At 54.9% G+C, this 230,686-nt stretch carries 197 protein-coding genes, 14 tRNA genes, 2 rRNA genes and 3 pseudogenes (1 of these 216 only partly in view); 18 read left to right on the top strand and 198 right to left on the bottom strand.

Annotated features, from left to right (window positions below; genetic code table 11):
* The 22 genes and pseudogenes from BQ5462_RS11350 to BQ5462_RS05695 form a co-directional block, all read right to left on the bottom strand.
* Window positions 1-211: the 5' end (the start) of a mechanosensitive ion channel family protein gene (locus BQ5462_RS11350; protein WP_071142444.1), read on the bottom strand. The gene continues 830 nt to the left of window position 1, outside the view; 211 of the gene's 1,041 nt are visible here — the first part of the coding sequence; it begins with the start codon at window positions 209-211; the stop codon falls past the left edge of the window.
* 109 nt (window positions 212-320) lie between these two features.
* Window positions 321-1,979: an ABC transporter ATP-binding protein gene (locus BQ5462_RS05785; RefSeq protein WP_071142443.1), complete on the bottom strand. Its 1,659-nt coding sequence runs from the start codon at window positions 1,977-1,979 to the stop codon at window positions 321-323.
* On the bottom strand, window positions 1,969-2,091 hold the full coding sequence (locus BQ5462_RS11505; RefSeq protein WP_205407934.1) for an ABC transporter ATP-binding protein: 123 nt from the start codon (window positions 2,089-2,091) through the stop codon (window positions 1,969-1,971). Before BQ5462_RS11505 ends, BQ5462_RS05785 begins: the two co-directional genes overlap by 11 nt.
* Complete coding sequence (locus BQ5462_RS05780) at window positions 2,048-3,733, bottom strand: ABC transporter transmembrane domain-containing protein (RefSeq protein ID WP_205407933.1); 1,686 nt, start codon at window positions 3,731-3,733, stop codon at window positions 2,048-2,050. Before BQ5462_RS05780 ends, BQ5462_RS11505 begins: the two co-directional genes overlap by 44 nt.
* A 190-nt stretch (window positions 3,734-3,923) precedes the next feature.
* Window positions 3,924-4,850, bottom strand: coding sequence for a ketopantoate reductase family protein (locus BQ5462_RS05775; RefSeq protein ID WP_071142442.1), 927 nt, complete (start codon window positions 4,848-4,850; stop codon window positions 3,924-3,926).
* 580 nt (window positions 4,851-5,430) lie between these two features.
* Complete coding sequence (locus BQ5462_RS05770) at window positions 5,431-6,012, bottom strand: flavodoxin family protein (protein WP_071142441.1); 582 nt, start codon at window positions 6,010-6,012, stop codon at window positions 5,431-5,433.
* 105 nt (window positions 6,013-6,117) lie between these two features.
* Window positions 6,118-7,269 (bottom strand): M20 family metallopeptidase, encoded by a 1,152-nt coding sequence (locus tag BQ5462_RS05765; protein WP_071142440.1) that lies wholly within the window; start codon window positions 7,267-7,269, stop codon window positions 6,118-6,120.
* A 167-nt stretch (window positions 7,270-7,436) separates the two neighbouring features.
* Window positions 7,437-8,606, bottom strand: coding sequence for a hypothetical protein (locus BQ5462_RS05760; RefSeq protein ID WP_071142439.1), 1,170 nt, complete (start codon window positions 8,604-8,606; stop codon window positions 7,437-7,439).
* A gap of 221 nt (window positions 8,607-8,827) precedes the next feature.
* Entirely contained in the window at window positions 8,828-13,849 is a 5,022-nt protein-coding gene (locus BQ5462_RS05750; protein WP_071142437.1) for an S-layer homology domain-containing protein, read from the bottom strand.
* 177 nt (window positions 13,850-14,026) lie between these two features.
* A pseudogene (locus BQ5462_RS11670) lies at window positions 14,027-14,083 on the bottom strand (hypothetical protein); the annotation flags it as partial.
* Window positions 14,084-14,148: 65 nt separating this feature from the next.
* On the bottom strand, window positions 14,149-16,116 hold the full coding sequence (locus BQ5462_RS05745) for an ESPR-type extended signal peptide-containing protein (protein WP_071142436.1): 1,968 nt from the start codon (window positions 16,114-16,116) through the stop codon (window positions 14,149-14,151).
* A 352-nt stretch (window positions 16,117-16,468) separates the two neighbouring features.
* Window positions 16,469-16,729: a helix-turn-helix domain-containing protein gene (locus BQ5462_RS05740; RefSeq protein WP_083378087.1), complete on the bottom strand. Its 261-nt coding sequence runs from the start codon at window positions 16,727-16,729 to the stop codon at window positions 16,469-16,471.
* A gap of 105 nt (window positions 16,730-16,834) precedes the next feature.
* Window positions 16,835-17,620: a MerR family transcriptional regulator gene (locus tag BQ5462_RS05735; protein ID WP_071142435.1), complete on the bottom strand. Its 786-nt coding sequence runs from the start codon at window positions 17,618-17,620 to the stop codon at window positions 16,835-16,837.
* Between the two features lie 158 nt (window positions 17,621-17,778).
* Window positions 17,779-18,216, bottom strand: coding sequence for an Rrf2 family transcriptional regulator (locus BQ5462_RS05730; protein WP_071142434.1), 438 nt, complete (start codon window positions 18,214-18,216; stop codon window positions 17,779-17,781).
* Window positions 18,217-18,296: 80 nt separating this feature from the next.
* Window positions 18,297-18,833: a methylated-DNA--[protein]-cysteine S-methyltransferase gene (locus BQ5462_RS05725; RefSeq protein WP_071142433.1), complete on the bottom strand. Its 537-nt coding sequence runs from the start codon at window positions 18,831-18,833 to the stop codon at window positions 18,297-18,299.
* A gap of 142 nt (window positions 18,834-18,975) precedes the next feature.
* Window positions 18,976-19,854 (bottom strand): radical SAM protein, encoded by an 879-nt coding sequence (locus BQ5462_RS05720; protein WP_071142432.1) that lies wholly within the window; start codon window positions 19,852-19,854, stop codon window positions 18,976-18,978.
* 23 nt (window positions 19,855-19,877) lie between these two features.
* Window positions 19,878-20,762: a radical SAM protein gene (locus BQ5462_RS05715; RefSeq protein ID WP_083378085.1), complete on the bottom strand. Its 885-nt coding sequence runs from the start codon at window positions 20,760-20,762 to the stop codon at window positions 19,878-19,880.
* A 42-nt stretch (window positions 20,763-20,804) separates the two neighbouring features.
* Window positions 20,805-20,945 (bottom strand): hypothetical protein, encoded by a 141-nt coding sequence (locus BQ5462_RS11240; protein WP_159429675.1) that lies wholly within the window; start codon window positions 20,943-20,945, stop codon window positions 20,805-20,807.
* Window positions 20,946-21,056: 111 nt separating this feature from the next.
* The gene (locus tag BQ5462_RS05710; RefSeq protein WP_071142430.1) at window positions 21,057-21,389 is read right to left on the bottom strand and encodes an ArsR/SmtB family transcription factor; all 333 of its coding nucleotides are present in this window, start codon (window positions 21,387-21,389) and stop codon (window positions 21,057-21,059) included.
* A 193-nt stretch (window positions 21,390-21,582) separates the two neighbouring features.
* Complete coding sequence (locus tag BQ5462_RS05705) at window positions 21,583-23,217, bottom strand: spermidine synthase (protein ID WP_071142429.1); 1,635 nt, start codon at window positions 23,215-23,217, stop codon at window positions 21,583-21,585.
* 79 nt (window positions 23,218-23,296) lie between these two features.
* The gene (locus BQ5462_RS05700) at window positions 23,297-24,091 is read right to left on the bottom strand and encodes a RibD family protein (protein ID WP_071142428.1); all 795 of its coding nucleotides are present in this window, start codon (window positions 24,089-24,091) and stop codon (window positions 23,297-23,299) included.
* 232 nt (window positions 24,092-24,323) lie between these two features.
* Window positions 24,324-24,923, bottom strand: coding sequence for a hypothetical protein (locus tag BQ5462_RS05695; protein ID WP_071143316.1), 600 nt, complete (start codon window positions 24,921-24,923; stop codon window positions 24,324-24,326).
* 101 nt (window positions 24,924-25,024) lie between these two features.
* Between BQ5462_RS05695 and BQ5462_RS05690 the strand changes: the two genes are divergently transcribed.
* Complete coding sequence (locus BQ5462_RS05690) at window positions 25,025-26,170, top strand: M20 metallopeptidase family protein (protein ID WP_071142427.1); 1,146 nt, start codon at window positions 25,025-25,027, stop codon at window positions 26,168-26,170.
* Between the two features lie 371 nt (window positions 26,171-26,541).
* On the opposite strand, the gene BQ5462_RS05685 is transcribed toward BQ5462_RS05690, so the two are convergent.
* The 70 genes and pseudogenes from BQ5462_RS05685 to BQ5462_RS05345 form a co-directional block, all read right to left on the bottom strand.
* Complete coding sequence (locus BQ5462_RS05685) at window positions 26,542-27,105, bottom strand: chromate transporter (RefSeq protein ID WP_071142426.1); 564 nt, start codon at window positions 27,103-27,105, stop codon at window positions 26,542-26,544.
* Window positions 27,099-27,680, bottom strand: coding sequence for a chromate transporter (locus BQ5462_RS05680; RefSeq protein ID WP_071142425.1), 582 nt, complete (start codon window positions 27,678-27,680; stop codon window positions 27,099-27,101). The genes BQ5462_RS05685 and BQ5462_RS05680 overlap by 7 nt, the downstream gene beginning before the upstream one ends.
* A gap of 2 nt (window positions 27,681-27,682) precedes the next feature.
* Window positions 27,683-28,006: an ArsR/SmtB family transcription factor gene (locus BQ5462_RS05675; RefSeq protein ID WP_071142424.1), complete on the bottom strand. Its 324-nt coding sequence runs from the start codon at window positions 28,004-28,006 to the stop codon at window positions 27,683-27,685.
* 513 nt (window positions 28,007-28,519) lie between these two features.
* On the bottom strand, window positions 28,520-29,470 hold the full coding sequence (locus tag BQ5462_RS05670) for a DUF542 domain-containing protein (RefSeq protein ID WP_071142423.1): 951 nt from the start codon (window positions 29,468-29,470) through the stop codon (window positions 28,520-28,522).
* A gap of 331 nt (window positions 29,471-29,801) precedes the next feature.
* Window positions 29,802-31,346, bottom strand: coding sequence for a glutamine-hydrolyzing GMP synthase (guaA, locus tag BQ5462_RS05665; RefSeq protein WP_071142422.1), 1,545 nt, complete (start codon window positions 31,344-31,346; stop codon window positions 29,802-29,804).
* Window positions 31,347-31,424: 78 nt separating this feature from the next.
* On the bottom strand, window positions 31,425-32,693 hold the full coding sequence (gene uraA, locus BQ5462_RS05660; protein ID WP_071142421.1) for a uracil permease: 1,269 nt from the start codon (window positions 32,691-32,693) through the stop codon (window positions 31,425-31,427).
* Between the two features lie 160 nt (window positions 32,694-32,853).
* Window positions 32,854-32,942 (bottom strand) — tRNA-Leu (locus tag BQ5462_RS05655).
* An 8-nt stretch (window positions 32,943-32,950) separates the two neighbouring features.
* A tRNA-Cys gene (locus BQ5462_RS05650) sits at window positions 32,951-33,024 on the bottom strand.
* A 9-nt stretch (window positions 33,025-33,033) separates the two neighbouring features.
* Window positions 33,034-33,108, bottom strand: a tRNA-Gly gene (locus BQ5462_RS05645).
* An 8-nt stretch (window positions 33,109-33,116) separates the two neighbouring features.
* A tRNA-Phe gene (locus BQ5462_RS05640) sits at window positions 33,117-33,192 on the bottom strand.
* Between the two features lie 2 nt (window positions 33,193-33,194).
* A tRNA-Asp gene (locus BQ5462_RS05635) sits at window positions 33,195-33,271 on the bottom strand.
* Between the two features lie 152 nt (window positions 33,272-33,423).
* Window positions 33,424-33,497 (bottom strand) — tRNA-Cys (locus tag BQ5462_RS05630).
* An 8-nt stretch (window positions 33,498-33,505) separates the two neighbouring features.
* Window positions 33,506-33,580 (bottom strand) — tRNA-Gly (locus BQ5462_RS05625).
* A gap of 8 nt (window positions 33,581-33,588) precedes the next feature.
* A tRNA-Phe gene (locus BQ5462_RS05620) sits at window positions 33,589-33,664 on the bottom strand.
* Between the two features lie 2 nt (window positions 33,665-33,666).
* Window positions 33,667-33,743: transfer RNA gene (locus BQ5462_RS05615), tRNA-Asp, on the bottom strand.
* A 258-nt stretch (window positions 33,744-34,001) separates the two neighbouring features.
* On the bottom strand, window positions 34,002-34,685 hold the full coding sequence (locus BQ5462_RS05610) for a hypothetical protein (RefSeq protein WP_071142420.1): 684 nt from the start codon (window positions 34,683-34,685) through the stop codon (window positions 34,002-34,004).
* Window positions 34,686-34,690: 5 nt separating this feature from the next.
* Window positions 34,691-35,392, bottom strand: a complete 702-nt coding sequence (thyX, locus tag BQ5462_RS05605; protein ID WP_407923324.1) for an FAD-dependent thymidylate synthase — start codon at window positions 35,390-35,392, stop codon at window positions 34,691-34,693.
* Window positions 35,392-35,862: a Mini-ribonuclease 3 gene (locus BQ5462_RS05600; protein ID WP_071143315.1), complete on the bottom strand. Its 471-nt coding sequence runs from the start codon at window positions 35,860-35,862 to the stop codon at window positions 35,392-35,394. The genes thyX and BQ5462_RS05600 overlap by 1 nt, the downstream gene beginning before the upstream one ends.
* Window positions 35,859-37,304 (bottom strand): cysteine--tRNA ligase, encoded by a 1,446-nt coding sequence (cysS, locus tag BQ5462_RS05595; protein WP_071142418.1) that lies wholly within the window; start codon window positions 37,302-37,304, stop codon window positions 35,859-35,861. Before cysS ends, BQ5462_RS05600 begins: the two co-directional genes overlap by 4 nt.
* A gap of 21 nt (window positions 37,305-37,325) precedes the next feature.
* Window positions 37,326-38,798 (bottom strand): glutamate--tRNA ligase, encoded by a 1,473-nt coding sequence (gltX, locus tag BQ5462_RS05590; RefSeq protein WP_071142417.1) that lies wholly within the window; start codon window positions 38,796-38,798, stop codon window positions 37,326-37,328.
* Window positions 38,799-38,820: 22 nt separating this feature from the next.
* The gene (gene ispF / locus BQ5462_RS11500) at window positions 38,821-40,008 is read right to left on the bottom strand and encodes a 2-C-methyl-D-erythritol 2,4-cyclodiphosphate synthase (protein ID WP_071142416.1); all 1,188 of its coding nucleotides are present in this window, start codon (window positions 40,006-40,008) and stop codon (window positions 38,821-38,823) included.
* Window positions 40,009-40,021: 13 nt separating this feature from the next.
* Window positions 40,022-41,131 (bottom strand): PIN/TRAM domain-containing protein, encoded by a 1,110-nt coding sequence (locus tag BQ5462_RS05580; protein ID WP_071142415.1) that lies wholly within the window; start codon window positions 41,129-41,131, stop codon window positions 40,022-40,024.
* Between the two features lie 218 nt (window positions 41,132-41,349).
* Window positions 41,350-41,829, bottom strand: a complete 480-nt coding sequence (locus BQ5462_RS05575; RefSeq protein ID WP_071142414.1) for a CarD family transcriptional regulator — start codon at window positions 41,827-41,829, stop codon at window positions 41,350-41,352.
* Between the two features lie 163 nt (window positions 41,830-41,992).
* Window positions 41,993-42,877: a M48 family metalloprotease gene (locus BQ5462_RS05570; RefSeq protein ID WP_071142413.1), complete on the bottom strand. Its 885-nt coding sequence runs from the start codon at window positions 42,875-42,877 to the stop codon at window positions 41,993-41,995.
* 12 nt (window positions 42,878-42,889) lie between these two features.
* Window positions 42,890-44,077: a pyridoxal phosphate-dependent aminotransferase gene (locus BQ5462_RS05565; RefSeq protein WP_071142412.1), complete on the bottom strand. Its 1,188-nt coding sequence runs from the start codon at window positions 44,075-44,077 to the stop codon at window positions 42,890-42,892.
* Between the two features lie 81 nt (window positions 44,078-44,158).
* Window positions 44,159-44,608, bottom strand: coding sequence for a GatB/YqeY domain-containing protein (locus tag BQ5462_RS05560; RefSeq protein WP_071142411.1), 450 nt, complete (start codon window positions 44,606-44,608; stop codon window positions 44,159-44,161).
* A gap of 31 nt (window positions 44,609-44,639) precedes the next feature.
* Window positions 44,640-44,816, bottom strand: a complete 177-nt coding sequence (gene rpsU, locus BQ5462_RS05555; RefSeq protein WP_012938095.1) for a 30S ribosomal protein S21 — start codon at window positions 44,814-44,816, stop codon at window positions 44,640-44,642.
* A 99-nt stretch (window positions 44,817-44,915) separates the two neighbouring features.
* On the bottom strand, window positions 44,916-45,251 hold the full coding sequence (locus BQ5462_RS05550) for a histidine triad nucleotide-binding protein (RefSeq protein WP_071142410.1): 336 nt from the start codon (window positions 45,249-45,251) through the stop codon (window positions 44,916-44,918).
* A 27-nt stretch (window positions 45,252-45,278) separates the two neighbouring features.
* Window positions 45,279-46,592, bottom strand: coding sequence for a tRNA (N(6)-L-threonylcarbamoyladenosine(37)-C(2))-methylthiotransferase MtaB (gene mtaB / locus BQ5462_RS05545; protein WP_071142409.1), 1,314 nt, complete (start codon window positions 46,590-46,592; stop codon window positions 45,279-45,281).
* A gap of 12 nt (window positions 46,593-46,604) precedes the next feature.
* Complete coding sequence (locus BQ5462_RS05540) at window positions 46,605-47,339, bottom strand: 16S rRNA (uracil(1498)-N(3))-methyltransferase (protein ID WP_071142408.1); 735 nt, start codon at window positions 47,337-47,339, stop codon at window positions 46,605-46,607.
* 1 nt (window position 47,340) lies between these two features.
* Entirely contained in the window at window positions 47,341-48,282 is a 942-nt protein-coding gene (gene prmA, locus BQ5462_RS05535; RefSeq protein WP_071142407.1) for a 50S ribosomal protein L11 methyltransferase, read from the bottom strand.
* A gap of 94 nt (window positions 48,283-48,376) precedes the next feature.
* Window positions 48,377-56,206 (bottom strand): two-partner secretion domain-containing protein, encoded by a 7,830-nt coding sequence (locus BQ5462_RS05530; RefSeq protein WP_071142406.1) that lies wholly within the window; start codon window positions 56,204-56,206, stop codon window positions 48,377-48,379.
* Between the two features lie 27 nt (window positions 56,207-56,233).
* Window positions 56,234-57,727, bottom strand: a complete 1,494-nt coding sequence (locus tag BQ5462_RS05525; protein WP_205407932.1) for a ShlB/FhaC/HecB family hemolysin secretion/activation protein — start codon at window positions 57,725-57,727, stop codon at window positions 56,234-56,236.
* A gap of 81 nt (window positions 57,728-57,808) precedes the next feature.
* Window positions 57,809-58,000 (bottom strand): hypothetical protein, encoded by a 192-nt coding sequence (locus BQ5462_RS05520; RefSeq protein WP_071142404.1) that lies wholly within the window; start codon window positions 57,998-58,000, stop codon window positions 57,809-57,811.
* Between the two features lie 250 nt (window positions 58,001-58,250).
* Window positions 58,251-59,426: a molecular chaperone DnaJ gene (gene dnaJ, locus BQ5462_RS05515; RefSeq protein ID WP_071142403.1), complete on the bottom strand. Its 1,176-nt coding sequence runs from the start codon at window positions 59,424-59,426 to the stop codon at window positions 58,251-58,253.
* 23 nt (window positions 59,427-59,449) lie between these two features.
* Window positions 59,450-61,312 (bottom strand): molecular chaperone DnaK, encoded by a 1,863-nt coding sequence (gene dnaK, locus BQ5462_RS05510; RefSeq protein WP_071142402.1) that lies wholly within the window; start codon window positions 61,310-61,312, stop codon window positions 59,450-59,452.
* A gap of 55 nt (window positions 61,313-61,367) precedes the next feature.
* The gene (gene grpE / locus BQ5462_RS05505) at window positions 61,368-61,982 is read right to left on the bottom strand and encodes a nucleotide exchange factor GrpE (protein ID WP_071142401.1); all 615 of its coding nucleotides are present in this window, start codon (window positions 61,980-61,982) and stop codon (window positions 61,368-61,370) included.
* 10 nt (window positions 61,983-61,992) lie between these two features.
* Complete coding sequence (gene hrcA, locus BQ5462_RS05500) at window positions 61,993-63,033, bottom strand: heat-inducible transcriptional repressor HrcA (protein ID WP_071142400.1); 1,041 nt, start codon at window positions 63,031-63,033, stop codon at window positions 61,993-61,995.
* A gap of 109 nt (window positions 63,034-63,142) precedes the next feature.
* Window positions 63,143-64,276 carry a radical SAM family heme chaperone HemW gene (hemW, locus tag BQ5462_RS05495; protein ID WP_071142399.1) on the bottom strand — a complete coding sequence of 378 codons (1,134 nt, stop codon included), beginning with the start codon at window positions 64,274-64,276 and terminating at the stop codon, window positions 63,143-63,145.
* A gap of 92 nt (window positions 64,277-64,368) precedes the next feature.
* Entirely contained in the window at window positions 64,369-65,268 is a 900-nt protein-coding gene (locus BQ5462_RS05490) for a DMT family transporter (RefSeq protein WP_071142398.1), read from the bottom strand.
* A gap of 89 nt (window positions 65,269-65,357) precedes the next feature.
* Window positions 65,358-65,978 carry a L(+)-tartrate dehydratase subunit beta gene (ttdB, locus tag BQ5462_RS05485; protein ID WP_071142397.1) on the bottom strand — a complete coding sequence of 207 codons (621 nt, stop codon included), beginning with the start codon at window positions 65,976-65,978 and terminating at the stop codon, window positions 65,358-65,360.
* Window positions 65,978-66,877 carry a L(+)-tartrate dehydratase subunit alpha gene (gene ttdA / locus BQ5462_RS05480; protein ID WP_071142396.1) on the bottom strand — a complete coding sequence of 300 codons (900 nt, stop codon included), beginning with the start codon at window positions 66,875-66,877 and terminating at the stop codon, window positions 65,978-65,980. Before ttdA ends, ttdB begins: the two co-directional genes overlap by 1 nt.
* 71 nt (window positions 66,878-66,948) lie before the next feature.
* Window positions 66,949-68,217 (bottom strand): SLC13 family permease, encoded by a 1,269-nt coding sequence (locus BQ5462_RS05475; protein ID WP_071142395.1) that lies wholly within the window; start codon window positions 68,215-68,217, stop codon window positions 66,949-66,951.
* Window positions 68,218-68,458: 241 nt separating this feature from the next.
* Window positions 68,459-69,139: an FCD domain-containing protein gene (locus BQ5462_RS05470; RefSeq protein WP_071143314.1), complete on the bottom strand. Its 681-nt coding sequence runs from the start codon at window positions 69,137-69,139 to the stop codon at window positions 68,459-68,461.
* A 174-nt stretch (window positions 69,140-69,313) separates the two neighbouring features.
* Window positions 69,314-69,451 (bottom strand): annotated as a pseudogene (locus tag BQ5462_RS11665) (GntR family transcriptional regulator); the annotation flags it as partial.
* Between the two features lie 16 nt (window positions 69,452-69,467).
* Window positions 69,468-71,273 (bottom strand): translation elongation factor 4, encoded by a 1,806-nt coding sequence (gene lepA, locus BQ5462_RS05465; protein ID WP_071142394.1) that lies wholly within the window; start codon window positions 71,271-71,273, stop codon window positions 69,468-69,470.
* 162 nt (window positions 71,274-71,435) lie between these two features.
* Complete coding sequence (gene rpsT, locus BQ5462_RS05460) at window positions 71,436-71,699, bottom strand: 30S ribosomal protein S20 (protein ID WP_071142393.1); 264 nt, start codon at window positions 71,697-71,699, stop codon at window positions 71,436-71,438.
* A gap of 75 nt (window positions 71,700-71,774) precedes the next feature.
* Window positions 71,775-72,746: a bifunctional riboflavin kinase/FAD synthetase gene (locus BQ5462_RS05455; RefSeq protein ID WP_071142392.1), complete on the bottom strand. Its 972-nt coding sequence runs from the start codon at window positions 72,744-72,746 to the stop codon at window positions 71,775-71,777.
* Complete coding sequence (gene truB, locus BQ5462_RS05450; protein ID WP_071142391.1) at window positions 72,712-73,629, bottom strand: tRNA pseudouridine(55) synthase TruB; 918 nt, start codon at window positions 73,627-73,629, stop codon at window positions 72,712-72,714. Before truB ends, BQ5462_RS05455 begins: the two co-directional genes overlap by 35 nt.
* The gene (locus tag BQ5462_RS05445; protein WP_071142390.1) at window positions 73,629-74,585 is read right to left on the bottom strand and encodes a DHH family phosphoesterase; all 957 of its coding nucleotides are present in this window, start codon (window positions 74,583-74,585) and stop codon (window positions 73,629-73,631) included. The genes truB and BQ5462_RS05445 overlap by 1 nt, the downstream gene beginning before the upstream one ends.
* Entirely contained in the window at window positions 74,578-74,934 is a 357-nt protein-coding gene (rbfA, locus tag BQ5462_RS05440; RefSeq protein WP_071142389.1) for a 30S ribosome-binding factor RbfA, read from the bottom strand. The genes BQ5462_RS05445 and rbfA overlap by 8 nt, the downstream gene beginning before the upstream one ends.
* Before the next feature lie 9 nt (window positions 74,935-74,943).
* Window positions 74,944-77,532: a translation initiation factor IF-2 gene (gene infB, locus BQ5462_RS05435; RefSeq protein ID WP_071142388.1), complete on the bottom strand. Its 2,589-nt coding sequence runs from the start codon at window positions 77,530-77,532 to the stop codon at window positions 74,944-74,946.
* A 21-nt stretch (window positions 77,533-77,553) separates the two neighbouring features.
* The gene (locus tag BQ5462_RS05430) at window positions 77,554-77,853 is read right to left on the bottom strand and encodes a L7Ae/L30e/S12e/Gadd45 family ribosomal protein (RefSeq protein ID WP_071142387.1); all 300 of its coding nucleotides are present in this window, start codon (window positions 77,851-77,853) and stop codon (window positions 77,554-77,556) included.
* Window positions 77,840-78,112 (bottom strand): RNase P modulator RnpM, encoded by a 273-nt coding sequence (gene rnpM / locus BQ5462_RS05425; protein WP_071142386.1) that lies wholly within the window; start codon window positions 78,110-78,112, stop codon window positions 77,840-77,842. Before rnpM ends, BQ5462_RS05430 begins: the two co-directional genes overlap by 14 nt.
* A complete protein-coding gene (gene nusA / locus BQ5462_RS05420; protein WP_071142385.1) occupies window positions 78,109-79,194 on the bottom strand; it encodes a transcription termination factor NusA in 1,086 nt (361 codons plus the stop codon). Before nusA ends, rnpM begins: the two co-directional genes overlap by 4 nt.
* Before the next feature lie 24 nt (window positions 79,195-79,218).
* Complete coding sequence (locus BQ5462_RS05415; RefSeq protein ID WP_071142384.1) at window positions 79,219-79,680, bottom strand: ribosome maturation factor RimP; 462 nt, start codon at window positions 79,678-79,680, stop codon at window positions 79,219-79,221.
* A 141-nt stretch (window positions 79,681-79,821) separates the two neighbouring features.
* On the bottom strand, window positions 79,822-83,409 hold the full coding sequence (locus BQ5462_RS05410; protein WP_071142383.1) for a PolC-type DNA polymerase III: 3,588 nt from the start codon (window positions 83,407-83,409) through the stop codon (window positions 79,822-79,824).
* Window positions 83,410-83,421: 12 nt separating this feature from the next.
* A complete protein-coding gene (locus BQ5462_RS05405) occupies window positions 83,422-84,096 on the bottom strand; it encodes an MgtC/SapB family protein (RefSeq protein WP_071142382.1) in 675 nt (224 codons plus the stop codon).
* A 36-nt stretch (window positions 84,097-84,132) separates the two neighbouring features.
* Window positions 84,133-85,848 carry a proline--tRNA ligase gene (locus tag BQ5462_RS05400; RefSeq protein WP_071142381.1) on the bottom strand — a complete coding sequence of 572 codons (1,716 nt, stop codon included), beginning with the start codon at window positions 85,846-85,848 and terminating at the stop codon, window positions 84,133-84,135.
* A 2-nt stretch (window positions 85,849-85,850) separates the two neighbouring features.
* On the bottom strand, window positions 85,851-86,918 hold the full coding sequence (ispG, locus tag BQ5462_RS05395; protein WP_071142380.1) for a flavodoxin-dependent (E)-4-hydroxy-3-methylbut-2-enyl-diphosphate synthase: 1,068 nt from the start codon (window positions 86,916-86,918) through the stop codon (window positions 85,851-85,853).
* A 10-nt stretch (window positions 86,919-86,928) separates the two neighbouring features.
* Window positions 86,929-87,945 (bottom strand): RIP metalloprotease RseP, encoded by a 1,017-nt coding sequence (gene rseP / locus BQ5462_RS05390; RefSeq protein ID WP_083378081.1) that lies wholly within the window; start codon window positions 87,943-87,945, stop codon window positions 86,929-86,931.
* Between the two features lie 12 nt (window positions 87,946-87,957).
* Window positions 87,958-89,112, bottom strand: coding sequence for a 1-deoxy-D-xylulose-5-phosphate reductoisomerase (locus BQ5462_RS05385; RefSeq protein WP_071142378.1), 1,155 nt, complete (start codon window positions 89,110-89,112; stop codon window positions 87,958-87,960).
* A 9-nt stretch (window positions 89,113-89,121) separates the two neighbouring features.
* Window positions 89,122-89,952 (bottom strand): phosphatidate cytidylyltransferase, encoded by an 831-nt coding sequence (locus BQ5462_RS05380; protein ID WP_071142377.1) that lies wholly within the window; start codon window positions 89,950-89,952, stop codon window positions 89,122-89,124.
* Window positions 89,953-89,964: 12 nt separating this feature from the next.
* Complete coding sequence (locus BQ5462_RS05375; RefSeq protein WP_071142376.1) at window positions 89,965-90,756, bottom strand: isoprenyl transferase; 792 nt, start codon at window positions 90,754-90,756, stop codon at window positions 89,965-89,967.
* A gap of 66 nt (window positions 90,757-90,822) precedes the next feature.
* On the bottom strand, window positions 90,823-90,996 hold the full coding sequence (locus BQ5462_RS10910) for an indolepyruvate ferredoxin oxidoreductase subunit alpha (RefSeq protein ID WP_076978291.1): 174 nt from the start codon (window positions 90,994-90,996) through the stop codon (window positions 90,823-90,825).
* 231 nt (window positions 90,997-91,227) lie between these two features.
* Entirely contained in the window at window positions 91,228-91,791 is a 564-nt protein-coding gene (frr, locus tag BQ5462_RS05365; protein WP_071142374.1) for a ribosome recycling factor, read from the bottom strand.
* Between the two features lies 1 nt (window position 91,792).
* Window positions 91,793-92,518, bottom strand: coding sequence for a UMP kinase (gene pyrH, locus BQ5462_RS05360; RefSeq protein ID WP_071142373.1), 726 nt, complete (start codon window positions 92,516-92,518; stop codon window positions 91,793-91,795).
* 203 nt (window positions 92,519-92,721) lie between these two features.
* Window positions 92,722-93,603, bottom strand: a complete 882-nt coding sequence (gene tsf, locus BQ5462_RS05355; protein ID WP_071142372.1) for a translation elongation factor Ts — start codon at window positions 93,601-93,603, stop codon at window positions 92,722-92,724.
* 33 nt (window positions 93,604-93,636) lie between these two features.
* On the bottom strand, window positions 93,637-94,383 hold the full coding sequence (rpsB, locus tag BQ5462_RS05350) for a 30S ribosomal protein S2 (protein ID WP_071142371.1): 747 nt from the start codon (window positions 94,381-94,383) through the stop codon (window positions 93,637-93,639).
* Between the two features lie 192 nt (window positions 94,384-94,575).
* Complete coding sequence (locus BQ5462_RS05345) at window positions 94,576-95,769, bottom strand: alanyl-tRNA editing protein (protein ID WP_071142370.1); 1,194 nt, start codon at window positions 95,767-95,769, stop codon at window positions 94,576-94,578.
* Between the two features lie 275 nt (window positions 95,770-96,044).
* Between BQ5462_RS05345 and BQ5462_RS05340 the strand changes: the two genes are divergently transcribed.
* On the top strand, window positions 96,045-97,070 hold the full coding sequence (locus BQ5462_RS05340) for a branched-chain amino acid aminotransferase (RefSeq protein WP_071142369.1): 1,026 nt from the start codon (window positions 96,045-96,047) through the stop codon (window positions 97,068-97,070).
* A 100-nt stretch (window positions 97,071-97,170) separates the two neighbouring features.
* Here the strand turns inward: BQ5462_RS05340 and rnc are convergent, their stop codons facing one another.
* The 13 genes from rnc to BQ5462_RS05275 form a co-directional block, all read right to left on the bottom strand.
* On the bottom strand, window positions 97,171-97,869 hold the full coding sequence (rnc, locus tag BQ5462_RS05335; RefSeq protein WP_071142368.1) for a ribonuclease III: 699 nt from the start codon (window positions 97,867-97,869) through the stop codon (window positions 97,171-97,173).
* A 10-nt stretch (window positions 97,870-97,879) separates the two neighbouring features.
* Entirely contained in the window at window positions 97,880-99,127 is a 1,248-nt protein-coding gene (gene fabF / locus BQ5462_RS05330; RefSeq protein WP_071143313.1) for a beta-ketoacyl-ACP synthase II, read from the bottom strand.
* A gap of 15 nt (window positions 99,128-99,142) precedes the next feature.
* Window positions 99,143-100,093, bottom strand: coding sequence for a nitronate monooxygenase (locus tag BQ5462_RS05325; RefSeq protein ID WP_071142367.1), 951 nt, complete (start codon window positions 100,091-100,093; stop codon window positions 99,143-99,145).
* A gap of 83 nt (window positions 100,094-100,176) precedes the next feature.
* Window positions 100,177-100,419, bottom strand: a complete 243-nt coding sequence (locus BQ5462_RS05320) for an acyl carrier protein (protein ID WP_012938736.1) — start codon at window positions 100,417-100,419, stop codon at window positions 100,177-100,179.
* Between the two features lie 35 nt (window positions 100,420-100,454).
* Complete coding sequence (gene fabG, locus BQ5462_RS05315) at window positions 100,455-101,198, bottom strand: 3-oxoacyl-[acyl-carrier-protein] reductase (RefSeq protein WP_071142366.1); 744 nt, start codon at window positions 101,196-101,198, stop codon at window positions 100,455-100,457.
* Between the two features lies 1 nt (window position 101,199).
* Complete coding sequence (gene fabD / locus BQ5462_RS05310) at window positions 101,200-102,147, bottom strand: ACP S-malonyltransferase (RefSeq protein WP_071142365.1); 948 nt, start codon at window positions 102,145-102,147, stop codon at window positions 101,200-101,202.
* Complete coding sequence (locus BQ5462_RS05305) at window positions 102,144-103,154, bottom strand: beta-ketoacyl-ACP synthase III (RefSeq protein ID WP_071142364.1); 1,011 nt, start codon at window positions 103,152-103,154, stop codon at window positions 102,144-102,146. Before BQ5462_RS05305 ends, fabD begins: the two co-directional genes overlap by 4 nt.
* Window positions 103,155-104,171, bottom strand: coding sequence for a phosphate acyltransferase PlsX (plsX, locus tag BQ5462_RS05300; protein ID WP_071142363.1), 1,017 nt, complete (start codon window positions 104,169-104,171; stop codon window positions 103,155-103,157).
* On the bottom strand, window positions 104,155-104,745 hold the full coding sequence (gene fapR, locus BQ5462_RS05295) for a transcription factor FapR (protein ID WP_071142362.1): 591 nt from the start codon (window positions 104,743-104,745) through the stop codon (window positions 104,155-104,157). Before fapR ends, plsX begins: the two co-directional genes overlap by 17 nt.
* A gap of 115 nt (window positions 104,746-104,860) precedes the next feature.
* Window positions 104,861-105,517: a fructose-6-phosphate aldolase gene (gene fsa, locus BQ5462_RS05290; RefSeq protein WP_071142361.1), complete on the bottom strand. Its 657-nt coding sequence runs from the start codon at window positions 105,515-105,517 to the stop codon at window positions 104,861-104,863.
* Window positions 105,518-105,673: 156 nt separating this feature from the next.
* Window positions 105,674-105,856 (bottom strand): 50S ribosomal protein L32, encoded by a 183-nt coding sequence (rpmF, locus tag BQ5462_RS05285; protein ID WP_071142360.1) that lies wholly within the window; start codon window positions 105,854-105,856, stop codon window positions 105,674-105,676.
* Window positions 105,857-105,879: 23 nt separating this feature from the next.
* Window positions 105,880-106,257, bottom strand: coding sequence for a YceD family protein (locus tag BQ5462_RS05280; protein ID WP_235819580.1), 378 nt, complete (start codon window positions 106,255-106,257; stop codon window positions 105,880-105,882).
* Window positions 106,258-106,445: 188 nt separating this feature from the next.
* Entirely contained in the window at window positions 106,446-107,642 is a 1,197-nt protein-coding gene (locus tag BQ5462_RS05275) for an acetate/propionate family kinase (RefSeq protein WP_071142358.1), read from the bottom strand.
* Between the two features lie 117 nt (window positions 107,643-107,759).
* Here BQ5462_RS05275 and BQ5462_RS05270 point away from each other — a divergent pair, with 117 nt between their 5' ends.
* Both BQ5462_RS05270 and BQ5462_RS05265 read left to right on the top strand, forming a co-directional pair.
* Window positions 107,760-108,989: a tRNA(Met) cytidine acetate ligase gene (locus BQ5462_RS05270; protein ID WP_071142357.1), complete on the top strand. Its 1,230-nt coding sequence runs from the start codon at window positions 107,760-107,762 to the stop codon at window positions 108,987-108,989.
* 75 nt (window positions 108,990-109,064) lie between these two features.
* A complete protein-coding gene (locus tag BQ5462_RS05265) occupies window positions 109,065-109,433 on the top strand; it encodes a VOC family protein (protein WP_071142356.1) in 369 nt (122 codons plus the stop codon).
* A gap of 68 nt (window positions 109,434-109,501) precedes the next feature.
* On the opposite strand, the gene BQ5462_RS05260 is transcribed toward BQ5462_RS05265, so the two are convergent.
* Genes BQ5462_RS05260 through rsmD form a run of 3 tightly spaced genes read right to left on the bottom strand, consistent with a single transcriptional unit; the run spans window position 109,502 to window position 111,191 of the window.
* Complete coding sequence (locus tag BQ5462_RS05260; RefSeq protein ID WP_235819579.1) at window positions 109,502-110,068, bottom strand: hypothetical protein; 567 nt, start codon at window positions 110,066-110,068, stop codon at window positions 109,502-109,504.
* Window positions 110,069-110,091: 23 nt separating this feature from the next.
* Window positions 110,092-110,583 (bottom strand): pantetheine-phosphate adenylyltransferase, encoded by a 492-nt coding sequence (gene coaD / locus BQ5462_RS05255; protein ID WP_071142355.1) that lies wholly within the window; start codon window positions 110,581-110,583, stop codon window positions 110,092-110,094.
* Window positions 110,584-110,636: 53 nt separating this feature from the next.
* A complete protein-coding gene (gene rsmD, locus BQ5462_RS05250) occupies window positions 110,637-111,191 on the bottom strand; it encodes a 16S rRNA (guanine(966)-N(2))-methyltransferase RsmD (protein WP_071142354.1) in 555 nt (184 codons plus the stop codon).
* Window positions 111,192-111,254: 63 nt separating this feature from the next.
* Between rsmD and BQ5462_RS05245 the strand changes: the two genes are divergently transcribed.
* Both BQ5462_RS05245 and BQ5462_RS05240 read left to right on the top strand, forming a co-directional pair.
* Window positions 111,255-112,907 carry a DUF4127 family protein gene (locus BQ5462_RS05245; RefSeq protein ID WP_071142353.1) on the top strand — a complete coding sequence of 551 codons (1,653 nt, stop codon included), beginning with the start codon at window positions 111,255-111,257 and terminating at the stop codon, window positions 112,905-112,907.
* A 23-nt stretch (window positions 112,908-112,930) separates the two neighbouring features.
* Window positions 112,931-113,007, top strand: a tRNA-Pro gene (locus BQ5462_RS05240).
* Window positions 113,008-113,474: 467 nt separating this feature from the next.
* Here the strand turns inward: BQ5462_RS05240 and BQ5462_RS05235 are convergent.
* Window positions 113,475-113,696: a hypothetical protein gene (locus BQ5462_RS05235; RefSeq protein WP_071142352.1), complete on the bottom strand. Its 222-nt coding sequence runs from the start codon at window positions 113,694-113,696 to the stop codon at window positions 113,475-113,477.
* A gap of 312 nt (window positions 113,697-114,008) precedes the next feature.
* Here BQ5462_RS05235 and istA (BQ5462_RS05230) point away from each other — a divergent pair, with 312 nt between their 5' ends.
* Both istA (BQ5462_RS05230) and istB (BQ5462_RS05225) read left to right on the top strand, forming a co-directional pair.
* Window positions 114,009-115,205, top strand: coding sequence for an IS21 family transposase (gene istA, locus BQ5462_RS05230; RefSeq protein ID WP_205407907.1), 1,197 nt, complete (start codon window positions 114,009-114,011; stop codon window positions 115,203-115,205).
* Entirely contained in the window at window positions 115,198-116,001 is an 804-nt protein-coding gene (gene istB, locus BQ5462_RS05225; protein ID WP_071141508.1) for an IS21-like element helper ATPase IstB, read from the top strand. Before istA (BQ5462_RS05230) ends, istB (BQ5462_RS05225) begins: the two co-directional genes overlap by 8 nt.
* A 326-nt stretch (window positions 116,002-116,327) precedes the next feature.
* Here istB (BQ5462_RS05225) and BQ5462_RS05215 read toward each other — a convergent pair whose 3' ends face one another.
* The 6 genes from BQ5462_RS05215 to BQ5462_RS05190 all read right to left on the bottom strand — a co-directional run bounded on the left by BQ5462_RS05215 (window position 116,328) and on the right by BQ5462_RS05190 (window position 121,981).
* Window positions 116,328-117,128 carry an ATP-binding protein gene (locus BQ5462_RS05215; protein WP_205407931.1) on the bottom strand — a complete coding sequence of 267 codons (801 nt, stop codon included), beginning with the start codon at window positions 117,126-117,128 and terminating at the stop codon, window positions 116,328-116,330.
* The gene (istA, locus tag BQ5462_RS05210) at window positions 117,121-118,440 is read right to left on the bottom strand and encodes an IS21 family transposase (protein ID WP_071142347.1); all 1,320 of its coding nucleotides are present in this window, start codon (window positions 118,438-118,440) and stop codon (window positions 117,121-117,123) included. The genes BQ5462_RS05215 and istA (BQ5462_RS05210) overlap by 8 nt, the downstream gene beginning before the upstream one ends.
* Before the next feature lie 101 nt (window positions 118,441-118,541).
* Window positions 118,542-118,742 carry a hypothetical protein gene (locus BQ5462_RS05205; RefSeq protein ID WP_071142350.1) on the bottom strand — a complete coding sequence of 67 codons (201 nt, stop codon included), beginning with the start codon at window positions 118,740-118,742 and terminating at the stop codon, window positions 118,542-118,544.
* A 262-nt stretch (window positions 118,743-119,004) separates the two neighbouring features.
* Window positions 119,005-119,706: a hypothetical protein gene (locus BQ5462_RS05200; RefSeq protein ID WP_071142349.1), complete on the bottom strand. Its 702-nt coding sequence runs from the start codon at window positions 119,704-119,706 to the stop codon at window positions 119,005-119,007.
* An 11-nt stretch (window positions 119,707-119,717) separates the two neighbouring features.
* Complete coding sequence (locus tag BQ5462_RS05195; RefSeq protein WP_268873081.1) at window positions 119,718-121,385, bottom strand: hemagglutinin repeat-containing protein; 1,668 nt, start codon at window positions 121,383-121,385, stop codon at window positions 119,718-119,720.
* A 122-nt stretch (window positions 121,386-121,507) separates the two neighbouring features.
* A complete protein-coding gene (locus BQ5462_RS05190; protein ID WP_012939110.1) occupies window positions 121,508-121,981 on the bottom strand; it encodes a hypothetical protein in 474 nt (157 codons plus the stop codon).
* A gap of 165 nt (window positions 121,982-122,146) precedes the next feature.
* On the opposite strand from BQ5462_RS05190, the gene istA (BQ5462_RS05185) reads away from it, so the two are divergent.
* Together istA (BQ5462_RS05185) and BQ5462_RS05180 are read left to right on the top strand one after the other, a co-directional pair.
* Window positions 122,147-123,466, top strand: a complete 1,320-nt coding sequence (istA, locus tag BQ5462_RS05185; protein WP_071142347.1) for an IS21 family transposase — start codon at window positions 122,147-122,149, stop codon at window positions 123,464-123,466.
* Window positions 123,459-124,259 (top strand): ATP-binding protein, encoded by an 801-nt coding sequence (locus BQ5462_RS05180; protein WP_205407931.1) that lies wholly within the window; start codon window positions 123,459-123,461, stop codon window positions 124,257-124,259. Before istA (BQ5462_RS05185) ends, BQ5462_RS05180 begins: the two co-directional genes overlap by 8 nt.
* A 76-nt stretch (window positions 124,260-124,335) precedes the next feature.
* Here the strand turns inward: BQ5462_RS05180 and BQ5462_RS05175 are convergent, their stop codons facing one another.
* From BQ5462_RS05175 to BQ5462_RS05140, 9 genes and pseudogenes are all read right to left on the bottom strand, one after another.
* A complete protein-coding gene (locus BQ5462_RS05175; RefSeq protein WP_235819578.1) occupies window positions 124,336-125,493 on the bottom strand; it encodes a hypothetical protein in 1,158 nt (385 codons plus the stop codon).
* 168 nt (window positions 125,494-125,661) lie between these two features.
* A pseudogene (locus tag BQ5462_RS11660) lies at window positions 125,662-125,958 on the bottom strand (hemagglutinin repeat-containing protein); the annotation flags it as partial.
* Between the two features lie 163 nt (window positions 125,959-126,121).
* Window positions 126,122-126,877: an IS21-like element helper ATPase IstB gene (gene istB, locus BQ5462_RS05170; RefSeq protein WP_012939112.1), complete on the bottom strand. Its 756-nt coding sequence runs from the start codon at window positions 126,875-126,877 to the stop codon at window positions 126,122-126,124.
* Window positions 126,859-128,301 (bottom strand): IS21 family transposase, encoded by a 1,443-nt coding sequence (gene istA, locus BQ5462_RS05165; RefSeq protein WP_041666252.1) that lies wholly within the window; start codon window positions 128,299-128,301, stop codon window positions 126,859-126,861. The genes istB (BQ5462_RS05170) and istA (BQ5462_RS05165) overlap by 19 nt, the downstream gene beginning before the upstream one ends.
* An 84-nt stretch (window positions 128,302-128,385) precedes the next feature.
* On the bottom strand, window positions 128,386-128,760 hold the full coding sequence (locus BQ5462_RS05160) for a hypothetical protein (RefSeq protein WP_041666253.1): 375 nt from the start codon (window positions 128,758-128,760) through the stop codon (window positions 128,386-128,388).
* A gap of 1 nt (window position 128,761) precedes the next feature.
* On the bottom strand, window positions 128,762-132,580 hold the full coding sequence (locus tag BQ5462_RS05155) for a hemagglutinin repeat-containing protein (RefSeq protein WP_071142345.1): 3,819 nt from the start codon (window positions 132,578-132,580) through the stop codon (window positions 128,762-128,764).
* Between the two features lie 11 nt (window positions 132,581-132,591).
* Complete coding sequence (locus BQ5462_RS05150) at window positions 132,592-136,011, bottom strand: two-partner secretion domain-containing protein (protein WP_071142344.1); 3,420 nt, start codon at window positions 136,009-136,011, stop codon at window positions 132,592-132,594.
* Window positions 136,012-136,037: 26 nt separating this feature from the next.
* Window positions 136,038-137,726 carry a ShlB/FhaC/HecB family hemolysin secretion/activation protein gene (locus tag BQ5462_RS05145; RefSeq protein WP_071142343.1) on the bottom strand — a complete coding sequence of 563 codons (1,689 nt, stop codon included), beginning with the start codon at window positions 137,724-137,726 and terminating at the stop codon, window positions 136,038-136,040.
* A gap of 495 nt (window positions 137,727-138,221) precedes the next feature.
* Window positions 138,222-138,665, bottom strand: a complete 444-nt coding sequence (locus BQ5462_RS05140; RefSeq protein WP_071142342.1) for an Hsp20/alpha crystallin family protein — start codon at window positions 138,663-138,665, stop codon at window positions 138,222-138,224.
* Between the two features lie 370 nt (window positions 138,666-139,035).
* Here BQ5462_RS05140 and BQ5462_RS05135 point away from each other — a divergent pair, with 370 nt between their 5' ends.
* A complete protein-coding gene (locus BQ5462_RS05135) occupies window positions 139,036-140,568 on the top strand; it encodes a WG repeat-containing protein (RefSeq protein ID WP_071142341.1) in 1,533 nt (510 codons plus the stop codon).
* 276 nt (window positions 140,569-140,844) lie between these two features.
* Here BQ5462_RS05135 and BQ5462_RS05130 read toward each other — a convergent pair whose 3' ends face one another.
* From BQ5462_RS05130 to BQ5462_RS05120, 3 genes are all read right to left on the bottom strand, one after another.
* Entirely contained in the window at window positions 140,845-142,659 is a 1,815-nt protein-coding gene (locus tag BQ5462_RS05130; RefSeq protein ID WP_071142340.1) for a phosphoethanolamine transferase, read from the bottom strand.
* A 220-nt stretch (window positions 142,660-142,879) separates the two neighbouring features.
* Entirely contained in the window at window positions 142,880-144,256 is a 1,377-nt protein-coding gene (locus BQ5462_RS05125) for a cation:dicarboxylate symporter family transporter (RefSeq protein ID WP_071142339.1), read from the bottom strand.
* 134 nt (window positions 144,257-144,390) lie between these two features.
* On the bottom strand, window positions 144,391-144,705 hold the full coding sequence (locus tag BQ5462_RS05120; RefSeq protein WP_235819577.1) for a hypothetical protein: 315 nt from the start codon (window positions 144,703-144,705) through the stop codon (window positions 144,391-144,393).
* A 33-nt stretch (window positions 144,706-144,738) separates the two neighbouring features.
* Here BQ5462_RS05120 and BQ5462_RS05115 point away from each other — a divergent pair, with 33 nt between their 5' ends.
* The gene (locus BQ5462_RS05115) at window positions 144,739-145,167 is read left to right on the top strand and encodes a HutP family protein (protein WP_071142337.1); all 429 of its coding nucleotides are present in this window, start codon (window positions 144,739-144,741) and stop codon (window positions 145,165-145,167) included.
* A 117-nt stretch (window positions 145,168-145,284) separates the two neighbouring features.
* Here the strand turns inward: BQ5462_RS05115 and BQ5462_RS05110 are convergent, their stop codons facing one another.
* The 5 genes from BQ5462_RS05110 to cdaA all read right to left on the bottom strand — a co-directional run bounded on the left by BQ5462_RS05110 (window position 145,285) and on the right by cdaA (window position 151,482).
* Window positions 145,285-146,484 (bottom strand): NADP-dependent isocitrate dehydrogenase, encoded by a 1,200-nt coding sequence (locus BQ5462_RS05110; protein WP_071142336.1) that lies wholly within the window; start codon window positions 146,482-146,484, stop codon window positions 145,285-145,287.
* Window positions 146,485-146,796: 312 nt separating this feature from the next.
* Window positions 146,797-147,726 carry a manganese-dependent inorganic pyrophosphatase gene (locus BQ5462_RS05105; RefSeq protein ID WP_071142335.1) on the bottom strand — a complete coding sequence of 310 codons (930 nt, stop codon included), beginning with the start codon at window positions 147,724-147,726 and terminating at the stop codon, window positions 146,797-146,799.
* A 343-nt stretch (window positions 147,727-148,069) separates the two neighbouring features.
* Window positions 148,070-149,671: an NAD(P)/FAD-dependent oxidoreductase gene (locus tag BQ5462_RS05100; protein ID WP_071142334.1), complete on the bottom strand. Its 1,602-nt coding sequence runs from the start codon at window positions 149,669-149,671 to the stop codon at window positions 148,070-148,072.
* Window positions 149,646-150,626 (bottom strand): CdaR family protein, encoded by a 981-nt coding sequence (locus BQ5462_RS05095; RefSeq protein ID WP_071142333.1) that lies wholly within the window; start codon window positions 150,624-150,626, stop codon window positions 149,646-149,648. The genes BQ5462_RS05100 and BQ5462_RS05095 overlap by 26 nt, the downstream gene beginning before the upstream one ends.
* Window positions 150,613-151,482 carry a diadenylate cyclase CdaA gene (gene cdaA, locus BQ5462_RS05090; RefSeq protein ID WP_071142332.1) on the bottom strand — a complete coding sequence of 290 codons (870 nt, stop codon included), beginning with the start codon at window positions 151,480-151,482 and terminating at the stop codon, window positions 150,613-150,615. Before cdaA ends, BQ5462_RS05095 begins: the two co-directional genes overlap by 14 nt.
* A gap of 127 nt (window positions 151,483-151,609) precedes the next feature.
* Here cdaA and BQ5462_RS05085 point away from each other — a divergent pair, with 127 nt between their 5' ends.
* The gene (locus BQ5462_RS05085; protein ID WP_071142331.1) at window positions 151,610-152,866 is read left to right on the top strand and encodes a M20 metallopeptidase family protein; all 1,257 of its coding nucleotides are present in this window, start codon (window positions 151,610-151,612) and stop codon (window positions 152,864-152,866) included.
* A 60-nt stretch (window positions 152,867-152,926) separates the two neighbouring features.
* Here the strand turns inward: BQ5462_RS05085 and BQ5462_RS05080 are convergent, their stop codons facing one another.
* The 3 genes from BQ5462_RS05080 to BQ5462_RS05070 form a co-directional block, all read right to left on the bottom strand.
* The gene (locus tag BQ5462_RS05080; RefSeq protein WP_071142330.1) at window positions 152,927-154,369 is read right to left on the bottom strand and encodes a TrkH family potassium uptake protein; all 1,443 of its coding nucleotides are present in this window, start codon (window positions 154,367-154,369) and stop codon (window positions 152,927-152,929) included.
* 15 nt (window positions 154,370-154,384) lie between these two features.
* Complete coding sequence (gene trkA / locus BQ5462_RS05075; protein WP_071142329.1) at window positions 154,385-155,740, bottom strand: Trk system potassium transporter TrkA; 1,356 nt, start codon at window positions 155,738-155,740, stop codon at window positions 154,385-154,387.
* 105 nt (window positions 155,741-155,845) lie between these two features.
* The gene (locus BQ5462_RS05070; RefSeq protein ID WP_071142328.1) at window positions 155,846-156,352 is read right to left on the bottom strand and encodes a hypothetical protein; all 507 of its coding nucleotides are present in this window, start codon (window positions 156,350-156,352) and stop codon (window positions 155,846-155,848) included.
* Window positions 156,353-156,481: 129 nt separating this feature from the next.
* Between BQ5462_RS05070 and BQ5462_RS05065 the strand changes: the two genes are divergently transcribed.
* Window positions 156,482-157,561 (top strand): acyltransferase, encoded by a 1,080-nt coding sequence (locus BQ5462_RS05065; RefSeq protein WP_071142327.1) that lies wholly within the window; start codon window positions 156,482-156,484, stop codon window positions 157,559-157,561.
* A gap of 129 nt (window positions 157,562-157,690) precedes the next feature.
* Here BQ5462_RS05065 and pyk read toward each other — a convergent pair whose 3' ends face one another.
* The 8 genes from pyk to BQ5462_RS05025 form a co-directional block, all read right to left on the bottom strand.
* Entirely contained in the window at window positions 157,691-159,439 is a 1,749-nt protein-coding gene (gene pyk, locus BQ5462_RS05060) for a pyruvate kinase (RefSeq protein ID WP_071142326.1), read from the bottom strand.
* A gap of 100 nt (window positions 159,440-159,539) precedes the next feature.
* Window positions 159,540-160,562, bottom strand: coding sequence for an electron transfer flavoprotein subunit alpha/FixB family protein (locus BQ5462_RS05055; RefSeq protein ID WP_071142325.1), 1,023 nt, complete (start codon window positions 160,560-160,562; stop codon window positions 159,540-159,542).
* A gap of 12 nt (window positions 160,563-160,574) precedes the next feature.
* Window positions 160,575-161,366 carry an electron transfer flavoprotein subunit beta/FixA family protein gene (locus tag BQ5462_RS05050; protein WP_071142324.1) on the bottom strand — a complete coding sequence of 264 codons (792 nt, stop codon included), beginning with the start codon at window positions 161,364-161,366 and terminating at the stop codon, window positions 160,575-160,577.
* Window positions 161,367-161,696: 330 nt separating this feature from the next.
* A complete protein-coding gene (locus BQ5462_RS05045) occupies window positions 161,697-162,890 on the bottom strand; it encodes an ISL3 family transposase (RefSeq protein ID WP_071141821.1) in 1,194 nt (397 codons plus the stop codon).
* A gap of 236 nt (window positions 162,891-163,126) precedes the next feature.
* Window positions 163,127-166,546, bottom strand: coding sequence for a DNA polymerase III subunit alpha (locus BQ5462_RS05040; RefSeq protein WP_071142323.1), 3,420 nt, complete (start codon window positions 166,544-166,546; stop codon window positions 163,127-163,129).
* Between the two features lie 56 nt (window positions 166,547-166,602).
* Window positions 166,603-166,926, bottom strand: coding sequence for a cell division protein SepF (locus BQ5462_RS05035; RefSeq protein ID WP_071142322.1), 324 nt, complete (start codon window positions 166,924-166,926; stop codon window positions 166,603-166,605).
* A gap of 139 nt (window positions 166,927-167,065) precedes the next feature.
* Window positions 167,066-168,886, bottom strand: coding sequence for a translational GTPase TypA (typA, locus tag BQ5462_RS05030; protein ID WP_071142321.1), 1,821 nt, complete (start codon window positions 168,884-168,886; stop codon window positions 167,066-167,068).
* A gap of 125 nt (window positions 168,887-169,011) precedes the next feature.
* Window positions 169,012-170,619 (bottom strand): MBL fold metallo-hydrolase RNA specificity domain-containing protein, encoded by a 1,608-nt coding sequence (locus BQ5462_RS05025; RefSeq protein WP_071142320.1) that lies wholly within the window; start codon window positions 170,617-170,619, stop codon window positions 169,012-169,014.
* Window positions 170,620-170,800: 181 nt separating this feature from the next.
* Between BQ5462_RS05025 and BQ5462_RS05020 the strand changes: the two genes are divergently transcribed.
* Window positions 170,801-171,313 carry a hypothetical protein gene (locus BQ5462_RS05020; protein ID WP_071142319.1) on the top strand — a complete coding sequence of 171 codons (513 nt, stop codon included), beginning with the start codon at window positions 170,801-170,803 and terminating at the stop codon, window positions 171,311-171,313.
* Window positions 171,314-171,412: 99 nt separating this feature from the next.
* Here BQ5462_RS05020 and BQ5462_RS05015 read toward each other — a convergent pair whose 3' ends face one another.
* The 3 genes from BQ5462_RS05015 to BQ5462_RS05005 are packed head-to-tail and all read right to left on the bottom strand — an operon-like array spanning window position 171,413 to window position 174,431.
* Window positions 171,413-172,804 (bottom strand): NAD(P)/FAD-dependent oxidoreductase, encoded by a 1,392-nt coding sequence (locus BQ5462_RS05015; protein ID WP_071142318.1) that lies wholly within the window; start codon window positions 172,802-172,804, stop codon window positions 171,413-171,415.
* Window positions 172,801-173,760 (bottom strand): serine hydrolase, encoded by a 960-nt coding sequence (locus tag BQ5462_RS05010; protein WP_071142317.1) that lies wholly within the window; start codon window positions 173,758-173,760, stop codon window positions 172,801-172,803. The genes BQ5462_RS05015 and BQ5462_RS05010 overlap by 4 nt, the downstream gene beginning before the upstream one ends.
* Window positions 173,757-174,431: a M48 family metallopeptidase gene (locus BQ5462_RS05005; RefSeq protein WP_159429674.1), complete on the bottom strand. Its 675-nt coding sequence runs from the start codon at window positions 174,429-174,431 to the stop codon at window positions 173,757-173,759. The genes BQ5462_RS05010 and BQ5462_RS05005 overlap by 4 nt, the downstream gene beginning before the upstream one ends.
* 84 nt (window positions 174,432-174,515) lie before the next feature.
* Here BQ5462_RS05005 and BQ5462_RS05000 point away from each other — a divergent pair, with 84 nt between their 5' ends.
* Entirely contained in the window at window positions 174,516-175,814 is a 1,299-nt protein-coding gene (locus tag BQ5462_RS05000) for an HlyC/CorC family transporter (protein ID WP_083378076.1), read from the top strand.
* A gap of 64 nt (window positions 175,815-175,878) precedes the next feature.
* Complete coding sequence (locus BQ5462_RS04995) at window positions 175,879-176,409, top strand: cysteine hydrolase family protein (protein WP_071142316.1); 531 nt, start codon at window positions 175,879-175,881, stop codon at window positions 176,407-176,409.
* A gap of 88 nt (window positions 176,410-176,497) precedes the next feature.
* Here BQ5462_RS04995 and BQ5462_RS04990 read toward each other — a convergent pair whose 3' ends face one another.
* The 38 genes from BQ5462_RS04990 to recG all read right to left on the bottom strand — a co-directional run bounded on the left by BQ5462_RS04990 (window position 176,498) and on the right by recG (window position 211,969).
* Window positions 176,498-177,814 (bottom strand): L-cysteine desulfidase family protein, encoded by a 1,317-nt coding sequence (locus tag BQ5462_RS04990; RefSeq protein ID WP_071142315.1) that lies wholly within the window; start codon window positions 177,812-177,814, stop codon window positions 176,498-176,500.
* 14 nt (window positions 177,815-177,828) lie between these two features.
* Window positions 177,829-178,320 (bottom strand): GNAT family N-acetyltransferase, encoded by a 492-nt coding sequence (locus BQ5462_RS04985; RefSeq protein ID WP_071142314.1) that lies wholly within the window; start codon window positions 178,318-178,320, stop codon window positions 177,829-177,831.
* A 43-nt stretch (window positions 178,321-178,363) separates the two neighbouring features.
* Entirely contained in the window at window positions 178,364-178,855 is a 492-nt protein-coding gene (locus tag BQ5462_RS04980; protein ID WP_071142313.1) for a nitroreductase family protein, read from the bottom strand.
* Between the two features lie 207 nt (window positions 178,856-179,062).
* Window positions 179,063-179,146, bottom strand: a tRNA-Leu gene (locus BQ5462_RS04975).
* 18 nt (window positions 179,147-179,164) lie between these two features.
* A tRNA-Lys gene (locus tag BQ5462_RS04970) sits at window positions 179,165-179,240 on the bottom strand.
* A 3-nt stretch (window positions 179,241-179,243) separates the two neighbouring features.
* A tRNA-Gln gene (locus BQ5462_RS04965) sits at window positions 179,244-179,319 on the bottom strand.
* 15 nt (window positions 179,320-179,334) lie between these two features.
* Window positions 179,335-179,410, bottom strand: a tRNA-His gene (locus BQ5462_RS04960).
* Between the two features lie 409 nt (window positions 179,411-179,819).
* A complete protein-coding gene (rpsI, locus tag BQ5462_RS04955) occupies window positions 179,820-180,212 on the bottom strand; it encodes a 30S ribosomal protein S9 (protein WP_071142312.1) in 393 nt (130 codons plus the stop codon).
* Between the two features lie 20 nt (window positions 180,213-180,232).
* Entirely contained in the window at window positions 180,233-180,670 is a 438-nt protein-coding gene (gene rplM, locus BQ5462_RS04950) for a 50S ribosomal protein L13 (protein ID WP_071142311.1), read from the bottom strand.
* A gap of 142 nt (window positions 180,671-180,812) precedes the next feature.
* Window positions 180,813-181,709, bottom strand: a complete 897-nt coding sequence (locus tag BQ5462_RS04945; RefSeq protein ID WP_071142310.1) for an ROK family protein — start codon at window positions 181,707-181,709, stop codon at window positions 180,813-180,815.
* A 15-nt stretch (window positions 181,710-181,724) separates the two neighbouring features.
* A complete protein-coding gene (gltX, locus tag BQ5462_RS04940; RefSeq protein WP_071142309.1) occupies window positions 181,725-183,191 on the bottom strand; it encodes a glutamate--tRNA ligase in 1,467 nt (488 codons plus the stop codon).
* A 34-nt stretch (window positions 183,192-183,225) separates the two neighbouring features.
* The gene (locus BQ5462_RS04935; RefSeq protein ID WP_071142308.1) at window positions 183,226-184,476 is read right to left on the bottom strand and encodes a DEAD/DEAH box helicase; all 1,251 of its coding nucleotides are present in this window, start codon (window positions 184,474-184,476) and stop codon (window positions 183,226-183,228) included.
* Window positions 184,477-184,568: 92 nt separating this feature from the next.
* Window positions 184,569-186,215 carry a subtype B tannase gene (locus tag BQ5462_RS04930; protein ID WP_071142307.1) on the bottom strand — a complete coding sequence of 549 codons (1,647 nt, stop codon included), beginning with the start codon at window positions 186,213-186,215 and terminating at the stop codon, window positions 184,569-184,571.
* A gap of 138 nt (window positions 186,216-186,353) precedes the next feature.
* Window positions 186,354-187,544, bottom strand: coding sequence for a pyridoxal phosphate-dependent aminotransferase (locus BQ5462_RS04925; protein ID WP_071142306.1), 1,191 nt, complete (start codon window positions 187,542-187,544; stop codon window positions 186,354-186,356).
* A 16-nt stretch (window positions 187,545-187,560) separates the two neighbouring features.
* Window positions 187,561-189,219 (bottom strand): nucleoside kinase, encoded by a 1,659-nt coding sequence (locus BQ5462_RS04920; protein ID WP_071142305.1) that lies wholly within the window; start codon window positions 189,217-189,219, stop codon window positions 187,561-187,563.
* 90 nt (window positions 189,220-189,309) lie between these two features.
* Window positions 189,310-190,566 carry a pyridoxal phosphate-dependent aminotransferase gene (locus BQ5462_RS04915; RefSeq protein WP_071142304.1) on the bottom strand — a complete coding sequence of 419 codons (1,257 nt, stop codon included), beginning with the start codon at window positions 190,564-190,566 and terminating at the stop codon, window positions 189,310-189,312.
* A 114-nt stretch (window positions 190,567-190,680) separates the two neighbouring features.
* Window positions 190,681-191,235, bottom strand: coding sequence for a hypothetical protein (locus tag BQ5462_RS04910; protein ID WP_071142303.1), 555 nt, complete (start codon window positions 191,233-191,235; stop codon window positions 190,681-190,683).
* The gene (locus tag BQ5462_RS04905; protein ID WP_071142302.1) at window positions 191,225-193,471 is read right to left on the bottom strand and encodes a prepilin peptidase; all 2,247 of its coding nucleotides are present in this window, start codon (window positions 193,469-193,471) and stop codon (window positions 191,225-191,227) included. The genes BQ5462_RS04910 and BQ5462_RS04905 overlap by 11 nt, the downstream gene beginning before the upstream one ends.
* A gap of 12 nt (window positions 193,472-193,483) precedes the next feature.
* Complete coding sequence (locus BQ5462_RS04900; protein ID WP_071142301.1) at window positions 193,484-195,007, bottom strand: YifB family Mg chelatase-like AAA ATPase; 1,524 nt, start codon at window positions 195,005-195,007, stop codon at window positions 193,484-193,486.
* A gap of 66 nt (window positions 195,008-195,073) precedes the next feature.
* The gene (locus tag BQ5462_RS04895) at window positions 195,074-195,430 is read right to left on the bottom strand and encodes a YraN family protein (protein WP_071142300.1); all 357 of its coding nucleotides are present in this window, start codon (window positions 195,428-195,430) and stop codon (window positions 195,074-195,076) included.
* Window positions 195,431-195,444: 14 nt separating this feature from the next.
* Window positions 195,445-196,257: a ribonuclease HII gene (locus tag BQ5462_RS04890; protein WP_071142299.1), complete on the bottom strand. Its 813-nt coding sequence runs from the start codon at window positions 196,255-196,257 to the stop codon at window positions 195,445-195,447.
* Window positions 196,257-197,150, bottom strand: coding sequence for a ribosome biogenesis GTPase YlqF (gene ylqF, locus BQ5462_RS04885; protein WP_071142298.1), 894 nt, complete (start codon window positions 197,148-197,150; stop codon window positions 196,257-196,259). Before ylqF ends, BQ5462_RS04890 begins: the two co-directional genes overlap by 1 nt.
* A gap of 194 nt (window positions 197,151-197,344) precedes the next feature.
* Window positions 197,345-197,884, bottom strand: a complete 540-nt coding sequence (lepB, locus tag BQ5462_RS04880) for a signal peptidase I (protein WP_071142297.1) — start codon at window positions 197,882-197,884, stop codon at window positions 197,345-197,347.
* Between the two features lie 58 nt (window positions 197,885-197,942).
* Window positions 197,943-198,284, bottom strand: coding sequence for a 50S ribosomal protein L19 (gene rplS / locus BQ5462_RS04875; protein WP_071142296.1), 342 nt, complete (start codon window positions 198,282-198,284; stop codon window positions 197,943-197,945).
* Between the two features lie 133 nt (window positions 198,285-198,417).
* A complete protein-coding gene (gene trmD, locus BQ5462_RS04870; RefSeq protein ID WP_071142295.1) occupies window positions 198,418-199,176 on the bottom strand; it encodes a tRNA (guanosine(37)-N1)-methyltransferase TrmD in 759 nt (252 codons plus the stop codon).
* Window positions 199,177-199,179: 3 nt separating this feature from the next.
* Window positions 199,180-199,674 carry a ribosome maturation factor RimM gene (gene rimM, locus BQ5462_RS04865; RefSeq protein ID WP_071142294.1) on the bottom strand — a complete coding sequence of 165 codons (495 nt, stop codon included), beginning with the start codon at window positions 199,672-199,674 and terminating at the stop codon, window positions 199,180-199,182.
* Between the two features lie 4 nt (window positions 199,675-199,678).
* Window positions 199,679-200,086 carry a YlqD family protein gene (locus BQ5462_RS04860; RefSeq protein ID WP_071142293.1) on the bottom strand — a complete coding sequence of 136 codons (408 nt, stop codon included), beginning with the start codon at window positions 200,084-200,086 and terminating at the stop codon, window positions 199,679-199,681.
* 11 nt (window positions 200,087-200,097) lie between these two features.
* Entirely contained in the window at window positions 200,098-200,325 is a 228-nt protein-coding gene (locus BQ5462_RS04855; RefSeq protein ID WP_071142292.1) for a KH domain-containing protein, read from the bottom strand.
* Window positions 200,326-200,336: 11 nt separating this feature from the next.
* Window positions 200,337-200,609: a 30S ribosomal protein S16 gene (gene rpsP, locus BQ5462_RS04850; protein WP_012937860.1), complete on the bottom strand. Its 273-nt coding sequence runs from the start codon at window positions 200,607-200,609 to the stop codon at window positions 200,337-200,339.
* A 28-nt stretch (window positions 200,610-200,637) separates the two neighbouring features.
* Window positions 200,638-201,984 (bottom strand): signal recognition particle protein, encoded by a 1,347-nt coding sequence (gene ffh, locus BQ5462_RS04845; protein ID WP_071142291.1) that lies wholly within the window; start codon window positions 201,982-201,984, stop codon window positions 200,638-200,640.
* Between the two features lie 2 nt (window positions 201,985-201,986).
* Complete coding sequence (ylxM, locus tag BQ5462_RS04840; RefSeq protein WP_071142290.1) at window positions 201,987-202,352, bottom strand: YlxM family DNA-binding protein; 366 nt, start codon at window positions 202,350-202,352, stop codon at window positions 201,987-201,989.
* A 78-nt stretch (window positions 202,353-202,430) separates the two neighbouring features.
* Entirely contained in the window at window positions 202,431-202,832 is a 402-nt protein-coding gene (locus BQ5462_RS04835) for a hypothetical protein (protein WP_071142289.1), read from the bottom strand.
* Window positions 202,833-202,837: 5 nt separating this feature from the next.
* Window positions 202,838-203,476 (bottom strand): thiamine phosphate synthase, encoded by a 639-nt coding sequence (thiE, locus tag BQ5462_RS04830; RefSeq protein ID WP_071142288.1) that lies wholly within the window; start codon window positions 203,474-203,476, stop codon window positions 202,838-202,840.
* Window positions 203,477-203,480: 4 nt separating this feature from the next.
* A complete protein-coding gene (gene thiD / locus BQ5462_RS04825) occupies window positions 203,481-204,296 on the bottom strand; it encodes a bifunctional hydroxymethylpyrimidine kinase/phosphomethylpyrimidine kinase (protein WP_071142287.1) in 816 nt (271 codons plus the stop codon).
* A gap of 86 nt (window positions 204,297-204,382) precedes the next feature.
* Window positions 204,383-206,371 carry a transketolase gene (tkt, locus tag BQ5462_RS04820; protein ID WP_071142286.1) on the bottom strand — a complete coding sequence of 663 codons (1,989 nt, stop codon included), beginning with the start codon at window positions 206,369-206,371 and terminating at the stop codon, window positions 204,383-204,385.
* A gap of 157 nt (window positions 206,372-206,528) precedes the next feature.
* The gene (locus BQ5462_RS04815; protein WP_071142285.1) at window positions 206,529-207,389 is read right to left on the bottom strand and encodes a DMT family transporter; all 861 of its coding nucleotides are present in this window, start codon (window positions 207,387-207,389) and stop codon (window positions 206,529-206,531) included.
* A gap of 119 nt (window positions 207,390-207,508) precedes the next feature.
* Window positions 207,509-209,602, bottom strand: a complete 2,094-nt coding sequence (gene fusA / locus BQ5462_RS04810) for an elongation factor G (RefSeq protein WP_071142284.1) — start codon at window positions 209,600-209,602, stop codon at window positions 207,509-207,511.
* A 264-nt stretch (window positions 209,603-209,866) separates the two neighbouring features.
* A complete protein-coding gene (recG, locus tag BQ5462_RS04805) occupies window positions 209,867-211,969 on the bottom strand; it encodes an ATP-dependent DNA helicase RecG (RefSeq protein ID WP_268873080.1) in 2,103 nt (700 codons plus the stop codon).
* A 79-nt stretch (window positions 211,970-212,048) separates the two neighbouring features.
* Here recG and rpmB point away from each other — a divergent pair, with 79 nt between their 5' ends.
* Complete coding sequence (rpmB, locus tag BQ5462_RS04800; protein ID WP_012937850.1) at window positions 212,049-212,240, top strand: 50S ribosomal protein L28; 192 nt, start codon at window positions 212,049-212,051, stop codon at window positions 212,238-212,240.
* Window positions 212,241-212,415: 175 nt separating this feature from the next.
* Here the strand turns inward: rpmB and BQ5462_RS04795 are convergent, their stop codons facing one another.
* The 14 genes from BQ5462_RS04795 to BQ5462_RS04730 all read right to left on the bottom strand — a co-directional run bounded on the left by BQ5462_RS04795 (window position 212,416) and on the right by BQ5462_RS04730 (window position 230,412).
* Window positions 212,416-212,847, bottom strand: coding sequence for a zinc-ribbon domain-containing protein (locus BQ5462_RS04795; protein WP_071142282.1), 432 nt, complete (start codon window positions 212,845-212,847; stop codon window positions 212,416-212,418).
* A gap of 17 nt (window positions 212,848-212,864) precedes the next feature.
* On the bottom strand, window positions 212,865-213,347 hold the full coding sequence (locus tag BQ5462_RS04790; RefSeq protein WP_071142281.1) for a PTS sugar transporter subunit IIA: 483 nt from the start codon (window positions 213,345-213,347) through the stop codon (window positions 212,865-212,867).
* A gap of 123 nt (window positions 213,348-213,470) precedes the next feature.
* Complete coding sequence (locus BQ5462_RS04785; protein WP_071142280.1) at window positions 213,471-215,540, bottom strand: polyribonucleotide nucleotidyltransferase; 2,070 nt, start codon at window positions 215,538-215,540, stop codon at window positions 213,471-213,473.
* A 137-nt stretch (window positions 215,541-215,677) separates the two neighbouring features.
* Window positions 215,678-216,118, bottom strand: coding sequence for a Fe-S cluster assembly sulfur transfer protein SufU (gene sufU, locus BQ5462_RS04780; protein WP_071142279.1), 441 nt, complete (start codon window positions 216,116-216,118; stop codon window positions 215,678-215,680).
* A 19-nt stretch (window positions 216,119-216,137) separates the two neighbouring features.
* Window positions 216,138-217,367 carry an aminotransferase class V-fold PLP-dependent enzyme gene (locus BQ5462_RS04775; protein ID WP_071142278.1) on the bottom strand — a complete coding sequence of 410 codons (1,230 nt, stop codon included), beginning with the start codon at window positions 217,365-217,367 and terminating at the stop codon, window positions 216,138-216,140.
* On the bottom strand, window positions 217,367-218,452 hold the full coding sequence (locus BQ5462_RS04770) for a SufB/SufD family protein (RefSeq protein WP_071142277.1): 1,086 nt from the start codon (window positions 218,450-218,452) through the stop codon (window positions 217,367-217,369). The genes BQ5462_RS04775 and BQ5462_RS04770 overlap by 1 nt, the downstream gene beginning before the upstream one ends.
* A 16-nt stretch (window positions 218,453-218,468) precedes the next feature.
* Window positions 218,469-219,935 carry a Fe-S cluster assembly protein SufB gene (gene sufB, locus BQ5462_RS04765; RefSeq protein WP_071142276.1) on the bottom strand — a complete coding sequence of 489 codons (1,467 nt, stop codon included), beginning with the start codon at window positions 219,933-219,935 and terminating at the stop codon, window positions 218,469-218,471.
* A gap of 16 nt (window positions 219,936-219,951) precedes the next feature.
* Entirely contained in the window at window positions 219,952-220,689 is a 738-nt protein-coding gene (gene sufC / locus BQ5462_RS04760) for a Fe-S cluster assembly ATPase SufC (RefSeq protein WP_071142275.1), read from the bottom strand.
* Window positions 220,690-221,021: 332 nt separating this feature from the next.
* A complete protein-coding gene (locus BQ5462_RS04755) occupies window positions 221,022-222,422 on the bottom strand; it encodes a GntP family permease (protein WP_071142274.1) in 1,401 nt (466 codons plus the stop codon).
* Between the two features lie 248 nt (window positions 222,423-222,670).
* Window positions 222,671-224,137 carry a beta-Ala-His dipeptidase gene (gene pepD / locus BQ5462_RS04750; protein WP_071142273.1) on the bottom strand — a complete coding sequence of 489 codons (1,467 nt, stop codon included), beginning with the start codon at window positions 224,135-224,137 and terminating at the stop codon, window positions 222,671-222,673.
* Window positions 224,138-224,154: 17 nt separating this feature from the next.
* Window positions 224,155-225,324: an amidohydrolase gene (locus BQ5462_RS04745; protein WP_071142272.1), complete on the bottom strand. Its 1,170-nt coding sequence runs from the start codon at window positions 225,322-225,324 to the stop codon at window positions 224,155-224,157.
* Window positions 225,325-225,348: 24 nt separating this feature from the next.
* Entirely contained in the window at window positions 225,349-226,563 is a 1,215-nt protein-coding gene (locus tag BQ5462_RS04740) for a hypothetical protein (protein WP_071142271.1), read from the bottom strand.
* Between the two features lie 756 nt (window positions 226,564-227,319).
* Window positions 227,320-227,436, bottom strand: a 5S ribosomal RNA gene (gene rrf, locus BQ5462_RS04735).
* Between the two features lie 70 nt (window positions 227,437-227,506).
* Window positions 227,507-230,412: ribosomal RNA gene (locus BQ5462_RS04730) — 23S ribosomal RNA — on the bottom strand.
* Window positions 230,413-230,686: the final 274 nt, after the last annotated feature.

The raw sequence follows: 230,686 nt of genomic DNA, 5'->3' as shown, positions 1-230,686 counted from the left end.
GCAGCACCGGCATGAACCGGAAGGTGCTTTCCCAGTCTTCCCTCCGTACATGGGTATAGCGGGTCAGCAGATGGATCAAGCCTTTGAACACATAGTGCAAAATGACGATACCGAGGATGTTGAACAAGATGAAGGCCAGAAAGTGGACATGAGGACCTCCATGCTGGAATTCTTCCATGAGCATGGCCCAGGTCAGTGGACGGTTAGGCATAATATGACAATCTCCTTATCTGAAAAGTATACAACTGGCATATAGTATAGCACAAGGGAAATGAGAGGGAAATGAAAAAACGAGTGAATCCTTGTCCTCCCACAAAACTTCACTCTTCACTATTTCCAGTCCCAATTTCAATGATCCGCTGCCCTGCCAGCGCCCGGGAGAACCGGTGGGAAATGCTGAGCACCGTGCGGCCCTGACTGGCCCGCTCCAGGGCCTGGAGGATCCGTTCTTCCGTGTGGCTGTCCAGGCTGGCCGTGATTTCATCCAGAAGCAGCAGCTTTGGTTCCATCACCAGGGCCCGGGCGATGGACAGCAGCTGCAGTTCCCCCTGGGAAAACAGCCCCTCCTCCATGGGTGTCAAAAGCCCCTGGGGCAGCTGCTCTACGGTCTCTTTCAGCTGCACCAGTTCCAGGGCCCGCTCTACCTGCTCCCGGCTGATGGTGGAATCGAACAGGGTCACCTGGTCGGCCACCGTCCCCGGCACCGGGGAAAATTCCTGTTCCACACAGCCGTACAGGGTTCGTTTCTCCTGTTCCGGAATGGTTCCCGCCTGCCAGCCTGCCAGGGTCACCTGTCCCCGGTCCGGGGCATAGAGCCCCAGCAGCAGTTTGAAGATCGTACTCTTGCCGCTACCGCTGGGCCCCATCAAAATGGCCTGCTCCCCGGGCTGCAGGGTCAGGGAAAAGTCCCGAAGGATGGGCCGGTCCGGCGCATATCCGAAAGTCACATGATCGAAGGCCACCATCGCTTCCCCTTTTGCGTCCCCAGGCCCGGCAGCCGTCCCCAGGGGTTCCTCCGGCTCTGCCAGGAATTCTCCGATATGCTGGATCCCTGCCATGGCGCTCTGGATGCTCTGGATCTCCATACCGATGCTCTCCAGGGGGGCAAAGATCTTGCCCACATAGGCGATGGCCGCCACGGCACTGCCCACGCTGACCCCGAACAGGGCCTGCCAGGCCGGTCCCCGGGCCGCTCCGGTCATCATCACCGCCACCACCAGGGCCTGGGTTACCAGGATGATGGGCGAATAGAGGCCGTCGAACACATTGGCCCTGTTGATGGCCCGGAAGCTGTCCGTGATCAGTCTGTCATACTTCTGTTCCATGTACGCTTCCTTGCCCAGGCTGTGGATGGTGCGGATATTTTGGATGGTCTCCGGCACATGGTTATTCACCCGGCCGATGGCTCGCCGGTTCTCCCGCTGGGCCGCCAGGGTCCCCTTCTGGAAGTGCCGGGTCAGCACAAACAGCAGCGGCAGCACCAGGCACAGCAGCCCGAACAGACCCCGGCTGCGGCTCCACAGGATTCCCAGGATGCCCACCAGTTTGCAGGCATCTGCCACCATGCCCACCACCCCGTCGGAATACAGGGTGTCGATGGTATCCCCGTCGTTGACGAACACAGAGGTGATCTGACCACCGGGATGGCTGGTAAAGTACCTGGCCGGCAGCCGGTCCAGCTTGGCGCACAGGGTGGAGCGAAGACCATGGGTCACTTTCTGGCCGAAAAGGGTGATGGCCCCGTTCTGGGCTGTTTCGAAAAAGTCCGAAAGGGCGGTGAGGCCCAGGTACAAAAACGCCAGCTGCCAGGGGATGCCCTTCCCTTCCGTCAGGCTGTCCACGGCCCGCTCCAGCACCAGGGGCGGCAATAGCGACGTAGTCACCGAAAGCACCACCAGCAGCAGCACCAGGCCGGCAGAACGGCGGTGGCGCCGGAACGTCCTTTTGACACTTTCCCAGATGGGATTCCTACCGTTCATCCAGATCCACCCCCTCCTGCTGCAGGTTGTACAGTTTGGCGTAACCCGGCTCCCGGGCCATCAGTTCCTCATGGGTCCCGAAATGGCCGGTGCCCCCGTCGAGATAGAGCACTCCCGCAAATTCCGGGAAATGGGTCAGCCGGTGGGAGATCAGAAAGATCACCCGGTCCGGGAATGCCCGGGCCATGGCCTCCAGGATCTTCGTTTCCCCCTGCCGGTCCACGGCCGCAAAGGGGTCGTCCAGCACCAGCACGGACCGGGCATGGGCCAGGGTCCGGGCCAGGGCGATCCATCCGGGCCTGCTGGCCGCCGGAAAGCCGGGCGCCGCCGCTGCCCACCAGGGTATCCGCCCCGTCGGGCATGGCTGCCACTTCCCGGTCCAGGTGGGTCATGGCCAGCATGGAGTCCACATCCATGTCGTCCCCCAGGGCGATGTTCTCCCGGATGGACGTACTCAACAGCTCCGGATCGTGCCCCAGATAGGAAATCAGGGAATGGCGCTGCCCTGGAGTCAGGGTGCGGAAATCCTGTCCGTTCAGGGTCAGGCTGCCTTCCCATGGCACTTCGCCCAGGAACACCCTGCCCAGAAGGCTCTTGCCGCAAGCCACAGGTCCCGTGACACCGATGATGTCCCCGGGTCTGGCCGTGAACGTCAGCCCCGTCAGTCCCTGTTCCTGTCCCTCATAATGGCAGGCAAGGTCCCGAGCCTCCACGGTCACCGGCACCACCGGTCCGGCCGGCGCCGCAGCCTCCACCTTCACCGCCTGCTGCAGCAGAGGCCGGATCCGCTTCCAGGAAACCTGGGCCTTCTGCACGGCATTGAACAATTTGGCCGCATGGCTGGTCTTCACCGCCAGTTTGGTGAAACAGGCCAGAAAGGTGGTGAAGCTGGCGATATTCCACTCCTCCCAGCCGGTGCCCTGCACGTTCCGGGACCCCAGGATGAAGATGACCACCGTACCGGCCATGGCAATGGCGTCGTACAGGGGCTGCAGGCTCCCCTCGAACAGGTTGGCCCGGGCACTGGCCTTTTCGTAGGCGGTGAGCTGCTCTTCATAGGCCCTGTCCCGGCGGGTTTCCTCCCCGTAGATCCGGTAGGTCAGGGCATGGCTCACCCGGTCCAGGGTCAGGGCGTTCAGCCGGGCTTCCGCAGCCTTGTAGATGCCGTTGGCCTCGGCCACCTGTTTTTTCAGCCGGTTGGCGATCCAGTAGGCCAGGGGCGTGAAGCTGCAGGAAAGCAGGGTCAGTTTCCAGTCGTAGGCCATGAGCAGCACCAGGTACACTACCATGACCACACCGGTGTCGAACACTTCCGTGGTGAATTTCCGCATGCCTTCCGCACAGGCGTCCACGTCCCCCATGGCCTTGGTCATCAAACTGCCCATGTTCTCTTCCCCCAGGGCCCGGGCATCCAGGTGCACCAGGCTGTGGTACAGGGTATGGCGCAGGGTGCGGCTGACCTCATTGCCGAAGAACCGGGTGCTGTACCGTTTGCCCGCCCGGGCCACCTGCACCAGCAGGATCACCAGCACATAAAGAGCCGCCAGTTGGGCCATGGCCGAAACAGGTGCCTCACCCTGGTAGATATCATACAGGCACTGGGCCAGCTGCCCCTCGAAATAGGGGCCGGCGCCCATGCCGATGTTATACAGGATGCCGGTGACCGTGACCACTGCCAGCACCGGTGCCTCCAAACGGAAATAGGAGCGGACCTGGTCAGGCCGCTCCACTTCCTTGATTTTCCGTTCCAACATCCATTGCAGCCCCTTTCTGCAGAGGGCAGGGAGCCCTCCCGTTTTATCTATAAAGGATACCACAATTGAAGGTATAGAAAATATATTGAGTTGATTGTTTACGATTTGTTTTCTAAATGGGTCTCTGGTCCGCCTTACCCGTCTGACATCTGGCATCTCAAAGCGAGCCGTGCCAGCGCTCTGCCTTCTTTTATCGGATTCCTCGCTCCCGGCCCCAGGCTGCAATTTTGTCGTACAGAGGCGTGGGGACGCCGTACTCCTTCCCCATTTCTGCAATGCGGGTCACCAGGCCGGCGAATTCCGATTTGCCGCCTTTCGCCACGTCCCGCTGCATGGAGGTGGTCATGCCCTTTTCCGAACCGTCCATGAGCTGCAGGTCTTTTTCCAGCAGGTCATTCTCGAAGGTGATGCCCATAGCCGTCCCCAAAGCGATAACTTCCTTCACCAGGCCCACGAACAGGTCCCGGGCCTCCCCCGGTTTCTGGAAATCGTCGCTGACCGCATCCAGGTACAGCCCGGCCGCTCCCATGGGCGACACAAAGCTGAACTTCACCAGGGCGTCCCGCTGGATCTGGTCCGTGAAATGGGCCTGGATGCCCGTCTCCTGCATCCGCTGTTCCAGTTCCCGAGCCTTGGGCGCCAGTCGTTCCTCCTGTCCCGGCCGGAAGCCGAAGAAGCAACGCAGGGTCTTCTGGGGCTGTTCGATGATGCCCGGACCACCGATGCGGGCGAACACGTACATACAGCCATCCAGTACCGTGGTATCCGGCAGCTGTTTCTGCATGACACCGCCGGTGCCGAAAACGTTCAGTACGGGCACCACCAGGGTATCGGGGCCGGCTACCCGTCTGGCCAGGGCAATGGCATCCTCCAAATTGTAGTATTTCACACACACCAGCAGCACGTCGGGCGTGTCGTCATAGGCTTCCGCCGTGGTGGCCTGCACCGGACGCACCAGGATGTCGCCCCGATGCTTTGTATGGATGCGCAGGCCGTTCTGCTGCATGGCTTCCAGGTGTCGTCCCCGGGCCAGGAACGTCACATCATTCCCCGCGGCGGCCAGATAGCCGCCCAATACGCCGCCGGTCCCCCCGACGCCGAACACTGCGATTTTCATTGGAATCAAGTCCTCCTGCATTTTTTTATGTCCTTCCCTGAAAGGGAAGGGGGACCGTCCATATGGACGGTGGATGGGTCCAAGATCGGGTGTAAGACCCCCTGCGGGTCCTTTCCCCCTTTTCCAAAGGACTAGGAGACTCCTGCTCGTCGTCTCCGTCGCGGGGGACACAATGTTTTTGTCCTTCCCTGGAAGGGAAGGGGGACCGTGCGTATGCACGGTGGATAGGTCCAGCACTACACTCTCGCCTTCGTCGTACAAACGATCGAAGTCCCCCACCATCCGTTCAAAGTTTCCTCTGTTATCGTAAGACGCTACTAAAAACCCCCTACCCGCCAAAGGCGGGCCCCTTCCCCCTTTCAGGGGGACACAATATTCCACGGGACTAGGAGACTCCTGCTTGTCGTCTCCGTCACGGGGGACACAAAACTTCACTCTTCGCTATTTCCGGTCCCAATTTCAATGATTCTCTCCCCCGGCATATCCGCCCTTTCCAAGGGCGGGGGACCGTTGCGCGTCAGCGCAATGGTGGTGGGTTCCCACCAAAAAAGGACTGTGATCATTCACAGCCCCTTCTTTTTTACCGGATGAAATTCGTCATGACTTTCACCGGTTTGGCCGGTTCTGCTACCCCCGCTTTTTTACCGGCTTCGATGCTCTTCAGCAGCCAGGCCATGTTCCTGCCCAGGGTTTCCATGATCTGGACCCCTTCTTTGTCCTGCAGCACTTCTTCCGGCGTGTTGCCATGGACCATGTTCCAGTAGTTGCTGGAAACAACGGGCATTTCGTTGTACATCAGATACTTGTTCAGCACATCCAGGGTGGTGCTGGTGCCGGCTCTCCGGGCAGAAGCAATGGCAGCAGCCGGTTTGTGACGCAGATCGGCGCCGGCCACACCGGCGAACCGATCCAGGAACACCTGGATCTCACCGGTGGGAGATGCATAATACACCGGAGACCCTACCACCAGGCCATCGGCCTCTTTCATTTTGGCGGCCACGTCCTTCACCAGAGCGTCCAGTTTGCCGTTCACTGTATTCAGGCCGATGTAGATGATTTCCGTGTCGATACCCGCGGCTTCCAGCTCTTTGGCCACCAGGGACAGAGCCGTATAGGTGCAGCCTTTTTCCCGGCGGCTGCCGTTCAACAACAATACTTTCATGGGTAAAGCTCCTTTGAATTGTATTTTTTTTTGCTACATTTCTATTGTAGCACAGGATGTCAAGCACTCGTTGTCCTCCCCTGAAAGGGGAGGGGGACACAAATCCTACAACTCCGCTGCTGCACAGGCTGCCAGTTCGCAACGCTGGAACAGGGATTCCACTTCCGCCCGTTCCCCGGGTGTATGGGACCCTTCGCCCCGTACCCCCATGCCGCACAGGGTGGGGATGCCCGCTGCCACCAGAAGGCCTGCATCGGACAGTCCGCCCACCTGGATGCCTTCCGGACGGTGGTACCCCAGTTTTTCTGCCGTGGCTGCCACATGCTCGTACAGTTTCCGCACCCCGTCGGTGGTCTCCATGCAGTGCATCACCCGGCTCACATCCAGTTCCGCCGTGGTGTCAGGCACCGTATGGGCAGCCACCACCTGGTCCAGCAAGTCATAGATCTCTTTGCCGATGGCTTCATTTTTGTAGCGGATACCGATGCGGATCCTGCAACAGGCCGGGACGGTGTTCTCCCCGATGCCCCCTTCGATGGCCCCGCAGTTGATCAGCTTGCCCCGGGGAATGTCATTGGCCGCCTCCAGGGCCAGGATCTTGTGAGCGGCTTCCAGGATGGCCGACCGGCCCTTTTCCGGTGCGCTGCCGGAGTGAGCCGCCACCCCATGGACCGTAATGGAAACCGGACCGCCGCCGTAGCGCCCGATCACCAGGCTGTCATCCAGGGGCCCCGGTTCAAAGTTGAAGGCGGCCAGGGCTCCCTGGGCCTCCCGGGGAATCAGCTCCTTGGCGTTGGAAAGCATATGCAGATTTTCCTCGTCGGGCACCCCGATGAACCGGATGGGACGCTTTTTCCAGCCGCAGGCTGCCAGTGCCTTCAGGGCATACACCCCGATCACCAGCCCGGCCTTCATATCTGTGACGCCGGGACCGTGGGCAAACCCTTCCCCATCGATTCGAAAAGGATTGCGTTCCGCTTCCCCCGCCGGGAACACCGTGTCCATATGGCCCATGAATACCACGGGCGCCCCGCCGGCCTCCCAATTCCAATCGCCCACGATCATTTCCCCGGCATTTTTCACCGGTACCCGATGCACCACGGCCCCGGCCTGTTCCAGTTCACGGGTGAGGATGGCCCCCACGGCGTTCACCCCGTCCAGCTGCCGGGTCCCGCTTTCCGTATTGACGATTTCCTTCCAGAGGTCCAGCATGGCCTGACGGTGATCAGAAATGTATTGATGGATGAGATTTTGCATGACGCTGCGCTCCTTTGTTGAGATGTCAGAAATCAGAGCGGCCCTTCGGGCCTTAAAGATGTCAGCTTATTACGATAAGCAGAATGGTAGTAGGGCTTATCGCTACACTAGCTGGCATCTGACATCTTTCAGCCCCCTTCAGGGGGCGGTCTGACTTCTTTATTTTATCACAGAATATTCACCACAAACCCTGCCAGCACCACGGACGTGATGGTCACAGTGACGAAGCCGGCCACCAGCATCTTGGGCAGCAGGTAGTTTTCCAGGGCTTTCCGCTGGTCTTCCGTTTCCCCCATGGCGCTGGCCACTTCCTGGGAAATCAGCATGGTGGTGGGGAACCCGAAGGTGCAGGTGATGCCCAGGGACACCGCCAGGGTGAAGGGCATTTTAAACACCCTGCTGCACAGGGCCGCCGCCACACACAGCCCGGCCACGCCCAGAACCGCCGACCAGAGCAGCGGCGGCAGCACAGATACCACCTGCCGGGGCGTGGTGGCTCCCAGGTTGGAGAAGATCACGATGGTCACGAAGAAGATGATCAGCCCGCTGGACTGGGTCTTGCCCAGGATGCCCCTGTCCAGGAACCCCAGGGCATAGAAAATCACCCCCAGGATCAGGCACATGACCAGATAGTGGATGTGGCCGTGGGTCAGCCTGGCTGCATAGAAAGCCAGCGTGGCCACCAGGCCCAGCTTGGCCAGATACACGGAAGGCTTGTCGAACAGGGAGGGCAGCCGCACAGGCTTCTTTTTGGCCAGTTCCGCGGCTTCCTCCCCGGCGGCGCAGTAGGTGCCCACAAAGGCATCATCCTGCCGCAGCTGCCGTGCCAGACGGCGCAGAGCCACAGAAGCAATGGGAATCCCGAAGAATTTCTGGGTCACCAGGAGCACCAGGCAGAAGGTGCCCACATACTCCAGCCCCTTTTCTCTGGCAGCAGCCAGCATGATCAGCGTGGCGGCGTTGCCCCCGGCGAATATGGGGGAACCGGCAACGGCGATCTTGGGATCCATGACAAACTGCCCCACCAGGATGATGGCCGCCACGGCAAACACCACGCACAGCACGGACGTAACCACCACTTTCCATTCCCGTTTCAGTTCCGCAAAGTCGATGGTGGTGCCCAGGGCCACGATCAGCATGCCCACCACTGCCATGCCGATGCCCGACACCTGGGCATCCTTCATGATGGTCCTGGGCAGGATCCCCGACCAGAACCCGGCCAGCAGGATCACCGAAATCCCCAGCACCGTGGATAAAATGGCCCGGGTCTTCACTGCAATCAGTTCACTGACCGCATAAATGCAGAACAAAACGGTTAATGCTCCAATACTCCCCATAACACTTTCCCTCGCTTCTTTTCTTCTTTACTACGATAAAGTCACAATAAAGTCATTATACTCCATGGCGAAGCCTCTTGCAAGAAAAAGGCGCTGTGAAAAAATCATCCACAGCGCCTTTATTTCGCTAGCGTCAGCTGACTTCCATCGGCCAGTAACTAGTGACTCGTGACGGGGTGTGAAAAAGCATTTTTTCACACCTCCCTCTTTTCCTTTGTGGCTCACAGTCCCTGCTCCAGAGGCTGCTGCTCTCTTTCTTTCCCATGGTGGTGCTTCCGGTCATCTTCCACCGTCCGCACCCGCTCAATGGTGGGCTTTCCGTCCTTATCCCGATCGATGACCACAATGCGGATATATTGCAGTTCGTCGCCAAATTCATCCACCAGTCTGTCCAGGGTCCCTCCCTGGTTCAGTTTGGGATCGGCTGCCGCACCGCCCATAATGGCCCGGTACACCAGGGTGGCGAATTCGTAGCGGGTCATCATCCGGTTCCCCTTGAATTCTCCGTCCGGGTACCCTTCCAGCAGCCCGGCCTGAGCCAGTTTGGTCACATAGTCGTAGGCCCAGTGGTTCTTAGGTACATCCGGGAACAGGGTATCCCCTTTCCGCAGGGGCAGGGTCCTGCCGCCGCCATTGCCGGTCAGCTGATTCACCATCTGGGTCAGCTGGCCCACGGTGGCTTTCAGATCCCGGATTTCCTTGGCCATGGCCACCCGGCTGTTGGACACATGGTTGTGCTGGCCCAGCTTGAAGGTGACGCCGGCATTCACCATGTTCTCACCGCCGCCCATGCTGCCGCCCACACTGACCATCACATCTTCCGTAGGCCGGTAGAAGGCCCCGATGGCCGCTGCACTGGCTCCATGGTAGTTGCCGTACCCAGCGGCAAAATCCCATTTGTCATCCGGATCGAAGTCCTGGGGATGGAGGGCTGCCAAAGCGGCCGCACCGGCACCGGCCCGGTTGATCTTGTTATCCAGATGGTTAACCGTATTGCCCAGTTTGCCGATGGCCTGATCCCGGGCATAGAGCTGGCTGCCGTTCACGGCCTCCGTGGAATCAGGAGATACCTTTCCGGGCGCCACGCCGCTGATGGTATTGCCGCCCATGTTGACGTTGCCGTCCTGCACGGTAATGGTGCGGTTGGCATCGCCGGTTTTGATGGTGAGGCCACCGTTGTTAATAGTCGTGTTGCCCGTGGTGACGCTGTTGAGGCCGGTCAGGTCCTTGGCCAGACGGACCTGCAGCGTATCAGCGGCACCTTTGACGATGCCAATATTGTTATCACTGCTCACATCTTTGGCACCGCCCTGGATCTTCAAGGTATCGCCCAGGCCTACGGTGACCTTCTGGCCATCATCACCCTGGAAGACCCGGCCGCTCTTCACCTTGTCGCTGACGGTCTTCAGCTGGTCTTCCGTGGCGGCCCGGCCGTTCTGGATGTGTTCACCATCCCAGTTCCTGTTGTCCAGGCCGTTCAGGAAGTTGCCGGTGGCCGGGTTCTTGTCCCCAGCCCCATTGGCCTGCTGGCCCAGGGTCAGGGGCTTGTCTCCGGAACCGATGGTCACCTGACCTTCAGAGCCTTTGACAGTGACCTGTTTGGTGGGATCATTGCCTAAGTTGATATCATCATTCAGGTTCACCGTATGGTCTTTCACGGTGATGTTCTTGCCGCTCCTGGCCTCAGAAGCCTGAGCTTCCTGCTGGGCCAGCTGCTTCACATCTCCGATGCTGGCGGCGTTGTTGTCGCCGGCAGTTTTATACTGGTTGCCGTCGATGCCGCTGGCGATGTTGGTGATCTGCTTGGCCCCGCCGTTGATGCCCTGGTCCGTAATGGTGATACCACCCACTTTCACCTGGTTGGTATCCACTCCATCTTGATCGATGGTGGTGTTCCCGGCTTTCACACTGCCATCGGTCCCCAGGTCCACATCTTTGTTCAGGGAAATTTCCAGACCACCGTCCTTGACTTTCGTCTGGATGTTCTTTCCATCGCCCTTGACGGCAATGGTACCGCCCAGGTCTTGCTTCACGGTGTTACCCGTTTCATCTGCCAGGCCGAAACCGCCCTGTGCCTTACCGGAAATCTGCTGGATGGCGTCCTTCAGCTGGCCTTCCGTAGCGGCACGGTTTTCCACCACATTGTCTTTGTCCCAGGCCTTGTTGTCCAAGCCGGTGATGTAGTTGCCGGTCTGGGCTGCTCCGTCACTGCCATCCGATTTCTTGCCGGTAACGGTCTGCTTCCCGATGGTGATTTTCCCGGTCGTGTCATTTCCTTCGCCCACCGTGACTTTGGTAAAGTCCGGCGTATCGGTCATGACGATTTCCAGGCCATCGCCCTTTTCATTGCTGCGGACGCCCAGATTCTTGCTGGATGCCTTTTTCAGTGCATCCCCATCGGTGATGCCGCCCGTAAGCGACAGAGTCGAATTGAGCTTCTTGCTGACTTCTTTGCCGTCATTGCCCACGAACTTCAGGCCATCGTCCATGGTAGCCACTTCGTAGTTTTTGCCATCACTCTGGTACTGGATGCGCGGAGCCTGCTCGATGGTCGTTTCTTTGCCTTCCTTGTCTTTGATGACTGTCTTGACATTCTTGCCATCATCCAGCGTAGCCGACTTGAGATCCGTCGTGATGTCGATGGAGATGCCATCCTTGCCCTTCTCACCTTTCGGACCGGTCAGGCCGATATGGCCCACGCCGTCCTTGCCAGCAATCGAAACCGCATCTTTGCCGTCCGTTCCGGAAATGCCAACTTTGCCGTCAGTTCCGTCAGCGCCGTTCGGGCCGGTGACGGAAACACCGTCTGCGCCATCCTTACCGGTGACGAAGAGACCGTCTTTGCCATCTTTGCCCGGCTCGCCATCATGGCCGATGACAACGGTGGTGCCGCCCTTGGTTTCCACAGTGACTTTACCGTCCTTGCCGTCTTTACCGGCCACACCCGGCTCGCCCTTCTGGCCGATAGCCAACTGGTCGTTGAGCTTGATGTTGTAGGTCAGCACGCCATCGCTGTCTTTCTTGGCTGCAATCATCAGGTTGCCGCCGTTGGAATCATAGTCACCGTATGCACCGGCCGTGGCGCTTGGAGTAGCTTCGGCGGGGTTGAACTTGTCGTTGACTGTGACCACGGTGCGCTTGCCGGCGGCAGTGGTGGCATTGCCAATGGCTTCGCTGACCTTGGCCAGCTGGTCTTCCGTAGCCGCCCGGCCGCTGACGTAGGACGGATTCGTGGTATTCCAGTCCTTGTTGGAAAGGCCTGTCACATAGCTGCCGGCGGGAGCTGCCTTTTCCGTTTCTTTGCCATTTTCAGTGAGCTTCAGCGTATCAGCCGGAGCCCTGCCGATCTGGGCAGTACCGGCGGTGACCTGTCCATTGGCAATGGTCACTTTTTCGTTGTTCTGTCCTGCGGATGGATTGGGATTGTAGAAGACAGCACTGTCAAAGGTCGGAGTCTTGCTGACGGCCACAGTAATGGTCTTGCTGTCCTTGGACGTGGAGACAATGGCGTTGTCCCTGCCTTCAAAATCCAGGGTATCGCCGTTGAGGATGGAGCTGGAAATACTGCCATCGTTCTGGGTGGTGACCTTGAAGCCCGCTGCTTTGAGCTGGGCGACGTTGACGGCATCTGTATCCTGGGAGCCTGCTGCTACGCCGGTAATCTGACGGGTCAGGGTGCTGCCGTTTCCGACAGCGATGGCATTGGCATTGGAAACCCACGCCGCAGTCGTATTGGTGGTATCTCCCTTCGTCAGCAGATCATAGCCCTTGGCTCCGCTCTTGCGGTCTGCCACTGCCCCGCTGCCCAGAGCTACACTGTCCTCCAGGGTCGCCTTAGCACCGCTGCCGATGGCGGCGGCATTGGTGGCCGACGCTGCGACTGTGCCGCCCAAAGCAGCCAATGAATTTTCTGCCGCAGCCGTGGAGTTTTCCCCGAAAGCCAGGGAATTTTTCCCACTGGCCGTGGAATCGCTGCCGAAGGCCGTGGCACTTTCTCCGCTGGCGGTGGTCCGTTCCCCAAAGGCGGTGGCATAGGTGCCGCTGGCTACAGTACCGATTTTCGTTGTAGTACCATCCTCATTGGAGATGACTTTATCCCCGCCGCCCCAGGCCGTGGCATACTGGCCGGTGGCCTGATTCTTGTTGCCAAAAGCCGTGGCGCCGATCGCGGTTGCCTGGGTCAGATTGCCAAAGACCGTAGCATTCTGCCCGGAAGCCGTGGTATCGATGCCGAAAGCCGTGGCATTGGACTGGGTGGCCTGGGTTCTCTGTCCAAAGGCCGTTGCCCGTTTTTCCAAAGCTTTTGTTTCCTGGCCAAAAGCAGTAGCGTTCGTACCGGACGCCGTGGTCCGTTCGCCGAAGGACAGGGCATTATCCCCGCTGGCCACATTGTCGGCCTGCTCGGCGGTGGTATCGGTCTGCTGACCGCCAAAGGCCAGGGCATAGCGGCCGGTGGCTTTGCCATACTGGCCGATGACCGTGGCGCCATAACCTTCCGCCTGGGCGCCATAGCCGATGGCTACGGCGTTTTCCGCATCCTCCGTTGTAGATGCGCTGACCCCAGCTGCCATGGAATTCTTGGCTACAGCGCCTCCATTGGTGTAGTTGGTATCTGTTTCCGTATCAGGAGACCAGACGCTGTAGTCATGCATATTGACCTTCTGGGTAGCGGCTTTCAGCTGGGCCACGTTGACAGCATCCGTATCGAGAGTACCAGCAGCCAGATTGTTCAGCTGACGGGTAATGGCGGAGACTGTGATATTACCCTCGTCATTCCGTTCTTCTGCCCGGCCGATGGAAACAGCTTCATCCGTGGAATACCAGGTTGATGTATCGTCCATAGAAGCCACCCCGGTCCGCGGATCATAGCCTTCTATATTTTTATCAGCACCGGATTTGGAATTTTTTCCCAATACAATGGAATTGGCCCGCCAGGCATTGGTTCCTTCCCCGATGGCAATGGCGTTTTCTCCCCAGGCCCCGCTGTTCTGGCCCAGAGCAATGGCGTGAGCATTGGTCCCGGCGCCAGATCCCAGGGCAATGCTGTAATCACCCCAGGCTCCGCCCCCGCCCAAAGAGACTGCATTTTGTCCCGTAGCTTGGGAACCAGCCCCAACCGCAGCAGATTGATAGCCGGAAGACTGGGACCCATAGCCTACAGCCGTGCCCGTATTGGAGGCTTTGGTCCCTTCCCCTACGCCGGTACTTGCATAGGATACATTGGAATTGTGGCCCAAAGCCACACCGTATTGTCCATTCACAGTAGCATTGGAACCGATGGCTGCCGCATCGCTGGCACTGATGTGGGCGCCGCCGATGGCAGTGGAATTAGAAATATTGTCCCAGTAATCAGAAGCACTGGCCGTAGAATTATTCCCAATAACCGTTAAATTCGTCCCATTGGCATTGGCCCCGCCAATGGCCGTAGTATTACTTCCCTGGGCAGAAGTCCCATAGCCCAGGGCCGTGGAATGGTCTCCTGAAGCCGTCGAGTTGTTGCCTACCGCCGTGGTATAGGCATAGGTAGCATTGGCCCCCTGGCCTACTGCAGTAGATTACCAGCGTGGCCACCCACAGCCGTACTCTGGGAACCTGTAGCTGCAGAACCACTGCCTACGGCCGTGGCCTGAAAACTTCCGGCAACACCGCCTACGGAAACTGCCTGCCCGCCCGTGGCCGAACCGCCTACGGTGATGGCCTGACCGCCGCTGGTCGAGGAACCGGCCCCGATGGCAATATCGTTGGTGCTGTTGGTGTGGCCTCCGATGGCAATGGAGTTATCCCCTCCAGCACTGGCAGGATTGCTATCTCTACCGATGGCAATGGAATTCTTTCCGATAGCATGGCCGCCTATAGAAGTGGAATAAGATCCCTGGGCAGTGGATCCGTACCCAACTTCTACAGAATATTCTCCTTTAGCATGACCACCAACAGCTACCGAATAAGCACTTTGGGCTGTGGAATCTGTCCCTACCTGCACCGCATGAGATCCTTGGGTATGACCTCCTATAGCCACAGAGCCTTCCTGCTGGGCGCTGGTCCCGGAACCGATGGCCACACTGCCCGAACCGCTGGCCACAGCCCGGTATCCATACGCAGAAGCGTTCGTACCGGAAGCATAGGTATTTGTACCCACGGCCGTGGCATTATCTCCTGTTGCCACAGCACTGACCCCGGCGGCCAGGGCATTGTTGCCGGTGGCGCCGTCGTTCAGGTAGTTGTTGCCTCCGGCTGCATCAGTATCAGATGTGGTCTTGACGCTGTAGTAATGGGTCATGGCTTCTTTCAGCTGGGCCAGGTTCACGGCGTCGCTGTCTTCACTGCCGGCGGCCACGTTGGTAATCTGACGGCTGGCACCGCCATTGCCAATGGAAAGGGCCCCTTCCCCGGACTTCCAGGCCACGTCGCTCTTCGTAGAGGCCGTGCCGGTCTTGGGATCCCAGCCGGCGACGCCCCCATCCCGGGTGGCCTCGGAGCCTTTGCCCAGGGCGATGGAGCCTTCTGCCGTCGCTTTGGTATCTTTACCCATGGCCACGGCATTTTCTTTGGCAGTAGCCGTATCGCCGATGGCCACGGCAGAATTGTCGGCACTGGAGTTGTAGCCCACGGCTACGGCATTGCTGCCCTTGGCAGTGACATGGGTACCGGCGGCAATGGAGTTGCTGGCAGCCTGATAGAGGGTGACGGAATAGAGTTTGTCCGTGTTGTCCTCTTTTCTGTAATTGTATACCGGATTTCCCCCGCTGTCCTTGTCGGCCTTCGTGGCATCGCTGGTGATTTCTGTCTTTGTCACTTCTTCCTTGGTATCCGGGTCTTTTTCCGTATAGGTATGGATGTACTGGGGCGTAGTGGTAGTCTTGCCGGCAGCATCCCGGAAGACCTGGGGCACTTTCGTCGGCTTGCCGCTGGTATCCTTGTACCAGGCGGCATTGTCTGCAGATGCGGTCTTCTTGCCGTCGGCGTCCACGTAGTAGGTTACCGGTTTGTTGGTAATTTTGGCGTTATTGCCGATGGCCGTGGAATCGTCCCCTTCTGCCTTGTTCTGGTAGCCCACGGCCGTGGAGCCGCCGGCCTCGGTGGAAAGATTCAAGTCATGGGCCTTGCCTTCCCCGTCCACCAATATGGTGTTGCTGTCGTCATCCAAAGGCTGGCCATCCTTTTTCGTATCGCCCTCCGTCACATTCCGCAGGGTATCGGTCTGGGTGCCGATGGTGGTGTTGTTCCGGCCATTCTGATTTTTCCCTTCGGCCACAGTCTTCGCATCGCCGATGGTCAGGTTGCCTTTGTCATCGTAATAAGCGGAAGCGCCATGGTACAGGTTCACAGAATCCGCCGCCTGCACCGTCCCTGGTGCTCCCAGCAGGAAGCCCAGGATCAGAGCCAGGACACAGGTTCCTCCTGCCAGACTGGTATGGCTGGAATGAGCCTTTCCCTGGTTTCGGGCAATTTCCGAAACCACTACATAGCAGTGGCGCACCTTGCTGTAAATCACTTTATAGATTTTATTCATGTTGTCGCTCTCCCCTTTTGCGAAGTAAAATACCCGGCTGACCGCTACCCAACCACTAGCAAGCAAACCGTTTTATATGAATAGTCGCAAGTAATTGATTGTAGATACAGCTGTCATTATACCATCAGAATAAAGTGAATAAAAGATGAAAGTTGCATTATTCCGACATAAAAATACTTTAAAAAGCAATGATGTGACACCTGGAACACTTCCCTGCACACAAGAAGGAGTCAGATACGCGAAAACGCGGAATTGAGTTCGTGGCATAGTACTAAAGCGTACATGCCGCGGACTCAATCCCGCGTTGACAAAGCAGATGGGTGCATATCCCGCGTCTGGGTTATCCGGTAGCTTACTCGCCGGGCTTATCAGTCCTCCCCGCCAGATAATCCAGTGTAGTGTGGTAAAAATCGGCCATCTGGATCAGTTTATCCAGAGGGATCATGCGCTTATCCAGTTCGTACATCCCGTAGGAAACCTGGGTGCAGTGGAGCACATCGGCCACCTGCTGCTGGGAAAGGTTGTTGATTTTACGCAGGTACCTCAGCCTCCGGGCCCAGGGAGTAAGGACCTGATTTTTCTGCGGCTTCTCCGAAACAGGAAAATCTGTCATTGCACTTCCTCCTCCCGTCCTTTGGGCTGCTCATTGACCGATTTCTGCTGGGGTTCCACCAGCACGGGGATCTGCAGCCGCAGAAAGGGCTGTGGCCGCCGGAAATCATCCCTGGCAATGTTTACTCAGGAGCCGGCAAATCAAATCGCCGTCCACCTGCAGATGGTTTTTCCGGCAATGGTCGGCCATGGCCTCCAGTGCTCCATCCAGTTTGGCAAAATCATCCACATACGTACAGAAGCAGAGCCGTCCCTTCCGTTTCAGCACCTGGGGCCGTTCTCCATAGATTTCATCCACATAGGCTTCCAGTTGGGAAGCATGGTACCGATGCTCCAAGAAATTGGCCATTCCCATGGTGAAACCGGTAAAGAACTGATAGCGGGCCGGAATATGGATGCTTTCCAGATGGTCGTATAACAACGATATACCATACAGGTAACTGCCGAAATCTTCATGGAAATAATCCCGGTCGGCAGGTTCCGAATACACATACTCCGAATGGAGGAACTGCAATGTGAACGTACCTTCCGGAGGCAGACTCAGATACCGTTCCAGCCCATTCAGGGCTTTGTAGAGCATATGGCGCTGCAGGGAAAGCTGCTGGATCTGGGCTTTCACCTGTTCCAGCTTTTCATGGTACATTTTATCGATCATGCTGAAGCTGTTCGTTTCGACCAGGCTCTCTATCTCTTTCAGGCTCAGTCCCAGGAGCGTGCAGGTCTGGATGGTGTGGAACACGGCGCTCTGCTCCATATCGTAATACCGGTAGCCGTTTTCCGGATTGATGGTGGCAGGTACCAGCAGTCCCAGACGCTCGTACAGGCGCAGGGTGGAAACCGTTGTATGGTTGATTTTAGCCATCTGGCCAATGGTGAGTTTGTTGTTGATCATGAGCATCACCTTTATAAAGATAATAGAATGAAGGGAAATGGATTCAAGAGCTGTGTAAAACTATTTTATAATAATTATACAACAAACCTTAAATAATATGCCAGTCGCTCCAGGAACGGATGCAAGCCCCTGCATACAAAAAAGGAACGTGAAAAATTTCACGCTTCTTTTTGTATGGCCTTTTCCAGGTCCCCTACTACCTCTCCCAGGTTGTGCTGCCGCAGATCGTCTTCGAACTGTTTCTGGATGTCCCGGAGCTTGTCGTCCAGGGCCGCATGGATGTTCCTCCCCACCGGGCACTGGGGGTTGGGGTTCTCGTGGAAATGGAACATCTCGTCCTTGCTGGTCTCCACCGCCTCGTACACGTCGTAGAACGTAATCTGGTCCAGGGGCCGGGTGATCTGGATACCCCCGGGGCCCCGGCGCACGGCGATGAGCCCGGCCTCCCGCAACTGTTTCATCAGATTCCGCACAATCACCGGGTTACACCCGATGCTGCCGGCCAGAAAGTCGCTGGTCACTTTATAGTCTTTGCCAAAATATTCCGTTGCCGCCAAGATGTGGATAGCAATGGTGAATTTCGTCGATACCTGCATGGTTGGTTCTCTTTTTTTGGTGTTCTTATAATGTAGTATAGCAGGCTAAAAGTTAGTTGTCAAAATCTAAATTACATCAATTACAAAAACCGGCTTTTCTTCGGCAGGGTGAACCGGCTTGTGTCCACCCCTTCCAGCTCCAGCAGCTTCACTTTCCGTTGCAGGCCGCCGCCGTACCCGGTCAGGCTGCCCCCGGCTCCCACCACCCGATGGCAGGGTACGATCAGGCACACCGGATTGCTGCCTACGGCGCCGCCCACCGCCCGGGCAGACATTTTTTCCATATGACGCTCCCTGGCCACTTCTTTGGCCACGTCTCCATAGCTGACCGTTTGGCCGTAGGGGATGGTCAGCAGGGCTTTCCAGACCTGGTTCTGGAATTCAGAGCCTTTCAGGTGCAGGGGCGGCCGCCAGCCCAGATGCCGACCTTCGAAATAACCATGCAGCCAGTGCTTGCCTTCCTGGATGAATTCGTCATCCTGGGCCTTGGGCAGCTGGTTTTCCAGCCCTTCCGGAGCATCGGGTGCCCCCTGAAAGTACAGCCGGGTCAGCCCCTGGTCGTCCGCCGTCAGGATGACGGTTCCCAGGGGGGATTCGTAGGTATCAAAGACTTCCATTGCTATCCCGCCTTTATGTAAACATTCTTTCGTTTTATTATAGCATATTTTAGGAGGTCATGGATAGCGGTTCCAGACGTGGGTAGATGCATGCGTACACACTCTCCTGGCGTTGCTTCCGCAGACCGCGTTGCAATGATCCTCAGATCCTACCTAAGGAATCTCTCTGTCTCCGCAGCCCCGTTTCGCCGTATACATCGTAAATCTTCTGCAGCCGGTCGATCATGGCCTGTTTCTGGGCCGGGATGGGTCCGTAGATGGCCGTGATGATGGACGCATTGGTGGCGTCGATCAGGGTGTCGATGTTCAGGTCTTTCAAAAATTCCTTCAGTTCCAGAATCCGTTCTCCTTCGGTGGCTTCCTGGAACTCGCCGCTGCGCACGTCTTTCATCAGGGGCGTGTCCGGGAAGATGGTCAGGCCGGCGATGATGATCCGGTCGGGATGGAGCTGATTGAACACAGCCGCCGTCTTTTTGGCGTGGTCCAGGCCGTAGCCCTTGCCGCCCAAGCCGCTGAGGAAAATCACCTCATAGGCCATGCCGGCCCGGTCCAGTTTGGACAGCTGGGGCACGATCTCATCGGCGTGGTAACCCTTGTTCATATAGGTCAGGATCTTGTCGTCCCCGGATTCCACCCCGAACACGATGCCGCTGTAACCCAGTTCTTTCAGTTTCTTCAGTTGTTCCACGTTCTTGTTCCGCAGGCTGTCCACCCGGCCATAACCCCCTATGGTCTGCACAAAGGGCAGGTATTCGTGGATCAGTTCGGCAATCCGTTTCAGCCGGTCAAAGCTCAACAGGAACGGGTCGGCGCCCTGGAGCCAGATGCGGGGGAAGGCTACCCCGTAACTGGCCATTTCCTTCAGGTCTTCCACGATTTCCTCTTCAGGGGATACCGCAAAGGGCGCATCCTTGTAATAGGTACAGAACCGGCAGGCGTTGTGGCTGCAACCGCTGGTCACCTGCAGATAGGCACTCCGTGCCTCGTAGGGAGGCCGTACGACGTTACTGGCAAAATGCATGATTATATCCTCTTCCTTTCTATTTACACGGCTCTCTGGCTGTGTCTCCATCTTCTCAGGGCGTTTTCCGTCTTGTCATCGAACTTATCCAGTACCCCATCCAGCTGGGCCAGGATTTCCTGCCGTTCTTCCGGCAGTTTCACTTCGAACCGCACCGTGGAGGTGGAGGTCCCGGAGTTCACGGTAATGGGGATCTGCAGTTCATTCAGCAGGGTGCGGATTTCTTCGATCCGTTCCTTTTCAGAGGCTTCGACCCACTGACCGGCCTGCATCTGTTCGAACAGCTTCGTTCCCGGCAGGACGGATACGTTGGTCAGCATCATGTAATAGGGATGGATCTGGTTGAAGATTTTGGCAGACCGTTTGGCGCTTTCCACCAGTTTACCCTTGCCGGCCAGGCCGCCCAGGTAGATCATCCGGTACGTGATACCGGCTTCGTCCATCTTCCGGCCAGCTTCCAGGATGTCGGCGGCGGTGTAGCCCTTGTTCACGAACCGCAGCACTTCGTCGTCGCCGGTTTCGATGCCAATCATGATTTCGTCCAGGCCGTGTTCCTTGATCTTCTTGATGTCCTCCACGCTCTTGTTCTTGAAATCGGAAATGATGGCGTAGGTGGAGATCCGGGCATCGGGATAATACCGTTTGATCAGGTCCCAGACCTCGATCTGTTTTTCCGTGCTCAGCACGAAGGGGTTGCCACCGGAGGCCCAGATGTTCTTCGCATCGGGCCAGTCCCGTTTCGCTTCCTTCAGGTCAGCTTCGATCTGGGACAGGGGCGCCACCATGAAAGGGGTATCTTGATAAAAGTTGCAGAACGTGCAGGCGTTGTGGCTGCACCCTGCAGTGACTTCGATGAATAAGCTTGCCGCGTCAGTTGGCGGACGGATGATCGGACCATGGAAATGCATTGTTTTTTCCTCCTCTATACTCTCAATAGTGATTTTCTATCATCAATGGTTGCCCATTGGGAATCCTGCAGCAGGGCCCGGCCCAGGCACGCCCTGGATGGACGTTTGGGACGCCAGGGGCGGGAATACCAACCGGGTCTTCCAATGGAGCAGTCCCTGCTCCAGAGGTTCGGTGAGTTTCATGATGATCGCCTCTTTCATATTTATATTTCTAATATTATCGATATGATATCCCCAAGAAAAGGGCAGGCAGAGCCTGCCGCAGTTGGTTTCTTGAGAAAAAGGGGTTGACGGTTATAATTCCCGGCCGATGAATCGAGCCAGTTGCTGGATGGTTTCTTCATTCCGACGGTAATACGTCCACTTGCCATAGCGGCGGGATTCCAGCAAATCCACCCGCTGCAGCATATCCAGGTAATTGGAAATGGTCGACTGGGATACTCCTGCCTTGTCGCAAATGGATCCTACGCAGGCGCAATTGGCAAACGACTCTCCTTCCGGCATATGGGTTCCCTGCGGAGGGAAACAATGTTCCGGATCCTTCAGCCATTGCAGGATATTCAGTCGGGTTTCGTTGGACAACGCCTTGAAAATATCCACGATGTTGGTGTTATTGATGTTCTTCATGGTTCTTATTATATCTATTTTTCTCGATATGTCAATAGCTTTTTTCTTCATTTTTCTTTCCAGGCACACGAGACGTGTCCAGATACCCGAAAAAACGGAGTTTTGGCTGGGGCATAGTACATATTGGTACATGCCTCAGTCAAAACTCCGTCCTGACAAAGTAGATGGGTGCATATCCCGCATCTGGGTTATTTTACAGATCCTGGAGTACCCCCTCAATTCCCTCTTTCCGGTAAATTTCCTTATATCTTTCCGCCTCCTGCCTGATCAGCCCGTCCAGCTCCTGCATCCCCAGCAACTCCACCGGCGCCTTGTCATCGGTGAACTTCCGGCCGCCGGAATGGTACAGGACGGCCCGATTCCCGATGGTCGCCAGCAGGTCTGCAAGCTGGGGATCCCGGACGGGTTGGCTGTTCTGAGCCAGGCTGGCCTTCAGGCCCCGTTCCCCGGCAAACAACTCCCGGTTGGTGTTCCCCGGTACGTCGATGGTCATGACCTCCGGGAACACGCCGGCCACCGTGTCTGCCAGCCAGTCCGCGATGCCCCCCTGCTCCGTGCCGTGCATGTTCAGGTTCACCACCATGACACCGCCGGGTTTCAGGTGCTGCCGCACGCTCTGAAAGAATTCCACCGAGGACATCTGGAACGGGATGGTGATGTCCTGGTAGGCATCCACCATGATCACATCATATTTCTGCGGGTCCTCGTTGAGGTAGGCCCGGCCGTCATACTCCGTCACCGGCACCTGTGCCGGCAGCTGGAAATACTGGTGGGCCAGGTCCGTGATTTTCCGGTCGATTTCCACCCCGGCCACCTTCGTCCCCGGCAGGTACCGCAGCAACTGCCGGGCATATGTACCCGACCCCATGCCCAGGATCAGCACATCCTGGGCTTTTTGCGTACCACTTTTGGTCAGGAACGGAGCCGCCAGGGCATAGTCGTAGTATATGCCCGTCAGGCCATCGCTTTTTTCCAGCACCGATTGGACCCCGAACAGCACATTGGTGGAAAGGACGGTCCGCTTCAGGCTGTCCTGGACCCGCAGGTAATTGTACACCGACTCTCCCTCGTACAAAAGCTCCTCACGGGATTCCCAGAAGGCGAAATCCGTTTTGTACCCCAACAGGCAGGCGGCCACAAAGAGGATGGCCGCAGCCCCGACTTTACGCAGCCTCTTTCCGTTGCTGAAGAAGTACACCGCGGACAGCACCAGCAGGATGCCGGAGAAAATCAGGAACGTGAGATTCGTCCCTATGGCCGGGATGGTCACAAAGGTGGGCAGGAATGTCCCCAGGATGCTGCCGATGGTGTTCATGGCCCCCAGGGTCCCCACGATTTTCCCGTTGTCGGAAAGGGAATCCATGGTGTATTTGGCCAGGGAGGGCGTCACCGTTCCCAGCAGGAACAGGGGGAACACAAAAAGCAGCAGACAGGTGACAATGGCCGCAATGATCAGGTAGTTGGCCTTTACGAAAAAAATCCCCACCGCCGAGATGCCCACAATGATGTACTTCCCCAGGAAGGGGATCAGGGCCAGCCAGATGGATGAAAACAGGATCCGCCCGTACAGTTTGTCCGGGTTGGGATCTTTGTCCGCTGTTTTGCCGCCATACACATTGCCTCCCGCCATGGCGATCATGATCATACCGATGATGATGGTCCAGACCACCTGGGATGAGGAAAAATACGGGGAAATCAGGCGCTGGGCTCCGATTTCCACAGCCATGACCGCCATCCCCGCAAAGAATTCCGTGAGATACAGGTAGTATTGATTTTGTAAGAGCCGCCGGCCACCCGTCGTGGCGGCCGGTGATTGAACAGTACCCATTATGGTTCCCCCCATATATGTCTGATAAGGGAATTGTGGAACAACTGAAAAGTAAAATCCTCAAATCATGCACTGGTCTCTATCTATGAGAGCGGATCATCTCCATGGTTTCTTTGAATTCCGGATCGCTTTCGAAATCAAAGTCCACCTTTTTACCCACCTGATAACGGATCCAGATGGCATCATCCGGCATGATTTTCACTTCCAGCGGTTTGAACAGGACCGGTTGGTCGGTGGTGATGCCTGGTTTGGCCATAAAAAGGGTCTGGGTTTCCGTGCTGCCATCCGCAGCGGGTGCCATGACCAGGCTCAGTTCGTCCACCAGCCCGGCCTGCACCATGCTCCAGTTGAGGACGGCACCGCCCCCAAGCATCACGGAATCCACATGCAGGACATTCTTGATCTTAGCGCAGAGCAGCGGCAGGTCTACACTGTCCTTACCGCAAATCAGATAGCTGATGCCCTTTTTACGCAGGAACGCCTTGTAACTGTTGGAAGCTGCTTCCGTGAGGATTTCCACAATATGGCTCTTGACGCCGTCGTATTCATTGAAGTTTTCCTGCCAGGCCAGTTTGCCGTGTCCATCCACCGCCAGCAGGAACTGGCCCAGAGAAACGCCTTCCGCCAGGTAGTCGCCGGCCGGGACCTGAGGCGCGTTTTCATCCAGTTCCGGTTTGGCATAAAAAGTGAAATTATCGTCGATCGTCGTACGTCCGTTAAGCATGGCCTGATAGTGGTATTTGGCATCCGGTCCATTCACGAGGGTGCTGAAGCTGTCCGGATCCTCACTGGTGGAGGGCAGCCACAGATACTTACCCATGATTTTCCCATCCGGTGAAATTTCCATATGACAGAAAATAAATGGTTTATCCATTGCGCATCGTCTCCTTCAGAGTTGTATTTTGCACAGTTTACTATATCGAAAAAAACAGGATTTGACCAATGCTTTTTATCTAAGATCCATCATACAGAATGGCTATACCAGCTGCAGGGCTTTCCTTGCCCAGCAGCATTGTTTTCGTTGGACCAGAAATAAATCAGATAGTACATGCCGCGTTCCAAAATTCTCTCTGACAAAGTAGATGGGTGCATATCCCGCGTCTGGGTTATCGGAAGAGAATGAGCCCACCCCTTCTTCTATACCCCGTCTGCCACAACCCTTGCAGATCCAGCCACCGCCAGGTGCCGTATGTGGTGACCTTTACGGCACATACATCCTCGAAGCAATCGTAGCCGGTGAGCAGGTACCAGTGCCATACATAATCATAGAAGGTCGGATTCCGGTGCTTCAGGGTGAGCACGGGAATGGGCCACCCCGCATCCAGCTGCTGTTTCACCACTTCCAGGGTCGCTTCATAGGATTTGGCTCCGTCCCAGGCATCCAGCCTGATGTCGTTGACGCCCCGCTCCTGAAGATATTTGCCAAACCCTTCCTGGTAGATTTCCAGCCGGTCGATACCGCCAAACCGGGGCCGCAGGTAGGGTTTCATCTCCATGCCCAGGGATATATATTCTTTTTTGGAGAGCTCCGGCAGCGCCTGGGGACAGGCTGCCTTTCTTCCTTTGTATAACGAAAAGTACAGACTGCAGTCGGTGGCCGTAATGGCCGCACAGCCGCCCCGTTTCATCCAGCGATCCTGGGTGAACCAGTCCTGGCTGCCACCAAAGGCCCCTTCTACACGAAAATACGGAAGTTCCTTCCGCATGGAATCACCGCCCTTTTCCAATATTCCTATCAGTTTACCATATTTTCGACGATTTGTAGTAAGATAGGAGGGAAACGAAATAAAAAGGAGCAATATGACCTATGGATACGACTCTTTTCTCCCAGTCCGACTGGGAAGCCATACTGGAGCTTCGCCACACCCTCCATGCCCATCCGGAACTGTCCGGTGAGGAGCAGGAAACAAAAAAACGGCTGATGGATTTCATCTGCCATCATACCCATTTGCAGCTGGTGGACCGGGGCAGCTGGTTCTATGCCCTGTATGAACCGAAAAAGCGGAACGGGAAACCCGCCATCGGGTTCCGGGCGGACATGGATGCTCTGCCCCTGCCCGAGGCCCGGGACCTGCCCTATGGTTCTACAAAAGCCTGTGTGGCCCACAAATGCGGCCACGACGGACACTCCTCCGCTCTGGCGGCGCTGGCCCTGCTGCTGGAAAAAGATGAGAACATTCTGCGGCCGGTCTATCTGATTTTTCAGTCTGCCGAAGAAACGGGCAAAGGCGGCAAGTCTTGTGCGGATTTCGTGGAAGCCGCCGGTCTGGGCGAGGTGTACGCCTTCCACAATCTGAGCGGCTACCCGGAAAACGCCATCATGGTCCGGGATGACCTGACCCAGTGCGCTTCCAAAGGTCTGACCTTTCGGTTCACAGGCAAACGGGCCCACGCCGGTACTCCGGAAGAAGGAAATAACCCCGCCCCGGCCCTGGCGAAGCTGACTCTGTTCGCCCAGGACCTGGTGAGAAAAGTCACCACCGATCCCTTAAAGACCCTGCTGCTCACCCTGGTGGGGCTGAACGTGGGCGGGAAGGATTTTGGCATTTCTCCCGGTGAAGGAGAGATATCCTTTACCCTGCGGGCAGACGAGGAAAAGGACCTGGCAGAGCTGGAACAGTGGCTGCGCCGGAAGGCAGACCAATTGGCAGCGGAATATGGCCTGCGCCGGACCGTCACTGAGGCAGACCCGTTCCCGGCCACAGTGAACCACAAAGAATGTGCGGAAAAGGTGCGCCGGGCCGCCAGAGACCTGGGACTGCAGCTGGTTCCCATGGCAAAACCCTGGCGCCCGTCGGAGGATTTCGGATGGTATCTGAAGGTATGCCCCGGAGCCATGTTCTACGTGGGCAACGGGGAGACCTGGCCGGCACCCCATCATCCCCAGTATGATTTCAACGATAACATTTTGCAGACGCCGGCAAAGGTGTTCCTGCGGTTGGCGGAGCTGTGAGGCAGTGACTAGTGATTGGTGGGTTCTGACAGCAGCACTCTCCCTGACTCCTTCCAGACGCGGGAGATGTGCCCAGATATGCGAAAGAAATGGTGGGGATTCATCCGTTGTAAGAACAGCCCGAATCTCTGCCAGGATATAAGATCACAAGGCAAATTAGAAAAATCAGGAACCGCCAGTAGCTGGCAATCCCTGATTTTCTACATCGTTATTCTGCTTTTTCCGGTGTCTGAGGAGCTTCGTTCTGGGTTCCCTGCTGACCCTGCTGCAACCGCGGTCCCGGTCCGTGACGGAAGCGGCAGAGAGTATAGCAAACGGACATGATAAATGCATGAAAGTATATCCCAAAAGAAAAGATCCACCTGTCGCTCCTACATCCCATAGATGAGGATTCCCAAAACAGCAGAAGCCAGGATCAGTCGTACCGGGGAAAGCATCTTTTTCTCAATATGCCGATAGCCAAATTTTACAAGGACCAGAGCAAGGGTTACGAGAATAGCCTGTACATCGGCTTTCAGACCCCCTCCTATGCCGAAACACCGGGTCGCAACCATATAAAGGCCTGTAGCCAGCACAATACCTGCCACGCAGGGCTTCATGCCTTGGAGGATACCCTGAATGTACCGGTTGTCCAGAAAATGCTGAAGCAGCGCGGTGACCAGGACAATGATAAAGAACGAAGGTAGGACGACTGCGGCTGTGGCGACTACTGCTCCCAAAAAGCCGCCCTTGTGATAGCCCACATAGGTTGCCAGATTAATCATAATCGGCCCCGGTGTGCTTTCACTGACGGCAATCATGTTGGTCAGCAGGTCGTCGTTAAGCCAGCCGTGAGACAAAACCACATCCCGGATCAATGGGATGGCGCCATAAGCACCACCAAAGGCAAAACAGCCAACTTCCAGGAATCCAAAAAACAAATCGAGAATCACCATCCTGTTTTGCCCCTTTCTCCGCTTCGCTTTTTCTTCAGTCCGGACGCCACAAGACTGATTCCCGCGGCCAGGAGCATGAGTTGGATGGAGGAAAATGGCAGTCCGAAGCTATCGATGCAAAGCATGGCCAAACAGGAACCAAAGATGATAGTTCGTGGCAACGCTGTCTTGGCGCCCTTTTTCAGCATCATGACGGCCGCATCCAGAATCAGGAGCCCCACTCCGATCTTGATTCCTTGAAAAGCGGACGCCAGCACCTTCCACGATAGAAGTTCCTGCAGAAAGGGGTATCCCAGCCATATGACAAGGAATGGTGGAATGACGATGCCCAGGGTGGCAACGACGGCCCCCACAAGGCCTGCCTGTTTATATCCGGTAAAAGTGGCGCAGTTTATGGCAATTGGGCCGGGTGTGGACTCTGCAAGTACCGTAATGTCCAGCATTTCGTCCTGGGTGATCCATTGTTTTTCTTCCACACAGCTGGCTTCGATCATAGAGATCATGGCATACCCGCCGCCAAAAGTAAACGTACCGATTTTGGCGAATGTGAGGAACAGCTCTCCCAACAGCCCCATGGCTACCCCTCCTTTTTCCGGTATTCGCACTGGCAGGATTTGCTGTCCCGATCCACGGTCCGGGAAGCCGTCTGCATCTGCTCGAACTGTTCCGTCAAAAAATCGATGGCTTCCTGGGAGGGCAGATAATGCATGTGATAGCCATATTTTTCTCCATAGACCAGGCCGGCTTCTTTCATGATCTTGAGGTGCTGGGAAATGGCCGATTCTGAAATACCCAGCTTTTTGGAAAGGGAACGGACGCAATGCTTCCGTTCCAGAAGGGCCTGATAGATTTTCAGCCGCATGGGTTCCCCCAGCGCTTTCAGCATGCAGGCAAGTTCCATATCGCCGCTTCCTTTAATTTAGTATTTACTTAATTATAACGCTTTCATTTAATTAAGTAAATACTAAATTAATTCTGTGTAACTATGGAAAGACGGGCGGGTCACGGCGCCACGCCTCTACAGCGTTGGCGTGAAATCTTCCCTGCACACAAGAAGGGGCCAGATAGTTGAAAAGACGTCAGGACCGGCCCTGACGGGCCTCTCAGAAGTCAGACTTCAGCTTTGTTCGCTTTGGATGCAGTACCGATCTGCTCATCACCAACAAGCTGACTTCTGACATCTGTAGGCCTCCGGCCGTGTCTGACATCTTTCTTCTCCCCCCGACTTCTTCCAGACGCGGAAGAGGTGATCAGATACGCGAAAGGACGGAGTTTTGGCTGGGGCATAGTACTAAATGGTACATGCCACAGTCAAAACTCCGTCCTGACAAAGTAGATGGGTGCATATCCCGCGTCTGGGTTATGCGTTAGCCAACTAAGCAGATGGGCGTATATCGTGCGTCTGGGTTATGCGTTAGCCTTGATTGGGATTCCAGCTGCTTCCCGAATACTCGATGGGATGGGCGTGGCTGAAGGGAGCGCCACAGGTGGGGCAGCCGGTTTCGCCGCAGTCGTTGCAGTACAGGGTACCACAGTCGCCACATTCGAACAGCACCTGGCTCTTGGCTTCGCCGTTTTCTTCCCCGGCACAGTAGCCGCATTCATCGTTCCGGCTGCCCTGTTCCTGCTGCAGGGATTGTTCCACCTGGGCATCCAGTTCCCCTTCGCTTGCTTTTTCTTCATATTCCGGGAAGACAATGGAGTTCTCTTTGAAGATGTGGACAAAGATGTCGTTGAACAGTTCTTCCAGCAGAGCATAGGTCCGTTTGAACGTGGGGCAGGCATCGGCCGGAGCCGTGAAATGGTCGGTCAGTACTTCGATTTCTTTGATGACATCGCCGGCCTGGGTGTGATCCGTGATCAGGTTCTGGACCAGGTTCAGGATTTCCAGGTTGGGACGGGGATAGGTGCGCATCAGCGGGAACACCAGTTTTTCTTCCCGGGCGAAGTGTTCTTCCAGGTCGGTGCGCAGCAGACCGAACAGATGATGCAGTTTCGTCAGCATCACACCATGATGGGCATAATGGACCAGGAGGATCTTGTTCAGGTCCGTGTCGATTTCGGCCCACAGTTTCCGTTCCACCACATGGTGGGTGGCTTCCAGGTCGGAGAGCATGTCAGGGATGGACAGGCTCTTGAGATGTTCCAGAGAATCGTTCTGGCTGGCCGGTTTGGCATTGTGTTCCGCAATATAGTCATTCAGGTCGGCCGCAATTTTGTTGGCATCAAGGTCGGTGCCCTTCACGGCTTCTTCCAGAGGGATCCCGCCGCCGCAGCAGTAATCCAGGTGCAGTTCATTGAAAAAGGGAATCGTTTGGGGATAATCCCGTACCACTTCCGCCAGAGTATTTTTTGCAGTAATCATGGAGCATTCCTCCCGTAGTTGTTTGATGGTTTAAGTATAGCGGAATGCTGGGATTCCGTCCGTTGGTATGACAACGATCTGACATCTGTAGGCCTCCGGCCGTGTCTGACATCTTCCTTCTTTCCCCGACTCCTTCCAGACGCGGGAGATGTGCCCAGATACGCGAAAGGACGGAGTTTTGGCTGGGGCATAGTACTAAATGGTACATGCCACAGTCAAAACTCCGTCCTGACAAAGTAGATGGGTGCATATCCCGCGTCTGGGTTATGCGTTAGCCAACTAAGCAGATGGGCGTATATCGTGCGCCTGGGTTATGCGTTAGCCGTTACAATTACTCCCATTCAATCGTCGCCGGCGGCTTGCTGGTGATATCATAGACTACCCGGTTCACCCCGGGGACTTCATTGACGATCCGGCGGGAAACGATATCCAGTACATGGTACGGGATATGGGACCAGTCGGAAGTCATGCCATCGGTGCTGTTCACGGCACGGAGAGCGATGGTGTTGCTGTAGGTCCGGAAGTCGCCCATGACACCCACACTGCGGATGTTGGGCAGGCAGGCAAAATACTGCCAGATGGACCGATCCAGACCGGCCTTGGCGATTTCTTCCCGGAAGATGGCATCGGCTTCCCGCACAATGTGCAGCTTCTCTTCGGTGACTTCGCCCAGGACACGGATGGCCAGGCCGGGGCCCGGGAAGGGCTGGCGCCATACCAGTTCGGAGGGGATGCCCAGTTCTTCGCCCACGGCGCGGACTTCATCCTTGAACAGTTCCCGCAGGGGTTCGATCAGGCCCAGTTTCATGTCTTTGGGCAGGCCGCCTACATTGTGGTGGCTCTTGATGGTGGCAGAGGTACCGGTACCGCCCGATTCCACCACGTCCGGATAGATGGTCCCCTGGACCAGGAAGTCCACATGACCGATCTTTTTGGATTCTTCTTCAAAGACCCGGATGAATTCTTCCCCAATGATCTTCCGTTTCTTTTCAGGGTCGCTGACACCTTTCAGTTTGCTCAGGAAACGGTCCTGGGCGTTGACCCGGATCAGGTTCATATCGAAATCCCGCTTGAAGACCTGTTCCACCTGGTCTCCTTCGTCTTTCCGCAGCAGGCCATGGTCCACGAACACGCAGGTCAGCTGCTTGCCCACCGCCTTGTGGACCAGCACAGCCGCCACAGAGGAATCCACCCCACCGCTCATGGCGCAGAGCACGTTGCCCTTGCCCACTTTTTCACGGATTTCCCGGATCTTGTTCTGGGCGAAGGAAGACATGGTCCAGTCGCCGGACAGGTTGCAGATATTGAACAGGAAATTGCTGAACATCTGCTTGCCGAAAGGCGTATGCATCACTTCAGGATGGAACTGCACGCCATACAGTTTCTTCTCTTCGTTCTGCATGGCAGCAATGGGACATTCGTCCGTATGGGCGATGACGGTAAAGCCTTCAGGCGCTTTTTCCGCATAGTCCTGATGGCTCATCCAGCATACGTTGTTCTTTTCCAGACCGGAGAACAGACGGGTCTCGGTATCCAGGACCACAGCGGTCTTGCCGTATTCACCGCTGCCGGCATGGGCCACCACGCCGCCCAGGGCCTTGGTCATGAACTGATCCCCGTAGCAGATGCCCAGTACAGGGATGCCCAGTTCGAACACACCCTCATCCACGCTGGGGGTGTTCTCGGCATACACGCTGTTGGGACCGCCGGACAGGATGATGGCTTTGGGATTCTTGGCTTTGATCTTGTCCAGGCTGTAGTTGTAAGGAATGATTTCGCAATAAACGCCACATTCACGCACTCTTCTGGCAATCAGCTGGCTGTACTGTGCACCGAAGTCGACTACCAGGACGACCTCATGCTGTAAATTCTCCATACTCTTCCTCCCTTTTCTTGTTTGTAAACTTTTATACAATATACCATAACTTACGGTTTCTTTCAATTGGAAAACCGATTATTTTTCGTTTGTCAGCCCCAATTTTTCGAAAATCAGGAAGGCCAGGCTGGCGATGATGGCCACCACGGTGGCCAGGCCCATGCCTTTGAGCTGGACGGGACCCAGGTGGACCGCAGCACCGGAAAGGCCGCTGATCATGGTCACAGCCGTAAGGATCAGGTTCTTGGGCCGGGTGAAGTCCACTTTCCGTTCCACCATCATGCGCAGCCCGGAAGCAGCAATAAACCCGAACAATAAAATGCAAACACCGCCCATCACAGGGGTGGGGATGCCGTGGATCACGGCCGCGATCTTGCCGATGAAGGAGAACAGGATGGCGAAGACAGCCGCCCCGCCGATGACCCAGGTGCTGTACACCCCGGTGATGGCCATGACCCCCATATTTTCCCCGTAGGTGGTGTTGGGGGTGGAGCCCAGCAGCCCGGACAGGACGTTGGACAGACCGTCGGCCATCAGAGAGCGATGGAGACCCGGATCCCTGATCAGGTCGCGGCCCACAATATCGCTGGTGACGAACAGGTGCCCCAGGTGTTCTGCCAGCACCACGAACAACGCCGGCAGGATCATCATGATGGCGGAAAGATTGAATTCCGGCTTATAGAAAGTAGGGAAGGAGAACCAGGCCGCACTGGCCACCGGGGAAAAATCCACCACGCCCATGAAATAGCTGAGCACGTAGCCGCTCACCACACCGATCAGGATGGGGATGATGGCGATGAACCCCTTCCCCACCACGTTGGCCAGGATGGTGACGATCAGGGTGACCATGGAGATGGTCATGGCCTGGGCGTTGGTCATCCCTTTCACCGGATCCATGAAGCCGCTCATATTGAGGGCCAGCGGTGCCAGTTCCAGTCCGATGATGGCCACGATGGAACCCATGGCCGCCGGCGGGAACAGCACATCGATCCATTTCGTCCCGATTTTCCTGACCATGAGACCGATGAGGATGAAGCAGAGCCCGAAGGCGATGAACCCGCCCTGGGCATCCCCGTAACTCATGCCCGGCGTGGCACACACGGCCAGCACCGGAGAGATGAAGGCAAAGCTGGAGCCCAGATAGGCCGGCAGCCGCCATTTGCAGATGGTCAGGTACAGCAGGGTCCCCACCCCGTTCATGAACAGGGCCGTGGAGGGGTCCACCTTCAGCAGGAAGGGCACCAGCACCGTGGAACCGAACATGGCAAACAGGTGCTGCAGGCTCAGAGGGATGGTTTCAGCAATGGGCAGTTTTTCTTCTACCTGGATGATACGTCGTTCTTCCATATAAGTACTCCTTTGGATTCATTTTACCTTTCTATTTTATCATAAAAATTTGGACGCAAAAATGGATTTTTGCGTCCATCACCGACACCGGGCCGCAGGGATTCCCCTTTCACCGGCAACAAAAAAGAGACCTCACACCCTGTGAAGTCTCTGAATTTCCTGGTGCCGGGGACCGGAATCGAACCGGTACGGAGGTCACCCTCCGAGGGATTTTAAGTCCCTTGCGTCTGCCAGTTCCGCCACCTCGGCGAAAAAATTGGAGGCGACGCCCAGAATCGAACTGGGGATAAAGGTTTTGCAGACCTCTGCCTTACCGCTTGGCTACGTCGCCATATGAAAATGGAGCGGAAAACGAGATTCGAACTCGCGACCCCCACCTTGGCAAGGTGATGCTCTACCACTGAGCTACTTCCGCATGAAGAATGGTGCCTCAGCGCAGAATCGAACTGCGGACACAAGGATTTTCAGTCCTTTGCTCTACCAACTGAGCTACCGAGGCATTGGCGACCCAGGACGGACTCGAACCGACGATCTCCGCCGTGACAGGGCGGCATTCTAACCAACTGAACTACTGGGCCATACCAGTGACAACACATTCCTGCGCTGTCGACTTGATTAGTATACGATATGAGGGCAAAAATGTCAAGGACATTTTTGTAGTGGTTGGTGATTAGTGGTTAGTGATAACAAAAAGGGAACTGTGATTGCTCACAGTTCCCTGCATTTCATTTGGAGGCGACGCCCAGAATCGAACTGGGGATAAAGGTTTTGCAGACCTCTGCCTTACCGCTTGGCTACGTCGCCATAAAAAATGGAGCGGAAAACGAGATTCGAACTCGCGACCCCCACCTTGGCAAGGTGATGCTCTACCACTGAGCTACTTCCGCATGAAGAATGGTGCCTCAGCGCAGAATCGAACTGCGGACACAAGGATTTTCAGTCCTTTGCTCTACCAACTGAGCTACCGAGGCATTGGCGACCCAGGACGGACTCGAACCGACGATCTCCGCCGTGACAGGGCGGCATTCTAACCAACTGAACTACTGGGCCGTTGCGGCGTCTTCTTCAAGCGCCGACTTTGTTAGTATACGATACAAGAGCAAAAATGTCAAGGACATTTTTGCAGTGGTTAGTGGTTAGTGGTTAGTGGTTAGTGGTTAGTGGTTAAGGTTAGGACTGAGTCATTTGGTCGACCGGTCGTCGGCCGTACGATATGACGCCGAAGGGAACCAGTCACTAGTCACTAGTCACTACCCACTAGTCACTACCCACCAGCCACTGAAAAAGGCTGCCTGAAAGCAGCCTTTTTCAAATGGTATGATCCGTGGTGTCCACCCACTTCAGGGTGGATTCCAGGTGATCTTCCAGTCTCTGTTCCAGTTCCTTCAGGTTTTTGCTGTCAAAATCCATGGAGGCGTGGAATACCGAGTTGATCTTCACTTCCCCGAAAAATTCGTCCCGCAGCCGGTTGTACATGATGATCAGCTGGTCCTTCCGTACAAAGTTGGAATAGTCGATCACAATGATGGACCCGTTGATGTGCTCAATGGCATCGGCGGGCTTAATGTACAGCTGGAAGGGGCCGATTTTTTCCGGCAGGTGGTTGCCATAGTCCCAGGTGAGGATGCCCTTTTCCTCCACCATTTCTCCCAGGTTCACCTTCCTGGGATGCTCCATGGCATCCAGGATGTGGGGCAGGTAGCTCTGCACCTTCCGGGCGAAGATATCCTTTTCCTTATAGATGAACCGGATGTCCCGGTAGGAATTCATGCCCATGGTATGGACCAGGATGTAGTCAAAGGTCTCCGAGGAATAGGTAATGTCCAGACTGGCCCGCAGGGCCGGTGCCTCATACCGGCAGATGGTCAGGACCTGGCCGTCGATGGTTCCCACCCGTTTCCGGGTGAACTGGCCCACCTGTTCGGGCAGCTGGTCGATGAAATCCCAGCTTTTGGTCTCCTCCTGGATTTCTGTAATGGATGGATAGCCCATGGCAGTCAGTCCTTCTTCGCGTTGGCCGCATCCTGTGCCAGCAGCTTCTCCAGCCGGCCGCAGCTCATTTTCCCTTCATGGCAGACCCGGTCGCTTTCGCAGGTGGGGCCGGCCTTTTCAAACAGGATGGGCGCCACTTCCTTCACCTGGCGCAGCATCTCCCAGGCCAGAGCCCGGATTTCCCACTGGGCACGGGCGCAGCAGCGCAGCTGGAAGAAGTGCAGCAGGCTCCGGGCGTTCATGGTGACCACGATCTTGGTCTCGGCGGCGTTGGGCAGGATGTACCGGGCGTCTTCTGCCGGGATTCCTGCTTCCGTCCACTGGTTGTACAGATCCTGGATTTTGCCGCACAGCTCCTGGAACTGCTTTTTGCATTCCGGTCGGGCAGCAAGGGTGGGCGGCAGGATGGTCTCGAAATTGTGTTCCTTCACATACCGCTGGCTCTGCTGGCTGTAGGAGGCGATCCGATGGCGGACCAGCTGGTGGGTCAGCACCCGGGACACCCCTTCGATGGCAAAGGTGAAGCTTACATGCTCGAAAGTAGAGGTGTGCCCCATCTGGCCCAGCCGCCGCACCAGGCTGGCCACTTCCTTCTCGCTGAGCTTCGTCTCCAGTTCTTCGGCCCCGATGGGCGAATAACAGAGCCGGGCGCTCATGGCCACCGTACGGTCCGGATCCGGAGTATAGCGGATCAGTTTCACATGCATCATTTCTTTTTGTTCCTTTCCGCCAGCATGGCCTGCTGAATCAGCACAAAAGAACGGTCCATCAGCTGGTGGAGCCGTTCTTTCTGGTCCATGAGGTACAGGTACCCCATCAGTGCTTCAAAGGCTGTTCCCTGGCGATATTCCCGTACACTGGCGCTTTTGGGCACCGTGCTCTTGGTATTCCGTCCCCGGCGGGCAATCCGGCTTTCTTCCTCCGTCAGATCCCCTTCCAGTGCGTCCATGGCCCTGGCCTGCATCACCGCAGAGACCATCCGGGCGGCCAGGTCGTGGAGCACCTGCACATGGCTGCTCACCGGCAACAGCCGGCGCCGCACATACAGGCTGAACACCACATCCCCGATATAGGCCAGTTCCACCGGATGGACCTGTTTGGGATCCTGCACCGGTTTTTCATCGATGCAGGAGGCCAGCACATGGTCCAGTCGTCTTTGATACTGTTCAAATCTCACTTTCTTTTCCACCGCACTCCCTGGGGCGTATCCTCCAGGATGATCCCCCTGGCTGCCAGTTCGTCCCGGATGGCATCGGCCTTGGCAAAGTCTCTGGCTTTGCGCGCTGCCTGCCGTTCTTCGATCCTGGCTGCGATTTCAGCTTCCTCGTTGCTGACGGCGCCGCCCTGGGCATTGGCCTGGGGTTCATTTTCCAGGATGCCGATGACCCCGATCATTTCCTTCCAGGCTTTTTCCATCTGTTCCACCAGTTTGCCATCGGGCTTTTTGGTGCCGCCCATAATGGCGTTGTGGTATACATTGATTTCCTTGGCCAGGGCAAAGATGAAGCTGATGGCCAGGGAGGTGTTGAAGTCGTCGCTCATGGCATTGAAGAAGCCTTTGCGCATTTCAGCCACCTTGTCCCGCAGGGCCAGGCTGTCAGCATCCGGACCTACGGTGATCACCTGCTGGATCTCCCGCAGGTTGTTCTGGGCCGTCCGCAGCCGTTCCAGGCTCCGGCCCGCTTCTTCCAGCCGCTCCTTGCTGAAGTCCAGCGGACTGCGGTAATGGGTATTCAAGATGAAGTACCGGATGGTTTCCGGTTCATATTCTTTCAACAGATCATAGACCGTCTTGAAATTGCCCAGGGATTTGGACATCTTTTCTTCGTTGATGGTGATGAAACCGTTGTGGACCCAGTACCGGACAAAGGGATGGACCCCTGTTGCCCCTTCGCTCTGGGCGATTTCGTTTTCATGGTGTGGGAAGATCAGGTCACTGCCGCCCCCATGGAAATCCAGGGTGGGTCCCAGGTATTTGGTGCTCATGGTCGAGCATTCGATGTGCCAGCCCGGACGGCCCTTGCCCCAGGGGCTGTCCCAGGAAGGTTCGCCCGGTTTGGCGCTCTTCCACAGGGCGAAATCCATGGGGTTCTCTTTCCGTTCGTCCACTTCCACCCGGGCGCCGGCCATCATATCGTCCAGCTTGCGGCCGGACAATTCGCCGTAATGGGAGAATTTTCCCACCCGGTAGTATACGTCTCCATCCACTACATAGCCGTAGCCGTTGTCAATGAGCTGCTGCACCGTATGGATGATGTCAGGGATATGCTCAGAGACCCGGGGATAGATATGGGCCCGTTTCACATGGAGCTTGTCCATGACTTCGAAATAAGCCTTGATGTACCGGTTGGCGATCACATCCCAGGTCACCCCTTCCGTATTGGCGGCTCTGATGATCTTGTCGTCCACATCGGTGAAGTTCTGCACGTAGGTCACATCGTACCCTTCGTGTTCCAGGAACCGGCGGATCACATCCCACACCACAAAGGGACGGGCGTTGCCGATATGGGGATGGTTGTAGGGCGTGACCCCGCACACATAGATTCCCACCTTGCCCGGATGGAGAGGGACGAACTCCTCTTTCTGCCGGGTCATATCATTATATACACGGATGCTCATAAAAAGCTCCTTTCCTTTTCTTTACAGGGTGACACCTGCTTTGGCCAGGCTGCCGCGAATGCGTTTGGCCACCCGGTCCTTGCCCATCAGCGGGATCATTTCCGCCAGTTCCGGACCATGCTGGTTCCCGGTCAGGGCTACCCGGACAGGCATGAAGACTTTCTTGCCGCCCAGTTTCGTTTCCTTCTGTACGGCCTTGAACAGGGCCTTGGTGCCGGCATGGTCCAGGTTTTCAGCCGCAGCCAGTTTGGCCAGGAACAGACCCATGACCTGGGGCACCGTTTCTTCCTTCAGGACGGCTTCCGCTTCCGGCGTTTCGAAATCGAAGTCATCGGAGAAGTACAGGGCCACTTTTTCAGGGATCTCCTTGCCGAATTCAGCCTGTTCCTTGGCGGTCAGCACCACCTTCTTCAGCCATTCCAGCCTGTCGCCGGTTTCTTCACCGGTCATGTAGCCGGCTTCCTTCATAAAGGGTACGGCGAAGCTGAAATAGTCTTCATCGCTGAGCTGGCGCATGTAGTGGGCATTCAGCCAGTTCAGCTTCTTGATGTCGAACACAGCCGGATTCTTGGCCACATGGTCCATGGAGAAGTTCTGGATCAGTTCTTCCCGGGAGAAGATTTCCTGGTCCGTGGTGGGTGCCCAGCCCAGCAGGGCCAGGAAGTTCACGATGGCATCGGGCAGGTACCCCATCTGACGGTACTGGTCCACAGAAGTGGCGCCGTGCCGTTTGCTCATCTTCTTGTGGTCCGGTCCCAGGATCAGGGAAATATGGCCGAACTTGGGTTTTTCGAAGCCCAGGGCATCGTACAGCAGCAGCTGCCGCGGAGTGTTGGACAGATGTTCTTCCGCCCGGATCACGCAGTTGACTCCCATCAGGGCATCATCGATGACCACTGCATAGTTATAGGTGGGGATCCCGTCGCTCTTTACGATGACGAAATCACCGATGCCGTCGGATTCGAAATGGACATCCCCCCGGACCATATCGTGGACCACAATGTCCTGGCCTTCGGGCACCCGGAACCGGATGGTAGGCTTACGGCCTTCTGCCTCATAGGCAGCCCGCTGTTCCGGAGTCAGGTTCCGGCATTTGCCCATGTACCGGGGCATCTTCCCCTGGGCGGTCAGCTCTTCCCGTTCTTTTTCCAGCTCTTCCGGCGTACAGTAGCAGTAATAGGCCTTGCCTTCTGCCAGCAGCTTGTCGGTGTATTTCTTGTAGATATCCAGCCGTTCCATCTGATGGTACGGACCGTTGGGGCCGCCTACATCCACTCCTTCATCCCAGTCGATCCCCAGCCATTTCAGGGCGGCTTTGATGTTTTCTTCCCATTCCGGCTTGGAACGGTCCTGGTCGGTGTCTTCGATCCGCAGCAGCATGGTTCCGTGGTATTTGCGGGCCAGCAGCCAGTTGAACAGTGCGGACCGGGCACCCCCGATGTGGAACGGCCCCGTGGGGCTGGGTGCAAAACGTACTTTCAGTTTGTTATCCATTATATCTTCCTCCCAAAGGTTTTTATCGTATCAGACTGGCCACGGCTTCCGCCGCGATGCCTTCCCCCCGGCCGGTAAAGCCCAGCTTCTCGGTGGTGGTGGCCTTCACATTGACGGCACCGGCAGGGATTCCCAGATCGGTTCGCAGGTTCTCCCTCATGGCAGGCTCATAGGGCGCCAGTTTGGGCCGCTGGGCGATGATTGTCACATCCACATTGTTCACCTTCCAGCCCTCTTTCCGGAGCTTTTCCAGCACCACCGCCAGCAGCTTCCGGCTGTCAGCTCCCAGGAACCGGTCATCCGTATCCGGGAACAGCCGGCCGATATCCCCCAGCCCGGCAGCGCCCAGCAGGGCATCCATCAGGGCGTGGAGTGCCACATCCGCGTCGGAATGGCCGTCCAGACCTTTTTCACAGGGGACCTTCACCCCACAGAGGATCAGGTCTCGCCCTTCCACCAGCCGGTGGACATCATAACCGGAACCGATCCGGAATTCCATGGTCCGTTCCTCCTTCTCTTCCACCAGGGCCCGGGCCCATCGCAGGTCTTCCGGGGTGGTGATCTTCTGGTTTTCGTAGGAACCGGGCACCAGCTGCACCGGTACACCCATGGCTTCCGCAATGCTGGCATCGTCGGTGACAGCCAGATGGTTCTGCGCCACAAAGGCTCCGTGCCGTCTCAGCTGGTCTGCGGTAAAGATCTGGGGCGTCTGCACCGCCCACAGTCTGCTCCGCTGCAGGGTGCGTTCCACCTGGCGGCGGGAATTTCCTACTTTAATGGTATCCTTACAGGGCACAGCCGCAATGGCGGCACCGGTTTCTCTGGCTGCCTGCCAGACCCGGGTAAAAAGATCCGGGGTGGCAAAGGGGCGGGCCCCGTCATGGACGGCTACCCACCGGGCATCTGCCGGCAGTGCCGCAATGCCCCGTTCCACAGAATCCTGTCGTTCCCTGCCCCCGGTCACGACACGCCACACCAGGTGCGGGAATTTCTCCCCCTGGTATTGCCGCAGCAGGGCTTCGGCTTCCGGCTCTTCGCCGGCTGCCACCACCACCACAGCCTGCACCATCCCGGGAACTTTTGCCACCTGGCTCAGGTTCCGGATCAGGATGGGCACACCACCGATACAGGCATAGTTTTTATTATACCCCAAACCGAGCCGTTTTCCCATACCTCCGGCGGCGATGATGCAAAATAAACGGTCATCCATTGGCAAAATCCCTTCATTTCAGTTTGGCAAAGATCATCCGGCCTGCCGAAGTCTGGAGCACGGACGTGACCGTCACCGGCACGGTGAAGTTCACGCAGCGTTTGCCGCTCTCCACCACCACCATGGTGCCGTCGTCCAGATACCCGATGGCCTGGCCCGGTTCCTTGCCTTCCTTGGCCAGGAAGATCTGCAGTTCTTCCCCCGGCAGCACGCTCTGTTTCAGGGCATTGGCCAGGTCGTTGATATTCAGGACCTTTACGCCCTGGATTTCGGCCACCTTGCTCAGGTTGAAGTCGTTGGTGGCCACGATGCCATCCATCTCCTTGGCCAGACGGACCAGCTTCGTGTCCACTTCCGTCACATCATCGTAGTCCTTCTCAGAGATTTCCACCGTGGCATTCCTGTCAGCCTGGATCTCCCGGACGATATCAAGGCCTCTGCGGCCCCGGTTCCGCTTCAGGGTATCCCCTGAATCGGCCACCTTCTGCAGTTCTTCCAGGACGAACTTGGGGATGACGATGACCCCTTCCAGGAACCCCAGACGGATCACCTCCAGGATGCGGCCATCGATGAGAACGCTGGTATCCAGTAGTTTATAAGTGCGGGAAACATGACGGGATCCCAGTTTCCGGGCATTTTCCTTGCCCCGGGCAAACCAGACCCGATTGAAAAAAGATTGGATATCCTCGCGTTTGTTGAGGGCCACTTTGGCTCCGATGATGGCGCCCATGATGCTGAACAGCAGAGAAATGTACGGCCCGATGATGGGAATGCGGGAGAATGCCGTCCCCAGCAGGGTTGCCACGATCAGACCGGTGATCACCCCGATGGACAGGACAAAGATGTCACCTGTGGGCAGATCGGCCAGGTGTCCGGCCAGGATTTCCGAAAAGTGTACCGTGGAACGGATCAGCGGCTGGGACACTGCCCGTCCAACGTATCCGAAGATCAGGGCCCCTACTACGCCCAGGATCAGGTTCAGGGGTGTGATGCCCAGGAAACCCACCTTCAGATAATCCGAGCTGACGAATTCCGAAAAAAGCGGCGTGGCGATTTCCATCAGAAAAAAGCCAATGGCTGCAAAGACCAGGACCACCAGGAATTTCAGGATCTTTTCGACCATGTTTTTCACCTCCTTGCATAATATCTTAAACCATTTTACAATAATACGCCCATAAAGGAAAGGGAATAAGGCAAAAAGTTAAACTTTCTGTAAAAAAGGGCTATGAAAGGCTTCATAGCCCTTCACGAATCACTAGCCGATGGAAGCCAGCTTGCGCTAGATTGAATGAAGTAAGGGAGTTGTGAAAAACCTCACAACTCCCTTCTTTGGCGTTTCGATCAGATGAACTGGTCCAGCCATTCTTCACTTTTTTCTTCATCCACGCTTTCCACCAGCATGAACTCACTGAGCAGGATCTGCTTGGCCGTGGTCAGCAGGCGCCGCTCACCGGCGGACAGTTTCTTTTCCGTTTCCTGGACAGCCAGGGTGCGTACCACATCCGCCACCTCGAAAATGTCCCCGGTCTTCATCTTGTCCACATACATATTGTAGCGGCGGTTCCAGGTGATCCGTTTCATTTTGTTTTCAGGACGTGCTTTCAGCACTTCTTCAACCCTGGGCAGGATGGCTTTGTTCACAATGGGACGCAGGCCGATTTTATCCACATTCACTTCCGGGATCATGACTTTCATGTCACTGAGCAGCATTTTCAGGACAAAATAATTCACCGGATGTCCGTCGATCTGCTTCTGTTCCACATCTTTTATGATGGCTGCCCCATGCATGGGATACAGCACCTTATCTCCCACCGCAAACATCCTACGTCCTCCTTATATACAAAGTAGATACACCATCAACAACTATATATAGTGTAGCACAGGAATTGAGCAAAGTCAAAATTTTATTATTATAAACCATTTGGTATTGCAATGTCAACTGTTTGATATAGAAAAATCGGCTGTCTTTCGACAGTCGATTTTTTCACATTGTGCGATGTTCTTCCACGTACTCCCGGATCCGCTGGAGCCTTTCATCCGTCGCCGGATGATCGGACAGCATGCGGCCAAAGAAGCTCAGCCGGGGGTTGTGGTACATGTCGTCGATTTTGGCCAGACCTTCGTACAGTTCCGGCCCCAGGCCGATGTGGCAGGCATAATCATCCGCCGCATATTCATCCTGTCGGGCACAGTACCGGTTAAACAAAATCAGCGGATACGTCAGCACCCAGTTGCCGATCTGCAGGAAGAAATTCATGATCAGAGCAAAGAACCCCAGGACCCACCCGATGAAAGGGATGAACTGGAGCACCGTGATGATCATCAGGACCATCCGGTAGCACCAGAAGGCCACCCGGTTGGCCAGGGTCATGCCCCACAGGAGCAGCAGCTTCCAGGTGTGTCCCTTCTGCAGGTGCCCCATTTCGTGGGCCAGCACCCCGGACAGCTCATCCACGGTGAAATACCGGAACATGGGCTCATTCACCACGATGTTGTTGTCCCCCAACGCACAGGCGTTGATGGACTTGTCAGGGTTCACATACAGATGGAATTTTTCTCCCCCCAGACCGCCCCGCGCGATGATGGGCTGCAGAGCCTGTTCCAGCATGGCCCGGTATTCCCCTTTCGCAGGTTTATAACCGCTGAAGAAGATCATGAGCCGCTGGAACGGGGACAGTTGCATCAGGAGTCCGGGCACCAGGATCAAAAAGCTCATGAGCCAGTAGGAATAGCCGGGGTTGTCATTCAGCTGCTGCAGGGCAGCCGGATCCAGGAAAGGACCGAACACCAGCATGGCAAAGGGACTGTAGACGGAAAGCAGAATGAAATTGACGAAATAAGACGCCACCATCAGGATGACAGTCTTCACGCCGCTCCCTCCTTATTTCCCATATTCCTCTGCCAGTTTCTTGAACAGGGGCAAAGATTTTTTGATGGTATCATAACTGATGCAGTAAGAAGCGCGGAAATAGCCGGGACAGCCGAAATCCGTCCCCGGTACCAGGAGCAGATCGTACTTCCTGGCCCGTTCACAGAAGGCGTAATCATCCTCTTCCAGGCATTTGGGGAACAGGTAGAAGGCACCCTGGGGTTTCAGCACCGTAAAACCGGCTTCTTTCAGGCCTTTGTACAGCAGCTCCCCGTTCCGGCGATAGGGTTCCACATCGGAAGGTTTGCCGGCGCACCGTGCCACCACCAGCTGCCACAGGGAAGGCGCGTTCACATGGCATTCCACCCGGGCCGCCCCGGCAATGGCGCCGAACACCTTGTTGAAGTCCGCCACTTCACCGGGAATCACGATATACCCGATCCGTTCGCCCGGCAGGGAGAAGGATTTGCTGTAGGAATAGCAAACCAGGGTATCCTTGTAATACAGGGGGATATAGGGAACCTGGATATCTCCGTACACGATTTCCCGGTAGGGCTCATCGGAAATGATGAAGATGGGATGGCCGTATTCCTTTTCCTTTTTGTCCAGGATGGCGGTCAGGGTCTTGATGGTATCTTCAGAATACACCACGCCGCTGGGGTTGTTGGGAGAGTTCACGATGACCCCTTTCGTGTGGGGTGTCACCAGTTTCTCAAAAGCATCGAAGTCGATCTGGAAGTCTTCCGTACGAGCAGGCACCACTTTCAGGCTGGCACCGGTAGATTCCACGAAGCACCGGTATTCGGGGAAGAACGGAGCAAAGGCGATGAATTCATCCCCCTCTTCGGCCAGGGCCTTGAAGCAGATGGTGATGGCAGCCGCAGCACCGCTGACCATGAACAGGTTGGCTCCCGTGAAATGGGTGCCGAAACGGCGGTTGATATCCTTAGCCAGGGTTTCCCGTACCTGGGGATTGCCCGGTGCCACCGTATAGCTGTGGATGGCCTGAGGCGGCAGCTCATTCATGATATCGATGACGGCCTGTTTGATGAATTCCGGAGCCGGCACATTGGGGTTGCCCAGACTGAAGTCGCAGATATTCTCCGCGCCCACTTCCTTGGCCCGCTTCTGGCCGTATTCGAAAATGGTGCGGATGGTGGATTTTTTCGAACCCAGTTGGTACATTTTTTCATTAACCATGGTATCACCTGATTTTCTGAGAGTTAGTCTTATTATATCACAAAAAGGGACCATCACTTCCGTGACAGTCCCTCAATTTCATCAGCCCAGCAGAGCCTTCACCATGGCGTTGACCCGTTGGCCCGTTGCCTGGCCCTTGGTCTGTGCCATGACCGTTCCCATGACCTTACCCATATCCTTCATGGATTTGGCACCGGTCCTGGCGATGGCATCTTCCACGATCTTCTTCAGCTCATCGTCACTCAGTTGTTTCGGCAGGTACTTCTTCAGTACGTCGATTTCCTGCTGGTTCTTTTCAACCAGATCCGGACGATTGGCATCCTTGATCTCTTTGATGGTATCTTCTCTCTGCTTAACTTCCTTCATGATGACAGCCAGAACAGCACTATCATCCAGGTTGGTCTTTTCGTCTATTTCCTTATTCCGAATGGCAGCCCAGACCATACGCAAAACGGCCAGCCGAAGCTTGCCGTTTTCCCGGTCTTTCATGGCTTGCTTCATATCGGTTTGCAGAAGTTCTCGTAAAGACACGTTCTACGCCCCCAAATCAAGTCCTAAAAGATTATCTGGATTTGCGTTTTCTTGCAGCTTCAGACTTCTTTTTCCGTCTTACGCTGGGTTTTTCATAATGTTCGCGTTTCCGCACTTCGGACAGAACGCCAGCTTTCTGCGTAGCGCGTTTGAAACGGCGCAGAGCGCTGTCCAAAGATTCGGTTTTGCCAACTCTGATCTCAGTCATCTATATCCCTCCCTCCACGATCTCTTTCGGGAAGTGTAATTTAACATTAACACTTTGTTATTATACCGTAATTATGGAAAGGTTGTCAACAAAAAATTCTCAGCACGGAGGCCAGCCCAGCTCCTTGCCGCCCAGGATGTGGAAGTGCAGATGAGGGACGCTTTGTCCGCCCCAATCGCCCGTATTCACCACCACTCGGAAGCCGTGTTCCTCAAGACCCAGCTTCTTCACCAGCTCCGGCAGGATTTTCTTTACGTGGACCAGGATATCAGGGGATGCCGTGAGGATGTTTTCCGTGTGTTCCTTGGGAATCACCAGAACATGCACCGGTGCCCCCGGATTCAGGTCGTTGATCACGATCACCTTGTCATCTTCATAAACTCGTTTGCTGGGGATTTCCCCGGAAATGATTTTACAAAATACGCAGTCTGTCATTCGTCTCACCCCCCTGTCACCAATATACTATTTTATTATAGCACCCTTCAGCCCGTCCTCAAAGATACTTTCCAGCCGAACGGCAGAAATTTTTCCTTTCCACTCTTCGTCGCTGGGGGCATAGACCCGCACATAGCCGGGGGTCAGGCCTTCCCAAAGGCCGTTATCCTTGTTGCGCCGTTCCCACAGCACAGAAGACTCCGTGCCCAGCTGGGCTTCCCGGTAGGCCAGGTTCCCTTCCTGGTCGATGGCTTCCAACCGGTGCACCCGTTCCTGCTTCTCTTTGTTGGAAAGCTGGCCGGGCATGGTGGCTGCCGGTGTCCCCTTCCGCTGGGAATAGGGGAAGATGTGGATCTTGCTGAACCGGCACTGCCGGATGAAGTCCAGGGACTTCTGGAAATCTTCCTCCGTTTCGCCGGGGAAGCCCACGATCACGTCCGTGGTGATAGCCACGTTGGGCACCAGGCTGCGGATTCGCTGCAGCAGCTGGGCGAATTTGGCCGTATCGTAGGGCCGGTGCATCCGGGCCAGGGTGGCGTCACAACCGGCCTGCAGCGGTAAATGGAGATGGGCGCACAGCCGGGGATTTTCCACCATCAGCTTCAGCAGCTCGTCCTCCACTTCCACGCTTTCCAAACTGCCCAGCCGGAACCGAGGCACGCCGGGTACGGAGAGGGCCGCCTTCACCGCGTCGGAAAGCCGGGGACCGCCGGAGATTTCCTTGCCGTAACAGCCCAGGTGGATGCCGATGAGCACCACTTCCTTGTAGTTTTCCGCCGCCAGCCGGGCCACTTCCTCCTTGATGTTCTCCAGGGAGCGACTGCGCAGATGGCCCCGGGCATAGGGAATGATGCAGTAGGCGCAGTACTGGTCGCAACCCTCCTGGATCTTCAGGAACGCCCGGTTCCGGCTGGCATCCACCGCCGCATCCAGTTCTTCGAACCCACTGCCCACGGGCAGATCATGGACGGCGTTGATGGGGGCATCCGTAGGGTCTTCCCCCAGCCGTTCCCGCACCAGGTCCACCACCCTGCTCCGATCCTGGTTGCCGATGAGCAGGTCCACCCCTTCGATGTGGGCCACTTCATCCGGCGCTGCCTGGGGATAGCAGCCGGTGACCACGATCAGGGGCTTGGGATCCTTCCGGGCCGCCCGGTGGATGATCTTCCGGCTCTTGCTCTGCCCCATGTTGGTCACCACACAGGTGTTGATCAGGTAGATGTCCGCATCGTCCTCGAACCCTACGATTTCAAAGCCTGCATCCCGGAACAGTTTCTCCATGGATGCCGTATCCGACTGGTTCACCTTGCACCCCAGTGTATAAAAAGCGATTTTCTTCATGCTTGTCTTTCCTTAGCCTCCCAAATTGCCTGTTTCGTACATAATGGCCGTCAGTGTGGCCAGAGCCGCCGTCTCCGTCCGCATGATCCGGGGCCCCAGGCTCACCGAATGCCAGCCCAGCTGCTGGGTCAGGACGAATTCGTCTTTGGAGATGCCCCCTTCCGGACCGATCAGGAAGGCGATGGATTTTGCCTCCCTGTGGGCCCCCAGCACTTCCCGGATGCCCCGGGTGTCCTCCACTTCATAAGCCACGATCTTCAGTTGGGCCGTACAGGTGCTGACGATATCCCTGAAGCGGGCAGGCAGGGCCACCTGGGGGATGATGTCCCGCTTGCTCTGCTTGGCCGCTGCTTCCGCGATTTTCTGCCACCGCTGCTGCTTTTTGGCTGCCCTGGCCGGATCCACCTTCACCACCGAATGGTCCATGATGGCCGGGCGGATCTCCGTGACCCCCAGCTCGATGGCCTTCTGGATCACCCATTCCAGTTTGTCCTGCTTGGGCAGGCCCTGGATCAGGGTCACTTTGACAGAGGGTTCGTGGCTTTTTTCCAGGGTTTCCACCAGGGCCAGGTCCACCCGGTTTTCCCCGAAGCCGGTGATTTCCATCACCGCTGCCACCTGGTCCAGGCTCACGATCTGGAGCTGCTGCCCCAGTTTCATCCGCAGCACATGGGTGATGTGGTGGGCGTCCTGCCCGTCGATGAACATGGTTTCCCCGAAATCCCGGGGTACAAAGAACCGGTACACGTCAGCCTTCCTTTCCCATGGTCACGGCGCACCAGCCCGCCTTCCGTTTCACATCCAGGAAGGTAAAGCCGTTTTCCCCGGCCACTTTCTCCACATCCGGCAGCCGTTCCTCGATGATGCCGCTGGCCAGGAACCGGCCGTTTGTACGCAGCTTCACCGTCACTTCCGGCAGCACCAGGATGATGATGTCCGCAATGATGTTGGCAATGATCAGATCCGCCTGGCCGTCGGTACCGTCCAGCAGGTTCCCCTGGTTCACGGTGATCCGGTCGCTGAGCCCGTTCTGGGCAATGTTCTCCCTGGCCACTTCCACGGCCTTTTCGTCAATGTCCACCGCATGGATGGTTTTGGCTCCCAGGAGCGCTGCCGTCATGGCCAGGATGCCGCTGCCGGTGCCCACGTCGAACACATCACAGTCCGGCGTCACCATCTCTTCCAGCCGCTGGATGCACATGCTGGTGGTGGCATGGGTGCCGGTACCGAAAGCCATGCCCGGATCCAGGGCAATGACCTTTTCGTCCCCCTGGGGTTCGTAGGTCTCCCAGGAGGGCTTGATCACGATTTTCTTCCCCACTTTGGTGGTGTGGAAGTACTGTTTCCAGGTATTGGCCCAGTCCTTTTCGCTGATTTTCCGGAACAGGGTGGGTCCGAAGCGGAATTTGCCGATCCGGCCCTCGATCACCTGGAGGCCTTCTTCAATGGCGTCCAGTTTTTCCTGAAGCTGGTCGTTTTCCGGGTAATAGGCAGAAACGGTGACCACTTCCGTATTTTCCTGATGGGGAATGTCGCACAGTTCCCAGGTGGCGCTTTCCCGCAGCTGGTTCAGCAGCAGCGGGTCTTCGATCTCCACCCCGTTCCGGGCCCCTGCGTCCCGCAGCAGGTCCGCCACTGCTTCCACCGCTTCATGGGTGACTTTGATGCTCACTTGCAGCCAAGATTCCATTTGTAATGCTCCTTTGTACAGATATCGTTTTATTATACCATAAACGGGAGCCTGAAAACATGGTTTCGGGCTCCCGTTTTTACCGGTTCTCTGTTCAGTTGAATCGGATGTACACTGCCTTCAGGTCTTCCAGCCCCAGGCCCATTTTCTGGAACCCGGTGTGGAGGGCGGCTTCGGACAGTTCTTCGTTTTTCTTCGGGTCCCCTGCTTCCAGCAGCTGACGGGCTGCTGCATCCACGGCATGGATGTTGAAGGAGACGCCGTTGTACACCAGCCGGTAGCTTCCATCCCCGCCCGGCAGGGTCAGGGTGGTGGTGTATTCCCGGTACTGGGTCTCAGGCTGATCCGGTTCCGGCAGCCGCATGCCGCTGGGGGTGATCTCCACCTTCTCCGGCATGCTTTCCACGTCAAAGGTTCCGTAGTTGGTCACTTTGCCGTCCAGCACTTTGAAGAAGGGGATGGATTTCTTTTCCCGGTACCAGGTTCGTCCACCGTCCCGGTGTTCTTCTTCCCCACGGAAATCGTCCATGGTAGGTTCTTCCACTTCGCCTTTCCCTGCGGGCACCGGATTGGGTTTCTCCGGGGTGATGTCCGGCTTCACCGGTTTGTCCACCGGGGTGATGGTCACCGTGGCATCCCCGCCCAGGAGGTTGTAGTTCTTCAGGAAGTCCAGGTACTGATTGGTGGTTTCCGTGGTGAACTCATACCGCCCGGGAGCGTTGGTGTAGGAATTGTTGTCCAGGTAGGCGTTGCCGTAGGACCCGTAGTTGAACTTCAGGTCGGATACGTTCTTTTCGTCCCCGTTGGTCAGGCCCTGCACGCCGGACGTGGTGAACTTCACGGTGCCAAAAGGCGTGGTCACGTCTTTGGTGTTGACGGTGAGATCCGCTTTCTTGACGATGATGTCCCCTTTGATGGTCACTTTGTAGTTCCCGCTGGCATCGGTGGTTCCATCCTCATGGACGATCCCGCCGCCATCTGATTCCAGGTCATTCTCGTACTTCCCGGCATCTGCCGTTATCCGTCCATCCCGGTTCTTCTCATAGGCACCGTTAGCTTTAGGGGTCATGGTGAGCCCAGCGGTGGAAATGGTATCCCCATTCACCAGAGGCGGCGTAGCGATTTCCTTGAAGGACCGGTCCGCCAAACCGTAGGTCTGGATCATTTCGTTGTCCACGGTGATGGCCACCGGGGTCAGGGTGACGGAACCAGCCTGATCCTGTACCACATCATAGTTGTCCAGGGACTTGTTGAAGTCCGTCGTAATGCCATAGCTGTCCAGGTTGCCGTCGGTCTTGTACTTCACATCGTTGGTCCGTTCCTTACTTACGAGAGCACCGGATGTGTTGGTGATACCAATTTTAGACGTCAAGTCCGCCAGGCTGTCCCCGTTCTTTTCGCCCGTAACCGTGGTAGCACGGTCCAAGTCTTTCTGCACTGCCCCGGCATCCCCATAGGCTTCCGTATAGTCGTCAGTGGACAGGTGCAGGGTGGCCTTCTTGATGGTGGCATTGCCGTTTTCGATCTCGATGTTGTAGTTGTCCAGTGTCTGATTGGTAGACCCTTCCAGGTAGTATGGCCCGCCGTTCACTGTCTTGGTCACCTTGCCGGCCTGTTTTTCCTCTGCGGAAGCATCGCCCGTATTGGTATAGGTGATATTGCCCGTGCCGTACGTCCCATCGAGGGCACTCGTCACCACGCCTGAGCCGTCCCCGTTGGTCAGGCCTTCGATACTGCTGGTATCATAGCCATACTTGCTGGTATCAAAAGCCGTACCATAGGTAGTAGAAACATCGTTCAGCTTCACCTTCACAGTAGCTTTCTTCACCGTGGCCTTGCCGGTCAGGTCAGAGTTCACTTCATCAATTTCGTAATTCTTGGCCGTATCGCCCTTCAGGGTAAACTTTCCTGTCAGACCATAGTCTCCTGCATTCTGGATCTTGACAGCGGAATTGTTGGGATCAGACTTTTCTCCTCCATTAGAATAGGAAACTTCAATCTGATTGTTCCTTACGTAGTCCTCTGAATCTCCATTGGCATTTCCAGACAGGGTATAGGTATAAGGGGTCCAATCACTTGACCCATAGGTAGTGCTCGTATCCCCCACTTTCAAGGTCAGTTTAGCCTTTTCCACTGTAGAAGTCCCCGGGTTCACCACTTTGATGTTGTAGTTGTCCAGAGTCCTGGTGGTGCTGCCGGTGATCTGGTAGCTACCTGCGTTCTGGGTCTTGACATTTTCGTTATTGGGATCGGATTTTTCCCCGCCATTCACATACGTAAAATCGCTGTCCTGGAGGACATCGGTGATGGCCGTTGCGGCATCCCCGTTGGTCAGCCCCTGCAGATCCGCCGCATCCTTTTTGTACCCATAGGTGCTGCTGTCAAAGCCCTGCCCATAGGTAGTGGAAACGTCTTTCAGGGTCAGGGTCAGATCCGCTTTCTCCACGGTGGAATCGGCCCCGTCGATGACCACCTTATAATTCTGCAGGGTCTTCTCCGTGGTCCCGGTCAGTTGATAGCCGGTACCCGCATCCTGGGTCTTGGCGCCCTTGGCGATCTTATCCGGATCCGTAGCGTCCCCGGTGTTGGTGTAGGTGATATCCCCGTTGCCAATGGCTGTTGTCACCACTTCCGTGCTGTCCCCATTGGCCATCTCCAGCTTGCTGGCATCGTAGCCGTACTTGCCGGTATCGAAAGCTGTACCGTAGGTGGTGGATACGTCATTGAGCTTCAGATGGATTTCTGCCGGAGTGACTTCAGCCTTGCCGGCCTTCACGGTGCCAATTTCGTAGTTCTGCGCCGTATCCCCGCTGAGCGTGAAGGTTCCCGTCAGATCGTAGCTGCCTACATTCTGGGTCTTTACCTTGTCATTGGCCGCATCGGATTTCTCCCCGCCATTGGTGTAGGTAACAACGGTGATCTTGTTGTGTTCTACACCCTCTGCCGTATCCCCATTGGTGTTTCCAGACAGGGTATAGCTGTACGTATTGGGATCAAAAGCAGTTCCGTAGGTGGTTTCCGTATTCCCCACAGTCAAGGTCAGTTTGGCCTTTTCCACCGAGGATTTCCCATTGGTGATATGGACGGTATAGTCAGAGAGGTCCTTGCTGGCAACTCCCTGGAGTTCATAAGTCCCGGCGTTCTGGGTCAGGGCCCCATTGGCAATCTTGACCGGATTGGTGGCATCCCCGGTGTTGGTGTAATTCAGGAACTTTTCTCCCAGAACAGCATCCTGGGTATCCCCGTTCACCAGCCCACCCTTGGCGCTATCCACTGTATAGCCATACTGGGTATCATCAAAGGCCGTGCCATAGGTGGTGGACACATCCCATACCGTCAGGTAAAGGTTTGCCGGGTTTACCGTGATGGTGCCGCTGCCGGTGACTGCATAGTTGGCGGAAGCGTCGCTGCCGTCGCTGGCTTTTACTGTGGCGCCGGTGGTCAGATACTGGTTTTCATAACTGCCTACGTGGGCCGTATCGTTGCTGCCCTTGCTGTCAGCATACTTGCCGTCAGTAGCAATTTTATAGGAAATGCTGCCGGTATCCAGGGTATCCCCGTTCACCAGCTGAGTGCTGTAGTCCTTCGTCGTCCTGCTGGTCACATCAGCTTTGCCGTAGGTCTGCGTAGCATCAGTATTGATGGTCAGGGTCTTCCGGAGGATTTCAATATCGCCGTTGATCGTGTTCAGGTCATACCCGTTCAGCGCCTTGGCCCCATTTTCCTCCACCTTGAATACATAGAAGGCCTTGTTCCCATCAGAAGCTGTTTTGTCTTCGTCCCCGTTGGTCCGGGTGGCTCCTGCCGCTGCCCCACCACTGGAAACAGCCACAGCATCCGTTCCGGTTTTAGTCCCATCGGAACTGGTCACGTAGTTCAGATAATCGGCTTCCTTGAAATTGCTGAACTGGGTCACATCGACATCCTTGCCGTTGGAATCCGTATAGGTGGCCGACGTGCTCAGCAGCTTTCGCAGCTGGTCCTCGGTAAGGGTATCCCCATAAGTCTTCTGCTGGCTTCCCCCGGAAATGGTGATCACCGGCGTCACCTGGAAGATGAACTTGTTGCTGCTGGTATCGTTATAGCCCGAGAGAGTATTGTTAGAGCTGTTTGTATTCACCGTACTGTTGGAGCCGGATTTAGCGGTCCACTGGGCATTGGTACCACTGTTCAGGTTGCTGCCCAGGCTGGTGCCATGGTCGCTGGGCGAATTGACATAGACCTGCCAGGTACCGTTGGTGCCGGTGGTGATGGCATTTTCACCTGTGGTGCTGTTTACCAAAGAGCCCTGGCTGCCCTGGGCATCCACCACCACAGCGCCTTTTGCCGTGCTGGCCGCAGCCAGGGTGCCATCCGTGGCCTTGCCATTGTAATCCACGCCGGCGCCCAGGGTGATCTTACCGGTATCCCCAGTGGAGGTCAGGCTGATCTTGCCGCCCTTCAGGTTGCCGTCACTATCCGTATAGCCGTCGGATTCCACGCCGTGGACGGTGAGGTCACCGGCGGACTTGATGGTTACACTGTCCAGCTGGAAAGCGGTGTTCTGGTATCCATCGCTGCGGGTGGTGATGTCGCTGGCAGAAGAAGTGGTATCCGTGGTGCCGGAATGGATTTCCCCGCCTACCGATACGGTACCCCCGGAAATATAGATTCCATGATCCGCATAGACCGTGCCGTTATGGTAGGTGGTGGCTGTGTTGTTTGGATTGCCAAGAGTCACCGCTCCAGTGCTTTCAATGTTCACCGTATCCAGGGCCTTGGCCTTGCCCAGGTCGCCTTCCAGATTGACGGTGCCGCTGCCGGCCTTGATGTTCAGGCTGGAGTTGGCCAGGTTGGTTTCCTTGATGAAGCCTACTGTGGTAGCTCCGCCCATGGCCGCATCGTCCCATTTGCCAGTGGTGCCATAGCCTACACTCAGGAAGGGGGAACTGTTATCCGGTTGAAAGCGGGTAACATCGACACGTTTCTTATCCGTTGCAGTTGCCTTATCAGTCCAGGTATCCCAATTCACATAGCCATAAACGTTATTTCCCTGATTATAGGTATAAGTCTTCCCATCACTGCCTAATGATACCGTCCCCCAATCAGAACCGGCATTGCTGTAGAACTGGGTTCCCTTGCCGCCATTTGCTTCCCCTTCCGGGCCGGTGACCCAGTACATGCCGTCCTGATAAGTTGGATCATCTGGCATCCCCCAGTAAGAGTAGGGGTACAGTTTATCGTTATTCGTGGATCCAGTTTTTTTCAGCACGCCGGAGCCACGTCCGCCGGCCCAGAGAATCTGCTGTCCGTTCGGTGTGGTTAAAGAGTTTTCCAACACCGTTGTAATAGTAGCCAGATAAGAATCTCCTACAGCCGATTTGCCATTATTATAAGTTTTCGTTTTCGGGTCGTACTTAGCCAATGTTTCGGACACAAACCAATTGCTGGCAATAAGCCTCTTAATATCATTGGTTAAATTCGTATAAGCAGTGATGCCATTACTCATTGCCGTTGTATCCGTGCTGTTCTTCGCTAATGTAAGTGCACCCTCTGCCAGGCTTTGAATCTGCTGCTGTGTCAAAGTAGTAAATTTATTTCCCACTTTGTAGCCTAGGGCATTATTAGAAACTCCGTTAACTGTAACAGAACTTACCGTCAAGGCATAGGAAGTACTCCCAACTGTAATAGTTGGGTTGGATGTCATATATCTGTCCAAGAAGCCCGCCGGGTCGGAAACGGCCACATACTGTAAATATTCTTTCGTGGACATTTTCCCTTCAGTAATAATTACAGACGAATATCCTTTTCCCTTTGTTATACTGACAGCTGTCGAACTACCATCCCCCAGCCAGCGAATATTCTGAGTATCTGTTTCTTTATCAAAAGTATAATGCGGCTCACCATTGGAAAAATCCGCAGCATCCGTTGTTGTTTTGTAGCTGCCATCATCATTCGTTGCATAGCTTCCATCCGAATTCTTTACATAGTTGACGCCCTGATAATGATAAGCCGGAACGGTATCAGAAGTCAGATAATCATTGACTTTATCAGCTGTGAGCTCATCCCAAGTAGTAGTACCATAAACATAGGCCCCATAGCTGTTCCCGGAGTTGATGATCCCGGTGGCCGTCACAGCTCCGCCTCCGGAATCCAGGGTCAGAGTTCCCCCGTTAAGGCCGATGGCGATTTCACCATTCAGGGTGATCTTGCCGCCTTTTGTCTGGATCAGGCGGTCATCCTTCTTGCCGTCTGCCGTGCCATCGTCATTGACATGGCCGAAATAGGTACCGACCGTATGACCCGCAGGATCTGCCTTGCCGTCGCCAAGGGTCCCTTTGCCATACCCTTTGGTATTGGCCTTATCGCTGTTATATGTCACCGTACCGCCGGAAGCGGAGGTGAAATCTCCCCCATTGGTGTTGATATTCCCATTGATGATTACGGCACCAATCTGGTCCCCATTGCTGTCCGCATTCAGGACTACGTTCAGTTTGTTGGACGTAGAGGAAATATTGCCGTTGACGGTGATGTTCCGCATGGCATCCAGGGTAAAGGTCGCATCGTCCCCTGCGGTCTTCTCGATGTCATTTTTGACAATGATATTGGCCGATCCGTTGGTGGCCGCTGCCTGGATGGTCACATTGGTGCCCGCATTCAGCCTTTTTTCCACCATATCGGTAGAGATCCAGGTCACGGCGCTGTTCACGGAAGAGACATTGGCGGTGGTTGCATCGGGGTCGTTGTAGCCGATAGAGGCACTGCCCTCGGTAAAATCAGAGTCAGTGGCTGTTTTCTTGTCGGCGTTATCATAGTTGCTGCTGGTAGTGGGATCACTGTCGGCAATAAACACATCCAGCGGGTCCAGCAGCCATTCCCCTGCCTTACCATTGACGCCCTTGGCGTCAATATTCAAGTTATCCCCCAGATTCAGCACGTCGCCGGAGGTTTCGATCTTGCCGCCGTCCACATCACCGCGGGCTAGAAGGTTTGTCCCATCGTGGACAATAGTCTTTTCACCGATGACTTTGATATTTCCTGCGCTCTGGCCATCTTCCATGCCGGAGGCATCCAGGGTACCGCTCACTTCCACCTGGCCGTTGTCACCGCCGTCGAGGAGGATCTGCCCCTTTTCATCTTTCCGCAGGGTTTTGGCTTCGAGGGTACCGGTGTTGTTCACCACAGTCCCCAGCAAATCCTGAGCACTTTTGGCGGTCATCACCACATAGCCCCCGTCGGCCTGGATCCTGCCGCTGTTCAGGGCCTTTGCCTGGGCCAGTTCCCCATCCACGGCATAATTCAACTTCCCGTCGCTGTCCGGAGACAGGGTCAGCTGTTTGGCCGCAGCCAGGGCCACGGTACCGCCCGGATTGCTGATGGTGCCGGTATTTTCCACCTGGGCTGCATGGAGGGCCACCAGGCCGCCCTGGGCCGTAATGGTGCCTTCATTCAGGATGGTGCTGGTGTTCCCCTCCCCGATGGTCAGGTTCAGGTTGGCGGTGCTGCCAGCGAAGCTCTTCATGAAGGGATCGTTCAGCTGGGCAGTGGAAGCCACCAGGCTGCCCACGTCCACAGTGGCGGTTTTGCTGAACACCACCCCATTGGGGTTCACCAGGAGCAGGTTCCCGTTGGCGGAAAGGGCCCCGTCGATCACGGATTTCTGGCCCCCGGTGATCCGGTTCAGGGCCACTGCATCCCGGCCGGGCTGGGCGAATTTTACAGCCTCATCTTTGGCAATGTTGAACTGGGTCCAGTCCACAGCCATTTTCCCGCTGTTCTGGGTCACAGTCATGGTCTTGCCGTTCTGGGCAATGGCCCCCTGGCCGGACTGGATCTGACCGCCGGTGGGCATGGCACAGGCAGTCCCTCCCAGGGACAGGGCCAGCAGGATGCCGGCCGTCAGGCTGTTTTTCCATTTTCTGCTGTATCTCGAATGGTTATCCATATCTGTTCTCTTCATAGTTTCCCTCACTTAGAAATACACGCCGCCGGTCAGCCAGAAATGGCCGTTCTTATGGCTGGTGTCGCTGACAGGTTCCTCGGCTCCCAGTCTCCAGGCGTAGTCTGCCCGGACGAACCAGTCCTGGTACCGGGACCAGATCAGCCCGATGCCCACATCCTGCAGGTTCCGATGGTTCTTTTCTCCGACAGGGGTCAGACTGCTGTCATGGTTCATCCACACGCCCCCGTGTTCCAGATAAAAGGCCAGGTGCAGCTGCTGGTCCTGCTTTTGGAGGGGCAGCAGCCAGCGCAGTTCTGCCCGGGTCAGGTACCCGGTATCTCCGGAGCCCTCACTGGTGGGATAGGCCCGCAGCCCGTAAGGACCACCCAGGTAGAAGTGTTCGGACGAATCCAGGTTGGAGAAGGCGTACTGGCCCCGGGCGGTCAGCAGCAGGTACGTCCTGTCGTCCAGGTTCTGCCGCCGCTGGATGTAGCCGGTGGCCTTGTGGTAGGTACCGTTGGTCCGGGGGCTGCCGGCCAGCCACTGGGTGTAGACGTCAGGCGAATAGAAGGCATCGTTGGTGATGTTCCCCCATTTGTATTCCACCCGCCAGTCGGTGGCGCCCAGGTTGTCCTCGTCGTCCCCGTAGAGAGCCAGTACCCCGGCATCCCCGGTTTTGTCCCCATAGGTGGAATTCCAGATTTTCCGGTATTCGTCCTTGATGTCACTGTGTTCGTAGCGGATCCCGGCATACAGGTTGTGTTTCCGGCTCCGGCGGATGGCATAATCCAGCCCCAGGGATGCCACCTTGGAATGGCCCACCCCGTCGTATTGGGCGAATTCATCTCCCAGATCGTAGCTGAGCACGTTGTACCCGGCGGAGAACCGCCACCCGTCCCGAATCACCGGCAGGGTATAATTCAGGCCCCAGTCGAACATCTTCCGTCCGGAGGTGGACAGGTTGGCGGTGAGATGGTCCCCTTCGCGGGCCAGATTCAGGAAGTCGTAATTCACGGAATACTGGTTGTACCCCATGGACCGGCTGCCGTAGTTGCTGGCGGTGAAGAGCCCCTGTTTGCCCTTGTATTGGTCCACATCCAGCACCACATGGACGCTGCCGGGTTTGGATCCTTTCTGGAGGGTGGCCTTGGCATCCGCCCCGGCCAGGTCGGTCAGGAGCCATACTGCCCGTTCCAGGTTGTCCCTTGTCAGATATTTTTCCTTCTTCAGGAAGTTGGTTTCCCGCTCCAGAGCGCCCTGGTGGATCCGGGTATGGTTGTTGATGGTGAAACCGTCCAGAGAGCCTACGGTCACCGCATATTCCACGATCCCGTCATGGATCTTCTGTACCGGCAGATAGGCGTGGGCCACCAGGTACCCTTTTCCCCGGAAGTACCGGGTCAGTGTATCAGCGCCTTCCTGGAGGTCCTTAAAGGTCAGCAGCCGGCCCTTTTTATCCGCCAGCAGCGACTGGAGCTCCGGTTCCGGGATCACATCCTGGCCGGTGATCTTGAATCCGTTCACCTGGACCTTCAGGGTATCCGGCAAATCCAGTTTGGGGCGTTCTGTCTCTTCTACGGCAATCTGACCGGTGGCGGCGGCCCGCTAGGCTTCCGCCCGGGCCCGATTCCGTGCTTCGTTCTGGAGCATGGAGGCATCACTCTGCCGCTGCCGAACATTCTGCAGCGCCGCAGCATCTTCCTGGGTGAGGGCCGCACCGGCCACTGCCACAGGCAGTACTCCCAGGCCCAGTGCTATGGCTGCCCCGATCATTGGATGGAAAGGATGTTTCATCATAGTGGATTCCCCTTATCTGTCTTGTTATTTGTATTGTAACCAATAGTCTTTTCCGACAATACTTTCGTTTCTTTTTGTCGTTATATTATATACGAATTATTATTGAATATCCACCTGTTCTTTATGTGTTTTATTCGGGTTTATTGATTGTTCACAAATTATTTCCACATTGTCTATGCACATTTCCTTCTGTTTTTTCCACATAAAAAAACGAGACCGCTGCCTACGCAACAGTCTCGTCAATTCATCTTTACTTGTTGAACAGATTCTTGATTTTATTCAGGAAGCTTTTTTCTTCCGGATTGATGGTGCTTCCGCTGGCTTCGCCGAACTTCCGCAACGCATCTTTCTGGGCTTCGCTGAGCCCGGTGGGGATTACAACCTTGATCCGTACCATCTGATCACCCTTCTGGCCTGTCCGCAGGGATACGATTCCCTTGCCCTTCAGCCGCAGGACCTTATTGGGCTGGGTCCCTTCCGGAATCCGAACCTTCACCTTGCCGTACAGGGTCGGCACTTCGATTTCAGCCCCCAGGGTTGCCTGCACGATGTTGATGGGCACTTCGCAGGTGACCGTGGTGCCTTCCCGTTCGAAGAACTTATGGGGTTTCACATACAGGTACACATACAGGTCCCCAGGACGGCCGCCCCGCAGTCCTGCTTCCCCTTCTCCGGCCACCCGCAGGCGGGAGCCGTTGTCCACACCGGCAGGGATCTTCACTGTCAGGGTTCTCTTCTGCTTCACCCGGCCGGTCCCGTGGCAATCCTTGCAGGGATTGGTCACGATTTTCCCGGTGCCATGGCATTTGGGGCAGGTCCGTACATTGACCACCTGGCCAAAGAGAGAATTCTGGGTAACCCGGATTTCCCCTGTCCCATGGCAGTCCGGACAGGTTTCCGGCGTGCTGCCGGGAGCCGCTCCGGACCCGTGACAGGTCTCACATTCTTCCTCCCGGTTCAGGCGGACTTTCTTTTCCGTGCCGAAGGCTGCTTCTTCAAAGGTGATCTGCATATCCATCCGCAGATCGGCGCCCTGACGAGGTCCATTGTCGGCCCGACGACCGGCTCCGCCACGGCCGGCACCTCCAAAGAACATATTGAAGATGTCGTCCATGCCTTCACCGCCGCCGAAACCGCCAAAGCCCTGGAACCCGCCACCGAAGGGATTGCCTGCTCCACCGGCACCGGCGCCCCCGTTCTGGAAGGCGGCATGACCATACTGGTCGTAGGCCACCTTCTTCTGGGGATCGCTGAGGACACTGTAGGCCTCGTTGACCTCTTTGAACTTATCAGCTGCTGTCGGATCGTTTTTGTTCAAGTCAGGATGATACTTGCGTGCCAGTTTGTGGTAAGCTTTTTTCAGCTCCTCCGCCGAAGCGTCCCTGGACACGCCCAGCACTTCATAATAATCTCTCTTCTCTGCCATCAGTATCTCCCTCTAGGAAAAGCTTATTTCTTATCATCGTCCACGACTTCGGCATCCACCACATCGTCGTCGGATTTCTTCTGTTCAGCGCCTGCACCTGCGCCCGCATTGGCATTGGCACCGGCAGCACCAGCAGCACCCTGAGCGGCGCCCTGGTTCTGTTTATACAGTTCCGCACTCAGTTCATACAGCGGTTTCTGCAGGGCTTCGGTATCGGCTTTGATCTTGTCGGTATCGTCGCTCTTCATGGTTTCCTTCAAAGCAGCGATGGCATCCTGGACCTTCTTGATCTGATCATCATGGCCCTTGCCGTTCATGTCTTTGATGGTCTTTTCAGCCTGGTAAATCAGGGTATCGGCCTGGTTCCTGGCTTCCACGGCTTCCTTCCGTTTCTTGTCGGCAGCTTCGTTGGCCTGGGCTTCCTTCACCATCTTATCCACTTCTTCCTTGCTCAGGCTGCCGGAAGAAGTAATGGTGATCTTCTGTTCCTTGCCGGTACCCAGATCCTTGGCGCTTACGTTCACGATACCGTTGGCATCGATATCGAAGGCCACTTCAATTTGAGGCACTCCCCGGGGAGCAGCCGGAATGCCGCTCAGTTCAAAACGACCCAGGGTCTTGTTGTCGGCAGCCATTTCCCGTTCGCCCTGCAGCACATGGATGTCTACAGAAGGCTGGTTATCGGTAGCCGTAGAGAAGATCTGTTTCTTGGAGGTCGGGATGGTGGTGTTCCGATCGATGATCTTGGTCATCACGCCGCCCATGGTTTCAATCCCCAGGGACAGAGGCGTAACATCCAGCAGCAGGACGTCTTTCACATCACCAGCCAGAACGCCGGCCTGGATGGCAGCACCCATGGCTACACATTCATCCGGGTTCACGCCGTGTGCCGGTTCCTGACCCATGGTCCGTTTGATGGCTTCCTGCACAGCCGGGATACGGGAAGAACCGCCAACCAGCAGGACTTTGTTGATGTCTTTCGGGGTCATGTGGGCATCGCTCAGGGCCTTGTTCACGCAGACGATGGTCCGGTCGACCAGATCACTGGTCATTTCATCGAATTTGGCCCGGGTCAGATCCAGGTCCATATGCACAGGGCCGTTAGGGCCTGCGGAAATGAACGGCAGGTTGATGTTGGTGGTCAGCATGTTGGACAGTTCGATCTTGGCTTTTTCAGCAGCCTCACGGATCCGCTGCATAGCCATCTTGTCGCCGGTCAGGTCGATGCCGTTCTGTTTCTTGAATTCGTCGCACATCCAGTCCATGATCCGCTTATCGAAGTCATCGCCGCCCAGATGGGTATCCCCATTGGTGGATTTCACTTCGAACACGCCGTCGCCCAGTTCCAGGATGGACACATCGAAGGTGCCGCCGCCCAGGTCATAGACCAGGATGGTATGGTCGTCGGATTTATCGATCCCATAGGCCAGTGCAGCAGCGGTCGGTTCGTTGATGATCCGCTTTACATCCAGCCCTGCGATCCGGCCTGCATCCTTGGTGGCCTGACGCTGGCTGTCGTTGAAGTAAGCCGGTACCGTAATGACGGCTTCGGTGACTTTTTCACCCAGATACCGTTCCGCATCACCCTTCATCTTTTCCAGGATCATGGCGGAAATCTGTTCCGGCGTATAGCTCTTGCCGTCGATGGTCACCGTATATTTCGTGCCCATATGGCGTTTGATGGAGCTGATGGTCCGTTCAGGGTTGGACACAGCCTGCCGTTTGGCCAGCTGGCCTACCAGTCTTTCCCCGTTTTTCGTAAAGCCAACCACGGAAGGAGTCAGACGGCCGCCTTCCTGGGTGGTGATAACTGTAGGTTCGCCACCTTCCATAACAGCTACTACGGAGTTGGTGGTCCCCAAGTCAATACCAATAATCTTAGACATAATGAATTCCTCCTGTCAAATCTGGAATCTTCTATGGTTAAAAAGTTGTTTGCAATCAATCGTTCCGGACGACCCGCACTTTGGAGTGCCGGATCACATCGTCACCGATCTTATAGCCTTTTTCAAGGACCAGATCGATGCTTTCATCGGGCAGGTCCGGATTGCTGCCCTGCATGACGGCTTCGTGGATATTGGGATCGAAAGGTTTTCCCTGGGCAGGGATTTCTTCGATGTGCAGGGTCTGCAGCGCCTTTTCGAACTGCTTGTGGATTTTTTCCATTCCCACCTGCAGGGCGTTGTCATCCTGGCTGGTTTTCAGACTGGCTTCCGCCCGTTCGAAGTTATCCAGCACCTTCAGGAATTCCCGGGCCACCTGACCGGTTACATACCGGCCCAGCCGTTCCCGTTCTTCATTGTTCCGTTTCCGGAAGTTGTCGAAATCTGCCTGCAGGCGAAGGAGCCGGTTCTGCAGATCGGCGATCTGCTTCTCCTGAGCTGCGATTTTTACATCCTTCGGATCCGGAGCCGCCTGTTCTTCCTTTTTGTCAGCCTTTTCGGCCTGGTCAGCGGCTGCTGCCTGGTTTTCGGCTTTGGCTTCCGCGGTTCCGGCTTCTGCCTTGGCCGCTTCTGCCTTGACGGTTTCCGCTTCCTTCTGCGTATCCTTTTCCATTGTTCCTCCCCTACTTTTCATCCATTTTATTCATGACCACCCGCAGGTAATTGTGGAGATAATCCATTACGGAAATCACTTTCCGATATTCCATCCGGGTGGGGCCCAGGACGGCCAGCGTCCCAACCACCTGGCCATTCAGCCGGTAGGTGGCCTGGATCATGCTGCAATCCTGGATACCGGAAAATTTGTTTTCGCTGCCGATGGTCACCTTCAGACCGGAGTCTTTATCGGCCATCAGCATATCCTTCAGCATCTGCTCTTCCTCCAGCACGCTCAGCAGCTCCTTGATCCGTTCCGGATCTTTGAATTCAGGCTGGCTGAGCAACTGTTTGGTTCCGCCCAGATACATCTTGTTCTCCTGCTGGTCATTCTGCATCTGTCTGACCACCTGGATCAGAGAAGCATACAGGGTTTTATCGCCGGCAAGAGCATTCCGGACTTCTTTCAGGACCTGGTCTGTGATATCGTCCAGTTTCATCCCGTGGAGCTGATTGGTCACCCGCTGGGCCAGGGTATCCATCTCCAGGCGGTTCATACCGGCCGGAATCCGGATCACACTGTTGTCCATCCGCCCGTCATCAGCCACGATGCACAGGATGGCCTGGTGCTCGTTCAGGGGCAGGAACCGCAGGTAGGAAAACACCCCTGCGCTGTCCTTGTTGGCCAGCACCACGGATACGTTCTTGCTCATCCGCGACAGAATCTTGGCAGTGGACTGGAAGATATCATCGATACTGTGGACCCGTTCCCGGAACCAGCTGTTGATCAGTGCCACATCATTGGGCGCCAGTGCGGCAGGTTTCACCAGGCTGTCCACATAGTACCGGTAGGCCGCTGCTGACGGGACACGCCCCGCCGAGGTGTGCGGCTGCTCCAGATACCCCAGCAGTTCCAGGTCGGACATTTCGTTCCGGATGGTTGCGGGGCTGATCCCCAGGTTGTATTTCCTGGCAATGCTGCGAGATCCTACAGGCTCAGCCGTTTCGATATAGTCTTCAATGATCAGTTGAAGGATTTTTTTCTTGCGGTCACTCAGCACTGTAATCATCTCTTTCCTGGATTGTTAGCACTCTTTTCATTGGAGTGCTAACATCTAATGGTAAAGATACACCTCTTTAGTCAAATTGTCAATACTTTTCCTGAAAATATTTTCCCGTTTACAAAAATTCTTCAAATGCCAGGTTCCCGTACTGCATCCCCAGAGGTGTCAGGACGATCCGGTCCCCGTTCTGCTGGATCCAGCGCCGTTTCAGACAGTGCTCCCAGCCTTCTTTATATATATGAAAGAAATCCTCTCCTGTCCGTTCCCGGAATTCCTGCAGAGACAGCCCCCTGACCGTGCGCAGGCTCATGAAGACCAGTTCCTCCCGGCGGATGGAAGGGGACAGCTCCTCCACCTCCGGTGCTTTTCCCTGCAGATAGTCCACCAGACTGCGGGGATTCGTTTCCCGCCGTTTCCCGTTGAAGCGGCACGCTGCCGCCCCAAAGGCCATATAGGGGTCATAGTGCCAGTAAATCTGGTTATGCCGGGATTCCTGTCCCGGCCGGGCAAAGTTGGAGATTTCGTACCGGCGATAGCCGGCTTCGGGCAGTTGATCCATCAGCAGGTCGTACATGGCCCCGACCGCTTCCTCCGGCGGCAGCACAGCCTTTCCCTGCTGCAACTGGGCGTACACCCGGGTTCCCTTCTCCACCGTCAGGCCGTATACGGACACATGGTCCACACCGGTCTCCAGCAGCTGGTGGAGAGAATCTCGGACACTGTCCACAGTCTGGCCGGGGTACCCATAGATCAGGTCGCCGCTCAGCCGGGCAAAGCCGGCCTGCCGGGCCAGGGCGATGGCTTCTTTGGCCTCTTCCGCCATATGGATCCGTCCCATGGCCGCCAGTTCTGCCGGCTGGAAGCTCTGGATCCCCAGGCTCAGCCGGTCAAAGCCCAGTTGGCGATAAGTCCGGAGCCGGTCCCCATCAAGGGTTCCCGGATTGGCTTCCAGCGTGGCTTCCCGGGGCCGGTTCCAGAAGCCCCGGTCCTTCAGGGCCTGGACGATCCGGAACAGCAGCTCCACGGGCAGTACGCTGGGAGTCCCCCCGCCGAAATACATGGTGGCGTCCGATCGGATGGGCAGGTCCGGTTCCCAGCTTCTGATTTCCTGCACCAGACGGCGGGTATAGTCAGCCATTACATGGTCGTTATAAATTTGATAGGAAGCAAAATCGCAGTAGGCACACTTGTGCACGCAGAACGGGATGTGGATGTAAATCCCCTGATAAGAAGACCAGGGATGGCTCATGGAAGGTACTCCTTTCGAAATGGAATTTAGGAAGGAATTGAAAAAATAACCCTGTTGGGAGATCTATGACAAAAACGGACATGAGGAACTGCTCATGTCCGTTTTTTGATGGGGATCTGGGCCAATAACACCGCCACGAACACCAGCACGCATCCGGTCAGTTCCTTCCCCGTCATGGTCTCGCCCAGCAGCAACCAGCCGGATAGGGCCGCAAACACCGATTCCAGGCTCATGATCAGGGTGGCCGTGGTAGGTTCCGTATACTTCTGGCCCACAATCTGCAGCGTATAGGCCACCCCGCTGGAGAGCATCCCCGTGTACAGCAGCGCCCAGCGGGCCTCCCACAGGGCCTCCCACACCGGTTTCTCGAACAGGACGGTGAGCACCGCCGAAATCACAAAGGTCACGGCAAACTGGACCCAGGCCAGCTTCACACTGCTGGCTCCCAGCAGCAGGAAATGGTCGATGGTCAGGATCTGGCCGGCAAAGAAGATGGCACAGAGGAAGATCAGGAAATCTCCAAAGGAGATGCTGAAGCCCCCCTTCACGCACAGCAGGTAGAACCCCACCAGGGCCATGGGCACGCACAGGAGCATGATTTTCCGCACCGGACGCCCCAGGAAACGACCCAGGATGGGCACCAGGATGATGTACAAAGCCGTGATGAAACCGGCCTTCCCGGCGGTGGTCATGACCATGCCCACCTGCTGCAGGATGCTGGCGATGCCCATCCAGATTCCGCACAGGACGCCTGCCTTTAGGGTCACCGGGTCCGGTTTCAGCCGCTCACAGGGTGTCAGCCGGTTCTTCTCTTCCCGGGGGCACCCGAACACCCACACCACCGGGATCAGCACCAGGATGGCGATCAGATTCCGTACAGCGCTGAAGGTGAAGGGGCCGATATAGTCCATGCCCACACTCTGGGCCACAAAGGCACTTCCCCAGATCAGAGCGGTGAGCAGCAGCAACAGATTTCCTTTGGCTTTTTCCATGGCAATTCCTTTCTCACAAGCAAGTGAAATCATTCTACCACAGAAAAAGGGTGCTGCACAATGTGCAACACCCTTTTTGCCGACTGGAATTATTTGATGAACCGGACATGAGGGATGATTTCCTCATACACTTCTTCGGCTCTCTTCTTGTAGATTTTCTTGTTTTCTTCGAACAGGTTGCCGCCTTTGGTGTCCACAGCCACGATCAGGGGCCCCAGTTCTTCCACTTCACTGGTCCACAGGGTTTCCGGCATCCCCAGGTCTTTCCACTGGGCGTCGATGATCTTCTTGAAATGCACGGCGGAAACCACGGCACAACCGGCGGGGAATACGCAGAAGATGGTCTTGTATTTCTGGCAGGCTTCCATGGTGTCAGGGCCCATGCCGCCTTTCCCAACGATCAGTTTCACGCCGGTCTGGGGAATGAAATCCTTTTCGAATTTTTCCATCCGCATGGACGTGGTCGGTCCGATGGAAACCATTTCATAGGCGTTTTCCTTCCCTTCGATGGGACGGACGATGGGGCCTGCGTGGAAAATGGCGCCCCCTTCCAGATTCACCGGCAGTTCCCGGTGTTCCTCGATCAGCCGGCGGTGAGCCACATCCCGGCAGGTGGTGATCTTGCCGGTCAGGTACACGATATCGCCGATTTTCAGGTTTTCGATATCTTCGGATTTAATGGGCGTATGCAGCACTACTTTGTTAGCCATTATAATTCAACCCCCTTATGAGAAGTGATGGTGTAGTTCAGGTCTTTGTCGAAAATGATGTGGCCGCGGCGATGGTTCCAGCAGCCGATGTTCACAGCCACCCCGATGGCGGACGGATGACGGGCGGTGTTCTCGATGTGGACACCCAGGACGGAAGCAGAACCGGTCATGCCTTGGGGCCCCAGGCCCATTTTGTTGATGCCTTTTTCCAGCAGTTCTTCCATTTCAGCAGCCCGCTTGTTGGGGTTATGGGTTCCCAGAGGCCGCATCAGGGCTTTCTTGGACAGCAGAGCAGCCGTTTCCACGGAAGTGGCCACGCCAACCCCTACCAGGAACGGAGGGCAGGCATTGGGTCCGTAGGTGTACATGCGCTGCAGCACGAACTTGGTGACTCCTTCATAGCCTTCGCCCGGCATCAGCACCATGGCATGACCCGGCAGGGTGCAGCCGCCGCCGGCCATATAGGTATCGATGACACATTCATCGGAATCGGGGACGATTTCCCAGAATACGGTGGGAGTGCCCTTCCCTACGTTCTTGCCGGTGTTGTATTCATCGAAGGTTTCCACGCTGTTGTGACGCAGCGGGGTAGCAAAGGTGGCCCGAACGGTGGCTTCCTTCAGCAGGCCTTCCAGTTCACCGATCAGCGGGAAGTTGGTGCCGCATTTCACAAAATATTGCAGCACACCGGTATCCTGACAGGACGGACGGTTCAGTTCCTTGGCCAGTTTCTGGTTCCTGGCGTAGGTTTCATACAGCAGTTTGGCAATGGGAACCGTTTCCTTTTCAGCCAGTTCCTTCAGTTTGGCGGCCACATCATCGGGCAGGACCTTGGCCGTATAGCCAACGAACCTGGCCATAATGTCGGTCATTTTTTCCACTTGGGCTTCTTTAGACATTGTAATTCCTCCTTAACAGTGCATGTGCAGGGTAGTTGTAATTCTATTATACATTGAAACTTTCCGCTCCATCAGGGATAGAAGGGGAAAAGGATCGGCAAAAGGATCAGGGATGTGATGTAACCGATGATCACCATGGGCAGGCCCGCCTTCACGTAATCGTTGAAGTTGTAGCCGCCGGGAGCGAAGACCATCATGTTGGCCGGCATCCCGATGGGGGTGGCAAAAGCCAGGGAAGCACCGATGACCGTTGCCACGATCACCGCTTTGGGATCGGCGCCCATGGCCTGGGAAATATTGATGGAAATGGGGATCAGCAGGGCTGCGGTGCCAAAGTTGCTCATGAAGTTGGTCATCACACAGCTCAGCAGCAGGATCACTGCCAGCAGGACCATGGGAGAAGCATTCTGTCCCAGGGTGCCGATCACCGTATCGGCAATGGCTTTGCCGGCGCCGGTTTTGGCCAGTGCCTTGGCCAGGGCCAGGGTACCGCCATACACGAACAGGGTCTGCAGATCAATGGAAGCGTAGGCCTGTTTTTCCGAAATCACGTTGGTTGCCACCAGGATCAATGCCCCAATGCAGCCGGACAGGTAAAATTTGATGCCGATCTGTTTTTCAAAGATCATGGCCAGGATGGTCAGCACCATGACAACCAGGGACATTTTCTGTTTCCAGACAGGAACCTGGGAGAAATCGGGCGCCTTGTCGTAGATGCTTTCTCCGGTCTGGCCCTGCTTGGTGGGCAGGAACCGGTGGCCGACGGTGGCGAAAAAGGCGGTGCCGATCAGCAGGATGGGCAGGCCCACATAGCCGTACTCAAAAAAGCTGATGTCCTGCCCAATCTGTTCCAGGGCACTCTTGCCCAGCAGGTTGCCGGGAGCACCGATGATGGACAGGTTCCCGCCCATGGCGGCGGCGAAGATCAGGGGCAGCAGCAGCCGGGACCGGGAGAAACCGGATCGGGAAGCGATACCGATGACCACCGGGATCAGGATGGCGGCCGTACCTGTGTTGGACAGGAAACCGCTCATGATGCCGGTGACCAGCATCACAGCAACGATCAGCTGCCGTTCCGTTTTGGCGAACCGGGTGACGATGCCCCCCACCTTGTTGGCCATGCCCGTTTCAAAGAAGGCACCGCCGATGATGAACATGGCGACGAACAGGATCAGGTTGGTGTCCACGAATCCGGCGAATGCATCCTTGGGACTCAGCACACCGGTCATGACCAGCACCATCAGGGCAATCATGGAAGTGACGGCCAGGGGAAGTTTTTCCGTAACAAACAGGATGATGACAAAAAGCAGTAAGCAAAGAGTAATGGTAATGGGTGACATTGTCTTTTCTCCTCCTTGGATTTCTACACATCCTGCGCGCTTGGATTTGTTTTTGATATTTGATAATGTATCCATTTCTTGGTTATACTATAACCCCATTGGCACCATGAGTCAATGGGGTTATGAAGTTATCTCATTTTTGGCTACAATATCATAAATACAAAAACAAGTGAGGGTGTGAACAACTCACACCCTCACTTGTTTCGTGCCCAGCGGGCTTATGTTTCAGGTCCCTCCTGCCTCAGGTCCCGGGCTTCTCTTTTCCAATCTGCTCCCGGTAGTTGGTCAGCAGGTTCTCCATGCTGCGGTGCATGTGTTCATGCATGAGCTGACGGGCCTTTTGCGGATCGTGGGCCCGCAGGGCCTCCATCAGCTGCTGATGCTCGAAATAGGAGATCTTGGCATAGTCGGTTTCCGTCATGAGAAAGCCCAGGGAAAGTCCGTTCCACAGGCTGCCCAGGATCTGGGCCAGCTTGGGGTTGTCCGCCGCATCCCACAGGGCCATGTGGAAGCTTTCGTTATAATGCTTGTAGTCAGTGTACCGATGATCCAGCAGGCACTGGCGCATGGCCTGGAACACCTTCTCCACCTCGGTCAGGTCGCTGCCGGGCCGGGCGGCCAGGGCCGCTGCCTCTCCCTCCAGCAGGGTTCGCACCGCAAAATGGTCCCGGATGGCCTTTTCATCCATGCCCTGGACCACAGCCCCCTTGTTGGGCCGCAGCTTCACCAGTCCCTGGCTGGCCAGCAGCTGGAGAGCCTCCCGCACCGGCGTGGTGGAAACACCCATGTGCCGGGCCGTTTCCTCCAGGGTCAGGATGCTGCCCTCGGGGATTTCCCGGCGCAGGATGGCTTTCCGCAAATAAGAAGCCACCTGCTCCCGGGCGGGAAGCATATGGATCTTGCCCACATTGTCCGGTTCCATCAGGCTGTTCCGCTTGTAATTCACAGGAGTGGGGTCCGGCCGGTCGATCCCGGCGGGTGGGTCGGGTTGTTTTCCCGCCAGGTGCTGGAGCGCATCCTGGGCAATCACCATGTGCCGGTTGCTGAGACGGGTCACCACCCCTTCCAGCAGCAGGGTCTGAAGGGCTTCCCGCACGGGCATCCGGGATACGCCATACTCTTTGGCCAGGTCCACCTGCTTCAGCTCCGTTCCGGGGGCAAGAGTCCCCGCCTGGACCCGGCCGCGGATGGATTGGCAAATCAGTTCCTGGGTGGATTTTTGCAATTGGACCATGGGGACCTCCTTTTCCTTATTTATCGTCCATCTTCAGAATGGCCATGAATGCTTCCTGGGGCAGTTCCACGCTGCCCACCTGTTTCATCCGTTTCTTCCCGGCCTTCTGTTTTTCCAGCAGCTTCCGTTTCCGGGTGATATCGCCTCCGTAGCACTTGGCCAGCACGTCCTTGCGCAGGGCACTGACATTTTCCCGGGCGATGATCTTGCTGCCGATGGCAGCCTGGATGGGAATCTCGAACAGCTGGCGGGGAATCAGTTTCCGCAGTTTCTCCACCAGAGCCCGGCCCCAGTACTGGGCTCGATCCCGGTGCACGATGGCGCTCAGGGCATCCACCGGATCCCCGTTCAGGAGCACATCCACCTTCACCATATCGGAAGGCCGATAGCCGCTCAGTTCATAATCCAGGGAAGCATAGCCCCGGGAAACGCTCTTCAGCCGGTCGAAGTAGTCGAAGATGATTTCCGACAGAGGCAGGGCATAGTGGATCATGACCCGTGTTTCATCCAGATAGGTCATGTTCTGATATTCCCCCCGTTTGTCCTGGGACAGCTCCATCACCGGCCCCACAAAATCCTTGGGCACGATGATGGTGGCGTTCACGAAGGGCTCCTCCACATGCTCGATGACTGTGGGATTGGGGAACTGGGAGGGGTTGTCCACCATTTCGATGTCCCCGTTGGTCTTTACCACTTCGTAAATGACGTTGGGGGCCGTAGTGATCAGGCTCAGGTTGTATTCCCGTTCCAGCCGTTCCTTCACCACGTCCATATGCAGCAGCCCCAGGAACCCGCAGCGGAACCCGAAGCCCAGGGCCGTGGATGTTTCCGGTTCAAAAGAAAGGGAGGCATCGTTCAGCTGGAGTTTTTCCAGGGCATCCCGCAGGTTGTCGTAATCGGAGTTTTCCACCGGATACAGGCCACAGTACACCATGGGGGTGGCTTTCCGGTAGCCTGGCAGCGGTTCTTTGGCGGGGCGGCTGTTGTCCGTCACCGTATCCCCCACCCGGGCATCCTTCACGGTCTTGATGGAAGCGGCCAGAAAGCCCACCTGGCCTTCTCCCAGCTCGTCCACGTTCACCATGGCCGGCTTGAATACACCCACTTCCGTCACATCGTACACCTTGCCGGTGGCCATCAGCCGGATGTTCATGCCCTTGCGCAGGCAGCCGTTCACCACCCGCACGTACAGCAGCACCCCTTTGTAGGAATCGAACTTGGAGTCGAAGATCAGGGCCTGCAGGGGCTGGGCCGGATCCCCTTTGGGGGGCGGTACCCGCTTCACCACAGCTTCCAGCACCTGATCCACGCCCAGGCCGGTCTTGGCGCTGCACAGCACACAGTCTTCCTTGGGGATGCCCAGGATGTCCTCGATTTCTTTTTCCACCCGGGGCACATCGGCGCTGGGAAGGTCGATTTTGTTGATCACCGGGATGATCTCCAGGTCGTGATCCATGGCCAGATACACATTGGCCAGGGTCTGGGCCTCGATGCCCTGGGTGGCATCGATGACCAGCAGAGCCCCTTCACAGGCCGCCAGAGCCCGGGATACTTCGTAGGTAAAGTCCACATGCCCCGGGGTGTCGATCAGATTCAGGACATAATCATTGCCGTCTTTGGCTTTATAATCCAACTGCACCGCCTGGTCCTTGATGGTGATGCCCCGTTCCCGTTCCAGGCTCATGGAATCCAGGATCTGGTCTTCCATTTCCCGTTTGGACAGGGTCCCGGTCATCTCGATCAGCCGATCGGCCAGGGTGGATTTGCCATGGTCGATATGGGCGATGATGGAAAAATTTCGGATATGGTCACGTTTTGCCATAAGCTTTCTCACTCTCCGTTTATTTCAAAAAACACAACTGATTTCATCCAATGTTTTATTATACCATGCAAAAGGGCCCGTTGTCGAAATCCCGGCTTTTTCTGGCAACAAAAAAGGCTGGCAACGAATGTTGTCAGCCTTCCTCATGTTTACCCGGAAGTCTTATTTTACAGCGTTGACTTTCTTGGCTAAACGGGATTTCTTGCGAGCTGCGGCTTTTTTGTTAACCGTACCTTTACGAGCAGCTTTATCTAATAAGCTCGCCGCTACTTTCAAAGTGGCCTGGGCCTCTTCTTTGGATCCTGCAGCAGCAAAAGCTTCAACCTTACGTGCGGTGCTGCGGATTTCAGCTTTCACCGGGCCATTGGCAGCGCGCCGTTCGGCATCAGTCTTAACGCTACGAACGGAAGACTTAATATTCGGCATGTTCTCACCTCCACCAATTAGCTTTACCGAAATATAATAGCATGAATGGCTTCTTTGTGCAAGCCATTTTCGGATTTATTTCTGTTCCTTTTTCACCGGTCCCGGGGCAATCCGGGCTTTTTCATGGGCCAGGAGGCCTTTGATCATCTTTTCATCCTCCCGGAGCTGCTCCCGCAGCTTTTCCAGAGAACTGAATTTCTTTTCCCCCCGGATCCGCATCAGCAACGCCACCCGGATCTCCTTCCCGTACAGATCCCCTTCAAAATCCAGGAGATGGACTTCCAGACGGGTTTCCTGGTTGGCGAAGGTGGGATTGTCCCCCACGTTGATCATGGCGTCGTAACACCCATTTCCGACCTTCACGAAGCCGGCGTACACCCCGAAGGCCGGGATGGCCATATGGGTCCCCAGCAGCTTCAGATTGGCCGTGGGGAACCCCAGGCTGCGTCCCCGCTGATCGCCGGTCACCACAGTGCCCCGGATCTCATAGGGCCGCCCCAGCATTTCCTGGGCCAGCGCCATCCGCCCTTCCTTGATGGCCTTGCGGATATTCGTACTGCTCACCACGAATCCGTCCACTTTCAAAAGGGGCCGGGACAGGATGGTGAGGCCGTATTTTGTATGCTCCGCTTTCAGCAGATGCACATTGCCCCTGCCGCCGGCCCCGAAGCTGAAGTTGTCCCCGATGCCCACGGCCTTCACCCCGGCCTTCACCAGCATGGTCAGGAATTCGTCCGCACTGCGGGCAGCCAGTTCCCTGGTGAAGGGAATGTTCACCAGCACATCCACCCCCAGTTCCACCATCAGGTGGATCTTGGTTTCGTTGTCCAGCAACCGAGCCGGTTCCAGTTCCGGCTTCAGGCTGGCCAGGGGATGGGTGCTGAAGGTGAATACCATCAGTTGCAGATGGTGCTCCCGGGCGTATTCCTTCGTGTTCAGGATTACTTCCTGATGGCCCCGATGGACCCCGTCGAAGGTGCCCAGGGCCGCCGCAGAGGGCAGCAGTTGTGCGTTATTCAGTTGTTCCAGTGATGTGATCAGTTTCATGGCTCTTTCTGTCCTCTACTTCCGGGATGTGGATGATCTTGTGGGCCCGCAGCCGTCCATCAACGGCTTTGGCCAGCCCCACCAGCAGCCCGTCCCGGGTCCGTACCTGGTACAGCTGCCCATCAGTGATATGGGGCACCGTGGTGGCCACGCCCTGGGCGATGCGCCGCCCCTGGAGGGCATTCACCCGCACTTCCGGGAACTGGGCCAGTATGCTGTCCACACCGGTACAGCACCCTTCCGGATCCGCCTGGATCTCTTCCAGGGTATGGGCCTCCTCCAGGGTAAAGGTGCCGGCCTGGCGCCGGAGCAAAAAGCTCATGGTCCCCTTCATGCCCAGGCGGTCTGCCAGGTCTTCACACAGGGTCCGGATGAAGGTTCCCTTGGAACAGGTCACGTCGAACACCAGGGTATCCCCCGTATAATCCACCAGATCCAGTCGGGCAATGTGGATGGGACGGGGCTTCCGTTCCACCTCAATGCCCTGCCGGGCCAGCTTGTACAGTTTCTTGCCTCCCACACTGATGGCGGAATACATGGGAGGGATCTGGGTCCCGTCTCCCCGGAACTGTTCCAGGGCTGCCTCGATTTCTCCGGCAGAAAGCTTCCGGATGGGACTCTCCGCCACCACTTTCCCTTCCGTATCCCCTGTATCGGTCTGAAAGCCGAAAGTCAGCTCTGCCCGATAGGTCTTTTCCTCGTGGGAAGCGTACTCCAGGAAGCGGGTGGCCATCCCGGTGAACACCGGCAGGACACCGGCTGCCAGGGGGTCCAGTGTGCCGGCATGGCCGATTTTCTTCATGTTGAGGATTTTCCGCAGGGCCCCCACCACATCATGACTGGTCATGCCCGGTGGCTTCAGTACGTTGAAAATCCCATCCATTACAGGGCCTCCATGGCCTTTTCGAGGGCCTGGATCAACGCCTTTTTGGCTTCGGCCAGGGGCAGGCCGATGGTGCAGCCTGCTGCCCTGGGATGACCGCCGCCGTTAAAGGCCACGGCCACCTTGCTTACATCTACCTGCTTGGAGCGCATGCTCACCCGGGTGGCTTTGGGTTCCACCTGCTTGAACAGCACAGCCACATCCACACCGGCAATGTACCGGGGATGGTAGATGAAGCTTTCCGTGGACACGTTCTTGTCGTACAGTTCCAGAGGAATCTCCAGGGTGGCGATCTTGCCGTCGGCATAGAACGTCAGACTGGGAAGGACCTTGGCCAGAAGCTCTACGGAATTCCGGGCCTTGATTTCCAGCAGGTCGGAAATCTCGTTGGGTTCCACGCCCAGTGCCACCAGATCCGCCGCCACCCGCATGCAGCTGGGGGTGGTATTGGCGTACTTGAAGTAGCCGCAGTCGGTGACGATGGCTGTATACAGATCCGTGGCCAGTTCCCTGTTCAGCGGAACCCCGTTGGCCGTCAGCAGCCGGTACATGATTTCCCCGGTGGCTGCCGCGTGGGGATCCAGCAGCAGGTAATCGGCATACCGGGTGTTGGAAACGTGATGGTCGATGTTCAGGATCGGTGCGGACAGGCATTTTTCAGCCTCTCCCATCCGGTCTTTGGAACTGGCATCCACCACCACCACCAGATCACAGGCAATGGGCTGCTCCGCCCTGGGCTGTTCGTAGGTATCCATTTCCGGCAGGAACTGGTATACCGCAGGCAGGGTATCATCCACCAGCAGACGGACCTGTTTGCCGGCCTGTTTCAGCGCCCGGGCCAGCCCCAGGGTGGACCCCAGGGTATCCCCGTCCGGACCCACGTGGCTCACCAGCACCAGGTTCCTGGCGCCCATGAGCAGCTGCCAGGTTTCCTTCAGGTCCACTTTCTTACTCATGGTGCTCTTCTTTCTTCAGCTCATGGAGCAGGGATTCAATGTGGGCACTGTATTCCATAGACGTGTCCCGGTGGAAGCTCAGCTGGGGTGCCACCCGCAGATCGATGCGTCTGGCGATTTCCGTCCGGAAGAAACCCAGTCCATGCTGGAGCCCCTTCCAGGCCTGTGCCTGCTGTTCTTCACTGCCATACAGGCTCACATAGACCTTGGCATAGCTCAGGTCGTTGCTCACCTCCACCCCCGTGATGGTCACGAACTTCACACGGGGATCCTTCACGTCGCGGATCAGCATGTTGCTCAGTTCCTGCTTGATCAGCGCCTGCAATTTTTCAGCACGAAGTTTCGACATAGTCTCTCCTTATTCGGCGGCCACTTCTTCCATCACATAGGCTTCCAGCTGGTCGCCTTCCTTGATATCCCGATAATCTTTCAGGGTCAGGCCGCATTCGTAGCTGGCGGCCACTTCTTTCACATCATCCTTGAACCGGCGCAGGGAATCCAGTTCCCCTTCGTGGACCACGATGCCGTTGCGGATCAGGCGGATCTTGCAGGTCCGGGTGATTTTCCCATCCTTCACATAGGCCCCGGCAATCAGGATCTTGTTGATGGGGATCACCTTCCGAATTTCCACATGGCCGATGATCTTTTCCTTGAACTTGGGTGCCAGCATACCCTTGATGGCAGCCTGCACATCGTTCAGGGCATCGTAGATGACCCGGTAGGTCCGGATATCCACTTTTTCGGCTTCCGCCGTCTTCCGGGCATTGGCGTCCGGCCGCACGTTGAAACCGATGATCAGAGCATTGGCCGCAGAGGCCAGCATCACGTCGGATTCGTTGATGGCACCTACGCCAGAGTGCACGATGACCACTTTCACTTCATCGTTCTTGATCTTGCCCAGGGCCTGTTCCAGAGCCTGGATGGTACCCTGCACGTCGGCCTTCACCACGATGTTCAGGTCTTTCAGTTCCCCTTCCTGGATCCGGTTGAAGATATCGTCCAGGGAGACCTTGGCCTTCTTCTGTTCTTCTTCCTTGGCCTTGGCCATCCGCTTTTCAGCCACACTCCGGGCAATGTGTTCGTCACAGGCATCCATGATGTCCCCGGCCTGGGGCACATCATTCAGGCCCAGGACTTCCACAGGGGTGGAAGGCAGCGCCTTTTTCACCTTTTCACCCCGGTCGTTCACCATGGCACGGACTTTGCCGTAGCAGGTCCCCACCAGGATGGAGTCCCCGATGTGCAGGGTGCCCCGGTCAATCAGCACAGAAGCCACAGGGCCTCTGCCCTTATCCAGCTTGGCTTCGATGACAGTGCCGTGGGCCGGCAGTTTCGGGTTGGCTTTCAGTTCCAGCATATCGGCCACCAGCAGGATCATTTCCAGCAGGTCACTGATACCGGTCTTCTGACGGGCAGATACAGGCACCATGATGGTGTCGCCACCCCAGGCTTCCGGGATCAGGCCGTGTTCAGACAACTGCTGCATGACGAAGTCCGGGTTGGCCCCTTCCTTATCGATTTTGTTGATGGCCACGATGATGGGCACCTTGGCGGATTTGGCATGGTTGATGGCTTCAATGGTCTGGGGCATGACGCCGTCATCGGCAGCCACCACCAGCACGGCGATATCCGTCACCTGGGCACCACGGGCACGCATGGCCGTAAAGGCTTCGTGACCCGGGGTATCCAGGAACACGATGGGCCGGCCCTGGCAAATGACCCGGTACGCACCGATGTGCTGGGTGATACCGCCGGCTTCCCGTGCCGTCACGTTGGTCTTCCGGATGGCATCCAGCAGAGAGGTCTTACCATGGTCCACGTGGCCCATGACGGTCACCACAGGAGGACGGGGCACCCGCAGAGCCGGGTCATCTTCCACTTCTGGCACTTCCGTGGGATCTGCTTCAGGCGGCGGTTCCTTGATTTCACAGTTGAAGTCCATGCCCACCAGTTCGGCCGTTTCGTGGTCGATTTCCTGGTTGATGGTCACCATCTTGCCCAGCATGAACAATTTCTTGATGACTTCGTTCACGTCACGGCACAGCAGTTTGGCAAAATCCTTCACGCTGATGCTTTCGCCCACCTCGATGCTGGAAGGTCTCACCACTTCGGTCTTTTTGGCCGGTGCAGCATTTCGGTTGTTGTTGTTCTTGTGTTTGTGATTCTTCATCATATGATCGGCACTGCGGGTCGGACGGTCTTCCCGGGTAGCGTACGAGCCCTTGATCTTCTCCCGTTTTTCCTGATGGTTGTGGTTGTTGTTCCGCTTGCCCATATCCTTGCCGGCATGGGCACTGTTCATGTTCACTGCAGCAGACGGTTTGTTCGGCCGATTGTTCTGGGGTTTCCTGTTGTTGCTGCCGTTCCGGTTGTTCCCGTTCCGGTCATTGTTCCGGTCGTTATGGGCAAACCGAGTGCTGCCGCTGCCATTCCGGCTGCCGGCATTCTGGGGCCGGTCGGAGCGGCGGCCGTTATCCCGGTTCTGTCCGCCGTTCTGGCGGTTTCCTTCCGGACGTCTGCCTTCCCGGCGGCCGTTGTTGCTGGAGTTCCGTTCGCCCTGATGGCGATTGTCCCCATGGCGCTCGTTGCGGTCGCTGCGGGTCTCCCGGCGGTCCCGGTTCTGTTCCGTGTGGGCCTGAGCCTTCTGCTGTGCCTCATGGCTGGCCTGGATGGCTGCCTTGCCCACAGCCACATCCTGTTTCACCTGGGCCACTTTGTCGGCCACCGGTTTCACCACCTGGGCGGCCCTGGCCTGTACCTTCTGGGCCGCCGCTTTCACCGGGCCCTTGTTGTCCTTCAGGCCCTTGATGATCATATCCCGCACATTGGCTTCCACCGTGCTCATATGGTTCTTTACGCTGATTTTATGGTCAGCCAGGAAACTCAGGACCTTCTTGTTGTCCAGGTTCATTTCTTTGGCAATCTCATAGATTCTATATTTTGTCATCCGCACACCTCCATTGTTACCCTAAAACCCCATCATCTTTCGAAAATTGTCGTCCAGGACGACCACTGCAGCCCGGGGTGCTTTCCCGATGGCCGCACCCAGCCGTACCCGGTCCAGGCGTTTTCCGTAAGGGACCTGGTTGGCGTCGCACCAGTGCACGATTTTTTCTGTCGTGCGCTGGGAGGCATCTGCGGCAATCAGCACATAGCGGGCACGCCCTTTCTTTTTCAGCGTGTCCCATATGCCCTGATCACCGGATGCCAGCTTGCCCGCCTTCTGGGCCAGGCCCAATGCAAAGCAGAGTTGCTCATCCGTTTTCATGGGAGAGCTCCGCCAGTAAGGCTTCCTTGGTTTCCGGCGAAACTTTCACCTGCAGGGCCCGTTCCAGGCCTTTGCTCTGGAATGCCTTTTCAATGCAGGCGGCGTCGGGGCACACATAGGCGCCCCGGCCCGGTTTCTTGCCGGAACGGTCCAGGCTCACATTCCCCTCGGGGGAACGGACGATCCGGACCATATCTTTTTTATTTTTCACTTCTCCACAGCCGATGCAGGTCCGCTGGGGAATTTTCTTGGCCTTCATGCATCCTCACCGCTTTCCTCAGGGGCCTTTTCGGCTTCCTGAGCTGCTGCCGCCGCCTGGGATTCGCTCTTGATGTCGATCTTCCAGCCGGTCAGTTTCGCTGCCAGACGGGCGTTCTGCCCTTCCTTGCCGATGGCCAGGGACAGCTGATAATCCGGTACCACCACCCGGCAGATTTTTTCATCTTTGTCCGCCGTAGCAGAGACCACCTTGGAAGGAGACAGGGCGTTGGCCACGTATTCTTCCGGATCGTCGCTGTACTTCACGATATCGATTTTCTCGCCCCGCAGTTCGTCCACGATGGCGCGTACCCGCACGCCCTTGGGACCCACGCAGGCACCCACCGGATCCACGCTGGGATTGGTGCTGTGCACGGCGATCTTGCTGCGCATACCCGGTTCCCGGGCCACGCTGTCGATGATCACAGTGCCATCCTGGATTTCAGAGACTTCCAGTTCGAACAGCCGTTTCAACAGGCCGGGATGGGTCCGGCTCAAGATGATCTGGGGACCCTTGGTGGTCTTCTTCACTTCCACCACATAGCATTTCAGACGTTCATGGAACTCGTAGGTTTCATGAGGGATCTGTTCGTTGGGCAGCAGCAGGCCTTCGGCGGTGCCCAGGTCGATGAACACGTTATGGCCTTCGATCCGCTGCACCGTACCGGTGACGATATCATTTTCCCGGTCGGAGTACCGTTCATACACCATTCCCCGTTCCGCTTCCCGGATCCGCTGTACGATCACCTGCTTGGCGTTCTGGGCAGCAATGCGGCCGAAGTTCTTGGGGGTGACTTCCGTTTCCAGGATATCCCCTGCCTGATAGTGGCTGTTCAGCTTCTGGGCATCAGCCAGGCTGATTTCCGTAGTCGGATCCGTGACTTCCTCCACAATGTTCTTCCGGGCATACACATGGATCTCCCCGGTTTCTTTATGCATGGAAACCCGTACATTCTGGGCAGAACCGTAGTTTTTCTTATAGGCGGTGATCAGGGCTTCCTCCACTGCACTGTACAAGATATCCGGAGAAATCCCCTTCTCCTTGGCCAAGAGCGCAATGGCTTTCACGAAATCCGCATTCACTTCTTATTTCCTCCTCTAACTTCTTTAAAAATCGATATGGGGCCGCACGGAAGCGATCAGTTTCCGTGCAATGGTCAGTTCTTTGTTCTTCTCGTCGGTCAGGACCAGGTTGTCCTGGTCGTGGGACTGGAGCACCGCCGTCATCTGCTTCTTTCCCTCGTAGGGAGCGAAGAAGGCCAGATCCACCCGGGTCCCGTAATGAGAAACCAGGTCCTTGTCCTTTTTCAGGGGACGATCGATGCCGGGGGAAGAAACTTCCAGATAGTATTTTTCTCTGATGAAATCCTCTTCATCCAGTTTTTTGGCCAGGGCGTTGCTGACCGCCGAGCAGTCATCGATGTCGATGCCGCCCTCCTTGTCGATGAAGACCCGCAGGAACCAGTCCCGTTCCCGCACATACTCCACATCCACCAGTTCAAGCCCCGCAGCCTCCACAATGGGAGTCACCAGGGCCGTCACCCGTTCGGTGATTTTCTTTTTGTCCATTAGGCACCTCTGCTTCTTTCCTAGTAAACGAAAGAGCGGGTATAAAATACCCACTCTCTAAGGTCTGCCTCAGTTTTCTAAAATATTATATCACCGGGGAAAGGAAATGGCAAGGAAAAGGTGCCGCGTGGCGGCACCCCTTTAAAAAAGCTCGATCTGATCCGTCTTGGGCATGCCTTCCAGGATGCCCAGTTCGTCCAGGATCTCCACGTTGGCCGTGCTGATCTTGGCCCGGTTCCGCAGATCCTCCTGAGAAATGAAAGGTCCCTTTTTCCGGGCTTCCACGATGCCTTCCGCCGCCACGCCGCCGATGCCGCCAATGGCACCCAAAGGCGGCAGCAGCCCCTTTTCCGTGACCAGGAACCTGTGGGCGTCGGACTTGTACAGGTCCACGTTCTCGAAGACGAATCCCCGTTCCAGCATCTCCACGCACAGTTCCATGTAGGTGGCTGCATCCTTGTCGTTCACCGAAGCCTTGGTGCCCTGGGCGGTAACATTCTTGATGAACCGCTTCATATAGTCCAGGCCCTTGTGGACCAGGGCGTAATCAAAGTGGGGCGCCCGCACGGTGAAGTAGGCCGCATAGAATTCCCTGGGATGGTGCACCTTGCAGTAGGCGATCCGGTAGGCCGACAGCACGTAGGCCACGGCGTGGGCCTTCGGGAACAGGTACTGCAGCGTAGTGCAGGCCTTGATGTAGAACTCGGGGATGTGGGCTTTCTTGAAGGCTTCCAGCTGTTCGGGCTTGAATCCTTTTTTGTGGGCCTTCCCCTTCCGGCTCCATTCCATGATGCCGAATGCCATGCTGGGTTCCATGCCTTTGTTGATCAGCCAGTTCATGATATCGTCACGGGTGGAAATGGTATCCTCTGTAGGCGTCCCGGCCCTGATCAGGTCCTGGGCATTGTTCAGCCACACGTCCGTCCCATGGGAATACCCGGAAATCCGCAGCAGATCGGAAAAATTCTTGGGCTTAACGTCCGAGATCATCTGGCGCACGAATCGGGTGCCGCATTCCGGTACCCCATAGGTGGCCACATCCGTACCGATCTGCTCCGGGGTAACCCCCAGGGATTTGGTGCTCAGGAACAGTTCCATGGTATCCTTGTCCCCGATGGGGATGTGCTTACAGTAATCCTCGCCCAGCATCCGGTCCAGCATCTTGATCACCGTGGGATCATCGTGGCCCAGAATGTCCAGCTTGACGATCCGTTCGTCAATGGAGTGGAAATCGTAATGAGTGGTGATGGTCCCGCATTCCGGGTCATCCGCCGGGTGGGAAACAGGCGTGATATAATGCACGTCCAGGTTCCGGGGAATGACCACGATACCGCCGGGATGCTGGCCGGTGGTCCGCTTCACCCCGGCCAGTTTAGGGATCAGGCTTTCAATGAAGGCAGTCCGTTTGGGTTCGCCCCGGGTTTCGTAATATTTCTTGATGTACCCGTAAGCCGTCTTGTCCTTGATGGTGCCCAGGGTACCGGCCCGGAACACGTTGTCCCGGCCGAACAGTTCTTCCGTGTACTTATGGGCCCGGGGCTGGTATTCTCCGGAGAAGTTCAGATCGATATCGGGAACTTTATCCCCGTGGAATCCCAGGAATACAGCGAACGGGATGTTGTGTCCGTCCCGGATCATGGGGGTCCCGCATTCAGGACAGTTCTTCTCCGGCAGGTCGAAGCCGCTTTCCACACTGCCGTCGGTAAAGAATTCCGTGTGGAAGCAATGGGGGCACCGGTAATGGGGTACCAGCGGATTCACTTCGGTGATGTTCAGCATGGTGGCTACGAAAGAGGATCCTACAGACCCCCGGGAGCCCACCATATAGCCGTCGTCGTTGGATTTCTTTACCAGCAGGTGCGCAATGTAGTACAGCACAGAGAACCCGTTGCCGATGATGGAAGAGAGTTCCAGTTTCAGCCGGTCCTCCACGATCTTGGGCAGTTTGGGCCCGTACCAGGCATGGGCCTGGGCATAGCTCAGGGACTGCACCTTTTCCTTGGCGCCGGGGATGGAGGGCGAATACAGCTGGTCCCGGTCAGGCACCGGCTTGAACCGTTCCACCCTATCGTTGATCTTGTTGGGGTTCTCCACCACCACTTCGTAGGCCCGATCGCCCAGGTAGTCGAATTCTGCCAGCATCTCCTCCGTGGTACGGAAGTACAGGGGCGGCTGTTCCTCATCCGGATAGCCCATGCCGGCCTGGAGGATCTTCCGGGCCAGGGCATCTTCCGGATTGAGGAAGTGCACGTCACAGGTTGCCACGGTCATTTTTCCCAGTTCATCCCCCAGAGCCAGGATCTGCCGGTTGATATCCTGCAGATCTTCCACGCTGGTGATGTTGGGGAACCGGGGATCCCGGATCAGGTAATTGTTGTTGCCGGTAGGCTGGATTTCCAGATAATCGTAGTAAGAGGCGATTTCCTTCAGTTCCTCATGGTCCACCCCGGCCAGGATGGCCCGGTACACTTCCCCGGCCGCACAGGCCGAACCCACGATGATCCCGTCCCGATACTGGTCCAGGAGGCCCTTGGTCAATCTGGGCCGTTTGGGCTTGCCGCCGAAATACTGCAGATGGCTCAGCGAAACCAGACGATACAGGTTCCGCAGTCCCTCCACATTTTTCGCCAGCAGGATGATGTGATAATTTTTCTTGTCCTCCCGGCTGTGGCACAGATAGCCTTCACAACCATAGATCAGCTTGATTTCCCAGCCGTTTTTATCCCGCAGCTTTTTGGCCTCATCGTAGGCAAAGGGAAACGCCTGCACTACCCCGTGGTCCGTCAGGGCCAGGGCCTTGTGACCCCATGCCACCGCCGTGTCCACCAGTTTCTCGATGGGCGTCAGCCCGTCCATCTTGCTCATCTTGGTATGGCAGTGAAGCTCCACCCGCTTGGTCTCAGCGTGATCTTCCCGGGAATCAGAGGGTTCCACCATGATCCCCTTTACCCCTACCATGACCAGTTCCGAATTGGCATACTTGTCCACCGTGATGTTCCCCTGCATCTTGACCTTCGTCCCTTCCGGGATCTGCTGCTGCAGCTGGGCACATTCCTTCCGGTTCTGGGCAATATCGTTGCCTTCATTCCTCTGGCCGAAGCGGATCTTCACGAACAGGCCTTCGGTATCGTCCGCCACCTTGATGGTGAGCATAATGGCCCCGGTGCGCAGTTCCCGTTCATCGAACCCCACCACGGTGCCTTCCACCACCACGCCGTTCTCTTCTTCCACCACTTCGGCCATGGTGCGGGCCTTCTTTGTGATTTTCCGGCCGTAGACCACACCATCCTTCTTCCGTCCCTCCGCCGTCTGGCTGGCCACGCTGGCCAGGGCCTTCTGGTATTCCTCGCTCTGGAAGAAATCCTGATCCTCCTCCGGAGGCTCATCCGGCAACGGTGGTTCCTCCTCTTCCGAGGGCTCCGGCGGCAGGGGAATGTCCTGGTCTTCCAGGCAGGGAGCCGCCAGATTGTCTGCATTCTGGTTCACGAACGTCACCTGGGCAACAGAACAGGCAGCGGCCAGCTTTTTCGCGACCGCTGCCAGTTCCTGCTGCTCCAGAGGCGTAGCTGCTGCATCATAATTGATTTTCCAGGTATTGCGTTCCTCATCCACTTCCACAAACCGGATGGGGAACGTTTCCACACAGTGACGCTGTTCCGGACTCAGTTCCAGGGTCACCATGAAATCCAGGAAGCAATGCCTGTTGGGTACGATTTTATAACAGCTCATTCCAACCTCAAATCATTCATCTTTCAGGACAATGCTCTGCACCGCCCTGGTATTCTTCAAGCCATCGATGATGGCATTGGCATTGTAATACTTGCCGATTTTCACGGCCAGATCCACTTCCAGCACATTGCGCTGGGGATCGTTCCGCATGCCCAGGATCCGGGTCTTGATGTTCCGTTCCTGGAGATAGTCCATGACCTCCATCATGTTTTCCGGATTCCGTCTCACCAGCACATGGAGGACGCACTTGGTGGACCGCCCCACGGGCAGCACCTTCTTCTCCAGTCCCCGGATCATGATCAGGGTCACCAGCGTGATCCCTGTAGCAAAGATGCCCAGGGCGATCATGCCGCAGCCCACGGTCAGCCCGATGGCCGACACGATCCACAGACTGGCGGCAGTGGTCAGGCCCTTGACAGTGAGCCCTTCATGAAGAATGGTACCGGCACCCAAAAAACCGATGCCGCTCACCACCTGGGAGGCAATCCGGGAAGGATCCCGTGCCTGGGTATATCCGTCAGTTCCGTAGATGGAAATCACCATCAAAAGGGCGGAACCGGTGGCCACCAGTACATGCGTCCTGAGCCCCGCAGGCCGGTCGCCGGCGCTCCGTTCCAGGCCGATCAGGCCACCCAGGAACGCCGCCAGGAGGATGCGCAGCGTCAGCTGTGCCAGCAATGTGTCCATGGTTCCACCTCCTTGATCCTACTCCAACCGGATTGATTACAGTGCCTTGTCCAGGATGTCCCGGATGGCCTGGATGTAATCCCCCTCAAAGGATACATCCTGCATCTCCCCATTGCAGCGCAGCTTGGTTTCCATGGCATTGCGTTTCATGGTCTTGGGCCCTACCACGATCCGCAGCGGGCAGCCGATCAGATCGGCATCCTTGAATTTCACACCGGCCCGTTCATCCCGGTCGTCCAGCAGGGCATCAATGCCGGCTGCATTCAGGGCGTCGTGGATTTCAATGGCCTTGTTGTAACTTTCCTCGTCCTTCACATTCATGGCCAGCACCATCACCTGGTACGGTGCGATGTTTTTGGGCATGATGATACCGTCCTTATCGTGATGCTGTTCGATGGCAGCAGCCAGGGTACGGCCTACGCCGATGCCGTAGCAGCCCATGACCAGCGGATGTTCCTTTCCATCCACGTCCAGGTAGGTGGCATGCAGGGCTTCACTGTATTTTGTGTTCAGCTTGAACACCTGTCCCACTTCGATGCCCCGGGCTTCCTTCAGATGGCCATTGCAGTGAGGACATTTGTCCCCGGCCACTGCGGTACTGATATCGTCCACGTAGGTGTAGCGGAAGTCACGGGAAGGCTCGGCGTTCACGTAATGCATATCCTTTTCGTTGGCGCCGCAGCACACATTGTGCATATTCATCACAGAATGGTCGATGATGATGATGGTCTTTTCCGGATCCAGCCCCACCGGACCCATGAAGCCCGGTACAGTACCGGCTTCCCGGATCAGGTCATCAGGAGCCATGTCCACTTCGTTGCAGCCCACCACGTTCACCACTTTGGTGTCATTCACTTCTTTGTCGCCCCGGACAAAGCACAGGACCAGTTTCCCTTCATCGGTGACAAAAGCCACAGCCTTTACGCTCTTTTCAATGGGAGCCTGCAGGAACTTGCATACGGCTTCAATGGTATTGCACCCCGGCGTTTCCTTCTTTTCCAGTTCCCGGGGAGCTTCATCAGCAGCGGGAATGGCGGCACATTCGGCCTTTTCCACGTCCGCTGCATATTCGCAGGTATCACAGTACACGATACCGGCTTCGCCGCTGTCCGCCAGGGCCATGAATTCATGGCTGCCCTTGCCGCCGATGGCACCGCTGTCGGCTTCCACCGGACGGTAATCCAGTCCGCACCGGGTGAAGATCCGGCTGTAGGCATCGTATTCGTCCTGGTAGGATTTATCCAGCCCTTCCGCATCTTTATCAAAGGAATAGGCATCCTTCATGATGAATTCCCGGCTGCGCATCAGGCCGAACCGGGGCCGTTTCTCATCCCGGAATTTGCTCTGGATCTGGTACAGGGTCACAGGCAGTTGCCGGTAAGAACGCAGGTCGTCCCGCACCAGGGTGGTCACCAGTTCCTCGTGGGTGGGCCCCAGACAGAAATCACGGCCGTGCCGATCTTTCAGTTTGAACATTTCGGCACCGTAAGCAGGCCACCGGCCGCTCTCCTGCCAGATTTCAGAAGGTTGCAGCACCGGCATCATGATTTCCTGGGCACCCGTGGGAACCATTTCCTCCCGGATGATCTGTTCGATTTTCCGCAGGCTCCGCCAGGCCAGGGGCAGATAGCTGTACAGGCCGCCGGCCACCTTTCGGATATAGCCGGCCCGCAGCATCAGCTTGTGGCTTTCAATCACAGCTTCTGCCGGTACCTCTCGTAATGTAGGTGCATACAATTGGGAAACGCGCATTCTCAGTTCTTCCTTTCTTTGATGATTGTATCGATTTCATTGAACAACTCTTCAACCAGCCGGTCTTCCGGCACTTTCCGCAGGATCTTTCCCTTGCGGAAGATCAGCCCTTCTCCGCAGCCGCCGGCAATGCCCACGTCTGCTTCCCGGGCTTCCCCGGGGCCGTTCACCACACAGCCCATCACGGCTACGGTGATGGGTTGCCGGATGTGCGACAGACGGGTCTCCACTTCCCGGGCCATTTTTTCCAGGCTCACACTGGTCCGACCGCAGGTGGGACAGGACACCAGGGTGGGTCCGTGCTGCCGCAGGCCCAGGGATTTCAGGATCTCGAACCCGGCATCGATTTCCGCCAGCGGATCCCCGGTCAGAGAAACCCGGATGGTATCGCCGATGCCCTCAGCCAGCAGGGTCCCAATGCCCACAGCGCTTTTGATGAGGCCACTGTGGATGGTGCCGGCTTCCGTCACCCCCACATGGAGGGGATAGTCGCATTCCCTGGCCATGAGCCGGTAGGCTTCCAGGGTCAGGGGCACATCATGGGCCTTTAAGGAAATGACGATATTATTATAATCCATCTCTTCCAAAATATGAATATGCCGCCAGGCTGCTTCCACCATGGCCTGGGCCGAAGGGTGACCGTATTTGGCCAGCAGGTCCCTGGGCAGGGAGCCGGCGTTCACCCCGATGCGGATGGGGACCTGACGGGTTTTGGCAGCGGTGACCACCTTTTCCACCCGGTCCCGGCCTCCGATGTTCCCCGGGTTCAGCCGCAGGGCATCCACCCCACTTTCCAGGGCCTGGAGAGCCAGCCGATAATCAAAATGGATGTCGGCAACCAGGGGAATGGCAATCTGTTTCTTAATGTCCGCCAGGGCTTTGGCCGCCTCCAGGGTTGGCACGGCACAGCGGATGATCTCACAGCCCCGTTCTGTCAGCCGATGGATCTGCTCCACCGTGGCAGCCACATTCTCTGTTTTGGTATTGGTCATGGATTGGACCGCCACCGGATGGGTTCCACCGATGGTCACACGGCCAATGGTGACCGGACGGGATTTTCTTCTTTCCATATTTTCCCTCCTAATGCAGCAGATCATGCATGGTGGCAAAAAGGGTCAGTGCGATGATGCAGGCCACGCCCACCAGCTGGATCAGCTCTTTGGCCCGGGGTGCCAGGGCGTGGCCCAGCAGGCCTTCCACCACCAGCACCAGGAACTGGCCACCGTCCAGGGCCGGGATCGGCACCAGGTTCAAAACGGCCAGGTTCAGGCTCAGGAACGCCATGAATTCCAGGTACGGAATGACGCCCTGGGCGGCCACATCTCCGGCCATATGGGCCACGCCGATGGGACCGGAGATTTCTGCGTTCACCTTGCCGGTGACAATTTTCCGCAGACCATCCACCATGGCAGTGGAAATCCTCCACACGGAAGTAACCGCCGTTTTCAGGCTCTCTCCCACACCCAGCTCCCGGTGTTCCACCGGTGGCTTAATGCCAATCAGGAACCGTCCGCTCTGCCCGTCATATTGGGGCTTCAGGGTCAGTTCCAGCTGGCGGTCGCCCCGCTGCACCAGCAGTTTCGCCGGTACGGGTCCGTTGGCCTGCACCAGGCTGTTGATGTCCTTCCAGCGGGTCAGGGGCTGGCCGTTGATGCGCAGGATGGTATCCCCTTCCTGAAGGCCCGCTTCCACAGCCGGATACCCGGCCATCAGAGACCCGGCGACGGGTTTGTCCACTGGTATGTCCAGGCCGCTGGTGGCGAACACTCCGAAGAAAATCACCACCGGCAGCAGGAAGTTCATAAAGGGCCCGGCCAGGATCACCAGCATCCGGGCCCACAGGGGACGGCCATTGAAACCCCGGGGCGTCACCGGTTCACCCGGTTCCATACCGGCAATCCGGTTATAGCCTCCCAGAGGGCACAGCCGCAGGGAATACAAGGTCTCCCCGATTTTCCGTTGGATCAGTTTGGGGCCAAAGCCGATGGAGAATTCCGTTACCAGCATCCCCGTACCTTTGGCCACCAGGAAATGGCCCAGTTCATGGACCGTAATCAGCACACCGAATAACACGATGGCTGCCAGGATCGTCAGCAAAATTTCTTCCTCCTACTGTGCCTGCCCCACGAAGGCTTCCGCCCGCTGCCGGGCCGTCCGATCGGCTTCCACGATGGTCTCATAGGAATCCGCCGGTACATTCGGTGTGGCCTCCAGCACTTTTTCAATCAGATCGGCAATGCCCAGAAAGGTCAGTTTCCCCTGCAGGAAAGATGCCACCGCCACCTCGTTGGCCGCATTGAACACACAGGGCAGGATGCCACCGGCCTTTCCGGCCTGGATGGCCAGGGGCAGTGCCCGGAACACGCGGGTATCCGGCGCAAAGAACGTAAGAGCCCCGCACTGGACCAGGTCCAGCTGGTCAAAGGCCACAGGCCACCGGTCCGGATAGCTGAGAGCATACTGGATGGGCAGCTTCATGTCAGCCACACCCAACTGGGCGATCACTGCCCCGTCGCTGTATTCTACCAGCGAATGGACGATGCTCTGGGGATGGATGATGGGCACGATTTTCTCATAGGGTGCGTCGAACAGCCAGTGGGCCTCGATGACTTCCAGACCTTTATTGGCCAGGGTGGAAGAATCAATGGTCACCTTGGTACCCATGGTCCAGGTGGGATGGTGCAGGCACTGTTCCACTGTCACGTGCTCCAGTTCCTCCCTGCTCCTGCCCCGGAAGGGGCCCCCGGAAGCCGTCAGCAGGATCCGTTTCAGGTCTTTGTGCTGATTCCCCTGAAGGGACTGGAAGATGGCACTGTGTTCACTGTCCACAGGAGTCAGTTGGACGCCCTTCTTCTTAATGGCATCCATGACAAGGCTGCCGGCTGCCACCAGGGTCTCCTTGTTGGCCAGGGCGATGTTCTTCCCGGCCGCAATGGCCGCCAGGGTGGGTTTCAGCCCTGCATAACCAACCATGGCTCCCACAACCGTATCGGCGTCGCTGCAGGTGGCCACGGCCATAACCCCTTCCGGTCCGCTGAGAATCTCCGTAGGGCCGTCGTATCGCTGCCGCAGCCGCCGGGCTGCCTGTTCGTCCGAAAGAGCCGCCACCAGCGGATGGAACTTCCGGATCTGCTTTTCCAGCAAGTCATCATTTTGATGGGCCGCCAGGGCCACAACCATCAGGCGCTCCGGATTGGCAGCCACCACATCCAGGGTCTGGGTCCCGATGGAACCGGTGGACCCCAAAATCGCGATTTTCTTCATAGTGCCTCCTTAGGGCAATAAGAACAAGGTTATGAAATAATAGGCAAAAGGCACGGAGAAGATCAGGCTGTCGCACCGATCCAGCACGCCTCCGTGGCCAGGGAAGAAATTCCCGGAATCCTTGATGTCACAGGACCGCTTCAGGATGCTTTCCACCAGATCCCCCAGAGGGGCAAAGATCCCGATACCGATGCCCAGGAGCAGGACGGGGAGCAGCGGATAGCCCAGCCAGACATTTCCCAGCAGCCAGACGGTCAGCACACACCCGATGAACCCGCACAGGGCTCCCTCCCGGGTTTTCTTAGGGCTGACCCGGGGCAGCAGCTTCGTCCTGCCGAAAGCCCGGCCGCCAAAGTAGGCAAAGGTATCACTGGCCCAGGTGGCGAACATGACGGTCCAGAGCAGGGCTTCCCCCAGGCTCATCGGTCCCCACAGGGGCAGGGTATGCACGGGGCCCGTCAGTTCCCGGAGCAGGATGAAATGGGCAAAGGGCAGGCCCAGGTACACCAGGGCCATACAGGTCAGGCCGGTGTTCTCGGGAAAATGCCCCTGGGCATAGCAATACAGTCCCTCCAGCATCACCAGCAGGGAGAACAGGGTCACCAGGGGCAGCAGCCAGTCCCCATGCCCCGCCCCGGCTGCCAGGATCAGCAGGCAGGTGCCGGCCATCCCCATGGCCCGATAGACCTGGATGCCATCCTTCGTGAGCATATCCTGGAATTCCCGGAAGCCCACCAGACCCAGCAGCAGCACGCCCAGGGCAAAGGGCAGCCCTCCCAGTTTGATCAAACACAGTGCAATCGGAATGGCCACGATGGCCGTCCGGATTCGTTGTCCCATAGTCTTCGCCTCTTATTTCTGGTTCAGGCCGCCGAACCGGCGATCCCGTTTCTCGTAGCTGAGCACCGCTTCCGCCAGAAGTTCCTCGGAGAAATCCGGCCAGAAAACCGGCGTGGTCCAGAACTCTGAGTAGGCAATCTGCCACAGCATGAAGTTGCTCACCCGCAGGTCGCCTCCCGTCCGTATCAACAGATCCGGTGCCGGCATCCCCCGGGTGTACAGGTGCTCTTCGATGGTTTTTTCATTTATGTCTTCCGGCTGCAGCTGGCCTTCCTTCACCAGGGTGGCGATTTCTTTCATGGCCCCCACCAGTTCCCGCTGTCCGCCGTAATTGATTGCGATGTTCAGGATGATGCCCGTATTGTCTCTGGTCACTTCCAGGGCGTGATCCATTTTTTCCAGGACCGCATCCGGCAGTCCCTCCCGGGCTCCCATGAACCGGATCCGTACATTGTACTGATTGAATTCTTCCAGTTCCTTGGTCAGATATTCCACCAGAAGATCCATGATGAAATGGACTTCTGTAATGGGCCGTTTCCAGTTTTCCGTAGAAAAGGCATACACGCTCAGGGCCTTGATACCCAGTTTGTCCGCAAATTTCACGATGCGCCGCAGGGTCCGGGCACCGGCTGCATGGCCGAAGGTGCGAGGTTTTCCCTGTGCCCGTGCCCACCGTCCGTTGCCATCCATGATGATGGCTACATGCTGGGGCACCAGTTCCGGCCGGATCTGGGAAAGATCCACTTCCCGTCCTTCCGGGTCTTTACAATTCGGCAAGGTCAATCCCAATAATTTTTTCAGCATACAAACCTTCCCTTATAAAAAAATTTGCGCAGCCTGCATACGCGGGCTGCGCAATACGCTACAAGCTTATTCAGCTTTGATAGCGCCAGTCGGGCAAGCGCCGGTGCAAGCATCGCAATCGATGCAGCTGGCTTCGTCAACCTTGTACTTGCCGTTGTCTTCAGAGATTGCACCTACCGGGCAGGTTCCAGCGCAGGAACCGCAGCCGATGCATTCGTCTTGGTTAATTTTGTGTGCCATTATCAGTACACCTCCCTTCGAATTTGCAACCAACAAGAATTTGTACTATATGGTCAGGCAGAACGGTCTGCCGCAATACATAAGCGGAAGCATCCTGCCAGACTTGCGATTGATGATGGAAATAAGGCTCTGCCCGTACCACCTGGACCTGCCAGCCTGCCTCCTCCAGTTTTCGGAGTGCATAGGCCAAAGGCCGTGCCAGTACATCGGGCGCCTTCTGGGAGGTGTCCATCACACCGACATGACTTCCTTTTCCTTTTGGGCAAGGGTGTCATCGATCTTTTTGGTGTATTCATCCGTCAGCTTCTGGGATTTATCCAGTGCTGCCTTGGAATCGTCTTCCGTGATTTCCTTGGCCTTCAGCATCTTCTTGACGGCTTCGTTGAAATCCCGGCGGATGTTCCGGATTTCCACCCGGCTGGCCTCGCCTTTCTTGTTCACGACCTTCACCAGCTCTTTCCGGCGTTCTTCTGTCAGAAGCGGCAGATTCAGGCGGATCACCTGGCCATCGTTGTTGGGGTTCAGTCCCAGATCGCTGGTCATGATGGCTTTTTCAATCACTTTCAGCAGGCTCCGGTCCCAGGGCTGGATCATGATCATCCGGGGTTCCGGTACGGATACATTGGCTACCTGGGTCACAGGAGTCGGTGCTCCGTAATAATCCACCTTCACCTGATCCAGCAGGGAAGGGGTGGCACGACCGGTACGGATATTGGTCAGCTCCACACGCAGGGCTTTCAGCGCTCTGTCCATTTTTTCTTGGGTCTTGGTTTGCAGTTCTGCAATCGTTGCCATATTAGAATCCTCCTACCAGGGTTCCGATTTTTTCGCCAGCAGCCGCTTTCAGGATATTTCCTTCCTGATCGATATTGAATACGACAATGGGAATATGGTTATCCATGCACAGGCTGATGGCCGTAGAATCCATGACACCCAGATTTCTTTGGATGACTTCGATGTATTCCAGATGGTCGAATTTCACCGCATTGGGATTTTTGGCCGGATCACTATCATAGACCCCATCCACGCCTTTCTTGGCCATCAGGATGGCATCTGCCTCGATTTCAGCAGCCCGCAGGGCAGCCGTGGTATCTGTAGAGAAGTACGGGTTGCCGGTACCGGCAGCGAAAATCACCACACGGCCCTTTTCCAGGTGCCGTACGGCTCTCCGCCGGATGTACGGTTCTGCAATGGCCCGCATTTCAATGGCCGTCTGCACACGAGTGGGAACACCCCGGTTTTCCAGGGCATCCTGCAGTGCCAGGGAGTTGATCACCGTAGCCAGCATGCCCATATAATCGGCGGTTGCCCGGTCCATGCCCTTGGAAGCACCGGCCAGCCCTCTCCAGATATTACCGCCGCCATTGACGACGGCCACGTCCAGTCCGCTTTCGTGGACAGCCTGGATCTGGGCCGCAATATGATCCACGGTTTTGGGATCGATGCCGTAGCCTTTGTCACCGGCCAGGGCTTCCCCACTGAGTTTCAGAATGACACGTTTGAACTTTCTATTACCCGACACTGACAGTACCTCCTACCGAGTTCCGTCGCTCTTGCATCCGGATGGCTTCTCCCTCTGTAGAGATTTTCCGAACCCTTACTCGAAACATCCACAAGTTTGTTCCATCTCATTATAGGTGAATTTGCCGTTTCCTGCAAGACCGAAATCTTAAAGGTCATAAAACAAGGGGCTGCCGCCCAAGCGAAAGCCCCTTGTCAGGATTGTTATTTTACGAAGCTGGCTACTTCAGCAGCAAAGTCTTCTTTTTTCTTTTCAATGCCTTCACCCAGCTGATACCGAACGTATCTCTTGGCTTTGGCATTGTGTTCTTTCAGCAGAGCACCCACGGATTTATCCGGGTCTTTGATGAATTCCTGATCGACCAGGCAGATTTCTTTATAGAACTTCTGAATCCGGCCCTGGACCATCTTTTCGATGATCTTTTCCGGTTTTCCTTCGTTCTTGGCCTGTTCTGCCAGGACTTCTTTTTCATGATCCAGTTCTGCAGCGGGAACCAGGGTCCGATCCAGGTAGGACGGGTTGGCAGCAGCAATGTGCATAGCCACGTCTTTGGCTACTTCAGTGTCCCCGCCTTCCAGTTCAACCAGCACGCCGATTCTGCCGGCGCCATGGATGTAGTGGCCCAGGGTGTCATTGCCATATTCATAAACGGTGAAGCGACGGATATCGATCTTTTCGCCGATTTTGGCAATGGCTTCAGTGATGACTTCGCTGACTTTCTTGTCAGTGCCCAGGAAGATCTGGTCATTCAGAGCAGCCACATCAGCCGGTTTGTTGGCAGCAATGTGTTTGGCAATGGACAGGACCAGGTTCTTATATTCGTCGGTGTTGGCCACGAAGTCGGTTTCGCAGTTCACTTCGACCAGGACGGCTACTTTGTTGGCTTCGTCCACATAGGCTTCTACCAGACCTTCAGCAGCCACACGGCTGGCTTTCTTGGCAGCCTTGGACAGGCCTTTTTCCCGCAGGAAATCGATAGCCGCATCCATATCGCCATTGGTGGCGGTCAGGGCTTTTTTGCAGTCCATCATGCCTGCGCCGGTACGGTCACGCAGGTCTTTTACCATGCTAGCAGTAATTGCCATCAGTATTCCTCCTGTACTTTACGGAATGAAATCTTATTCAGCGTCTTTATCGTCAGCAGCAGCCTTTTCATCAGCGGCGGCAGCTTCTTCGTCCACAGCGCTGGCTTTGCCTTCCAGGACAGCGTCAGCCATTTTGCTGGTCAGCAGACGAACGGCACGGATGGCGTCATCGTTGGCAGGCATCAGGTAATCCACTTCATCCGGATCGCAGTTGGTATCAACGGTGGCTACGATGGGGATATGCAGTTTCCGTGCTTCCATGATGGCGTTGTGTTCCTTCCGGGGATCGATGACGAACAGAGCGCTGGGCAGCTTCTTCATGTTCTTGATACCGCCCAGGTATTTTTCCAGTTTGGCCATTTCATGGCGCAGAACGATGACTTCTTTCTTCGGCAGCAGGTCGAAGGTGCCATCTTCTTCCATTTTTTCCAGTTCATGCAGCCGTTTGATACGGGTCTGGATGGTCTTGAAGTTGGTCAGCATGCCGCCCAGCCATCTTTCGTTCACATAGAACATGCCGCAGCGTTCCGCTTCTTCTTTGATGGCAGCCTGAGCCTGTTTCTTGGTGCCTACGAACAGCACGGTACCGCCCTGGGCAGCCAGTTCACGCAGGAAGCTGTAGCATTCTTCCACTTTCTTCACGGTCTGCTGCAGATCGATGATGTAGATGCCGTTCCGTTCGGTGAAGATATACGGAGCCATCTTGGGGTTCCAGCGACGGGTCTGATGACCGAAGTGTACGCCTGCTTCCAACAGTTGTTTCATAGATACGATTGCCATTTTGTATTCCTCCTGTTTTCCCTCCGCAGAGCTCTTTTCGCTTGGCCTCTCGGCAAAAGAGGACAGCCGCGTCCTGACTCTGCGTGTGTATTATGGATGGCTGTGCATTCACAGCGATTAAGATTATATCATATTTGTTACAATTGTTGCAAGGGTTTTCAACGGGAAACGGTCGCAGCCCGGGAGGCACCCCTATCCCAGGATCTGTTTTTCCAGCTCCTTTATCTTCTCCTGCCAATCGTCACCTGCTGTACCGCCGCCCTGGGCACTTTGCGGACGGCCACCCCCACGTCCCTGGAACAGGGCATTGGCCTGCTGGCAGCAGGCTTTGCAGTCACCCGTAGCACCTTCACTCAAGGCAAACTGGTACATGAGCCGTTCTCCGTCCTTCGTGAACACGGCAGCCAGTACCTTCGGTTCAGCGGAAGCCAGCTTCATGGCACTCTTCCCTTCCTGAGCCGTTCCTTCCAGGGTCAGTACCAGCAGCCGGGTACCATCGGAGAAGGTGGGCGCTTTTTCCAGCCGTTCCGGCAGCTGGAAACGGATCAGTTCCTGGGTCTTTTCCCGCACCTGGCCCCGCAGTTCCAGGATCTCCTGGTGCAGCTTCTCCACAGCCGGCAGGACCCCATCCGCCTTCACCGACAGGAAATTGCTGGTGTCCTCCAAAACCTGATTCCGTTTGTGCATCTCGGTCAGTGCCCGGGCACCGCATAAAAATTCCACCCGGCTGCCTCCCTTGTGGCGGACGAAACGGATGATCTGGATGGATCCCACCATCCCTGTAAAAGGAGGATGGGTACCGCAGCAGGTACAGATGTCCCCGTTCCTGATGTCCACCAGCCGCACCGTGCCCCGCAGCTTCTCGTTTTTCTTACGGAGAGGATAGTTCCCCAGTTCCGTGGAATCCACATAATGCAGGGTAATGGGTTCGTTGGCCCACAGGCACTGGTTGGCCATCCGTTCCGCCTTTTCGGCGGTTTCCTCATCGATTTCCTTGTCCAGGTCGATGAACACACTGTCTTCATTCATATGGAATCCTACGTTATTGGCTCCGCAGGTCTTCCAGAAGGCATAGGACAGGATGTGTTCCCCGCAGTGCTGCTGCATCCGGTCCAGCCGCACCGCCCAGTCCAGTTTCACCTGGACCTTCTTTCCCACTTCCACCGGGGTATTGGTCCAGTGGTGCACGTCCGGCCCTGCCTCAGAGGCATAGAACACCGGCACGGTGTCCAGCCAGCCCCGGTCGGACAGCTGACCGCCCCCTTCCGGGAAAATCACCGTCTGGTCCAGCGTCACTTCATAATGGTCATCCTTCTGTTCACAGGCCAGCACCTGGGCCTCACAGGTCTTGAGCAACGAATCATTTTCGTATAACTTCTTCGTCATGGAATCCACCTCGCGCTTTTTCCCGTCCTGCCGCCGATCAATCTTTTCCTATATAATATTGATACAGCTGCTATCCCGGCACGGTTTTATCCTTATTATAGTTCTCCTATCAGAACTGCGCAATCCTGGAAGATGGTATGATAGTACGGGGAAAGTGCATAAAAAGCCTTTTTCAGGATATGATTGACAAACCCATTGCAAAAGGATAATATTATGAAGTATACAAAATTCATTTTTGTAACATCATAGTTTTTCGAAGGAAACGAGGGGTTTTTATGTCAAAGGTTAATTTAGACTGGGATAACCTGGGTTTCGCTTACCAACCCACTTCCCAACGGTATGTGGCAAATTACAAAGACGGCAAATGGGGAAAAGGCGGTCTGACCGATGATGCCAATGTGGTACTGAACGAATGTGCCGGCGTCCTGCAATACTGCCAGGAAGTTTTTGAAGGCCTGAAGGCCTATAAAACCAAAGATGGCCGTACGGTCACCTTCCGTCCGGATCAGAACGCAAAACGGATGATCGACTCCGCCAAACGACTGGAAATGCCGCCGGTTTCCGAAGAAATGTTCATGGAAGCCGTAGACGAAGTGGTCCGCGCCAACAAGGACTGGATTCCTCCTTTTGAAAGCGGCGGTGCTCTGTATCTGCGTCCGTATCTGTTTGCCACTGGCCCGGTCATTGGCGTAAAACCTTCTGATGAATACCAGTTCCGTCTGTTTGGCACTCCTGTAGGCAACTACTTCAAGAACGGTGCCAAACCCATCACCATCTGTGTATCCGATTTCGACCGTGCGGCACCCCGGGGCACCGGCCACATCAAAGCCGGCCTGAACTATGCCATGAGCCTGCATGCCTACATCACCGCCCACAAGAACGGTTTCGATGAAAACATGTACCTGGATCCGGCAACCCGCACCTACGTGGAAGAAACCGGCGGCGCCAACTTCATGTTCGTGAAGAAAGACGGCACCCTGGTCACTCCGAAATCCGATTCCATCCTGCCCTCCATCACCCGCCGTTCCATCATCACCATCGCTACGGATATGCTGGGCATGAAAGTGGAACATCGTCCGGTGAAATTTTCTGAAGTCGCTGATTTCGCTGAAGCCGGTCTGTGCGGAACCGCTGCCGTGATCTGCCCTGTGGGCAAGATCGTAGACCATGGCAAGGAAATCTGCCTGCCCAGTGGCATGGATGAAATGGGCCCTGTGCTGACCAAACTGTACAAGACCCTGAGAGGCATCCAGATGGGCGAAATCGAAGGTCCGGAAGGCTGGATCCACGAAGTCAAATAAGTTCCATACCCAAAAGACTGTCGCTTGCGCGGCAGTCTTTTTTGATTCCAATAAATTAGTCAACAAAAAAGTGCCGCCCCAACAGGCGACACTTTTTTGCTTATTTTCGCAGTGCTTCTCGGGCAGCACGCTGCTCGGCTTCTTTTTTGGTTCTTCCCCGGCCTCTGCCCTGCTCCTGCCCATTTACCAGCACGCGCATCACAAAGGTCCGGTTATGGCTGGGGCCTTCTGCAGAGACCAGTTCATACTGAATATCCGCCGGGCCATCTTTCTGTGCCATTTCCTGCAGTCGGGTCTTATAATCCCGGTCCACGCCATCGGCCGTCAGTTCCGGAATCCGCCGGATCAGCAGACGATCAAGCAGCTGGGTGGCTTTGGCGAATCCCTGGTCCAGATAATAGGCTCCCAGGACGCTTTCAAAAGCATCCGCCAGGATGGAGGGATTTTCCTCCCCGTCCAGATTGATCTCGCCCTTCCCCAACAGCAGGTGCTCTCCCAAATGGTATTCCTCAGACAGCTGGGCCAGGGTCTCCTCGCATACCAGGAAGGCCCGCAGCTTGGACAACTCGCCTTCGTCCATTTTGGGATAATGTTTGTAGATATAGGTGCTGACCACCAGGCTGAGCACCGAATCTCCCAGGAACTCCAGCCGCTGATTGTGCTGGGGGCGGGGATTCCGTTTGGACTCATAGGCATAGGACGTATGGGTCAATGCCATATCCAGCAGGTGCCAGTCATTCATGGTCATATCCAGGCTGTGACAGAGCCCTTCCAGCTCTTTTTGCCGTTGTTCCTCCATCACAGGACCCTTAGTCTTCGTACTTTTTGAAGCACAGGATGGCATTGTGACCACCAAAGCCAAAGTTATTGGACAGTGCCACCTTCACATCGGCTTTCCGGGCCACATTGGGTACATAGTCCAGATCCATGCCTTCTTCCACATCCACATCTTCGTAGTTGATGGTGGGAGGAATCATGCCGTTCTTGATGGTCAGGATGGTAGCAACAGCTTCCACGCCGCCAGCACCGCCCAGCAGATGGCCGGTCATGGATTTGATGGAGCTGATGGGCACCTGTTTGGCCCGTTCTCCAAATACCCGCTTGCAGCAGTTGGTTTCGTTCAGGTCATTGCGGTGGGTGCTGGTCCCATGGGCATTTACATAGTCCACGTCATCGGGAGTCAGGCCGGCGTCTTTGATGGCCATCTCCATGCATTTCACCTGCATATCCCCTTCCGGATCCGGAGCGGTGATATGGTAGGCGTCACTGTTGTGGCCGTAGCCAACCAGTTCTGCATAGATATGGGCCCCACGCTTTTTGGCGTGTTCCAGTTCTTCCACTACAATCAGGCCGCAACCTTCGCCCATGACAAAGCCACTGCGCTTCTTGTCGAAGGGGCAGGACGCTTTTTCCGGAACCTCATTGTTCCGGCTCAGGGCCTTCATGTTGTCGAAACCGGCCACAGCAATGGGAGAAATGGCCGCTTCCGTACCACCGGCAATCATCACATCGGCATCGCCGTACTGGATGGTCCGCAGGGCTTCCCCGATGCAGTCAGAGCCCGTGGAGCAAGCAGTGACAATGGCCGTGTTGGGTCCTTTCACCCCCAGGTCGATGGCAATCTGGGCAGCAGGCATATTGGGGATTTCCATGGGAATGAAGAACGGGCTGATCCGGCCCGGTCCTTTTTCGTTCAGTTTCGTGGCTGCATCCAGGAACGTATGGATACCGCCGATCCCGGTGCCTACGCACACACCGATCCGGTCCACATCTTCTTTGGCCAGATCCAGTTCTGCATCGGCCACAGCCATCTTGCCGGCTGCCACGGCGAACTGGGTCACCCGGTCCATCCGCTTGCCTTCTTTCCGGTCGCCATAATCGGCGAAATCGAAGCCTTTCACTTCGCCGGCAATCTTGCAGTTAAAATCCGTCGTATCAAATTGGGTAATCAGGCCAATGCCGGATTTCCCTGCCATCAGGCTTTTCCAAAATTCATCTTTGCCGATACCGATGGGCGTAATCGCACTGAGGCCGGTCACTACCACTCTACGTTTCAACAGGATCACCTCGTCTTAATTTTTATCCAGATCTTCCTTGATTCGTCTAAAGATTTCATGAACCGGAAGGATTTCTTTAATTTTCCACATATTGGCGCCGGTAAACACCAGACCTGTCTCCAGATCGCCCTGCTGGGCCCGGGTCAGTGCCCGGATGATACAGAAGCTGCGGGAGCAGTGCTTCAGGCAGCTGTCACAGGTGGTGGGCTTCAGCGGATGGCCTTCCAGCACCGCTTTGGAAAACGGTGTCAGGACGGCACGGCCCTTGAACCCTACCGGACTATCTATTTGCACCACATCGTCTGCGGTCATTTTCAGATAGAATTGTTTTAACATCGGAGCACCGTTGGATTCCTCGCTGGCAGCAAACCGGCTGCCCATCTGGACCCCACTGGCCCCCATTTTTAACAGCTCTGCCACGTCATTGCCGTCGACAGCGCCCCCTGCTGCAATCACAGGGATTTTGACAACCGAAAGGATTTCCGGCAGAATATCTTTAATGGAACGCTGGGTCCCCAAATGGCCCCCTGCTTCAGTCCCTTCCACCACAACGGCAGAAGCACCGAGCCGTTCCGCAATTTTTGCCAATTTGGCATAGGATACAATGGGCACAATGGGTACACCATATTCTTTGCCCACCGCAAACATATCTCTGGAAAAGCCAGCCCCGGCCACAATCAAATCGACTTTCTCCTGGGCTGCAGTTGTAATCAGCCCCTTAAATTCCCGGGCGGCCACCATGGCATTGATGCCGATCATTCCCTTGCCGTTGGATAATTTCCGGGCAAGACGGATTTCTTTGCGCAGCTGATCGAAGGGCAGACCAGAAGCAGCGATCAGACCCACACCGCCTTCATTGGCCACCGAAGCTGCCAAACGCGCCGTGGACAAGCGTATAGCCATACCGCCCTGGACGATAGGCATTGTTGCTACTTTTTCACCAATCTTCAGCACTGGCACTTTCAACAAAAATCCCCCATTTCAGATCATAAGATCAAGGATAAAGTTCGGAAAGCCCCTGATAGCAGGGACCTTCCGAAATAATGGGATTATTTACCTTCTTTATCCAACAGTTCAACTGCGTCTCTTACAGTGCGGATCTTTTCAGCCACATCGTCGGGGATTTCAGTGTTGAATTCCTCTTCGAAAGCCATGATCAGTTCCACAATGTCCAGAGAGTCAGCTCCCAAGTCATCGATAAACGTAGAGTCCATCTTTACGTCTTCCGGAGCAACGCTCAGTTGGTCAACGGTGATAGCCTTTACTTTTTCAAAAGTGCTTTGTTCGCTCATTTCGATTCACCTCCTTCTCCATCTCTATAATGATACTACATTACCATGCCACCGTCCACATTTAAAACCTGGCCGGTTATATAAGCAGCTTCATCGGACACAAGGAATAAAACTGCATTGGCAACATCTTCAGGCTGGCCGGCCCGTCCCAGAGGGATGCTTCTGGCCATTTCTGCCTTCTGGTCGTCCGTCAGGACTTTGGTCATGTCCGTGGCGATGAACCCGGGGGCCACTGCGTTGACAGTGATCCCGCGAGAGGCCACTTCCTTGGCCAGGCTCTTGGTGAAACCGATGACACCCGCCTTGGCGGCTGCATAGTTGGCCTGGCCGGCATTGCCCATTTCCCCTACAACGGAGGCCATATTTACGATCCGCCCGCTCTTTTGCTTCATCATGGTGCGCATGACAGCTTTGGAGCAGTTGAATACGCCTTTCAAATTGGTTTCCAGCACCGCATCCCAATCCGCTTCTTTCATGCGCATCAGGAGGCCGTCCCGGGTAATCCCCGCATTATTGATCAGGATATCCAGACGTCCCAGTTCTTTCACCACCTGGTTCACAAGAGCCTGGACACCGTCGGTATCAGCAACACTGCCCTGGACCAGCATGGCTTTGCGGCCCAGTTTTTCGATGGCAGCTTTCACTTCTTCAGCGGCTGCCGTATTACCGGCATAATTGATGGCCACATCAGCACCGTTTTCTGCCAGTTTCAAGGCTACGGCACGGCCGATGCCCCGGGAACCGCCAGTAACCAGTGCCACTTTCCCGACTAAAGTCATTTTATCTGACCTCCTTTAAATACGCAAGGGTTTTTTCCAGGCTGGCCAGGTCTTCCACATTCTGGCCTGTGAAGGAGCGGTCGATCTTCTTCACAAAACCGGTGAGCACCCGGCCCGGTCCCACTTCGATGAAGGTATCCACACCGTCGGCGATCATGTTCCGTACGCTGGTTTCCCATTGTACCGGGCTGGCAGCCTGTTTCACCAGCACGTCGCGGATCTCCTCGCCCCTGGTTTCCGGTTTGGCCGTTACGTTGGCATAGACCGGGATCTTGGCGTCAGCCACTTCAATGCTGTCCAGGACTTCCTTCAGACGGTCAGCAGCCGGCTGCATCAGGGTGCTGTGGAAAGGTGCACTGACCGGCAGCAGGATGGCCCGTTTGGCCCCGGCTTCCTTCATGGCATCGCAGGCCTTTTGTACCGCTTCCGTGGCACCGGCGATGACCACCTGACCCGGGCAGTTGAAGTTCACAGCCTGGCAGGCTTTCCCCGTTTCCTTTTCCACGTCGGCGCAGATTTCTCTGATCTTGTCCGTAGCCAGGGCAATGATGGCGGCCATGGCTCCCTGCCCTACCGGTACGGCTTCCTGCATGAACTGGCCTCTCTTGCGCACCGTACGCACTGCGTCAGCGAATTTCAGGCTGCCGGCGCAGACCAGGGCAGAATATTCACCCAGGCTGTGACCGGCGGCCACAGCAGGGAACACCCCGTTTTCGTTCAGCACCTTCATGGCTGCAATGCTGCAGGTCAGGATGGCGGGCTGGGTGTTATAGGTCAGCCGCAGCTGCTCTTCCGGCCCTTTGAAGCACAGATCCGTCATGGAAAAGCCCAGTGCTTCATCAGCTTCTTTGAATACATCACGGACGCAGGCATAATTATCGTACAGTTCCTTCATCATGCCCACTTTTTGGGACCCCTGTCCCGGGAACACAAAAGCAATCTTGCTCATGCTCTGGCCTCCTCATCTTTTTGCCATTTCACTACCAGGGAACCATAGGTCAGGCCGGCACCGAAGCCCACCATCACCACGTTCTCTCCTTTATTTAGCCGTCCCTCATCCCGTGCCTGGCACAGAGCGATGGGAATGGAGGCTGCTGACGTATTGGCATATTTTTCCAGATTCACGAAAATCTTATCTGTCGAAAGCTTCAGCCGTTTGGCCGCGGAATCGATGATCCGCTGGTTGGCCTGATGGGGGATCAGCAGGTCGATGTCTTCCTTGCCCATCCCGATCTTGTCCAAGGCGCTGAGCACGCTGCGGCCCATGACCTTCACGGCAAATTTGAATACTTCCTTACCCACCATGTGGATGCAGTGTTCTTTGGCTTCCACTGTTTCGAGGGAAGCAGGTTTGCGGGAACCTCCGGCCGGCATGTTCAGGAACTTGCCACCGGCTCCGTCAGCCCCCAGGTCCACGGACAGGATGCCGTAGCCTTCTTCTACAGGACCCAGCACTGCTGCGCCGGCCCCGTCGCCGAACAGGATACAGGTGTTTCGATCCTGCCAGTTCAGGATCCGGGACAGGGTTTCCGCCCCTACCACCAGCACGTGCTTGTACAGCCCGCTGACAATGGTCTGGCTGGCGATACCGCAGGCATACACAAAACCGGAACAGCCGGCAGCCAGATCAAAGGCCGCCGCATGGCTGGCACCCAGTTTATCCTGCAGCATGCAGGCTACGGAGGGGAACTTCATATCCGGGGATTCTGTTCCCACCACGATCAGGTCCAGATCCTCCCCCTTGAGCCCGGCATCTTCCAGGGCCCGCTGGGCGGCGATGAAGGCCAGATCAGAGGTAGCCTGTTCCGGTGCAGCGATATGCCGTTCCCGGATCCCCGTGCGTTCCACGATCCATTGATCGCTGGTATCCACCATTTTTTCCAAATCGAAATTGGTCAGTACTTTTTCCGGCACATAGTAGCCCAGTCCCAGAAATCCGACCGCTGGTTTATTCATTTACAGTTCACCACTTTCTTCGTCGTGCATGATTTCTTTGCGGATCCGGCCCACAACATCCTTCTCCGTCAGTTCAATGGCAACCCGCAGGGCACTCTTGATGGACTTGGCCTTGGAATTGCCGTGGCAGATGATGAAGGGAGCCCGTACGCCCAACAGCAGCGCACCGCCGTATTCCGATACATCGATCTGCTTCTGCATCTTCATGAGAGCCGGCTTCAGCAGCAGAGCTCCCACTTTCGCCAGGATCCCGCTGTTCAGCAGGGTCTTTTTCAGGATCTGCATCACAGCTGCGGCCAGACCTTCCATGGTCTTGAGCACCACATTGCCTACGAAGCCATCGCAGACCACCACGTCCACAGTCCCTGCATTGATGTCCCGGCCTTCCACATTGCCAATGAAGTGGATGTGGGGATCTTTCTTGAGCAACGGGTAGGTGGCCAGGCACTGTTCATTCCCCTTGGTCTCCTCTTCGCCGATATTCAAAAGACCCACCCGGGGCTGGGGGATGCCCAGCTGGAGTTCCGCGTACACGGACCCCATGATGGCATTCTGCACCAGCTGTTCCGGTTTGGCGTCCACCTTGGCACCGGAGTCCACCAGAACGGTGGCTCCCGTCATGCTGGGGATCACCGTGGCAATGGCCGGCCGCTCGATGCCTTTGATCCGGCCCAGTCCGAACAGGGCAGAGGCCACAGCAGCCCCTGTACTCCCCGAAGAGACCAGTGCATCACATTCTTTTTCCCGAAGCAGATGAGTGGCCACCACAATGGAGGCATCTTTTTTCTTCATGACGCTGATGCCCGGGTGGTCCTTCATCTCGATGACCTGGCTGGCGTGATGGATGGTGATCCTGGGGTTGTTCTCCTGGTGTTCTCTGGCCAGTTCCCTGCGGATCACCTCCTGGTCCCCTACCAGGACCACTTCGCATCCGTATTCTGCGACTGCCTGAAGCACGCCTTTGATGATTTCAACCGGGCCATAGTCAGTTCCCATTACATCAACTGCGATTTTCATCTACTTGGCTCCTTTGTTCCGGTATGGCGACAATCAGGAATTTAGCCCGGAATACTTCCCGGTGGTTGTTCCTGATTTTCACCCAGATTGTATATTTATCCTCCTGTTTCCGGACCACTTCAGCCCGGGCCACCAGTACGGCGCCCACAGAAACAGGGATCTTATATTTCACATTGGCAACGCCCGTCAGGGCTGCCGGTGCGTCGATGACCGCCAGGGCCAGGGAATTGGCCTGGGCGAACATATACTGTCCCCGGCAGACGCCGGTCCGCTGCAGCACCATTTCCTGGTCCACCGTCATCATGGAGATGCCGCTGACCCCGATTTCCAGGTCGATCAGTTCTCCTACGATTTCCTCGCTGGCAATGGCTTTCAGCTTTTCCTGGGCGTCCTCCGCCATATGGCGGGTCCGTTCCCGCACCTCCGGGATTCCCAGGGCCAGGCGATCCAGCCGTATGGTCTGGATGCTCACCTGGAATGTTTCTGCCAGATGTTCGTCGGTCAGGAAGGGATTCCGTTCCAGAAGCTGCTGCAGCTTCTGTTGCCTTGCTTTTTTCTGTCCTGCAGAACCCATTCTACCACCTACTTTTATCACCTAGTCATAATACTAAGGTCTATTATACCAGAAAGTGGGTAAAACACAATAGGATGGGCTGTTTTTGTATCACAATTTACAGGTTGTTCATAGATTATTTTCCAAATACCGCTTCGAAGTCCTGGCAGAATTTCTCGATGCCGGTACGGGTCAGAGGATGCTGGACCATCTGCATAAGGACCTTAAAGGGTACGGTGGCGATGTCCGCTCCCAGTTTGGCACACTCCAGTACATGCATGGGATGGCGCACAGAAGCACAGATGATTTTGGTGGTGATGTCAGGATAGTTCCTGAAGATGGTGACGATTTCCTTGATCAGCCGGGAGCCATCGGTGGAAATATCATCCAGCCGTCCCAGGAACGGAGATACATAGGTGGCACCGGCCCGGGCTGCCAGCAGGGCCTGGGTGGCAGAAAACACCAGGGTCACATTGGTCTTGATGCCTTCAGAAGACAGGATCTTCACGGCTTTCAGTCCTTCCACCGTCATGGGGATCTTCACCACCATATTGGGATGGATCTGGGAGATGATGCGGCCTTCGATGCACATATCCCGGGCCAGGGTGGTGCTGGCCTTCACTTCGCCGGAAATGGGGCCGTCCACGATTTTGGCGATTTCCCGCAGGGTTTCCTCGTAGTCCTTCCCTTCTTTGGCAATCAGGGAGGGATTGGTGGTCACGCCGCTGATGATACCCATGGCGGCTGCTTCCCGGATTTCATCCAGGTTGGCTGTATCAATGAAGAATTTCATTTGCACTCTCTCCTAACTGTAGGGATTATAGTCGTTCTATCTTTTTATTATAAGCCAATTTGCAGGATTTAGGAACAGGGAAACAATGACATAGAAAAAGAGGAGCTGCCCTCTGGGGCAACTCCTCTGCAGACATTCCGGTCAGACCGTTCAGCCTTATTCTTCTTCCGTCTTTACGACTTCCTTACCATCGTAGTAGCCGCATTCAGGGCATACATGGTGAGGGCGCTTCATTTCGTGGCACTGCGGGCATTCCACCAGGCCAGGAGCACTCAGTTTCCAGTTGGCACGACGGGAATCCCGGCGGGCTTTGGACATTTTTCTCTTCGGTACTGCCATATTCGTACACCTCCTACACTTCGCTATTTCTCCAACAAGGCTTTCAGAGCTTCCAACCTTGGGTCGATGGACCGGGTATCGCAGTGACAATCTGTCACATTGCGATCGGCTCCACAGACCGGGCAGATTCCCTTGCAGTCCGGTTTGCACAGGACTCTCGCCGGAATAGCCAGCAGAAGGGATTCTCTTAAAGCATCCGTAACATCCACCACATCAAACTGATAGGTAAAAGCATCCTCTTCCAGACCTGCTGTGCCTTCGGGATAATACCGTTCCTCCACATGGGCCGTCAGGTCCATACGCACGTCTTTCAGACAGCGGGCACAGGTGCCGTGGCAAACGAATTTTTCCTCAGCCTGCAGCAGGAGCACATCGCCCCCGTTGGAAATCGTCCCTTTCACTTCGATGTTCCCCTCCAGGGGTGCATCTTCCGGCAAAAGGTCCAACTGTGCGGGAGTCAGAGTGTATTGGAACGATTCTGACCCTGTCAGTCTTTTTTTGATTTCTGCTACATTGATCTTAATCATATTATCAACCGTTACATTATATCGATGAAACCGGCCTTTGTCAAGCAAAAGCCCAAATCATCTTATTTGCTGCACAGTCTCAGGGTATCTTGGGCAATGGCCAGTTCTTCGTTGGTGGGGATCAGGAACACCTTCACCTTGGAGTCAGCAGCGCTGATTTCGGTGGCTTTGCCGCGAACGTTGTTCCGTTCAGCGTCCAGTTTCACACCCAGGAATTCCAGGCCTTCGCAGACCTGCTGACGGGTATGGATGTCGTTTTCACCCACGCCGGCGGTGAAGACGATGGCATCGACGCCGCCCATGGCAGCTGCATAAGCACCGATGTAGCGTTTTACCTGATAGCAGAACATATCCAGGGCCAGTTTGGCTCTTTCGTTGCCTTTGGCAGCCGCATCTTCCAGATCACGGAAGTCGCTGGAAACGCCGGAAACACCCAGAACGCCGCATTCTTTGTTCATGTACTTGTCAACACCGGCAGCATCCAGGCCTTTCTTCTGCATCAGCACAGGAACCACAGCCGGATCGATGGAACCGGTACGGGTGCCCATCAGCACGCCGTCCAGCGGAGTGAAGCCCATGGAAGTATCCACGGATTTGCCGCCGTCAACAGCGGTGATGCTGGAGCCATTGCCCAGATGGCAGGTGATGATCTTCGTATCTTTGATGTCTTTGCCCAGCATGGCGGCAGCTACACCGGAAACATATTTGTGGGAAGTCCCATGGAAACCGTATTTGCGGATGCCATAGTCCTTGTATTCTTCGTATTTCACGCCGAACATGTATGCCACAGGAGGCATGGTTTGATGGAAGGCGGTATCGAATACGGCAACTTGCGGAGTACCGGGCATGACTTCCTGGCAGGCACGGATCCCGGCCAGGTTGGCAGGCTGATGCAGGGGAGCCATATCGCTCAGGGCTTCGATCTGTTTCAGTACTTCGTCGGTGATCACTACGGACTGGTTGAAGATTTCGCCGCCATGCACCACACGATGGCCAACGGCACCGATTTCATCCATGGATTTGATGACGCCATAGTTGGGGTCTACCAGAGCAGCCAGCACCTTCTTGATGCCGTCCACATGGTTGGGGATGGAGCTTTCCAGACGGACTTTGTCTTTGCCGGCAGGGGTATGGGTCAGCACGGAGCCTTCGATACCGATCCGTTCAACCAGACCTTTGGCGATGACAGATTCATCGGCCATATCGATCAGCTGATACTTAATGGAAGAGCTGCCGCAGTTTACAACAAAAATCTTCATTACATTGCCTCCTGATGATCTACTGATTTTAAACCAGTATTATGCTTATGCTATAATACTAATATATGTTAGCAAAGATTCACGGATTTGTAAAATAAATTTTTTAAGGAGTATCCCATGGATTTCTGTTCTGTTGTGGGCATCGTGGCCGAATACAATCCCTTTCACCGGGGGCACCGGTATCAGCTGGATCAGGTGCGGCAGGCCCTGGGTCCTGTTCCCGTGGTGGCCGTCATGAGCGGCAGCCTGACCCAGCGGGGGCAGCTTCCTCTGTGGGACAAATGGCAGCGGACCGTCCTGGCTCTGTTGGGTGGGGTGGATCTGATACTGGAGCTGCCGGTGACCGGATCCCTGCAAAGTGCCCAGGGGTTCGCCCGGACCGGGACAGCCCTCCTCTCGGCCACCGGGGTTGTTACCCACCTGAGCTTCGGATGCGAAGCAGAGAACCCGGAACCATTGGTCCAGCTTGCCCGGGAGCGCTTCACACCGGAAGCATGGCAGCAGGCCCTGAGCCGGGGTCTTTCCTATGCAAAAGCCGCCCAGGAACTGGCCGTCCGCCGGAACCCGGCCTATGGGGTACTGTTTTCCGGATCCAACAACCTGCTGGCCCTGGAATATCTGAAAGCCCTGGAAGACTTTCCCCGGCTCTCTCCCCTCCCCATCCACCGTTCCGGCACTGCCTATGGGGACACCACCCTGGAAAAAGGACAGTTGCCCAGTGCCACCGCCCTGCGCCGGGAAATCCTGGAGCACGGAATGACTGAGGCAGTCAGGACCGGGCTGGTGGAAGAGGAAGTACCACGGTTCCGGCAGTACCTGAAGGACCGGGAACCGGGGTTCCAGGCCCGTCAACTGGATGCCCTGCTCAGCTGGACCCTGGAAACGGCCACCCCAAGGGATATCGCTGCCCGGACCCAGGTTTCTGAAGGACTGGAGGAGCGGATCTGGAAGAACCGCCGGTCCGGCAGTTCCCGGCAGCTGGTGGAGGCCTGCAGCACAAAGCGCTATCCGGCTTCCCGGATCCGGCGCCTGCTGTGGCAGTGGCTGCTGTCATCGGAAGAAATCCCCTTTGCCTCGGCGGCCAGTGCACCCCCCCAGTATATCCGGGTGCTGGGGTTCAACGAAACCGGCCGGCAGCTGCTGAAAGCCATGAAGAAGCGGGCCACCCTGCCGCTGCTCACCACCATCCAGAAGGATACCCTGAAGAAGGCCCCCGCTCCTGTCTTCCGCCAGCAGCTCACCCTGGACCTGAGGGCCCAGGACCTGTACGAGCTGCTGACAGAGGAGCGGATCACGGGGAAGGATTATAAGGAAAGGCCAGTCATGGTATCTAAAAAGATACCATGATACATATAAGTTCCTACTGTACAATTTTTCGGGAACAGGCTATCATGAAACCATCAACCAACAGGAGGTATTTGCATGAAATTCCATTTTGCCCACAACAACTTCAACGTCCTGGATCTGGAGAAAAGCCTGCAGTTCTACAAGGATGCCCTGGACTTCCACGTCGCAAAGAAATTCGAAGGCCCCGGCTTCACCCTGGCCTATCTGTCCGATGGCGGCATCACGCCCCATCTGCTGGAGCTGACCTGGCTCCACGACCGGAAGGAACCCTACAACCTGGGGGATAACGAATTCCATCTGGCCGTCAAAGTGGACGATTTCGAAGCTGCCCATACCAGACACAAGGAAATGGGTTGTATCTGCTACGAAAACCCGGCCATGGGCATCTACTTCATCAGTGATCCGGATGGGTACTGGATTGAAGTGCTGCCGGAAAACAAATAAAAAGAAGGGATGCGGATTTTTCCGCATCCCTTCTTTTTTCTCTGTCACTGTGCTCTCGCCAGCGATCCTTATTTCTTTTCTTCGTCGTTGCCGCCGGCATTCAGCTGGTGATCCGCATCGTAGGAAGATTTCAGGGCATTGCTGTTGTCCTTGACAGCGCTCAGGGTCTTGGTCAGGTTTTCTTCCAGGTAGTTGAACACGTCCATGGCATACTGCATGGATTCGCTGTGCAGTTTTTCGGCATAGGCATCGGCAGCAGCCCGCATATCCCGGTCGTATTGCTGGGTGGTGGCGATGATGCCATTGGCTTTTTCTTCGGCCGCTTTCACCACTTCTTCCTGGCGCACCAGGCGATCGGCTTCTGCCTTGGCCAGGTCCACGATCCGGCCACCCTCGGCATGGGCCTGTTCCACGATATGGTCGGCTTCTGCCCGGGACTTGTCGATGATATTCTTCTGTTCTTCCAGGAGGTCATGGGCCCGTTTCACTTCCAGGGGCACGGCGGCTCTCAGTTTATCCATGACCATAGTGATTTCGTTTTCGTCGATCATCACTTTGTTGACAAAAGGCACTCTCCAGCCATCCGACAGGATGCTTTCCATTTCATCCAAGATCTTATCTAATTCCATGACCATCGTTCCTTCCTTTTTGTATTCCGTCACTGCTTACGGGCTTTTGCCTTCTGCATCACCGTCTCCCGGATGCAGTCCGGCACGAAGCCGGCGATATCGCCGCCAAAATAGACCATTTCCCGCACTCCGGAGGAGCTCAGATAGGAATATTTGGCATTGGTCATGATGAACACCGTTTCCAGCTGTTCATCGATTTCTTTCATCAGCAGGGCCCGCTGGAATTCGTATTCGAAATCCGTAAATGCCCGCAGCCCGCGCACGATGAATCTGGCCCCTTCCTGCTCGCAGAATTCATTGAGCAGCCCGGAAAAACAGGTAACCCGCACATTGGGGATATGGGCGGTGGCTTTCCGGATCATGGCGACCCTCTCCTCCATGGAGAACATGGCCTTGTCCTTGGCCGGATTGACGAACACACTGACAATCAGTTCATCAAACATCTTGCTGGCCCGTTCAAAAATATCAAGATGTCCCATGGTAACCGGGTCGAAGCTACCCGGACATACAGCTTTACGCACGTTGAACCTCCAAGAGAAGCAGATTTGCTACGTATCATTATAACAAAAACAAATCAGCTTTTCCACAGTATTAAAGAGATTTTCGTATCCCCATACTTTTCAGAACGGATTTCCAGGCCCTGGGGCATATACTCCCGTGGGTCCTCCAGCAGGGAATGTTCCAGCACCAGCAGGCCCCCCTCCTTCAGTACCGGCCATTTTCCCAGGGCTTCCACCACCTTCTGGTTCAGCCCCTTGTCGTAGGGCGGGTCCGAAAAGATGATGTCGAACTGACGCTTCTGCTGGGCCATCATGGCCAGTCCATTCACCGCATCTGTGTGGATCAGGGTCACCGCATCCCCTGCCCGGGCCTTTTCCACATTGGCCCTGACCAGTTTCAGGCTTTCCCGGCTCTTGTCGAAGTAGAACACCTTTTCAGCGCCCCGGCTCCAGGCTTCCAGCCCCAGGTTGCCCGTACCTGCAAAGGCATCCAGCACCGTACTGCCCGGAATGCGGCTCTGGATGATGTTGAACAGGGCTTCCTTCACCCGGTCCGCCGTGGGCCGCACCAGATAATTCTTCGGGGTCACCAGCTTCAGTCCTCTGGCTTTTCCCGTAATGATTCGCATACACAAAACCTCTTCCGTAGTTTATAATAGATTATTATATCATAAAAGAAAGGAGCCCCTGCTGTGAAAAAGAGTCCTCTCGCCGCCCTTGCCGCACTTTGCATGGCTGCAGGTGTATTGTATCATACTCTGTCTCCCAAAGGGGCTGTTTTTTCGCCAGACACCGTGCCCACAGCCGAGAAGTGGGCCCTGCTGCCCCTGGACAATCGTCCCCCCTGCCGGGATTTCACCCAGGAGCTGGGCCGGCTGGGAGGCATCCGCTTCACGGCCCCTCCCGATGAGATCATGGACTGGTACGACGTACCCGCCAGGGTTCCCCAGATAAAAACCTGGCTGGACCAGCAGCTGCCCGGGCAGAACGGAGTGCTCCTTTCCACAGACCTGCTGCTGTTCGGTGGTCTGCTCCACTCCCGGATGGAACCGGTGACGGACCAGAAAGCCGGAGATTTCTTCACGTACCTGCAGGATCTGAAGGAACAGTATCCGGATAAGCAGTACTACCTGTATTCCGTCATTCCCCGCCTGCTGATCAGCAGCAACGTGCTTCCTGACCGGTGGTATCAGTGGCAGCTCATGACCTGGACCATCAACATGGACAAGAAAATCCGGGGGCTTCCCTACGATCATGACCTGTACGAAGAAATGAAGGCCACCATCCCCATGGATCTGAAGTGGAAGTACATCACCCTGTACCGGGACAACGACCGGTTCAACCAGGAACTGGTCCAGTTCGTGACAGAGCAGAACCTGACAGACCTGGTGATCGGGCAGGACGATGCCCATCCCTACGGCCTGCCCAACTACAACCGGCTGAACGCAGCTGCCTATCCCAGGGCCTATGACCTGCACCCGCCCATCTACACCTCCCAGGGAGCCGATGAACTGGGTGCCCTGGCCGCCGCCCGGATCTACAGCCGGCGCACCGGGTACCGTCCCAGGATCAAAGTATTGTACGGCAGCGACGAGATGAAGGACTACACCCTGCATTTCGTTCCTCTGACCCTGGAACAGATTGCCAAAGAAAAGATTAATCTGGCCAATGGAGAGGAAACAGATTCCCTGGAAGGGGCGGATTTTCTCCTGTTCATCCACTGCGGCAGCGAAAAGCAGGAAGATTATACGGCCATCGCCCGGCGCATCAAAGGACTGATGGAAAAGAAACCGGTCGCCCTGGTAGACCTTTCCACACGGTTCGCCGCCGGTGATTGCATCCTGCCCCATCTCATGGCCAACGGGACCCCCATCCCCCGGCTGCTCAGCTATTCGGGGTGGAATACGGCCAGCAACGCCATCGGCACGGCTGTAGCCCAGGGAACCATCGTCAGCGGCCAGGCAAAAAGACTGCCAAAGAAACAGCTGCCAGCCCTGTACAGCGCCAATTTCAAGTTCAACTACGCAAGATTCCTGGATGACTGGGCCTACCAGAAACTGGTGCGGCCCCATATGGCGGAACTGCAGGATCTGAACGGTGTGGATCCGGAAAAAGGCGGTGCCTACCCTGTGGCAGCCACCTGCTACCTGTCCCGGGAGCTGGGGGTCTACCAGCAGGCCTTCATCTGGTATTGCCGGCAATTCCCCTACTACCAGGACGGGCAGTACGCCTACTACCTGCGAGATACACAATTCGTGGTGAACCTGCCCTGGGAGCGCCCCTTTGAGATCCGTCTGAAGATTTTGCCGGAATTTGGCAGGGAAGCCTTGACAAAAGGACAATAAGCCGCTATAATTACATACGTTGTCGGGGCGTAGCGCAGTTTGGTAGCGCGCTTGGTTCGGGACTAAGAGGCCGCAGGTTCGAATCCTGTCGCCCCGACCAACTTGAAAAATGGGAGGACTGTCTGCGGGCAGTCCTTTTTTGTATATCCTGACAATCACAGTATCCCTTTACTGTCTTGCAACTGATTTTACACACCACCCCGTCCCATCCCATAGTTAGATCAGGATTAACCGCCTAGCCTGGAAGCTTGGGGCGGTTAATTTCTTTTTTGCAAAAGAAGTACCAGGACGATTCACAAAAATAAAGTGAGAGTTGTTTCGTTCATGGCCCTCACCAGAACGCCAGGTTCCAACCACACAAAAAGAGAGTGTGAAAAAATCACACTCTCTTTTTCAGTGGCTGGTGGATAGCGAGTCGTGGTTGGAAAAGAATTTTTTTCATGCAGGGCAGGTCTGTAAGCGGGTCAATCAAAGCGATCGACATACCGCACGTGGGTTGCGTAGGGATGACCCGTCAGGGGCATCCGTTCCCAGGTCTGAAAGCAGGTCGATCAGAGCAATCGATTCCTATGTCAAGGCTTTCCCTTTGGCGGCCAGAATCCGACCGTTTACGTATTCTCCCACACCTCCGGCCAATGTTCCGGTTGCGATCTTTCCGCCTGCCAGGGAACTGAGCAGCCCTCCGAAAATGCTGTGGGCCAGGATCTTTTCATCACTGCCTTCCTGCCAGCCTTTCCGTGCGGCCAGTTCATGGATGGCCCGGTTCCCCACTTTGCTCAGTTCGCTCACCAGTTCCTGCTTTTCCTGGACTTTCTCCTTGTTAAAGATGGTCGCCAGTTTCTGGAGGCTGTTTTTCGTATCCCGGTTCAGCTGACTAATGTTAGCATTTTTAACCAGGCCAAGCGCAATCTGTTATTTAAAAGAAGTTTCCAAAATATTTTAATATTATATATATTGTTAATGCGACATTGTTAAGGCCGGACTATAATTGACCTAAAGGGCCGGAAAAAAATGACCCACCTCATACCAAAGTGGATTACCATAATAATAAGCGACCAAACTTGTTAGGAGGTAGTCCAAATGATAGGAAGTGGGCTTATTATGATAATACGCGATAGTGCAAGAAAAGGCAAGAGCGCATATGCTATCGGTAAAGAGCAGAATATTTCCAAGAATACGGCCAAGAAGTATATGCAAGTGGCTACTCTGCCGGAGCAACCTCATAAGCGCGGTTCCATTCTGGATCCCTTTAAGCCGCAGGTCAACCAGATGATGCACGATGGCATATTCAACTGCGTCGTCATCCTGGAGACCTTGCAACAGATGGGTTACACCGGTGGGAAGACCATCATCAAGGATTATGTCCACGTTTTTCGTCCGCCAAAGACCATCCCGGCTGTGCCACGGTATGAAACCGAGCCCGGCAGACAAGCCCAGATGGATTGGGGAATCTGCCAATATTTGGGCACAGATGGCGAATTCCATAAAGTTCCGGCTTTCGTCATGACCCTGGGATACTCCAGGGCCAGGTACGTGGAATTCACAAAGCGGTGTGACCTCAAAAGCCTGGAACGCTGCATCCTGAACGCTTTCGAATATTTCGGCGGAGTTCCTGATGTTGTGCTGACAGACAACATGAAGACAGTTGTCCTGAAACACGAGGCCGGTAAGACCATCTTCCTTCCCGCTTTCGAAAGTTTCTGTGCCGATATGGGCTTCAAGCCTTCCACCTGTAAGGTACGCCGGCCTCAGACGAAAGGGAAGGTGGAACGTTCTGTCCGTTATCTCAAGGAGAATTTCCTGCCTGGAAGACGTTTCACCAATCTGTACGACCTGAACCGTCAGGCTCTTCAATGGTGCCAGCATGTGAACGGCAAGAAGCATGGGACTACAGGGAAAATCCCTCTGCAGGAATTGGCGGCCGAGCATTTGAACCCGCTCCCGCCTCAGGAACTGCGTAACCGTTACCGCTGGGAAGATCGGCGGATTTCCAAAGATGGATTCGTCAGTTTCGATGGTCATCTCTATGGTATAGATTGGCATTACAGCGGCAGAGAAGCCCGGGTCCGGCTGTACCAGAACCATGTACAGGTATTCGTAGATAACCTTCCTGTGGCAGATATACCGCTCTCTGAAGTAAAGGGATATTATGTTCCGCAGCAGGCGCAATACAGCGGATTGGAGGCAAAGGAAGGCATTGCTTACCCTCGAACGGCAGGAATCCAGATGAAAGAGGATGTGGTGAAACGACCTCTAGCCCTTTACGACAGGCTGATGGAGGTGGTATCCAATGCTTGAAGTGGAGCATGCCAGGCAGCTCCTGGCTGAATTCAATATGCCGGAGGCAGCCTGCCAGCTGGATGCCCTTCTGGAAACGGCCGCTGCAAAAGACTCGACTTTTATTTCGTTTCTCGACCAGCTCCTGAGCTTTCAACAGAAGGAACGAACTGAGAAAGCCATCCGGAAAAGGATGAAAGCTGCGCGGATCCCGGCCGTGAAGACCCTGGAGGAATTCGATTTTTCGTTCCAGCCCAGCCTGAATCCGAAACAGCTCCAGGAACTGCGTACACTTGCTTTTGTGGAACGAGGTGAAAATCTGATCCTGCTGGGCCCGCCGGGGGTCGGCAAGACGCACCTGGCCACCGCGTTTGCGGTAGAAACCCTGCACCACGGCAAAACCGCATACTTCATTACGCTAGCCCATCTTATTGAAGATCTGGAAAAGCGTCGGGAAAAAAGGCTGTTGTCCAGGCGCTGCAAATTTTACGCCCGGCCAGATGTCCTGGTGATAGATGAAGTTGGCTATATGCAGCTGAGCCGGCAGCAGGCAGAATTGCTGTTCCAGATTGTCTGTGCCCGCTACGAGCGGGGCACCATAATTATGACCAGCAACAAGTATTTCAGTGACTGGGGTGAACTCATGAGCGATTCAGTGATTGCGACTGCTATCCTGGACCGATTGCTGTACCATGCTCATGTGATAAATATTAGAGGTGAGAGTTACCGGCTGAAAGATCGTCTGCGTGCAGGTTTGAATCCGGCCGTCCCCCAGCCCGGCCTTGGGAAAACCGGCTTTAAGGACTTCCGGCCCTAAGGCAGAAAAAGCATTGAATTTACCGTTTTATTGGGTCACTTTTAACCGGCCAAATGGGTCAAATTGAACCCGGCCTTGACAACATAAACTTTAATCATAGCCGATTTTACTTTTTTTTGTTTTTTTTTACCAAGATTTTTACTTTCAGTCCACCCCAAGATAAGAAAAAGGACAACTACTACACGTGTTAGATAATGATAAATAATTTCATATTGTTCCAAATTGGTAATCATTGTTAGCATCGGGCTGAAATAGCCATATTTCATCGGGCTAAAACAACCAATTCTCATCGGATTAAAAAAACCAACGCATCAGTAGTTGATAGTTTAATCCTTAGTTGCAACAACCGGTTTGGGTGTACCGGTTTCAATCGCTATCGTTTCCAGACGCTTTCCGCGATAGCTTTTACCTTTCATCATGAATACCGTTGCATCATCAAAGATGCGGTCTAAAGCACACAGCAAGGAAGAATCTTCGCTGAAGTATTCTCCCCACTTGTTTGGACTCATGTTGCTGGTAAAGATCATAGTATTCGGACCTTCTTTGTTGTACCTTCGATCCACCATATCAAAAAACATCCGTGTTGCCTCTTTGTTGAATACACATCGACCTATCTCATCTATGATAAGACACGATGGCTTAACCAGGCCATTTATGGTCGAACTCTCTCGGCCATATTTCACTGCATCGGTTAATCGCTGATTCAGTTCCGTTGCTTTCATGAAGTAAGTTTTTAACCCATGAAGGCAGCATTCTCTTCCATAAGCCATTGCCAGATGAGTTTTTCCAACACCCTGTGGCCCGATAAATGCCAGATTTCTTCCGGCATTCACAGCCGTTAAAGAAGGAAGATTTTTTAGTGCTTCGACCTGTTTTCCTTTGACCTGAGAAAAATCAAATCCTTTAAAGGTCTTTGGTTCTTTCAATGGAAGACGACTCATCTTTAATAGCGTATTCCTAATGGTTTCTTCCTTTTCAAAACGTAAGTGATCGAATACAAGAGCTATCGCTTCCAGTTGATCTGCGCTCATCGCTTTGGAATCCAGAAGATCCCATAGTCCATTCGTATAAGCACTGATCTTCAGAGATTCGATATCAGCAGTTAATCGTGAAAACACATCATTCATCCCACAGACCCTCCTCAAAGTTAAATTTGGAAAAATCTGAAGCTGGTGTTTTCTCCTCAATCTGCATGATTTTTGATTTCACAGGTACTGAAGGAAACTCTTCAGGCTGGGCAGAAACATACTGATCCTGGCAAAAGCTATCTCTTTTGCTCCATGTCACGTCATGAACAGTGAGGATTCGGCTTAAGTCTTCATCATATATCGTGAGTTCATACTCTCGCCTTTGAACACGACAGATTCGCTTCTGATACCAGTATGGGACTCCAAAACGACGTCCTTCATAGTTCACAAAGCCATCAAAAGAGATCAGACGCGGCGGACAAAGATAAAACATCAGTTCCTGTGTCGGTTCCAGAATACATGCTGACTGCATGCATTCCCGATTATGTTTTTCTTCCGGAACACAATCCACAGCTCGATGATATCGACTGTTTTGGAAACGACACCATGAAAGTGCCTGATAGTTTAACTCGGTTATGTTGCTGAAAACTCGTCCTGGAATAAAGTTGTCTTTGACAAAACGAATCAGTCTCTCCACAGCGCCCTTCGTAAAGGGATGACGAGGTTTACAAAGTTTTGTTTCAAAACCAACCGTTTTCATGAAGTTTTCATAGTCATGCTGCCAGATCGGATGTTTATCCGGATCTCGTCCGATAACAACACTTTTCATGTTGTCTGTCAGAACATACTTCGGAATGCCCATGAGTACAAAAGCATGAATCATTCCGATAAAGAGGTTTTCCTGTTTGGCGTTTGGAAAGAACTCGATATATCGCTCGCCGCAGTGATGACAGATCATCGCAAAACAGGCACAACGATAATGGTTTCCGTCAAAGCATTCAATGTCTATAAATCCCCAGTCCATCTGATAGGCCTCAGCAGCCGCTGTACTATAACGTCTGCCTCGATTACCCTGAGGGGCAACAAGAAGGCGCTTAGGTGGAATCAGATCCTGGTGGTTCTCAATATAGACTCTGACTTGTGTTTGACCACCTGAGTACCCATGCTCCTGTAATCTTTCATAGCAGACAGAAGCATTTGTAACGTTTTTTCTTAAAAGATCATCCAGTAGGCCAGTGTAACCCGACAGAACAGTCGTAGTAGCTCGTTTACCTGTACGAGCATGAGGTTTGATGACAAAACCATCTTTCTTGTAGCGACGAAGTTTAGCACGGGAAAAACCGGTTCTGCGTTCAAGCTCTGCAAGGTTGAGCTTGTTAATATCGAAGTTTTCGCCTTTTTCCGACTTCATATCTTCGATAGCGTGTGATAGAATGATCTGTGGGTCATTGCTATTAGTATCTTTTTTCATAGTTCTCCTTTAAACTGATGCGTTGGGTACCATCAGTTTAGAACAGAAAAGACACTTCGCAATGACTTTTGGCTTTTTTAATTCGATGAAATTTGGCGATTTTAACCCGATATAATTTGGCTGAAATCACCCGATGCTAACATCATAAAAGAAAACGGAGAAAGATAAAACGATAAAAGAAGTTCAGCCAATCCAAGTAAAACAAACATTACTCTCCAGCTAGTTTTTTTATCCTTGGCTTCAAATTTTGCGTAATAAAATGTTCTAAAAGCTCCCAAGAAAAAAAATATACTCATCAACATAGTACAACCTCCAAGGCATAGAATATCTATTCCAACCTTTATAAGATATTGTTGCAGAATCTAATTAAAAGTATTGATGTGAATTTCCCGTTATCATCTTACTCTACAAAAACTTTAATTAGGAAATATAACGACTACGTCCGTTATAAGTACAGCATAACATTATCCATAACGGACGTAAGCACTGATGCTTTATTTAAAATCCTCATAAATTAAATACAAAATATTTCCTGCAACAATCACAGCAACTCAGTGCTTTATGTTACTTTCTAGGATGCAATATGTTTTTTAAATACTCTTCAAGAGGAAAAGTATAATCTAATACAATATCTGTACCAGATATAAACAAAGATTCTCTCATTACTTTATTAATATAATCTATTACTTGATTTATTTCTTTTTCTTCTAATTTTCTTTCATTATTATAAATTGTCGTTATTGCCCCCCAATTGAATTTTCTATGAAATTCCTTATCACTATAACTATATACTTTATCGTTTGAATCCATTCTAAATTGGATTCCACCACAAAATTTCGTATCCATCCTTGTTAAATTTTCTATTACTTTTCCTTTTTCATAATCATCACAAACATGCAGTGACATATTTACTTGAGGTATTCCAATGCCACCTTCTTTCTGTAATTGATTTATCTGTTTTTCTTTATTCCAACACCCCTTTCTAAGAATTATTTTTTGAACATCTGTTCCTTCTCTTTCATCTCCATAAATACTCCAAACCTCCATGGTTTGATCGGTTTTATATTTTATGACTCTAAAAATTTGTTCTAATGTTGTTTTTTCCCCTCTCTCATTTATAGCATAAATATATTCAGGTTCACGAAAATAATACTCAACAAGCGAATAGTACTGTAACATTCTTAGCGGAACTACTGCTAATGATGAATACACTAACGAATGTGCATTGTATTTTTCTTTTTTCTGCAATTCACTGACAATGTTCATTCTTATCCCTCTCAATCTACATCAACTTTATCAACCCACTCTGCTTCCCCACCATGTTTAGGAACAGAATACACATTTCCTGTTTTGGGATTCCAATATAAATCTGCTTTCGACTTGCCTGTTTGCTTTTTTACTTCTCTAGTGTACTCTTCACCTCCAAGTTCATCTATTTTTTCTCCATTTTGACTCAACCAACCAATCCCATTATTCCATTCTGCAATTACTTCATTCGATGCATTTATAATCAAATTATCTTGTTGTGTAAGTCCCAATAAGAATGTTATAAATGCAATCTCTTTTGAATTTAAATCAAATGCTTCGTCATTCCACTTCGTCCCCCCAAGGCTCACATTGCTCCCGATGCTGCTTTCTCCGGTCACTGCCCCCACGGCACTTCCTACCGCGGCGCTGATGGCCTGGACCAGGTCCGGGTGCTTTTCCACCCAGGCTTTCCCCTTAGCAGCCAGAATCCGACCGTTTACGTATTCTCCCACACCTCCGGCCAATGTTCCGGTTGCGATCTTTCCGCCTGCCAGGGAACTGAGCAGCCCTCCGAAAATGCTGTGGGCCAGGATCTGTTCATCACTGCCTTCCTGCCAGCCTTTCCGTGCGGCCAGTTCATGGATGGCCCGGTTCCCCACTTTGCTCAGTTCGTTCACCAGTTCCTGCTTTTCCTGGACTTTCTCCTTGTCAAAGATGGTCGCCAGTTTCTGGAGGCTGTTTTTCGTGTCCCGGTTCAGCTGTTTTACCGGCTGGATCTGTTTTTCTCCCTCCCGGACGATGATGCTTCCGGCAGAGATACCGGCTTTTGTGGTGCTTTCTGCCCGTCCTTTGACAGTGCTCACCACTTCAGGATAGAGTCCCCGTTCATTGAGTTTCCGCCGGTCTTCCTGTCCGGTCCGGGTAGTGGCAGAAAAAGCCACACCCTGTCCATCCGCTTTGTAGGACGCTCTGTTTTCCACATCTTCCCAACTGAGTGTTCCCGTTTCCAGACGGTTCTTTTCTGCCGGGGCATCGCTGTGGATCACGGCTCCCTTCAAATGGGTATTGCCCCCTGCCTGGATCTGGAACCCCTGGTCTCCTGCATAGATCCCCGCCTGTTCCGTCACACTTTCGTAATCGGAACGAAGGATCTGTTTCTGGGCGCTGCCACTTCCGGAAACATGGCCTCCTCCGGCAGAGACGGAAATTCCCCCTCCGGTATTCCGGCTGGCATAGGTTTCCCGGTCCTGGAGGCTTTCCAGACGCAGATTCCTTCCGGCTTCCACCTGTACCTGCCGTCCTTCCATCCGGCTCCCGGTCAGGAGAGTGTCCCGGCCGCTGACGGTATGGAGCTGTTCCTGGGCCTTTACTGTACTTCCCTCATAGGTCATGCGGCTTTCTTTTTCGTTCTCCCGGCCCTGGTTTCCGTAAAGGTCATATCCGATCCCGGCATGGTTCTTCCCCACGCCCAGAGTCACACCGGCTCCGGCACTTCTGGTGCTGGAGCTGGTTTCTCTTTCCAGGGTATTTTCTGCCGCTTCCAGGGTAAGGTCTCTGCCGGCTTCCAGGCGGACGTTCTTTCCGGAGAGGGAGGAACCTTTCAGTGCCAGGTTTTCCTCTGCCCCGACGGATACGTTTTCCTTCCCGGCAATCCGGCTTCCTTTGGCACTGCGGACTTCCGCCTCGCTCCGGCTGATCAGAAAGAAAATATTATCGTCATTATTGCTTCATTTGTCCTTTCTGATTCCCATTGGCGCTTCCTAAAACAGTGTTGGAGACCCGGATTCCAAATTTGAACAGTTTAGCTCACTGGTTTCTGCTACATTTCGAATATATATCTACATATTATTTTTTCCCCATCTTTTATAATCTTATTCAAAATATGCATTTCATTATCATTGAATTTCGGAATATAAGGTCCCACATCTTTTTTCTTAAATAAATTACAACCATGAAATAATTTATAATATATTCTATTTACAACAGGACTTTTTCTATTTCCAAGGAAATTTATTCCTAATGTCTTAGTAATATCAGCTGTTAAATTCCAAAAATCCAATACATTTCCTAAGTTATTATTAATAACTTTTATTTTTTCAAATTTACATATATATTTATTATTTATATCCAAATTTATATTTTTAGAACATGCATAACTCAGTGCTTCTCTTTCACTTTTAAAAGTCACAATTTTACGATTAATATCACAGTATATTCTGTCTGTACGATTTGTCATCCAAATGCAATATTTTACTATATTATTGGAACTAAATCCAAGAAGATAGTACTCCATATTTATGATTCCTTTCGATCCCCTGTTAGCATCGGGTGATTTCAGCCAAATTATATCGGGTTAAAATCGCCAAATTTCATCGAATTAAAAAAGCCAAAAGTCATTGCGAAGTGTCTTTTCTGTTCTAAACTGATGGTACCCAACGCATCAGTTTAAAGGAGAACTATGAAAAAAGATACTAATAGCAATGACCCACAGATCATTCTATCACACGCTATCGAAGATATGAAGTCGGAAAAAGGCGAAAACTTCGATATTAACAAGCTCAACCTTGCAGAGCTTGAACGCAGAACCGGTTTTTCCCGTGCTAAACTTCGTCGCTACAAGAAAGATGGTTTTGTCATCAAACCTCATGCTCGTACAGGTAAACGAGCTACTACGACTGTTCTGTCGGGTTACACTGGCCTACTGGATGATCTTTTAAGAAAAAACGTTACAAATGCTTCTGTCTGCTATGAAAGATTACAGGAGCATGGGTACTCAGGTGGTCAAACACAAGTCAGAGTCTATATTGAGAACCACCAGGATCTGATTCCACCTAAGCGCCTTCTTGTTGCCCCTCAGGGTAATCGAGGCAGACGTTATAGTACAGCGGCTGCTGAGGCCTATCAGATGGACTGGGGATTTATAGACATTGAATGCTTTGACGGAAACCATTATCGTTGTGCCTGTTTTGCGATGATCTGTCATCACTGCGGCGAGCGATATATCGAGTTCTTTCCAAACGCCAAACAGGAAAACCTCTTTATCGGAATGATTCATGCTTTTGTACTCATGGGCATTCCGAAGTATGTTCTGACAGACAACATGAAAAGTGTTGTTATCGGACGAGATCCGGATAAACATCCGATCTGGCAGCATGACTATGAAAACTTCATGAAAACGGTTGGTTTTGAAACAAAACTTTGTAAACCTCGTCATCCCTTTACGAAGGGCGCTGTGGAGAGACTGATTCGTTTTGTCAAAGACAACTTTATTCCAGGACGAGTTTTCAGCAACATAACCGAGTTAAACTATCAGGCACTTTCATGGTGTCGTTTCCAAAACAGTCGATATCATCGAGCTGTGGATTGTGTTCCGGAAGAAAAACATAATCGGGAATGCATGCAGTCAGCATGTATTCTGGAACCGACACAGGAACTGATGTTTTATCTTTGTCCGCCGCGTCTGATCTCTTTTGATGGCTTTGTGAACTATGAAGGACGTCGTTTTGGAGTCCCATACTGGTATCAGAAGCGAATCTGTCGTGTTCAAAGGCGAGAGTATGAACTCACGATATATGATGAAGACTTAAGCCGAATCCTCACTGTTCATGACGTGACATGGAGCAAAAGAGATAGCTTTTGCCAGGATCAGTATGTTTCTGCCCAGCCTGAAGAGTTTCCTTCAGTACCTGTGAAATCAAAAATCATGCAGATTGAGGAGAAAACACCAGCTTCAGATTTTTCCAAATTTAACTTTGAGGAGGGTCTGTGGGATGAATGATGTGTTTTCACGATTAACTGCTGATATCGAATCTCTGAAGATCAGTGCTTATACGAATGGACTATGGGATCTTCTGGATTCCAAAGCGATGAGCGCAGATCAACTGGAAGCGATAGCTCTTGTATTCGATCACTTACGTTTTGAAAAGGAAGAAACCATTAGGAATACGCTATTAAAGATGAGTCGTCTTCCATTGAAAGAACCAAAGACCTTTAAAGGATTTGATTTTTCTCAGGTCAAAGGAAAACAGGTCGAAGCACTAAAAAATCTTCCTTCTTTAACGGCTGTGAATGCCGGAAGAAATCTGGCATTTATCGGGCCACAGGGTGTTGGAAAAACTCATCTGGCAATGGCTTATGGAAGAGAATGCTGCCTTCATGGGTTAAAAACTTACTTCATGAAAGCAACGGAACTGAATCAGCGATTAACCGATGCAGTGAAATATGGCCGAGAGAGTTCGACCATAAATGGCCTGGTTAAGCCATCGTGTCTTATCATAGATGAGATAGGTCGATGTGTATTCAACAAAGAGGCAACACGGATGTTTTTTGATATGGTGGATCGAAGGTACAACAAAGAAGGTCCGAATACTATGATCTTTACCAGCAACATGAGTCCAAACAAGTGGGGAGAATACTTCAGCGAAGATTCTTCCTTGCTGTGTGCTTTAGACCGCATCTTTGATGATGCAACGGTATTCATGATGAAAGGTAAAAGCTATCGCGGAAAGCGTCTGGAAACGATAGCGATTGAAACCGGTACACCCAAACCGGTTGTTGCAACTAAGGATTAAACTATCAACTACTGATGCGTTGGTTTTTTTAATCCGATGAGAATTGGTTGTTTTAGCCCGATGAAATATGGCTATTTCAGCCCGATGCTAACACCCCATATTTTCTAACTTTATTATATTCACTGCCCGGCCCTTTAGGATAATTATTTTCACCATAATGTCCATCTAGAGCTCTTTTAGCAAAGTCATTACCAGATTCATTTTCTCTCTTTTGATATCCTTCATTTATAACCCATGAAGGTATATCATCGGCCGCATTTTTATGTGACTGTCGTGTTTTTTTAGCAAAAGTTACTAAATCTTCAGGCAACAAATTTTCATTTGCAATAATTGTCTCAGCCATTTCATCCGTAAAGTCATCGTACATTTCAACAAGTTCACTAGTATTTGAATCAATAACTCCAATTACATTTCCAACAGCATCAACAATTTGCTTTCTTCCTTCTTCAACCTGAATTAATGTCAGCCCAACTATTAACAAACTTGTATCGTCATAAACATTATTGATTGATTCATCATTCCACTTTGTCTCCCCAAGGCTCACATTGCTCCCGATGCTGCTTTCTCCGGTCACTGCCCCCACAGCACTTCCTACCGCGGCGCTGATGGCCTGGACCAGGTCCGGGTGCTTTTCCACCCATGCTTTCCCTTTGGCGGCCAGAATACGGCCGTTTACGTATTCTCCCACACCTCCGGCCAGGGATCCGGTTGCGATCTTTCCGCCTGCCAGGGAACTGAGCAGCCCTCCGAAAATACTGTGGGCCAGGATCTTTTCATCACTGCCTTCCTGCCAGCCTTTCCGTGCGGCCAGTTCATGGATGGCCCGGTTCCCCACTTTGCTCAGTTCGTTCACCAGTTCCTGCTTTTCCTGGACTTTCTCCTTGTCAAAGATGGTCGCCAGTTTCTGGAGGCTGTTTTTCGTGTCCCGGTTCAGCTGTTTTACCGGCTGGATCTGTTTTTCTCCCTCCCGGACGATGATGCTTCCGGCAGAGATACCGGCTTTTGTGGTGCTTTCTGCCCGTCCTTTGACAGTGCTCACCACTTCAGGATAGAGTCCCCGTTCATTGAGTTTCCGCCGGTCTTCCTGTCCGGTCCGGGTAGTGGCAGAAAAAGCCACACCCTGTCCATCCGCTTTGTAAGACGCTTTGTTTTTCACATCTTCCCAGCTGAGTGTTCCCGTTTCCAGACGGTTCTTTTCTGCCGGGGCATCGCTGTGGATCACGGCTCCCTTCAAGTGGGTATTTCCTCCCGCCTGGATCTGGAACCCCTGGTCTCCTGCATAGAATCCCGCCTGTTCCGTCACGCTTTCATAATCGGAATGAAGAATCTGTTTCTGGAAGCTGCCGTTTCCGGAAACATAGCCCCCTCCTGTAGAAGCTGAAATTCCACTTCCCGTATTCCGGCTGTCATAGGTTTCCCTGTCCTGGAGGCTTTCCATGCGCAGATTCCTTCCGGTTTCCACCTGTACCTGCCAGCCTTTCATCTGACTTCCAATCAGGAGGGTATCCCTGCCGCTGCCGGAATGGAGCTCTTCCCAAGCCTGTACCGTACTTCCCTGGTGGGTCAGCCGGCCTTCTTTCTCGTTTTCCCGGTTCTTGTTTCCATAAAGGTCATACCCGATGCCGGCATGGTTCTTCCCCACGCCCACAGTTACACCGGCTCCGGCACTTCTGGTACTGGTGTCAGCGTCGGATTTAATTAGCTAAGGGGTGTATTAGCCCGATGATAACACATAATGGGATATTTTCATTCTGGAAAAAGATTGTGAATGTCAACCAAAAAGTGAGCCACTTGCTCACGAATTTTTGAGCCACTCATGCTCATGAAAAAGTGAGCCATCTGCTCACAAATTTTTGAGCCACTTAAGCATTCGTCATCTTCCGTTTGCTGCTGTGCAAACGGTAAGACTGTCCATTCATATTTAAAACACTGGAGTGGTAGGTGAGCCGATCGACCAATGCGGCAACCAGCGTCTCGCTGGCAAACATCTCCGTCCATTTGGAAAACTCCAGGTTTGTCGTAATCACTGTACTGGCTCTTTCACTCCTTTCGGCAATCACTTTGAACAACATTTCAGATTCTTCCTGGCTGAATCTTGCATAACTTAATTCATCTATGAGCAGCAGGTCTGCTCCGCTCAAAGTTTTTTCCATCTTGCGCAACTGGTAATCATCATGGGCTTCACATAGCTCAGTTGCCAGCGTTGTGGCATTGCAGAAAATGACCTTCCAGCCCAGCAGACAGGCTTTCACTCCAAGGGCTGTCATCAGATGTGTTTTCCCCGTCCCCGGATTACCGATCATCACCAGGTTCTCATGCCTCTTTATGAAATCGCAGCTTGCCAGCTGCTTCACATATTCAGGCCGAACATGTTCCAGCCTTGTGAGATCAAACTCTTCCAGGGTCTTGAGCATGGGAAAGTGCGCTCTCTTCAGCCTGCGTTGCTGCTGTTTTTCCTGACGGGATGCATATTCCCGCTTCATCAACCCGAGCACGAATTCTTCCAGGCTTTGTCCGGGGCGGAATTTTTCCGCTGGTTCACCGACGTCTTTGAAAGTGGGAAGTTTAAGCTGTTTCGCATAGAAACGGAGTGCTTCCTTTACACCTGCGTCCTGCACATAGTGCCTCCTTCCTGTAAAAGCTGGTCATACATTGAAAGATCTGTCTGCTGCACTTTTACCGGGTCGGTAAGGATATGCGCTTTCCTGTCGGAAACCATAAATTGCTCTTTGTGCTCCCAAAAAGCGTTCTCTCCGTCGGCAGCACATAGCCGCAGAATCTCAACCAGCTGTTCGCTGCTGAATGCATTGGTCTCCAGGAACTGTAGCAGGGCAGCACTGAGGTTCTGCCGTACCGGTTTTGCTTCCAGGATGCTGCGCGGCTTGTATTCCAGCAACGGCAGATAATGCGCAAGTTTCAGAATCTGCTGGTTTTGCCCATAGTTTCTGGCGTGTTCAGCAATCAGTTCCCCCTTGGCAAAGATCCGAATCTGTTCAGCATAGGCTCGCACCGTGACCTCCTGTCCCACATATTTCACGGGCACAGAATAATCGTTAGCGACGAATCGAACAACAGAAAAGGGTGTTACTCGGCAGACTGCTGCTCTGCTTGCATCAAAAGGGCTGCCCGGCAGTGGGCAGAGACGTTTCTGGTCTTCCAGGAGCAGATCCTTTACAGGGTTCTCCCGTCCAGGGATTTTATGCGTATTCGCATACACCTTGCATTTATCCAGCAGGAGTCTGTTCAATTCGTCCAGCGCATCTACTCTGGGTACAGGGACAAAGACATTCCGGCGGACCCAGCCTACGAGATTCTCCACCAGTCCTTTTTCATTTCCACTCCGGACATTGCAGAAAACGGTATGGAAGCAATAATGGGCTGCAAATGCTTCATACTTTTCCTGGGCAATGGCTTCTTTGCCACCTTTTTCCTTAACGGCTACCCGGTCATTGTCAAAAATGACCTTAGCAGGGACGCCCCCAAAGAATTCCAGAGCTTTTCTCAATGCTTCAAGTAAAGCTTCCGTATTCTTCCTGCGGAAACAGACCACGAAAGGAGCACAGCTGTAGCAAAGGCGGGCACAAAAGAAATTGACTTTAGTACGCACTCCTTTGAGGTAAACCACAGCTTCACCCCAATCAATCTGCATCGCATCACCTGGAAGGTGAGCCAAAGGGACGAAGGCTTCCTGAAGATTGCCACGTAACAGATGAACGCAGCGCCGGACTGTGCTTGCACCTCCTGTAAATCCAGTTCCTTCTACCAGGCGGTCATAAATCCGCTTGGCTGTGTGGTGCTGCTTCTTATTGGGTTCTTTCGCATCTTCATCCAGACAGCTCTGGATGAATCGAGTCACCTCCTCTGTAATCACTGCAGATGTCCGATGATATTCGCAGCGGATGCCCGGGAGTGCATTTCCTTTGCAATACTTGGCCACAGTATTACGGGAGATATGCATTTCTCTGGCAATCTGGCGGATAGATTTTCCATCGCGAATGTACATCTGGCGAATTTGACCATAATCTTTCATAGTGATGACCATCCTAACATCAATCCCCTTAGAATCAAATTACTGACTCTAGTATAGGGGAACTTGTTTCAGAGTGGCTCACTTTTATATTAGCATTCACAAAAGATAAACAATTATATACAACGTCCATATTAAAATATTAATAAAAGCACTATATCGATACCCATTTTTAAAAGCTTCATATTTTTTTAAATTTAATATTTCTTTATTCTCTTCAATAACTTTTAATCCTTTAAAAACTAGTAGGTAGCTCAATCCCCAAAAACACCAAGGATTATAGTAGAATAACATCCTTTTTAAGCAGAAATTTACTACGAGCATGGCTAAAAAATAAATTTGCATGAGGGTTCCTAGGATTAATATAAAAACACCATTATCATTTTTTCTCTTACTACGCAAACTTTCATATGTCGTTTTCATCACAATGCCGCCAAGTACAAACACTGCACAAGTTAGAAACAAAGCATTCATTTCACTCCTCCAAATTAAATATATTTTTCTTAAGATAATAACTAATGTAGTCTCCTAAACTTGCCCCCATACTTTGTGCTAAGGTTTTTCCAATAAATATCATCAATACTGGTTTGTTATAATTAAGTCCAGCATTCCAATTTATTGTTTTGATTAAGTTTACTCCTAATACATCACCTAAAGCAGAACCAGCAGTATCACTAATAACGGCTATCCCTAATTTTTTCCCCTCATAATTTTTGCTTTCTTCCACAATCGAAATTACAAAAGATGCTTTTCCTGCTAACCCAGCCGGTATTTTACCATAAAAGCCATTATTTAATTCAATACTTTGATCAATAGAACTAATAGCTAAATTAATATTAAGTGCATTTCTTAAATCAAACCATTTTTCCGCTTCATTTAAAGATGTTGTATCAATAATCGTTTTATTATAAAAAGTTGAACTTAATAAATCTATAGAGTATTCATTTAGTTTATTCATCCATCCAGTTTGAGGCCCTATTTTCGTGTTTATGATATTCCATAATTCCGGATTATCGTAATTGTATTCCACACCAAACCCCTTAGCATACTGAGCCAACGCATAGCTCAGACCTTGGTCAGTATTGATACCTTGTGCATTGAAAAAATCTTCCAAAGAAGAATAATTGATAATCTGAGAAGAAATGATTGGATTTCCGCCTTCTTTTAGTTCTGTACTGATATAATCCGTGTTCAGGCCATCATTGTAATACAAGTCCTTAGCACAATAATATTTTAATTTCTGGACAAACTCTTCTTGCGTCAATTCACCATTTTCATATTTTTCGATATCACGTAAAAGATATTGCTGGTCCTCATGTGGCAGGAAATTGTACCTTGTCCCGCTTCCTGCAGACGCTGTTCCCATTCTCCAGTCTCCGCCGACCAATTTTGCTGCCGTGCCGCCAATTACCATACTTGCCCATTGTTGCAGCTGCGGGTTCGTTCCAGTCCATTTAGCCATTTCTTTTTGCATCAGTTCATTAACTGCAGCTGCACCCCCTCCAACTATAAATTGATTTCCTGTCAATTTTCCCATGATTCCACCAATCATTGCATGGAGAGTCGTTTTTTCGATTCCTCCCTCTTTCCATCCATTTTTTAGGCCTATATCCCCAATCGTGCGAAAAGCCAAAGCTCCAAAGGCTCCCGCCAATTCTTTCCGTTCCCTGATTTTTTGTTTATCAAATATCTCTCCCAGCTTTTGGAGTGCCTGTTGGGTATTACGGTTCAATTTATCCAATTCTTGCTTTTGTTCTTCGGAATTTCGAATTGTCATATTTCCTTGCGCTATTCCTGACAAAGTTTCACTGCTTTTTCTACCTTTCACGGGAGTATCCTGGATTGGTGCAATACCGCCATAATAAGTGGTTCCATTTTTCCCACGGATTCCGCTGATTCCGCTTTGCATACCCTCACTGTTTATAGAATATGCGGCTTCATTCCTCAAGTCTTCATATCGCAGGGTTCCTGTAGACAGAGTATTTTTTGCTGTTTCTGCCTGGCTGCTTATGACAGCGCCTTTTAAACCTGTTTCTTTCCCTACTTCCAGGGCAAAACCGTTTTGGCCGGCATAAATCCCGGTCTGTTCTTTCACGCTCCGGTACCGGCTTTCTGTGTTTTCTCGCGACAGGCTTCCCATGCCGCTGAGCGTACCAGCTCCCAAACCATAATCGGCGGAGAAGCCGGCAGACTTCCGTTTTTCCTGATACGTATGAGTATCCTGCAAACTATCCAGCTGCAGATTTCCGCTTACCTGGCCGTTTACGCTTTCCCCAGAAAGGGTGCCTCCCGCTATATGGATATCTTTTCCAGTAGTAAAAGTAAGTTTTCGGTCTGCTTGTACAGCAGCATTTGTATAATAACTTTTTTCTTCCTGGCTTGTTCCCTTCACCATGCCGCCTTCTGCCGAGATTCCCACCAGACCGGTCCTTCCCATGGAAATTCCCACGTTTCCGCCTTTTGCGCTTTCCTTTTCCTGAATCGTTTCCTGATTCTTCCCGGCCTGCAGGAAGATATTTTCTCCAGCTGACAATTCCACGTTCTGTCCGGAAACCTGGCTTCCTTTCAGCAGGATATCCTTGCCATCTGCCTTCAGGGTTACGTTGCCTCCCGCCTGCACCTGGCTGCCACTGGCACGCGTTCCATTGATTTCCACCGCATGGGAGCTATGCTGGGTTCCCATGCCCAAGTTCAGGGTCACTGCCGTTTTCCCCACAAAAGGCAGCTTTTCTTTAGCCGCTTTCATCTTATCAAAGGCTTCACTGGCTTGCTTCCCTTTGCCAAAGATATTGGCATAGCGATACTCCTGGGCTGCTTTTTGTGCTGTGTCCCAGCTTTTCTGGATGTCACCCAGCCCTTTGGCTGTACTGAGGGCGGCCTCCGTACCATATAAAGCAGCCAGTCGGCCATCCCGCACTGTACCGGCTCTTTGCGCCAGAGTTGATACTGTACCCGCAGCATCCATATAATCTCCACCCAGCGATGCCGTGAGACCGGTCCGCCGATATTCCTGTTTTTCCTGATAGTGATAGGTGTCTTCCGCATTTTCAACCTGGATTTCTTTCCCGGAGAGGGTAATATCCTTACTGGCCAATATGCTGCTTCCCCATGTCTGCAGGCGATTTCCCGCCTCCAAATTCACATTTCCCCCGAGGCTTCCCAGCGTGCTCCCCACCTGGGTATGGGTTTCCTGCTGCACCTGCCCGCTTTTCTTTTCGCTGCCGATCAGGATGCCCATTCCGGCTCCCATGAGACCTTTTCTCTTTGTCTTCTGATAGACTCCAGAGATATCTTTCTGGTCCACCGTATCCAGACTCAAATCACCACCTGCCTGCAGGCGGATATCTCCATCTGCGGCCATAGAAGTTCCTCTCAGGGTAAAATCGTTTCCTGCTTTGGCCATGAGACTTTTCCCGCTGAGGGCTCTGCCCAGGATGACTTCGTGCTGTTCATCGCTCCGCGTTTCCGTACTGCTGCGGCTTACAAGGCTCCGTTCTCTGTGGCTCAGGGCATACTGGTCCCCGGCGTAGGCTTTCCCTGCTTCCAGGGTCAGATTACCGCCAGCCTGCAGCTCCACTTCTCCCTGGGTACTGGAAATCTGGGCAGCTTTCAGCGTCATATCGTCCCCGGCTTCCAGCCGGACATCCCCTGCTGCTTTCATAGTCGTCCCCATTTCGGTTCTTCTCTGGGTACGCAGGTAATTTTTGCTGTCCAGGGTCATATCCTTATCGGACGAAAGCTGCAGAGTTCCCAATTGTAAAGAACTCCCTGCTTTGAGGATGGTCTTTCCCTGCTCTCCCAGGTTCTGCAATACAGCGCCGGATACTGTCAGGTCTTTTCCAGACTGCAGCAGCAGTACTCCAGCTTTCCCGGTGACCGCGATTCCTGCCACCTGGTCCACCACATCCTGATGGGCCAGTCGATTTTCCGTGCTCCGGATGTGCAGTTCATCATCTGCCAGGAGTTTTACCTGTGCGTTGCCCCGGATTTCTCCGGTAGATTCCAGATTGCCCCGGGTATGGGCAAACAGGCTGTCTCCCTGGAGAATACCCAGGTTCTTCAGGCTCCCGGCTTCAAGGATCACTTCTTTCCCCTGCAGAGTCCCTTCGTTGGCAATGGCCACCTTGGTCTCCACCCATAGTTTTTTCCCGCTGACCAGGCTCCCATCTGCTTTCAGTTCCAGTTCCCGGTTGGGCCGCAGATAGACCCGGGGAATCAATACTTCATAGGGTTTTCCTTCGTAGGTGATGGTCCGATTTTCCAGCCACACCATATCGCTGGTCAGCTGGGCCATTTGTTCTTCGCTCAGGACGATGCCGGGTTGCAGCCCTGTCTTTTGGGCATAGAGGCCCCGGCATCCATCAGGGCCCGAAATTCACTTTCTTCATCGCTGTACCCTTCCAGGTACCGGTTCCCGGTCCGGTCCAGGATCTGCTGGCGGACCAGCATCCCTTCATAGAACCCGTCGCCCAGCCGTTTGGGCACTTTGTCCGGGTCCCACTGGAGCTTTTGGAAGAAATAGTCAGAGGAAAGGAACTGCTTCCTGCTGGTGAACTTCGGATCCGTTTCCATCAGGTACCGGGCCGTGCTTTCCGGATGGACCTGGTACAAAGAACCGGTCAGCAGATTCTGCCACTGTTCTTTTCCCTGGGCTGCCTGGGCAAAGGAAACCCCAAATGGATCCAGGAAATGGCTGACGGCCTGCCGTTGGCTCTGGCTGATTTCTGTTTTTTCCGGAGCCTGGCCGCTGCCATCCAGCACCTGAGAGATTCCCAAAGAAGCCGGCGCCCCCTGTTCCACCTGGGGCGTCATGAATACCCGGGACTTGTACCCTCTCCGTCGGGATTTGTGGGGCCAGCCCCGTTTGTATGTATAACTGCCCTGGGTGGTACCAAAAGTGACGGTGTACGTCTGGTTCTCTTTGGCCAGATTGTCCAGTTTTCCCTTTATATGGAGGGTCCCTCCGGAAGCAAGCTGGCTATTCTCATTGGTCACATTCCCCTGGATTTCCAGGTTTTCCCCGCTGGCAATGACTCCGGGACGGCTTTCTGTCACTTCCCGGTGGCTGGTTTGGGATTTTGTGCGTACGAAAGTCAGGTTGTAGATTTTCTGACTTTCCACCACCCCGATGGAGGCATTATGGTTTCGCACCTGGGCATTCCAGGCATCGATTTTTTCATTGAGGGTATCCAGGATCTTCTGGTATTCCTGATCCCATTGGGACTGGGCGGGATCCCCGTTGGCCGGGCGGGGTGTTGTCATGGACGCAACGCCCATCTCCTGGAAAATAGGGTCATCATAGGCGTAGTTGGGAGCACGGGTCCCCACCAGATCAGCCGGGATGGGGGCTTCTCCATTTTCCAGCTCTTCCCGGGTCCGCTGCTGGATGATGCCATAGCCGGCCCGTTCTTTTTCTTCCTGGTAGCTGCCATGATGGTAGGCTCCATAGCCACTGCCCAGATTGCTGAATTCGCTTTTATCAAAGGTCTGTCCCTGTTCCGGGTGTCCGGCCTGATCGATCCGAATCCGTTCCGGATTATCCGTAAGATTCCCCACCACCCGTTTCACAGAGAAAAGGTCATTTTCGTTCCGGATAGATCCGGCCGTGAGGGTCATATGCCCCTGGCTTTCCACCCGGCCGCCCTGATTGAGGATTTCCCCGGAAGCGGCCAGTTCCATGGTACCGCCGCTGTACAGCAGGCTGTCCCTGCTGTTCCGGATGGTTCCCGCCGAAATGGACAGATTTTCCCGGGCTGCCAGGGTTCCAGGAGCCATTTTTTCCAGTTCCTGTTTTTCTCCATCCACCTGTTGTTTACGGCGGTCATATTCCCGGCTGGCCTCCTGGATTCTGTTCTCATAAGCCTGAACTTCTCCTTCCGAAGGGAAGGCCGTCACATCGGTCCGGACGGTTTGTTCCAGAATATCTTCCTGCTCCCGGAGCTGTTTTACACTTTCTTCCAAGGCCTTCTCTCTGGCTTCATCCCTTCGGTTGATGACCTGGTGGGCCCGGAGGGAAATATTGTCCCCGTAAATCCGCCCGCCGGCTTCATTTACAATCTGTTGTCCCTTCAAGCTGGCCTTCCTGTCCGCCGCCACAAGTCCCGTATTGTGGAGAACCTCTCCTTCAATTTCCACATTCTTCCCGCTGATTTCAGCGCTGTTTTCCACCTGTTTTTGGGCGTGGAGAACCAGAGTACCGCCGCTTTCCATTTTTTTCCGGTTGCGCACGCTACCCTGGGACGAAAGGAGAACATCTCCTCCCGCCTGGATATTTCCGTATTTTTCTTCACTATTCTCATTGGTCATGTCCTGCTTAAGGGCAATGGTCACAGTTCCGCCGCTGGTAATATTCCCCTCAAGAGGCATGGCTTCCGCCTGCACCATGACGGCTTTCTCTCCATGGAGAAAAGCCCGGCTGATGTCCGCGTTCCCGGCCGTTACAGAAACGTTGTTCCCCCCATACAGGTAACTGTCCTGGAGCCGGACTTCTTCTGCCTTCAACTCCACGTTTCCGCCGGCGTTCACCTGTCCCTTTTCTCCCTGGTACCGGTTGGCCTGGATGGCGATGTTCCCCGGCTCCCTCACCTTCTTTTCCTTATCCAGACCGGCACTGAGGTTCCCGGCCTGGCAGATGGTTTCCCCTTTCAGTTCCAGATGATTCCCGGTCTGGATGGTCCCGGTATTCCGGATCTCCTGTCCGGCTGCCAGATAGCTGGTCTCTTTGCTTTCCATGCTGCTTCTATTGACGATGTTCCGAGTAGCCTGCACTGTCAGGTTCTTTCCGGCAGAAATCCGTCCTGTATTCTCCAGTTTTTCCACCTGAAGGGTCACGTTACCTCCGCCGGCGGTTTCCTTTTTCGCATGGAGATTACCGTTGACGTCCACCGTCAGGTTTCCAGTGGCCTGGATTTTCCCGGCCAGGTTCACCCCCAGTCCTTTTTCCGTTCCCACCAGATAAATGCTGTCTCCATACATGCCGCCCACAGCCGCCACGTCCAGGGCAAATTCAGGTGCTTCCTGGGAAGCAGCTGTTTCAAGAGGCTTTGCCTGAAGGGTATCTGCCGCTACCTGATTTTTCCCTGTGACCACCTGCAGCCTGTTGGCCCAGATCCCGGCGTTGATTTCAGCCGCCCGGGACAAAATGGCCAGGCTGTCCGTATCTTTTCCGCTCAGGCCTTTTCCTTCCACGGTGACAAAACCGCCGGATACCTGAAAACGATCCAGTTTTCCCTGGGCATCAAAGCCCGGTTTCCCAGTGGTCAAAAGGGCCCGGGCTGTATTGAGGAATCCGCCCCCGTTTACGGCGATCCCGTTTGGGTTGGCCAGAATCACATCCGCCCGCTGCCCGGCCACTTCCAGGTATCCGTTGAGACGGGACAGATTGCTTCCGGTCACTTCGTTCAGGATGATTCGGGCAGGTCCTTTGGCCAGGTTGGGATTTCCCTGTACATATCCGGCCAGCTGGGTCTTGCTGAGGGTGTAGGAATTGTTCAGGATAGCCCCTTTTTCCGGAACATTGAAATCCCTGTACTGGTTGTGGGAGAGTCCGTCTCTGGGCGGTGCAATCTGGACCAGAGGCAGTTTGTTCCCGGTTTCCAGCACCTGGGGATGGCGTCCGGAAGGAGCCTGGGGATCGACCTGTATCGGGGCTCCCAGAACTGGCTGCGTCCAGGTCATCCCGGCCAGGATGCAGGCAATGATGGCTTGTGCTTTTTTCTTAGTCATAGGATAGTTCTTCCTTTCCGGGTTCCTTAAAACCGCCATCCTGCAGAAAAGCCGCAGGTCACACTTTTGGTGGGATATCCCTGGGGCTTGTACAGAGGGATACCGGCAAATACATCATAGAAAAGTTCCGTGTTCCCGAAAGGAATCGTCCCCCGCAGGCCCACTACACCCCCGGCAATGGTCCTGCCAGTCAGGATGTCCGTACTGGGACCGTAAACAGCCCCTCCATCGGCTCCCACATACACTTCTCCCCAGGATGCCACCGGACAGGCCACTTCGTTCCGGAGATACCATCCGCTCTCTCCCATCAGGGTGTATTCCCCATCAAAGCCCCGTACCGTGTACCGGTTTCCCATACTGATGTCGTCCAGGCCATAGAGCCTGTCCCCTTTCATGGTCCACTGGCCGTGGAAAGAGGCGGTATAGGTAGCTTGCTGCTTTCCCAGCTGGAAAGGTTTCTGATAGTCCACATCCAGCAGCCACATATTGTACCGGGTCTTGGGACCCTCTCCATAGGGATTTTCCGGCTGGGCACCCAGCCAGGCCACCCCCATCCGATGGCCCAGACGGGTATAAAGGACACCGCTGCCCAGATAATCCCGGAGGTTCCAGCCTGCTTCCACAGCTGTGGTGTGCTGGGTCTGGATATCCAGTTCCCGATGGTCCAGATAACTGTGGGAATCCCGTTTCCGGATGCTGAAGTCCAGGCTCTGTCTCTGGGTCCGGGACCGATAGACTACATGATCCCAGGTGAATTTTCCCGTTTTGGTCAGCCCTTCACTGAGAAAGGGAAAGGGCTCCAGGTGAACCCGCTGATGATACTGGTACCGGCTGAAAGAAAAGGTGAAGGTATCCCAGCCATAAGGAATGGAATAGGAAACAGCCTGTCCCCTTGTACCTTTTTCCGTACCGCTTCGGGTGGCATCCCCGTTCAGGTCAAGCTGCAGTCTGTCATTCTGGAAGAGCGGCTGATCCCAGCTGATTTCCGTATTCCACTGGCTCTTTCCCGTGCTTTTCAGCCCGGAATCGTCTGTGGAAACCAGGCCATACACATTGTTCTTTCTTTCCACCTGCAGTTCCACATCCGTGGCAAAGTCTTCCCTGGCAGGCACCAGGTTCATCCTCACTTTCTGGGAAGGAAGACGGTTCAGCTGTTCCATTCCCTGTTCCAGTTTCCGCAGGTTCAGCACGTCTCCCGGATGGATGGGAAAAGCCCGGGCCATGCTGCCGTACACGGCCGTCCCATCTGGATTCCGGAATCCATGGAAGATTCCTGCCTGAAGAATCAGACGGAGAGTCCCCCCATTCAGGTTCTGTTCCGGAACCAGGACCCGTGTGGTCACATAGCCCCGGTCCAGCAGCTGCTGATTCAGTTCTCCGGCCAGACGGCTGATGGAGGCACCATCCAGTTCCCGATGGAGATATTTGTTCGTAATCCTGTCCATCCAGGGAAAAGCAATGATATTCCCCTCCATCTGAATCCGGTCTATCTGAAAACGTACGGGAGAAGACGGCAACTCCGCCTCCGGGACTTCTTGTTTTTCCGGCTGCCGTTCTCCCGGGTTTTCCAATCTCTCCATCCGCTTTCTCTGTTCCTGTCTGGCCTGCTGCAGCTGTTCCTGCTGCAAAAATGGATTGGGCGCAGCAAAAACAGGGCATGCCGTCCCCCACAGCACACCCACTGCCCCTATAATCCCGGTCCATTGTCTACCCATGATCCACAACCCCCGTTGTTTGTTGATACTTTCTGGGTTCAGTATACCGTAAGGGTCTTTTTATGACAAGATTTTCATTTTTTCACAAAAATATTCATAAGGTGGTTAATCTCAGGGAACTATGATACAATGAAAAAGAGCTGTCCATTTGGTCAGCCCCGTTGATTAGAAGGTTTAAGAAAACCCGCCTATCGATTGGAGCCGACGGCGGGTTTCCTTATGCCCCTCTTATATACCTCTCTTGCAATCCCCTGTAACTGTATTATAATGAAAATATAAATGGTGCTGTCTGGTGACGGTCAGCCCCATAGTTAGATCAGAATTAACCGCCTAGCCTGGAAGCTTGGGGCGGTTAATTTCTTTTTTGCAAAAGAAGTACCAGGACGATTCACAAAATAAAGTGAGAGTTGTTTCGTTCATGGCCCTCACCAGAACACCAGGTTCCAACCACACAAAAACCCCGCCGGTTACCCGGCGGGGTTTTGTCTGCTGCCATCAACCTTCGATGGCAATGTATTTCTTGTTGTCCACTTTCCTGGCTTCCTTCTTGGGAATGCTCAATTGAAGGATACCGTTCTCGTATTTGGCCTTCACGTCGGCTTCGGTGACACCTTCGCCCACAAAGAAGGTCCGAGCGCACTGGCCAACAGCACGTTCACGACGGATGTACTGACCTTTCTTGTCTTTTTCATCCTTGTCCACACCCTTGCTGGCACTGATGGTCAAATACCCTTCCTGCAGCTGTGCATGGATTTCATCCTTCTTGAAGCCCGGCAGATCGATATCCAGTTCATAATGGTCACCCACATCCCGTACATCGGTCTTCATCATATTTCTGGCGTGTTTCCCGTACAGCGGATTCCGCATGGAGAACACATCATCAAAATCATCCATCAGATCATCAAACAGGTTATCATTGAAAACACTGGGCAGTAACATAAGCCATTCCTCCATTCAATCTTGGCCTTGAGGGTCAGCTTTTGAGACTACCGAAAGGCTTCCGGATTCCCGGGGTTCCGCAAGGGAGCCCGTCCTCCAACGTTCCAGGTTCCTTACGGGAACCCTTCTGTGGGTCTTTCCTTCGTCCGACTATTATAGTAGCACAAGTTGTTAGCACTGTCAAGTATTGAGTGCTAAAAAGTCAAAGATTTTTTGACTTTTTTTGAGACTCCCGAAACGTATGATTTCTATTTTCTAATTTGAGACTGCAATTAATTTGCTGTAATTTTTCTTTACGAGTATTTGTTTTCCATGATATAATTTTCGTACTGTTTCGTAATTTTATTTTTTGATCTTGAAAGGAGATCCTATGACCCGATCCAAGCCCCAGCTCCCTGCCCTGCTCCTGGCCGCACTGGTGAGCACCACCGTCTGGGCCGGCTCTGCCTCTGCAGAAAAAGGAGTGACCCTGTACGACCATCAGCACCGCGAAACTCGCACCACGACCCGGGAAAGCAGCACCACCCATACCCAGTCCTCCACCACACGCACCCACAGCTCCAGCAGCGTTTCTGTGGACAGGACCGGCACTGCTGAAATCCTGGGTTCCTGGCTGCTGCCCAACCCCCATCGGAATCTACCGAAACTGCGAAGCGTTTCCCCCCGCCATGTTCCGCCGACGATCCGTTTTGCCGTCAAGGCTCCCAACGGCAAATGGGGCATCGTGGACGAAAACGGCAGGACCATCCTGGAACCCCGTTACCAGTCGGTAACCAGCTCCGGCACCGTACTGGCGGCCATGGAAAAGGGCCATGCAAAGCCGGCCACCTTCAATCTGGACGGAAAACCCGTCCCCCCTCCGGAGGCCACCCCCGGCCTGTACCCTTTCAAGGAAAAGAACCGCTGGGGCTTCAAGGATGAGAAAGGCAACATCATGCTGACTCCGGTCTATCGAGCCATCGTCACCGATTTCCGGGAAGGCATCGCCTTTGTAGTGGACGACAAAGGCAAACAGGTGGCCATCGACGAAAAGGGAACGGTCCTGTTCGCCGCCCCCTACGACGAAATCTCCCCCTTCCAGGACGGTCTGGCCGAAGTACGGCGCCATGTGAAGCGCTTCAACTGGGCCAGTCTGGCCAGCCTGACCCTGGCCAACGTTTTCTGGCACAATGGCTGGTCGTATGACCCCTACACCGACGGCCCTCTGGATATGGCCTGGGACGGGCAGAAGCGGGGGTATCTCGACACCCGGGGCCGGGAAGTCATCGACAGCCACAACGACGCCGTCTACCCCATGACTCCCTGGGGCACCTTCGTGCAGGATAAGGGCAAAGTCTGGTTTTCTGACCGGCAGGGCAGGGTCATTTTCGGTCCGGGAGATTACGACATCACCGGCGGTTCCCTGGATGAAATCGCAGGGCTGGCTTCCGTCAAGGAAAAAACCTCCGGCAAATACGGCATCATCGATCTTTCCGACGGGTCCCTGCGGCTGCCCTTTGCCTGGGACGCCATCGTCTTCCTGGGCGGAGACCGGTTTACAGTGAAACAAGGAAAAAGCACCCAACTGGTGGATGAAACCACCGGCAGGGTGCTGCAGAGCTGGGACACGGACGTGATGTTCACGCCTTTCGGTGCCGGAGCAGAAGTCACCTGGCTGAAAGGGAATACCTGGCAACTGGTGGACAGGGCCGGAAACGTACGGGCCCAGCTGCCCAAAGCTGCTCTGGAACAGGTCTCTCCTTTCCAGGGAAAAGTTTCCGTCGTCAAGAGCAACGGACAATGGGGCTTGCTGGACCAGACTGGCCAGTGGGTGCTCCAGGGCATGAAAAAGATCAAAGAAGTATCTGTCGATCCCGGCCAGGCTCCGGCAGGCCAGTCACGCACCCAGTCCATGCAGGGATAGATAAGAGCCAACAGGCATACTGAACTGAACAGTATGAACCCACCACCATGCTTGTGCATGGTTCCCCGCCCTTAAAAAGGGCGGATATCCCTGTTGTCAAGTTGTACCGTTTCAATCTAAAAAAAACATTTCCATCATTAAAACAGGAGGGCTGTGAAATCACAGTCCTCCTGTTCTGTTTTATACAGAAATCTGGCCAATCCTGTCCAGACCTTCTTTCACTGGTTCCTGCCCGGATTCTGTTCCATGGGGCTGCACAATCAGCAGAAGGGTTCTTTACTCCCCATCCTCCACCAGCTTCCGTTTTCCATGGAGGGTCCGCAGATTTCCCGGTTCTCCTTCGTACAGAGGCGAAGCCAGGTCCAATTCCGGTTCCTCCCCGGGCATCCCCTGGATATCCAGCAGATCCACCATCAGGTTGTACAGCAAGTCATTGGTCCAGTACCGGTCCCGATGGGCCTCCAGGGTCTGCCAGGTTTCCGGCCGGTGCCTCCGGAAATCCTCACTGGTCAGGATACCCAGGGGAATATGGGCCATGGTCCAGGTAAATTTGGTGGCTTCGTGGCCCCGGTTCCCTTCCGGATCGTCCCCATGGTCCGAAAAGAAGACCAGTGCCTGGAACCCGGAATACCTGGATACCTTCCGGTAGATTTCCTCCAGCACCCGGTCACTGTAATAGACCGCATTGTCATAGGTATCCACCCGGGACCGGTTGTCCGGATATCTGGCAATCTTTTTGGGATACCGGTCCAGGTATTCCCCATGGCACCCCATTACATGCAGGACGATAAAGGCATTTTCATCCGGCCTGATTTCCGGCAGGGCCTCCACCAGCACCTGGTCGTAATAGGGAGCCTGAAGGTCTGCCATACCACTCCTGTCGTTCTTCCACACCTGGTATTCCGCTGTAGAAGCCATTTCCGCCACCGGCGTGTCATAGCCACCCAGCTTCCGCTGGTTGCTGATCCAATACGTTTTATACCCCGCAGCCCGGGCAGCTTCCAGAAGGGAGTATGCCTCTTTCAGCTTCAGGCTGTTGTACTGGTTTTTCTGGCTCAGGGCATAGGTAAGCACCGGCACCGTATGGGTATGATTGGAATAAGCATGGGTAAAAAGCAGATTTCCCGGTTCCTGTACCATCCGGGACAGCCAGGGTGTATTCTGCCTTCCATACCCGTAGACTCCCATATGGTCCCGGCTTTCCGATTCTCCGATGATCAGTACATACACACCGCCCCGGCCGATTTTCAAATTTCCCAGCTGCTGGAGCCTTTCCATCCGCTGCTGTTTTTCCTGTCCATAGCGCCGATAGTCGTTCAGTACTTCCCGGGTTTCCCGTCCAATCCGAAACGCCGCGTAGTTTTTGGATTCCTTCAGCATATACCCGCATCCAGCCAGAATCGTAGCCAGTCCCACTGCCAGGGAGCGACGAGACAGTCCGGTAGAAAACCTGCCCAGATCGGAGGTACTCCGCAACAGCAGCAGCAAAGCCAGCAGGATGCCGCCCACAGCGCCTCCCCACAGCACCGGATTCTGGTCTCTCAAATACGACAGCGCTTCATTCAGGTTGGTTTGAAACAGGGTCAGCACAATGTCAGCAGACAGCAGATGTCCGCTGACCCCATAGTACCCCCACTGCAGCAGGGGCAGCAAAAGGGCCGTTCCCAGCACCAGGTTTCCCAGGATTTTCAGGAGCCGTTGCACCGGACAGGGGAAGTGATTTCCGGAAAGTCCGCACAGAGATGTACCCCACCAGAAAGTGGCCATTCCTGAAAGACAGGCATCGATAATTTCCCGTCCGTCCAGCCGCTGTCCCACCCACAGCTGGAGCAGCCCCGTAGAAAAGTACAACCCGGCAAAAAGAAAATTCCCGGCCCGCCACACCCGATTCTCCTTCCACAGGACCGTATACTGAAAAGAAAACAGCAGGGCTCCTGTGAGAATGGCCTTTTTGTTGTACGGCCAGTGAGGGATCCCCGGAAGGCACAGACGAAGGGCAAAAAGTACAACGATGAACAGTAAGAAACAGACCACCTGTGAGCGGGTGATGGTACGACCAATGGTACTGCGAATGGTATTTCCCGATAGCATAACTCCAACTCCCTATACTACTGTCTATATGATCCAATTGTTATCTCGAGTATATCACACCCGCTGCCGGAAGTCGATGGAGCCATGTCTCCATGCCAGGACCCTGCTCCCATTCCGGGCATCCGTCTCCGGCCATTGAAAAAAAATTGAAGCGTATCCACAAAAATCCCCTGTCAAAGCGCCCTGCAGGGCAGCGTTTGACAGGGGATCCAAATGTCTGTTACTTTTTATACGTTTCCATGTCCAGCGTTCCCAGCTGGCGGTCCACCATCAGGGCATTGGTCACGGAACCGGCCACGTTGACCATGGTCCGCATCATATCGATGAGGGGATCGATGGCCAGGATGGGTCCGATCAGGCTGAAGGCGGAAGCCATCCCCACCCCGGACAGACTGACAGAGGCACTCATGGTGGCAGTGCCGGGAATGCCGGCAATCCCCAGAGAACCAATGGTCACCACGATGATGCTCATGATGATCATGGATGCATCAAGGGGCGTACCGGTCAGATGGCACACATAGACGATCAGCATGGCCGGGAACACCCCGGCACAGCCCTGCATCCCGGCAGTAGTCCCAAAGCCGGCCACAAAATTGGCCGTACCGGAATCCACCCCCAGTTTTCGGGTCAGGGTCTCCACCGTCACCGGCAGGCACCCGGCGCTGGACCGGGACGTAAAGGCCAGGATCAGCAGCGCCACGCTCTTTTTCAAATAGTGGACCGGCGACAGTCCATGGAGGGACAGGGCAGCCAGCTGGATCAGGAACTGCACGGCCAGGGCCACATACAGGGCCAAAATGAAGGTCCCCACATCCAGGATGCTGGCCAGCCCCTTCTGGGCAATGGTATTGGCCAACAGGGCCACCACGGCCCAGGGCATGTAGTCCAGGATCAGGTCGGTCATGTTCATCATGGCTTTGTGGGATCCATCAATCAGGTTGTGAAGAAAGGTTTCCTGGTCTTTGGCATCTTCCTTCATCCACCAGATGGCCCGTCCCAGGAAGGCCGCAAAGATGACCATACCGATGATATTGTTTTTCACCATGGATTGCACCAGGTTGCCGGGGATCAGGGCCCGCAACGTGGAAGCCACGCTGGTGACTGTTTTTGCCTTGGCCACAGCCGTGCCGCTGGCAGCAATACCCCCTACGTTGAACAATACACCAAAGGCCAGGCCAATGGCAGCAGACACAGCCGTCATGAACAGGGTCACCACCAGGGTCCGTTTCACCAGCCGGCTCATGGATTTCCCTTTTTCCAGGTTGATCACCACATGGGCAATGGAAACGATGACCAGCGGAATGACAATCATCTTAATCAGATCGATGTAGCCGCCCCCGAACAGCTGCAGCCAGTTGGTGGTTTCCCTGATGAACACGGTCTTAGTGGGATCCCCAGGGAAACCGGCCACAGCCTGCATGGCCAGACCCAGCAGAGCACCGGCCACCATACCGATGATCACCACCAGGGAAAAGCTTTTGTGCTGCTTGTGATACAGCACATGGATGCCGAAGAAGATCACGGCCAGCACCGCCAGGAACAGCACGGTCCGCCAGTCGCTGATCATCAGGAAGGAAGTGAAAAATTGACTTTGCATAAATGATTCCAGACTCCTTTTCTACAATGTGTATGGAGTCCATTATATCGTATTTTGGCTGGAATTCATAGCAGGATGCAGGAATTTATCCAACAAAAAAAAGCTGTGAAAAATCATTCACAGCTCCTTTTCTCTCAATAGGCCCGTTTCCCGAAGACCGGATGCACGGTGGGCTTCAGGGTCAGGCGCTTGGCCAGTTCCACAGCCTCCTTCAGGTGCAGGTCCGTCCTGCTGCCGGCCTCCTCGAAAATACACACCGGGTCGTCACTGCCGATTTCGCTGCCCGGCATATACAGATACTGGTCGTTTTCCCGGTCACCCAGGATCACTCCAGCCTTCAATTCTTCTGCCATGATGACTGACATGGGTTTCTCCTTTCTCTGCCCGTCGGCTCCGGTTTTTACAGCCGATACTGCCAGATGGGCGATCTTCTGGTATAATGATACCATAGCTTCAGCAAAGTAGAAAGGATGTAAGCGTGCATGAATAAACCCATTGCCAGTATCGATGTAGGACGGGCAGCCCTGCGCATGGCGCTGACGGCCACCCGGGAAGAAGAGGATCGATTGAAAGAACACCTGCGCCAGCAGGGCTATCGGGCCGCTGCCGTGGATTTCGGGGGCGAATTCCTGCCCAGCATCAAAAAGATCGTAGAACGGGCCGTAGTGGCCTCTGAACGGCAGAATATCGTAACAGACACCCATGTGGGCGCCGGCACCGTAGCCGGAGCAGCCCATGAAGCCCTGGAACAGATGATGGCCAAAGCCATCGGGTTCAACGTGGGCGGCAAGATCGGCATCGCCCGCTATGGGGAACACCTGTGTGTGGCCATCTACATGAGCGTAGGCGTCCTGAACCTGAACGAACTGGGTGTGGCGCTGGCCCACCGCAGCCTGGCCGGGATTGATTGACAGGCCCCGTCTCCATGGCTGGTCCAATCTGTTTCCTGCCAGAAAAACGACCCGTCTCCCCTGTTGGGAGCGGGTCGTTTTTGTTCCAGTCCATTGTCCGAAAGCCGGTTTCCACGGTCACATTCTTTCCGCAATGGCCTGCATGAATTCTTCGCTGTTCACTTTCTTTTTGTCGGGCAGGTCGCTGACGGCCAGCAGGTCGCCGGTCATGACTCCATCCTCGATGGTCTGGATGGTAGCTTTTTCCAGACGATCAGCAAATTCTGCCAGAGCCGGAATATCATCCAGCTGGCCCCGTTTGCGCAGGGCGCCCGTCCAGGCGAAGATGGTGGCCACCGGGTTGGTGGACGTCTTTTCGCCCTTCAGATACCGATAATAATGGCGCTGCACGGTGCCGTGAGCCGCTTCGTATTCATAGCACCCATCCGGGCTTACCAGCACGGAAGTCATCATGGCCAGACTGCCGAAAGCAGTGGCCATCATGTCGCTCATCACGTCCCCATCGTAGTTCTTGCAGGCCCAGATCATACCGCCTTTAGAACGGACCACACGGGCCACCACGTCGTCGATCAGGGTGTAAAAGTATTCGATGCCGGCCGCTTCGAATTTGTCCTTGTACTCGTTGTCGTAAATCTCCTGGAAGATATCCTTGAACCGATGGTCATAGATTTTGGAAACGGTATCCTTGGTGGCAAACCACAGGTCTTCCTTCTGCTCCAACGCGTAGTTGAAGCAGGAATGGGCAAAGTTTTTGATGGATGCATCGGTGTTGTACACACCCTGCAGGATGCCGGCGCCCTTGAAATCCATAATGGTCCTGCGGGTTTCTTTACCTTCTGCATCGGTAAAGAGAAGTTCGGCCCTGCCGGCTCCCGGTACACGGATCTCGGTGTTCTTGTAAATGTCACCATAGGCATGACGGGCGATGGTGATGGGTTTCTCCCAGGTGGGGATCAGCGGATGGATGCCCTTCACCATGATGGGTTTCCGGAACACCGTGCCATCCAGGATCGCCCGGATGGTTCCGTTGGGGCTGGGCCACATTTTTTTCAGGTTGTATTCTTTCACACGGGCTGCATTAGCGGTGATGGTGGCACATTTTACAGCCACACCGTATTTTTTCGTAGCCAGGGCAGAATCCACCGTCACCTGGTCATCGGTGTCGTCCCGGTGTTTCATGCCCAGGTCATAGTATTCGGTCTTCAAATCCACATAGGGAAGGATCAGGATGTCCTTGATCATCTTCCACAGGACACGGGTCATTTCATCCCCATCCATTTCCACCAGCGGAGTCTTCATCTGAATTTTATCAGCCATGGTACAGTCTCCTCTCACAAACAGATATTTTCCCAAAGAGCCCAAGCCAACAAAGCCGCCCTTTTTCAACAAATCCATCATAGCACAGAGAAAAGAGAAAGAAAAATAGCGAATTGCCAAAGGCTGCTATCGGCATTTCTTATACCAAAAAGGGGTGTGAAAAAATGCTTTTTCACACCCCTCACTAGTCACTAGTCTCTAGTCACTAGCCGATGGAAGCCAGCTGACGCTAGCGAAATAAAGGCGCTGTGAATGATTTTTCACAGCGCTCTTTCCTTCACAAGTCACTGACCATGACTTACCAGTCGCTGTTTATCCCTTGAACGCATCCGTCAGCGGCGGAACGATCTGTTTTTTCCGGCTCAGGACTTTGGGCAGATGGTAATGGCCATCGGCTTCTGCTTTGCCGAAGGCTTTGTCCAGGATGTCCTTGTTCTTGCCGGCCCACAGCAATTCAGTCACTTCGTCCATAATGTCGGTGACCATCAGCAGGGTGGTATCGGCTTCGCCTTTATCCACCATGGCCTGCAGGGATTTCTGCAGTTCCGGCCATTTGGCTTTGGCTTTTTCACCGTCCATGACGTTCACCTGGGCCACAGTCACTTTGCCCTGGGGGAAGTCGAATTCCTTCATATCCCCGTGGGTGATTTCGTCAGCGGTCATGGAGTTGATGGCGCTGCCGGCCTGGAGCATATCCAGGGCATAGCCCTGGGGATCGGCGATGCCGGCAATCTTGGCCAGGGCACCGGCGGCTTCCTTATCCTTTTCCGTGGTGGTGGGAGACTTGAAGTACAGGGTGTCGGAGCTGATGGCAGAGAACAGCAGGCCTGCGATTTCTTTGGGCAGGTCCACTTTGTTTTCCACAGCCACATTGTACAGGATGGTGGCCGTGCACCCTACGGGCTGCATGCGTACCAGCAGCGGATTGGCAGTCACGATGCCGCCCAGCCGATGGTGGTCGATGATTTCCAGCAGGTTGGCTTTGTCCAGGCCATCCACAGCCTGGGCCATTTCATTGTGGTCCACCAGGATGATGTTCTGGCCTTCTTCCACCTTTTCCACCAGTTCAGGAGCGGAAACTTTCCAGTAATCCAGTACGAACTGGGTTTCCGGGTTCACTTTGCCGGCCCGGCAGGCGGTGACTTTAGCGCCCAGACGGGTCTTGATGTAGGCATAGCTCAGGGCAGAGCAGATGGAGTCGGTATCCGGGTTCTTGTGCCCGGTGATGATGGTGTTTTCCATGAAAGGCATCTCCTTCGATTTTACTTATATTTTACTATTATACCATATTTTAGATTTCCCGTGTCCCCCTGAAAGGGGGAAAGGACCCGCCTGCGGGTAGGGGGTTAGCACACCGGACAACCGGCAGCAGACGGTGTTACTCGCAGGGTCGGTGTAAAACCTATCCACCATTGCGCTGATGCGCAACGGTCCCCCTTCCCTTTCAGGGAAGGACAAAAGATTTGTGTCCCCCTGAAAGGGGGAAAGGACCCGCCTGCGGGTAGGGGGGCTCACATCCGATCATTGACCCCTCCACCAGCCATTCGGCTGGTCCCCCTCCCCTTTCAGGGGAGGACAAGGGAAGTTAGGGTTTGGCGAAGCGCGCTATGAGACGATGGCTCTGGTGGTATCCGTCCATGGCGGCACTCATGATGCCGCCGGCATATCCGGCCCCTTCACCGGTGGGATACAGCCCCGGACAGTTTACGCTCTGCCCGTCCTCTCCCCGGTTGATGCGCACCGGTGCCGATGTGCGGGTCTCCACCCCGATCATGAGACCCTTCCGGCCGAAGCCCGGCAGGCGATGTTCGAATGCCATAAGCCCGTGTTCCAGGCTGTCAGTGACAAAATCGGGCAGCACCTTCCGCAGATCCGCCGCCACCAGACCAGGGCGGTAGCTGGGTTGGAAATCCACTTTCAAATCCGGTACGGTGTGTTCCAGGAAGCTGCGGCTGGTCTGAGCCGGGGCCCGGTAATCCCGGCTGATGCTCCAGGCCAGGTGCTCGTATTTCCGCTGGAACTCCATCCCTCCCAGGGGCCCTTCCGGGAAATCCGCCGGGTCCACGCTGACCACCAAGGCGCTGTTGGCCAGGCCCGTATCCCGTTTAAAGGGACTCATGCCGTTCACCACCAGGCCTTCCTTCTCGGAAGCAGAAGCCACCACCTGTCCCCCCGGACACATGCAGAAGGAATACACGGCCCGACCGGTTTCTTTGTCATGATAAATCAGAGCATAATCCGCGGCCCCCAGCCTGGGATGACTGGCGAAAGGCCCGTACTGCGCCCTGTTGATCAGGGACTGGGGATGCTCGATCCGTACCCCGATGGCAAACGCCTTGGCCTCCAGGTGCACGGCCCGCTGCAGCAGGGCTTTGTACGTGTCCCGGGCACTGTGGCCGCAGGCCAGGATCACTGCGTTGGTATCCAGCCAGTCACGGCCATTCAGCTGGACTGCCACAAGACCCCTGCCCGGATCCACCCGGAAATCCGTCACCTGGGTCTCGTAGCGGATTTCCCCGCCGGCCTGTTTGATCTGGCTGATCAGCCCGGTGACCATGAGCCGAAGTTTGTCCGTACCCACATGGGGCTTCTGTTCCGTCAGGATTTCCCGGGGCGCTCCGGCGTCCACAAAGGCCTGGAGGATGTGCCCCATGATGGGATCGTTCACCCGGGTGGTCAGCTTCCCGTCCGAGAAGGTCCCGGCGCCGCCGGCCCCGAACTGCACATTGCTCACCGGATCCAGTTTCCCGGTCTTCCAGAATGTCTCCACATCCTTCACCCGGTGCTGCAGATCCCGTCCCCGCTCCACCACAAGAGGGGCATATCCGTTCCTGGCCAGCTCCAGGGCAGCCACCAGGCCCGCCGGTCCCAGTCCAATGACCACCGGACGGCCCACAAGGGGTACCGACCCCGGCTCCACCGGAGGCAGCGTTTTTTCTTCCCACAGGCTCACCTGGGGATCTTTCAACAATTTTTTCACAAGGCCTGCCGGACCCTCCAGCCACACCTTTACATGGTACACGAAGCAAATGTTATTCTTTCGCCGGGCATCCACGGCCTTGCGCAGCACCTGTACCCGCTTCAGCAGGTGGGCCGGCAGCTGGTACTTTTTGGCCACGATCTGCTCCAGGCTGTGGTGGCTTTCCAGCCCCACCCGGATGTTATTGATTCTGATCTGTGTCGTCATTCTTGCTCTCCTGCTGACTCCTGGAATCGCTGGCATTCTGCAGGGTGATCTCCACCAGGACACTGTGCTGGTCAGCCAGCACCTGGTCCGGGATCTGCAGAGGCATCTTCAGTTCCACATCACTGGTAATGTTGTTCAAGACGATGGGAGCCGTCAAGATCTGCTTAATGCCACCCAGCACCTTGGGTTCGGCGGTCAGGCGCACGCTGCTGGGCGTGATCTTGACCTGCTTCAGGCTCACCCCGTCGGGCAGTTTGCCACTCAGGTTGGCCTTCACCGGAAAATCGTTGGTCCCCAGCTGGCGCACGATGGTCACCTTAGCCTTGACCTTGCCGGGAACCACCTTCACATCATACATTTCCCGTCCGGCCTTGTCCACGGCCACGGCAGTGGCATCCGCCGTGAAGTTCCTGTCATGATGGCTGATATCCACCATCACCATCACCTTGTCCACCTGGGAAATCCGGCCGCTGGCCCCGCGGATGGTCACACGGGTGGGGTTCAGATCCATCTGGCTGACGGTGACCCCACTGTTGGGAACCCCTACGATCCGTGGTTCTACGCTCATGGTCTTCTCCGCCACCGTATCGGTCTCCAGCTGGATCAGGCTGGGAGAGATCTCCGTCACTTCCCCCATGCGCACAGAAGCCTGTACATTGTATGTATTCCGGCCCTTGGGCGCGTCTGTGAAATCGATGAACGCCTTTACGTCCCCCTCACCCAGCTGGGCAATCTGAGACCGGGTACCGCTGACCTTTACACTCACTGTGTCGGGCAGCTCCTTCACCACCATATCGTCGGACAGGTTCTGGGCCACCAGGGGGACCTGGTATACCTTGGTGGTGATGGGATTCTGTTCATTCATGACATACACCCACAGGATGCAGGCGCAAACCACGGACATAATCCGTACAAACCAGGAATTGCGGTTGGGAGCCTCGTTATTTTTCAGCATGGTCCTGGCCCCCTTTCTCGTTCTTGTCGGTCGTCTTATGGCCCTTCATTTTGGCCAGCAGGGCATCCTTCCAGTTCAGCATGGGCTGCTTCATCACCGGCCGCAGCAGATCCTTCACATCCTGGTGGGTCAGATACCGCTGCAGGGCACCGCCCCGGGCCAGGGAAATGGTCCCGGTCTCTTCGCTGACCACCAGGATCAGGGCATCGGTCTGTTCAGAAAGGCCAATGGCCGCTCTGTGCCGGGTTCCCAGTTCCTGGTTCAGGTTCCGGGCCTCGGTCAGAGGCAGCAGACAGCTGGCCGCAGCGATGCGGTCGCCCCGGATGATCACGGCTCCGTCGTGGAGGGGGGTATTGGGGATGAAGATGTTCTCGAACAGAGCCGTACTGATCAGGCCGTCGATGGGAATGCCTGTTTCGATGTAGTCATCCAGGCCGGTTTCCCGCTCGAACACCATCAGGGCCCCGATCTTATTCCGGCTCAGGTCGTCAGCGGTGGTAGCCACGGCCTCCAGCATATTCTCCACCTGCAGCTCGTTCAATACGGTGCTGCGACGAAACAACTTGCCCCGTCCAATCTGTTCCAGAGCCCGGCGCAGTTCCGGCTGGAACACAACGGGAAGGGCGAACATGACAATGGTCATGAATTTCTCCAGCAGCCAGTTGATCACGTACAGGTTCAGCCATTTGCTGACCAGCATGACCACCAGCAGCATCAAGAGTCCTTTCACCAGGGATGCAGCCCGGGTGTTTTTCAGCATTTGATAGATTTTATTCAGGAAAAACGCCACCACCAGGATGTCGATCACATCCAGGAAGGTGATGGTGTGGATCAAGCCAAAGATATGTCCTCCCATATCAGGTACCTCCTGTTTTTTTGACTCCTATCATTATATGCTATTTTCCCGGAGAGATGCAATCATCCGGGGGAAAACCGTGGTATACTTAAAATCATCAAATCTGTAAAAGAAAGGAACCTGTCCTATGGATATACTCGCTCTGGCCCGCGCCGAGGCACCGGAAACCGTACGCCTGCGCCGCCATTTCCACCAGCAGCCCGAACTGAGCTGCCGGGAAGTCAAGACCATCGCCTTTCTGGAAGGCTATCTGAAAGACCTGGGGATCCCCACCACCAATGTGCCCGACGGAGGGCTTCTGGGGATCATCGACAGTGGCAAACCCGGCAAGACCCTGCTCATGCGGGCAGATGTGGATGCCCTGCCCATCCAGGAAAATCCCAGGAACCTGAAACAGGCCAAGCTGTGCGTGTCGAAGGTGCCCGGCGTATCCCACGCCTGCGGCCACGACGGCCACATGGCCATGCTGCTCACCGCCGCCCGGATCCTGGCAGCCCACAGGGAAGCCTTCACAGGCAGGGTGATCCTGTGTTTTGAACGGGGGGAAGAAGAAAGCGGGGATATCCAGAACCTGCTGCCCTACCTTGTAAAGGAATCCGGTCTTTCCATCGACGGCTGCTATGCCACCCACGTGCGGTGGGATATGCCCGCCGGCACCGTCTCCATGACCCCCGGGGCCGTCATGGGCGGCGGCTGCTCCTTTGTGGTGAAACTGGAGGGGACCTTCGGCCACGGAGCACGGCCCGACCTGGCCAATAACCCCATGGACTGCTTCTGTGATCTTTACCAGCAGCTGAATGCCTTCCGCATGCGAAAGGTGGATCCCTTCCAGTGTCTCACCTTCTCCCTGGGTTTCGTCCACAGCGGAGAACGGTACAACGTCATTCCTGACAGCCTGGAATTTGGGGGTACGGCCCGGTTCTTCAGCTATGAAAACGCCGGTGAACCTTTTATCCGGTTCCTGAAGGAAGCCCTGGACCATACAGCGGCTCTGTATCACTGCAGGGCCACCATCCAGCACATGCCGGAAGCCCTGTTCGAAGCCCGGAACAACACCGCCTGTGCGGAGCTGGGCCGGAAAGCCATTGTGGAAGCCCTGGGTCCCGCTGCCCTGAAGGATCCCCAGCCCTGGATGGCTTCGGAATCCTTTGCCCTGTTCCTGCAGGAATACCCGGGCGTACTGGCTTTTACCGGGATTGCCAACCCGGACCTGGGCTGCGGAGCCAATCATCATACGCCGGAATTCGACATGGATGAACGGGGGCTCACCTATGGTGCTGCCATGGGAGTGGCCTATGCCCTGGCCTTTTTAAATACGGACTTTGACCCGAAATTCACCCCCAATCCGGAACCGGTGGAACGTCTGGCAAAGAGGAACATTTAAAAAAAGCTGTGAAGAAATGCCTTCTCATTTCTTCACAGCTTTTTTATTCCTTTGGATTCCTCATCCATTCTTCCTCCAGGTCTTGGGATAGAACAGGATCAGTATGGGCAGAAGTTCCAGCCGGCCGGCCAGCATATCGAAGGTCAGGATCAGCTTGGCCGGATTGCTGTACAGGCTGAAATTCCTGGCAGGACCCACTTCCGCCAGCCCCGGTCCAATGTTGTTCAGCGTAGCTGCCACAGCAGAAAAATTGGTTTCAAAGCTGAAGTCATCCAGGCTGATGGCCAGCACCGACAGGGCAAAGATCAGGAAATAGGTGATCATAAAGATGAATACGGAATTCAGCATCTGCCGATCCACCAGTTTGCCGTCCATACGGACCCTCTGCACCCCGTGGGGATGGAGCAGCTGCTCCAGTTCCAGCTTCACCGACTTGCATACCAGCACCACCCGGCTCACCTTCACCCCGCCGCCGGTACTGCCGGCGCAGGCCCCGATGATCATGATCAGCAGCAGGATGGCCTTGGAGAAACTGGGCCACTGGTCGAAATCCACTGTACTGTACCCGGTGGTGGTGATGATGCTGCCCACCTGGAAGAAGGCTGCCCGGAAGGTCTGCTCCCAGGTGGCGAACTGACCATGGATCTGGACAGCGATGGCTACCCCGGCCGCCAGGATGATCCCGATATAGGTCCGCACCTCTTCCATACGGCACGCTTCCCCCACTTTTTTCAGCAGGAACAGGTAATAAAACGAAAAGTTCACGCCGAAAGCAATCATGAATACGGTGACGATCCACTGCTGGACCGGAGTATAGCTGGCACAGCTGTCATTCAGGATGCCGAACCCCCCGGTCCCCGCCGTCCCGAAGGTGATGCACAGGTTGTGGAACCAGTTCATGCCGGTGGCCGCCAGCAGGGCAATCTGCACCAGGGTCATGCTCAGGTAGATTTTATACAGTACCATGGCCGTATTCCGCACCCGGGGCACGAATTTGGAAACGTCCGGTCCGGGGCTCTCCGCCCGCATCAGGTTCATCTGGGTGCCGCCGTTGCCGGGAATCAGCATCAAAATGAACACCAGCACTCCCATCCCCCCGATCCAGTGGGAGAAACTCCGCCAGAACAGGCTGGTACGGGACAGGGCCTCCACATTGTCCAGGATGGAGGACCCGGTGGTGGTGAACCCGGACACAATTTCAAACAGGGCGTCCACATAGCTGGGGATTTCACCGGTGAGTACAAAAGGCAGGGCCCCGTACAGGGAAAGCAGCAGCCAGGAAAGCCCCACGGCCACAAATCCCTCCCGCTGGTAGATGGCCTGGTTGGGAAGTTTCCTCCGAGAAGCCAGAAGACCCACTGCAATGGCCAGGATTGCCAGCGCAAAGTACACCATCCCCTGGTCTTCCCCGAAGATCAGGGAGATGATACAGGGCAGGAGCAGCAGTACGCCCTCCGTACACAGGAGCCAGGAAAGCACCCGTGCAATGACAGGATAATTCATGAATAAGACTCCTTCTTACGCCAGGATGTTGAAGATTTCGTGAAAGCCCAGATGGGTGGTCACCACAATGACCGTATCCCCCACCTGGAAGGCATCCTGGCCGCCGGGGATGATCAGACGTCCGTCCCGGACAATGCCGGCAATCAGCACATTGGGTTTCAAATTCAGATCCGCCAGTTTCACTCCGATGATGGAAGATTTCTTTTCCAGCAAAAATTCCAGGGCTTCCACCCGTCCGTTCATGAGCTTGTACAGGGTCTCCACATTGGATTCCAGGCTGTTGCCTGCAGCCCGCACATAATGCACGATTTTCTGGGCGGTCAGTTCCTTGGGGTTCACAATGCTGTCCAGCTGCAGCCCTTCGATGACGTCGCCGAAGTCCACGTGGTTCACCTTGGTGACCACCTTCCGGCCCACATGTTTCATGGCATACAGAGACAGGATGGTATTGACTTCGTCCAGGCCCGTACAGGCCACAAAGCCATCCATATTCTCCAGATGCTCTTCCTCCAGCAGTTCCTTTTCCGTACCGTCGCCGCAGTCCACCGTAACGCCGGGCAGGGCATTCACAAGTTCTTCACATCGCTCCATATCCCGTTCCACGATGGTCACGTTGGCATGATTGTTCAGCAGCAGCTTGCTCAGGTAGAAGCTCAGCTGGCCGCCCCCTACGATCATCACATTCCTGCATTTGTTGGTGCGCACGCCGATCTTCTTGAAGAAACTCTGGGCATCCCGGGGCATGGCAATGATGGTGAGCACATCTCCCTGCTGGATCACCGTATCTCCGTTGGGGACCATGATGTTGCTGTTCCGTTCAATGATGCATACCAGCAGATTGGTGGTCAAATCGGAGATGGCCTTCAGGCTGCGCCCTACCAGCACGGAAATGGGAGGGACCCGGAAGCGCAGCAGATCGATCCGGTTCCGGGCGAAGCTGAAGATTTCGATGGCGGACGGGAAGTTCAGCAGCCGGGAAATTTCCTTGGCCGCTTCCATTTCCGGGTTAATGGTCATGGTGAGATCCAGCCCCTTCTGCAGCTTGGCCAGTTCCCCGGCATACTGAGGGCTCCGCACCCGGGCCACCGTATGGATCTTATTGTTGTTCAGCTTGGCGATGACACAGGTGAGCAGGTTCACTTCATCCCGTTCCGTCACCGCAATGATCATGTCCGTATGGGCCAGGTCGGCCTGGTCCAGGATGGTGAAACTGGACCCATTGCCCACGATGCCCATTACATCGTAGTTGGTGGAAATGTTGCGGATGATCTGGGCATTGGTGTCAATCACTGTCACATTATTATCTTCTTTGGAAAGTTGAGCCACAATGCTGCGTCCCACCTTACCGCAGCCTACAACGATAATCTGCATTGAAAAAACTCCTGTACTACCAGAATCAAAAAAAGTCCAATACGATAACTATACACTACCCACTCCGAAAAATCCACCTGTTTTTGTTACAAAGGAAACAGGATTTTATCGTTCCTGTTTTCCCAGCCGGCTCTGGATCCCATCTGCCAGCAGGACCCCTATGAGCCCTGTAAAGAATTGGGTCGGGATGAAGACACTGAGCATCTTCCACACCAGGTGCATGGGGAAATGGAGCATGTAGAACACGCCGCACAGTCCGATGAGCATCACCAGGGTCTTGGCACAGGGTGCCCCCACATAACGGACCTTCTTTTCCCCGGGGATCAGCAGCATCTCCACGAACATACCATTGCCCAGGGTAATCACCGGCACCAGGGCTCCGATGATGTGCCCCTGGAGGAAGGCGATGCAGGCCAGGGCCCCGCACACCACCCAGGCCAGGATCCGGGAGGTATGGACGGCCGCCAGGGCCAGGCAGGTATTCACCAGGCTGCCGATGAGCAGGGTCATCACCGGGACAGGCAGGGGAATCACCAGACGCAGCTGCTGGCTCAAAACGCCCAGGGCAAGCAGCAGGGCCCCCCGGGACAATTGACGGATTTTCGGATTCAAGGCGGAAACCTCCTTTTTGGTTGCTACGTTCCATTGTAATGAAAGATTTCCAAAAAGGCAAGAGAAAGGGGCTTGTGATTGGGTCCTGTTCATTTTATAATGAATTGTTACGAATGAAAGGAGACGACTGTGAAACAACGGAATCCTGTTTTTGATAACCTGCGCGGCATCTGTATGCTGGGGGTCATCGCCATCCATGTGGGCAGCATGGCCATCAGTGCAGAGACAGCCACGCCTTTTGCGGCCCTTGTCACCAACATCCTGAGCCGCTACAGCGTGCCGGCCTTTTTCTTCATCTCCGGGTATGGCCTGTTCTACAGCAAGCCCCTGGAAGAACCTTTCTCCTACGGGGCATTCCTGAAGAAGCGGCTGCACAGCATTGGAAAGCCCTATCTCATTGCTTCCCTGCTCTATCTGCTCTACTACACGATCATGAATCGGGATCTTTCGGTCCTGGACCCTTCCAACATCCTCTTTTCCCTGTTCTTCGGCACGGCCCAGTATCACATCTACTTCCTGGTGATCCTGATCTGGTTCTACCTGCTGTTCCCCCTGTGGCGGGGACTGATGCAAGCTATGGAAACAGTGGGACTGAAGCTTTCCCTGGCGGTGCTGTTCGTGCTGCAGGTGCTGCTGTACGAAGGAAGTTTCCACTTCTGGTCCTATCCCAGCTGGATCGCCCAGAGCTGGCTTTTGACCAATCTGATGAACTTTCGGCTGAACTACTTTCCCTTCTTCTACCTGTTCATTTTTATGCTGGGCGGCGTGATTGCCCGGCATTATGAGGGTTTCAAGGCGCTGATTACCGGAAAGAAAGCCCTTTTGACGGCTTTTTTTGCTGCCAGCGCCGGATTCAATACCTGGATGTTCTACCGCTGGACCGATCTCTACGGCATGCCCTACGAAAACACCATCAACTCTCTGCAGCAGCTGAGCCTGCCCGGCCTGGTGTACACCATTGCCTCGGTGCTGTTCTTCAGCATGATCCTGCAAAGCGGCAGGTACCCCTTGCAAGGGGCCCTGAAACGGATGAGCGACCGTTCTTTTGTAATCTACCTGATCCATCCCCTGTTCATCGATCAACTGGAATACGCTGTAACGAAATGGGGAGGCGGATTGCAGCATTTCCCATTGGAACTGTTTTATCTGCTGGTACTGGGCATCTCCTGGGGGATTGCAGAAGGCTGGCACCAATGGAAGAAACCATGACACCTCACCGGTGGATTGCTTATATCAAAAGAGCTGTGAAACATACCGTATTTTCCGGTACGTTTCACAGCTTCTTTTTTATGCATTAGATACAATTTGGAAAGTAACGCAAGAACCGCTTCCCGGCTCTTACTTTACATTGATCTTTCCGGCATACACCGAACCGGTTGCCACATCCAGGGTGACCAAATCACCGGTTTCCAGGGCATCCATGGCCCCTTTGGCACCGATGATCACCGGAATCCCGTAGTTGATGCCGATGATGGCTGCCGGAGAGGTAAATCCCCCTTCTTCGGCGATGATGCCACCGGCCTGGGCTGCCTTGGTTCCCATTTCATTTTCCAGGGAAGCCACTGCCAGGATCATCCCCGGTTTGAAGGCATCCAGATCGGATTTCTTTTCCACCCGAAGTACAATGCCGCTGGTGGCTTTCTTGCCGATGCCCTGCCCGGCTACCACCTTTTCGCCCACATTGACCACCTGGATCAGGTTGGTGCTGCCCACCTTCCCCACGTGCATGCCGGCAGTAACCACCAGAGAATCTCCCTTTTTGATCAGTTTGGCGGCCAGCGCATCTTTCAGAGAAGCATCGATCAGTGCATCCGTGCTGGGTTTGTTTTCACCCTTCAAAGGCTCCACGCCCCAGTACAGGGTCATCCGCCGCAGGCTCTCCTCCACCGGAGAGACCCCAATGACCGTGGCTTTCGGCCGGTACTTGGCCACCATCCGGGCGGTATAGCCGCTTTCCGTAATGGACATGATGGCATTGGCCTCCAGTTCCTGGGCAATCTGTACCGTAGCATGGCTGATGGCGTCGGTCATCTGGACCTGTGCCCCGATGCCCTTGTGCTGGAACACGTGTACATAGTCGATGGCTTCTTCCGTCCGTTTGGCGATCCGGGCCATGGTCTGCACCGCTTCCAGGGGATAGGCGCCGGAAGCCGTTTCCCCGCTGAGCATGATGGCGTCGGTGCCATCAAAGATGGAGTTGGCGATATCGTTGGCTTCTGCACGGGTAGCCCGGTAGTTGGTGATCATGCTTTCCAGCATCTGGGTGGCCGTCACCACCGGTTTGCCCACGGCATTGCATTTGGCAATGATCTGCTTCTGCACAATGGGAACATCTTCCATGGGAATCTCCACACCCAGGTCCCCACGGGCCACCATGACGCCGTCCACCACCTGCAGGATTTCGTCGATGTTGTCCACACCTTCCTGGTTCTCGATCTTGGCGATGATCCCCATATGGGATCCCAGGCTTTCCAGGAGCCGGCGGATCTCCATGGCATCATGGGCATTGCGGACGAAGGAGGCGGCCACATAATCCATCCCATGCTGGGCAGCAAAGGTGATGTCCGAACGGTCCGCATCGGACAGGAACGGCAGCTTCAGGAATGCGCCGGGGACGGCCACCCGCTTCCGGGAGGAGATTTCCCCGCCGTTCACCACCACCGTCCGGATTTCCTTATCCGTGGTAGATTTGACTTCCAGGGACAGTTTCCCATCATTCAGCAGGATGGTATCGCCCTTGTTCACTTCTTCCGGCAGACCGGCATAGTTCACATGAGCCTTTTCCGCCGTCCCTTCCACATCATCCGTGGTCAGGATGAATTCATGGCCGGGCACCAGCGTGGTCCGATCTCCCTTGAACAGGCCCAGACGCATTTCCGGGCCCTTGGTGTCGGCCACATAGCCAACCACCTTTCCGGTTTCTTTTACAGATTCCTTCAGCAGGTTCAACCGGGCTTCACATTCCTCATGGGAACCGTGGGAAAAATTGAACCGGGCCAGGTCCATACCGGCATTGATCATATTGACCAGCAGGTCTTTCTTATCGGTGGCCGGACCCAGGGTGCAGATGATTTTCGTTTTTTTCATGAGAAGATCCCCCTCTGATAGATTCTTTTCCTTCTCGTATGCTTCTCTTGAAAAAAAGTCCGGACTTTGACAGCCCGGACTTTTCAGTTCGCCTATGAAATTAGGATTCCTTGAAGGCCTTGATCTTTGCAGTCAGCAGAGGCAGGATCTTCAGGGCATCGCCAACGATACCATACTTGGAGATTTCGAACATAGGAGCGTCCGGATCCTTGTTGATGCAAACAATGGTATCGGATTTGCTCATACCAGCTTTGTGCTGAACGGAACCGGAAATACCGCAGGCGAAGTAAATCTTCGGGGTTACGGTTTTACCGGATTGACCAACCTGACGAGGATGTTCTACGAAACCTTCATCCACAGCTGCACGGCTGCCGCCTACGGCGCCGCCCATAACATGGGCCAGATCATACAGCAGGCTGAAGTTTTCCTTGGCTTTCATGCCACGGCCGCCGGAGCATACGTACGGAGCATCGTCGATGGCCATTTCGCCTTCGGCTTCCACTTCTTCTCTGCGGATGCAGGTTACACGGTCTTCCACATGGTTCTTCAGGGTGTAGTTGATGACTTCACCGGTACGGGAAGCATCCGGTTCCAGAGCCTTGAAGGTCTTGGGACGTACGGTACCCATCTGGGGACGATGTTCTTTGCACAGGATGGTAGCCATGATGTTACCACCGGCAGCAGGACGGGTCCATTCAATCAGGCCGTCTTCTTCAGCGTCCAAGACGGTGCAGTCTGCGCACAGACCGGTGTTCATCCGGGCAGCGATACGGGGCCCCAGGTCACGACCATCGTTGGTAGCGCCGATGAATACGGCGGAAGGATGATATTCTTCGATCATTTCGCAGAAAGCGTTGGTATATTCATCCGTGGAATAATATTTGAAAGCAGGATCGGTGCAGACATAAACCAGATCAGCACCACGAGCGATCAGGTCCTGGGGAACGTTCTTGGCATCGTCGGTCATCAGTACGGCAGCCAGTTTCTGATGGCATTTGTCGGCCAGTTTCCGGCATTCGCCCAGCAGTTCATATACTACATTGACAGGTTCGCCTTTGTAATGTTCAACATAGACCCATAAATCTTTTTCGTTACCGGTCTTTAAACCCTTCGTGTTAGCCATTTATACCCTACCTCACTTCGTAATAATCTTGTCTTCGATCAGTTTGTTCACTAACTTATCCACTGCAACTTCCGGATCTTCATCATTGAAGATTTCGCCGTGGACTTGCGTAACTTTCGGAGTGAAGCTCTTCATAACCTGAGTCGGAGACCCCTTCTTACCGATGATATCCAGAGGAATTTCCAGATCAGCAGCGGAATATACAGGAACTTCAGCCTTTCTGGCTTTCAGTTTGCCTCTGATGCTGGCGAAACGCAGGTCGGTGCTGCGCATTACGGTTACAACGCAGGGCATCTTCATGGTGAAGGTCATGGACATCTTTTCGTTATCTCTGTCAACGACTACGGTATCCCCGTCGACTTTGACTTTCAGAGCAGCCGTTACCTGCGGCAGATCCAGATGTTCAGCGATTTCCGGCCCTACTTGGGCGGTATCACCATCGATAGCCTGACGGCCGCACAGGATCAGATCAGGAATACCGAAGTGTTTGATGGTATTGGCCAGGGCCGCGGAGGTTGCCAGGGTATCAGCGCCACCAAAAGCTCTGTCGCTGACCAGTTTGGCTTCATCGGCGCCAACGGCCAGGCAGTCTCTCAGGACAGATTCTGCATGGGGCGGTCCCATGGTAATAACAGTGACATGTGCACCCATCTGATCCTTCAGTTCCAGAGCCGTTTCCAGAGCATACTGGTCATACGGGTTCATGATATTGGTTACACCATCTCTGACGAGGTTGTTGGTGACCGGATCGATTTTCATTTCAGCGGTATCCGGTACCTGTTTTACACATACAATGATGTTCATTACAAAGCGACCTCCTAAAAATCATATAGTTCAAAACCACACAATCCAATTGTAACACGTGTTTTCAACCTATGCAAGGGATTGCACAGATTTGTCAGATAACCGGAGTGTTTTTATGAACATCATGTATACAATCTTTTTTAGTCGATTATCTTCGTTTTTCTTCCTAATTCATAATTATCAAATTATTCAATTCAACTTCTGTAACGGAAAATTCTACAGAATTGCAAGATAAATAAACTCTTTTTTTCGGTTCTTTGTCAAATGTTGGGGTAAGCTCCAATTCATCTACCACACACGGACGTGAGCGATTTTTGCTCACGTCTGTTTTTATTTTAATTTCACCATCGAAAGCAGTAAAATCCGAGAACGGAATCGTTCAAAGTTGCGAAAACCAAATGCTACTCTCTTTAACACCTTAATCTTATTGTTCATTCCTTCCGTAAAACCATTCGAATACGCTTGACTCAATCCTTCCAAAATCTCTGTCTTCCAATCAGTGAACGTCTTTATAACACTCTTGAATTCTTCAACCCCACTTTCTTCGACTAATGATAACCAACGAGATAAGAATGAAGCAACAGCAGACCGTTCTTTCATAGAAAACACCTTAAAGAATGCCTCTTTTAAGGCATAGGCTCTCTGTAATTCTGAAGACTGCTTCAAGATTTCCCGAAGGCTGGCCAGTTCTTCTTCTGTCAGACGATCACCCCTCTTGTTCAAGATATGTTTGTTTCTCTTGAAATAAATTCTTTTTTCGTCGAATAACTTTTGTACATTTTTCCTAACCCGTTCAAGCGCCCAAATGACCAGTCTCTGTATGTGGAATCGGTCACCAATAATTGTTGCACCAGGAAACATCGCTCTGATGACCTTGCGGAAAAGTGACGAAAGGTCCATTACGACAAATTTTACTTTCAATCGCTCTGCTCTTGAAAATTGGCTAAAATAACGAATCAATTCCAGCGCTGTCCTCTTTGGCAAAATATCGAGAGTTTCATGACGCTGAGGGTCATTCACAGCGACCTGGTATCTTTGCCCATGAGCGTTCCCACGAAATTCGTCTAAAGAAAGAACTTCAGGCAGATGGAGAGGCCTTTTAAAAGTAAGTCCATCAAAATACCGGATTACGGTGGAAACAGAGACACCATGGCTTCTGGCAATAGCTTTAAAGCTCGCCAGTTCAGAACAGGCTTGGATGATGCTGTTCTTTACATCGTTAGAACGCCGCTGGTAATGCTCGACGCCAGGAATTTTTTCATAAAATGTCTTATGGCAGCAAGGGCAAAAAAATCTTCTTTTATGAACAATAGCAGAAACAGGATGGGTGTTCCAGTGCCCTAAGAGGACTTTTTGGTCCCGATAGTCCTTAATATGAAGAATTTTATGATGACAGTAGGGGCAACGAGAAGCTGTAGAAGTGAATTCCACGTAAAGGAGGAGGCTGGATCCCAATTTTTCAAATTCTTTTATGGAACCCTCTTCCCAATGGAAGCTTTTTTCGATAAAATGAAAGAAAGACATATCTATTCTCCTTTCAGTTCTTCGTGGTGGTTGAGGTGAAATGTAGCTTAGATATGTCTTTATTTTATCGTAAGACAAGGGGTCTTGTGAACAGGAGTGTCCACAAGACCCCAACATTTATTATAGAACCTTTTTTTCACGAAATATAAGACAAAGGTTATGGTTTCCCCATTCCCTTTGTCTTATGGTTTCCATTCCTTTTGATTTTTCCGTTAAACGGGAAACAATTCCAGCTCTTACAGCTTCAGGCTTCCGGCACCCAGCACCCTTTCGATTGCTTCTGCAAACCCGGGGGCCTCCAGGTCCACCCAGAACCTGGGCAGCGTACGGATCACCTGCTGGGTATCCTCCACATGGAGATACACCGGGTTCTTTCCGTGGAAGGCTGCAAACACGCCCCCCAGCTGCCGCTGCACCGCCGGAGTATTCCGCCCGTGACCGATGGTCAGGTGCACTTCCTTCGCCGCCTCCTGCAGGGGTTCCACCTTGTTGGCGAAGATCCGGGCCTGCTCTTCGTCCAGCTTCAGTACGCCGCTGACCAGGACGATCCTGTCCTTGTCGATCTGGTTCCGGCTGGTGGTATAGGCCCGGGGAAAAGCGATCACTGTCAGGCTGCCGGACAGATCTTCCAGGACGAAGGAGGCCATCTGTTCCCCGTTCCTGGTGGACCGGAGCTTCAGATCGGAGATGATGCCTCCCACCACGATGCGTTCCCCATCCTGGAAGTTCTCCTCCGTGCATTTGATCAGAGGGGTCAGGCGTTTCAGGGCGTTTTTATACTTGTCCAGGGGATGGCCCGTCACATAGAATCCGATCAGTTCTCTCTCCAGCCGCAGGATCTCCTCCTGAGGGATCTCCGGCAGATCCGGGATGGGGATGGTGTTGGCGCTGGCGATTTCCTCCTCCCCGAACAGTCCCATCTGCCCGGTGAGCCGGTCCCTCTGCTCGCTGGCTGCTGCTTCCAGGGCCGGATCCATGATGGCCAGCAGCTGGCTGCGTTTCAATCCGAACCCGTTCAGGGATCCACTTTTGATCAGGGCTTCCACCACTCTTTTGTTCACCCGGCTCAGATCCACCCGACGGGTGAAGTCGAAGAAGTCCTTGAACGGTCCGCGCTTCTTCCGTTCCTCCAGGATCACGGACACCGCCGCATCCCCTACACTCTTGATGGCCCCCAGGCCAAAGCGGATGGTATGGCCGTCCACGGAAAAGCCTGCTTCACTGGTGTTGATATCCGGAGGCAGCACCTGGATGCCCATGTCACGGCAGATGCCGATGTACCAGCTCACCTTGTCCGCCACGGTGATGATGCTGTTCAGGAAGGCCGCCATGTATTCCACCGGATAGTTGGCCTTCAGCCAGGCGGTGTCATAGGCCACCAGGGCGTAGGCAGCCGAATGGGATTTGTTGAAGCCATAACCGGCGAAATGCTGCAGCAGCGCAAAGATCTTCTCGCCCAGTTCCCGGCTGATGCCATGGAGCTTTTCGGCCCCGTCCAGAAACTTTTCCTTCATGGAATCCAGCAGCTTGGCCTTTTTCTTGCCCATGGCCCGGCGCAGGATATCGGCTTCGCCCAGGGTGAATCCCCCCAGGGCGGATACGATCTGCATAACCTGCTCCTGGTACAGGATCACCCCGTAGGTATCCGCCACGATGGGTTCCATCAGCGGGTGCAGCACCTGGGCTGTACGCTTCCCGTGACGACCGGCAATGAAGTCCTCTGCCATGCCGCTGCCCAGAGGCCCGGGACGGTACAGGGCCACCAGGGGGATCAGATCCTCGAAGCCCTCCGGAGCCAGCTGTTTCATAAGCCGGGTCATGCCGTCACTTTCCATCTGGAACACAGCGGCTGTATCCCCGTCGCAGAGCATCCTGCAGGTCCTGGGATCATGGAGGTCGATCCTGCGGATGTCCACATCCACACCCTTATTCTTTTTGATCATCTTCAGGGCGTCGTCGATCACAGTCAGGGTCCGCAGACCCAGCAGGTCCATTTTCAGCAGGCCCAGGCTCTCCGACCGGTCCTTGTCATACTGGGTACAGATATATTCATGTTCGTCGTCGCTGCTGCTGGTGATCTGCAGGGGCACATAGTCCGTCAGTTCCCCGGGGGTGATGACCACCCCTGCCGCATGGGTGGAGGTGTGCCGGGGCATGCCTTCCACCTTCTGGGCAAAGTCCAGCAACTGGGCGATATTGGGATCCTGATCCCGCAGCTGCCGCAATTCCCGGCTGCCCTCCAGGGCTCCTTTCAGGGTAGTGCCTGGTGTATTGGGGATCAGCTTGTTCACCTGGTTCACCACGTTCAGGGGAATGTCCATGGCCCGTCCCACATCCTTGATGGCCGCCTTGGCCGCCAGGGTCCCGAAGGTGATGATCTGGGCCACATGGCTCTCTCCGTATTTCCGGGCCAGGTAATCCACCACCAGATGCCGTTTCACGTAGCAGATATCCGTATCGATATCGGGCATGCTCACCCGTTCCGGGTTCAGGAACCGTTCAAAGATCAGGTTGTACTTCAGCGGATCGATGCTGGTGATGCCCGTCAGGTACGCCACGATACTGCCGGCGGCACTGCCTCTGCCGGGCCCCACAGGGATGTCATGGGTACGGGCATAGTTGATGAAGTCCCATACGATCAGGAAGTACCCGGAATACCCCATCTGCCTGATGATGCCCAGCTCATACTCCATCCGTTTCCGGGCCGTACCGTCATCATCAGGATACCGGGAAGGGAAGCCCTGTTCACACAGTTTCCGCAGGAAGCCGTCCATGGTCTCCCCCTCGGGCAGGGGGAATTCCGGCAGCAGCAAATGGCCGAATTCCAGTTCCAGATTGCATTTGTCGGCAATTTCCAGGGTGTTGTCCAGTGCCTCCGGGTCATCCGGAAACAGTTCTTCCATCTCCTCCCGGCTCTTCAGGTAGTAGGAATCATTGTTGAATCGCATCCGCTGGGGATCCAGGTACCGGGCGTTGGTCTGGATGCACAGCAGGATGTCCTGGCCTGCGGCATCCTCCTTATGGATATAGTGAAGGTCATTGGTGGCCACCAGCTTGATGCCATGCTTCCTGGCCAGGGCATGGAGCTCCTGGCGCACAGTGGTTTCCTCCGGCAGACCGTGGTTCTGGATTTCCAGGTAGTAATGATCCCGCCCGAAGATGTCCAGGTATTCCAGCATGACCTTTTCCGCGGTCTCCAGTTCTCCCCGGAGGATGTGCCGGGGCACCTCGCCGGCCACGCAGGCGGACAGACAGATCAGGCCCTCATGGTACTGGCGCAGCACGTCCATGTCGATCCGGGGCTTGTAGTAGAATCCCTCCACTTCTCCGATGGAAACGATTTTCATCAGGTTCTGGTAGCCCGTCTTGTTCTCCACCAGCAGGATCAGGTGGTACAGCTTGCTGCGGGACTCCAGGCTCTTGTCCAGGTGGGACCCGGAGGTGATGTACACTTCGCAGCCGATGATGGGTTTGATGCCGGCTTTTTTGCATTCCTGATAGAATTCGATGACCCCGTACATGACCCCATGGTCAGTGATGGCCAGGGCCGGCATACCCAGTTCCCTGGCATAGGCCACCAGGTCCGGGATCCGGCAGGCCCCATCCAGCAGGGAATACTGGGTATGGGTATGTAAATGGACAAATTGGGACGACATGGCTTCTCCTTCGTTAAAAAAGGGCTGCCACACAGGGCAGCCCCACTCAAATGGCCTTACTCATGAATGGTATTCACTTCTCCCGGCAGGTACATGGTCACTTCCGGTGATACTTCTGTTTCGGTGGCCCCAATGGTGTAGGCCACCCCGGCCAGATAATCCTGGGCCCGGACCTTATCCGGCTCCGCCAGGTCGTTGAGGCAGAGCAGCAGGCCCTTGCCCTCCATGATCAGCTGGCCATAGGGGACGATATCCTCCAGACTGGCCGGCGTCCGCAGACAGAGATCCAGATTGGGTGTGGTGAGCAGGGTCAGGCCGTTATCCCGGGTTTCCTCCGGTTTTTCCGGCACGTCCTTATGAGATTGAAAGCGGGCAAACATAGGCGACCTCCTCCCTTCTTGGTATCATCTTATTGTACACCAAAAAATTTGCCTTTGGCAAATTTTTTCCTTCGGCTCGTGGCTCCAGGCTCGCAGCCCCTAGCAAAAAAGGCCGCCGCAAAAGCGGCAGCCTTTTTCATTACGCCCGTGCGTTGCGCGCCCGGGTGCGGGCCCGTTCCAGACGGGACAGGATTTTCTTTCTCATGCGGATGCTCTTGGGAGTGACTTCCACCGTTTCATCGTCGTTGATGTGTTCCAGAGCCCCTTCCAGGGAGAAGGTCTGCGGCGGTACCAGACGGACCGCATCATCGGACCCGGCGGCACGCATATTGGATACGTGCTTCTTTTTGCAGGGGTTCACATCCATATCATCTTCCCGGCTGTTTTCGCCCACGATCTGACCTTCGTAGACTTCTTCGCCCGGGTTCACGTACATGGTGCCTCTGGCCTGGCATTTATCGATACCGTAAGCGGTGGTAGTACCGGCTTCAAAAGCCACCAGGCTGCCGCGGGTACGGCCGGGGATATCGCCCTTGTATGCGCCCCAGCCGGCGAATACGTGGTTCATGATGCCATTCCCCTTGGTATCGGTCAGGAACTGGTTCCGGAAGCCGATCAGGCCACGGGCAGGGATGATGAAGTCCATGCGCAGGTAGCCGGCCACTTCGGTCATATTCTGCAGTTCAGCCTTGCGGATGCCCAGGCCTTCCATCACAGGGCCCATGAAGTCCTGCGGCACTTCGATGGTCAGTGCTTCCATGGGTTCCAGCAGCTTGCCGTTTTCGTCCCGGTGCATGATTACGGTCGGTTTGCCCACCTGCAGTTCGAAGCCTTCACGCCGCATGGCTTCGATCAGCACGGACAGATGCAGTTCGCCACGGCCGGATACCTTGAAGGTATCGGGGCTGTCGGTATCTTCCACCTTCATGGAAACGTTGGTTTCCACTTCTTTATACAGACGGTCACGCAGGTGACGGCTGGTGATGAAGTCGCCTTCCTGGCCGGCAAACGGGCTGTCGTTCACGGAGAACGTCATGGACAGAGTAGGTTCGTCCACCTTGATGCCCTGCAGCTGTTCGGGATTGTCCACATCAGCGATGGTGTCGCCGATTTCAGCGTCAGCCAGACCGATCAGCGCAATGATGTCACCGGCTTTGGCTTCGGGCACTTCCACCCGTTTCAGGCCTTCGTAGGTGTACAGACGGCCGATTTTCTCGTTGGTCCGTTTGTCATCGTGCATCAGGCACACCTGTTCACCGTTGTGGATGGTCCCGCGGACCACACGGCCCACCACGATCCGGCCCACGAAGTTATCATGGTCCAGGGTATTGACCAGCATCTGCAGCGGTGCATCCACATCCACGTCGGGAGCGGGAATGCTCTTGATGATGGTGCGGAACAGGGGTTCCAGGTTGTCGCTTTCATCATCCATGGACAGCTTGGCAATGCCCTTCTTGGCGGAGCAGTACACCACCGGGAAGTCCAGCTGATCGTCGTTGGCGTTCAGTTCGATGAACAGGTCCAGGACTTCATCCACCACTTCTTCCACCCGCTGATCCGGACGGTCGATCTTATTGATGACCACGACGGGTTTCAGATGATGTTCCAGTGCTTTCCGCAGCACGTATTTGGTCTGGGGCATGGGGCCTTCGTAGGCGTCTACCAGCAGCAGCACGCCGTCAACCATGTTCAGCACCCGTTCCACTTCGCCGCCGAAATCGGCATGGCCCGGAGTATCCAGGATGTTGATTTTGCAGCCATCATGCATTACGGACGTATTCTTGGCCAGGATGGTGATACCACGTTCTCTTTCCTGATCGTTGGAGTCCATGACCCGTTCCTGTACCTGCTGGTTGGCCCGGAATACACCGCTCTGTTTCAGCATGGCATCGACCAGGGTCGTCTTACCATGGTCAACGTGAGCGATGATGGCAATGTTACGCAAATCATTTCTAATCATAAAAGCCCAATCCCCTCTTATTTCCAGATAAATCAAGAGGATGCTCGTCAAGAAGCATCCTCAAAGTAAACTACATGATTTCGACTTTCCTATTATATATTTTTCCCCTGCGTATGTCAAACTTTTTACAGGGTCTTCATCACATTGTCAATGTATTTGCGGATCTTATCCAGCTTGCCCCGCACATCGGGGATCCGTTTGGGGTCGTGGGTAACGATCTGTTCCATGCGGCCCTTGTAGGCCAGGTATTCTTTTTCGAAGCTCCGCAGATAGTCCCGGAGAGACTGGATGGCCGGTGCCGCCACCACAATCTGGCTTTCCTCAATATGCCAGTCGGTGCCGTCGATGACCGCCGTATCCCCGTAGTTGGGAATGTAGGTGGCTGTGCCCAGTTCCGTATTCAGCAGGTGGGCAAAATGACTGGCTGAATCGTATTCCCCGTGGACCACAAAGAAGCATTTCGGTTTCTGCTCCATCCCCTTGTACAGGGCCAGCATCTGGTCCTTGTCCGCATGTGCGGAAAAGCCAGACATGTTGTAGATTTTGGCCCCCACCACGATGTCTTCTCCCATGATCTTCACCTTTTTGGCCCCGTCCAGCAGACGCCGCCCCAGGCTTCCTTCTGCCTGGTATCCGGCGAAGATCACCGAACTGTCCTTCCGCCACAGGTTGTGTTTCAGATGGTGGAGCACCCGCCCGGCATCCGCCATACCACTGGCCGACAAGATGATCATGGGGCTGGGCAGGTCGTTGATGGCCCTGGATTCCGCCGGAGTCTCCGTGTACTTCACATTGGGCATGTCGATGAGTTTGCCCTTCTGCTGGCGGAAAATGGTAGTAGCCTCCTCATCGTACTCTTCCGGATTGAACTGCATCACCTGGGTGGCCTTGATGGCCATGGGGCTGTCCACGTAAATGGGGATCCGGGGCAGCTGTCCGCTGGCCATCAGCTTCTGGAAGTAGTACAGCATCACCTGGGTACGGCCTACGGCAAAAGCCGGGATGATCACGTTGCCGCCCCGGCTCAGGGCATCCTTCATGATGTCGCACAACTCCTGCTGCCGGTCGATCTTTTCGTGGATCCGGTCCCCATAGGTGGATTCGGTGATGATAAAGTCCGCGCCAGAAATCTGGTAAGGGTCATCCAGGATGGGTACATTGGGCTGGCCGATATCCCCGGTAAAGATCAGCTTCGTTTTCTTCTCGTTCTCTTCCAGTTCCAGGGTCACCAGTGCGCTCCCCAGGATATGGCCTGCCACCCGGAACCGGAAGGTGATACCCGGGTACAGTTCAATGTTCTCATCGTAATCATGGGTGATGAAATGCTTCAGGCACAGGTAAGCATCGTCCGCCGTATATAAAGGTTCCACCCTGCTCTTGCCGGCCCGCAGCCCCTTCCGGGTGGCCACTTCCGCATCAGATTCCTGGATATGGCCGCAGTCGGGCAGCAGGATCTGGCACAGTTCTTCTGTAACGTGGGTACAGTGGATGAACCCTTTGAACCCTTCCTTCACCAGTTTGGGTAGCAGGCCGCTGTGATCGATGTGGGCATGGCTTAAAATCACCGCATCGATTTCACCGGGATTGAAGGCAAACGGCCGGCGATTCAGGTCTTTGATGACTTTGGGGCCCTGGAACATGCCGCAGTCCAGCAGGATCTTCCTGCCGCCCACTTCCAGCAGATGGCAGGAACCGGTCACGATCTTATCAGCGCCCAAAAAACGGATTTTCATGGAGCATGCCTCCTTGGTTCCGGACTTTTCCACACTTCAGTACACCATATTTTTCTCTGATGTGGTACAATAGTCCCATGGTTTTCTTGATGAAAGGATGTCTATGATGAAAAAAAGCCATTTCCTTCCTATATGTTTTGTTTCGCTCTGCACCGTCCCATTCCTGCTTTTTGGGGGCCCAATGGCTGATGCGGCGGAAAAAGAAACGGTTTCTGTAACAAATGGTTCACAAAAAGGTGTCTCTGTGCCCCTGGATGAAGCGGCATCCGGGTCCAAAACAACCGTAAAAACAGCCCTTTCCGGAGACGTCCAAAAAACGGCCATCCCGGAAAAACTGCCGGTGCCTCCCACCGACGAGGAGGCTGCCTGGACCCTGGTGGGCAGCAACAGTACCTACGATGTGTACTACGATTCCCGGACCCTGAAAGCAGACCCCAAAAGCGGGATCATCACCCTGTGGAACAAATGGGTGAACAAAAAGGCCCCGGGCACTGCGCCCAGGACCCTGCTCCTCCAATCCCAGTATGATGTGCGGCTGCGGGTGGTCTCCGACCTGGTGCAGTACCGGTACAACGGCCTGGGTCAGAAGGTGGATGGAGAAAAATTCCCTGATCCCTCCTGGTATCCGCTGAGCCCTGACACCCTGGGCATGGAACTGTGCAATGCCCTGAAAGCGGTATTTTTGAACAACTGAAAGAGGCTGTGAAGAAATGAGGATCCATTTCTTCACAGCCTTATTTTTTGTCCTTCCCTGACAACGACTCACCATCCACCAGCCGCTGCTATAATGGGATCACATCATTTTCATCCTGTCCCCGATGATCCTTGCCACATATACGCCGCTGGCGCTGGCCTGGCTCAGGCCCCGAGTGATGCCGGCCCCGTCACCGATGGCAAAGAAGTTGGGCAGTTTCGTCTCCAGCCGGTCATCCAGTTCCAGCCGGCTGCTGTAGAATTTTACCTCTACCCCATACAGCAGGGTATCGTCATTGGCCGTGCCCGGCGCCACCTTGTCCAAGGCGTAGATCATTTCAATGATATTATCCAGATGCCGTTTGGGCAGCACCAGGCTCAAATCTCCGGGAACGGCATTCAGCGTGGGCCGCAGAAAGCTCTGGCTCAGTCGATGGGCATTGGTCCGCCGGCCCTTGATCAGGTCTCCGAACCGCTGTACCAGCACACCACCCCCCAGCATGTTGGACAGGGACGCAATGTGCTTGCCATACCGATGGGGTTCCTTGAAGGGTTCCGTGAACCGGTTGCTCACCAGCAGCGCAAAGTTGGTGTTGCCGCTGTTCTTCTTGGGGTCGCTGAAGCTGTGGCCGTTCACCGTGACGATGCCATCGGTGTTCTCCGCCACCACATATCCGTTGGGGTTCATGCAGAAGGTCCGCACCCGGTCACCATACTGCTTCGTCCGGTAGACCAGCTTGGCTTCGTACACCTCATCGGTGATGTGCTGGAACACCGCCGCCGGCACTTCCACCCGGACGCCCACATCCACCTGGTTGTTGGTCAGTTCCAGGCCCAAGGCTTCGCACTGATCCGAGAACCATTCGGCACCGGCCCGGCCCGGTGCGCCGATCAGATACGTGCATTTCACAGTCTCATCGCTGTCCTTCAGGAACACTTCGTAACCCCCGTCGCAGGGCTTGAAGGTCTCCACCTGGGTGTCGCACTGGATCTGGATGCCATGGTCCATCAGGAACCGATAGATGCTGGCCATGAGCTTCCGGTTGTTGTCCGTACCCAGATGGCGCACCTTGGCATTCAGGAGGTGAAGGTCGTGTCCCAGGGCCTCCCGGCCGATTTTACAGTTCTTGGTGGAATATACTTCCCCGGGGGCCCCGTGCTTCAGATTGATTTCATCCACATAGTCGATCAGTTCCATCACCGTCTTTTTGGGGATGTAATCGCTGAGCCAGCCGCCGAATTCCGTGGTGAAGTTGTACTTGCCGTCGGAGAAGGCCCCGGCACCGCCGAAGCCCCGCATGATGCTGCAGGGGGTACACCGGATGCACTTTTCCACCTTGCCTGCAATGATGGGACAGTTCCGCAAATCGATGGCATGGCCTTCCTCCAGGATCAGCACGCTGACCTTGGGATATTTCAGTACGAACTCATAGGCCGCATAAATGGCCGCAGGACCGCCGCCGATGATGGCTACGTCCACTTTTTTCGTCATTTTTTGAACACCTCTTTGTCATTGACCGTATTGAAGATAATCGAAGAGATCTGGTTGATGGTCTTGCGGGTTTCCTCTGGACGTACCGCCTTATCCATCATGACCACCAGAACATATTTTTCCTTGGCATAGACAATGCCGGCCGCCCCCAGTACCTGGCCATGGTTCGCCTGGTACCCGGCTATTTTCACCTTATCCGGCAGCAGGGCCCCCAGCATATCCCGTTCCGGCTGTTTCTGCAGCAGACCCAGCAGATAGGCATCCTTTTCCCGACTGATACATTTGCCCTGGTACAGGCTGGTCAAAAGGTTCACCATATCGTTCACAGACGTATAGCTCAGTTCCCGTTTCTCTTTGGGAGCCAGGCCATCCTGGGCATTTTCCTGGGTGGGCAGATCATGGCTGCCGATCACCGTATCTGCATACCCCTGTTTGGACAGCCATTCGTTCATGTCTTCCCGGCCGGCGATCCAGATCAGTTTATACAGGGCCGTGGTATCGTTCTGCAGGATCATGGCTTCCAGCAGATTCTGCACCGTCAGTTTGCTGCCGGCAGGCAGTTTCCCCAGGACCGGGCTGTGGGGCCGGAGGTCCTTTTCCCGCAGGGTGTAGACTTCATCCAGCGCCAGGTCCCTGTCTTCCACCTGGCGCAGTACAGCCGCCGCCACGTAGGGACGGATCAGATCACCGGCAGGCATTTTGCCGGAATAATTGTAGAACACTTCCCCGGTATCCAGGGAATGGTAGTACACCGAGCAGGCAGCCCCGCTCTGGGCGATTACGTTATTCAGATAGGCATAGGGCAGCTTGGTGTCCTGGGAATGGACCAGCTGGGCATTCTGGGCGGTCTGCTGCTGCTCCAGGTATTTGGGGCTGCGGTGCAGCAGGGTGATGGAGATGATCCCGATCACCACCAGGGCAATGAAACAAAGCAGGATTTTCTTGTTGATACTCATAATGTAAACATGACCTTTCTATGGACTTTCAACCAGTTTTCCCGTTCCTTGTAATCCGGCAGCACCCGGGCCACAGCCTGCCAGAAGGCCTTGTTATGGGACATGTTGCGGAGGTGGCAGAGCTCGTGGACCACCACATAGGCAATCACCTCCCGGGAGCAGAACACCAGAGGCCAGGAGAACCCGATTTCTCCCCTGTAATTGCAGTACCCCCAGCGGGAGCGGGCCCGGCTCCATTTCACCCGAGGTACAGGCAGATCCAGTACCAGGGCGTAAGACCGCACCAGGTCCCAGAGCACCTCCCCCAGCCGGGCGGACAGATACCCCACCAGGGTGGCCCGGTTCTCCTCCATGCCCATATAAAGATTCCCGGGTTCCTGCCGAAATCCCTTTCCCGGGACCCGATGCAGGGTGCAGGGCGCACCAAACAGCAGGAAGGTCTCCCCCTCCCGCAGTTCCAGGGTATGGTACTCCCGGTTCTCCGTCCGGACCCGTTCCACCGCCCGGCAGATCCATTGTTCTTTTTTGTGCACTGCCTGCTCCCAGAGGCTTTTGGGACAGCCGTAAGGGACCCGCAAAAGCAGCGTTCCGCTTTCGCGGACTTCAAACCCGATGGTCCGGCGGGCCGACTGGACGATCCGGGCGCTTTTCATGATTTCTTCGATACCCATAGCGTTCCTATTATAGCATAGAACATTGACCACTGTCATACTTTCTCTTATAATGAAGCCATACCCATAAAGGAAGTGTAAAATATGGATACATTTGAAATCCCCACAGCAGCGTTGACGCTGATCCTGGTGATTTTCATCTCTTTTTCCGGCTTCTTCTCTGCGGCAGAAACAGCCCTTACCGGCGCCAACAAACTGCGGCTGAAGAATCTGGCCAAAAGCGGCAACCCCAAGGCCCGGAAAGCCCTGCAGCTGCTGAACCGTTTCGATGATGCCCTGTCCACCATCCTGATTGGGAACAACGTGGTGAACATCGCCACGGCGTCCCTGGCAGCCGCTGTCTCTACAGCGGCCTTCGGTCCTTCGGGCCTGGCCCTGGCCACGGTGGTTACCACCATCATCATCCTGATTTTCGGAGAAATCCTCCCCAAAAGCGCTGCCAGCGACGCCCCGGAATATTACTCCATGCAGACCGCCGGTCTGCTCCGGATCCTGGTGTTCCTGTTCACACCCCTGAACTTTCTGTTCCGGCAGCTGAAGCGGCTGGCCGCCCAGTTCCTGGGCAAGAAGAACAGCCGCAAACCGGCCACGGAAGATGAACTGCTGCTTATGGTGGACGAAGTGGAAAGCGGTGGCGGCATCAACAAGCAGGACAGCCTGCTGATCAAGAGCGCCATCGAGTTCAGTGACATCCGGGTACGGGAGATCATGACCCCCCGGGTGGATATGGTGGCCATGGATATCTCCGAAGGAACGCCGGAGGCCCTGAAGCTGTTCCGCAGCCACGGGTTCTCCCGTCTGCCCGTGTTCAAGGATGACTATGGCGAGATCATCGGCATCCTCCACGCCAAGGACTTTTTTGCAGCGTACCTGCAGAATCCCCAGTTCGACTTGAAGAAAGTCATCAAGAAAGCCGCCCTGGTCCATCAGTCCACCAAGATTTCCCGGGTACTGAAGACCCTGCAGGAAGCCAAGGTGGAAATGGCTATGGTCATGGACAGCTACGGCACCGTACGGGGCCTGGTGACCACTGAGGACATCGTGGAAGAGCTGGTGGGTGAAATCTGGGACGAACATGACAAGGCCATTTCCTCCTTCCGCCGGCTGGGCAAGAACCGGGTCCTGGTGTCCTGTTCCTCCAACTCCCAAAATGCCAACCTGTTCGACCTGTTCAAGGTGCTGGATCTGGACATAGACGACTACGGCCTGGAGAACAACTCCATCAGCGGCTGGGTGGTGGATACCCTGGAAACCATCCCCAAAAAAGGCGACAGCTTCGACTGCAAGAATCTGCACGTAACGGTGACAAGGGCCAACGAGCACCGGGTGCAGGAAATCATCGTGGAAGTGCGGCCCACGAAAAAAGATGCGGCGGAAGGATAGAAGATGGGATCTTCTCCTCCCAGCCCTTTGCTAAAGCAAAACAGATGAAAGGAAGGGACTCCCCATGAGCAATCCGTTTTTGATTGTGGTAGATATGCAGAATGATTTTGTAGGCGGCAGCCTGGGATCCGAGGCGGCCCAGGCCATCACCCTGGACGTAATGAAAAAAGTGGCCCATTTCCCGGGCAAGGTGATCTTCACCCAGGACACCCACGGCAGTGACTACCTGGAAACCCAGGAAGGCAAACTGCTGCCCGTGAAGCATTGCATCAAGAACACCCCGGGATGGCGCCTGATCCCCGGCCTGGAAAAGCTGCAGCAGGAACACCACTGGCCGGTGATCCAGAAGCCCTGCTTCGGTTCTGTGAAACTGGCCCGGGAGCTGGCAGAGGCCAACAAGGTACAGCCCATCACCAGCATCGAACTCATCGGCCTTTGTACCGATATCTGCGTGGTGAGCAATGCCCTGCTGTTGAAAGCGGCCCTGCCGGAAGTGCCCATCAAAGTGGACAGCCGCTGCTGTGCCGGCGTAACCCCGGAAAAACACCGGGCAGCCCTGGAAACCATGAAAAGCTGCCAGATCATTGTGGAATGATCCGTTCCATGAAAAAGAAAGACCCATCCCAGGATCGGATGGGTCTTTCTTTTTGCCCAGAGACTGTGACAAGCCGCCGCGCATCGCTTTATTCTTTTACCTCCGGCTGGGGTGCCAGCATGATCTTGATAATCTCCCGGTCGGTTTCTCTCATCCCTTCCCGGCCCAGCTGGCTCACGTTCCTGATGGTGGCCTCCACCCCATTGTTCACAATGCCATCGCCGCTTTTGAATTCATTGCCGCTCTTGTACATGGAGTAGCCCAGCAGGCCGGCTTCCACGCTGGATGCAATTTTGGCGGCACAGGAGGCCTTCGCCCCGTCGCAGATGATCCCGCTGACGATGGCCAGCGCGTTCACCAGGGTATGGCTGATGGCGTCATACCCTTCCCCGTACAGGTAGGCGATGCCACAGCCCGCCGCGCACCCGGCGCTTACCGCTCCGCAGTAGGCGGACAGCCGTCCGATGCCGGTCTTTTCATGGATGGCGATCAGATTGGACAGCACCAGGGCCCGGTACAGTTTTTCCTTGGTCACATTCAGTTCCTTGGCATATTCGATGACGGGAACGGAAACGGCAATGCCCTGGTTGCCGCTGCCGGAGTTGATCACCACAGGCAGTTCACAGCCGCTCATCCGGGCGTCGGACCCGGCAGCTGCCTTGGCCACAGCCCGATTCTTGATGTCGCTGCCGTAGGTCTTCAGCAGCACGGAACCGATATTGGCACCGTAGTTGCCCAGCAGTCCTTCTTCAGAAATGGCGGTGTTGCATTGGATCTGGGGATCCAGTATGGGTTTTACATCTTCGATGTCACAGGTGTTGGCAAAATCCAGGATGTCCTTGATGTTCAGCAGGTTCTTGCCGGTCATGCCCATTTCCTCAGCATTGTCCGCACAGCCGGTGCCCCCGTCTTTTTTCGCTTCATAGACAGTCTTTTCATTCTTCTGTATCAGCACGATATTGGTATGGTATTGAGCAATCCGGACCAGGGCGCTGTCCGTTCCATGGAACAGCTTCACCATGATATCGAAGATCAGTCCATTGTCCACCGCTTCCACCTGCATGGGCACCTTTTTCAGGAAGTCCTTCATCTGTGCTTTCTGCTCCGGTGTCACGTCTGCGATTACTTCCAGCTGTTTTTCCGCTTTGCCTCCAACGATCCCGGCCGCAGCCGCCGCTTCGATGCCGTGCAGGCCGTCCGTATTGGGCACCACCACGCTCTTCACGTTCTTGATGATATTCCCGCTGACGCCGATTTCCACCCTGTCCGGCAGGGCTCCCAGGACTTCCCGGGCCCTGGCCGCGGCGTAGGCAATCGCAATGGGCTCGGTACATCCCATGGCCGGCACCAGTTCTTCCTTCAGGATTTCCACGTAGGTCTGGTATTTCTGATCGGTCTTCTCCATTGTCCGTCCTCCTTTTATTTCCCATTGAAAGTGAGCCGCATCTGGTGCCACACCACGTCCCCGTGGGTGGAACCGGAGATGCCTTCATCCACGAATCCGAATTTGGCGTAATAGTGGACCAGACGGTCCTTGCAGGTCAGGACCACTCCTTTGCGGCCTTCTTTCCGGGCCGCATCGATGAAGTGCTGCAGCACGTTCCCGGCCAGTCCCTGTTTCCGGCGGGCGGGGTCCGTATCCACCCCGAAAATCATCTGCCAGGCCCCTTTTTCGTTGTGCATATCTGCATGTTCGTACATGGCGTCAGTCAGATCCGGTTCATCCGTCACCAGTCCATTCACAAAGGAAACCAGCTTGCCTCCATCAAACAGCAGGAGGAAGTGATTGGGATACGCCGCCACCCGATCCTGGATGGATTCCGGTGTAGCCGCTTCTGCATGAGGGAAGCAGACAGCCTCCAGGTTGGCGATATCCTTCACATCCTGGGGTTTTGCATACCGCAATTCCATGTTTTTACCTTTCCTTTCCTTCCATCATTCCCACCACAGGTCTTCATTTCCATCGGATCCATTCTTCGTGGAACCGGTCATGGGGTGCGATTTTCTGGTCCGGATACCCCAAAGCAAACATGGCAAAGGCTTCTTCCTCTCCGGGCAGCCCTGCCAGTTGGGCCACAGCCGCCATCCGCTCCTCACGGGGATAAACACCCATCCATACACCGCCCAGGCCCTGGGCATCTGTCTCTACCCAAAGGTTTTCCAGGGCCGCACTGGTATCCACAGGAGCAAATTCCGGCAGCGGGCAGTCCTTCCGGAAACTGATGACCAGCAATGCCGGGGCGGCCGCCGCAAAGGTGGAGAACCGGCTGACCTGGGCCAATTTTTCAATCAAGCCCTGTTCTGTGACAACCGTAAACCGCCAGGGCTGCTGATTGCAGGCAGAAGGAGCTGCCATGGCCGCCCGCAGGATCTGTATGATTTTCTCTTTTTCGACGGATTTGGCAAGATATTTCCGTACACTGGTGCGATGGAACAGATTTTCCATAGACAAGGCCACCTTTCAAACATAAATTTTGATGATCTATTTATGATAGCATAAAATCACTCATCAGAAAGATCGTTTTTCGCAGGTACACCCGCTATAAGCGGGTCAATCAAAGCAATCGCCCCCCTGCCCTTTGTGCCCTTTGGCATATGACGTATGACAAAAAGAAGCTGCCGCTTTCGCGACAGCCTCTTTGTTCTGTATAGTTGGTGCGGCTGACAGGAATCGAACCTGCACGTCGAAGACACCAGATCCTAAGTCTGGCGCGTCTGCCAGTTCCGCCACAGCCGCATTTTGGGTAAAAAAAATTGGTGATCCACCCGGGATTCGAACCCGGGACACCCTGATTAAAAGTCAGGTGCTCTACCAACTGAGCTAGTGAATCACTTGGCTGGGGCAGCTGGACTCGAACCAACGCATGCGGGAGTCAAAGTCCCGTGCCTTACCGACTTGGCTATGCCCCAAGATAAAAAAAAAGGTGGGGTGGATAGTGGGGATCGAACCCACGCGTGCCGGAGCCACAATCCGGTGTGTTAACCGCTTCACCATATCCACCATTTATCATCGTCATCCGACGACTTTGTTATTTTAGCATAGGATAGCAGATTCTGTCAACCTGTTTTTCCAAAAAAACATCTTTTTTCTTCAGGCGCATCCTTATCAAGATAATCCCAGATTTCTCCATATCCCCATTTTGAATTATCTTTTCCCATGGAATCTGCCTCTTTCAAGTTTAATTATCTCCTATCACCCGAAGAAGTCAACCAAAATTTAACAGTTGCGTCATTCATGGATTCCTTTTTCCGGACCACCCGGATCCGATTCCCCCTATACACTCTGGCCGGGAATGTCACCTGATCCAGATAGAATACCCTAGTCCCTTCACCGGTCTAAAAAGAAAGCGCATCCCATCTGGGGATGCGCCATTTCTTCTGTATAAAATTCCGGTCGCAGAACCGCTTCCTTATCTCTTGGAGAACTGGGAAGCCTTTCTTGCTTTCTTCAAGCCGTACTTGCGACGTTCTTTTTCCCGAGGATCGCGGGTCAGCAGACCAGCTTTCTTCAGCAGAGGACGATAATCAGCGTCCACTTTCAGCAGGGCACGGGCAATACCATGACGGATTGCGCCAGCCTGGCCGGAGATACCGCCACCCACAACGTTGGCGATTACATCATATTTACCCAGGGTTTCGGTGGTATCCAGCGGTTGACGGACCACCAGTTCCAGGGTTTTCAGGCCGAAGTATTCACTCAGTTCACGGCCGTTCACTACGATCTTGCCTTCGCCCGGAACAAGGCGAACACGGGCAACGGAGCTTTTACGGCTGCCGGTTGCATCATACGTAACTTTTGCCATTTTCTAGTTCTCCTCTCCTCTTAGCGAATATCGATGGTCAGAACTTCAGGCTTTTGTGCAGCATGAGGATGTTCAGAACCAGCGTATACATGCAGTTTTTTGATGATCTGATTGCCCAGACGGTTTTTGGGGATCATCCCGCGAACAGCCAGCTCAACCATTCTTACAGGGTTCTTTTCCAGCATTTCGCCAGCTTTGGTATATTTGTCGCCGCCCAGATAGCCGGAATGACGGAAGTAAACTTTTTGAACCAGTTTCTTGCCGGTCAGTTTCACTTTGGCAGCGTTGATGATGATCACGTTGTCACCGGTATCCATGTGCGGGGTAAAAGTCGGTTTGTTCTTGCCGCGGAGCACCTTAGCAACTTCTGCAGCCAGACGGCCCAGAGTCTTGTCGGCAGCATCCACTACATACCATTTGCGTTCAATGGTAGCCGGGGTGGCCATGTATGTTTTCATCCTTATTCCTCCTAATAAAAACTCATAATCATTCTGTATCCAGTGATGAGTCTTTGGGGTACGGCCGGGGCTAACGGCACGGTCTCAAAGTGATACCGTAATATTGTACAGTATATTACAGCTTCTGTCAAGGAAAAATCCTTTATCGTCTCTTTTCCCGGGCCAGGAAATTGTACAGGGCGCCGATCAGACCTGCGTCATTCCCCAGTCCGGCAAAGGTCACCGTGGTCCGATCCAGGATCAGGGGAATCAGCTCTTTTTTCAGGCTGTCCTTCAGCATGGGTTCCAGCAGGTCCTGCTGGGCCATGATGCCCCCGCCCAAAATCACCCGCTGGGGATTGAGGATGTAGCAGATGCAGGCGATTCCGGAAGCCCACTGGTGGACCGTCTCCCGCAGCAGCCGGTGCAGCGGTTTGTCACCATGGCGCACCTGCTCGCAGATGATCTTACCGTTCAGGGTGGTGGGATCCACGCCCTTCAGTTTGGCGGCCTTTTCCACCAGAGTGGTCACCGAAGCCGCTTCTTCCCAGTGGATCCGGCTGCCCAGTTTGGCCTGTCCCACTTCACCAGCGGTGAAGCAGCTGCCGGGCCACAGTTTCCCGTCCAGTACAAAGGCGCCGCCGATACCGGTCCCCATCGTAAGGCAGAACAGGCTTTTGGCCCCTTTGCCGTTCCCCAGCCAGTATTCCCCCAGGGCAGCACAGTTCACATCGTTTTCCACCCAACAGGGCAAATGCAGCCGGTTCGTTACCAGCTGCATCAGGTTGATCCCGGTGAGCCCCGGGAAATGGGGTGCCGCGTGCATCATTTCCCCGGTCAGCGGATTCACCATCCCTGCCATGGAAACCGCAGCCCCCTGGATCTTGAAATATTTCTGGTAGGATCCAATCAGACCCAGCACCTGTTCCAGAAAGGCATCCACACCGTCTCTGGCGATACAATTGGGGATGCTGTCCTTGTTGAACAGCCGCCCCCGGCTGTCCGCCAGACCGTATTTGATGGCCGTGCCACCGATATCCAGGCAAATATATTTGTCCACGATGGCTCAGCCCCTTCAGCCCTGTGCGTTGATGAAGGCAATGGCTTTATCCAGCCGTTCCAGGGTTTTTTCCCTGCCCAGCAGCACCATCACATCGAACATGCCGGGGCTGAAGGTCCGACCGGTCAGGGCCAGACGGGTGGGATGGATCACCTTGCCCAGGGTGGTGCCCAGTTCTTCCGCCAGCTTGTTGTAGCAGGCTTCCGTGGTCTCCAGATTGAATTCAGGCAGGGCAGCCAGCGCATCATGGGCTTTCTGCAGCAGTTGGGCTGCTTCCGGTTTGAAGGATTTCTTCACACCCTTGGGATCGTATTCATCAAAATCCCTGAAGAAGTAGCTGGAACCGTCCGCCAGTTCCACCAGGGTCTTCACCCGGACCCGGACTACATCCACCAGATGGTCGAAATATTCCTGATGGGCCGGCAGGTACGTATCATCGATCAGGCCCGCCTTCTTGAAGAAAGGCACAGCCGCATCGGCGATTTCCCGCAGGGGCAGGCTGGACAGGTACTGGCCGTTCAGCCAGGTCAGCTTCTTCACATCGTAGACAGCCGCCTTATGGGACATCTTGCTGAAATCGAACTGTTTCACCGTATCTTCCAGGGTGAAGATTTCTTCGTCATTGCCAGGAGCCCATCCCAGCAGGGTCAGGTAATTGATGATGGCCTGGTGCAGATAGCCTTTTTCCCGGAATTCTTCCACGGAGGTAGCCCCATGGCGCTTGCTCAGCTTGCTCCGGTCCGGTGCCAGGATCATGGGCATATGGCCGAACTGCGGTGCCTTCCAGCCGAAGGCATCGTAGATCACCAGCTGTTTCGGGGTGTTGGTCAGATGTTCTTCCGCCCGCAGCACGTGGGTCATGCCCATGAAATGATCGTCCACCACGACGGCGAAGTTATAGGTGGGGATGCCATTGGTCTTCATGATGACGAAATCATCGAACTGGTTCCAGTTGAAAGTCACGTCTCCGTGGATCATGTCATGGACGGTGACAGTGCCTTCCCGGGGCAGTTTGATCCGGATGGAATGGGGTTCCCCGGCTTCCACCCGTTTCCTGGCTTCTGCAGGATCCAGGTCGCGGCAGGTACCGGCATAATGGAAAGGCTGCTTCCGTTTGCGCTGTTCTTCCCGCTGGGCTTCCAGATCCGCAGCGGTGCAGAAGCAGTAGTAGGCTTTGCCCTCGTCCACCAGCTGCTGGCAGTATTTCTTATACAGATCCAGCCTTTGGGACTGGTAGTAGGGACCGTGATCCCCGCCCACTTCCGGGCCTTCGTCCCAGTCCAGGCCCAGCCATTTCAGGCTGGTGATGATCTGGGAGACGGAATCTTCCTTCAGACGATCCCGGTCGGTATCTTCGATCCGCAGGATCATCCTGCCACCCTGGCTGCGTGCGAACAACCAGTTGAACAGGGCCGTCCGGGCCCCCCCGATATGCAGATACCCAGTCGGGCTGGGGGCAAACCGTACACGTACTTCACTCATGCTAAGCACCTCTCCATTCGTATTTTTACTCAAATCATTTGCGTTTCTGTTTCCGGGACGCTTCAGCGTACTTGGTGCCCCGTTTGTTGGGTCCCACGGCGCTCTTGCCCCGTTTGGGAACCCGTTTCTTCTTGGGCCGGCTGGGCGGTTTCACCGTCCGGCGCACTTTCTCGCCGGCCAGGTTCTGCCGCTCCAGGGTGATGTCCAGCTTCTTCTCCAGGTTCTGGAGCCAGCGGGTCTCATCCGCCGTATAGAAGGTGATGGCCATCCCCTCGTTGCCGGCCCGGCCGGTCCGGCCGATCCGATGCACATACCAGTCCGGATCATGAGGAATGTCGTAGTTCACCACCTGGGTGATGCCTTCCACATCCAGGCCCCGGGCAGCGATATCGCTGGCCACCAGGATCTGGAGCCTGGCCCTGCGGAAGTTTTCCATCACCTGACGTCTCTTGTTCTGGGACATATCCCCGTGGAGCACGTCCACATTGAATCCCTCTCCCTGCAGCCAGTCGCAGAGCTCGATGGCCCGTTCCTTGCTGCAGCAGAAGACCAGCATCAGGTAGGGATTATACCGGTGGATCAAAGAAGCCAGGGCTTCCGGCTTATGGTCCTCGTTCACCTTGATGCAGATCTGCTCAATGGTGGAAGCCGTGGCCTGTTTGGGTGCAATGTCGATGACCATGGGATTGGTGGTCAGGGTCCGGGCCAGCTTCCGCACCTCTTCATCCAGGGTGGCAGAACACAGCATGGTCTGGTGAGGCTGGGGCATCAGGCTGAGCAGGGTCTCGATATCGTCCCCGAATCCCTGGCGCAGCATTTCGTCTACTTCATCCAGCACCAGGTATTTCACCCCGCCCAGGCTGGTATTACCCTTGCGCAGGTGATCCAGCAGCCGGCCCGGGGTACCTACCAGTACCTGGGCCTTATGACCGATCTTCCGTTTTTCTTCTTCAAAATCCCGGCCGCCGCTGACGGTCAGGGTATGGATGCCCGTTTCCCCATCCAGTTTCCGGATTTCCCCGGCCGTCTGCTGGGCCAGTTCCCGGGTGGGAGACAGGATCAGGGCCTGGGCGTATTCCTTTTGGGGATCCACTTTATCAAACAGAGGGATTACAAAGGACAGGGTCTTCCCCACCCCGGTCTGGGCCCGGGCGATTACATCCCGTCCGGCCAGAAGGGCCGGGATAGCACGCTCCTGGACGGGCGTGGGAGTATCTTTTCCCGTGCGGTGGAGTTTCTCCACCATAGCCTCCTTGACCTTCAATTGAGCGAAACCTGCCGCCATCCGATCATCTCCTCTCATTATCTACTGAAATCGTACCCTTTATTATAACGTAAAAGACGGGCTGCCGCAACACGACAGCCCGTCTTCCTTTATCAATGCCCGATCCGGTCCATCCAGGCGAACAGATCCTCCAGATCATAATCCCCGGCATGGCCTTTCCCCCACACCGTGGCAAAATCCACGTCCTTGCCGGCCTCCTGCAGCTTCAGAGCCAGGATTGCCGGTACAGGAAGGGCGGTATCCCGATCCACTTCCCCATGGCGGATCCGCCAGTGCTCCGCCAGGGTCACCGGAGCCTTCCCGATATATTCCAGCGGGCTCAGCATCCGGATGGCTTCGGCCGGTGCCATGGGATTTTTGTCCGTCCGGTTCTGGAACCCGAAGGTACTGAAATGACGGGGCTGGTTGGTTTCCGTGCCGAATTCATCATTTTCTCCGGAGGAACCGCCCAGCCGGTCGAAGGCCGGTGCCGGCTTCAGCCGGGTGGCATAGACGGCATATTTGGCCAGGTCCATGGAAACCACCTTTCCATCCCGGATTTTCAGCCAGTCGATCCGGGACAGATCCGTACCGGCATCCAGGACCTTCTGGGCCCCTTCCATATAAGTCTTTTCGATATACTCCTTAAAAGAGCCGTTGCCCTTCTGATCCAGGGTCAGGGGGTTCCCATCGGCATCTTTCAGCCCCAGGCTGTTCACATACGCAGGGAACAGGGCCTTCAGCCGGGAAGAGACTTTTTTCTGTTCCGCCGTCAGGGCAGTTCCTTTCTGGCTTTCCTGGGGAGCATTGATCGGACGGCCGCTGACTCCATCCTTCTGGTCCCCAGACCCGGAGGGTACCGGTGTACCCTGAGGTTTCTGGTGTAACGTACCGCCGGGGCTCTGGTAATACGTATCGACTCCGTGAAAGACCCATTCATAGGCCAGATCGGCGTGAGGCAGATCCGTAATGGGACAATAGTCCATGGAAGCATAGATGTCATCCCGTTCTTCTGCCGCTCCCAGCTCTTTCAGATACGGTTCATAATCCGGGCTGTTGCCGGTGGCTCCCAAAAGAGCGGAAAGAGCCCCGCCGGCACTGGTCCCGTTGGAAATGATCTTTTCCGTATCCCCGGCCGGCAGCCGGTTGGCATTGTGCCGCAGATACCGGACAGCGGCTTTATAATCCACGATCAGGGCCGGTGCCTTCCCCACATAAGCTCCCCGGGCATCGGTGGTACTGCGGCCCCGGACAGCCGGAGACGCCACCACATACCCTTTGGACAGGGCCACCAGCATGGTGTTGGGTCCGTCGGAGTGGCTTTTGTCCGAAGGGTTCCCGGCCTGGCCGGGCATATATCCTCCCACGTTGTTGGGCAGGAAAATGGGAGCCGTTTTGGCCGTATACCCATTCACCGTCTTTCCTTCCAGGTAGGCAGCCGGTACGAACAGGTTCATCTGTTCGTACTCCGGGTTCCTGGGATGGGCCACATAGACCAGGTTCCGATACGCGTAGTAGGCAACCTGCTGATTGTCCAGGGGCAGGGACTCCTTCACCCCATTTTCCGGATGGAAATGCAAATCATAGGTCTGGACCGATTGGGTGGCAGGCTGCTGGGCAGTTGTCGTCTTTGCCGTCGCCGGTGCCGCCGTAGTCTGCCGTGCCACAGCCGGTACAGCCGCCCACACAGGGGATGCTGCTACAGGAGAAAGCAGGCTGCACAGCAGCGCAGCCGCCAGTGTTCTGGAAGAAAAATGCATCGATTCCACGTTCCTTTCTTTTCTATAAAACAGGGTAAAGCAAATCTGTCAACAAAAAAACAACGACAGCGCACAAAAGATATGCAGCTATCGTTGTTTTTATTGTAAGTCAGGAACATGAAATCCCCGTGAAAACTGTTATTTTCTTCCCGGATAGACCTTCAGCCCTTCAGCCAGGATGTGCATGGCCTTTTCCAGGTCATGGGTGTTCAGCACATAGGCCAGCCGGGCCTCATCCTGTCCCCGGTTCACATCGGAGGCATAGAATCCGTTGCCCGGTGTGATCATGACGGTCTCCCCGTCGATGTCAAAGTCTTCCAGCAGCCATTTGGCAAATTTCTCTGTATCATCGATGGGCATCTTCACCATCACATAAAAGGCCCCTTTGGGATCGGAAGAAATCACGCCAGGCATAGCAGCCAGGCAGGCCTTGATGGTATCCCGCCGTTTGGTGTATTCCTTCTTGACTTCCTCCCAATAGGATTTGGGGGTGGAGTACAGAGCCGCAGCACCCAGCTGTTCAATGTTGGGACAGGACAACCGGGCCTGGCAGCATTTCAGCAGTTCCTGCTGCAGGTCCCTGTTTTTCGTAATGATGCAGCCGCTGCGGGCACCGCAGGCACTGTACCGCTTGGATACAGAATCAATGAGCACCAGATTGTCATCCAGTTCATGCAGCATCCCAAAGCTGGTATACTCTCCATCGTACACAAATTCTCTGTAGACTTCGTCCGCAATCAGGGTCATATCGTATTTCAGGGCAATCCGGGCCAGCATGTCCATTTCTTCCCTGGTGTAGATCACACCGGTGGGATTCCCCGGATTGGTGATCAGCATGGCACGGGTCCTGTCCGTGATGTAGCTTTCCACCGTTTCCTGATCCGGCAGATGGTATCCCGTGTCAGGGGAAGTGGGAACTCCCTGGATTTCCACATTGTAGGCCCCGGTAAAGCTTTTGTAGTTGGCATAGAAAGGTTCAAACATCAGGACATTGTCCCCCGGATCGCAGGTGGTCATGATGGCAAAAGAAAGGGCCTCGCTGCCTCCATTGGTCACAAAGATATCATCGATGGCATAGTCCATGCCCCATTCGGCATAATACTTCCGGATGCCTTCCAGCAGTTTGGCATCCCCCTGGGATTTTCCGTAAGCCACCACTTTGGGATGGTAGGAAGCCACCCCCTTGAAAAAGCTTTCCGGCGTGGGGATATCCGGCTGTCCGATGTTCAGGTGATAGATTTTCTTGGTTTTCTCTACCCGGTTGGCAATGGGTGCCAGCTTACGGATGGGAGAAGTGGGAATATGCAGGGTCCGTTGAGAAATATGCATGGTTACGCTCCTTTTATTACAGCAAATCTCCAAAAATGGAATGGCCGATGAATTCCCGGATGATGGAATTGTTGGGAATGGCCTTATCGTCGATGGGTTCTACGATCTGGAGCATATCCAGAAAGTTCCGGGCAACCGGATATTCCGGTGCCTCTCTGGGAATCTGTTCCAGCAGAGGACAGGCATATTTCTTGAAAACAGCCAGCTCGTAGATCAACGTGGTGTTAAACATGATATCTGCTTCTTCACTGAAGGGAAAGATGTTCCGTTCTTCGCCCTGACGCACCTTGGGCCAGTTTTCAATGGTCTGCCGGGCGTTGTGGGACCGGAACTGGGAATCCCGTACCATGCGGCGCAAAAGCCGCATATCCGTAGTGGGGATCCGGTTGTAATCATCAAAGGAAAGAGGTGTCAGGGCGCTGATATAGATCTTCAGCTTGTTCCGCCGGCGGACCCGGGCTGACAGCTTCTCGTTCATCCCGTGGATCCCTTCCACCACCAGGACTCCATCATCCCCCAGATAGGCCTGCTGTCCCCGGTATTCCCGGTGGCCGCTCTTGAAGTTGAAGTGAGGAATGTCCACCGTTTTTCCGTCGATCAGTTGCTCCATGTGTTCGTTGAACAGCTCGGTATCCAGGGCCTCGATGGATTCGAAGTCATAACTGCCGTCGGGCAGCCGAGGTGTCTGTTCCCGTTCCTTGAAGTAGTTGTCCAGAGAGATGGGAATGGGCCGCAGTCCGTTCACCCGCATCTGAACAGAAAGCCGCTGGGAAAACGTGGTTTTGCCGGAAGAGGAAGGTCCGGCAATCAGCACCAGTTTCACCCTCCGGCCATCGGCGGCGATTTCGTCGGCGATCCGGGCAATGGATTTTTCGTGGTACGCTTCGCACATCTGGATGATGCCCCGGCTGTTTCCTTCTCTGATGAACTTGTTCAGGGCTGCCACCGTGGGACAATGGATGACCTGTCCCAGTCTTTCAGCCTGGGCATACACCTCGCCCAGTTTTTTCCGTGGCTGATACGGTTCCAATACGTCCAGATGGCCCCTGCCTCCAAACCGGAGCAGGATCCCATGGCCCACCCACACCAGTTCGAATTTCTGCAGATAGCCCAGATTGGGCAGCAGCGGACTTACGAAGAACGCACTCTCCCCCGCCAGCTGATAGATATTGATCCGGTACTCCTTCGGCACTGCCTCCAGCAGGGGAGCCTGATCATCGTAGAACCGGGGATTCACATAGGGCCAGGCATCATCCTTGGCAATGGTCTTCACTTCAATGGGTTCCTGGCTGCGGATCAGTTCCTCCATGCACCGGGTGATGTCCTCCAGATCGTACTTGCTCAGGAAAATCTTGTTCTTCACGGCGCAGTACAGCCCATCGCCGAAGGTATTCTCCACCTCCAGCCGCACTTCCGGCCGTTCTTTGGCCATGGCCACGATCAAGGCGAACTGGAAGGTGGCGATGTACGCCCGGTACCCCGCTTCCGTGGAAAGGTCACAGAACTTCACCTGGGCTCCCTCCTCCGGACAAAGCTGCAGCGGAGTTGCCCGCCCATCCACAGTTGCCAGGGCAATGGGCGCCGGAAATTGGGACTGGTACTCCCGGGCCAGAGCCATCAGGGGTGTACCCCGATGCACGCTCTTCACTTTTCCGTCAGGACCCGTAATTTCCATGTTTCTTCCTCTCCTTTTCCCATCTGCAAAAAGAGGACACATCCCAGGATGCGTCCTCTTTTTCTCTACACAACCTGTTTTCTGCCGTGCTCAGTCTTCTCCCAAAGCATCCATGGCTGCTTTGATCTTGGCGGCCATGCCGTAGATCTTTTTCTTGGGAACGCCGCACACGGCCACCCGGACACCGGCAGCCAACGGTACACAGAAAATATTGTCCTCATGGAGTTTGTTGCAGACGGCTTCCGGATCTTTGGCCGGAATGGACAGGAAGAACCCGGAGATGTACGGCAGCATCTTCAGGCCACAGGCTTCGGCTTCTTCCGTAAAGATATCGCCCCGTTCCTGGATCATGGTATAGTAATGGGCCCGCTCCTGCTGGATCTGATCCAGCAGATGTTCATCGCTGTAGATGGTATCCAGGGTATCCATGGCACCCCGGTTGCAGTTGGACCAGCAGGCACGGCTGGTGATCTTGTTCACGTTGATGAATTCCAGGATCTGTTGTTCATCGTTGGTCACCCCGATCAGGGCACCGCAGCGCTGGCCGTACATGGTAAAGCTCTTGGACAGGCTGTAGGCAATCAGGCCAAAGATGTTCTTCGGCAGGTTGGAAAGCTTGCGGAAGATCTTCCGGACTTCTTCCCTGTCACCGGCGTAGTCGATATAAGCCACGTCCAGACACAGCACTGCCTTCTTTTCCGTCCCTTCGATGCAGCTTTCCAGCATCTTCAGTACATTTTCGATTTCTTCCGGAGTCAGGCTGAATCCAGTGGGGTTATGGGCAGGGGTATTGATGATCAGCAGGATCCGATCCTGTTTGGCCAGGATTTCCCGTACCTTCTTTTCACACCCTGCCAGGTTGAATTTATTGTCTTCCGTTACCATGGGATAGGTATCCAGATGACGGTCCATATCTTCGCAGATGTTCTTGTAAGCGCCCCAGTACCATTCAGAAGTCAAGACGGTATCCCCCACCTCTGCATAGTTCCAGACGGCATGGTGGATGGCCCCGGTACCGCCGGCGGTGGCAATGGCCGCTGTGAAAGCTTCCGGACGAGACTGGCTGAAGCAGGCATTCTGCACCAGTTCCAGGTATTCAGGCAGACCCATGATAGGGGCATACCGGAAATATTCATCATCTTTCAGACCCCGATAGATCTTGCTCACAGTGGGCAGCACCACAAATTTTTCGTCGTTGTCCAGGATACAGCCGATGGTGGCATTGATCACATTGTCTTTACCGATTTCACTGATCCGTTTCTGGGCAGCTTCACTGGCACCAAAAATGCGGTCCTTGGACGGTTTTCCCTTTTTCAAAGCATGCGGTGCAACACAGCTGTTAATCATAATAGTAGGTCCTCCCCTCAGTAGCAAAAGCGAACGTTTCACAACGTACCAGAATCGTTGTACATTCTATTATCTCATTATTGAAGAAATCGGTCAATAACTCTGGGGAATTTATCATGATTTGGAACTTTTCTTTAGGACAATATGGAATTTTCCGTTATAGCGGATTTTTCGGCCGGAGCCGTCCGCCTCCAGGGTCCCATTCTCTGTCCAGCATCCTGGATGGGCCTGTTCCCACTGGCGAAAAAACGTAAGCAGCTGGAAATAGTTCCCTTCCAATGTCACCTCCAGCCATTCTGCCGTTCCCTGCTCCTGTTTTTTCCCTGGAGGGATCACCAGCTGAAAACACTGTACCTGGCACCGCTCTGCTGTCCGTTCCAGTTCTTCCAGCCAAACTTCCCGGGGCCGGGGCTGCTCCAGTTTCCTGGCATTCTCTTCCAGCTTTCTTTTTTCTTCCTCTACCGCTTCCCCATCCCAATGGGTTGCGAACCGCTGCAGCTGAGCCACCCTTGCTTCCAGCTGCCGGGCCTGTTCCTGCCGGACCAGAGCGCTGTGCCAAAGAGGCTGCACTCCCTGCAGCAGGATCCCCAGATCCAGCAGCAGGATCCCCAGCCACAGCCCCTGTCCCCGGAGCCATTTCATCTGCAACATGTGGCTTTCAACTTTCATGGTCACCTGCTTTCCACCAGCCATGGAGCGCAAACTGCACGGAAGGATTTTCCTCCGGCTGTTCTTCCAGCCGCTCCAGTCGGATGCCACTGATGCCGGGCTGCTTCTGGAGCCGTTTGGTGAACTGCAGTACCGCCTGCCGGCTCAGACTGCGGCCTTCCAGAGAAAACCCGGGGTGTTCCTTTCCCTTCTCCTGCTGCAGCCGGGTCACCTGGCAGTCCGCCGGCAGGGTATTGCCCAAAAGGGTCAAAAAAGAAGTCCAGGACAGCTGCTTCTGTTCCAGCTGCTGCAACCGTTCCTGCTGTTGTTTCTTCACTTTCTGACGAGCCCGGGCCTCCTGCCAGAGGATTTCCCACCCGGCGGCCTCCTGCAGCCGTTTCTCCTGGTACTTTTTCCGTCCGCTCCAGTAAAACTGCAGGCCGGCCCCAATGACCAGCAGACAGCAGAGAAGGGCAGAGGTTCCTTTGGCCAGGAGGGGCAGCCAATCCTTCCTCTGCCAGTCCGGCCCGGCCTGAAGAGAAAAGTGGAAGCCCGGTTCACCGGCATCCGGCAACAGACCGCCCAGGGCCCCGTACAGACTGTCTGTCCAGGGTCGGCGCTCCCGTTCCTCGTAACAGGGTGCCCACCGGAACCAGGGAGCCGTTTCCACCGGCTGTACCGGGCAGCCCCATTCCTGCTCCAGGACCGCTTTCCAGGCTGCCAGTTCTTCCGATGTTCCGCCTCCCAGATAAACCTGCTCCGGCAGCGTCTCCACCTCAGGGATTTCCTCCGGTGGGAACAATCCAGTGGCCAGGAGAATCCCCTTCTTATACCAGCCATAGGAGATTTCTGTCTCCTGCCGCAGCAGCAGCAGGGTCAGGGCCCCTTTTGGGAACAAACGGCTCCAGCTCTGGGCCAGGGGCTCCACCCGCAGGATCTTCCATGCCAATGTTCCGGCCAGCTGATCCAGGAATTTTCTCCGCCGATCCAGCAGAAGTTCCGCCAGGACCTGTCCGGGCTGATCCGGATGGGGCTGCAGCACCAGAGAGAAGCTGCCCGCAGGATAGGACACCTGCTGAAGGATTTCCCAGGAAGCTTCCTCCTGCTGTTCTTTCCAGGAAAGACCGGAAAGGGACAATTCCCGCAGTTCCGTCCACTCCGGTGCCAGGGACAGGTTCACCTGTCTGGCCGTAAAGCCTCGTTTGGCGCAGACTGCCTGCAGCCACTGGGCCACTGGGTCCGCCTGGCCATGCTCCAGAGATGCCCGCAACCGATCCGGCCAGACCATTTCAAGATACCGCTGGGCTTCCCACTGGCTGCCCCGTCGTTCTCCCTGGAGCAGTACCAGCTTCTTCTCCCCCAATACGACACTGAGCATTGCAGAGGGCCACGGTTTCAACCGCCGCAGCAATCGTTGGAACCGGACCTTCACCGTCTCTGCTCCCCGTCCGAAAGAGTATTCCAGGGTCCCCAGCAGCAGAGGCAGGCCACCGGCAGGATCCAGCCCGAAGGGAAGCCCCCACCGCTGACAATCCAGCAGGAAGGCAGCCCCGCACAAAAAAGGGCCAAAGGGAATGGGTGCATGCCAGGCCTGCATCCGTCCGGCTCTGGGAGCCTGGAATACCCTCCACAGGACAAACAGGAAGGCACCAGCCACGGCCCAGAGCAGACTCTCCCCGCCCCGCAGGGTCCCCAGCCAGAAGCCCAGCAGTCCCACCAGTTTCGGGTCTCCGGCGCCCAGTCCATGGGGTTTCCAGCGGCGCAGCAGCTCCATGCCTCCGCCCAGTACCAGGGCCCCCATGATTCCCAGGCTGAGGGAAGACCCGGCCAGGAACCGGTAGGCCAGGAACAGCAGCCCCAGGGGATAGAACAGGCCCTCATACAGCTGCAGTTCCGCCATGTCCAGGAAGGAAAGCAGGAGCAGCAGGGACAGGATGCCCCAGCGTACCAGGAGCAGCAAACCCGGACCCGTCTGGAATCCAACCAGGAGGAACAGCAGGCCGGTGATGATTTCCTGCCAGAAATACCGGGACGGGATCAGGGCCCCGCAGTACCGGCAGCGTCCATCATTCAGGAAATATCCGGCCAGGGGCACCAGTTCCCGCGCCTCCAGCCTGTGACCACAATGGTCGCAGTGAGACCTGGGGCTCCAGAGACTTTCCTCCCTCTGGAGCCGCACGGCACACAGGCCCAGAAAACTGCCCATGCAGCATCCGATGAGAAAACAGAAAACGCCATAAACAGCGTGGATCACCATGGTACACCTCCCTCAGCCCTGGATGCTGGTCCGCAGCTGGATGGCCTCTCCCAGGTGGAGAGCCGTGATTTCCCGGCTTCCTCCCAGATCGGCAATGGTCCGGGCCACCTTGATGATCCGGTCATGGCTGCGTGCACTGAGGCCCAGGCTGATGAAATATTTTTCCAGCAGGCATTCCGCTTCCCGGGTCATGGGGCAGAAGGCTTTCACTTCCCGGCGTCCCATGCTGGCATTGCAGAACAGATGGGTTCCCTTCAGCCGGTCCCGCTGGAGCTTTCGGGCCGCCACCACCCGTTGCCGGATGGCCGCCGAACTCTCCTCCTTCCGGGTACTTTTCATCTCCTGGTACTGAAGACGGGGCACGTGGATCTGGATGTCGATCCGATCCAGCAGAGGACCGGAGATTTTTTTCCGATACCGGGCAATGTCTCCGGGCCTGCAGGTACACTGGTGGATGGAGTCCTCCTCCCCCCAGAAGCCACAGGGACAGGGATTCTGGGCCGCCACCAGGATAAACCGGGCCGGATAGGTCAGGGATGCCTGGACCCGGCTGATGGTCACCATCCCGTCTTCCAGGGGCTGACGCAGTACTTCCAGGGCACTGCGGGAGAATTCCGGCAATTCATCCAGAAACAGGACCCCGTGATGGCTGAGGGTCACCTCTCCCGGCCGGGGGATGCTGCCGCCACCGATGAGGGCACTCTGGTAAACCGTATGGTGAGGACTCCGGAAGGGGCGCTCCACCATAATGCCATGGCGGCTTTTCAGCAGTCCGGAAATACTGTAGATCTTGGTTACCTCCAGAGCCTCCTCCTCCGTCATGGGAGGCAGGATGCTGGGCAACCGCCGGGCCAACATGGTTTTACCCGCACCGGGAGCACCCACCATGAGCACGTTATGACCGCCGGCAGCTGCGATTTCCAGTGCTCGTTTGGCCACCCGCTGCCCCTGCACATCGGCAAAATCCACCAGGTCCTCCGGCGGGCTTTCCAGGTCCAGGACCTTTTTGGCCAGGGGCTGCAGCGGATGCGTCCCTTCGAAATGGTCGATGATCTCTCCCAGGCAGCTCACCGTAAAAACTTCGATGCCCTCCACCAGTTCCCCTTCGGTGGCGTTCCCCGCCGGAATGAAAATAGCGGGCAAGCCTTCTTCCCGGGCCCGGAGGATCATGGGCAGGATGCCGTTTACCGGGCGCAGGGTGCCGTCCAGGGCCAGTTCTCCGGCGAACACCGGCATGGGTTCCGGCAGCTTCACATACTGTTTGGCTGCCAGCACTCCCAGGGCAATGGGCAGATCCAGCCCGGCTCCATCCTTTTTAAGGTCCGCCGGAGCCAGGTTCACCGTGATGTGGGTATCCGGAAAGTGGAACCCTGAATTCTTGATGGCCGCCTTCACCCGTTCCCGGGCCTCCTTCACGGCCACATCCGGCAGGCCCACCATCTCAAAGGCCGGCATGCCATTGGTCACATCCACTTCCACCGTAACCATTTCTCCATTGATGCCCCGGGTGGTCTCTCCCCAAGTGCGTGCATACATGGGATCAGCTCCTTCTGGTAATCTGGGTTGGTCTGGACAGTCCCGGCAAACGGTTCTGTCTTTCTGTTAAAAACAATTCTTCAAATGATTCAGAGAAATCTGTCCATATAAATCCAGGACTTCGATGATATCGAACTGGTACCGGAACCGGTGCACCTGATGGGTCTTCAGGTACAGGTAGGCGGATTTGCGCAGCCGCTCCTGTTTGGCACGGGTCACCGCCTCCGCCGGTCGTCCGTAGGTCAGCGTGTGGCGGCTCTTTACCTCCACAAAGGCCAGGATACCCCGCTGCCGGGCGATGATGTCGATTTCGCCCCAATGACAGCTGAAGTTCCGTTCCAGGATCTCATAGCCATTCCTTTCCAGGTACTGCACTGCGGCATCTTCGCCCCAGTTGCCGAATTTCCGTCGTGCATGGACCATCCGGAATCCCTCCCTTATTTCAATTGCAGCAGCCGATTCTCGCTGATGGCTTCCCCGGTATCGCCCATGCTCTTCAAGGGCTCGTAGCTTCTCCGGTGCCAGGGCGTGGGACCGCAGTCCAGCACCGCATGCATGTGTTTGGCCGTACCATATCCCTTGTGGGTGGCAAATCCGTACTGAGGATACTCCAGATCCAGCTGTTCCATGATCCGGTCCCGGGTGACCTTGGCGATGATGGAAGCCGCTGCCACCGCTGCACTCCGGCTGTCCCCCCTGACCACATCCTGCACCGGCAGATCCGGAAGGTTCAGTGGCATGGCATCAGTAATGGCCGCCAGGGGCCGCACCTTCATATGGGTCAGGCACAGCGTCATGGCCTGTTTGGCCGCCTGGTAGATGTTCAGGGTATCGATTTCTCTGGGTCCCAGGATACTCACGGTAACAGCCACCGCCTGGTCCAGGATCTCCCCATACAGTTCCTCCCGACGTTTGGCACTTACTTTTTTTGAATCATTCAGTCCCGGAAGCCAGATGGTATGGGGCAGGATCACCGCCGCTGTCACCAGGGGACCCGCCAGCGGACCCCGTCCTGCTTCATCACAGCCGGCCACATATTCCAGTTCCCTGTCCCAGTACTGCTGTTCCATGGACTGGAGCTGCTGCAGCCGCTGCTGTTCCTTTCTCTTTTTGATCTGCTTTTTTTCATAGGAAGCCAGGAGGTGCTGCACCCCCATCCGCGGGTCTTCGGACCACAGGGCCAGTTCCGCAGCGGTAGGGCCCTGGGCCAGCCGCTCTTTGATGTAGCTGACCTTCTTTTTCTCGTCCATTACTGCTCTCCTCCTGTTTTAGGCGCTGTTTCCAGGGTAAAGGCTCCCAGCTTTCCACTCTTGAAATCCCGCAGCACCATCTGGATGGTCTTGTTCTTGTCAGCCACGCCGCCAGCCTGCAACCAGCCCCGGGACAAGGCGATTTTTTCCTCCACAGTCTCCACCGTATCTTCCGTTGTCAATTCAATCTTATAATTGGCACACAGTTCCTGGGGATACCGTTTCATCAGCCGCTGCACCAGGATGTGCACAGCGATTTCCTGGTCGAACACCTCTTCCCGGATGGCTCCGGTCACAGCCAGGCAGAACCCCGTTTCCGGATTGTCGAACTTGGGCCACAAAACTCCCGGCGTATCCAACAGTTCCAGTCCCTTGCCCAGGATCACCCACTGAGGTCCCCGTGTCACGCCGGGTTTGTTCTGGGTCACGGTCTTGTTCCGGCCCAGCAGCCGGTTGATCAGGGTGGATTTGCCCACATTGGGGATGCCCACAATCATGACCCGGATGGAACGGTTGCGCACGCCTTTCTTCCGCCATTTTTCCAGGGTAGGTTCCCCGGCCTTCTGGATGGCTGTTACCAGAGCCTTGACACCTCTTCCCTTCTGGCAGTCCACTTCCAGTGCGGTAAAGTTCTTTTTCTTCAGCCAGGTCAGCCAGGCCCGGGTCTGGTCCGGGTCCGCCATATCCGTCTTGTTCAGCACCACGATTTTCTGCTTGCTGCCAATCAGCTGCTGCAACATGGGGTTGGCACTGGACCGGGGAATCCGGGCATCCAGCAGTTCCACCACCACATCCACCAGTTTCAGGTTGGCTTCCATCATCCGCCTGGCCTTGGTCATATGGCCTGGGAACCACTGGATGTGCAGTTTCTTTTCTCCGAAGGTATTCTCCATTCTTACATGTCCTTTCTCTATAGACAGCGGCATGGCCGCCTGACTCGCATGGGTCCCATTATATCATGAAAACAACAGGGATGCGAATGGTGCAAAAATCCATCCATTTTCTGCAATTTGGTGCAGCAAAAGGGGCAGCTCCCCTTTCTTATATAAAAATAGGGCTGCCGCCGCAGCGACAGCCCCATGTAAAATTACGGCAGTGAACGCATCTGACCCAGAGGCCAGAAGATGACACTGGCTTTGCCCTTGACCAGGCTCAGGTCTACGAAGCCCACATCCTGGAAGCGGCTGTCTTCCGAATTGTTCCGGTTGTCGCCCATGACGAAGATGTGTCCCTGGGGCACCGTCATTTTGGGAAGGTTGGTGTGGAAGGGTTCCCGGATGTAGCTTTCATCGATGGCTTCCCCGTTCACCAGGGTCTTCCCGTCCCTGATCTCGATGGTGTCCCCGCCCACAGCGATGACCCGTTTGATGAAGTCACGCCGGGTGTCGCTGGGATACTTGAAGACGATGATCTCGCCTCTTCTGGGCTGGCGGGTATAGTACACCAGCTTGTTCACCAGCAGCCGCTCCCGGTCCTGCAGGGTGTTCATCATGGAAGGCCCGGACACCATATAGGGTTCCACCAGGAAAGTCCGGATCCCGAAAGCTAGGACTACGGCCACGATGATGGAAATCAGCCAGTCACTGACGGTATCCTGCCAGGAATCCGACTTCTTGTTTTCGCTCATAGTTCTCTCCTTCACAGAAAAAAGGCAGTTGCCGGAGCAACTGCCTGATTCGTCCGGATTAGCGGCGTTCTTTGATACGAGCAGCTTTACCGGTCAGTTTACGCAGATAGTACAGTTTGGCTCTGCGCACCACACCTCTGTGAGATACAACGATCTTTTCCAGACGCGGGGAATGTACAGGGAACATCCGTTCTACGCCAACACCGGAAGCAACACGGCGAACGGTGAACATTTCCCGTACACCAGCACCACTCCGTGCAATGCAAACGCCTTCAAACATCTGAACACGTTCACGAGAACCTTCGACAACCTTTACATAAACCTTCAGGGTATCGCCAGGACGGAATTCAGGAATGTCGGAACGCAGCTGTTCCTTTTCAATTGCTTCAATTACGTTCATTTATAATTTCCTCCTCAGAATCCAAGACGTTCATGTCTAGCCACGTGCTAACAGCGGACCGCCCGTTAATGCATACGCTGTATTATACCATACAGCCGGTTCCCAGTGCAACCAGAAAGCCGGGGATTTTCCCTTACTTCTTTTCTGCCCGGGAGTTCTCTTTTTCTTCTTCTTTCATGGCCAGGAACAGCCTGCCATCCCCCTTCTGCCACTGCATCTGCCGCAGCAGCTCCGGGCGATGGTGGAAGGTTGCCCGCAGGGCTTCCTTCCGCCGCCACTGGTCGATTTTTGCGTGGTCTCCGGAGAGCAGGATCTCCGGTACGGTTTTGCCCTGATACTCTACAGGACGGGTATACTGAGGATATTCCAGCAGGCTGTGGTGGAACGAATCTTCCTCTGCACTGACCTGTTTGCCCAGTACACCGGGGATGAACCGGGCAACGGCGTCCATAACGCACAGAGCCGGCAGCTCCCCCCCTGTGAGCACGAAATCACCGATGGAAAGCCGGAGATCAGCCTCCATCAGGATCCGTTCATCGAAACCTTCGTAATGGCCGCACAGGAAGATCAGGTCCCGGCCACTTTTGGCCAGTCCGCAGATCCGTTCCTGCTGCAGCTGTTCCCCCACGGGGGTCATGGCAGCCACCAGTGCCCCGGGAGCCAGTTCCCGGGCCCGGTCCAGGGCAGCCAGGCAGGTCTGGGGCTTCAGCACCATGCCGGCTCCGCCGCCACAGGTGGTATCATCCACACTGCGGTGCCGGTCCGTGGCATAATCCCGGGGATTGACGCACTGGACGCTGATCAGCCCCTCCTGGGCAGCCCGGCCCAGGATGCTTACGCTGCAGGCATTCTGGATCATTTCCGGAAATAAGGTGATAAACACAAATTTCATGGCTCAAATCCACTCCGGCAGCACAACGACGATTTCTTTCTTTTCCCAGTCAATCTTCCGGATGTTGTCTGCGATGGCCGCCACCAGGATGTCTTCTCCCTCCGGCGGGGCAATGACGAATACATCCGTAGATCCGGGGCTGTACACATCCTTCAGGGTCCCGATGGGTTCCCCCTCCGGTGTGACAGCGGCAAAACCCAGGATATCCCGGACATAGAACTGGCCTTCGGGCAGAGGGGGCAATTCTTCAGGACGCAGGACGATGGTCCGGCCCCGGAGGGTTTCCGCATCATTCATGGTATCGATGCTCTCCACCTTCATCAGGTATACGTTCTTATGCTGGCGCAGGCTCACAACCGTGAATTCCCGGCCGTTGTCCAGGGTGATTTTCTTCAGTTTGGCGTACCGCTCCGGATGGTCCGTTTGCGGCATGATGCGAAATTCGCCCCGCACGCCATGCGGGGCGACAATTTTGCCAATCACGATATGCTGTTCCATAGGCTTACGCTCTGAAACCAATCACTTTGCCGTCCTCTACGACGATTTCGGCACCCATGAGAGATTCCAGGTCGCTGCCGACGGTAATCTCTACAGAACGTTCCAGTGTACCATGACCGACTTCACTGCCAATTTCCAGGTTCTCAGCCCGTTCCAGTTTGTCTTTCAACTCCTGGAGCGCACGGCCGCGCTGCGCTTTTTCGTACTCGATCTGCTCCTGGAGAGCCCGAGTTGCGTCAGGCCCTGCAGCGGCCTGTTCATTCAGAGCCCGTTTGGCATTGAACTGGAATTGTTCAAAATCCAGTTCAGCAGCCTGGACTTGCCGTTTCATATCTGCAATGATCTTGGCTTTCAGGTCATCAGTGACCTTGGCCTTGATGACTACAGGCACCCGAACGATCATTTTATCCATGGTAACCACCTTTAATCGATATCTACGATGACTTTTACATTTTCGCGGGTAGCAGCTGCTTTCATCACCAGACGGATGGCCTTGGCAATGCGGCCTTGTTTGCCGATCACTTTACCCATATCTTCAGGTGCCACGTGGAGTTTGAGAATCACGGAAGAACCGTTTTTCTCTTCCTCCACCTGTACCTCGGAGGGATTATTCACGATAGCCTTAGCAATCACTTCAACTATCTCTTTCATAGTCGTCCTCCTTATTTTGCTGCCTTTTCGCCAGCCAGTTTAGCCATCAGGCCCTGCTTGCTGAACATGGAGCGAACCGTATCAGTCGGTTGTGCCCCCTTCTTCATCCAGGACAGAGCTTTTTCTTCATCGATGGTAACCACAGCGGGGTCAACGGTAGAATCGTAGGTCCCTACAGTTTCGATGAAACGGCCGTCACGCGGAGCGCGTTCGTCAGCAACAACGATACGATAGAAAGGGCTCTTTTTGGCACCCATACGTTTCAGACGGATTTTAACTGCCACAACATTCACCTCCTTCAAATGGAATGATTTATTGCATGAAAGGCAGCTTGAATCTGCCCTTCCGTGCATACTTGTTCATACCCTGCATGGTCTTCATGAGTTTCTTGCTCTCTTCGAACTGCTTCAGCAGCCGGTTCACATCCTGCACCCGCTGACCACAGCCGGCTGCAATCCGTTTCCGCCGGGATCCGTTGATGATCCGGGGATTCTGACGCTCCTGGGGGGTCATGGAGTAGATGATGGCTTCCAGGCGGCGGACTTCCTTACCGTCCAGATCCACCCCTTCCAGCTGTTTGGCAAATTTTCCCATGCCGGGGATCATGCTGAGAATGGATTCCAGGGACCCCAGTTTTTTGACCTGTTTCATCTGATCCAGGAACATATCCAGGGTGAATTCATTCTTTTTCATGGACTCGGCCATTTTCTTGGCAGAATCCATATCGATGGCTTCCTGTGCTTTTTCGATCAGGGAGAGAACATCCCCCATGCCCAGGATCCGGGAAGCCATCCGGTCCGGGTAGAAAGGCTGCAGGGCATCCAGTTTTTCGCCCATCCCCACGAACTTCACCGGGCAGTTGGTAACGGCCTTCACGCTGAGCACGGCACCGCCACGGGCGTCGCCATCCAGTTTCGTGACTACCAGCCCCGTAATGCCCAGGGCTTTGTTGAAGGAATCGGCTACCGTAACGGCATCCTGACCGGTCATGGCATCCACCACCAGCAGGATTTCGTCCGGATGGACCGCTGCTTTCATCTCTTTCAGTTCGTTCATCAGCGTCTCGTCCACGTGCAGGCGGCCGGCGGTATCGATGAGCACCGTGTCACACAGCAGGGCATTGGCCCGTTTCAGAGACTCTTTCGCGATTTCCACAGGAGAAACCTGATCTCCCATGGTGAACACCGGCATATCCAGCTGCTTGCCGATCACTTCCAGCTGGGTGATGGCGGCGGGCCGGTACACATCCCCTGCCACCATCAGTGGCTTCTTGCCGTTCTTCCGCAGGTAGTTGGCCAGCTTGCCCACCGTGGTGGTCTTACCGGCGCCCTGCAGCCCCACCAGCATGATCACCGTGGGAGGATTGGCTGCCGTGTTCAGTTTGCTTTGGGTCCCGCCCAGAAGTTCAATCAGTTCTTCATGGACGATCTTCACGATATATTGGCCGGGAGTCAGGTTGGGGTCCACTTGCTGGCCCATGGCCCGCTCCTTGATCTTTGCAGTAAATTCCTTGACGACCTTGAAGTTCACATCCGCTTCCAGCAGTGCCAGCCGCACTTCCCGCAGGGTTTCTTTCAGGTCCTGCTCGGATACGGTCTTCTGGCCCCGCAGTTTCTGGATGGCGGCCGTCAGTTTGTCAGTTAGGATTTCAAAAGCCATAATTACCTGCTTTCGTCTATGATGCTTCTCAGGATCTCTTCCACCTTCCCCAGGCGGGGATCGGTACTGTCACTGGTACGACAGGCCTCCAGGAGCTTGACGGCTCCCCTCAGCTTGAACTGTCTTTCCTGTTCCTGGTGCAGCAGGTGGAGTTTGTCTTCGTATTTTTCCAGGGTCTGTTCCACCCTGCGCAACAGATCATAGACCGCCTGGCGGCTGGTTTGGGTGTTCTCCGCGATTTCCCCCAGTGAAAGGTCATCGTAGAAATACTGTTCCATGATGTTCTGCTGTTTCTCCGTCAGCAGCCCGCCATAAATGGCAAAGAGCTGGCCGAACCGGATCCGTTTCTCAAATCCATCATCCTGCATGAATATCACCGGGAGTTATTGTACTATAAACGCAAAACCCTGTCAAGGATTTTTCCTTGACAGGGTGAAATTTAATGGCTAAAACAGACTTTCCTGCTCCGGTCCCCGTTTTCGGGGTTTCTTTTCCTTTTTTTCCTGCACCGGTTTCAGAGAAAACAGATCCTGGTCCCCATACATGACTTTTTTCTGGAGCTGCAGGTCTTCTTTCTCCCAGCGGACGGCGTGCCGGGTATACTTTTTCAGCAGCCGGGATTCCGGACGCTTTTCCTTGTTCAGATTGATCAGGTCGTAGGCCTCGGTGATCATCCGGCCCAGCACGGAATTGACCCCGTTGGGAGTACTTTCCCGGACCACCTCCTGATACTCCCGGAGCAGTTCCGGGTCGTCCTGGATGAACAGGAACACCTGATCCACAATCCGGCGGGTGAATCGGGTCAGCACCTTCTTTCCCAGCTGCTCGGCTTTCAAATCGCTGGCCACGTTCCTCACCTCTTCTGCAAATGCTTGGCTGCCTGGACCTTCAGACGCTTTACGGTGGCGGTGATGTCATCCGCCCCCAGGATACCGCTGATCATGGCACAGCCTGCAGCGCCCTGGTCCAGAACCTGTCCATACTGGGCTTCATGGATGCCGCCAATGCCCACCACAGGAATCCGGACAGCTTCCACCACCTGACGGAACACTCCAGGCGCCAGCACGGAAGCATTCTTCTTGCTGCCGGTAGGATACAAGGCGCCCACACCCAGGTAATCGGCCCCTTTTCGCTGGGCTTCCAGAGCCTCTTCCACATTGTGGGCAGAAATGCCGATGATTTTTTCCCGGTCCAGGACAGCCCGGGCCCTCTCGATGGCCTCATCCTCCTGTCCCAGGTGGACCCCGTCGGCGTCCAGGGCTCTGGCCACCTCCACCTGATCATCGATCAGGAACGGAACCTGGTACTTCCGGCACAGAGCCTGCACCTTCCGGCCCTCCTCCAGCAGTTCCTGGAAAGAAGCATCCTTTTCCCGCAGCTGCAGCAGGGTAACACCGGCCTTCAGGGCCTCCTCGATGGCGGCATAGAAATCCCGTCCCCGGAGGCAGTGCCGGTCCGTTACCAGATACACACTCAAATCAAATTTTTTCATGGTCTCACTTCCAGTCAGCCATCCGGTACAGATCCACGAAATGATGGATGGGACCGTGGCCATGGCCCACCGCCAGTCCGTTCTGGATGCCCAGGGCCACATAGGCCTTGGCCTTTTCCACCGCTTCCGGCAGGGTGAGCCCTTTGGCCAGTTCACAGGCCAGGGCCGAAGACAGACTGCAGCCCGTGCCATGGGTATTGGGGTTGTTGGATCGCTTGCCGGTGAACCACTTGCCCTGGAGCCAGTTGCCCTCTCCCGGATACAGCAGATAATCGTCCGCCGTCTCCGTCAGATGGCCGCCTTTCAGCAGCACGGCTTTGGCCCCCTGCTGGCAGATGACAGCCGCAGCCTGCTCCATTTCCTTCTGGCTTTGAATGGTCAGACCGGACAGTACTTCCCCCTCCTGCATGTTGGGGGTAATCAGCGTGGCCAGAGGCAGCAGTTGTTCCTGCAGATCCTTCCGTGCATCCTTTTCCAGCAGATAGGCGCCGGAGGTGGCCACCATCACCGGATCCACCACCAGCACTCTGGGCTTGTACTGGCGCATTTTCCGGGCAATGGCCCGGATTACCGGCGAAGTGGAAACCATCCCCACTTTCACCCCATCCACCCGGATGTCGGAGAATACTGCATCGATCTGGGCTTCCACCACTTCCGGATCGATATTCTGGATGGCCGTGACCCCGGTGGTATTCTGGGCCGTCACAGCCGTGATCACACTCATCCCATAGCAGCCATGGGCGGCAAAGGTCTTCAGGTCAGCCTGGATTCCCGCTCCACCGGAAGAATCCGAGCCGGCAATGGTCAAAAGATGAAGCATACACATTCCCTTCCTTTTGGAAAGGGAGCTGTGCAACATCCCACAGCTCCCTTCTCTTCTACAAGTCAATCACCAGCCCCTGGTGCTTATTTCAGTTTTTTCACCATTTCCACCACATGGTCCACAGTGAACCCGAACTTTTCGTACACCACCTTGCCCGGGGCCGAAGCACCGAACCGGTTGATTCCCAGCACTCTGTCCTCGCTGCCGGTATAGCGGGCCCATCCCGTGGTCACGCCGGCTTCCAGGGCGATGGTCGGGATATCCTTCGGCAGGACCTTCTTCTTGTAGGAATCACTCTGTTTTTCGAATACATCCCAGCTGGGCATGGACACCACCTGGACCCCGATCTTCTTTTCGTCCAGTGCCTTCTGGGCAGCCAGGGCCAGATGCACTTCGCTGCCAGTGGCAATGAGGGTGGCCTTCACCTTGTCTCTGGGAGAGGGGCTCAGCACATACGCACCTTTGGCAGCGCCTTTGGCGATGACTTTTTCGTACGCATGGAGTACAGGCATCCCCTGCCGGGTCAGCAGCAGGCAGGTGGGCTGTTTGCGGTTTTCGCAGGCCGCTTTCCAGGCCACAGCCGTTTCCAGGGCATCCGCCGGACGGAATACGGAAACATTGGGGATCAGCCGCAGGCTCATGGCCTGTTCGATGGGTTCGTGGGTCGGTCCGTCTTCTCCGACGAAGATGCTGTCGTGGGTATAGACGAACACGCTGCCGATACCCATCAGAGCTGCCATCCGCACCGCTGGCCGCATGAAATCAGCGAATACCAGGAACGTGGCCCCGAAGGGGATGATGCCGCCGTGGAGGCACAGGCCGTTGACGATGCAGCCCATGGCATGTTCCCGGATACCGAAGTGGATGTTCCGGCCGGCAGGGTCTTCGGCCGAGAAGAATCCCTTGCCCTTCATTTCCGTCTTGTTGGAGGGACCCAGATCGGCACTGCCGCCGATCAGGGCAGGCACCTTGTCAGCCAGCAGCTGCAGCAGGGTACCGGAAGCGGCACGGGTGGCCACGGAATCTGTATCTTTGAAAGCCTTCAGCAGTTCTTTCAGGTCCAGGTCCAGTTTCCCGTCCAGACGGTCAGCAAATTCCCGGCCCAGTTCCGGATAGGCCTTGCCGTACTCTTCCACCAGCTTGTTCCAGTCCGCTTCGTTCTTCTGGCACTGGGGCAGTTTGTCGGCAAAATGCTTTTTCACTTCTTCCGGCACCACAAAAGACTGGCTGCCGTCCCAACCGGCGGCTTCCTTGGTTTTGGCCACGTTTTCCACACCCAGGGGTTCGCCGTGGGCGCTGGCCATATCCTGACGGGGACTGCCGAACCCGATGTGGGTCTTCACAATGATCAGGGACGGTTTTTTCGTCTCTTTCTTGGCGGCTTCCACTGCTTCGGTCAGGGCTTCCACATCTTCGGAGGACCCTACCCGCAGCACTTGCCAGCCATAGGCTTTGAAGCGGGCCCCTACGTCTTCCCGGAAGGCGATGTCCGTGCTGCCTTCAATGGTGATCTTGTTGTCATCATACAGGAAGATCAGTTTGCCCAGGCCCAGGGTGCCGGCCAGGGAAGCGGCTTCGGAAGCCACCCCTTCCATCTGGTCCCCATCAGAAGTGATGCCATAGGTGTAATGGTCGACGATGTCATAGCCTTCCTTGTTGTAGCGGGCAGCCAGCATCCGTTCGGCCATGGCCATGCCTACCGCCATGGCAAAGCCGTGGCCCAGCGGGCCGGTGGAAACATCCACACCGGGGGTCACGCCGTATTCCGGATGACCGGGCGTCTTGCTGCCCCATTGCCGGAAATTCTTCAGGTCGTCCAGGCTCAGGTCATAGCCGGCCACGTGGAGCATGGCATACAGCAGGGCACTGCCGTGGCCCGGGGACAGGATGAACCGGTCCCGGTTGAACCAGTTGGGATTTTCGGGATTGTATTTCATGAACCGGTCCCACAGGGTATACATCAGGGGTGCCGTGCCCAGCGGCAGGCCGGGATGGCCGGAATTGGCCGCCTGCACCTCATCGATGGATAAAAAACGCAGGGTGTTGATGCTTTCCGTATCAATATTTTTCATGAAAAAAGTTCCCTCCATAACGGTCGAAAAAATAGTATGCACAATCATTCAGTTTGATTATAGGCTATTTGGGTGGGTAAAGCAAGAAAAAGGGGTTGTGGAAAAGCATTTTTCCCGCCTCGGCCCCGTCTCTGCTTCCGGGGTTCGAAACCATGGACTATCCCTGCTTTCTCAAAATCAGCAGGATGCTCCCCACCACAATCAGCGCCCCGCCCACCCAGGAATACAGGCTCAGCTGCTCGCCCCACAGCAGGTATCCGGCCAGGATGTGGAACAGGATGCCTGTGTACATCACGAAGTTCATGATGGTGGGATGGATGTGGGTGCAGCTCCAGGTCAGAGATACCTGTCCCAGAAGGGCCGAGGCAGCCAGTTCCACGATCCAGAGCCATTCCGTCCCCCGGGGCCATACCGCCTGCCCTCCGGCCATGAGCACAAGACCTCCCAGCATGCTGTACACCTGGAAATAGTACACCAGCTCTGTCTGGGAATGGCCGCCCCGCTCCGTCAGCCGGCCGATGCACACATAGGCAGCTGCCGCAAACAGAGCCGACAGGATGCCGAAGATGGCGAACACATTGAAGGAACTGAAATTCCAGACCTGGAGGACGATGGCCGCCCCAGCCGCAATCATGACCAGCCAGGGCACCACATTCTGTCCCAGCTTCGCTTTCAGGAACAGGGGCGACAGGAGGCACATGAAGAACGCCGACAGCTGGGTCAGGATCTCCGCATCCCCCAGTTTCAGGCCCTGCAGGCAGTAAAAGAAAAACAGCAGGCAGGCGCATCCGAAAAAGCCCCGCAGATGGAGCAGCAGCCGGTCTTTGCCTGAAAACACAGGCAGGCCCTCCCGTCGGGCCAAAAGGGGCAGGGCCAGCAGCCCCAGCAGGCCCCGGAAGAACGTGATTTCCCCGGTTCCCAGATGGATCAGTGTCTTGGCCCCCACATCCATGGTCGTAAAGAAAAAGGCCGCCAGCATGGAAGCCAGGATGCCTTTGGTGGTAGTTGATAATCCCATGAAAGCCTCCTTGTGCGCGAAAATTGATTCTATTATAGCATAAGGGAGCTGTGATGAAATCATCCACAGCTCCCTTAGTCGCCAGCGTGAGCTGGCTTCCACCGGCTAGTGACTCGTGACTAGTGACCAGTGACTATTTTTTTTGCTTGTTCCTTTTTGGCGTTGGCTTCGGAGATGATTTTCTCCGCCAGTTTAGGCGGTACATCTTCGTAATGGTCGAATTTCATTTCGAAGGAACCGGTCCCCTGGGTCAAAGCCCGCAGATCCACCGCGTAATCCAGGATCTCTGCATAGGGGATCTGGGCCTTTACACAGGCCCGTCCATCGCCTTCTGTCTGCATACCCAGGATCCGTCCCCGCTTGCTGTTCAGATCAGAGATGATATCCCCGGTGGTCCGTTCATCGCAGTATACATCCAGGTTGTAGTACGGTTCCATCAATACCGGCTTGGATTGTTCCGCTGCTTTCTGGAAGGCCATGTGAGAGGCTACCTTGAAAGCCATTTCCGAGGAGTCCACCGTATGGTAGGACCCATCCAGCAGGGTGATTTTCAGGTCCACCACCGGATACCCGGCCAGGATGCCGTGTTCCATGGATTCCTTCATGCCTTTTTCCACCGCCGGGATGTACTGCCGGGGTACAGCGCCGCCGAAGATCTTATCTTCAAAGACAAACCCGGTGCCTGGCGGCAGCGGTTCCATCCGGATGACCACATCGCCGTACTGGCCATGGCCACCAGTCTGTTTCTTGTACTTGCCTTCCACTTCTGCAGAACCACGGATGGTTTCCCGGTATTCCACCATGGGCGGCCGCAGCACCGCTTCTACGCCGAATTTCCGTTTCATCCGTTCCATGAGGATTTCCAGATGCTGGTCCCCCATGCCGCTAATCAGGGTTTCCTTGGTCACCGGATTCCGACTGACGATGAAGGTGGGATCCTCATCCATCAGCTTGCCCAGGGCCGATGCAATCTTGTCTTCGTCCCCCTTCTTTTTGGGAGAAATGGCCCGGCTGTACATGGGCAGCGGGTATTCAATCGGTGCAAACTGCACCGGTGCATTCTTGTCGCTCAGGGTATCGCCGGTCATGGTGAACTGCAGGCGGGAAATCACCCCGATATCTCCGGCCACGATGGCTTTCATGGGAATCTGGCTCTTGCCCCGCAAGGTACAGATGGCCCCCACTTTTTCCACTTCATCCCGGCTGGAATTGTATACCGTGCTGTCCGCCTTGATGCTGCCGGAGAACACCCGTACGAAACTCATCCGTCCCACAAAAGGATCGGAGGTGGTCTTGAACACCAGGGCCGCCATAGGAGCATTGGTATCGCGCCGCACGGTTTCGCCGGTCTTCAGATCCTTCACATGGTATTCGTTCAAGACAGCCGGGAAGGTGTAGTCCACAATGGCAGACAGGGTCCGGCCCAGGCCGATGTTCTTAAAGGCACTGCCGCACAGCACAGGGAAGATGATTCCCTGCCGGATTCCCTTGATCAGGCAGCCCATCACTTCCTCATCGGAGACAGTTTCCCCTTCCAGGTATTTTTCCATGATGTCGTCATCGGCTTCCACCGCAGCTTCCACCATCTTGTCGTGGGCATCCTGCACCCAGTCTTTCAGTTCAGCCGGCACTTCGATTTCGTCCGCCCCATTGCCGTTGCCCTTGTAGGCTTTCTGGTTGAACACATCGATGACGCCACAGAAGTTCTCTTCCTTACCCAAAGGCAGTTCCAGAGGCAGGATCCGCTTGCCGATCTTGGCACGCAGGTTGTCCAGGATGTTGTCATAATCGGCGTTTTCCCGATCCATCTTGTTCACGAAGATCAGTCGGGGCAGGCCGGCTTCTTCCGCCAGTTTCCAGCACTGTTCTGTGCCGATCTGCACACCGCTGGTGGCGCTGACCACGATCAGCACGCTGTCCACAGCCCGGAACGCACCCTTCACTTCCGCCACGAAATCGGCGAAACCCGGGGTATCGATGAAGTTGATCTTTACATCCCGCCATTCTACAGGGGCCAGGGTTGCGCTGACAGAGACACCTCTTTTGATTTCCTCCGGTTCAAAGTCCGTCGTAGTCTGGCCATCTTCCACTTTACACATCCGGCTGATGGCACCACTGCGATACAGCAGGGCCTCCGTCAGAGAAGTGGTCCCTGCGCCGCCGTGCCCTACGATTGCCACGTTTCTGATTTTATCACCTGTATACTCTTTCACTGTACAGCCCCCTTTGATCTGTAGTTTTTTTGCTGAAGGCACACTCCCTGGAGAAGCTGCCATTTTTACCCGATGGTACTCTTTTTCGGGAAACAGGGCTGGTTTTCCTGCTTTTGCCAGAAAATTTTCTGTTTTCCCGCAAAAGAAAAAGGAATGTGTAACGATAGATACACATTCCTTTGCATTTCTTTATTTAGCAGCCAGCATCAGCTGGCTTCCTTTGGCTAGTGACTAGTAACTAGAAACTAGTGACTGCTTCAGAGCTCACGCATTGAAGATCCGCTCGAATCGGCCGTCGAACTGGGTCGTAGCGGCCGCCTGTTCCACCTCTCTGGCGATCTGGGGATCGTTCATGGCCCATTGGGCTGCCTTCCGGGCTTCCACCAGAGTATCCGTATCCCGCAGAATATCCGCAATATACAGATCCGACAGTCCGTGCTGCCGCAGCCCGAAGAACTGGCCGGCCCCCCGGAGCTCCAGGTCCTTTTCAGCCAGCAGGAATCCGTCGCTGCAGTTGCGCATAATCTGCAGCCGTTCCAGGGTCACCGGGTTGGTGGACGAGGTGAGCAGCACGCAGTAGGACTGGGCACTGCCCCGGCCCACACGGCCCCGCAGCTGGTGCATCTGGGCCAGGCCGAACCGGTCCGCTCCCTCAATGATCATCAAGGTGGCGTTGGGCACGTTCACCCCCACTTCCACCACTGTGGTGGTGATCAGCACCTTCGTCTCGTTTCTGGCGAAGCTTTCCATCACCGCGTCCTTTTCCTCCGGTTTCAGCCGGCCGTGGAGCAGCCCGCAGGGGATGCCCTTCAGATAGCCATGGGTCAGTTCGTCATACAGGTCAGAAGCCGCCCTGGCATCTACCCCCTCGCTTTCTTCGATGAGCGGGCATACCACATAGGCCTGGTGTCCCTCCTGGACCTGGTGGATCAGTCCCTTGTACACGGCGGCCCGTTTCTCCTCTGTATAGCACAGGGTCTGCACCGGTTTCCGTCCCGGCGGCATGCCCTTCATCAGCGACACGTCCAGATCCCCGTACACAGTCAGGGCCAGGGTCCGTGGAATGGGTGTGGCCGTCATGATGAGCACGTGGGGCGCATACTGGCTCTTGTCCTGCAGTTTCGCCCGCTGGGCCACCCCAAACCGGTGCTGCTCGTCCGTGATGGCAAGGGCCAGGGAATGGAACACCACCGCATCCTGGATCAGGGCATAGGTCCCCACCACCGCCTGGATGGAACCATCCGCCAGCCCTTCCAGCACCTCCCGCCGTCGTTTGGCCGTGAGCCCGCCGGTGAGGAGCGCCGTACGGATGCCTGCCGGTTCCAGGACCTTCTGCATTTCCTGGTAATGCTGTTCCGCCAGGATTTCCGTAGGAGCCATCAGGCATCCCTGGTACCCGTTTTCCACCGCCTTGGCCAGGGCCAGCATGGCCAGAGCCGTCTTGCCGCTGCCCACGTCCCCCTGCACCAGCCGGTTCATAGGTTCCGGACTCTGCATATCGTCGTCGATCTCCTGCCAGGCCTTTTTCTGGCTGTCCGTCAGAGCAAAGCCCAACTGGCTGCGCACCCTGTCCACCAGCTTTCCGCTGCGGGCCATCTTGATGCCCCGGCTGTCCCGCTTGATTTCCACCCGGTGGTGCAGCAGGCCGCACTGCAGGAAGAACAGTTCCTCGAAAATGAACCTCTGCCGGGCCTTTTCCAGCAGTTCCTGGCTTTTGGGAAAATGGATGTTCTCCAGGGCCTCCAGCCGGGGCAGAAAATGTTTGGCCCGCAGCAGCGGTGCCGGCAGGCATTCCGGAAGCTCCTTCCGAGCCAGTGCCAGGGCCTGCCGTACAGCGCTGCGCACATTGTTCTGGGTCAAACTGCCGGACAGGGCATAGGTGGGCAGGATGCCCGGAGCTTCCGCCTTCTCATCCTTCACATGGGACAAACTGGCCGCCGTGACGCTTTTGGCCGTGCGTCCCAGGTTCACCTTACCGATGACGAATACCTCATCCCCCGTATGGTACACCCGGGTCATGTAAGTCTGAGCCCCGAACAGGACGATTTCTGCAAAGCCGGTACCATCCCCCACTGTAATGGTGGCATATTTCATGTTCCGCATGCTCCGCCGGTTGTTCAGCCGCACGATGGATCCCCTGAACAGCTGCATGGAGCCGTCCGTGGTCAGTTCGTCAATGGTCTTTACATGGGAATAATCCAGGTAGCATCCCTGCCGGGGAAAATGGTTCAGCAGATCACCGATGGTCACAACGTTGATGTTTTCAAATTCCAGGGCCTTTTTGGGCCCGATGCCTTTGAGTTTGGTAACTGGTTCCTGCCACCACATGTTGAATTTCTCCTTTTCTCGTAGTTTTTCACTTGCAATTATAAACTCTTTTGTGTTAAAATAGCTACATTGGTTTTAAAAATTTAGCATTGCCTTATAACTTGAAGGAGGTGGGACCATGGCATGCATCTGTGAAATCTGCAACAAAGGTGAGCTGTCCGGTAACAACGTCAGCCATTCCAATAGACATGTAAAACGTTCTTGGAAACCTAACGTTCAAAAGGTTAAAGCGGTGGTAGACGGTGAAGTGAAGAGCATCAACGTGTGCACTCGCTGCTTACGTTCCGGCAAGGTAACCCGCGCCATCTAAGCTTATAGGTTACGGAATAGAAAAAGCCTGCTGCTTTGTGCAGCGGGCTTTTTTGGTATGCGGGAATCAGGGGCTGTAAAAAAATACTTCACAGCTCAGTCACTAGTCTCTAGCCACTAGTCAGCAGCCGGACGTATGACAAAAACGGGAGGTGCAGTTCCGCACCTCCCGTTTTTCACACCTTCGCCCCGCAGAACGGACAGAACGCCGCATTTTTCGGCAGCGCCGCCTTGCAATGGGGACAGATCCGCCGGTCCAGGTAAGCCTGGGCCTTTTCCTCGAACAGGGCCACGAATGCGTCTGTTTCCTTGTTCTGGGGCTTCAGGCTGTACACCTCGATCCGCTTTTTATGGATGTCCACGATCACCGTGCAGCCGCCCTCCGCCGGCTGCACCGCAAACACGATCTCCTTCCGCTTGGGTTTGCCGAACAAAAACGTCTTTTCCCCGGTAAGCAGGGACCCGTTCAGCAGCATGCCGGCGTCGTCCTGCGTCTCCACGTCCACGTTCATCTCCCGGCACACCTGCAGGCCCAGTTGCCAGGCCACTTCCGGCGCCAGCTCGTAGTCATTCTCCACGAAGCTGCCGCCACTGCCATTCACGTGCATGATTTTCCCTCCTGCCGTCAGTTCAGGGTCACCGTAAGACAAACATCCTTACCGGCCGAAACCGGTCCCTGAGTGCCTTTTTCCAGCTTGCCCACCTTGTCCCCGTTGGTGATCACAAGGGGCGTGGACAGGTCGCAGCCTTTGGCCGTCAGTGCCGCCATATCAAACGTCAGCAGCACCTGGCCTGCCTTCACCTTGTCCCCGGTCTTCACTTTGGCCGCAAAGCCCTGGCCCTGCTGTTCCACGGTGTTCAGGCCGATATGGAGCAGGATTTCCAGGCCATGTTCCTCCGTCAGTGCAATGGCATGGGCGGTATCCGGCACATAACTGATCACCCCGTCGCAGGGTGCCACCAGTTCCCCCGTTTCAGGCAGGAAGGCCACCCCGTCCCCCAGCATCTTCTGGGCAAAGGCCTGGTCCTTCACCTGTTCCAGGAGAATCAGATTCCCGGTCACCGGTGCCACCAGCTGTACTTTCGTTTTTCTAAAAAAGAATCCCATTGGGAAGTACCTCACTTTTTTTGAACTATCTTATTTATTGTAACATGAAAAGGGAGCTGTGACAAAAATCACAGCTCCCTTCATTTAGCCACTGACCACTAACCACTAATCACTTGGCCTTGCTTATTTCAGGCAGGCTTTCCGGGACAGGTTCATGCGGCCTTTGGAATCGATTTCCACCAGTTTGACCACGATTTCATCGCCCACATTGACCACGTCTTCCACTTTGGCAACCCGTTCCTTCGCCAGTTGGGAAATATGGACCAGTCCTTCCCGACCGGGCATGAATTCCACGAAAGCCCCAAAGTTCATGATCCGGGTCACTTTGCCTGTATAGACCTTGCCCACTTCCGGTTCTGCCGTAATGTCCTGGATGGTCTTGATGGCTGCATCTGCGGATTCGCTGTTGGCTGCGGCAATATAGACCGTCCCGTCATCATTGATGTCAATCTGGGCACCGGTATCTTCCACGATTTTCTTGATGACCTTGCCCCCAGGTCCGATGATGTCTTTGATCTTATCCGGATTCACCTTGATGGTGGTGATCTTGGGCGCATACTTTTTCAGCTGTTTGCGAGGCTCAGCAATGCATTCCAGCATCTTGTCCAGGATAAAGGCACGTCCCTTCTTGGCCTGTGCCAGAGCAGCCTGGAGGATATCCCGGGTCAGTCCGTCCACTTTGATATCCATCTGGATGGCCGTAATGCCCTTGGAGGTACCGGCCACCTTGAAGTCCATATCCCCATTGGCATCTTCCAGTCCCTGGATATCGGTCAGGATGGTGAAATTCTCTCCTTCTTTCACCAGCCCCATGGCCACGCCGGAAACAGGAGCCTTGATGGGAACCCCTGCATCCATCAGGGACAGGGTGCTTGCGCAAGTGCTGGCCATGGAAGAGGATCCATTGGATTCCAGGACTTCAGAGACAAGACGGATGGTGTACGGGAATTCTTCTTCGCTGGGAATCACCGGCAGCAGGGCCCGTTCAGCCAGGGCGCCATGGCCGATTTCCCGACGGCCCGGGCTGCGCAGGGGTTTCGTCTCCCCTACACAATACGGCGGGAAGTTATAATGGTGGATGTACCGTTTGGTCTGTTCAAACAGGCCGTCCAGGGTCTGTGCCTCCCGCAGGGGTGCCAGGGCCAGGCAGTTCAGCACCTGGGTCTGTCCACGGGTAAACAGGCTGCAGCCATGGGGACGGGCCAGCATACCCACTTCACAGCTGATGGGACGGACTTCATCCAGGGCACGGCCATCCGGACGGATCTTATCCACCGTAATGATATGGCGGAACACCCTTTTCACCAGTTTTGCCACCACATGGGCAATATCGATTTCGTTATCCGGGTAAAGTTCCGTAAAATGCGCCATGATTTCTTCTTTGGTTTCGCTGACCATTTTATCCCGGTGCAGCTTGTCCGGATCCATCAGTGCATCATGGATCTTCGGTTCCCCATACGCTTCGATTTCCCGGGCCAGGTCTTCAGGCGGCTGATAGGCTTCGAACTCCATCTTGGGTTTGCCCACTTCAGCCTGGATTTTTTCCTGGAATTCCACCAGTTTCTTGATTTCCCCATGGGCGAACCAGATGGCATCCAGCATCACGTCTTCAGAGACTTCCTTGGCGCCGGCTTCCACCATCAGGATCGCATCTTTGGTACCGGCCACAGCCAGGTTCAATTCGCTGACCTTGGCCTGTTCCACCGTAGGTTCCACAATGAACTGGCCATCGATCAGGCCCACCCGCACACCGGCGATGGGTCCTTCAAAGGGAATATCAGAAATGGACAGGGCGCAGGAAGCACCGATCATAGCCGGAATATCCGGAGCGTTGTCAGGATCCACAGATACAGCCGTTGCCACGATCTGCACATCGTTGTGATACCCATCCGGGAACATGGGGCGGATGGGACGGTCGATCAGCCGGGAAGTCAGGATGGCCGTTTCAGCCGGTCTGCCTTCTCTGCGCAGGAATCCTCCCGGAATCTTGCCCACTGCATACATCTTTTCTTCAAAGTCAACGGTCAGCGGGAAGAAATCCACTCCTTCTCTGGGGGTATCGGTACCCGTCACTGCAACCACCACAGCCGTTTCACCGTAGCGGACCAGAACAGCGCCGTTGGCCTGTTTGGCAATCTTACCAGTCTCGATGGTAAGGGTCCGGCCTCCGAATTCCGTACTAAAACTATGCATTCCTCTGCATCCTCCTTATATTTCACTCTTGACATTATGGGTAGATTATACTACACAGCGCCGGAAAAAGCTATAAAGACGGGGTGTGAAAAATAATTTTCACACCCCGTCTTCCATTGCGGATCACTGGTTTCCCGTTATTTCTTTTCCTGTTCTTCCAAAGCATCCTTCAACGTATGCCAGGCCAGGACCGCACATTTTACCCGGGCCGGCATATTGGAGATGTTCTTCAAAGCGATGGCATCGTCCAGTTCTTCCAGCTTGCTGTCATCGGTCTCTTCCCGCTTGATCATGGCCAGGAACAAGTCCACCAGACGCAGGGCTTCCTTCACGCTCTTGCCCTTGATCAGGTCGATCATGATATCCGTGGAAGCCTGGCTGATGGCACAGCCATGGCCCGTGTAGGCCGCATCCTTGATGATGCCGTTCTCGATATCCGCCTGCAGGGTGATGTCATCCCCGCAGCTGGGGTTATGGCCGTGTTCCTGCAGATTGTGGGGATCCAGCTCATGCTTGTTGGCCTGATCCTGGTTGTGTTCCAGGATAATGTCCGAATACAGCTGATTCATATCTTCCATCATAAACTCCCCTTTTGCATCAATCTTTGAAGCCCATGACTTTCCGGACTTCCGGCAGCTTGGACAGGAAGTAATCCACTTCTTCCAAGGTATTGTAGATATAGAAGCTGGCCCGGTTGGAAGCCTCTACATGGAGGTGGGCTCCCAGCGGCTGGGCACAGTGGTGGCCGCTGCGGATGGCGATGCCGTAGCTGTCCAGGATCGTAGCCGCGTCGTGGGGATGGACCCCGTCGATGGTAAAGGAGATGACCCCGGTCTTTTCCGTTTCATCGGTGGACCCCAGGATGTGGATGTGGGGCAGCTTCAGCATGCCTTCCAGGCACCGCTTCGTCAGCTCTTCCTCATGCTTCTCCACATTGTCCATGCCGATGGCTTCCAGGTAATCGATGGCTGCATGCAGGGCCACAGCCCCTTCCACGTTCTGGGAACCGGCTTCGAACTTGTAGGGCAGTTCGTTGAACGTGGTGGTCTGTTCCTGGACGTATTCGATCATGTCGCCGCCCAGCAGGAACGGTTCCATTTTCTCCAGCAGGGCTTTCTTGCCATACACCACGCCGGTGCCGGTAGACCCCAGCATCTTGTGGCCGGAAAATACGAAGAAGTCGCAGTCCAGAGCCTGTACATCCGTCTTCATATGAGGTACGGACTGGGCGCCGTCCACGATGGCGATGGCTCCCACTTTGTGGGCCCGGTCCACGATTTCCTGTACGGGCCGTTTCATGCCCAGCACGTTGCTGACGGCAGCAAAGGAAACGATCTTCGTCCGGTCGTCGATCTTGGCCAGATCTTCGTCCGTGAAGTGCCCGGTTTCATCCAGGTACATGTAGACCAGTTCGGCCCCGGTCTTCTGGCAGGCTCTCTGCCAGGGCACCAGGTTGGAATGGTGTTCAGAAATGGGGATTACCACTTTGTCGCCCTTGTGCAGATGGGTTTCCCCGTAGCTGCGGGCAATCAGGTTCAGCCCTTCCGTGGAGTTCCGCACGAAGATCACTTCTTCGAAGTGCCTGGCGTTGATGAACTTGCGGACGGCTTCCCGGGCTTCATCGTACACCTGGCCGGCTTCGATGGACAGCACATGGGCGCCCCGATGGGGGTTGCCATTATGATGTTCCAGAAAATCCACCATGGCGGCGATTACCTGGTAGGGTTTCTGGGTGGTGGCTGCGTTGTCGAAGTACACCAGCGGATGCCCATTATGGACTTTTTTCAAAATCGGAAAATCACTGCGAATATCCTTTAACATGGCCATCAGTTTCCTTTCCGGCCGACCTGTTGCATCTTGCTGCGTACAGCCTGGAGGGCCTTATCTTCCAAATCACTGTCACCCAGCTGGTCGATGACCGGCCGGATGTTGCTTTCCACGATAATCAGCTGGGCACCGGCTTCATCGAAGCCGCGGCTCATCAGATAGAACAGCATGTCCTGGTCGATCTGACCGGAGCTGGAAGCGTGGTTGCCGACCACATCATCTTCCTTGCACAGCAGCAGCGGTACGGAGATGGAGTGCACGCCCTTGTTCAGCAGCAGGCACACATCGGATTCATCCCCCACGGCCTTCTTGCCGCCCCGGAGGAAATCGATGGTTCCCCGGAAGTACTTCTTGCTGGTGCCCATCAGGGCGCCGGTGGTCAGGATGTTGGTCTTCGTCTTGCAGCCCTGGGTGGGTACCAGGTAGGAATAATCGAACAGCTGGTCCTTGTCGCCCAGATACATGGAAGCGCTGTCGAATTCCGCTTCGTCATGATCCAGCTTGGATACCACGTTCACCACCGTCTGGTGGCCGCCCACTTCAGCGCTGACGTATTTCACATTGGCTTCTTTGGCTTCCCGGGTGAGACGGGCATCGATGTGCCGTACCCGGTCGCCGTGGATCTGTACCTTGCTGATCTGCACCCGGGCGCCTTCCCCGGCATCCACGTATTGCAGCAGGTCCACCAGGCCATTTTCCGCATCCCCGTCGAACAGCTCGTACACATGTACCTGGCTGCCCTTGCCGGCGGTGACCTTCAGCTGGCCCACCAGCTGGGGTGCTGCTTCGCTCACCGTGTAGGTGATCCACACAGAGGCTTCCGCCCCGTCAGCCACCGTCACGGCGCAGTTCACATTGCCGCCCTTCAGGGTCCGGGCCAGGGATTCCTTGCTGGCTCCCTGGAAATCGCCCAGGTCGGGCAGGGCGTTCCCTTCATACTGCTTGGCTTCCACCTGGCCGTCGGTGCGGATGGCCAGTTCCACCGGTTTCAGTTCCGTCACCGGTTCCTGGTCCAGTTCCAGATGATTCACTTTCATCCAGCGGAAGGTGGGACGCGGCAGTTCGTTGAATTGTTCTTTGCTCATGTTCTCCGCCTCCCTCTTACATGGAACCTTTCAGTTCCAGATTGATCAGGTTGTTCATTTCTACGGCATATTCCAGAGGCAGGGCCTTGGAAACAGGTTCCACGAACCCGCGGACCAGCATGGCCCGTGCTTCATCCTCGCTGAGCCCGCGGCTCATCAGGTAGAAGATGGCTTCGTCGGAAATCCGGCCGATTTTGGCTTCGTGGCCCAGGTCTACATTGTCGTTCTTGATGACGATGGCCGGGATGGTATCGGACTGGGACTGTTCATCCAGCATCAGGGATTCGCAGCTGACGTTGGATTTGGATCCTTCGGCACATTCGTTCACGACCACGCTGCCCCGGTAGATGCACACGCCGCCGTCCTTGGAAATGGACTTGGAGTTGATGTTGCTGGTGGTATGGGGCGCGTTGTGCACCACCTTGGACCCGGTATCCAGGTACTGGCCCTTACCGGCGAAGGTCACGCCCGTGAATTCGCAGTGGGCGCCTTCCCCGTTCAGGATGCTCATGGGATACAGGCAGGAGGTGTGGGAACCGAAAGACCCGGTCACCCAGTTGATGGTGCCGTTCTTGCCCACGATGGCCCGTTTTGTGTTCATGTTGTACATGTTCTTGGACCAGTTTTCAATGGTGGAATAGGTCAGGGTGGCATCGTCGCCGATGAACAGTTCCACGGCTCCGGCATGCAGGTTGGCCACATTGTATTTCGGGGCGGAGCAGCCTTCGATGAAGTGCACCTTGGCCCCTTTTTCCACGATGATCATGGTGTGTTCGAACTGGCCGGCCCCCGGTGCGTTCAGCCGGAAATAGCTCTGCAGGGGGATGGACACATCCACCCCTTCCGGCACGTACACGAAGGAGCCGCCGGACCAGACTGCCCCGTGCAGGGCGGCGAACTTGTGATCCGTGGGCGGAATCAGTTTCATAAAATGCTTCCGCACGATGTCTTCATATTTCTTCACAGCGGTGTCAAAGTCCGTGTAGATGACACCCTGTTTCGTCAGTTCGTCCTGGATGCTGTGGTACACCACTTCGGAGTCGTACTGGGCGCCCACGCCAGCCAGGGATTTCTTTTCCGCTTCGGGGATGCCCAGGCGGTCAAAGGTATCTTTGATGTCGTCGGGCAGGTCGTTCCAGCTGGCGCTCATGCGGGCGTTGGGCCGTACGTACGTGACAATGTTGTCCATATCCAGGCCGCTGATGTCCGGGCCCCATTCCGGGTACGGCATCTGGTAATAGATGTCCAGCGCCTTCAGCCGGGCATCCAGCATCCATTTCGGTTCGTTTTTCTTGGCAGAGATTTCCCGCACCACGTCCGGCGTCAGGCCGGCATTGGTCTTGAATTCATGGGTGGAATCCTTCTTGAAGTCGTACATGTTGCTGAAGTCGGTCAGGGCATCGATCTTCTGCCGTTCACTCTGCAGTTTCTGCTCGTCCGCCTGGGTTTCCCGGGCGAATTCTGCTTTCTTGTCTTCCGTCATATCGCTCACCGCCCTGTTATTTCTTATAAGCGTCGTAGCCGTTGGCTTCGATTTCCTGGATCAGGGAAGCGTCCCCGGTCTTCACGATGCGGCCGTTGATCAACACATGGACCACATCCGGATGCAGCTTTTGCAGGATCTCGCTGTGGTGGGTGATGATCAGCAGGGAGTTGTTTTCGTTATGATACTGGTTCACGGCTTCGGAAACGATCCGTACCGCATCCACGTCCAGGCCGGAGTCGATTTCATCCAGCATGGTCAGTTTCGGGTCCAGCATGGCCATCTGCAGGATTTCGGTCTTCTTCCGTTCGCCGCCGGAGAACCCGTCGTTCACATACCGGTCGGCATAACTTCTGTCCATGCTCAGGGCGTCCATTTCCTTGTGCAGGGCTTTGCGGAACGGCATGATCCGCTGCTTTTCACCGGTAATGGTGGTTTTGGCGTTGCGGATGAAGTTTTCCACACTGATCCCCTGGACGGAGATGGGAGACTGGAAGGCCATAAAGATGCCGGCTTTCGCTCTTTCGTTCACCGGCGCATGGGTGATGTCTTTTCCTTCAAAATAAATATGACCAGCGGTCACCACATATTTGGGGTTGCCCATGATGGCATTGAACAGGGTGGATTTGCCGGCCCCGTTGGAGCCCATGATCACATGGGTTTCGCCTTTGTTGATGACCAGATCCAGGCCTTTCAGGATTTCCTTACCTTCAACGGCAATCTTTAATCCTTCCACGCGTAATAATTCACTCATCGTAACCTCTCCTACCCACAGGCCCCTCAATTGCCCGTGTATTTAATCTAAGCATATCGCTCTTGTATCTTACCACTCCGCGTCCGGCTTTCTGCGCAGGGAAACCGGACCGTGGGAAAATAAGAAATAGGGTTGTCTTTCCAGGTGACTACTGTAACCAAAAAATATTCACCTGAATGCTGTCCCTATTATAAACGATTTTCCCCCATTCGGCAATATATCATAGTGCCGATGGGGGATTTTTTTTAGGATTTTCTGTTTCAGAGCATACAAAAGGGGGTGTGGAAAATCCACACCCCGTCACGAGTCACGAATCACTAACCACTAGCTGCTTATCCCAGGATCAAATACAGGATGTACACGTTGATCATGGCAGCGATCCCGGTAACCAGGGTCCCCAGGGTCTGTGCCTTGTAGCCGTCCTGCACTTCCATATCGCCGAAGTTGGTGACCACCCAGAAATAGGAGTCGTTGGCGTGGGATACCGTCATAGCACCAGCGCCGATGGCAATGACCGTGATGGCAGCCAGCATCGGAGTCCCCAGTCCCAGGGTACCCATCAGCGGTGCCATGATACCGGCCGTGGTGGTGATGGCCACGGTGGAGGAACCCTGAGCGGTCTTCAGGATGGCCGACAGCAGGAACGGGAAGAAGATCCCCAGGCTGGCCAGGGTATTGGAGTTGGCCTTGATGAATGCCACCATGCTGGTAGAGGCGATGACCTTGCCCAGGACGCCGCCGGCAGCAGTGATGAACAGGATGGGGCCCACCACTTTCAGGGTATCATTGGTGATATCGTAGAAGGCTTTCATTTTGTCTTCCACGGTGCTCTGCATCAGCACCATGATGCCCAGGATCACGCCCACGCTGATGGCGATGATGGGTGTACCCAGGAACTTGATGATGTCGCTCTGGGTCCCGGCCATGGCCATGGCACTGGAGAGACCCATCAGGATGATGGGCACCACGATGGGTGCGAAGCTGGCGAAGGCACTGGGCAGCTTGCCATAGCTTTTGATCAGTTCTTCATAGGTCTGCTGGGTCTCAGCCGGTTCCGCGGCTTGCGCCCTTTCTTCCTTGGATTTCACCTTCGTGCCAATGTAGTTGGCGTAGATATACGCGGCAATCATGGGCAGGATGGAGGAAGCCGTGCCCAGTCCGATGATCAGGATCAGGTTGGGCTCCATTCCCATGCCTTCATAAATGGTGTTGGCTGCTGCAATCGGTCCGGGAGTCGGAGGGATGAAACAGTGGGAAATGTACAGACCCATGGACATGGCCACTGCCGTAGCTACAGCCGAGCAGTGGGTCCGCCGTACCAGGGCTTTCCGGATAGGGTTCAAAATGACGAACCCGCTGTCGCAGAACACAGGGATGGAAACGATCCAGCCCATGATCAGGACGGCCAGGCTGGTATTGTTCTTCCCCACCAGCCGGACGACACAGTCAGCCATCTTCAGGGCTGCCCCCGTCTTTTCCAGCAGGGTGCCGATCAGGGCGCCCATGATGATGACAATGCCGATGCTGGTGAACGTGCCGGCGAACCCGGCGCTGACCACATCAGCAATGCCCAACGTCTTTCCATGCTTCACCAGAGGGATTCCGCCGACCAGGCCGAAGATCACGGAAACCGCCAGGATAGCCAGGAAAGGATGGATACGGAATTTCGAAATAGCGACGATCATGACAATGATGGCAAGAACAAAAGCGAAAATCAAAGGTAAACCTGTCATGTCTTCCACATCCCTTCTCAAAGAATGAAAATTCAAAATTCGGCCTGTTTCATGTAATAGTATACGCTGTTTTTAACAAATGTAAACCATTTTTTTGTGATGGAGACTATAAGAAATCCCCTATTTCGTGGCTGGTGGATGGTGAGAAGTGGTCAGGACAGGAGAACTTCCTTTTTAAAGACAAAAAAATAAGGCTGTGAAGAAATGGATCCTCATTTCTTCACAGCCCTTTGAAAACACGATCTCATTCAATGGAGCATGGTCAGTTCCACCAGGGTACCGGCAATGATCCGGGCCAGCTGGGCACAACTGTCCAGTTCCACGGATTCGTCAGCACTGTGGATGGCATGGGTATTGGGGCCTACGCTGACCAGATCCAGTTGGGGATCCATGGCGTAGAAAAAGCCCGTTTCCAGTCCCCCATGCATGGCTGCCACTTTGGGTTCCTTCCCCAGGACAGCCTTATGGACTTTCTCCATGACCGGCAGCAGACGGCTGTGGACATTCTCCGTCCAGGCGGAGAACATCTTCCCCACCTGCAGCTGGAAACCAGTGACCCGGGCAAATACCGGCAGATTTTCAACAAATTCCTGGAGCCGTTCATTGGAAGAAGACCGGGGGAAATATTCCACGTCCACGCCTTCTTCCGTTTCCCGCACCGTACCGATATTGGCCGAAAGATCCGGCAGGGTTGCCAGATGCTGATTCATGGCAAAGACACCTGTATGGAGCAGGACAAGAAGATCCACCAGATGATCCGTATCGGCCTGGGACCATACCTGTTCGGGCCGTTCTGTCCCTTCAGCCGTCATGGACAGGTTGGTTTCCACCGTACCATAGACAGCTTTCTGGCTGGTCTCTTCGGCTGCCACCTGTTCTTTGGCCTGTTCTGCCTGGGCAGCAGGAACAACAATCACGGCATCTGCTTCGCTGGGAATGGCATTGGCAGCCGCCCCGCCTGTCACCTGTGCCAGCCGGTACGGTACTCCGGCCTGATGCAGCCGTTCCAGGGCCCGTGCCAGAGCCTTGATGGCATTGCTCTTCCCCTTGTTGATGGTCTCACCGGAATGACCACCTGCAAACCCCTTGGCCGTAACCTTCAGTGCACAGTCATAGGGATTGGCTTCCCGTTTCACATCCCGGGTAAAGTCCGTATGGACGCTTCCGGCAGAAGCCACCACCAGCGTATCCAGGGATTCACTGTCACAGTTGATGACATACGTGGCATCCCGAACCCATTTGGGATCCAGGTTCATGGAACCTGTCATGTGGACTTCTTCATCTACCGTAAAGATCAGACGGAGAGGGCCATGGGCAAAATCCTGCTGCAGCAGATAAAGGAAAATGGCAGCAGCCATGCCGTCATCAGCCCCCAGGCTGGTACCATCTGCATGGAGCACATTGCCTTCCCGCACCAGTTTGATGGGATCCTTCAGCGGATCATAGGCCACACCCCTTTTGGCTACACAGACCATGTCCATGTGGCCCTGGAGAAGGGTGAGAGGGACTTTTTCGCATCCCGGTGTGGCCGGTACATCGGCAATGATGTTGTTCACGGCATCCTGATGGACCGTAGCCCCCAGCTCCGTGAGATGGGCTGCCAGATAATCACTGACCGCTTTTTCATGGCCGGATTTCCGGGGATGGGCCGCCAGCCCGGAGAATTCCTTTACGATTCCATCGATGATTGCATCCTGTTTAGCTGAGAGAACCATATTGACCCCTCCTACTCTTATTTCCCTGCGTTGAAGTCCAGGGCCGTCTGGGCATACAGCATGGCACCACCCAGCAACGCACTTTCATCCACTGTATAATGGCAGGAATGCTGGGCATACACAGCACCACAGGCTTCATTCCGGATCCCCAGCAGCGCAACGGCGCCAGGGACCTTATCCATGAAGAATGCGAAGTCTTCGCCGCCCATGGTCCCCGGACGGGATACGGGCGCGTCTTTCCCGATGACCTTGCGGGAAGCTTCCCGGACAACCTGAGCCATATGTTCATCATTGATGACCGGCGGGCACAGAACGATATTTTCCGTTTCAGCCTTAGCGCCGAAAGCTGCTGCCGTATCCTGGGCGATCTTGTCAATGACTTTCGGCAGTTCCGTATTGATTTCCTTCTTGAAATACCGGGTGGTCCCTGCCAGACGGGCCTTTTCCGGAACCACATTCCACCGTTCTCCGGCGGAGACTTCGCCAATGGTCAGTACCACCGGATCCATGGGAGAGAAATGACGGCTGACCACAGTCTGCAGGTTGTTGACCACAGCAGCCTGGACCACAGCCGCATCCACACATTCCTGGGGTTCTGCTGCATGACCGCCCTTCCCGGTGATATTGATCACGAATTTATTGGCACCACCCATCCGGGGACCTGCATCACAGGAAATGTGCCCGGCATCCACGTCGAACCAGACATGCATGGCAAAGCAGCCATCCACTCCGTCCAGAGCGCCCTGTTCCACCATGGAAGGAGCACCGGTTGCCACTTCTTCAGCCGGCTGGAAAGCCATTTTCACAGTCCCGCACAGTTCATCCTTCATGTCGTTCAGGATGTGGGCAGCCGTCAGCATCATGGAGATGTGGCAGTCATGGCCACAGGCATGCATCACACCAGGATTCTTGCTGGTGAAAGGCAGTCCGGTGTCTTCCGTCACACTCAGGGCATCCATATCCCCTCGGAGCAGGATGGTCTTGCCGGGTTTCTTCCCTTTGATGGTAGCCAGCACACCGGTTTTCAAACCACAGGGAACCCAGGGCACTCCGATTTTATCCAGTTCCTCTTTGACCACTTTGCTGGTGTTGAATTCTTTTTCACTGAGTTCCGGATTCTCGTGGAAATACCGTCTCATTTTAACTTGATACTCACCATATTTTTTGGCTACTTCTTTAACATCCATACTTGAACACTCCTTTGTCATCAATCAAAATAAAGTGGAAAAATATCCGGCAATCAAAACAGAAGTAATGGTTACGGAAGTGAAACCGCCTACAATCATGCTGGGGAAGATGTTGGCCATCAGATAGCCCTTCTCTACCTCATTGTCAGCCAGGGAACTGCAGGTCATTTCCGTCAGGATGGCATCTGCCGGGAACCCGTACAGCGCCGTCAGGCTGTTGGCAAAAGCCAGCGGGAAGGACACTTTCATGAAATGGGAAATCACATAAGAGAAAAGTGCCATCCCTACAACGGAAACAACAACCAGGATCACCATGGGTGCCAGCAGGGAAACCAGCATATCCGGGGTGCAGATCTTCAGCCCGTCAAATACGAACATCAGCAGGGCAAACATGGTGATCCACAGGGAACCGGCACGGGTCAGTGCATTCTGATCCAGGAATCCGATATAGGTGAAGAAAACGCCCAGGACCAAAGCCCAGATGGCTCCATTCACCGGCGTCGCTTTTCCCAGGAGCAGAGAGAACCATCCGACCAGCCCCAGCTTGGTCAGGATCATCACCGGAGTGTTGACGGATTTGGGAAGAGGCGGCAACAGGGTTTTCCGTGTTTCCGAATCATCCGCCGTAGCCGTGATCCCTACATGGGAGTTGGCTTCGATCTGTTCCGGCGTAAGCACCACCTCTTTGGACCGCAGCTGGTGCAGCAGCCGTTTCCCTTCAAAATGCAGGCAGGCAGCGGTCAGTGGATACCCCGCAAAGCCCTGGATGCAGTAGGTAGCAATGGCAAAAACAGAAGCCTTCATCAATCCAGCCTTCATAGCTGCCTTCTGCATGATGGTGGTGGAAACGATCCCGCCTGTCAGCGGCGGGATGCCGGCAATCACCAGATTCCGTTCCATCACCATGGAACCCACGAAATATCCTATGACACACATACCCAGCAGACCACACAAACAAATCACAACAGTCCTCCACTGTTTCATCAACTGCTTCAGACTGATGATGGTACCGATGTGGACCAGCAGAAGAAAAATCCCGATGGTGTTGCCGAAAGGCAACAATCCAGCATTGGTTACGATTTCCTTGGGGAAAATCGTCCAATACCCGAACAACATCACACAAGCGGTGACAAACACCGAAGGGATCCATGCCTTTGTGGCATGCGAGACCATTTCGCCAATGACGAAGGCTACGCCACACGCTACAAACGCAATCGCAAAATTATAATACCCAGCCATACTTCAAGCCCTCCTCATTGTACAAAGTCCGTCACCAAAGTCCTATTGTTACTCTCCTACTTTGCTTCTGACTTTTAAAGTGATAACGTGTAATGTTATACTACAATTCCAAAGGAAATTCAATGATTTTGTAAGCTTTTTTTGAGGATTGACATCTGTTTATATGTAAAAATATGTGGGAGTCAGGAAGCCTTTGCAGGATGCCTACCTTTGAAATCATCATGTACTTCTGTTTTCAAGTGGAAAAAAAGAAGACAAACCGTATAATCAGCAGAACGTGGATATTCTCCCTGTAAAAAAGGATGGTATGATTTCTTTGCGTTTTCCGGACGAAGAAATATGCAAAATGAAGGACTGTAATAAAAAAACACAGCCCCCTTTTTCAGTGGCTGGTGGATAGCGAGTAGTGGTTGGAAAAGAATTTTTTGCACGCAGGGTAGGTCGGTAAGCAGGTCGATCAAAGCAATCGGTCCCTACAGCGTTGGGGTCATAGCGATACCGTAGTCCCTCAGCCGGGCAGGGTGCCGCTGTCCGACCATGGAGCCGAGCGTAAAGCCATTTTCTGTTTCGCTCATCCGCCGTGAGCCTCGTTCAAGCGAAGCGCGTTGGCAGAAGGCGGATTGGAACGGCGAGACAGAAAATGGCAGGGAGGCGACTTTGCGTCGGCAAGGGGTGCCCTGCCCGGCGGCGACAAGCAGCCTTCTCCTCAGAACACAAAAAGAAAGAGCATCGCGTCTGCGATGCTCTTTCTGTCTTAACCGGCAGCTCCCTATCCTCCCGGAGCGTTTCCACTCGAGTACTTTCGGCGTATAAGGGCTTAACTACTGTGTTCGGCATGGGAACAGGTGGATCCCCTTAGCTATCACCACCGGATTTTCAATTGAAGGCATGAGCCTTCAAAACTTCATGAAGAGACATTTTTGTCTATTGACTAGACTCGGTTTAAGTCAAGCCCTCGACATATTAGTACAGGTCAGCTTAACATATTGCTACGCTTCCACATCCTGCCTATCAACCTGGTAATCTTCCAAGTGTCTTACCAGCTTACGCTGTGAGAGATCTCATCTTAAGGATGGTTTCACGCTTAGATGCTTTCAGCGTTTATCCGTTCCGGACGTAGCTACCCAACTGTACCCCTGGCGGGATAATTGGTACACCAGCGGTCCGTCCACTCCGGTCCTCTCGTACTAGGAGCAGCCCCCTTCAAATCTCTTGCGCCCGCGATGGATAGGGACCGAACTGTCTCACGACGTTCTGAACCCAGCTCACGTACCACTTTAATGGGCGAACAGCCCAGCCCTTGGGACCGACTTCAGCCCCAGGATGTGATGAGCCGACATCGAGGTGCCAAACCTCCCCGTCGATATGGACTCTTGGGAGAGATTAGCCTGTTATCCCCAGGGTAGCTTTTATCCGTTGAGCGATGGCCCTTCCACTTGGATGCCACCGGATCACTAAGCCCTACTTTCGTACCTGCTCGCCGTGTTTGGCTCGCAGTCAAGCTCCCTTCTGCCTTTGCACTCGCCGCGCGGTTTCCGTCCGCGCTGAGGGAACCTTTGGGCGCCTCCGTTACACTTTGGGAGGCGACCGCCCCAGTCAAACTGCCCGCCTAACACTGTCCCGGCGATCGTTACTCGCGCGGTTAGAATCCCGATAGTTGAAGGGTGGTATCCCAACAGCGGCTCGGGCAATCCCAGAGGACTGCCTTCCATGCCTCCCACCTATCCTGTGCATCAAATATCAGAACCCAATATTAGGTTACAGTAAAGCTCCATGGGGTCTTTCTGTCCAGTCGCGGGTAACCTGCATCTTCACAGGTATTTCAATTTCACCGGGTCCCTCGTTGAGACAGTGCCCAAATCGTTACACCTTTCGTGCGGGTCGGAACTTACCCGACAAGGAATTTCGCTACCTTAGGACCGTTATAGTTACGGCCGCCGTTCACTGGGGCTTCAGTCGAATGCTTTGGGTCGAACCCGGACATCCTTCTTTAACCTTCCAGCACTGGGCAGGTGTCAGCACCTATACTTCAGATTTCTCTTTCGCAGGCACCTGTGTTTCTGGTTAACAGTCGCTTGGGCCTCTTCTCTGCGACCACACCGGGCTCCGGGAGCAAGTCCCTTCACCTTTGTGGCTACCCTTATCCCGAAGTTACGGGTACATTTTGCCGAGTTCCTTAACGAGGGTTCTCCCGCGCACCTTAGGATTCTCTCCCCGCATACCTGTGTCGGTTTACGGTACGGGCGGCAGCTTTCTCACTAGAAGCTTTTCTCGGCAGCGTAGGCTCAATCCCTTCGGGAACAAGTTCCCTCCGCATCACGCCTCAGCCTCAGTCACCGGATTTGCCTGATGACCAGCCTATGCGCTTGCACACGATCTACCAATCTCGTGCGGACCTGCCTTCCTGCGTCACTCCATCGTTCAAACGATCACTGCCGGTACTGGAATATCAACCAGTTGTCCATCTCCTACGCTCTTTGCCTCGGATTAGGTCCCGACTTACCCTGAGACGACGATCGTTGCTCAGGAATCCTTATGCTTTCGGTGGAATGGATTCTCACCATTCTTTTCGCTACTCATGCCAACATTCTCACTTCCCACCAGTCCACCGTTCCTTCCAGAACGACTTCAGCCCGATGGGAACGCTCCTCTACCACACATACTTGCGTATGTATCCATAGCTTCGGTTCCATACTTTAGCCCCGGGAATCTTCGGCGCAGGGCCTCTCGACCAGTGAGCTATTACGCACTCTTTAAATGGTGGCTGCTTCTGAGCCAACATCCTGGTTGTTTATGAGACCCCACATCCTTTTCCACTTAGTATGGCATTGGGGACCTTAGCTGATGGTCTGGGCTGTTTCCCTTTTGACCATGGGACTTATCTCTCACAGTCTGACTCCCAGGCTCTGCAGCGTAACCATTCGTAGTTTGACAGGGTTCGGTAACCATTACAGTCCCTATCCCGATCAGTGCTCTACCGCCTACGCTTACTGCCTGAGGCTAGCCCTAAAGCTATTTCGAGGAGAACCAGCTATCTCTGCGTTCGATTGGAATTTCACCGCTACCCACGATTCATCCGAAAGTTTTTCAACACTCACCGGTTCGGTCCTCCACACGATTTTACCCGTGCTTCAACCTGATCATGGGTAGATCACTACAGTTTCGGGTCTACGAACACCAACTATTCGCCCTGTTCAGACTCGGTTTCCCTACGGCTCCGCATTTTCTGCTTAACCTCGCTGGTGCCCGTAACTCGTTGGCTCATTCTTCAATAGGCACGCCGTCGCTTGCGCTCCGACTGCTTGTAGACATACGGTTTCAGGTTCTATTTCACTCCACTCCCGCGGTTCTTTTCACCTTTCCCTCACGGTACTATGCGCTATCGGTCACTAAGGAGTGTTTAGCCTTGGAGGGTGGTCCCCCCGACTTCCCGCAAAATTCCTCGTGCTTCGCGGTACTCTGGATACTGGCCCCCTTGCTCTGCCTTTCGCCTACCCGGCTATCACGGTCTGTGGCTCATCTTTCCAGATGATTCGGCTAGGCCTGACTCGGTTTATGCCAGTCCGTAACCCCAGAGAACCGAAGTTCTCTGGTTTAGGCTCTGCCCTCTTCGCTCGCCGCTACTGTGGGCATCTCGTTTGATTTCTCCTCCTCCGGCTACTTAGATGTTTCAGTTCACCGGGTTCCCCTCCCGTAGGATACCATCCCATAACGGATGGTGGGTTTCCCCATTCGGACATCTGCGGATCAAAGCCTGCTTGCGGCTCCCCGTAGCTTTTCGCAGCTTACCACGTCCTTCATCGGCTCTTAGTGCCTAGGCATCCACCGTATGCCCTTAGTAGCTTGACTTAAAATTACTTCGATATTTTGGCGCCTGCGTTGTCGCTCCTCCGCGCCGCTCAGTCGATATACCTTAGTATAATCTCCTTCGCTGTGCTCGTCGCTCCTAGCATCCGCACAAAATCTCTTCGTAATTTTCTTGAACCTTAGATTTAAAAATCTTTGGTCCCGGTTCTCAATTACTAAAGACACATTGCTGTGTTCCTAGTTCTCGTTACTCGTTTCTAAATTCGCATTTAGATCAGAGGTGCTTATTCGATCATCACATCGAATAAGACTTTTT

This window comes from Acidaminococcus timonensis (assembly GCF_900106585.1).
In the GTDB taxonomy this organism is placed as follows: Bacteria; Bacillota; Negativicutes; order Acidaminococcales; family Acidaminococcaceae; genus Acidaminococcus; species Acidaminococcus timonensis.
The sequence above is the reverse complement of the archived record's forward strand: the minus strand, read 5'-3'. Positions and strand labels throughout refer to the sequence as shown.

Excerpts from the sequence above, each read along its gene's own strand:
- BQ5462_RS05785 (WP_071142443.1), bottom strand. The coding sequence starts at position 1,979 with ATGAACGGTAGGAATCCCATCTGGGAAAGTGTCAAAAGGACGTTCCGG.
- BQ5462_RS05780 (WP_205407933.1), bottom strand. The coding sequence starts at position 3,733 with ATGTTGGAACGGAAAATCAAGGAAGTGGAGCGGCCTGACCAGGTCCGC.
- BQ5462_RS05775 (WP_071142442.1), bottom strand. The coding sequence starts at position 4,850 with ATGAAAATCGCAGTGTTCGGCGTCGGGGGGACCGGCGGCGTATTGGGC.
- BQ5462_RS05770 (WP_071142441.1), bottom strand. The coding sequence starts at position 6,012 with ATGAAAGTATTGTTGTTGAACGGCAGCCGCCGGGAAAAAGGCTGCACC.
- BQ5462_RS05765 (WP_071142440.1), bottom strand. The coding sequence starts at position 7,269 with ATGCAAAATCTCATCCATCAATACATTTCTGATCACCGTCAGGCCATG.
- BQ5462_RS05760 (WP_071142439.1), bottom strand. The coding sequence starts at position 8,606 with ATGGGGAGTATTGGAGCATTAACCGTTTTGTTCTGCATTTATGCGGTC.
- BQ5462_RS05745 (WP_071142436.1), bottom strand. The coding sequence starts at position 16,116 with ATGAATAAAATCTATAAAGTGATTTACAGCAAGGTGCGCCACTGCTAT.
- BQ5462_RS05740 (WP_083378087.1), bottom strand. The coding sequence starts at position 16,729 with ATGACAGATTTTCCTGTTTCGGAGAAGCCGCAGAAAAATCAGGTCCTT.
- BQ5462_RS05735 (WP_071142435.1), bottom strand. The coding sequence starts at position 17,620 with ATGATCAACAACAAACTCACCATTGGCCAGATGGCTAAAATCAACCAT.
- BQ5462_RS05730 (WP_071142434.1), bottom strand. The coding sequence starts at position 18,216 with ATGCAGGTATCGACGAAATTCACCATTGCTATCCACATCTTGGCGGCA.
- BQ5462_RS05725 (WP_071142433.1), bottom strand. The coding sequence starts at position 18,833 with ATGGAAGTCTTTGATACCTACGAATCCCCCCTGGGAACCGTCATCCTG.
- BQ5462_RS05720 (WP_071142432.1), bottom strand. The coding sequence starts at position 19,854 with ATGCATTTTGCCAGTAACGTCGTACGGCCTCCCTACGAGGCACGGAGT.
- BQ5462_RS05715 (WP_083378085.1), bottom strand. The coding sequence starts at position 20,762 with ATGCATTTCCATGGTCCGATCATCCGTCCGCCAACTGACGCGGCAAGC.
- BQ5462_RS11240 (WP_159429675.1), bottom strand. The coding sequence starts at position 20,945 with ATGAAACTCACCGAACCTCTGGAGCAGGGACTGCTCCATTGGAAGACC.
- BQ5462_RS05710 (WP_071142430.1), bottom strand. The coding sequence starts at position 21,389 with ATGAAGAACATCAATAACACCAACATCGTGGATATTTTCAAGGCGTTG.
- BQ5462_RS05705 (WP_071142429.1), bottom strand. The coding sequence starts at position 23,217 with ATGGGTACTGTTCAATCACCGGCCGCCACGACGGGTGGCCGGCGGCTC.
- BQ5462_RS05700 (WP_071142428.1), bottom strand. The coding sequence starts at position 24,091 with ATGGATAAACCATTTATTTTCTGTCATATGGAAATTTCACCGGATGGG.
- BQ5462_RS05695 (WP_071143316.1), bottom strand. The coding sequence starts at position 24,923 with ATGCGGAAGGAACTTCCGTATTTTCGTGTAGAAGGGGCCTTTGGTGGC.
- BQ5462_RS05690 (WP_071142427.1), top strand. The coding sequence starts at position 25,025 with ATGGATACGACTCTTTTCTCCCAGTCCGACTGGGAAGCCATACTGGAG.
- BQ5462_RS05685 (WP_071142426.1), bottom strand. The coding sequence starts at position 27,105 with ATGGTGATTCTCGATTTGTTTTTTGGATTCCTGGAAGTTGGCTGTTTT.
- BQ5462_RS05680 (WP_071142425.1), bottom strand. The coding sequence starts at position 27,680 with ATGGGGCTGTTGGGAGAGCTGTTCCTCACATTCGCCAAAATCGGTACG.
- BQ5462_RS05675 (WP_071142424.1), bottom strand. The coding sequence starts at position 28,006 with ATGGAACTTGCCTGCATGCTGAAAGCGCTGGGGGAACCCATGCGGCTG.
- BQ5462_RS05670 (WP_071142423.1), bottom strand. The coding sequence starts at position 29,470 with ATGATTACTGCAAAAAATACTCTGGCGGAAGTGGTACGGGATTATCCC.
- guaA (WP_071142422.1), bottom strand. The coding sequence starts at position 31,346 with ATGGAGAATTTACAGCATGAGGTCGTCCTGGTAGTCGACTTCGGTGCA.
- uraA (WP_071142421.1), bottom strand. The coding sequence starts at position 32,693 with ATGGAAGAACGACGTATCATCCAGGTAGAAGAAAAACTGCCCATTGCT.
- BQ5462_RS05610 (WP_071142420.1), bottom strand. The coding sequence starts at position 34,685 with ATGGGCTATCCATCCATTACAGAAATCCAGGAGGAGACCAAAAGCTGG.
- thyX (WP_407923324.1), bottom strand. The coding sequence starts at position 35,392 with ATGCATGTGAAACTGATCCGCTATACTCCGGATCCGGACCGTACGGTG.
- cysS (WP_071142418.1), bottom strand. The coding sequence starts at position 37,304 with ATGAGCATCCGTGTATATAATGATATGACCCGGCAGAAAGAGGAGTTC.
- gltX (WP_071142417.1), bottom strand. The coding sequence starts at position 38,798 with ATGGATAACAAACTGAAAGTACGTTTTGCACCCAGCCCCACGGGGCCG.
- ispF (WP_071142416.1), bottom strand. The coding sequence starts at position 40,008 with ATGGATGACCGTTTATTTTGCATCATCGCCGCCGGAGGTATGGGAAAA.
- BQ5462_RS05580 (WP_071142415.1), bottom strand. The coding sequence starts at position 41,131 with ATGGTCGAAAAGATCCTGAAATTCCTGGTGGTCCTGGTCTTTGCAGCC.
- BQ5462_RS05575 (WP_071142414.1), bottom strand. The coding sequence starts at position 41,829 with ATGTTTGCGGTGGGAGATAAGGTGCTGTATCCCATGCATGGGGCAGCC.
- BQ5462_RS05565 (WP_071142412.1), bottom strand. The coding sequence starts at position 44,077 with ATGGTTAATGAAAAAATGTACCAACTGGGTTCGAAAAAATCCACCATC.
- rpsU (WP_012938095.1), bottom strand. The coding sequence starts at position 44,816 with ATGACTGAGATCAGAGTTGGCAAAACCGAATCTTTGGACAGCGCTCTG.
- BQ5462_RS05550 (WP_071142410.1), bottom strand. The coding sequence starts at position 45,251 with ATGACAGACTGCGTATTTTGTAAAATCATTTCCGGGGAAATCCCCAGC.
- mtaB (WP_071142409.1), bottom strand. The coding sequence starts at position 46,592 with ATGAAGAAAATCGCTTTTTATACACTGGGGTGCAAGGTGAACCAGTCG.
- prmA (WP_071142407.1), bottom strand. The coding sequence starts at position 48,282 with ATGGAATCTTGGCTGCAAGTGAGCATCAAAGTCACCCATGAAGCGGTG.
- BQ5462_RS05530 (WP_071142406.1), bottom strand. The coding sequence starts at position 56,206 with ATGGATAACCATTCGAGATACAGCAGAAAATGGAAAAACAGCCTGACG.
- BQ5462_RS05520 (WP_071142404.1), bottom strand. The coding sequence starts at position 58,000 with ATGATGAAACATCCTTTCCATCCAATGATCGGGGCAGCCATAGCACTG.
- dnaJ (WP_071142403.1), bottom strand. The coding sequence starts at position 59,426 with ATGGCAGAGAAGAGAGATTATTATGAAGTGCTGGGCGTGTCCAGGGAC.
- dnaK (WP_071142402.1), bottom strand. The coding sequence starts at position 61,312 with ATGTCTAAGATTATTGGTATTGACTTGGGGACCACCAACTCCGTAGTA.
- grpE (WP_071142401.1), bottom strand. The coding sequence starts at position 61,982 with ATGGAAAAGGATACGCAGAAGGAAGCGGAAACCGTCAAGGCAGAAGCG.
- hrcA (WP_071142400.1), bottom strand. The coding sequence starts at position 63,033 with ATGATTACAGTGCTGAGTGACCGCAAGAAAAAAATCCTTCAACTGATC.
- hemW (WP_071142399.1), bottom strand. The coding sequence starts at position 64,276 with ATGAGCCATCCCTGGTCTTCTTATCAGGGGATTTACATCCACATCCCG.
- BQ5462_RS05490 (WP_071142398.1), bottom strand. The coding sequence starts at position 65,268 with ATGGAAAAAGCCAAAGGAAATCTGTTGCTGCTGCTCACCGCTCTGATC.
- ttdB (WP_071142397.1), bottom strand. The coding sequence starts at position 65,978 with ATGGCTAACAAAGTAGTGCTGCATACGCCCATTAAATCCGAAGATATC.
- ttdA (WP_071142396.1), bottom strand. The coding sequence starts at position 66,877 with ATGTCTAAAGAAGCCCAAGTGGAAAAAATGACCGACATTATGGCCAGG.
- BQ5462_RS05475 (WP_071142395.1), bottom strand. The coding sequence starts at position 68,217 with ATGTCACCCATTACCATTACTCTTTGCTTACTGCTTTTTGTCATCATC.
- BQ5462_RS05470 (WP_071143314.1), bottom strand. The coding sequence starts at position 69,139 with ATGGAACCGGACAATGTGGGCAAGATCCATATGCTTCCCGCCCGGGAG.
- lepA (WP_071142394.1), bottom strand. The coding sequence starts at position 71,273 with ATGGCAAAACGTGACCATATCCGAAATTTTTCCATCATCGCCCATATC.
- rpsT (WP_071142393.1), bottom strand. The coding sequence starts at position 71,699 with ATGCCGAATATTAAGTCTTCCGTTCGTAGCGTTAAGACTGATGCCGAA.
- BQ5462_RS05455 (WP_071142392.1), bottom strand. The coding sequence starts at position 72,746 with ATGAAACTGATCACATCACTGGAACAACTGAATAACGCACAACTGCTG.
- truB (WP_071142391.1), bottom strand. The coding sequence starts at position 73,629 with ATGGATGGGATTTTCAACGTACTGAAGCCACCGGGCATGACCAGTCAT.
- BQ5462_RS05445 (WP_071142390.1), bottom strand. The coding sequence starts at position 74,585 with ATGAGTAAGAAAGTGGACCTGAAGGAAACCTGGCAGCTGCTCATGGGC.
- rbfA (WP_071142389.1), bottom strand. The coding sequence starts at position 74,934 with ATGTCGAAACTTCGTGCTGAAAAATTGCAGGCGCTGATCAAGCAGGAA.
- infB (WP_071142388.1), bottom strand. The coding sequence starts at position 77,532 with ATGACAAAATATAGAATCTATGAGATTGCCAAAGAAATGAACCTGGAC.
- BQ5462_RS05430 (WP_071142387.1), bottom strand. The coding sequence starts at position 77,853 with ATGAAAACGGATGAGCAACTCTGCTTTGCATTGGGCCTGGCCCAGAAG.
- rnpM (WP_071142386.1), bottom strand. The coding sequence starts at position 78,112 with ATGAAGGCCAAGAAAATTCCCCAGCGGACCTGCATCGGCTGTGGAGAA.
- BQ5462_RS05415 (WP_071142384.1), bottom strand. The coding sequence starts at position 79,680 with ATGGACAAAAAGAAAATCACCGAACGGGTGACGGCCCTGGTGACTCCC.
- BQ5462_RS05410 (WP_071142383.1), bottom strand. The coding sequence starts at position 83,409 with ATGAGCTGTTATAAAATCGTACCCAACAGGCATTGCTTCCTGGATTTC.
- BQ5462_RS05405 (WP_071142382.1), bottom strand. The coding sequence starts at position 84,096 with ATGGACACATTGCTGGCACAGCTGACGCTGCGCATCCTCCTGGCGGCG.
- BQ5462_RS05400 (WP_071142381.1), bottom strand. The coding sequence starts at position 85,848 with ATGCGCGTTTCCCAATTGTATGCACCTACATTACGAGAGGTACCGGCA.
- ispG (WP_071142380.1), bottom strand. The coding sequence starts at position 86,918 with ATGGAAAGAAGAAAATCCCGTCCGGTCACCATTGGCCGTGTGACCATC.
- BQ5462_RS05385 (WP_071142378.1), bottom strand. The coding sequence starts at position 89,112 with ATGAAGAAAATCGCGATTTTGGGGTCCACCGGTTCCATCGGGACCCAG.
- BQ5462_RS05380 (WP_071142377.1), bottom strand. The coding sequence starts at position 89,952 with ATGGGACAACGAATCCGGACGGCCATCGTGGCCATTCCGATTGCACTG.
- BQ5462_RS05375 (WP_071142376.1), bottom strand. The coding sequence starts at position 90,756 with ATGCTGAAAAAATTATTGGGATTGACCTTGCCGAATTGTAAAGACCCG.
- BQ5462_RS10910 (WP_076978291.1), bottom strand. The coding sequence starts at position 90,996 with ATGGCACACAAAATTAACCAAGACGAATGCATCGGCTGCGGTTCCTGC.
- frr (WP_071142374.1), bottom strand. The coding sequence starts at position 91,791 with ATGGCAACGATTGCAGAACTGCAAACCAAGACCCAAGAAAAAATGGAC.
- tsf (WP_071142372.1), bottom strand. The coding sequence starts at position 93,603 with ATGGCAATTACTGCTAGCATGGTAAAAGACCTGCGTGACCGTACCGGC.
- rpsB (WP_071142371.1), bottom strand. The coding sequence starts at position 94,383 with ATGGCAATCGTATCTATGAAACAACTGTTGGAAGCAGGCGTACACTTC.
- BQ5462_RS05345 (WP_071142370.1), bottom strand. The coding sequence starts at position 95,769 with ATGACGAAGAAGTTATACGAAAATGATTCGTTGCTCAAGACCTGTGAG.
- BQ5462_RS05340 (WP_071142369.1), top strand. The coding sequence starts at position 96,045 with ATGTCAAAGGTTAATTTAGACTGGGATAACCTGGGTTTCGCTTACCAA.
- rnc (WP_071142368.1), bottom strand. The coding sequence starts at position 97,869 with ATGGAGGAACAACGGCAAAAAGAGCTGGAAGGGCTCTGTCACAGCCTG.
- BQ5462_RS05320 (WP_012938736.1), bottom strand. The coding sequence starts at position 100,419 with ATGAGCGAACAAAGCACTTTTGAAAAAGTAAAGGCTATCACCGTTGAC.
- fabG (WP_071142366.1), bottom strand. The coding sequence starts at position 101,198 with ATGACTTTAGTCGGGAAAGTGGCACTGGTTACTGGCGGTTCCCGGGGC.
- fabD (WP_071142365.1), bottom strand. The coding sequence starts at position 102,147 with ATGAGCAAGATTGCTTTTGTGTTCCCGGGACAGGGGTCCCAAAAAGTG.
- BQ5462_RS05305 (WP_071142364.1), bottom strand. The coding sequence starts at position 103,154 with ATGAATAAACCAGCGGTCGGATTTCTGGGACTGGGCTACTATGTGCCG.
- plsX (WP_071142363.1), bottom strand. The coding sequence starts at position 104,171 with ATGAAAATCGCAGTTGATGTAATGGGAACTGACTATGGCCCGGTTGAA.
- fapR (WP_071142362.1), bottom strand. The coding sequence starts at position 104,745 with ATGGGTTCTGCAGGACAGAAAAAAGCAAGGCAACAGAAGCTGCAGCAG.
- fsa (WP_071142361.1), bottom strand. The coding sequence starts at position 105,517 with ATGAAATTCTTCATTGATACAGCCAACCTGGATGAAATCCGGGAAGCA.
- rpmF (WP_071142360.1), bottom strand. The coding sequence starts at position 105,856 with ATGGCAGTACCGAAGAGAAAAATGTCCAAAGCCCGCCGGGATTCCCGT.
- BQ5462_RS05275 (WP_071142358.1), bottom strand. The coding sequence starts at position 107,642 with ATGAAGATTTTTGTTGTAAACTGCGGCAGCTCTTCCATTAAGTATCAG.
- BQ5462_RS05270 (WP_071142357.1), top strand. The coding sequence starts at position 107,760 with ATGGATTTCTGTTCTGTTGTGGGCATCGTGGCCGAATACAATCCCTTT.
- BQ5462_RS05265 (WP_071142356.1), top strand. The coding sequence starts at position 109,065 with ATGAAATTCCATTTTGCCCACAACAACTTCAACGTCCTGGATCTGGAG.
- BQ5462_RS05260 (WP_235819579.1), bottom strand. The coding sequence starts at position 110,068 with ATGGTCATGGAATTAGATAAGATCTTGGATGAAATGGAAAGCATCCTG.
- rsmD (WP_071142354.1), bottom strand. The coding sequence starts at position 111,191 with ATGCGAATCATTACGGGAAAAGCCAGAGGACTGAAGCTGGTGACCCCG.
- istA (WP_205407907.1), top strand. The coding sequence starts at position 114,009 with ATGATAATACGCGATAGTGCAAGAAAAGGCAAGAGCGCATATGCTATC.
- istB (WP_071141508.1), top strand. The coding sequence starts at position 115,198 with ATGCTTGAAGTGGAGCATGCCAGGCAGCTCCTGGCTGAATTCAATATG.
- BQ5462_RS05215 (WP_205407931.1), bottom strand. The coding sequence starts at position 117,128 with ATGAATGATGTGTTTTCACGATTAACTGCTGATATCGAATCTCTGAAG.
- istA (WP_071142347.1), bottom strand. The coding sequence starts at position 118,440 with ATGAAAAAAGATACTAATAGCAATGACCCACAGATCATTCTATCACAC.
- BQ5462_RS05205 (WP_071142350.1), bottom strand. The coding sequence starts at position 118,742 with ATGTTGATGAGTATATTTTTTTTCTTGGGAGCTTTTAGAACATTTTAT.
- BQ5462_RS05200 (WP_071142349.1), bottom strand. The coding sequence starts at position 119,706 with ATGAACATTGTCAGTGAATTGCAGAAAAAAGAAAAATACAATGCACAT.
- BQ5462_RS05190 (WP_012939110.1), bottom strand. The coding sequence starts at position 121,981 with ATGGAGTACTATCTTCTTGGATTTAGTTCCAATAATATAGTAAAATAT.
- istA (WP_071142347.1), top strand. The coding sequence starts at position 122,147 with ATGAAAAAAGATACTAATAGCAATGACCCACAGATCATTCTATCACAC.
- BQ5462_RS05180 (WP_205407931.1), top strand. The coding sequence starts at position 123,459 with ATGAATGATGTGTTTTCACGATTAACTGCTGATATCGAATCTCTGAAG.
- istA (WP_041666252.1), bottom strand. The coding sequence starts at position 128,301 with ATGGTCATCACTATGAAAGATTATGGTCAAATTCGCCAGATGTACATT.
- BQ5462_RS05160 (WP_041666253.1), bottom strand. The coding sequence starts at position 128,760 with ATGAATGCTTTGTTTCTAACTTGTGCAGTGTTTGTACTTGGCGGCATT.
- BQ5462_RS05155 (WP_071142345.1), bottom strand. The coding sequence starts at position 132,580 with ATGGCCCAGCTGACCAGCGATATGGTGTGGCTGGAAAATCGGACCATC.
- BQ5462_RS05150 (WP_071142344.1), bottom strand. The coding sequence starts at position 136,011 with ATGACTAAGAAAAAAGCACAAGCCATCATTGCCTGCATCCTGGCCGGG.
- BQ5462_RS05145 (WP_071142343.1), bottom strand. The coding sequence starts at position 137,726 with ATGGGTAGACAATGGACCGGGATTATAGGGGCAGTGGGTGTGCTGTGG.
- BQ5462_RS05140 (WP_071142342.1), bottom strand. The coding sequence starts at position 138,665 with ATGTTACTGCCCAGTGTTTTCAATGATAACCTGTTTGATGATCTGATG.
- BQ5462_RS05135 (WP_071142341.1), top strand. The coding sequence starts at position 139,036 with ATGACCCGATCCAAGCCCCAGCTCCCTGCCCTGCTCCTGGCCGCACTG.
- BQ5462_RS05130 (WP_071142340.1), bottom strand. The coding sequence starts at position 142,659 with ATGCTATCGGGAAATACCATTCGCAGTACCATTGGTCGTACCATCACC.
- BQ5462_RS05125 (WP_071142339.1), bottom strand. The coding sequence starts at position 144,256 with ATGCAAAGTCAATTTTTCACTTCCTTCCTGATGATCAGCGACTGGCGG.
- BQ5462_RS05120 (WP_235819577.1), bottom strand. The coding sequence starts at position 144,705 with ATGGTATCATTATACCAGAAGATCGCCCATCTGGCAGTATCGGCTGTA.
- BQ5462_RS05115 (WP_071142337.1), top strand. The coding sequence starts at position 144,739 with ATGAATAAACCCATTGCCAGTATCGATGTAGGACGGGCAGCCCTGCGC.
- BQ5462_RS05110 (WP_071142336.1), bottom strand. The coding sequence starts at position 146,484 with ATGGCTGATAAAATTCAGATGAAGACTCCGCTGGTGGAAATGGATGGG.
- BQ5462_RS05105 (WP_071142335.1), bottom strand. The coding sequence starts at position 147,726 with ATGGAAAACACCATCATCACCGGGCACAAGAACCCGGATACCGACTCC.
- BQ5462_RS05100 (WP_071142334.1), bottom strand. The coding sequence starts at position 149,671 with ATGACGACACAGATCAGAATCAATAACATCCGGGTGGGGCTGGAAAGC.
- BQ5462_RS05095 (WP_071142333.1), bottom strand. The coding sequence starts at position 150,626 with ATGCTGAAAAATAACGAGGCTCCCAACCGCAATTCCTGGTTTGTACGG.
- cdaA (WP_071142332.1), bottom strand. The coding sequence starts at position 151,482 with ATGGGAGGACATATCTTTGGCTTGATCCACACCATCACCTTCCTGGAT.
- BQ5462_RS05085 (WP_071142331.1), top strand. The coding sequence starts at position 151,610 with ATGGATATACTCGCTCTGGCCCGCGCCGAGGCACCGGAAACCGTACGC.
- BQ5462_RS05080 (WP_071142330.1), bottom strand. The coding sequence starts at position 154,369 with ATGAATTATCCTGTCATTGCACGGGTGCTTTCCTGGCTCCTGTGTACG.
- trkA (WP_071142329.1), bottom strand. The coding sequence starts at position 155,740 with ATGCAGATTATCGTTGTAGGCTGCGGTAAGGTGGGACGCAGCATTGTG.
- pyk (WP_071142326.1), bottom strand. The coding sequence starts at position 159,439 with ATGAAAAAAACGAAAATCATCTGCACCCTGGGTCCGGCCACCGATAAG.
- BQ5462_RS05055 (WP_071142325.1), bottom strand. The coding sequence starts at position 160,562 with ATGGCTAACACGAAGGGTTTAAAGACCGGTAACGAAAAAGATTTATGG.
- BQ5462_RS05050 (WP_071142324.1), bottom strand. The coding sequence starts at position 161,366 with ATGAACATCATTGTATGTGTAAAACAGGTACCGGATACCGCTGAAATG.
- BQ5462_RS05045 (WP_071141821.1), bottom strand. The coding sequence starts at position 162,890 with ATGTCTTTCTTTCATTTTATCGAAAAAAGCTTCCATTGGGAAGAGGGT.
- BQ5462_RS05040 (WP_071142323.1), bottom strand. The coding sequence starts at position 166,546 with ATGTCGTCCCAATTTGTCCATTTACATACCCATACCCAGTATTCCCTG.
- BQ5462_RS05035 (WP_071142322.1), bottom strand. The coding sequence starts at position 166,926 with ATGTTTGCCCGCTTTCAATCTCATAAGGACGTGCCGGAAAAACCGGAG.
- typA (WP_071142321.1), bottom strand. The coding sequence starts at position 168,886 with ATGATTAGAAATGATTTGCGTAACATTGCCATCATCGCTCACGTTGAC.
- BQ5462_RS05025 (WP_071142320.1), bottom strand. The coding sequence starts at position 170,619 with ATGAAAATCCGTTTTTTGGGCGCTGATAAGATCGTGACCGGTTCCTGC.
- BQ5462_RS05020 (WP_071142319.1), top strand. The coding sequence starts at position 170,801 with ATGGCTGATGCGGCGGAAAAAGAAACGGTTTCTGTAACAAATGGTTCA.
- BQ5462_RS05015 (WP_071142318.1), bottom strand. The coding sequence starts at position 172,804 with ATGACGAAAAAAGTGGACGTAGCCATCATCGGCGGCGGTCCTGCGGCC.
- BQ5462_RS05010 (WP_071142317.1), bottom strand. The coding sequence starts at position 173,760 with ATGAGTATCAACAAGAAAATCCTGCTTTGTTTCATTGCCCTGGTGGTG.
- BQ5462_RS05005 (WP_159429674.1), bottom strand. The coding sequence starts at position 174,431 with ATGGGTATCGAAGAAATCATGAAAAGCGCCCGGATCGTCCAGTCGGCC.
- BQ5462_RS05000 (WP_083378076.1), top strand. The coding sequence starts at position 174,516 with ATGGATACATTTGAAATCCCCACAGCAGCGTTGACGCTGATCCTGGTG.
- BQ5462_RS04995 (WP_071142316.1), top strand. The coding sequence starts at position 175,879 with ATGAGCAATCCGTTTTTGATTGTGGTAGATATGCAGAATGATTTTGTA.
- BQ5462_RS04990 (WP_071142315.1), bottom strand. The coding sequence starts at position 177,814 with ATGGAGAAGACCGATCAGAAATACCAGACCTACGTGGAAATCCTGAAG.
- BQ5462_RS04985 (WP_071142314.1), bottom strand. The coding sequence starts at position 178,320 with ATGGAATTGCGGTATGCAAAACCCCAGGATGTGAAGGATATCGCCAAC.
- BQ5462_RS04980 (WP_071142313.1), bottom strand. The coding sequence starts at position 178,855 with ATGGAAAATCTGTTCCATCGCACCAGTGTACGGAAATATCTTGCCAAA.
- rpsI (WP_071142312.1), bottom strand. The coding sequence starts at position 180,212 with ATGGCAAAAGTTACGTATGATGCAACCGGCAGCCGTAAAAGCTCCGTT.
- rplM (WP_071142311.1), bottom strand. The coding sequence starts at position 180,670 with ATGAAAACATACATGGCCACCCCGGCTACCATTGAACGCAAATGGTAT.
- gltX (WP_071142309.1), bottom strand. The coding sequence starts at position 183,191 with ATGAGTGAAGTACGTGTACGGTTTGCCCCCAGCCCGACTGGGTATCTG.
- BQ5462_RS04935 (WP_071142308.1), bottom strand. The coding sequence starts at position 184,476 with ATGGCGGCAGGTTTCGCTCAATTGAAGGTCAAGGAGGCTATGGTGGAG.
- BQ5462_RS04930 (WP_071142307.1), bottom strand. The coding sequence starts at position 186,215 with ATGCATTTTTCTTCCAGAACACTGGCGGCTGCGCTGCTGTGCAGCCTG.
- BQ5462_RS04925 (WP_071142306.1), bottom strand. The coding sequence starts at position 187,544 with ATGCATATTTCTCAACGGACCCTGCATATTCCCACTTCTCCCATCCGT.
- BQ5462_RS04920 (WP_071142305.1), bottom strand. The coding sequence starts at position 189,219 with ATGGAAATTACGGGTCCTGACGGAAAAGTGAAGAGCGTGCATCGGGGT.
- BQ5462_RS04915 (WP_071142304.1), bottom strand. The coding sequence starts at position 190,566 with ATGATTAACAGCTGTGTTGCACCGCATGCTTTGAAAAAGGGAAAACCG.
- BQ5462_RS04910 (WP_071142303.1), bottom strand. The coding sequence starts at position 191,235 with ATGAAAGTTGAAAGCCACATGTTGCAGATGAAATGGCTCCGGGGACAG.
- BQ5462_RS04905 (WP_071142302.1), bottom strand. The coding sequence starts at position 193,471 with ATGGTGATCCACGCTGTTTATGGCGTTTTCTGTTTTCTCATCGGATGC.
- BQ5462_RS04900 (WP_071142301.1), bottom strand. The coding sequence starts at position 195,007 with ATGTATGCACGCACTTGGGGAGAGACCACCCGGGGCATCAATGGAGAA.
- BQ5462_RS04895 (WP_071142300.1), bottom strand. The coding sequence starts at position 195,430 with ATGGTCCATGCACGACGGAAATTCGGCAACTGGGGCGAAGATGCCGCA.
- BQ5462_RS04890 (WP_071142299.1), bottom strand. The coding sequence starts at position 196,257 with ATGGACGAGAAAAAGAAGGTCAGCTACATCAAAGAGCGGCTGGCCCAG.
- ylqF (WP_071142298.1), bottom strand. The coding sequence starts at position 197,150 with ATGGAGAATACCTTCGGAGAAAAGAAACTGCACATCCAGTGGTTCCCA.
- lepB (WP_071142297.1), bottom strand. The coding sequence starts at position 197,884 with ATGAGCGAAAACAAGAAGTCGGATTCCTGGCAGGATACCGTCAGTGAC.
- rplS (WP_071142296.1), bottom strand. The coding sequence starts at position 198,284 with ATGAACGTAATTGAAGCAATTGAAAAGGAACAGCTGCGTTCCGACATT.
- trmD (WP_071142295.1), bottom strand. The coding sequence starts at position 199,176 with ATGAAATTTGTGTTTATCACCTTATTTCCGGAAATGATCCAGAATGCC.
- rimM (WP_071142294.1), bottom strand. The coding sequence starts at position 199,674 with ATGGAACAGCATATCGTGATTGGCAAAATTGTCGCCCCGCATGGCGTG.
- BQ5462_RS04860 (WP_071142293.1), bottom strand. The coding sequence starts at position 200,086 with ATGGATAAAATGATCGTTCGGGTGCCTGTAGTCATCAAGGCCAAGGTC.
- BQ5462_RS04855 (WP_071142292.1), bottom strand. The coding sequence starts at position 200,325 with ATGAAAGAGATAGTTGAAGTGATTGCTAAGGCTATCGTGAATAATCCC.
- ffh (WP_071142291.1), bottom strand. The coding sequence starts at position 201,984 with ATGGCTTTTGAAATCCTAACTGACAAACTGACGGCCGCCATCCAGAAA.
- ylxM (WP_071142290.1), bottom strand. The coding sequence starts at position 202,352 with ATGCAGGATGATGGATTTGAGAAACGGATCCGGTTCGGCCAGCTCTTT.
- thiE (WP_071142288.1), bottom strand. The coding sequence starts at position 203,476 with ATGAAAAAATTTGATTTGAGTGTGTATCTGGTAACGGACCGGCACTGC.
- thiD (WP_071142287.1), bottom strand. The coding sequence starts at position 204,296 with ATGCTTCATCTTTTGACCATTGCCGGCTCGGATTCTTCCGGTGGAGCG.
- tkt (WP_071142286.1), bottom strand. The coding sequence starts at position 206,371 with ATGAAAAATATTGATACGGAAAGCATCAACACCCTGCGTTTTTTATCC.
- BQ5462_RS04815 (WP_071142285.1), bottom strand. The coding sequence starts at position 207,389 with ATGGGATTATCAACTACCACCAAAGGCATCCTGGCTTCCATGCTGGCG.
- rpmB (WP_012937850.1), top strand. The coding sequence starts at position 212,049 with ATGGCATGCATCTGTGAAATCTGCAACAAAGGTGAGCTGTCCGGTAAC.
- BQ5462_RS04795 (WP_071142282.1), bottom strand. The coding sequence starts at position 212,847 with ATGCACGTGAATGGCAGTGGCGGCAGCTTCGTGGAGAATGACTACGAG.
- BQ5462_RS04790 (WP_071142281.1), bottom strand. The coding sequence starts at position 213,347 with ATGGGATTCTTTTTTAGAAAAACGAAAGTACAGCTGGTGGCACCGGTG.
- BQ5462_RS04785 (WP_071142280.1), bottom strand. The coding sequence starts at position 215,540 with ATGCATAGTTTTAGTACGGAATTCGGAGGCCGGACCCTTACCATCGAG.
- sufU (WP_071142279.1), bottom strand. The coding sequence starts at position 216,118 with ATGGAAGATATGAATCAGCTGTATTCGGACATTATCCTGGAACACAAC.
- BQ5462_RS04775 (WP_071142278.1), bottom strand. The coding sequence starts at position 217,367 with ATGGCCATGTTAAAGGATATTCGCAGTGATTTTCCGATTTTGAAAAAA.
- BQ5462_RS04770 (WP_071142277.1), bottom strand. The coding sequence starts at position 218,452 with ATGAGCAAAGAACAATTCAACGAACTGCCGCGTCCCACCTTCCGCTGG.
- sufB (WP_071142276.1), bottom strand. The coding sequence starts at position 219,935 with ATGACGGAAGACAAGAAAGCAGAATTCGCCCGGGAAACCCAGGCGGAC.
- sufC (WP_071142275.1), bottom strand. The coding sequence starts at position 220,689 with ATGAGTGAATTATTACGCGTGGAAGGATTAAAGATTGCCGTTGAAGGT.
- BQ5462_RS04755 (WP_071142274.1), bottom strand. The coding sequence starts at position 222,422 with ATGACAGGTTTACCTTTGATTTTCGCTTTTGTTCTTGCCATCATTGTC.
- pepD (WP_071142273.1), bottom strand. The coding sequence starts at position 224,137 with ATGGTTCTCTCAGCTAAACAGGATGCAATCATCGATGGAATCGTAAAG.
- BQ5462_RS04745 (WP_071142272.1), bottom strand. The coding sequence starts at position 225,324 with ATGGATGTTAAAGAAGTAGCCAAAAAATATGGTGAGTATCAAGTTAAA.
- BQ5462_RS04740 (WP_071142271.1), bottom strand. The coding sequence starts at position 226,563 with ATGGCTGGGTATTATAATTTTGCGATTGCGTTTGTAGCGTGTGGCGTA.